This window comes from Actinotignum saccati (assembly GCF_051265055.1).
GTDB lineage: Bacteria > Actinomycetota > Actinomycetes > Actinomycetales > Actinomycetaceae > Actinotignum.
On record NZ_JBOZCC010000002.1, the window covers coordinates 1 to 230,686 of the forward strand.

Consider the following 230,686-nt stretch of genomic DNA (forward strand, 5'->3'; position numbering starts at 1 on the left):
GTGGGATTCTTCCCACCCCGCACGTTTTATTTCCCGCAGCCCGGTTCCACCAGGTACACTAACCAAGGACTCTATTACTCTCCGGGTGCACGAAGCACCCGAAAGGACTGGAAATGAAAGCTTTGCTCATTACCTGCGAAGTGCTTATGCTCATCACCAGCATCTTCCTCACGCTCTCCATCTTGCTGCACAAAGGCAAGGGCGGCGGTATCTCCGATATGTTCGGTGGCGGCATTTCCACGTCCATGCGTTCCTCCGGCGTAGCCGAACGCAACCTCAACCGCATCACCGTGGTGCTGGCTCTCATCTGGGGGATTTCCATTATCCTCATCGGCCTCATCGTGAAGGTCGGCGTCTAAGCCCTCAGAGTTTTCACGAGGCGTCAATATCAGCCTTAAGCAGCGGGGCCGGTACGTGATTATCCACGTACCGGCCCCGTTTTCGCGCTCTGAGTGCTACGCGCCATGTGCTGCCACAGTGTGCCACTCGGCTACATTCGCCGGAGCTCACATCCACGTCGGTGGGAGCTTGCATACCCACCTTCGCGGGATATTACACATCCACATCCGCGGGGGAGTAATCCAGCAGGGGGAGTCCCTTGGTGAGGACCTCGCCGTAGGCGGTATCGGGATTGAGGTCGCGCAGATCCTCGATGAGCATCGCTTCCAGACTGCGCACCGGCAAAGATACTTCCTGGGGAGCCCGGCCCGGGCGCAGCATCATACCGTGATCATTGCCCGGGGTGCGATGCAGGCTGAGAGCTGCGCCGTCGTTCAAGAAAATCTCCACGCCGGTAATCGGAGCACCCTCCTGCGGTTCAATCTCCACCGGAACATCCAGGCGCAACCGCAGCCACGCAGCGAGCAAGAAAAGCGAGGAACGGTGCGGGCGGCCCCATACCTTCGCGCCGGTAATGGTACGGCCCGGGAATTCATCGACCATGGAAGCGATGTAATTGCGCCACAGGGTAGTGCCCGCCCAGCCCAGGTCGGTATCCCCGGGAACGTAATTGGCGGAAAGATGCTGGAGCGCTAGGGCCGGATGATCGGCAGTGCGGGTGGTGGTAATGCGGCGCTGCGCGATGCGGCCGGCCGCGGTCGCCGCAGGGTTTTCCGGCATATTCTGAATCCACCACGTCACCACGGGAGTATCGGGAAGCAGCAGCGGGGTCACCAGGGTATCCACGTTCTCGGCGGCACCCGCGTGGGCGCGCAAAATAACGATCTCGGAAGCGCCGGCCTCGGATCCGGTGCGGATTTCCGCATCGAGGCGCGCGGTTTCCCCGGCAACGGGAAGCACCGCGATAATCCGCGAAGGGTGGGCGCGGGAGGCCCCGGCCGCCGCCTCAAGGGCGTCGCGCACCCCGCCCTCGGTATGCGCCACGATAATGAGCGTGAGAACCCTCCCGAGGGCTCCCACCCCGGAAGTTCCGCGCAATTGATCAAGCTGCTGGCCCACCTGGGCGGACGTGGTATCGGCAATATGGTTAATCATGAAGCTTCCTCGGATCTTTCAGGTACGGGATAGAGCCGCTTAAGGTGCCGGCCTAGGGGCCGCTTAGGGTGCCGGCCTACGGGCGGCGCCAAGCGTGGCCGTGGGCGGCGAGCATGGCATCGGCACCGGTCGGGCCCCACGATCCGGGCGCGTAGGTTTCCAGAGACTCCGGATGAGCATCCCAATAGTTTTCCACCTGGTCAATAATCCGCCAGGATTCTTCCACCTCGCGGGTTTGCGGGAAAAGCGGCGGATCGCCCAGCAGCACGTCAAGAATAAGGCGCTCGTAAGCTTCCGGGGTGTACTCGGTAAAAGCGTGGCCGTAGGCGAAGTCCATGGTGACATCACGCAGCCGCATTTCCGAGCCGGGCACCTTGGAACCGAATTTGAAGGTGATACCTTCATTGGGTTGCACCCGGATAACCAGGGTGTTTTGGCCCAGGCCGGCCACGTCCGGGAAGGGCAGGAAGGGCGGATTGCGGAAGACCACCGCGATTTCGGAAACGCGCCGCCCGAGCCGCTTGCCGGTGCGCAGGTAGAACGGCACTCCGGACCAGCGCCGCGTCTCAATTCCCAGGGCAATGGCCCCGTAGGTATCGGTCACGGATTCGGCGGGGATACCGTCTTCTTCCCGGTAGCCGCGTACCCACTGGCCACCCTGCCACCCGCTGGAATACTGCGCCCGCACCGAAGCCTGCGCCGGGTTCCCAAACAGGTGGGTGGCCTCGAGGACTTTCTCCTTTTCGGCCCGCAGCGCATCGGCGTGGAAGGAGGTCGGCTCCTCCATGGCGGTGAGGGCGAGCAGCTGCAGCAGGTGGTTTTGGATAACATCGCGGGTCGCTCCGATACCGTCGTAATATCCGGCGCGCGAACCAATCCCAATATCCTCCGCCATGGTGATTTGCACGTGGTCCACATGCGAAGAATTCCACAGCGGTTCGTAAAGCTCGTTAGCGAAACGCAGCGCGAGGATATTCTGCACTGTTTCTTTACCGAGGTAGTGGTCGATGCGGAAAACCGAATCGTGGGGGAAGACCCCGCTCACCGAGGCATTGAGCTCACGCGCGGAAGCCATATCGTGCCCGAAGGGCTTCTCGATAACCACGCGCCGCCAGCTGCCCGGTGCCCCGCGGTTGAGCCCGGCGTTAGCGAGCCCTTCGGTTACCACCGGGAAAAGGCTGGGCGGAATGGAAAGATAAAAAGCGAAATTACCGCCGGTACCGCGGGTGGCGTCCACATCCGCCATGGTGGCCCCGAGCGCACGGTAAAGTTCCGGATCGTTGTACTGGCCTTCGACCATCCGTAAACCGTCGAGGATTTGGGCCAGGGTGGTGGAGATAACCGGGGTTTGGGCGCCTTTGCGGATGGCCGCTTCAACACTGCGGGCCGCGTCTACGGGACGGCGCGCCACTCCGATAATGGAGAACGACGGCGGCAACAGCCCCCGATTCGCTAAGTCGTAGAGAGCAGGAAGAATTTTGCGGTTCGCCAAGTCACCGGTGATACCAAAAAGAACGATGCCGCAGGGGCCGGCCACCCGCTGGAGGCGGCGGTCAGCGACGGCACGGAGCGGATTACCTGAGGTAGGAGCAACCATAAAATTCCTGTCGTGAAAAAGAGGGCGAGAATATGCGCCTGTCTTATGGTAGACGCTTGAGCCGAAAAGGGGCACGGCTGTGTCCATCACGGTGTGCGGCCGGCTCCGGAAGCCGCTGGTGCACCCAGTTCGCGTAAACGGCTTATAGGACAACGAATAACCTCCGAAGCCGAAACTGCCGCAACGAATCAAGGTCGCGTGACCGGCACAGCGGCCACGCGACCTTGATGACGTTACGCGACTAGCGTGAAACGAATACTGTTCCCGCCAGCTAAGTGTTTACTAACTGCCAGCTACCCGCGCGCTGCTTCAATGGATTCAAGAGCGGCGGACACCACGTGCTCGGCGGTCATCCCGTATTCCTTCATGAGCTCACCGCCGGGGCCGGATTCCCCGTAGGTATTGATACCCACGCTGCGCCCGGCATCCCCAACGTAGCCAGCCCAGCCGAAGGTGGCGCCGGCTTCCACCGAGACACGCGCCTTCACATCGGGGAGGATCACCGCATCGCGGTAGGCCTGATCTTGAGCTTCGAACCACTCCAGGCAGGGCAGCGAAATAACGCGCGCACCCACGCCCTGCTCCGCGAGGCTCTTTTGCGCCGCTACCGCGAGCTGCACTTCCGAACCGGTGGCCAGCAGCTGCACGTCAACCGTTCCGGTGGGGGAGTCCGCCAGCACGTAGCCGCCCTTGAGGACGCCTTCGGTGGAGGTTCCTTCCAGAACCGGCACGCCCTGCCGGGTGAGGATGAGCCCGGTAGGTCCGCCGTCGACCTTCTCCAGCGCCCCGCGCCACGCGGCCGCGGTTTCATTCGCGTCGGCCGGTCGCACAATATTGAGCCGCGGGATGGCGCGGTAGGCCCACAGGTGTTCGATGGGTTGGTGGGTGGGGCCGTCCTCGCCCACGCCCACCGAATCATGCGTCCACACGAAAATCGAGGGGATATTCATAATGGCCGCGAGGCGGGCCGCGCCGCGCATGTAATCGGAGAATACAAAGAAAGTACCGCCGTAGGCGCGGGTGAGCCCATCGAGGGTAATTCCGTTAATGATCGCGCCCATGGCGAATTCGCGGATACCGAAGTGGAGGGTACGCCCGTAAATGTCACCGGAGAACATCTCCGAGGAGCGATGCGCGGGCAGGAAGGACGGCTCGCCCTTCATCGTGGTGTTATTCGAACCGGCCAGATCGGCCGAACCGCCCCACAGCTCGGGGAGTACCGGGGCGAGGGCATTGAGCACCGCGCCGGAAGCCGCGCGGGTCGCGATCCCCTTGGGATCCGGCTCCCAGCTCGGCAGCTTCTTTTCCCAGCCCTCCGGGAACTTCTTGGCCCGGATGCGATCATAGAGAGCGGCTTCTTCCGGATGGGAAGCCCGCCAGGCTTCGAAGCGCGCATCCCAATCCTTACGGGCCGCGGCCGCCCGCTCCGCCGCATTCGTGCGGGTGTGGGCCAGCACCTCATCTTCCAGCGGGAAATCAATATCCGGGTCGAAGCCCAGAATTTCCTTGGTGGCGCGAATTTCCTCCACGCCCAGGGCCGCACCGTGCGAGGCGCCGGTGTTCTGCTTGGTGGGTGCCGGCCACGCAATAATGGTGGAGAGCTTAATAATGGAGGGCTTATCGGTAACCTGCTGGGCTGCCAGAATCGCATCGTAGAGCGCTTGGACGTCCTCTTCGTAGGAGCCATCCTCCTTAATCCAATTCACGTGCTGGGTATGCCAACCGTAGGCTTCGTAACGCGCCAGCACATCCTCACTGAAAGCAATGGAGGTATTGTCCTCGATGGAGATGCGGTTGTCATCATAAATGAGAATAAGATTTCCGAGCTCCTGGGTGCCCGCCAGCGAGCAGGCCTCACTGGTCACGCCTTCCTGGAGGCAGCCATCGCCGGCAATCACGTACACAAAATGATCGAAAACGGACTGGCCGAGCGGGGTATCCCGGTCGAAAAGCCCGTGGGCGCGCCGGGAGGCCATCGCGAATCCCACCGCGGAGGCCAGGCCCTGACCCAGCGGCCCGGTGGTCATTTCCACGCCGTTGGTATAGCCGTATTCCGGATGCCCGGGAGTCTTGGAGTGGAGGGTGCGCAGCGCCTTAATATCATCAAGTTCCAGACCGTAGCCGGCCAGCAGCAGCTGATTGTATTGCGTGAGGGAGGAATGCCCGGCCGAGAGAATGAAACGGTCACGGCCCACCCACGCAGAATCCGCCGGATCGTGGTTCATGACCCGCTGGTAGAGCAGGTAGGCCGCCGGCGCCAGGGACATGGCCGTTCCCGGATGCCCATTCCCGGTTTTTTGCACCGCATCCGCGGCCAGCAGCCGGGTGGTATCCACGGCCCGCTGATCGAGCTGCGACCATTCGAGCTTCGCCATTGAATTCTCCTAACATAAGGTTGTGGTTACATGAGATGTGCCACGCACTAGTCTACTGGTCGAGCGGGTTTCGCGCGCCCGGGGCCCACCCCCGTTCGCGCCCGGCGCGAGGGTACCAAAGCCCGAGTACCGCGGCCACTACTGCGCGAGGGCACGCCCGCGCGAGTAACGTGAGCGCATCGCACGCCTGCCGCGCATCCGCGAAGGAGAATTTATGGCCGAACCCGGCACCCCGCCCCTACAGCGCGCGGTTGCGCAATTCCTCGCCCATATCAGCGTCGAACGCGCGTTATCGCGCAATACCGTGGCCGCTTATCGGCGTGATTTAGGTAAATACCTTGCGCACCTCGATTCCCGCGGCGTCACCAGCCCCGCCGAGGTGCGCGAAGAGGATGTCGCTTCCTTTTCCGAAACGCTCACCGGCATGGCCCCGGCTTCTATTGCGCGGGCCGTGACCGCGGTGCGGGCCTTTCACACGTTTTTATACGACGACGGCGCCAGCCCGGCCAATCCGGCCAGCCGGGTGCGCCCCCCGAAACTCCCCGCGCGCCTGCCCGAAGCTCTGACAATCGCGGAAGTGACCGCCATGATCGAGGCGGCCGGGGCCACCCCGCCGCCCCTGGGCCTGCGCGACCGGGCACTTCTGGAAGTCCTGTACGGGACGGGCGCGCGCATTTCCGAAGCCCTCGGGCTCACCGCCGATGATATTGATACAGACACCGCCACGATTCGGCTGTTCGGTAAGGGCCGTAAAGAACGGGTGGTGCCGCTGGGGCGCTACGCCCTGGAAGCCCTGGATGCCTACACCACCCGGGCCCGCCCCGAGCTGGCCGCGCGCGGGGAAGGAGTAACAAAACTCTTCCTCAACACCCGCGGGCGGGCCCTTTCCCGGCAGAGCGCCTGGCTCATTATTCGCCAGGCTGCCGAACGTGCCGGTATTACCGCCCATGTTTCCCCGCATTCGCTGCGGCATTCTTTTGCCACCCACCTGCTGCAGGGCGGCGCGGATGTGCGGGTGGTTCAGGAGCTGCTCGGGCATTCCTCGGTAACCACCACCCAGATTTATACCCAGGTTTCCCGCGACGTACTCAAGGAGGTGTATGCCACCTCGCACCCGCGGGCGCTGCGCAGCGAGTAGGAAGCGGGACAGGCGCGGCGTCGTTCTACGCTCTTCGCCAGAAATGGCACCGCAAGTCCTCCGAGTTTAGGTACCCTAGAGATGTGACCGAACAGAACGCGCTTTTTGAAACTGAGAACGTGGATTTTCCCGAACCGGAGCCTTTGCAGGAACACGGCCCGGCGCGCATTATTGCGATGTCCAACCAGAAGGGCGGGGTGGGGAAAACAACGACGTCGATTAACCTCGCCGCGGCGCTGGCTGGATACGGCCGGCGTGTTCTCATTGTGGATTTCGATCCGCAGGGCGCGGCTTCGGCCGGTCTGGGGATTAACGCTCGCGCGCTGGATCGCACTATTTATAACGAACTTATTGCGGCGAAACCGGATGTGCGGGGGATTATCCAGCATTCGAAGGTGGAGGGCCTGGATGTGGTTCCGGCCAATATTGACCTTTCCGCGGCAGAAATTGTGCTCATTAATGAAGTGGCGCGCGAACAGGCGCTCAGTCGGGTGCTGCGGCCCGTCCTCGATGATTATGATGTCATCATTATTGACTGCCAGCCTTCCCTCGGCCTGCTCACCGTTAATGCGCTCACGGCCGCGCACGGGGTGATTATCCCGCTGGAAGCGGAGTACTTCGCCATGCGCGGGGTGGCGCTGCTGACCGAACAAATCGGGCGGGTGCAGGATCGCCTCAATCCGCGGCTCACCATTGACGGGGTGCTTCTCACCATGGTGGATATGCGCACCCTCCATTCGCGTGATGTGATGCGTTCGGTGCACGAAGGATTCGGGGAAAAGGTGTACCACACCTATATTGCTCGCACCGTGAAGTTCCCGGATGCTTCGGTCGCCGGGGAACCCATCACCCAGTACGCGCCCTCGCACCCGGGTGCGGTGGCCTACCGGAAGCTGGCGCGCGAAGTGATTGCCCGCGGCCAAAGTGCCTAAGCGGGAGTGGGCGTGACCACTCTTTTTGACGCCTCATCCGATTTCGACGTGGACCTCGATGTCTATTCGGGGCCGTTCTCGGTGCTGCTCACCATGATTTCCAAGAAAAACTTGGATATTACCGAGGTGGCGCTGGCGGAAGTCACCGATGAGTTTATTGCCTGGATTCGTTCCCGGCCGGAGGTGGATCTCTCCACCACCTCGGAGTTCTTGGTGGTGGCCGCCACCCTCCTCGATATGAAATTGGCACGCTTGCTGCCCCGCCACGAAAGCGAAGAAGAAGATTGGGAGCTCCTCGAGCAGCGCGATCTCCTCTTCGCCAAGCTCCTCCAATACCGGGCATTCAAAGAGGTAGCCCGCGATTTCGGGGAGCGCCTGGGAGAAACCGGGCGGCGAGTGGGCCGCGATGTCCCCCTCGAAGAAATGTACGCGAAAGCACTTCCGGAGGTACGCCTCCCGCTCGGGGTTATGGATCTGGCCCTGCTGGCCGCCAGGGCTTTTACCCGTGATACGTCCGAACCGGTAGTCCAACTGGAACACCTGCATTCCCCGGTGGTTCCGGTGGCTAGCCAGGTCGCCTACCTGGAGAAACGCTTCCAAGCGGGAGAATCTTTCACGTTCACGCAGCTATGCGCGGATGCCGGGTCGGTGCAGGTGGTGGTGGCCCGCTTTTTGGCGGTGCTGGAATTGCTGCGCCGGGGCGCGATCGCTGCCGAGCAGGATGAGCCGCTGGGTGCGCTGGTGCTGCGCCCCACCCCTGCGGATGATCGCGGGGCGGCCGGGGCGGGCGACATCGCCGCGGAATACGGCGAGGTATCAGCAACCGCCACGCCGGGCAGCGACTAGACTGGGACTCAAGGCGCGTACAGCCCGCGCGCCCTGCCTGGTCCGCATACTACAAGGAGAATCCGTGGCCGATCTTTGCCCCGCCACCGCCCTCGAGGCGGTGCTTTTCGTGGCGGCCACCCCGGTTCCCCTCGCCACCCTGGCCGAAGCGGTGGGCTTGAGCGAAGCGGACACCCGCACCGAGCTGGAGAACCTGGCCCGGGAGTACCGCAGCGGGCGCCCGCACGGATTCGAATTGCGCGAAGCCGGTGGGGGCTGGCGTTTCTACACAAATCCGCTGGTATCCGATATTGTGCTGGCCCACGTAACCCGCGGGCAATCGGGTAAACTATCCACGCCGGCTTTGGAAACGCTGGCGGTGATCGCCTACCGGCAACCGGTGACCCGCGCCCAGATCGCGGCGATTCGCGGCGTGAATGTTGATGGAGTTGTGCGCACTCTCGCCACCCGCGGTCTTATTGCAGAAGCGGGCACCACGCCGTCCACCGGTGCGGTGCTGTATGCGACCACCCCGTATTTCCTCGAAGCTATGGGGATGAATTCCCTGGATGAACTGCCGCCCCTGGCGCCCTACCTGCCCGACGCAACCGAACTTGACGATGTGGAAAGAGAAATAAGATGAGAGAACGCTTGCAAAAGATCCTGGCCCACGCGGGGGTGGGCTCGCGGCGCGCCTGCGAAGCGCTCATTGCCGAGGGGCGGGTGGCCGTCAATGGCGCCGTCGTAACCGAAATGGGAACGCGGGCTGATGCCGAACGTGACACCATCCACGTGGACGGAATGCCGATTGCCGTCAAACCTGATTTGCTCACGGTGGCGCTCTATAAGCCGCCGGGGGTTGTCTCCACGATGGATGATGATATGGGCCGCCCGAGCCTCGCCCAGTACGTGGAGAAATACGAGCAGCGCCTCTATCACGTGGGGCGCCTGGACGAAGATACCGAAGGCTTGATTTTGCTGTCGAACGACGGCGAACTCACCCACCGGCTCACCCACCCCTCCTACGAGGTGCCGAAAACCTACGTGGCGCGGGTGGAAGGCCAGGTCACCCGGGGCCTCGCGCGGGTACTGGAAAAGGGCATCACCCTGGTGGACGGCCCCATCCGGGTGGATAAATTCGTGCTGCGGGAATCCCAGCCGCGCAATTCCATTGTGGAACTCACCTTGCATTCGGGCCGCAATCGCATTGTGCGCCGCATTATGGAAGAAGTGGGGCACCCGGTTATGGAACTGGTGCGCACCCGCTTCGCCACTATCGACGCCGGGCGGCTGCGCCCGGGTAAAAGCCGGGTGATCGCGGGCAGCGAGCTCTCGGCCCTCATGCATTCGGTAGGGATGTGATGCACGCAGGTCCGGTCCTTATTATTGGCTCGGGGCTGCTGGGCGCGTCCCTCGGGCTGCGCCTGCGGCTGCGCGATATTCCGGTGTACCTGGAGGATTCCTCCCCGCTGGCCGCGGCCCTGGCCCGCGATCTGGGTGCGGGGGAGGAGCCCCCGGAAGGCGACTGGGAGCCGAGCCTCGTGGTGGTTGCGGTGCCCCCGGATGTCACGGCGCAGGTGGTGAGCGCGGCCCTGGATCGTTTCCCCGGTGCGCTCGTGACCGATGTGGCGTCCGTCAAGGCGGTGGTGGCGGATCGTCTCGCCGCGCATCCGGCGCGGGAGCGTTACCTGGGTTGCCATCCCATGGCCGGCCGGGAACGCTCCGGCGCGATTGCCGCGGACGCCGATCTGTTTGAGGGCCGCCCGTGGGTGATCTGCCCGCGCCCGGAAACCCGCGAGGAAGATATTGCGCGTTTGCGCAGCCTCGCCTTGGATTGCGGTGCCATGCCGATTCTGGTGGAGGCCAGCGCACACGACCGCGCCGTCGCCCTCGTTAGTCACGTCCCGCAGCTGGTGTCGTCCCTGCTGGCGGGTACGTTGAACGACGCCGCAGCTACTGAGTTGAGCCTTGCCGGCCAGGGATTACGCGATATGACGCGGCTGGCGCATTCGGATCCGCAGCTATGGACCGCGATTATTGCCTGTAATTGCGCGGCGGTTGCTCCCGTGCTTCGCGATGTTGCCGAGCGTACCGCGAGCTTGGCGAGCGCCCTCGAAGCGGCCGCGGGGGCGGCGCAAGCACCCGGGCTGGCCCGGGCCGTTGCTGCGGTGGTGGCCGAAGGCGGGCGCGGGGTGGCGCGCATTCCTGGCAAACACGGGGGAGCCCCCCAGCGCTATACCGACGTCACCGTTCTGGTTCCCGACCGCCCGGGCGAATTGGGCCGCCTCTTCACCGAGGTGGGTGAGATCGGCGTGAATATTGAAGATTTTTCGCTTGAGCATTCCGTGGCCCAAAAAGTGGGGCGGGCACGGATCTCGGTGGCGCCGGCCGCCGCCCGGGATCTCAGCGCGGCGCTGGCCGCGCGCCAGTGGCAAGCTTTTATTGAAGGAGGAGAGCATGAGTGAGATGAACACCGCGGGCTATCCCATCGCCATTGACGGGCCCTCCGGCTCGGGAAAATCCACCGTCTCCCGCCAGGTTGCCCGCGAGCTCGGGCTCAGCTACCTCGATACCGGCGCCATGTACCGGGCCGCGGCCTGGGCAGCCCAGCATGCCGGCGTGGAGCTCACCGATCAGCCGGCCGTAGCCGCGGTGGTGCGGGCCATGAACCTTGAAATGCCCCTTGATCCGGATAACCAGAAGATTAGCTGCGAAGGGGAGGATATTACCGCCGCGATCCGCGCCCCGGAGCTCTCCCGGGTGGTTTCCCAGGTGGCCGTCAATCTTGAGGTGCGCGCTGACCTCATTGCCCGGCAGCGGGCCATTATTGCGGCGCACCCGCGCATTGTGGTGGAGGGGCGCGATATTACCAGCGTCGTCGCCCCGGAAGCTCCCACAAAAATTCTCCTCACCGCATCGGAAGAAACACGTTTAGCCAGGCGCGCGCGGGAAGTGCGCGGCAGTGCAGCACCGGATGCCCTGGCCGCTACCCGCGCGGAAGTAACCGAGCGGGATGCCAAGGACTCCACGGTCGCTTCTTTCCTGGAAGATCGCGCAGGAGTCGTTACAATTGATTCTTCTCAGATGAGTATTGCGGACGTGGTGGCCGCGGTGCGCACGCTGGCACAGGGCTCCGGAAAGGAACAGGACAGGAATGACTGAGGAATACCGCGATATGAGCGCGGAAGGGACCACCCCGGACGACGCTGAACGCGTGCTCCGCGCCGGTCTGGAGGCCTACGATCTGGACGAGGCCGATCTGGCGCTCCTGGCCGGGGAAGAACCTGAGGATGCGGAAGCCGCTGCCCGCGCGCTGCCCGTGGTGGCGGTTATCGGGCGGCCGAATGTTGGCAAGTCTTCCCTGGTGAATCGTATTGTTGGCAAGCGGGTGGCCGTGGTGCAGGACGTCCCGGGCGTCACGCGCGACCGGGTCTCCTACGAGGCAGAATGGGCGGATCGCCGCTTCCTCCTCATGGATACCGGCGGTTGGGAACGCGATGTGGCGGGCCTGGATCGCGATGTTGCCCTGCAGGCCGAAATTGCTATTGAGCAGGCCGATGCCGTTATTTTCGTGGTGGACGCCACCGTCGGGATGACGGATACCGATGAAGCCCTGGTGCGGGTGCTGCGCCGCTCGCGCAAACCCGTGATTGTGGCGGCTAATAAAGTGGATTCTCCCCAGCAGGAGCCGGATGCCGCCTACCTGTGGTCTTTGGGACTGGGGGAGCCCTACCCGGTATCGGCCCTGCACGGGCGCGGCTCGGGTGATCTTCTGGACGTGGTAATCCGCGCGCTTCCGGAAGAACGCGAGGTGCCGGTGCGCCCCAAGCGGCGCGGCCCGCGCCGGGTCGCTATTGTGGGGCGCCCGAATGTGGGCAAATCCTCCCTGCTCAACCAGCTGGCCGGGGAAACCCGCGCGGTGGTCAGCGATATTGCGGGAACCACCCGCGACCCGGTTGATGAAGTCATCGAGCTGGATGGCACCCCGTGGACTTTTGTGGATACCGCGGGAATTCGCCGGCGGGTGCACCAGACTCGCGGGGCGGATTATTACGCCAATCTGCGCACCCAGCGCGCGCTGGCGGAAGCGGAGCTTGCCCTCGCCCTTATCGACGCCTCCGAGCCGCTGACCGAACAGGATATTCGGGTGATCCAGCAGGTTATTGATGCCGGGCGCGCCCTCGTCATCGTCTGCAATAAATGGGACGAAGTTGATGAAGAACGCCGTTTCGAACTCGACCGCGAATTCGAGCGTGAACTGGTGCAGATCCAGTGGGCGGCGCGCGTCAATCTCTCGGCAAAAACCGGCTGGCACACCAACCGACTCTCCAATGCCATGACCACCGCGCTGCGTTCCTGGGACCAGCGTATTCCCACCGGGAAACTCAATGCTTTCCTCAGCGAATTGGCGGCCGCGCACCCGCATCCGGTGCGCGGGGGCAAGCAGCCGCGTATCCTCTACGGCACCCAGGCGTCGACGCGCCCGCCGCGTTTCGTACTTTTCGCCACCGGCTTCATCGAGGCAGGCTACCGGCGTTTCTTGGAAAACCGCTTGCGCGCCACCTTCGGTTTCGAAGGTTCCCCGCTCCAGATTTCGGTTCGGGTACGCGAACGGCGTAAGAAGTAGCAGAAGTGGTACGACGGCGCAGCTAGCCTGCGTCGTCGTACTTGTATCGGTGGTAGGAACTCTGCGAAAAGCCCGCCACCGGGCGCCGCTACCCGCGGTTCGGTTTAGCGCACGGAACGGGGCAGCAGGACCTCCGGAACGCTCACGCCGGTGGCACCGGAAATAGCGTTGATTTCTTCGGCAATACCGTAAGCCACCGCTTCGCGGGTTGCCGCTCCCAGGCGTTCGGCGGGGGCGGTGACGGACACGGCCACCCGCTCGCCGTTTTTCAGATCCACCGGGACCGCTACGCAGGCGATACCCGCTTCGTTTTCTTCCACTTCCATGCCCCAGCCGTGGCGGTGCACGTGCTCGATGCACTCTTCGATGGTGGCGCGGGTGGGGGGATTATCGGTGGGGACGCTCAGGTACCAATCAATTTCCGCACCCGTCACGTTATTGGCACCCAGCAAAGCGCGGCCGAGCGCGGTGGTGACCGCCGGGGCATTACGCCCGATAAAGGACACCACCCGGATGGGGCGATCCGGCTCCACCTTATCGAGGTAGGTAACCACCTGGCCGGAGAGCTTGCCCAGGTGCACGAGTTCGTTATAGCGATGGCAAATGGCCACAAGGGCCGGGTGGAGTTGGTCCACCACGAATTGGGTGCGGGTGGTGTAGCGAATAATGGGATCCACGCCGTCCCCGAGGAAGTAGTAGCCGGTATCGGCATCCTGATCCACCCAATCCCGGTAGCGCAGTGAGCGCAGCGTGTGGTGGACCGTGGCCTTATTGGAATCCACTGCAGCTGCAATATCAGAGAGCGGGGCACCTTCCGGTCCGCGGCGCGCTAGAAACTCCACAACGAGCAACGCGCGATCAATGGAGGAGAGCGGAGCGCGCTCCTCAGGGGAAGTACCGGACACCTCAAGCTCCTTTACTCTACGAGGGTATAACTGCAGGCCGGGAAAATTATACCGCGCGATTTCAATATATGAAACATAAAAACCCGGGCGCGGGACGGTCAGTGTTGAATAAGAAAAGGCCCGGAATCCGAATACTTCACACCCCGCCACCGGGTGCCGCCGGAGGCGAAAATGAGGTACAATGATTTCATACGTACGAACGGGCGTTTCACGTAAGGAAACATTCGGGTGCGGGGGTGCCCGGCCGGTTCGTCGTCGTATAAAGGAATACTGGGTGGTGGCATCGGGAGCGGTGTTCACTCACCGGGTGACCTCACGGCAGGAACACGGCGCACGCCGGCGCTCCTGCGGGGCGGCCGCCGGTGGATCGCACGTGGAGCCGTCCCGATCCAACTATCAAAGGTGATGTATATGAAACTCAATCTCAGCTCGCTCTCCCAAGCGAGTGATTACGAAGCAGCCGGTATTCAAGTTCCGGCTTTTGATGTGGCCGCAACTCAGGAGCGCGTTCGCACCAACCCGCGCTGGGTGCATATCGGCCCGGGTAATATTTTCCGGATCTTCCTGGCCCGCATTGCGGATGACATGCTGGCGGACGGCAAGTACTGGCCGATCACCGGCGTGGTGCCGATGAACCCGGCTGAAATGGAAAAGCAGCTCGAAGCTTTTGACCTGCTCACCCTGGGCGTTATTCTTTCCGGTGATAAGCGCGATACCCGCGTTATTGCCGGCCTGGCCGATGGTCTGGCCACTCGCCGCGAAGGTGATTTTGATCGGCTCGTCTCCATCTTCATCAACCCGGAGATGACCACGGTTACCCTCACCATTACCGAAAAGGGCTACGTGATCCAGGATTCCCAGGGTGAGCTTTCCGAAGCTACCCGCGCGGATATCGCCTCGGATCCCTTCGCCAACCATGAGAACACCATGGCGCTGCTGGCCGGGCTGCTCGCGCATCGCTACCAGGCGGGCGGGGCACCCATTAACTTCATCTCTGCTGATAACTTCTCCCACAATGGCGATAAGCTGCGCGATTCGGTGCTGCAGATCGCCCGCGGTTGGGTGGAGCGCGGTGCGCTCAGCCAGGAATTCCTGGACTGGGCCAGTGATGACACCAAGGTTGCTTTCCCGATTTCCGTGATCGATAAGATCACCCCGCGCCCCTCGGAAGAAGTATCGGAGTACCTCACCGGGCTCGGCTTCACCGATATGGGTATTGACCACCTCGGCCGCACCCCGATTGCCGGCTTCGTCAATGCCGAACCCACCGAATACCTCATTATCGAAGATAAGTTCGCGGCCGAACGCCCGCCTTTCGAGGATTACGGCGTGTACATCACCGATCGCGAAACCTGCGATAAGTTCGAGCGGATGAAGGTCACCACCTGCCTCAACCCGCTCCACACCGCACTGGCCGTGTCCGGTACGGTGATGCGCTTCCCGACCATTGATTCGGAAATGCGCGATCCCGATTTGGCGAAGATGGTCAATATCCTCGCCTATGATGAAGCGATGCCGGTAGTAACCGATCCGGGGATTATCGATCCGAAGGACTTCGTGCGCGAGGTTCTCGAGGAGCGTTTCCCCAATAGCGCGCTGCCGGACAATCCGGCCCGTATCGCTATGGATACCTCGCAGAAGATTCCGATCCGTTTCGGTGTCACGCTGCAGGAGTACCAGCGCCGCGGTCTGGATATGGACAAGCTGCGCGTGATCCCGCTCGTTTTCGCGGTGTGGGCACGGTACCTGCTCGGTATCGCGGACGACGGCGAAGAATTCACGCCGTCTTCCGATCCGCTGCTGGAAGAACTCCAGGGGCACCTCAAGGGAATTAAGCTTGGTGAGAGCGTTGATGCTCACGCCGCGCTCAAGCCCATCCTGTCCAATGCCAATATTTTCGGCCTCGACCTGTATACCACTCCGCTGGCGGAGAAGGTCGAAGCCCTGTTCACGAAGCTCATTGCCGGTCCCGGCGCTGTGCGTGCCACTATTCACGAGGAGATCAACTAATGAAAATGACATTCCGCTGGTACGGCGAAGGTCACGACCCCATTCCGCTGCAGTACATCAAGCAGATTCCGGGCGTGTCCGGAATTATGGGCACCCTGTCCTACAAGGCGGCCGGGGAGAACTGGGAAAAGGACGAAATCAAGGTCCTCATCGACCAGGTTCACGAAGCCGGGCTCGAATGCGAAATCATCGAATCCGTGAACGTCCACGAGGACATCAAGCTCGGACTCCCCAGCCGTGACGAATACATCAAGAACTACTGCACCACGCTGGAAAACCTCGCGGAATTCGGCGTCAAGGTGGTTGTCTACAACTTCATGCCCGTTTTCGACTGGCTGCGCACCGAACTCGCCCACGTGAACGAGGATGGCTCCACCTGCCTGTACTACGATCACTCCGAAATCGAAGGCATGACCCCGCAGGATATCGTCAATAAGACGGCTGAAGAATCCGGCGGCCTCACCCTGCCCGGCTGGGAACCCGAACGCCTGGCCAAGCTGGACGAAGTCATGGCGCTCTACCAGAACATGACGGTGGAGAAGCTGCGCGAAAACTGGAAGTACTTCCTGGACGGCATCATCCCCACCTGTGAAAAGGTCGGCATTAAGATGGCCTGCCATCCGGACGATCCGGCCTGGGATCTCTTCGGTATTCCGCGCGCCTACAAGAGCCTGGATGATATCAAGGAAATCCTGGCCCTCAATGATTCCCCGATGCATTCCCTGTGCGTGTGCATCGGCTCGCTCGGCTCCAACCCGTCCAATAACGTCGCGGAGATCCTGCGCTACGTGGGCGAGCGTGGCCGTATTGCGGCTTCCCACCTGCGTAACGTCAAGTACCTGGGGGAGAAGACCTTCAAGGAAGCGGCCCACTGGTCCGCGGACGGCGACCTCGATATGCAGGCCGCGGTGGAAGCCATTTACGATACCTGCCCCGATATTTACGTGCGTCCCGATCACGGCCGCATGATTTGGGGTGAAGAAGGCCGCCCCGGCTACCCGCTGTATGACCGGGCACTGGGTACCCAGTACCTCCTCGGGCTGTGGGACGGCATTGACAAGATGAAGAAGGCGGCAAAGTAGTGTCTCAGCAACTTCCAGACGTTCGTCCGTTCCTGGAAACCCACCCCATTGTTCCCGTTGTGGTGATCGACGACGCCGCGCAGGCGCCCGAGGCCGCCCGCGCCCTGGTGGCCGGCGGTATCCACTGCGCCGAAGTGACCTTCCGTACCGCTGCCGGCGGGGAAGCCATTAAGGCCATGCGCGATGTGGAGGGTATGACGGTGGGTGCTGGAACGGTTCTCACCCGGGCCCAGGCGGAAACCGCCGCGGACCTGGGCGCGAAGTTCTTCGTTTCCCCGGGCTGGAGCGCCGGCGTGGCCGATGTGGCCGCCGAACGCCAGATTCCCTACCTTCCGGGCGTGCAGACCGCCACGGAAATCATGATGGCTCTCGAGTACGGTGCCACCGCGGTGAAGTTCTTCCCCGGTGGGGAAGCGGGCGGGCTGCCCATGGTTAAGGCCCTGCGCGGTCCCTTCCCGAATACCTACTTCGTGCCTTCGGGCGGGGTGAAGCTCGCGAATATGGCCGAATGGCTCTCCGATCCGGCTATCCTGTCCGTTTCGGGTTCGTGGATGATCAAGCGCGATCTGATTTCCTCCGGGAACTTCGCGGAGATCACCCGCCTGTCCCAAGAAGCATCCGATCTAGCTAAGGAGATTCGCAAGTGAGCGACGCCCTGACGATTAAATCCGCCGAGGAAACCACCTACGATATTGTCTCCCTGGGTGAAGTCATGCTTCGCCTGGATCCGGGTGCCGGCCGTATCCGCACCACCCGGCAGTTCGCCGCCTCCGAAGGCGGCGGGGAGTACAACGTGGCCCGCGGCCTGCGGCGCGCCTTCCAGAAGCGTGGCGCGATCCTCACCTCCCTGGTGCGTAATGAAGTGGGTCTGCTGCTTGAGGATCTGATCCTCACCGGCGGCCTGGATACCCGTTTCATTCATTGGGTCGACGACGACGGCATCGGCCAGTCGGCTCGTAACGGCCTCAATTTCACCGAACGCGGTTTCGGGGTGCGCGGGGCGGTCGGGTGTTCCGACCGGGCCCACACCGCGATTTCGCAGCTCACCCCGGAGGATATCGATCTCGATTACCTCTTTGGCGAGCTCGGGGTGCGCTGGCTGCACACCGGCGGGATTTACGCAGCCCTCTCTGAGCAGGCTTCGGAAACAGCGCTGGCGGTTATTAAGAAGGCCAAGGAATACGGCACCGTCGTATCCTACGACCTCAACTACCGTCCTTCGCTGTGGAATCTGCACGGTGGCAAGGCCCGCGCGCAGGAAGTGAATAAGTCCCTGGCGCCCTTCGTGGATGTCATGATCGGTAACGAAGAGGACTTCACCGCCTGCCTGGGCCTGGAAATTGAAGGTGCAAATGAGAACCTCGATAACCTCCAGGTGGAGTCCTTCCACAAAATGATTGAGAAGGCGGCGGAAACCTTCCCGAACTTCAAGGCCATCGGTACCACGATGCGCCAGGTGCGTTCGGCAACCATCAATGACTGGGGTGCGGTGGCATGGAAGCGCGATCAGGGCTTCGTGCAGGCTACCCAACGTGATGGCCTGGAGATCTTCGACCGCGTGGGCGGCGGCGACTCCTTCGCCTCCGGTCTCATCTTCGCGCTCATGGAATACGGTGATGTCCAGAAGGCAGTGGAACTCGGGGCTGCCCACGGCGCCCTCGCCATGACCACGCCGGGGGACACCACCATGGCCACCCGCGCCGAGGTGGAGAACCTGGCCCGCGGCGGCTCAGCACGCGTCAAGCGCTAAAGCCGCATAACCGCAGCGTGCGCCACGCGCCTACCGCGCTGCTCGCCCTCGGCTGAGCTAGCGCAGGGCGCATACCGCGCACAGCGCAACTAGTGGGGAGCAGATCCGGATACCCGGATCTGCTCCCCACTTTGCCTCGCTGTCCCGCTGTGCCGGCGAGGAAGGTATGTTTTTCTGGGATGTACTTCGCATGTACGACAAGTGCAGTACAGCCCTGAAAATAGATACCGCCTCCCCAGGGGCTGGTGCGACTATTGAACGTCGTGAGCCTTTGCGCTATTCGTGCAGTGTTTACTTACGCTCGGATATTACCCGGCAGTGAACTCCTCGCGGCGGCGGCCGGTGTATTGGATTGCGATGCGGTCCTCCGGGCGGGCATCAACAAGGTAAATCACTGCCAGGAATAGCCATTCCAGGGGTTTCATGGCGATCCATACGATGTCCGCTGCGAGGCGGGTGCGGATGAGTCGCGAGAGCGGAAAGCCGTAGCGGTTGTAGAAGCTGCGGATTGCCCGATGCGCTCTCGGGGTCTTTTCTTCCAGGACCTGTTCGAAAGCATTCGCGATAAGAAGCTGGCGGTTCACGGTAATGCGATGCCCGCCGCGCACCCCGTCCCGGATCGGTTTCACCACCGCCGGATGACCGCCGGCTGCCACAGTGCATAAATAATGCTCATCGTAATAGGTATTGGGCGGGGAGATTCGCTGCGAAAGGGTCCAATCGCTTGTTTCCGTGAAAGCTTTGATGGCGGCGTTTGGTTCCTGGCCGAAAAGCACCAGAATAAGGAGGAAGATCCCCAGCACGGGTATCAGGCCAAGCAGGGCGAGGAGCGGCCAGTTTCGAGCCTGGGAAAGAATCTTTTCCAGGTAGGCGAGCACACCCGATCCGGTCGCCTGAACCGCTCGGGGTGCTTGGGAATGAAATTCGTGGATTTTCATGATGATCGTTTTTGCGGAGATCAACACCACCACGGTGACCGGCAACAATAGGATAAGATTCTCCGGGCCGCCAGGCCGGAATGTCTGAATGGTCCAGACGATAACAATGGCGTTGCCAAGATAGATGCACGCAAAGCAGAGAACCGTGAGAAGTGGCGGAATTTCGCTAATCGGCTTGAGCCGCACATAGAGGAAAGCTGCGAAGCAGACAATGCACAGCACCAGTAGAAATGGCTGAAAACCTGTGCGGATAGGCGTATGCGTCTGGTCATTGACGAGCTGCACCGACCAGTCGGCATAAAAAACCACACGGTATCTCATCGAGATGAGGGCCAGATGGAAGCTAAGCGCCAAGAAGATAGTCCAGACATCATGCGCCGCTTCCAGAACCGGCAGCGGCTTGCCTCGTATTGCGATGATAAGCACGATGACCTGGTAACACGTGAGGATAATCGGGTATGTCGTTACCCAGGGGAGAATAGTGAAGAAAACCGGAAGGAAAATGAAAGCCTCAGGGTCCCACAATCCATCTAGGTTAAGCTGTCCCGTGTATGCGGTGTACAGCAGATATCCGGGAATTGCAATCGCATAGGCAAGAAAAATCTGCGTGAGGTAGGGGTGCCGGATCATGAAATTTCGTTTGTGCGCCTCAGGCATGTGGATTCTCCTCAACAGTCTTCGCTCGCCCCCGTTGCGCAAGCGTCACCCCAGATTCTAGATCGCGAGCAGGCCGATGTAAGTGAGGGTGCCGGCGGCCAGGGAAACGAGCATGCGGCGCCCGGAAAGCTCGTGGGCCAGGATCGTAACTGCGCTCGCCACTCCCACGCGCAGCACAGATTCCGCAGATATCGGAAGCACTTCGTTGCGGACCATTGCCAGCGCCAAAATCACCAGCACCCCCACCGGGAGCCAGGCCGATAGTGCTCGCACCAGGCGCGAGCGACGCAGCGGATGCAAAATAAGGAACGGCACCCCGCGCAGGCACAGCATGAGGGCCAGAGAACCCAGCAGCACAGCAAGGAGATAGCCAGTCATGACAGCTCACCTTCCTCGCCTGATGCGCCGCGTGGGGAAGGGGCAGCGTCGTCGTTCTTCCTAAAACGAGTGCGCACCACGAAACGCGCCACTAAGAACAGTGCGAAAAGACTCATCGCGACCGGCAGTAGGGCGCTCGGCGCACATAGCTGCGCCAGCACGAACGCGAGGCCCGCGCCGAGCACGCCGGGAATATCGCGGCGCGCGTGGAAGGCGTCGAGGGCGAGGACGATAAAAAGGGCGACGAGCGCGAAATTGACGCCGCGAATCTGGCCGGGTAGAAACCCGCCAATCGCCACTCCCAGTAGCCCGCCGCCGACCCAGCACGCTTGGAGCACGGCTTGGAGGGAGATCAGCCGGCGTTGATTCCAGACGCCGGGATGCGAGGTGGTGATCGCGTAGGTTTCGTCGGTGAGGGAGTAGACACAATACATGCGGGCAAGCGGGTGGGTGAGCTGCGCGATGGGGTACGAAAACGCGTAAAAAACGTGACGCACGTTCACGAAAAAGATGGTGAGGAGAATCGTGAGGACCGGTGCGTGCGCACTAATAAGGGCGACGGCGAGCAGCTCGGCCGAACCGGAATAAATAAAGAAGGATAGCGCGGGAGCAAGCCACCACGGTTGGCCGTACTGGATAACAAGAAGTCCGAAGGCCATGCCCAGGGGGATCATCCCCAGGCCGGCGCCCGCGGCCATCTGTGCTCCGAAGCGGACATCTGATACGTGGGAAGGCATGCGCCCTATTGTGGCACCGGCGGGGGAGCGGAGGGCGAAGTTTCCACCATGCGGAGCATGGGGCGCCAAGAGAGTTACTATGGTGCACGTCCCATTGTTCTAGGTGAAGGAGCCTCCATGACCGTCGTGAAAATCAATGCTATTTCTGTTCCAGAGGGTGCTGGCGAGCACTTCGAAGCGCGTTTTGCGGCGCGCGAAGGTGCCGTAGATCAGCGGCCCGGTTTCCTGTCCTTCCGGTTGCTGCGCCCGCTGGAAGAAGGGGAGCGCTACCTGGTGGTCACCGAATGGGAATCCGAGGAGGATTTCACCGCGTGGCGCACCGATCCGGCCGCGCATCCGCGCAAAATGGATGCTGCCCGCCAGGCACCCGATAACGCGCACTTGGGGGCGCAGCTGCTCGAATTTGAGGTGGTCAACCTTCCCGAAGTCGAGCACGGGGAAACCCCGCAGGCAGGCTTTGTTTCTATCGTGGCGCTATCTTTCCTCCCCGGAATGGAGAAGGTTATTGAGCAGCGTTTCGCGGCGCGCAAGGCGGCCGTGGATGCGGCGCCCGGATTCTCCTTCTTCGAGCTGTGGCGCCCGGTGAGCGGGGTGGAAGACTACTACGTAGTGACCGGCTGGGATGCACAGGAATCTTACGACGCCTGGGCTGAGGCTCGGGAACGCGCTCCGCATAACACCGCGGATCAGCCCAAGAACCGGGGCCTGGATGTGACCCTGCACGGGTACGCGGTGGTGCAGCAGAGCATCAAGCGGTAGGTGCAGAATGCCGGGCTGAGGTGCGGCGTGAGGCGCGGCTACGGAAACGCAAGCCATCCTTGCGAATCCGTTCCTCACGAATCCGTTGTGGAATCGCGCCAATTTCGCGGCCTGGTTGTGGAAGATTAGCCGATATGTGAGGAGAAATAAAGACAAAGATTATAAGTTATTCTGATTGAGAAGTGAATGACATTATGCGCCCTGTCGCTTTGATCACTTAAGTGTGGTGTGGCTAATGTGGTGTCTAGAGAGTGCTGTGCTGCGCCTTCAACGGCTCTGCCACCACGGCTGACACCACCAGGCCGGCACCCATGGCGCTTTCCGCCAAGTTTTAAGGATCAACTCATGACAGAACATACAACTACGCCCGGAGGGGCAACTCCCGAGCGCGATTACGCTGAAGCAGTCGCGGCGCATACCCGCGCGGATCGCGAACGTGCTACCGCACGTCCGGTAGATGCCCGGGTGGCTTCGGCCGAGCAGTACTCGGCCGAGGATGCGAAGCCGGGATGGCGTTCCACTTTCCTGGGCGCTGATACCCCGGGCCGAGCCACCAATATGTCCTGGGGCTCCGTTTTCGCCGGTGTTGCCGTCGCGATCGCCACTCTGGTGGTCTTCAGCTTCCTCGGCGCGGCGATCGGACTGGGCACTTTCGATCCGGCTTCCAGTAATCCCGGCGAAGGTTTCGGCTTCGGTATGGGGCTGTGGGCGGTGTGCTCCATTGTGATCGCCCTCGGTCTAGGCGGTTACGTGACGGGCGCGCTGGCCGTCAAAGGCGGGCTGCTGCACGGCCTGACCACCTGGGCCACCACGATTATTGTGGCCACCGTTGCGGTGTGGCTGGGTATTTCCGCCGCGCTGGGAGCTGTTGGTTCAGCCATCGGCTCGGTGGGTAACGCCGCAGGTAGCGCGGTAGGCGGAGTGGCGCAGGCCTCCGGGAATGCCGTTTCGGAGGCGGCCAGCGCTATTTCCGATAACCTTGATGTTCAGTGGGATAGCGTGGAAGCCCAAACGGAGAAGATCCTTGCCGATACCGGTGAGGAAACACTCCAGCCTGATTACCTGCGCGGCCAGGTGGACGGTGCCACGGACGATATCAGTGCAGCGGCCAAGGACCTCGTGGTCAATCCGGAGAATTACGAAACGATCCTTTCTGATCTGGGCGATTCACTCCAGCAGCGAGTTGATTCCGTGACGAAGGATATTGACCGTGATGCGGTGGCTAAGTCCGTTGCTGCCAATACGGACCTGAATGAGGATGAAGCTCGTAAGGCCGTGGACAACGCGGTAGAAGCGTACAACCAGGCGCAGGTCAAGGCTGAGCAAGCTCTTAATAACGCGGAAAAGACCCTCCAAGATGTGCAGGCTCAGGCCAAGGACCTGGTTGCGGAAGGCCGCGAGGTTGCTCAAGACGTCACCGATACCGGTTCCACCGTTGCTATCTGGGCCTTTGTGGGCCTACTGCTCTCCGCGATTCTCACCGCTTTTGCGGGTGTGTGGGGCTCGCGCGCGGTGGTTGGCCGCAATGATGCCGGTGCGGTGCGCCGCGATGCGGATGCTACGCGCAGGAAGTAGGCGTGCGGCGCATATCGCACGTGGCATGGAATAAATAGCCGCACGCTTGAGGCCCTCGCTAACACGTCGCGCAGCGATGTGACCGGCCAACGGCTGGAGAGAGCTAAGTATTGGGCCGGGTCAGGTACCGAAATTCAGGTACGTGGCCCGGCCCGTTATTTTACGGAATAATTAGCCGAGTTTCCTGAAGAAAGCAAACTAAGGGGCGGGTACCGCTTTCTCGGTACCCGCCCGTGTACAGATTGGGTTGGTGCGCGGTAGCTGCGTCGTCGTTCCGATGCCGCGCTATCGCAAAAAAGCCGCGCCTAGCGCTCCCGCTCTTCCAGATATCGAAGCAGCACTGCTTCGTATCCGTCCAGCGCGCCCTCGGGATCCTCCGCCGCCTTCTCAAGGAAGGGGATCAGATCCGGCCCGGTTTTCTCCATGACGTTCAGACGATCCGGATTCATGTAACGGAAAGCCTTTTCCATAATATGGCGGAGAATAGTCTGACCGATTGCCGCATAAGAGAAAGCCACCGACTTATGATGCGAGAAACCGCCATCTTCGAGAGCCCGGGAAAGCCCCTGGAGCTGGCGGGCGAAATGCACCGTCAGCTTCGGGTTGCACAGGAGAACCTCGCCCAGCCCGTTGTAATCATCCAGGGTGCGCCGCAGATTGGCATCTGCCTGCTCGATGGCATCGTGCCAATCGGTGCCCGCGTGCACAATAGGTGTTTCATCGGCAGCGCGCCGAATGACTGCCTCAACGATGTCCTGACGGCCATCGTAAAGGCGGTACACCGCGGGGGTCGCGACCCCGATCTTGCCTGCAATATCACTCATAGTGAAGGTAAAGACGCCAACCTCCTTCGCTGCGCGAATAACATCGTCAGCGTTGAAGCGTTGCTTCCTACCCACTCTTCTTCTATATGTTCGTTCCACGGTTTCAGTTTAGTGTAAAAATAAGTCCGGTGTCGCCCGAAACACAGGTTTTTTCTTAATAAAAGCCACAGAAAGTAAAAATGAGGCTCAGCACCGGCGCCTTTGCCGGTCCCGAGCCTCCTCCGCGCGGTGAGATCGCCGCACGCTTTATACGGTTCTCATAACGTTTATCCCGTATTCTTCATTCCAGCAGAAATGCCGTTAATCGTGGTGAGCAGGGCACGCTGCTCATCGGCCGATTGCGCCTTGCCGGCACCCCCATCAGCGGCGGCAGCATCCGCGCGCACCCGCGCCAGCAGCGCCACCTGAAGGTAATGAATCGGTTTGAGATATTGGTCACGAATACGCAAGGTGCGCTGGAGAACCGGCTGGGTATCCAGAAGATCGTCCTCGGCCAGCAGTGCTTCAAGCTCGCGTACCGTCAGCTCGTATTCTTCGCGAATCTCCGCGTAGATATGGTGGAGTCGCTCGGGCACCAGGGTGCGCACATAATGCCCGGCAATATCCATATCAGTTTTCGCCAGAGTCATTTCAATATTGGACATCGTGGTGCGGAAGAACTGCCAGCTGCGCACCATCTTCTTGAGGTCCTCACCGTACCCGGCTTCACGCGCGGCCCGCAGCCCGGAACCGGCACCGAACCAACCGGGCACAATCTGGCGAGATTGAGTCCAGCCGAACACCCAGGGAATAGCCCGCAAGCCATCCAAACCCTTTTCCGAGGTGGTGCGCTTGGAGGGGCGCGAACCGATATTGAGATCACCTAGCAATTCCACCGGGGTGGAGGTCACGAAGTATTCGGGCAGATCTGGATCATCGGCGAGCACCCGATAGCGCTGGTAAGCCGCCCCGCTGAGGAAGTCCATGACTTCGTCATAGCGGCTGAGCGATACATTGCTATTACGCGGTTCGCGGTGCAGGGCGGAAGCTTCCATGACCGCGGCCAGGGTGAGGGAGAGGTTCTCCCGCGCGAGGGCCGGCAGGGTGTACTTATCGGAAATAACCTCGCCCTGTTCGGTGAACTTAATTTCGCCATCCAGAACGCCGTAGGGCTGCGACAAAATCGCATCGTAGGTGGGCCCGCCCCCGCGCCCCACGGAACCGCCACGGCCGTGGAAAAGTCGCAGGGTCACGCCGTGCCGAGCGGCGACATCGCGCAACTGGCGCTGCGCCTGGTGGATCTCCCACTGGGAAGTCACCACACCCGCATCCTTATTGGAATCCGAGTAGCCCAGCATAACTTCCTGGCGGTTACCCCGCAGCCGCACAATTTCCCGATAGGAAGGATCGGAGAGCAGGGTATCGAGGATCTCCCCGGCCCGGCGCAGCTCCGGAACTTCTTCGAGCAGCGGCGCGAATCCCAGGTCGGCGCGCTTCTCCGCGCTCTCCAGATCAATAATCCCCGCTTCGCGGGCCAGCAGCGCCACGGAGAGGATGTCATCGGGGCCGTGGGTCATGGAGACCAGATACGTGGTAATGGCATCCGTCCCGTAAATCTTATGGGCCTGGCGAATCGCCCGGAACACCTCGAAAGTCTTTTGCGAACTCTCCGTCAGCGGCGAATCATCAGTGTTGATCAACGCGGGTGCCAGCGGACGCGCGGAGGCCAGTTCCCGCCCCAGTAGCGCGGTGCGTTCCTCGCGGCTGAGCGTGGCGTAATCCGCCTCCAGCCCCCCGAAACGATTAAATAATTCGCTCAGCAGCTCAAAATGTTTCTCGGAGTGCTCACGCACATCCAAAATGACCAGCCCCAGGCCCATCCCGTGAATAATCTGCTGGGCGGTGGCGAGCAGCCCGTCGGCCACCCGTTCCGCGCCGTGGCGGCGCAGCGCATCGCGCAGCAACTGGAATTCTTCTTGAATTTCCGTTCCGGTGGCGTAGTCATGGCCGGGAATATGCTCCGCGCCGGTGGTGATGCGGGCCTTCGTATTATTGAGTTTCGAGCGAATGGCGCCCAGCTTGAGCCGGTAGGGTTCTTCCGCGTAGAGCGCCCGCGAATCTTCATCCACGAGGTCCGGGAAGCGGAAGTCCTCTTCCAGGGAGGCCAGCAGTGCGGCGTCGTCGCCCGAAAGACGCGAGGAAATCGACAAGCTGAGCATCGCGCGGTTCACGAACCACACGGCAATATCGATAGCGGTGCTGGACTGGAGCCGCAACACATCGGCCGTGACATCCGCGGTGACGTACGGGTTTCCGTCGCGATCCCCACCGATCCAGGAACCGAAACGGATCGGGACTGCGTCTTCGGGCAGGTGGGCGCCGTAACGTTCCAGTTCGTCGCGGAAATCCGTGATGACATCGGGAAGGGTATCCGTGTAGAGACTGCGCAGGTACCACATGACATTGCGGGCCTCGTCCAGGGGAGTGGGCTGCACGCGGCGCAATTCGTCCGTGAGCCAGATGCTCTCCATCACCGAGGCGAGTTCGCGATCCTGGCGGGCGCGTTCCTCGCTACCTTCTTCCGTTTCCGTTTCCACAATTTCGGAGACGCGGCGCAGCTTGGTCAGCACGGCGCGCCGTTGCGCTTCGGTGGGGTGAGCGGTAAAAACGAGGCGAATATCCAGCGAATCGACGGTTTTTTGCAGGCCCTCCAGCCCGACCGCGTCATAAATACGGGAAATCGCGCGCGGAACCCAGGATTCAGCCGGATCCTTATCACCAATAACCTTGATACGGAACGTTTGTTCCGCCGCGTTGGCGAGCAGGAAGTATTCCGCGAAGGCACGCGTGAGAATAATAGCGGTATCCGTGGACATATTATCGAGGGAGCGCTGCACTTCCGAGGCGGCCGTTTCCGAATCGAGATCGCGCGCCGCCGCCCGGACTTTCTCAATGAGATCGAGGGTTTCTTCCCCGTGCTGCTGGGCAATTTCCTGACCGAGCATCGTGCTCAGGCGCCGCACAACCGCGCGCAGCGGTGCATCGAAATCTTCGGGGGAGCGGGCCGTGGTGCGGTCAACGGAGTCGTGGAGCTGAATATCTTGGTCGTGGCTCACTAGATCTACTCGCCTCTCCTTGGGGATCTCACCGTCGCGGTATCGGCCGATGCACAGCTGTGGCGCGTGCCGGTGCCGATGCCGCTTTCCATCCTAACGCTAAGGCCGCGCCCGGGTGTAATCACAGGTCCCGGGTGGAACGACGCCGCGGCACCTGCGTTGTTACGTGCGCGCGGAGGCTCGCTTACACTAGCGGTGGTGAGGTACGACGACGAGGTGGTGCTGGTGGACTCTGGTGTTGTGACGCGGGATGGGCTTTCTTCCCGTGATATTGATGCGCTCGACGCCGCAAAACTGTATTACTCCGGACTCAGCCAGGACGAGGTAGCCCAGCGCATGCACCTGGCTCGCTCCACCATCTCCAAGTTGCTCAGCCACGCCCGCAAGCGCGGTTTTGTGCGGATTACCGTCAACGATCCGCGCGAAGATGATGCGTTCCTGTGCGCGCGGTTGAGTGAGCGCTTCAATTTATTGGATGTGCGCCTGGTCAGCCCGCCCAGTTCCGCGCCGGAAGATGTGCGCGAAGCCCTCGGGCGGGTGGGGGCGCAGGTGCTCTCCGAACAGATTCGCGACGGCGACGCTATCGGCATCTGCCTCTCCCGCACCACCGAAGCGGTCTCCCGCCACATGCCCCGTATTCCGCGCAAAGGCGTGGCGATTATTCAGCTGACCTGCTGTATTGGGGCGTGCGTGCGCACCATTGATGAAACGATGGTGATGGAGCGCATCGCCGCCTCCTGCGGTGGGCAGGCGGTGTATTTCCAGCTCCCGGCTTTTCTCAGTGCCCAGCAACGTGAAGATCCGGATATCAAGGCGCGTTTGCGGGCGACCCGCACCCAGCGGGCCAGCACCCGGGTGGTTCTCTACACCGTGGGGGATGCCCGCTCGAATCTGGCTTATTTGGCGGGTTTCCGCCTGGATGATGCGGATATGACGCGGCTGCTCACCACCTCGGTTGGTGATATCTGTACCCATTTCATTACCGCACAGGGTCGGGTATGCCTCCCGGATCTCAATAATCGAGCCACCGGGATTAGCCTGCCCGAATTGCGCGAGAAGGAACAAAAAATCCTGGTGGCCGGCGGGCCGGATAAACTCCAGGCTATTTATGCAGCCCTGGCCAATGGTTATGTGTCGCGCTTGGTTACCGATGTGGGAACCGCGCGGGCTTTGACGATGATGAGCTAGGCACTCCTCGCGCCCGCGGAACATATGTTCCTTTCGCGAACATCGGTGGCAATATCGGCGCGGCGCATTCGCGCGGCAGTGACTTTTCCGCGCGCTGGCGGGCTTATGGGCACTTCCGGTGCGTGGGGCGGTGAAGGGGCAGCGCGTGGCACTCGGCGGCGCTCTCACCTAGATTCACTCGTGAACACCGGGAACGGTGTTATATCAGTAGCGTGAGACTGCTAGGGGAGACTACGGTGGTGGAGTTTCCCGCTATCAGCGTGAATCACGGTGGGAAACATACAAAGGAGTCATGATGCCCGCTCTCGATCATTATCCACATCCCGCACAGCTCATCGACCACACACTCTTGCGAGCCGATGCACGCCGCGGCGAGATTGAGGAACTGTGCTCCCAGGCCCGCGACCTGGGAACAGCATCGGTATGCGTTAACCCGGTGTGGGTGGAAACTTGCGCGGCCCGCCTTGCGGGTAGTGGCGTCAAGGTGTGCACCGTTATTGGATTCCCCTTGGGGGCCAGTACTTCGGCAACCAAAGCTTTCGAGACTCGCGATGCTATCGCGCATGGAGCTACCGAAGTAGATATGGTCATGGACCTGGGTGCGGCACGCGATGGACGCTGGGAGGATGTGGAAACGGATATCGCCGCGGTAGTGGGTGCAGCTCAGCCCGCCGCACTGGTCAAGGTGATTATTGAGATCTGCCTGCTCAGCGATGATGAGATCGTGCACGCCTGCCGGGCTGCCCAACGTGCCGGAGCGGATTTCGTAAAAACCTCAACGGGCTTTTCCTCTGGTGGGGCAACGGAACACGCCGTCGCGCTCATGCGGGCAACTGTAGGGGAAGAGATGGGGGTGAAAGCGGCCGGCGGGATCCGCAGCGCCGCTGATTTCCGCGCCATGGTGGAAGCCGGAGCCAATCGCATCGGGGCTTCCGCCGGAGTTCAGATCCTCGCCGAATTACAGCGCTAAACACCAGCACGAGCACACGTACCAACCGAAAAAACGAATATTCCCTTCCGGGTGGTGGGGTGGCAGCGACGCCGCAACCCACCACCCGCGGGCGAACTTTGACAAAAGAAGGACTAGTCATGTCAGGAAAATCGGGCAATGACGCCCCACTGCGGACCACACTAAAACCGCACGAAGAAGAATCCGGAGTTCCCAATACCAGCTTCGGCCTCATTAAAGATCCCTCCCTCCAGCTGCGCGACGGTTATCTCAACCGCACTCCGCTGCTCCAATACATTCTTATTTCCATTTGTTTCCCATTGTGGGGAGCGGCGGCGTCCCTCAATGACGTGCTCATTACCCAATTCAAATCAATTTTCGAGCTCTCTGATTTCGCCTCCGCTTTCGTGCAATCAGCCTTTTATGGCGGGTACTTCCTGCTGGCCATCCCCGCTTCGCGGGTGATCCGGAAATGGTCGTATAAAACAGGGATCTTGGTGGGCCTGAGCTGCTATATCATCGGCTGCACGATGTTCTTCCCGGCCTCCCATATGGCAACCTATTCCGTTTTCCTGGCAGCGCTTTTCGCTATTGCGACCGGGCTTTCCTTCCTGGAGACCTCCTGCAATACCTATTCCACTATGATTGGCCCGCGGCGCACCGCCACTCTGCGCCTCAATATTTCCCAAACCTTCTATCCGCTGGGCTCCATTTTCGGAATTCTGCTCGGTAAATACCTGATTTTCACGGAAGGGGAGGCGCTACATAAGCAGCTTGATGATCTGAGCGGCCTGGAGAAAACTCAATTTGCGCAGGAGATGCTCCAGCGCACTTTGCAGCCTTATAGGTTCATTATTCTAGTGCTCGCCGTCGTACTTATTCTGGTGGCGCTTACGCAATTGCCGTCGTGTAAACCGCTCAACGCCGCGCACCACCAGTCCCGCGCTTCCATCGGCGAAACGCTCCGCTATCTTCTCCACAATAAGCGCTTCGGCACCGGGATTCTCACCCAGTTCCTCTACGTAGGTATGCAGACGGCGGTGTGGTCCTTCACGATTCGCCTCGCCCTCACCCTCGATACTTCCATTAATGAACGCACCGCCAGTAACTATATGGTGTGGGCTTTCGCGGCTTTCTTTACCGGGAAATTCATCGCGAATATTCTCATGACGAAGCTGAACGAAAACCTGGTCCTCGTGCTGTATTCCCTGGCCGGGGTGGCTGCCCTCAGCTACGTGGTGCTGGTGCCGAATATGACGGCGGTTTACGCCGCCATCGTGACCTCCGGGCTGTTCGGGCCGTGCTGGGCCACTATTTATTCGCGTACCCTCGACGCCATCGAGGATAAGCGGCATACGGAAACCGGTGGCGCCGTTATTGTTATGTCGATTATCGGCGGCGCGGTGATACCCGTTATTCAAGGGTTGGTCTCTGATAAGACCGGGTCGATGCAAACCTCCTTCATCGTGTCGCTGTGCTGCTTCGTGGCGGTGCTCATCTACTTCTTCTCTATTTATCGTAAAGATCGCGCGGGCGCCGCGGCCTGACAGCGCCTGCCTGTCGCGTTTTTGAGACGTCACTGTTATGAACAAAGGAGATCATTATGACGTTCACTATTAATCTGCGTGAGGATCAGTTCACCGAGGCACCGCGCTGCCTAGCCGAATCCCCAGAGTTTCGGGTGATTGCGCAGCGCTATCCTTCGGGCGTTGCTGCGCTCACCGTGCATAATTCGCGCGGATATATTGAGGTTCTTCCGTTTATGGGCGGCATCATCTGGGATGCCAATTTTGACGGCATCTCGCTGCGCATGAAAAATATGTTCAATCAGCCGCGCCCCGCCCGCGAGATTTCTGATACCTACGGCTGTTTCGCTTTCCATTCCGGATTGCTTGCGGCTGGCTGCCCGAGCCCGGACGATACTCACGTGCTGCACGGGGAATTTTCTTGCGCCACGATGGATCGTGCCTGGATCGAGATCGATGGTTGTGGGAACGACGGCGCTATTCGGCTCGCCTCCACCTATGAATACGCACGTGGATTTGGCGATCATTACCGCGCCACGCCCACGGTTTCACTGGGTGCCGGGGCCACCGATTTCACCATCGGTATGGATGTGGAGAATCTTTCTCCCTGCCAGCCGATGCCGCTCCAGTACATGTGCCATATGAATTATGCTTTCGTGCCCGGCGGCATCATGCGCCAGTCGCTCCCGGCGGGTAGTTTCCACTTGCGCCGCTCCATTCCCGCGCACGTAACGCCCACGCCGGAATGGACCGAGTTGAATAACCGGATTATCGCCGGTGACATTGATGCGGATTCCTTGGAAGGTGCGGAGAGCTTCAATCCGGAGATCGTGTACTTCGCCGATGATCTGCCCCGCTACGGGCAGAGCGCGCGTTTTGAGCTTGCTGCCCCTGAGGGGCACGCTTTCTTCACAGAATTTTCGACGGCGCAATTCCCCGTGGCGACCCGGTGGATCCTCTGGACTTTAGACCAGCAGGTGGCTGCTTTTGTTCTTCCGGGAACCAGCCGGCCTGAAGGTTTCTTGGCTGCTAAGGGGGCCGGCACTCTTATCTGGGTGGAACCTGGTGGAACCCGGAGTTTCCGGGTCCATACTGGCCTGGTACCGGAAGTGCAGGCCGCGGAGCTTTCTAATTCCCGCAGCGCGAAGAACGATACAGCAGAAGAGGCACACTAATGGATATCGCAGTAATCGGCTCGAATATGGTCGATCTTATTTCCTATATCAACCGCATGCCCGGCGATGGCGAAACCGTGGAGGCGCCCGATTTTGCACTCGGCTGCGGTGGAAAGGGAGCCAATCAGGCGGTGGCTGCCGCACGCCTAGGTTCGGCGGTGCGGATGGTGACCCGGGTGGGTAATGACCTCTTTGCCGATAACACGGTTGCGAATTTCGAGCGCAACGGGATTGATACCACCTACGTGATGCGTACCGCGGCAACATCGGGGGTGGCTCCTATTTTCGTCAATCCGGATTCCCAGAATTCGATCATTATTGTGCAGGGTGCTAATTCCTTGCTGACTCCGGCTGATATTGATGCCGCGGCCGCGGATATTTCCAAGTGCAAACTGATCGTTTTGCAGCTGGAGATTCCCCTGGAAACGGTCTATTACGCTATTGAATTCGGGGTGAAACACGGAATTGATGTGCTTCTCAACCCGGCGCCAGCCCAGCCGGATCTGCTGCTCTCCCGGGTGCGAGCCTGCACCTATTTCACACCCAATGAAAGTGAGCTATCGCTGCTCACCGGGATGCCGGTAGAAACTATCCCGGATGTTCGCAATGCCGCGCATACGTTGCTGGAGGCGGGCATGCGCAACGTTATTGTGACGCTCGGCGGTAGGGGAGTGCTCTGGGTGGCCGAGGGCGTGGATATGCTGTTGCCGGCAACGCCGGTGGAGGCGGTGGATACCACCGGCGCAGGCGATGCCTTTATCGGGTGCTTCTCGCATTACGTGGTGGCCACCGGCGATATCGAGTATTCCTTGCGGATGGCCAATCGCTACGCTGCCGATTCGGTAACGAAGCGCGGCACCCAAACCTCCTACGCCAGCAAGGAGGAATTCGCTCTCCTGCGCAACTAAACGGCGGTATGGAATAGGATCGAACTCGGTTATATCCCCGCGGTGAAAGGCGCGTAGAAAGTGGCGGCCAGGGGCTCTTTCGGGAGCTTCCTGGCCGCTGCTGTGTTAGTGCGCCATTGATATAAGGGCGTACGATAAATAATTGCATGTGACATTACGCACTATATCCTAATGTGCTAGTCAAAAGCATAACCGCATACATACAATATTGGTGACGCCAGGAGCGGCATATAGACCAGCTAGAAGCTGGCTATGAATACTATTTACAAAACCATCCCATAAACCTACACCTTTTTCTGAAAAGTTGTACTGATTTTGTATCGGGGGTGTGAATGGGTAAGCCGCGAAGCAAGCTCATTCCCTATCACAAGCTCAAGTTTCCCGAAGTCTACGGGTTCACCACTGAAGTTCATTTTGGCAGGCAGGCTAAACATATGCCCGGCCAGCCTGAATACGATCCGTCACGTTCACCTGTTACGGTCGATATTCTCACCATCCAAAGACTTGTTCTACGTCATGCCGGCAGGGGCACTCTTCGCGGCAAAAACTCGAACAAGGAAACCGTGAATTTTGGAGTGACTATAGGAAACTACCGCTCCCTCAATTCCACGCGATCAGTCCCGACGACGTGGGTAAATATTCACTATTCAAAGACAGGAGCTCATATTGTTCCTGCTGCGCCAAGGGAGGAAGACCATGCGTCCAAAAATTGACCATCCCGAAGAACATTTGCAGGCAGGTCATCTGGAGGAATACCACTGGAATCATCAAAATGCGCGCTACCACATCGCTTTTTCAGATGGTGAAGAATATATCGGTGTTTTCGATACAGCTTACGAAAGCGATAATGCCGGAGAGCTCGGGATAGAGATGGATGATCCCGAGTACGATGAGTTCTTCGTTGTTGATATCGAAATCCAAGAGATCTTGCACGATGGTTCCAGACGCCTCAACCAATACCTGTCACTTGATTACCGGGACTTTCCGGAGAAGATTATCGACATCACGAATGACACCGTGGTCTACCAGGTAAATCCACCGAAGGATTCGGAGGAGTCATATGGGGAAACCACGTAGCAAGTTAATTCCGTACCATAAGCTGAAGTTCCGTGAGGTTTACGGCTTCACGACCGAGATTCATTTCGGCAGGCAGGCTAAGCACATGCCCGGCCAGCCCGAATACGATCCGTCACGTTCGCCTGTCACGGTAGATATTCTCACGATCCAGCGTCTTGTTTTACGGTACGCCGGTGACGGCAAACGTTATGAATCCAGTCCGAATAAGGAGATCGTCAATTTCGAACAGGTTATTGGCATGTATCGGTATAGCAGTTCCGATCCAGGTCTGCCCACAACCTGGGCTACGATTCACTATTCCAAAAACGGAGCGCACTTAGTACTAGCAGATCCTAGGAGGAGATAATGGGACACGATAACTTTTTCCACCCTGAAGAATACAGCCAATTTGGGGTTGTGTGGGATTATGACAACGAACATTCTGATGCCGTTTACGAGATCGCTTTTTCCAATGGTGAATGTTACCGCGCAGTCTACTTCACCGCCTTTGAAAGCGACAACGCCGGTGAACTAGACATCGAAATGGACGATCCCCGTTACGACGAGTTTCATGTTCTGGTATTTGAGATCCGTGAGATTATCCATGACGGTCCGCGCCGATACAGCCAGTACTTGTCCATCGACTATCGGGACTTTGCCGAGAGAATTATCGACATCACGAACAACACCGTGGTCTACCAGGTAAATCCACCGAAGGAATCGGAAGAAGCATATGGGTAAACCACGTAGCAAGTTGATTCCGTACCATAAGCTGAAGTTCCGTGAGGTTTACGGCTTCACGACCGAGATTCATTTCGGCACGCAGGCTAAGCACATGCCCGGCCAGCCCGAATACGAACCTCACCGTTCCGCAGTCACTTTAGACATCGTGACGATCCAGAAGCTCGTTTTACGGCACGCTGGCTACGGATCCCGCTTGCCCAATAACTCGAATAAAGAGGTTGTTGACTTTGGGGTAGTGATCGGCATTTATCGTTCCCGGCACCAAAAGTTGGGCAACCGACAACTCGGGCAAATATCCACTATTCAAGGAGTGGTGCACACATCGTTCCCGCCACGCATACAAAGAGGAAGAGTAAATGACCGGCATCACCCATCCAGAGGAACGAGACCAAGTAGATGTTCTTGAGGGCTACTACTGGGATCATCCGGATGTGTACTATCGCATTGTTTTTGCCGATGGTGAGGAATACATAGGTATTTTTTTCGCGGCATTCGAAAGTGATAATGCCGGCGAGCTTGGAATTGAAATGGACGATCCTAGATACGATGAATTCTTCGTTGTTGCGATTGAGATCGTGAGTATTGTTCACGATGGCCCCAGACGCCTCAACCAATACCTTTCGCTCGATTACCGCGACTTCCCCGAAAAAATTATCGACATCACGAACGGTGTTGTGCTCTATCCACCTTCAAAGCGATTGTAAAACCACTACGGAAACCCGATGTCTCTAGATGGTGTGGCCGTAAAAACAATTTTGGCAGGATACATGGTTAGCGAAGCTAAACGTTTATTTGGAATTGGAAAGCAAGAAATACCCGGATTGGCGCTGAGTGGATTCACGAATATAACTCAGTACGGCCATAATCTCATTACCCCAAGCTCCCCTGAGCCGTCACTCACCTCCGGCGATAAAAAGCTAAGAAAGAATAACCGAAACTGGAACCTCTTAGAACGGCTCGATAGTGCCGAGCCGTGGGGAATCCCTATCATAGATCCGTGCACGGCAATCCCTAAGAAGCTCATTGCTTTCTCCGAAGCTGCCTCAAAACGAAGCAAGGCAGAAACCGGAACGTGGATTCATTTCTACGAAGATGACTACAAGTTCGAACGACTTTGGAAACACCCGGAACGTTATATCAATAGATTGAGAGAATTTGGGGGAATAATTTCTCCCGACTTCTCGACATACGCGAATATGCCCGCGGCCGAGAAGCTTCATTCGGTTTATCGCAACCAGCTACTTGGAAGTTGGGCACAACACGAGGGTATTCCTGTAATCGCGAATGTGCGCATGTGCGGACCGTATTCAGACGAATACGCATTGGCTGGAATCCCTTGTGGCTCAACGCTCGCCATCGGACTCCATGGCTGCGTGAAAAATCCCGCGAATCGCGCCATCGTCAAAGAAGAAATTCGGCACATCTGTGAAACTAAGCAGCCAACCGCCATCGTTGCCTACGGCTCAGAAAGTGGGAGAGTACTTGATCCCGCACGCGAGCGCGACATCGCAGTTTATCTATTCGAACCAGATTTTCGAACACGTTCAGTCTGTCGGCAGTCCATCTTTTCCGAAAGCAACAATAACAATCCGCGGGGTCCGGGATGCTCACCAGGAACACCGCCAAACCCCGCGGATCGTGTGATGTGCACTAGCGTTTCCGCTACGGCGACATCATGAAATGTGAAATATAGGAACTGTTATTAGATATAGGAACCGTCCGGCTGTGGGAAGAAGCCCACGTGGCTGTAGAACACCGTGAGGGACAGGAAGATCCACAGCATGCCCACGCCCCAGGTCAGGATGGCGGCAATACGCGCCACCCACTTGCTATCCGGAACGAAGGGGGAGAGGATCGCCGAAACCCCGGTGCCCACGTACAGGAACATGACCAGCAGCGGCTCGATCAGCGATCCGGCCATGAGGCGCGCAACCGGCTCGATTTCCGGGGGACGCCACATACCGAAATGCATACCCGCGATACCGAAAAGCACCAGCCCGAAGCCACCAATAGCGGCCACGTAGAGAAGCGGACGCAGCGTGGCCACCAAATCGAGGGGACGCACACCCTTATCCGCAAGCTTTTCAGCGCGCAGAATCGCAATACCGGCGATAAAGGTCAAAATTCCGTAGAAGGCAGCCGGCTCACCGAAGGTGATGTTATCAACGGAGCAGCAGAAAGCGCCGTCGATCTGGGCCAGCGGCCAGGTCAGGGTCATATGAATACCGGTAATCCCCAGGAAGGCACCGGTAGCAACGAAAGTCCAGCCCCACCCGGCCAGGGTGCGGTGATTCGGGTTCGCAGCCACGCGGGCGAAAAGAACCACGAGCACCATAATCGCACCGGCAACGAGCGCCATGGTGGTGTTATACGTAATACCTTGCATGAGCATGGCCCGTTACCTCCTTTCCGAAAGCAGGAATTGGCGGATGGACATCAAGGCGATGGAAGCGGCAAAAGTGATGCACCAGCTCAGGACGCCAAGATCCTGCCCGGTACTTCCGCTTGCCGTGGCCCAGAAGACCAGCCCGATAACGAGTCCAAGCGCGAGGACAACCCAGGTGGCTTTAGCGAGGAGCGACGCCCACCTGGCAACCTTGTGCTCCTCTAGGTCAGTGGGGATGCCACTGAAATCTTGATGATTTTCCATGTGTCAAGCATAACTTAATTTGCCCAGAGTTTTATCAGCTTGCATGGAGCATTTCCCCGGACAATAGTCCCGTGTGACGGAAATCGCTGAAAACTCGCCATTTTGCGCAGGTTTTGTTTTGAGTACGACGCCGCAGTGTGTCTCACCTCCCGGACAGACTCCTATACCCGGTACGAATTCAGCCCGCATCCCCAAAGATGGCTCTTATATCCGGGTTTGCCCTGTTATGGCAGCGAGAAGTCGACCTTATTAAGGTTGAGTACCTCAATGAGCCTGCTTTCCTGACAGCCGCGGGGTGGACAGAAGTGTCAAAGTGCGTCATTCGGGACCGCGCAGGCGCCACAGTACGCGTTAGAGACACGGAATCGGGTGCAAACGGTGCTCTCCCTCGCACTTCGTTTGCGGACCCAGTTCGTACGGATCCGAGCCGGATCCAAGCCAAGGACACGCCGTCATTAGACCCAAGTGTCCTATAGGCCCCAACGCCTTGATCATCAACCGAGCCAGCGGGGAAATAATCGCCGAGTTCACCATCGACCCGACCCGGGATTACCAAAAGAAAAACACGAAGAAAAACGGACACATGACGCGAAACATACCCGGACATATGACGTGAGACATCCAACCCAAAAACACGAAAAATCCCGCGTCACAGGCGGACCTATGACGCGGGACATCACATCGTCGGGCTAGCGGGATTTGAACCCACGACCCCTTGACCCCCAGTCAAGTGCGCTACCAAACTGCGCCATAGCCCGAAGCGATAAGAAAACTTAGCGCTACCCCCGTTCCGAAAACCTGATTTCAACACCGGGTCATCGCCACGTGGACCACATGAGATTACCTCATGAGCGCAGACAAATACAAATCTCAGAAGGTGACGTAGCACGCTCTTCCCTCGGAACTGTGATACGCCCAGCCCGGTGCCATCACTCCGACACAACGGCTCTGACGTATCTTTCGGAACGGATAGCCTCACTAGAGTTATCACCCCGAATCGTTATAGGATTGTTACCGATAAAGACGCGCCCGGGGAGCGCACCAGGGCAGTGAAGGAGAAGTCATATGGCTGAACAATTTGATCCGAGGTCGGCCGCACCCGCGCCTACGGAAACTTCTCGCTTCACCGCTATCGGCGCGCAACCTGATCAACCGGTGGCCGAACGGCATCTCAGTCCGCAAGAATGTACCGCTATTGATGCGCTCCCTGCCGGCTCCGCGCTCCTGATTGCGCTCTCCGGTCCTAATTCCGGAGCTCGGTTCCTTCTTGATGGGGAAGTGACGAATGCGGGACGTTCCCCACGTGCCGATATTTTTCTTGACGACGTCACTGTTTCCCGTAAGCACGTTCAGTTCTTCCGCCGCGGCGATACGTTCCACGTGCGTGATTCCGGTTCTCTCAACGGCACTTACGTAAATCGGGAACGAGTCGATGACGCTGTACTCCGCACCGGTGATGAGATCCAAATCGGAAAATTCCGGTTAACTTTCTACGCTTCGCGAGCCGGTGCGTGATACACCGGTGATATCTCGCGCTTCTACGGCCACTCCGGATTCTTCCTTCCCGCACACTTGCGCGCCGCGCCGCATGCGGACGGATGGCAGCCCGAGCACCTGGCCCCATGACCTCAGCCACGAACCAACTCTGCGTATCGGGGAGGTTCGCCGTGCACTCACGGACGAGTTCCCCATGCTCTCGGTTTCAAAGATCCGGCATTACGAATCCATTAATCTTATTTCTCCTTATCGCACCGCTACTAATCAGCGACTTTTTTCCACCTCGGATACCGAGCGTTTGCGCTTCATCCTGAGGGAACAGCGTGATCGTTTCCTACCCCTCGATCAAATCCGGGAGGAGCTGCGTCAGCTCGACGAGGGCATCATTGAGGCCCCGGGACGCCCCGGGGGAATGCGCGCCGTCGCCGCACCGGAAGTGCGCCGCCCGAAACCGGGCGAACGTATTACTCAAGCCGAACTGGCCGATATGACCGGAGCGGCTCTGGGCACCATTGAGGAGCTCGTCACCGCTGGCATCCTTGCTACCGACGCACGCGGGCGCCTATCCGCCCAATCGGCGGATATTGTGCGTTACTGCGTGATGCTGCTGGAAGCCGGTTATGATCTACGTCAGATTCGCAGCGTCAAAAATTCCGCACACGCTCAAGCCGTGATGATTACCACCCAGCTAGCTACCGAGCTGGCAAAGAAAACACCGGTTGCCTCCGAGCGCGCCCTCAACCAGGCCGCCGAAGACGGCACCACCATCGCGCGGCTTTACGGTGCTCTTCTCACGGAAAACGTCGAAGTGGAACTGCGCTAAGGTGCGTTCCACCGCCGCGCTCACGGGGCACGTTTTCAACCTCGTCTTAATGCACTAAGGCCAGCTCGCCGCTCCGGCAAGTAGCCTTTTGCGCAAAAATGAACCACGTCAGGCAGACAGCACCACCCACTCAGGAGTAAGGTGGCAGTACAACTTCATATCGATTGAACCGAACCCAGGTCATGCTGGGCACCTCAACTAGCAGGAGACAATTAATGTCAGGTTCTGTGGAAACCCAAGGTATCGACCTTGTATCGCCCCACGAAAGGTACGGTCGCCCCCGCGATCTTTTCTTCCTGTGGGCGGGCACAACCACTAATATTTTTACCGTGTCCTACGGCGCCATGCTGGTGCTGCTTTACGGACTTTCATTCACGCAAGCGCTCGCCGTTATCGTAATCGGCAACGTTATCGCATACCCGCTTCTCGCGCTAACCTCCATTCAAGGGCCGCTAACCGGCACCACCACGATGACCATTTCGCGAGCATCACTGGGTACTCGCGGAGCTCGTATTAATGGAGTTTTGTCCTGGCTGATGCTCATCGGCTTCGAAGCCGGGGGACTCATTCTCGTTTACTATGCCTGTGAGGCACTCCTCGCTCGTGCGGGTATCGCCCTGGAGGGCGGCGCGCAGATTACCGTCGTCGTTCTTCTTGCGGGTATTCAGCTTCTTCTTCCCCTTCTTGGCCACCGGATACTCATGGCAGCACAAAAATACGCAACCATGATTTTCACGGTGGCTTTTATTGTGTTAGCAGCCCTCATTATTCCGCAGGCCGCGCCGGGCGCCTCCGCGGGTACCGATTCGCTCTTCACCATGATTTCTGCAACCTCGCTCGTTATTGTTTCGGGCGGGCTTTCCTGGGCGCCAAGCGGAGCAAATTTCTCCCGTTATCTACCCGCTAATTCTTCGCCACTCGCAGTGGGAACCTGGGCGGCGCTGGGTGGGTTTATTCCCTACGTGCTACTCCAGACCCTCGGGGCCGCGATGGCAACTGTAGCGGTTCCCGCTGAGGTGGAACTTTCTAATCCGCTGGCCGTCCCGGCGATCCTCAGCCCGGCGTTTGCGGTACCTTTCCTCATTCTTGTTATGGTCGGTTTGCTGCTCCAAAACGGCACCAACCTCTATTCTTCCGGCCTGAATTTGCAGACCGCCGGTATCCACGTTCCGCGCATGGTTATCGTGTGCATCGATAGCCTCATCTGCGTGGCCATCTGCATTTTCGCGATCCAGCAGGAAGCGTTCTACAGCCTCCTCAATGCTTTCGCCGCCTCGCTAAGCATCTGGCTGGCGCCGTGGGTGACCGTATATTTGCTGGATTGGGTGGCCCGGCACGGCACCTACCATCTTTCCGGCCTGGCCATTGAATCCCACGGCCCGTACTGGGGCAGCGGTGGGGTGCGCTGGTCCGGAATGGCCGCGCTGCTGGGCGGCATGCTCTGCTCAGCGCTCTTCACAAACTCTGGCTACCTGGTGGGCCCGCTCACCCGACTCCTCGTGGATGTGCCCGCCGCGGCACCGGATCTGTCCATTCCCGCCGGAGTGATCGCCTCCGCGCTAATCTACCTGGCTCTGCGCCCGGTGCGCGAACGCGAACGCGCTGCCCGCCGGGCCTTCATTACCGCTGCCTAAAGGCCGCATACCGTCACCCCGCAACAACGTCATTATTTTTAGGAGAAACTCATGCCTCATCGTCAGCTTCTTGATGTCGCCTACGGGCGCGCCCACGCCGACACCATTATTGACAACGGAATTCTGGTAAACGTTCTCACTGGGGAAACCTACCCCGCCTCCGTCGCCATCGCTTACGGGCGCGTGGCCGCGGTGGGGAACGTGGACGCGCAGCGCGGCCCGAACACCACCATTATTGATGCCGACGGCGCCTATCTGACTCCCGGTCTCATTGACGGGCATCAGCACATCGAATGCTCCAAGCTTTCCGTGACGATGTTCGCGGATCTGGTATCCCGCTACGGAACAACCTCCGTTATTTCCGGCCTCGACCAGATCCTGGTATCCGCAGGCCTGGAAGGCGTCAAGGAATTCCTGGCCGAAGCCGAAGAATCCTCCATGCGAGTGTGGTGGGGTGCGCCCGCTAAAGCTCCCTACACGGTTCCTGAATCTACCGTGGGGCACCGTTTCGCGGTGGAAGACCATCGGAAAGTGCAGCGCATGCCCGAATGCGTGGGCTTGTGGGAAACCGTGCAGGAAATGGTGGAATACGGTGATGAAGAAGTCCTCACCGCCATGGACCTGGCCGAGGAAAACCGCCTGCACGCCTTTGGCTGCGCACCGCTCGTGGATGCCCGCCGGGTAGCCGGCTACGCAGCTTCGGGCGTGACGCTGTGTCACGAATCCTATTCTCCGGAAGAAGAACTGGAGAAGATGCGTAACGGCATCAATATCCTTATCCGGGAATCCACCGCCGCCCCGATGCTCGAGGAAAATATTAAGCTCATCACCGAGATGGGCGCCCCGGCCCACCGGGTTGGTTTCTGTACCGACGATGTGACGGCCACCGATATTTTGGGCCGCGGCCACCTCGATTACGTGGTGCGCCTGGCCATTGCGAAGGGAATTGATCCCGTCACCGCGATCCAGATGGCCACGATTAACACCGCGCGGATGTTCCAACTCGATGACCGCATCGGTGCGATTGCTCCGGGGCGTTTCGCGGATATTCTCTTCGTTGATTCCCTCGATGATTTCCGGCCCCGCACCGTCCTCAAGGGTGGGAGGATCGTGGCGCAGAACGGTGCCGCCGTGCACGCCCCGCATGCACCGCAGCGCACCGCAGCGGTGCTCGATACCTTCAAGCTCGCCCCGGTCAGCGCTGATCGCATCGCAGTTCGGGTTGCCGATTCGGCTACCTCGGCGCGAGTGCGCACCATCGTGCTCTCCAAGGATGTTGCCTTCAAGCGCCCCGGAGCTGAGGTGGAACTCCCGGTGGTGAACGGCAAGGTGCAACCCGATACTGCCCAGGATGCCGTTTATGTATGCGTAGCGGAACGCTACGGCAAAACCACGAATTTGCCCGTTGCTTTTATTCAGGGCTTCGGCCTCAAGCGCGGGGCAATTGCCACCTCGGCGGCCCCGGACGATAACAATGTGGTGTGCGCGGGAGTAAACCCGGAGGATATCGCGCTGGCGATTAATCAAGTTTCCCGCCTGGGCGGGGGACAGGTTGCGGTGTGTGATGGCGAGGTTGTTGCCTCCCTGCCCCTCCCGGTGGGTGGCATTGTTGCCGACCTGGTAGCCGAAGATATGGCCACCGCCGAAGCGGAGATGGACCGGGCTGCCCGGGAGGTGCTGGGTGCGGATCTCGATTCGCCCTTTGGCCAGCTCATCTTCCTGTCCATCACCGCGATTCCCGATTGGGCGATCACCGATCTCGGCCTCATTGACTGCGTCAAATTTGACGTCGTCGATCCCGTTATTGCAACACGGTAACGTAACGGGTACCCGCGAACGTAACCACGCAGAAAGGAAAAATATGACTGCGATATCGCCCTTCGTGCAGGGTCTGCCCAAAGTTGAGCTCCACCTGCATATTGAAGGCACCCTGGAACCCGATCTCAAATTCAAGCTCGCCGCGCGCAATGGCGTAGAGCTGCCTTACGCCAGCGAGGAGGAGGTGCGGGCTTCCTACCAATTCGATGACCTCGCCTCTTTCCTGGACGCTTATTACGAAGGCATGAGCGTGCTGCTCACCGCGGAGGATTTCTATGACCTCGCGATGGAGTATTTCCGCAAGGTAGCGCGCCAAAACGTTCGTTACGTGGAGATGTTCTTCGATCCGCAGGCGCATACCTCGCGCGGGGTGGAATTCCATACCGTGATCTCCGGGCTGCGCCGTGCCCAGATTGAGGCGCGCGAACAGCTGGGTGTGGACAGCGCTCTGATTATGTGTTTCCTGCGGGATTTCCAGGCCGAATACGCCATGGCAACCCTGCTGGAATCCCTGCCGTACCGCCCCTGGATAATCGGCGTGGGGCTTGATTCGGATGAAACCGGCAACCCGCCCGCCAAGTTCGGGGCCGTCTTCGCGAAGGCCCGCGAGCTGGGATATCAGCTGACGATGCACTGCGATGTTGATATTGCAGATTCAGCGGAGCATATTCGTCAGGTTCTCGAGGACGTGCGGGTGGACCGCGTGGACCACGGTACGAATGTGGTGGAAAAGCCCGAGTTGGTGGAATACATGGCTGAGCACGGTATCGGTCTGACCTCCTGCCCGATCTCCAATACCTGGGTCTCCGACGGCTCTAAGGTGGGACTGCTCACCGAACTGGATAAGCGGGGGGTCAAGGTTACTGTCAATTCGGACGACCCGGCCTATTTCGGTGGCTATATCGCGGAGAATTACCAACGCGTGGCGGACGAAGCCGGGGCAGATGAGGAGACCCTCAAGCGTTTCGCGCGCAATGCGGTGGATATTTCCTGGGCGCCGGCCTCGCTCAAGGAACGCATCGCCGCGGAGATTGCTGCCTACGAGGGCTAGGTGAGGTAGGCGCTGGGGCGTGCGCGCGAGGCATCTCGCATGCTCGCCTCAGGTACCTCAACTGTCACAATAACATCGCATGTATCGTTTATCACATCGCGATGGGAACGACGGCGCCGGCCGCTTCCCGCGTGGGAGCGTGCCGGCGCCGCGGGCTTTAAGTGGCGGGAACTAGCCAATTTGTGGAGTGGATGCGGTAGGCTAGGGGAGTAGTAAACAGTGCTTTCTTGCGGCACCTTACCCTAAAGCTCAAGTTGAGCTTTAGACACGCCGCGCCGGGCGCTGACCCGCTGGCCGGCCTGCTATATCGTGGTAGCTAACACTGGCAACCGGCCAGAATCCACGCTGCGAAACGGAGAGACTATGAGCGACGCGACCGCCAAAGACGCGACGTATCGGCGCACCCAACCGATGCTCTTCGGCGATCCTCTTCCCGAGCTTGACGCCGAAACCGGCTACCGCGGTCCGATTGCCTGCAAGGCAGCAGGCATCACCTACCGTCAACTCGATTACTGGGATCGCACCGGTCTTGTTTCACCTACCGTGCAAAATGCGTCGGGTTCCGGCAGCCAGCGTCTCTATTCTTTTAAAGACATCCTGGTCCTCAAGGTGGTTAAGCGCCTCTTGGATACCGGGGTATCACTCCAGCAGATTCGGGTTGCGATCGCACAGCTCAAGGATCGCGGAGTGGAAGATCTGGCCGGTATCACCCTCATGTCTGACGGTGCTTCGGTCTACGAATGCACCTCCGATGATGAAGTGATCGACCTGGTCAAGGGCGGCCAGGCTGTTTTCGGCATCGCGGTTGGCCGGGTTTGGCGTGAAATCCAGGGTTCGCTTTCCGAGCTTCCCACCGAACGCGCTGAAGAAGAAGTGGTGGATGAATTGGCGCAGCGGCGGGCCGCCAAGCGCCGCCGCGGTGCATAACTCACAATTCTTTTACCATCCAGGTCCGTTGCCGAAGTGCAGCGGACCTGTTTCGTTTATTATCAAGGCTCCAGGTAGCTCTTGCTCATTTCCTACCCTGGCGAGCAACGTCACTCAGCAGTATAGAAACCCGGCACCGTTACCACGTAAACGAAACCTCTGGAGGAAGCTTTTATAGCTTCGTTTCCAGAGGCTTCGTTTACATTACTGTTTTCCCGTAATCGTAGTGGCTAATTTCCGTAGTTATTTTCTATCCCAATGGCGCAACCGAACGAAGGCAAGGCCGGTGGCAAGAAGCAGTACAACTCCTGCAATACCACCAGCTGCTGCCGTTCCTGTATGCGCGAGCTTTTTGGCGGAAGTGGAACTGATTGCATTGTCGGTACCCGAATTTGTGGGATTAGGACTGGGAGTCCCCGGTTTCGTTCCCGGGTCGTCATCAGGCTTCGTTCCCGGATCACCACCAGGCTTGGTTGTTATTTTCTCCCATTGACCAGTGAGAGTAATGTCACCCGTAACTGAAGTGGAGAAATCATAAGGCTGACCGTCCTTAAACCAGCCAATGAACTTGTATCCATCCCGAACAGGAGGTGCGATATTTTCGGCCTGTTTGCCATGAAGTACCTGCCGGTTACCATCCGGTGTTACCCCATCGTCATAACGGTAAGTAACGTTGTATAGAATCTGATCCCACTCCGCAGTCAAAGTAATATCAGATTTAACCGGGGTAGCGAAATCATATTGATGACCATTGAGATACCACGCGATGAAGGCATGACCTTCCTTAATCGGATTCTCAGGTTCTTGTGCGGGAGATCCAGCTTTAACCTGCTGGGAAGGAATGACGTTTCCGCCACGAGTATCGAAAGCAACCGTGTACTTAGCGACGGCAGCCCACTGTCCATACACAGTTGTGTCAGCCGTAATCGGGGTGGTGAAATCGAAAGGCTGTGTGAAGCTTTCATCTTTGAACCATCCCTTGAAAACGTGACCCTTTTCTTCCGTGTTAACGGTCGGGAAACCCGGCTGGGAAACCACAGTATTACGACTTACCTTAACTGAAGATTCGGCCTTGGTAGAACCATCGGGAAGGAGCTGCTTGAAATTCACAACAGGCTTCGGAACAACCCGAACCTTTACGGTATCTTCCGCATAGGAACGAAGGCCCATCTCATTGTCCTGCCAAATCCAATCAGCAAAAGGACCTGCTTGTAACGTGAGCTGGTACTCGCCTGGGGTGGACGTATCCACACTACCGGAAGCTACGCGATACATAGGCGCATCGTTTCCGCTAAGAATGGTGGTCCACTGATAATCAGGGTTCTCTTTAGTACCCGAATTCTTCAAATAGCTATACGAATCAACGAGTTTCTTTAGGTTAGTCTGGGCTTTATCGACCTCTTCCTGTTTCCGTTGAGGTCCCGTATAGAAGTCACTACCCTCCTCAATCTCGTATACGGTATCGATAGCATTGAACTTGACCAGATTTTGCTTTTCTCCCCACAGACCAATATTGAAATTCTGCGTGGAGCCATCCGGATAGATATAGTGCGCTTTCTCGATGGGAAGGCCTGGTGTCGAATCATAAATGGCCACCAGATGCGGAGAATAATTGAACTTCTCGAAAATCTGGAGGTACCTCATATGCGTCGCGGCATCATAACCGGTCAGATAATGCTTGTTGGGCTGGTCCGCTACGGAATAGGCTGCAAGTTCCTCACGAGTCATTGAGAAACCGATTTCACCATTAGCATCAGTGGTGAAGAATTTCCCTTTATTTCCGTCGATAATCTCGCTATTGCGTTCGAACCAGAGATTCAACCCGGAAACGGGTTCTTTCGTCTCATCATCGACGTATTTCAGCTTGAATTCATACGGCGTACGCTGATCAGCGGGGAATGCCACATTTGATTCGGTCGGGGTATTCCCGTACTTAGTATCCCGACCGAGGACATTCGCTGACGAATGGGAGCGCTCCAGGTGGCGCTTCGGAACGACTGTTACCGTTCCTGTAGCTTTGGTGGTCTTCCCTCCACTATCAGTGAGGGAGAATTCGACGGTGTAATCCCGAACCTCGTTATACACGGAATACTTAGGTTTATCTTTACCTTCCGTGAACCCACTCTTATTCGTAACGACAACGTCATCACTTCCGAGCTGAGAATCTTCTGCGTCCCCGGCTTTCACGATCATGCGTTTCAGATCGAGGGATATGTGCTCGCGATTGTGACGTTTTGTATTTCCAGGGTCGGAGCGGTGTTATCCGGCGCAGCCCAAGCCGTGCCGAGCGTAGCGCCGGTAACCATAATTCCGGAAACCAAGCCCGCGGCGATGGTGCGAAGCCGATTCACCCCCTGTCCAATTTTTTCTTCCCGTAGTTTCATCTGCAATCCTTTCAACAGCGCCACCGAGGGCACACTTCGACGCGCACATTCTTGACACTGTGACTTGATATTTTGCACCAGCTATAGTGACAAGATGATAATACCAAAGTTCTTACTGTATTTGTTTAGAGTCATTTGATTTCGAGGAATACGAGAGCACTCAACGCTGCCCTTGCGGAATAAACATCCCTCTGACCTTGGCAAATGCGAGGTTGTTTCATTTTAGTGATCTTCGAGCTACTAACCAAGAAAATGTTTCTCAGCTTTATCTTTAAGCGATGCAACAAAGGACCCCGATGTGTCGTCACCGTAAGTAGCGACACATCGGGGTCCATTTAATCTTTAAAGGTGAAAATACAGGGGGATCTCACTCTTTCTATCGGCGCACAGCCGGGGTATCCGTTCCGTTGCCGTCCCAATCCCCGAGGAAGACCGCATCAGCGTGGCGCCCATAGGCAAGAGTTGCTTCAGCATCTCCTCCGGTGAGCTGGTTGCTAATGTGGAAGGTATTTCCGCGGCGCACCGCGAAAGTATCCTTACCATCCCCATCGAAGTCCCCAGCAAGGACCTGGTCATCGGCGCGTCCGTAGGAGAATACCTGCTCAGCATTCCCACCGACGAGCGAGTTCTGGACGTAGAAGGTGTTTCCGCGGCGCACCGCGAAAGTATCCTTGCCATCCCCGTCGAAATCACCCACGAGGACTTCGTCGCCAGCCCGTCCGTAGGAGAATACCTGCTCAGCATTCCCACCGACGAGCGAGTTCTGGACGTAGAAGGTGTTCCCGCGGCGCACCGCGAAAGTATCCTTGCCATCCCCGTCGAAATCACCCACGTAGTCCTCGTCGCCGGCGCGCCCGTAGGAGAAGACTACGGAAGCAACGGTCGCCGTCCAGTTATTGGAGACGAAGAAGGTATTGCCGTGCACAGCCGGGGGAGTGGCCGGCTTGCTCGGCTGTTCGCTCGGTTCCTCGCTCGGCTCCGGCTGGTCGCTGGGCTCGGGTGCCGGAGGTTCGGCCGTGGGCTCCACGCTTGGAGTAGGAACCGGGGTCGGTTCCGGCTTGTCACTCGGGCTCGGTGCCGGCTCGGTCGGCTCCACCGAAGGTGTCGGCACCGGGACCGGTGTGGTCGGATCGACCGTGGGCTCCACGCTCGGAGTCGGTGCAGGCGCCGGGGTAGTCGGCTCCACGCTCGGGCTCGGCGCGGGCGCGCTCGGTTCCGGCTTCTCGCTCGGGGTAGGTTCCGGCGTGGGCGTCGGCTGCGGCGTCGTGCATTCCTTGACGCAGAAGGGCGCGGTTACGAAGGTTTCTTCGCTGGAGCTGCGGGTGAAACCGGGCAGGGTCTCACCGCTCGGCTCAGTTGTTCCGCCGCCGGTTCCCTTAACGACCCGCAACTCGAAGACGTAGCGACCCGGGGCGGCCGCGGTGCGCGTCGTCGCCGAAGCGGATTTGAGGTAGGTGCCGTCCCAGGCGAAGCGCCCCAGATCGGTACGACCCACGCCGTCCTCGCTATGCACCACGTTATTTTCCGAAACCGGGGCGCCCTTCGAGCCGTCCTCGTTCGCGTGGAAGACCCGGATTTCCAGCTTCTGCACCGGGGAATCGATATGGTATTCCACCACCGGAACCGCACCGTTGGCGTAGTCCATGGCGTAGGCGAAAAGCTCGGAATTGGGGGCGTTGGAGTACTGCGCGCCCTTGTCCAGGCACTCACCCTTGTAGATGGTGGCCGGATTCGGGCAGGCAATGAGCTTGGTCAGCGAGGGCGGATCGTAGGCGAGCAGATTCGCCAAATCCGGGCGCTTCTGGGCGATATCCGGGCGAATATCCTTGACCTTCCACGTGGTGTGGAGGAATTGCAAAGCATTTTCGTAATCGCCCTTGAGGCCCGCGAAAGGCACCTGGTAGGTGGAATTATCATCGCCGTGGGCCACCACATAACCGCCGTAGATCGCACCCTCGGGCACGTTCGTCGGATCGGTGACCGAGACCTGCACCTGGGCATCCGCCCCGGGCTGCACCGTCACCTGCGCGGGGCTAATCGCCACCTGCGCATCGGTCCCGTTGTAGGTGGTGAAACGATCGTGCGGCCCGCTGGTGGCACGCACGTGAGTATCCGCCGTGAAGGTGTAGGTGACGGGCGCTGCCGAGGCGTTGTGCACGGTGAGCGTCGTCGTTTCCTGCACGTCCGAATCACCCAGCGAAATCTTCGCGGGCGTAATCGCGGTGGGAGCCCCGCCGCCATTCGTGCCCGGCTCCGTGACCGCAGCGAGAGCGGCGGGCAGATTGACCAGGCCGGCACCCTGGCGGTGGGTGGCGAGCTTCGGGGCATCCGCGCTGCCGTCCACGGTCACCGGGTCGGCGGTATTCTGCAAGGCCGTGCGCACCTGCGCCGGCGTGAGATTCGGGTTGGCTTGGAGCAGCAGAGCCGCGCTCCCGGCCACGTGCGGGGCTGCCATCGAGGTACCCGAAATCGTCTTCCACGAGGGCGTCACAGCATCATCAACCGGCCACGCGGAATAAATATTGCCGCCCGGGGCAACCACGTCCGGCTTGAGCTGGAGGTCCGCAGCCAGGCCCCAGGAGGAGAAATCGGAAATTTTCCCGCCGGTGGGGGAGGTGGCTACTCGCTTCGCATCCGTCCATTCCAGGCTGGCGTTTCCGGCGGCCGCGGCCTCTTCGAAACGCTCGCCCTGTTCCTGGGTGACCGCGATGACCGGGATCGTTACGGGCGGGTTTCCGGCGATGGTTGCGTTGATGGTGCCGGGCTGGTTGTTGTAGATGATGACCGCTGCGGCGCCGTCGTCCTGCGCGGCACGGGCCTTCTGGTAGAAGGTCGACGTTCCGCGCGAGACAAGCACTGCTTTCCCGGTAAACGGTGTTCCGGGAAGATCAACGGCGCCGGTTTTTTGCCCTTCGGGATAGGCGACGACGTCGACCCTACCCGCCGTGGGCACCGCGGGAGATTCCGTGACAGTCTCAAATCCCTCAGGACCGCCGTTGAACATCACGACCGGGCGCAGCACGTGGGTATTATCCACGGAGCCCACCGCGATAACCGAGGGGCCCACCGCCGGCGCACTGCCGGAGAAAATGCCCTTCGCACCGGAGTTACCCTGGGAAGCCGTGACCACCACACCGGAGGCAACGAGGTTTTCCGAGGCCACCGCGGTGGGGTAGTTAGGCCAGGTCGCGAAAGCCGCGCCGATGGACATATTAACAACGTCCATCTTGTCCCGCTGGGCGCGTTCGAGGGCGGAGAGAATGACTTCGGAGCTGGTAGATCCCGTGCATCCGAAAACGCGGTAAGCACCGATGACAGCATCGGGAGCCACGCCCTTAAACGTGCTTTCCGGATCGTTACCTGCGGCGATGCCAGCCACGTGCGAGCCGTGCCCGCCGCCGGCCCCGCAGTCATCAGGAAGAGCATCCGGGTGGGGGACCGGCTGGAAATTCGGGTCACTGCGATCCGTATTGAAGGAATCGCCCACGAAATCGTAGCCGGTCACGATCTTGTCATTGGGGAAAGCACGCTCACCCTTGACGCCGTTCCCGCCGAAAGCCGGGTGATCAATGGCCACGCCGGAATCAATGATTCCCACGCGTACGCCCTTGCCGGTGAAGCCGAATTCCTCATTGGCCACGCTCGCACCGGTCATATCCCGCGCGGAGTACATATCGGGGGTTTCCCCGGGGCGGTTCATTTCCGCAGCAGATTCGACTTCGGCGGGCCGTTCCACCGTGAGCACCGGGTAAACACCGATCACATTAGCGTCATTGACGTAGCGTGCCAGTTCCACCGAATCGGCTTCGACGGTCACGCCGTTCCACACGTGCTGGTAGGAGGTGTCCACCTCACCACCGTCATTTTCGACCGTCTGGGTGAATTCCCGCTGTTCGCCCGCGATGCGGGCGGAGGAGCCACCTCGAATAAGAGGTTCGCTCTTGAGTTCAATAAACCATTTTCCGGTGAAATTCGGATCGCTTTCCGCCGCGGCAACGGTGGCGCGGATATCGAGGGGTTCGTGCCCATCTGATTCCGTGGCCGCCGCGGTTGCGGGAGCGAGGGCGCCGCCAACGAGGGCGGCACACGCACAGGTGACGCCGAATCGGCGCCAGCGTGGTTGCTCAGCCATACATATCCTTCCTGATAGCTGGCCGCTGGCCCGGGCGTGGAAATATGAGCCCAGCTCAACGGCATGCCAGCAATTTTGCCGAATATCTTAAATAATCAAAATTGATAGTCCAGAGTGTGAACGACCGGTGGAACAGTATGTGAGAGTGGAGAGCGGGGGCAGCGGGGGACGAGTGGGGCTCACCGGCACCCTCGCGCGGCATCGCCCGGCCGTGTTTTGACATAATGTACATTATCGGCAAGTAGCGTGAGGTGGCCAGAATTCTGTCCAGCCCCTCTTTAACGCGTCAAAGCGCCCGTTTCCGGGACGTAAGCACCGGGGCCCGCGGCGGCGTCGTTAATATGGAAACGGAGAAACGTAACGCGAGCAGGCCTGCTCGCGAGGAAGGACGGCACGATGGCTGAACGTTCGTTGCGCGGTATGCGCATCGGAGCGAATTCGCTCGAAACTGATGACAATGTGGTTTTTGTGGACCGCCAGCAGGTTAAATACCGCTGCAAGAACGGCCACGAATTTGGGGTGGCCATGGCGGTGGACGCCGAAGTTCCCACCGCGTGGACCTGCCGCTGCGGCGTGGAAGCCGAGCTCATCGAAGGCGAAGGCGTGGATGACCGCAAGCCACCCAAGCCGGTGCGTACCCACTGGGATATGCTCCTGGAACGCCGCAACGAAGATGAGCTCAAGGTGCTGCTGGAGGAACGCCTTGAGCTGCTGCGTGAAGGAAAGTTGCGGCTACGGCGCAATCGCTAATCGCGCTCAGTTTTGCGGCGTGCCGGCCGCGCGCCTCAGTTTTGCGGCGCCGTACTCCACTACCGCGGCGCTAAATTCCGTGGGGCTCAGTCCCGCGGCGCTCAGTCCCGCGGCCGGCGCAGCTGAGTGACCACGCGTTTCGCGAGATTGCCCAGCTGCCTCCCCCGCCGCGTGACGCCCATCACTGTGGTGCGCTTGAGGGATTCGGTGAAGACCGAGCCGGAGAGCTTCGACTCCCCCGCCTCGCGCTCCGAAAAAGTGATGGGCATTTCAACGATATGGCCCCCGCAGCGCGCCACGTGGTCGGTCATATCGGTCTGGAAGAAGTAGCCGCGCGCTTCCACGGTGTCCAGGTTGAGACGCTCGAGGATATCCGTGCGGTAGACGCGGTAGCCCGCGGTGGCGTCGCGCACCGGCAGCCCGAGCATCCCTTGAATATAGAGGTTGCCCAGGCGCGAGAGCGCCTCGCGGGGCTTGGACCAGCCGTCAATTTTCCCGCCCCGCACGTAGCGCGAACCGATGACCAAATCCGGCGCATCGGACATCGCGGCGCGTTCGAGCAGCAAGGGCAGCTGTTCGGGATGATGCGAACCGTCTGCGTCCATCTCCACCACGTGAGTGTAGCCGCGCTCCATGGCCCAGCCGAAAGCCGCAATATAGGCACGCCCGAGCCCGTCTTTTTCGGTGCGGTGTAACACGTGGATCTGCTCATCACGTTCGGCCGCCTCATCTGCGATCTTCCCGGTACCATCCGGTGAATTATCATCAACCACGAGGATATCCGCCTCGGGTACGGCCCGCCGGGCCCGCTCGATAATCCGCGGAAGATTTTCCGCCTCGTTGTACGTGGGAATTGTGATGAGAACGTGCACGACTAACCTTTCTTCCAGCGCAGCCTTGCGTACCACACCCATGCTATACCGCCAGCCGCGCCAGCCGCAGCCAGAAGTCCTTCCCGGTAGTACGGGTAGAAACGCGCCGCCGGGGTGAGACCTTCGTGCAGGGCGACGGTGGTGGTATGCGCTGCTTGCGTCCACGGTTCGGTGCGTTCACGTACCGCACCATTTGTTTCGACGACGCCGGAAATTCCCACGGTGGAAACCTGGAGCGCAATGCGCTGGTATTCGACTGCCCGGAAACGGACCATATCGAATTGCTGGGCGGATTCGGCGCTATCACCGAATGACGCATTATTAGTGGCCACCACATAGAGTTGGGCGCCCTGGCGGATTGCCTCGGATCCCACATCGCCCAGTGCCACTTCGAAACAAATCGGGGTGGCCAGGCGGACGGTGGCGTTCTGCGCGCCCGTGGCGCCGGTTTCGCCACCGGTGCGGCTCTCCGCCGGGGCGCGCTCCCCCACCGGAATATCGAGAACCGCCGGTGTGGTGCCGGCCCGCATATCAACGGAGACCAAATCAACGGCGGAGCTGAACTTCCGGAAGAAATCCCGGTAGGGCATATATTCCCCGAAGGGAACCGGGTGCTGTTTGCTGTAAACAGCGCTTACCTCTCCCCCGGTCTCGGTGGGCAGGTAGACAACAAGGTCATTGGTGCGGCTCACTGCCTGCCCGGTGGCATCGCGCTCATAGGCTTGGGTGCCCAGGAGCAGCGGGACGCCCAGGTAAGTGGAGGTTTCACTCACCAGAGCCCGGGCGCGCGGATGTTCGCGAATATCGTGGTCAGAGGCGGATTCTGGCCATACCACCAGGTCCACATCCTCCGGGTTAATCGCGCGGGTGGCGGTGCTGAGGTTCTCGGTGACGGTCAGGGCTTGATCCCGGCCCTCCGGGAGGGTGCCCGCCCGCGGGACGCTCCCCTGCGCGTAGCCGATGCGCAGGGAGCCGGTGGGCGCGGTGGCGGGAAGCGGAAGGGCCCAGGGTAGGGCGAAGATCAGTGCGGCGCTGAGGGCCAGACTCGCACCCGCGAAGAGCCGCCCGCTGCGCACTCGCATAAGGGCCAGGCTGAGGGCGGCTCCGCAGATGACCACCGCGGCGGAAACCAGCATGGTGGAACCCCAGGGCGCCAGCCGCACCAGCGGGCTATCTACCTGGGAAAAGGCAAGAGTTCCCCAGGCGATACCACCGAAGGGCCACAGGGAGCGGGCCAGTTCCGCGCCTGCCCACACCAGGGCTGCCGCGGGGAGGAAGAGGAGCGGGCAGCGGGTCCAGCGGGCCCGGCACATAGCGCTCCAGGTGGCTACCACCAGCCCGGTAAACAGTGCTTGCGAAAAAGCGAGAGCGAGTTGGGGAATGAGATCCCCGGAGGCTTCCCCGGCCCAGGAAAAATGCAGGGAGAAAAATATACATCCGGAAAGGAGCCCGTATCCGAAGCCGGCGCTGGGGCGGCAGTGCGCCGCAACGAGAAGAAGGACCGCGATACTCACCGGTGCGAGGATCCCGTAGCTCAGGGGCGGGAAAGCGGCGAAGAGCCCGAGGCCGGCCAGCATTGCGCCGCACAGCCGCAAGAGAACACCGCTCACATGAGCTCCGATCGCCGCATGAGGTCACGGGCTTGGCGTGCGATATCGCTCAGCCAGGTTCCTTCGGTTGCTACCGTGACCTGCCCGAGGACGTCGATAATACGGCGCGCGGCGGAAATGAAATCCCCGGCGGTCATATGGGCTGATTCCAGGCAGGCTTCCAGGCCCACTCCCCCGGCCCAGGCCGCGAACACGTCCGCGCAGCCCGCGCTGAGATCCGGGGTGCGGGTAATCCCGTATTGAAGCTCCAGGGATTGCAGGTACTGGACTTCCGCGCGCGCCACGCGGGCGGTATCAATAAGTCGGGCATCGTGCGGCAGCGCGCTGCCTAGCCGATCATCGACCAAAAACATGGAGACCCATCCGGCTAGGGCCGGTGCATCCAGGCTGCCCTCGGGTAGTTGCGCCAAACACTGGTACATGAGCAGATCAGCTTCGGTATGTAGCTCGCGTAATTGCGCGGCGCCCGGGCCCATGCGGATCACGTCGTTATCGCCTTGGAGCACCCCCACTTCGCGTAGGACGGCAGCCGTGGCATCAAATTCCCGCCCGGCCGAATCGGTGAAGGCCGCGATGCGCTGATCGAGTTCTTCAATGCGGTGGTGCAGCGAGATCCACGTTTGGGCCTCATCGAGGTGAGCGTACAGATGCGGGCAGGATGCCACCGGATGCGCGGCGACTTTGGGATCGCGCGGGGTCGCGAAACGCGCCCAGGATGCCAGCAGGTCCCGGTCGATTCCCAGATCGGCACGCCCACCCACCAGGTCGAGGATATCTTCGGCGATCTGCTCGCGCACCGCCGGCTTTTTGGTGGACATCCCGAAAGGCACCGTGACCGGGCCAATTTCCCGCATTTCCGAGGCAAGGGAATCTTCATACAGCCAGGCCAGATCGCCGAACCAATCGATCACGCGCACGCGCTCCGGTGAGGCAGAAAGCACCAGGGCGTAAACGAGATCGGTGCCAATCGCGTAGGCGTACACATAGCCCTGGCGCACAGCCGCGAAGCTCTTCGCGATGCGCTCCCGATAGCGCCGTTTCGCGGCCTTACGTTCGGCTTTCGCGGCCCGCCCAGCATTCCCGCGCAGGCGCAGGTAGTCAAGCAGATCACCGCGCGAGCAACTCAAGCGGGTTTCTTCGGTCTCCACCCGGCGTTCAATCCGGGCGCGCCGCGCCACCAGGCCGCCCAGTTCCGCATTGCGTTGGAATTGCGCGAAGGAGCGGCCCATCAGATCGCGCGCCGCCGCATAACTCATGCGAGCCAGCAGATTCGTCACGGTGTTATAGGAGGGCTGGAAAGCAGAGATGAGGGGCTCCACCCGCCCCGAAGCCAGATCGGCCAGATGTTCCGGATCGGTTTCCGCATCAGCCAGGACCACCCCGTAGCCCACGGTATCGCGCCCGCGCCGCCCGGCCCTCCCGATGAGCTGGGTGTATTCGGTGGCGCTCAGGTCCACAAAACCGTGCCCGTCCCAGCGCTGAAGCTCCTCCAGCACCACGGTGCGCACCGGCATATCGATGCCGAGGGCCAGGGTGCCAGTGGCGTAAACAATGCTGAGGAGCCCGCGTTCCATGAGGCGCTCGGTTAGCTCTTTGATCGCGGGGAAAACCCCGGCGTGGTGGGCCCCGTAGCCGCGCTCCAACGCCGCGGCTGCCCGCTCAAAATGCACGGCCCGCCGATCCGATTCCGTGAGCGTTTCGCGCAGCGCCGCGATTTCTTGTTTAATTTCCGCGCGCTGGACCTGGGTTGTGAGGACCTCGTTATGGCGCAGCAGAGCCTCAACCGCTTTATCGCAGCCTTTGCGGGAAAAAATAAATTCGATAGCCGGTAGCATGCCCCGTTCGCCGAGCTTGTCGATAATGGCACGGCGCTCGCGATCCGAGACCCGTTTCTTGCGTTCCGCGCTGCGCCGATCCAGCGCATTGACGAGGGCCGGATCGGGCTCGAGGGTATTCGCGCGGTAGAGCGGGAAGAGTTTGCGCCCCACATTCACGTATTGCGCGAGGGGAACGGGCCGTTTCGTTGATACGACGACGTCTGTTGGCCCGCGCACGGAGCGCATCCACGCCGCGAGTTCCTCAGTATTGGCCACCGTGGCGGAAAGCGCCGCCAAACGCACATGATCGGGAAGCGACAAAATCGTTTCTTCCCATACCGGCCCGCGATCAGGATCCGCCAAAAAATGCACTTCGTCCAGGACCGCGTACCCCACGTCAAGGATATCCGGGGATTCGTGCAGCAGCATATTGCGCAGCACTTCGGTGGTCACCACCAGAATCTGCGCCTCGCGATTAATACTCTGGTCCCCGGTGAGCAGCCCCACCTGTTCCTCGCCGATCTCGCGCGCCAGTTCGGCGTATTTTTGGTTGGAGAGCGCTTTTATCGGTGCGGTATAGATACATTTTTTCGACGACGCTAGCGCAAGATACACCGCGTAGTGGGCCACCACTGTTTTCCCCGAACCGGTAGGTGCGCATACCAGCACATCATGGCCGCGCCCCAGAGCCGCGCAGGCCTCCAGCTGGAAATCATCGAGGTGGATCCCGCGGCTAGCGTAGCTTTCCCGATAGTCCTCGAGTAGCAGATCCGTCATCGCTCCCCCTCCGGTGTACTTTCCGGTGTATTTTCGCGGCTGGCTAGCATAGCGGCGTCGTCGCCCTCGTTCGCGCGCAAACGCGCGCAATAATCCGCCACCGCGCGCGCAACTTCCGGTGGTTCTAGGGCGATCACGTCGTCAATTTGCACGAGGAGTGAGACGAGCCAGGGAAGGGAGCGGGCCCGGACCTCAATAGTGAGCAGCTCCTCGCCAGCGCGCGCATTCGCGGGGCCGCACTCATTCGTGGTGCCATGCTCTTCATTCGCATCGCCGCGCGTCTTCGCGGCGCTGAGCGCGTTCGCGGTGCTGAGCTCCTCGTTCGCTTCGCGCAGCCGTGCGCCGGGCAGCGTTTCAGCCACCCAGCGTGAGGCCCCGGTGACGGTGATCCGCACGTCCGTGCCGCTCGGCTCCCAGGTATTCTCCCCGCGGGCACGCTGTGCTTTCTCGTTTTTCTCCACCTCGGCGAGCGCCCGGCGAGCGGCCGCGCGTTTCGATCTGCTGAGTTTCGTGCCGGGGCGGGCCGCGGTGATGCGATCCAGGCGGAAATGGCGCAGGCCCTGGTCGGTGAGGGCGCGCAGTAGCGGGGCGTCACCGGCCAGAATGACGAGGGGAATAACGCGTTCGTGCCCGGCCCGCGCGTGCGGACGCGGATCGCTGAGCGCGCGTTCGTAGCTGAAATCAAGGTAGAGACCGCTCTCAAGTGCGGCGTGCACAGCTTCCATGGTGGCCGCGTCGGCGGCCGGGCGGGTGGGCGGCCAGAGCGCGCCGTCATATCCGGCTTCGCGCACCGCCTCCCCCAGCGCGGCGCGGGTGGCAGTGAGGGTCGCGGCGGCCGGCCCGGGGGCGGTGACATCCCGGGCGGCATCGAGCAGCGCGGCCACCACCATCGCATCATCCAAAGTGAAGGGAATAACCGGGTCGTCGGTCATGGAGCGCAGGTAGACGCGACTCTCCGGCCCGGCCACAGTATTCGCCTCCGCCATGTTTTCCGGCAGCTCCGGGGCGCAGGCATCTGCCGCGCTATCGGCCTGCGCCGTACTCCCCGCACAAGCACCGCGTTCGGGCAGCTCCAATTCGAAGGGGACATCAAAATCAGCGGTTTCGGCCAGATTGGCATCCCAAAGGTAGTCGAGGGTGCGCTTCCAGGAGGGGAACTGGAAATGAGCGGTGAGCTCGGCCAAAGTGGCGCCCTGGGGGCGTTCATGCAGGTAGATCAGCATGCCGAGGGTGGTGACGATATCGGTACTCATCGCGCTCCTCCCGCCTCCGGTCCGGCGGATTCGCCCAGGTTAATGAGGTTGTCCACCCGGCGCTCCCATTCTTCACGCAGTTCGCTGGGTGCAGCCAGGCGCACATCGACCCCGTAAAAAGCCAGATATTCGAAAATACGATTAAGGCCCACGGTGGAGAATCGGTAGGCCGTCCAGCCCGCGGGGGCCGGTGCGTGTGCGGGAGCTGGCGTATCTGCTAGAGCTGGCACATCCGCGAGAGCCGAATCATCCACTGCAGCCGGAGCATCCCCACGGCTGAGTTTCTCCCCGCGGGCGGCAAGGGCGGCCGCGGCGCCGTCGCGAATATGCAGAATAATATCGACGTCGAAATGCTCCCCGCTGACCTCCCCGCGTGGGAATTCGCAGCGCTCACCCACGCTGAGGGTCCCGGAAATCACGCGGCTGAGGCGGAAAGTTCGCTCGGCCCAGGGGCCGAAATCCTTACCGCCGCTCTCCCGCGAGCGTGCCAGCCCGGAAACATAGAACATGCCGTAGTGTTCGGCGAAATTCCACGGCTCCACTTCATAATGTTTGACCAGGTCAGCACCCCGGCGGTAATCGAAGCTGACGCGGCGCCGGTACTGCAAGGCACGCGCAACCACCCGTGCTGCCGCGCCGCCCGGAATCCGGACGCGCAGGTGGGTGGGGACTGCGGCGTCGCCGCTTTCCGGAGGTGCGCCCGCAAGAAGTTTCGCCACCCCCAGGCGCGCCGACTCGCCTTGGGGATCACCCGCCTCGACACTGGAGCGCAGGGCGTGGAGCACCCCGGCCCCGATGCCGGTGACCCGCGCGAGCACCGGCGCCGCAGAATCGTATGAATAACGCCACCGGTCGTCGAAAATAATGGGATATCCTGCTTCCCGCAGCGCGTCAATATCGCGTTGGAAGGTGCGCAGATCGATTCCCGCTTCGGCGTAGGCCGGGATGCGCTCCATGAGTTCCGCCGCGGTGAGGAAACTGCCGCGGCGAATCGTGTGGAGGAGCGCGAGCTGGCGTTCGCGGTGCCGGCGTGTCTCTTTCTGCTTCACGTACCCAGCCTAGCCGACGGTAGAGTTAAAGCCGTGATGATGTGGCGCAGAGGGAAAATTATTTCCCTGGGGAAAACATGGCGCGGGGCGCGCGAAGCCGAGGTCGAGCTTGAGGACGGCAGTCGCGCTCGGGCACTTGCCTATCCCGATCTGGTGGGCGAACCGGCCGCCGGTGATACCGTGCTGCTCCAGGCGAGTGCCGCCGCGCGCGGGCTGGGCACCGGCGGGTATTTCTTTGTGTGCGCGATTCCGGAGCGGCTCCCCGCTGACTCCCCCACGCCCGGCCATATCGTCAAGGCCCGCTACACGCCGCTCCAGTACCTCACCCTGGGGGTTGATGAACAGAATTCCCCGTACCACGAGCTGCTGCGCGAGGCCGATACCATTGCCGGGATGCCGGTGGTGGCTGCGGATTTGCATTCGGCGCTTCCCGCCATTGTTGCCGGGGTGCGTGCGCGCGTGCCGGGGGCGCGTATTGCGTATGTGATGGACGACGGCGGAGCTCTGCCCGCGTGGTTCTCCCGCACCGCTGCGCAATTGGAGGAGCTTGGCCTTATCCTGGGCACGATTTCGTGCGGGCAGGCTTTCGGGGGGAAGCTCGAAGCTGTCACGATCTACACTGCCTTGCTGGCGGCGCGCCTGGTGTGGCGGGCGGATGTGGCTGTGATGGCGCAAGGTCCGGGGAATTTAGGCACGGATACCCGGTGGGGTTTTTCTGGCACGCGCGTCGGTGAACATCTCAATGCCGCTGATACCCTGGGGGGAATCCCGATTGCTGCCTTACGTATGTCGAGTGCGGATCGGCGGGAGCGCCACCTGGGGCTTTCCCATCACAGCGTGACTGCTTTGAGGCGGGTGGCGCGCTGCCGGGTGAGCTGCCCGGTGCCGGTGCTGGGTGAGGATGCGCTCTCCCGCGCGGTACCCGCCGAGGTAGGCGCGCGGCTGGCCGGGCAGCTGGGGGAACTTTTCCAGGCCCCGCACCTGGAGCGGGTAGACGTGGAGGCGGATGCGGTGGCGCGCGCCCTCGCGGACTTCCCGGTACGGCTGTCCACGATGGGGCGCTCGCTCACCGAAGATCCCCTGAACTTCTTAGCGGCCGGCGCGGCCGGCTACGCGGCTGGGGAGCTGGTGACGCGGGCGCGGGCAGGTGCCTTCTGATTCTCATACCCTAAATACCACCGTGAAATTTCCCGCTGGATTCACTGGACTGTACAACCAGCCTGCTTACTGGTCGATCCGACGATAAGCCTGGTATCGAATAGCGAAGAATAGCCGTGCTTGGGGTATGGCACCTGAGTTCCTCTTGACACTTGAGAAGATAGCTAAGAACACCCTACGGATCGCGGGAGTGGACATTGTGGTATTGAACACGTCTGAGAATCGGTACGTCATATACGATTGTTGAGACGCAGGACACTAGACCGGAGAAAGACATGGACACAGTCGGATACGTACTGGCAAAACTTGACGACTTGAGCGCCGAAGACGTTATCAAAGCGCACATCCGCAACGCAGAAGCGAATCATGGCCGAACGCTCATCACTATTGATTCTCAAGCTCCAGATAAAGAAAACTGGGACAAAATCAAGTACGCCGTGTTTGTCAATCACAGCAAGACAGCTTGTCTCATTGGAATGGTTCACAACCTTGGCAAAAAGCCCGATAATACGCCCTCGGGGTGGACTGCGGGCTCTGACCCGCGATATACGCAGCCACAAGAGTGGGAGCCGGACGATATGCCGACATGGTTTGAGTTGGATCTTCTTGATGAAGCTGATCTCGGGCAATTTGTCGCAGAGTCGGGTAAGCCGCTAGCACAGTCTCTTACGGGTGGCTGCGGGTTGGTATACGCAACGCGCACTACACATTAAACCAAGGCGACAAAAGAGAGGGTGGAATTTCGCAGCCCTCTCTTTTGTCAATTGCCTAACGACAACTGCCTAAGCGCTAGTTTTCCTTAAAATAATGCGTTGTCAACCGCAAGTTAGATCTGGGGGGTAGTGAACTCGGCCCGGAGCTTCTGGCCTTCGCCGGTCGCCCGCACGTCTACCTCGCCAAGAAGCTCCGCCCCTTGAGGCACGGTATCCGTGGTAGCAGGTGCGTTACGCCCAACATAATAGGCACGCGCCGTATACACCACCGGAGTCTGATCCAACCACTTCCCATCACCATACGACTTATCAACAGAAGTCGTGAGGGTATCGGAAATTTTCCCATCAAGGTTCACCGGCCGGGTATCTACCTGGGAAACGCCGGTCGGTTGGAAATCGAAGATAACCCTCCACGTCGGGCCAGGCTGGGTAATGGTTTCTGGGTCAGATGCCGGGCGATTACCGTAAGAAAGCATGTCCTGGATAGAACCATCCGCACCAAACTTCGTAAGGGTGCGACGAGGTGGATTGATTACCTCGTGATCAAAGGTGACTTTTCCTGTTCCCGTGGAACTCCAACTCAAGGAAATCGGACCGGACTGGGACTCACCACTCCATACATTGGTTCCCGTTGCGTCAAAAATGGCAGGACCGCTAAGGGTGAGATTCATTTGTACCCCAGGAATCCAAGTGTCCCGATCCTCCGGGTGCACGCCGATCCCATTGATGACGCCCTTACGTTGGCCATCACCCTCAACAGTGCCACTCTCGTAACCAACAGCCGCGCTATTGCGGGCCTCATCGGCATACTGCAAAGCACGAGTCTCAATACCCGGTGCCTGGTCTCGCACAGCAGCAATAAGCTCATTCACCGTCGCCTGAGCAGTACCAGGACGGCGATACTCCTGCTCAAAATTGATATGCAACAAATAAGCCAAAGCCGCAAGATTCGTATTATCCCGCGTCTCATTCTGATACTTATTGAGCAACCAAGCCAACTGCGGCGTCGTCAAATTCAACTCAGAAGGCCCCAGCTGACGCGACTCCGTAAGAGTAGAAATACTCGTCATCTCGTTCGGCCCCGGATCACCAAGCTTGGCCTGAATACACCAAACCGGATAATCCTCAACCGCAACCCCACCAATACTCGCGGTTTCGGGATAATGAGGCCCAAGGCGCAAAACACCAGAGGTAGCAACACCCTGGATCTCGATACCTTTACCCACGCTAGAATCCCAGTCAGCACGAGCCAACCCGGAAACAAAGAAAGAACCAAGCCCCAAAGTCAGTACCACGAAAAGCACCGTAAGGACCCGGAAAACGCGCTTCTTGCGCCCAGAATGGGATCGATACATCTACCCCACACCTTCCTATAACTTGCGACAAACACTCGGACGAGTGCTCCACTCGTATAGTGTGCGGGGGAACGCGCAAAAGATTACCCGCCTCGCATATAGGGGTGCGGGGCGGGCATGTAGGTGTGGCGATAAGGGGTTACGGGCAAGGAACGGCCCAGGTATTACCGCTGGTGTCTCCTCGCCAGCAGTCATTGGTTCCGTTGGGTTCCCAAGTCTCAACCCATCCACCGTTATCCGACTCAGAAGCGGGAGCCGGCGCCGCCAGTTCCGGTGCTTCATAGACCGGCGCAGGCGCAGCCGGTGCCTCATATGCAGGCTCGGAGTAATTAGACCCCGAGCTATAGGAATAATCAGAATCCCCACTGCCACCGCTATAGGAGGAACCACCAGTAGCCGGAGCCGGCACGCCAGCACCCCCGTTATCAGCCTGCGCCGGCGCAGCCCCACTATCCCCAACCGGGGCCGGAGCGGCCTGGGCAGCGCCCGCTACCCGTGCCTTGATAGCCTCGGTCTTGACCTTGATTTCGGGCAGCTTCAAGTCACCCTTACGCAGGCTCTCGCACTCGGGATCTAGGTAAAGTGGGCACTCTTTATCCAGGTAAGCCTGGGCGGCTTTCGCTTGCTGGATGGCAAGTGTTATACTGAGAGCCTGAAGGCTCTCGGTAAGTTTTTCGCGAGCCTTGATGTCTTCTTTCACCTTATCGGCGTTTTTGCTTGGTTTTTCACCCAGTCCCGCCTTAGCATCTGCAATAGCCTTTTCCAGAGCTGCGCAGGTCTCCTTGCTTCCACCATCCTCAATACAGCCAGCGGTATCCACGTCACCAACCACCTTTTCCAGGGCAGCACCGGCCCTGGCGTAGGCGGAAGTTACTTCTTCGAGGGTCTTAGCACGGTTGTTATGAGCAACTACCGCCCATAGTCCACCCGCCAAGAGTGCCACAATAACTACGGCAGCGATGATAGCCGTGACCCTTTTCCCAGACATCTTCGATCTTTCCTCTATGCCCATTCAACGGACTTTTGGCTATAGCATAACCACCCAACACTTTTTCACGTGTTCTTACACAACTACCGCGAACGCGTATCTACCTCGCCAAGAAGCTCCGCCCCTTGAGGCACGGTATCCGTGGTCGCGGGAGCGTTACGGCCAACATAATAGGCACGCGCCGTATACACCACCGGAGTCTGATCCAACCACTTCCCATCACCATACGACTTATCAACAGAAGTCGTGAGGGTATCGGAAATCTTCCCATCCAGATTCACTGGGCGGGTATCTACCTGGGAAACGCCGGTCGGTTGGAAATCGAAAAGAACACGCCACGTGTTACCGGGAGCGATATAGAACTTGGGGTCCTGGTACGAGGGAACCTGGGTAGTTGTCTGGCTGCCGGGAACCAGCATCGCGATAATCTCATCGCGCGGCATCTCGTACTTGGTGCTTACAGTCACCTCGCCGTTGCCAGTGGACTTCCACCCAAGGGAGATCGGGCCAGACTGGCTAACACCCGACCATTCCTGAGTGCCGGTCTCCTTGAAAATAGCGGGACCGGAAAGCGTTACCGTGAGGTTACGTCCAGCAATCCAGCTGCCATCCTCGTTGCGAAGACCAATATTGTCGATGATTGCCTCCATCTGGCCCTCGCCGTGTCCCTGAGCGGATTCGTAGGAGTGCACCCCGGACTTACGAGCAAGATTGGCCATGTTGCGGGCATGGCGGTCGATAACCGGGATACCAGAACTCACGTCACGGATAAGCTGAGCCACGTTACTAGCAGCGTCAGGCCCAGACTCCAGATTCACATGCACCAAATAAGCGACAGCGGCCAAAACATTATGGTCCCTAGTCATCTGGTTCTGGTCGATAATCCAGGCAAGCTGAGCGGTAGTCAAGCTAAGCTCATCATCTTGCCCAATATCCCTGGTCTCGACCAGGTGGGAGACCTGGACTACCTTATCGGGGCCAGGTGCCATCTCGTTAAGATCGATACACCAAGCCGGGATATTCGGGTCCCCGCCTTGTGGTGCCTTAAGCGCGGCCAGGCGGTAGCGCCAGCCACTGGGTGCCCTGAAATCAACACCAGCCCCATCAAAGAAAACGTCGTCGCCCTTGATGGGGATACCTCCGTCAGCCCTGGCGGCACCGGAAACAAACAGGCTTCCGAGTCCCAAGGTGAGTACTGCTAGGAAAACGCCGAACATGCGCCCTAGCTGAGAGAACTTATGCCTCATGGCGAATAAATCCCTTCCTCATCGTCGTGTCAAGCACCCGGATGGGTAACTCCACATATGTAGTGTGCGCAAACGTTGCGGATTCATGAGGGAGCGCCCCACTCATACGAATGGGGCGCTTCTTGGCTGCGCAGAGACGTAAGGAAAAAGATTTCGCCTTAGTCGTTGGGGCGGTAGTGGTTAGTCTTTTCGGTCGTACCGTCGGAATACTGGACAATAAGGTAGCAATCTGCATCAGATGTTCCACCGGGAGCCGTGCACTCCCAGTATCCTCCAACAATCGTCCGCTCCGGTGCCGCAGGTGCAGGAGCCTCAGCTTCCTCTACCGGCGCAGGTGCAGGTGCTGCCTCATGTGCAGGCTCGGAATACTCAGAATCAGCGTTTCCACTGCCACCGTTATAGGAGGAACCACTGGTGGCCGGGGCCGCCGCGCCAGCGCCCCCGTTATCAGCCTGGGCCGGCGCGGCCCCACTATCCCCAACCGGGGCCGGCGCGGCTACCCGTGCCTTGATAGCCTCGGTCTTGAGCTTAGCCTCAGGCAGCTTCAAGTCCCCCTTGCGCAGGCTGTCACATTCGACATCCAGGTGCAGTGGGCATTCCTTATCCAGGTAAGCTGCTACAGCATTAGCCTGCTCGGTAGTCACCTTCTTGGAAAGCTCGGTGAGTTCCCCCGCAAGCTTTTCACGCTTGGCGGTAGCTTCCTTCACCTTATCCGAGTTCTTACCCGGCTTTTCGGCAAGCCCGGCCTTGGCATCCGCGATAGCCTTTTCCAGGGCCTTACAGGTTTCGTCCGTACCGCCATTCTCGGTGCAGCCAGTGGTATCCACGGTAGAAACCACCTTTTCCAGGGCGGTACCGGCCTTGGTGTAAGCGTCCGTTGCTTCTTCGAGAGCCTTTGCGCGGTTGTTATGGGCAACAACCGCCCACAGGCCAGCCCCAAGCAAAACTACTGCCATAACGCCGGCAATAATCACCGCAATCTTCTTCCGAGACATCTTCGATTTTCCTCTATATTTATGCACCGTGCTTTAGCTACCAGAATAGCGAAGCGTGGCCGGGTATAGGCGGCTGACACCAACCTGGTTCAGCAAACTCGGCTGGTTACGCGGCCAGGGAGCTGGTGACGCGGGCGCGGCCGAGGTGAGCTGCGCGCCTGATGGGCCGGTGGCTCGCAGCTGCGCCGTCGTTCTTAATGCGCGCTACCACCGGTCAGATCCACGAACGCATCGGCCGCAGCAACCGGTTCGCGCAGGAGCTTCTCGGACATGAATGCGGCCATCGCCTCCCAGCGCTGCGCATCCTGCACCCCGAGCGGAGTGCGCCCGGCGTAAAGCTCAATGGTATTCGCGAGGACTTTCTCGGCCGCAGCAGCGTTATCCGTTTCGCGCAGAGCCGGCACATGCTTCGCGGTGATCTTCACGGTCTCCTTCGGGTTGCTGCGCGCAAAATTCACGGCGCGGTCAAGAGCTGCAAGCATGCGGGTGAAATCATCGCGATGCGCATCCACGGTGGGGCGCAGCGAACCGAGCCCGACGCCCACGAGCGGCAGCCCGCCCGGGAGCATCTCGATGGTACGCACCGGCACCCCCTGGCGTTCCACGCTGGGAACATCGGAGTTACGGAAGCCGATAATCGCGTCCACTTCCCCGCTGGCCAGGGCCGCGGCCTGGGTGTAACCGATGTAGTTCACGCTGATATCGGATTCGCTCCAGTTGTGGGCGGCCATGAGCGCCTGGAGGGCATAGTAGTTTTCCCCATACGGGCCGGGCAGCCCGACGCGGCGGCCGGCCAGGTCAGCGGCGCTCTTGATCGGGGAATCAGCCGGCACGATGAGCGTGACGGGGTAATCCTGGTACATCGTGGCCCAATTGACCACGTTGATGCCGTTGGAGCGGCCTTCCATCATTTCATCGCCGCCCGCGAAGACCACATCCTCGCTGCCGCTGGAAAGCGCGCCGAGGAGGGATTCTTGGGCGCCGTGGTGACGCAGCGTGATATCAAGCCCGGCCTCGCGGAAATAACCCTGGTCTTCGGCCACGTAGAAGGGCGCGAATTGGATATCGGGAACATAGGTGAGGCCAACGGTGAGGGAAGCGGAGGCGCTCGCGGTAGTTGGCTGCACGGCGGCGGGCGAGGTGCTTTCACCGTTTTTATCCGCGCCACCTCCCGCACATCCGGCCAAGCCGAGGGTAGCTGCCGCGAGTGTGGCAATGAGTCGTTTCATGGGTGTCCTTTCTTGTGTGGTGCGCTTCTATGCGCTGGGGTCTTGTTGGGGCGTGAGCTGGGGCTTTGGGTTGGGTTTTGGCGGCGAGCGTTATCGCACCGGATCGTTACCGCACGGCATCGTTACCGCACCGCCGCGGTCACGTGTTTTTCGATGGTAAAGATAAGCAGGTAGATGCTGATGGCGGCGGCGGCCATGACGACGATGACAGCGAACATCCCGGTGATATCTCCGGTGGGTTGGGCGCGCGAAAGTTCGGTGCCCAGGCCCGCTCCCCCGATGATCATTTCGCCGACGACGGCGCCGGTGATGGAAAGGGTGAATCCGGTGCGCAGGCCGGCCAGGATGGAAGGCGCGGCCAGGGGCACGATGATGGGGAACAGGAGGGTGAGCCCAGCGGCGCCGTCGAGCCGAGCTGCGGCGATGACGTCGCGGTCGATAGCGTGCACGCCCACCGAGGTCGAGACGATAATCGGGAAAATCACCATGATGGTGCAGAGCACGACGATGGAGGGCATCCCGTAGCCAATCCACACCACGAGGAGCGGCGCAAGGGCCACTGCGGGGACGGCTTGTGAGGCGGCGAGGAAGGGTTGGAGTGCGCTGTTGAGGAGGTGCCAGCGGGCGAGGGCGATGCCGAGGGGAATTCCGAGGAGGGCCGCCCAGGCACAACCGGTGAGGGCCGCGGTGAGGGTGTTGGCCAGTGCGCTGAGAAGGTAGGGCGGGTGGTCGCCGATTCCGAGGAGTGCGGTGGCCAGGCGCTGCCCGACCGCGCCGGGTGTGGGAAGGAGATGTTCGGGCACCAGGTGGGCACGCGTGACCACCACCCAGAGGAGAAAAACCGCGAGGAGAGAAAGGGTGGCGGGTACCCACGCGGTGCGAGGCGAGCGCGGGCGTGGGTGAGAGTTGCGGCGCACAGTGTTCACGTCCTGGTTCCTGACCTTCCCGATGGCCGGGAATGATGAAACCGGGAGACGCTGACGCCGCGGCACACCGAAATAGAGTAGCCGAAGCAGGGCTTGGAGCCCTTCGATGCGCCTCCCATCCGGACTGTTACCGTCGGTTGGGGAATTCCACCCCATCGGCCACGTGCGTGGTTCGCGGACTGTTACCGCCGGTTCAGACTTTCACTGACCCCGGTGCATCGTGTTCTATATTAGCCCTTCGGGTGCTGGCGCGCACCCGTGGTTAATTTGCGGCGTGCTGCAACGTGCGTGTGCTTAGTTTTCTGCGTGCAGGCGCGCGTCCCTAGATTGAGGCGTGCTGGCACGCGCCCGCGGCGAGTTCGCGGAGCTTCTCCACTTCGGTGTAGGCGTCCTCCGCGCGGAATACCGCCGATCCCGCCACGAAGTTATTGGCTCCGGCAGCCGCAGCCTGTTCGATGGTGGAGCGGGAAATGCCGCCGTCTACCTGGATCCACACGTCCAAGCCGGCTGCTTCAATTGCGCGCCGGGTGCGGGTGACTTTCGGCATCATCGTTTCGATGAAGCTCTGCCCGCCGAATCCCGGTTCCACGGTCATGATGAGGATCATGTCGAATTCGTTGAGGATATCGAGATACGGCTCGATTGGGCTGGCTGGTTTGAGGGCGAGTCCGGCGCGGGCGCCCTGCGCGCGCAGTTCGCGGGCGAGGCGCAGCGGGGCTTGGCAGGCTTCGGCATGGAAGGTGACGGAGGCGGCTCCTGCCTCAGCGTAGGCGGGGGCCCACCGATCCGGGTTCTCAATCATGAGGTGCGCGTCCAGTGGAACACTGGTTGCCTGCGCCGCCGCCTCAAAAATGGGCAGGCCGAGCGCGAGGTTGGGGACAAAATGATTGTCCATAATATCCACGTGCACGAAATCGGCGTTGGAGATTTTCTCCAGTTCATCAGCGAGATGCCCGAAATCGCAGTTGAGGATTGAGGGGGAAATCTTCACGTCCATGATGGTCCTTTCAAGAGCGCCGCGCTGCGGGCGCGGGGGCGGTTGCGGGTTTGAGGATGCGTGCCATGTACATGGCGTCCGTGTGATGGATATCAGGCCAGAGTTGCACGGTCATTCCGCGGGAGGCGACCGGGCGCAGGGCCCGCCGGTTCGCGGTGACGGTCACGTCTCCGAGTTCCGCTCCTTCGGTGCGTTCCAGGAAGGCGGAGATGACGTCGCGGGTTTCCGCGAGTACCGGAGAGCAGGTGGTGTAGAGCAGCAGTCCGCCGGGGCGCAGGGCCCGGTAGGCGGAGTCGAGGAGTTCGCCTTGGAGTTGCGTGAGTGCGCCCAGGTCGCTTTCTTTTTTGCGCCACCGCGCTTCAGGGCGACGACGCAGCGCTCCCAAGCCAGAACATGGGGCATCCACGAGGATCCTGTCATAGCTATCCGGTTCCTGAGCGCCAATATCCCGCCCATCGCCTTCCCGCAACGCCACGGTAGCCGCCCAGGGTGCAACGTTTTCTTCCACGAGATCGAGGCGGTGAGCCTGGGGTTCATTCGCGAATACCCGGGCCCCGCGCCGGGCCGCCGTAGCGGCGATAGTTGCGGTTTTCCCGCCCGGGCCGGCGCACATATCCAGCCAGGATTCATCCTTCCCGGAAATGGAGGACTCGGTAACAACAGCGGAGATCAACTGTGAGCCCTCATCTTGGACGCCGGCGACCCCGTCGCGCACGGGCCAGAGCCGATGCGGGTCACCGGAGGCTAGCAGCACTGCGCTGGGCACCAGGTAGGGATCTTCCCACGTCATTTTGGCACGTTCAATCCGGGCTTTGAGGTGCTCGGGTGAGATATTGCGGCAGGCCAGCGCCACTTTCGCTGGCGTGTTATTAGCTTCGAGAACGGCTTCTACTTCGGTTGAGCGCCCAGCGGCCGCGAGAGAGGCTTCCAGCTGGCGCACAATCCAGCGTGGGTGGGAATGCCAGACCGCCAGGAATTCTTCCCGGGATGCGGTGCTGTTTTCGATAATTCCGCGCCAGGCATCCCGGCGCTCGGAGACTCGGCGCAGCACGGCATTGACGAAACCGGCGATTCCCTGCCCGAGTTCATTGCGGGCTAGCGCAACTGTTTCGTTAATGGCCGCGTGGGGTGGTGTTTTCAGTTCGATGAGCTGGTAGCAGCCCAGGCGGAGCAGATCGAGGGCACCCGGGTCAATTTCTGCGAGGGTACGGCCTTGGGAGCAGCGGGCGATCATGGCATCCCAGCGGCCTTGAAGCCGCAAGGTCCCGTAGGCGAGGTTGGTGGCGAAGGCGGCGTCGCTCCGATTGAGGCGCGCCCGGCTGACCATGCCCGGGAGGATGAGATTAGCGTAGGCATCTTCGGTATGGACTGCCCGCAGTGCGTCATAGGCAACGAGGCGGGCGTGGTTCGATGACTGGCGGCGTGGTACCCAGCCGGCGGGGCGCTCATTCATGCTGGCCCTCCTTCACCTCGGCATCGAAACGGGTGTGCTCGGCCAGCCGGGCGCCGTTGAGCCAGGCAGAGGCCTCCATATGTGCTTTGCCAGGCGGGGCAACCCGCAGTAACTGGATTGTTCCTTCCCCGCAGCCGACCACGCCGCCCGGACCGATTTCGCCCGGTGCCAGGGTCACGCGTGTGGCGGGGGCTTCGGGTGTTTCGGGTGTTTCAGACGTTTCGGGCGCAATGACGCGCACCGATTCGATTTTGAAGCGCTGCCCGTTGAGAGTGGTCCAGGCACCGGGGGCCGGATTGGCGGCGCGGACGCGATCCGCGATGCGCTGGGCGGGCCACTCCCAGTTCACCCGCGCCCAGGAAGAATCGAATTGCGGGGCGAGGGTCACCTCCCCGCTTTGAGGCTGCGCGTGGGCGCTGCCGGCGGCAATGGCGTGGAGGGTATCGCTCAACTGGCGCGCCCCGGATTGTGCCAGGCGGGCGAGCAGCTCTCCAGCGGTTTCCTCAGCCCCGATCTGAGTGGCTTCACTCGCGAAAACGGGGCCGGTATCCAGGCCTTGTTCTATCTGGAAGACGCTGGTTCCGGTGGTGGTATCCCCCGCGGCAATCGCGTAATTGACTGGCGCTGCCCCGCGCCAGCGCGGCAGGAGGGAGAAGTGCAGGTTGAGCCAGCCGTGGCGCGGCACGTTGAGTAGCGCGGGCGGAATAATGAGCCCGTAGGCAACCACCGCGACGGCTTCGGGAGCAAGTTCAGCGATCTGTTCCTGAATCGCGCCGTCTTTCAAGGTGCGGGGAGTGAGCACGGGAATACCTAGTTCTGTTGCCGCGCGGTGTACCGGCGAAGGTGTGAGCACCCGTTTGCGACCCTGGGGTGCCGGGGCGCGAGTGAGCACCCCAGCGATATCGAAGCCTTCATCATGCAGTAGTTGCAAGGCCGGGACTGCGGTCTCCGGTGTTCCTGCGAATAATATTCTCACGTGTCAATCCTACCTAGTTCTTTTCTGTGCCTATCTCATCCGGGCTCGTTACAGGGGCGGATTGACCTGTAAACGCAGTGAGCCGCCCAAGCGTTGGGCGGAGTAGGCGCCGTAGGTTTTTCGTGCCTGCCGGGTCAGGGTGATTCCGCGGGAGAGTTCTGCCCGGGCATACACAGTGATTTCTGCCGGGCGCGCCCCCGGCACCGGGCCAAGCAGGACGATTCCGGAGGCTAGCTCGAAGGCTCCTCCGGTAAGCAGATCAGCTTCTGTTTCTTTCCCGCTCTCCGGCTGCCATTCTTTGGTACCGGTACCGGGGGAAAACTGGGTGAAGAGATGCTCACCATACGCATCCTGGGCACTTTGCGTTCCCTGCGTACCGCGCGCCCCGGCCGCGCTTCTCACAGCCGCCGCGACTTCCCCGCGATTGAGCGCGGCGCGCAGCATGGCAAGGTAGGTACGCACATCCCCACTGGCCCCGGTGATTCCCACCCAGGTTGCGGTGGGAGGCAAATCCAGTTCGGCCCGTTGTTCGAGCAGCTCAGCGGCATATTCGCCCAATTCCCATCGGGCGATCCGGTTGAGGAGTTCAGGTGGCGCTCCCCCGGCTACCAACATATGGCCGCCTTCTCCCGCGCAGCGCACCCGGGCCGCGACCCGCGCGAGCACCCGAATAAAACGCGTTTCAGCACCCAGGCCTTCCCCGAGAAGGTAGCGTGCATCCAGCACCAATGCAGCGGCGAATCCACCTTCGGCTTCCGGTTCCGCACCCGGGGTTGCTACCACGATCCGCGGGCGCTGGGAGACCTTCCCAATAATGCCCTCCGGGGAGTGGGCTCCGGAGAGAATAATGCCCACCCCGGGGAAAGCCCGCCCGATTTCTTCTGCGGTGCGCGCTGAACCAATCCGGATAGCTCGCAGTTTCCCGTTGTGGCAGTGCTGGCAGCGCCACGGGTGGACCCGCACCCCGCACCGTTGGCATTGCAGAGGATCATGCGGCCTGCCCTGGGCCAAGTTCCCTCCGCAGATCGCGCATAGGGCACGCTCCCCACAATAGGCGCAGCACAGTGCCGGGATGTACCCGCTGCGCGGCACCACAATAAGAACCGGGCCATCTTCCAGGGCCCGCCGCAGAATAGGGAACGCTGGTTGGGGAAGGCGTAAATGATCCGCTTCTCCCCCGGGCCACTGGTGCGGGCCGGAAATATTCGGAAGCGCGGCGCGGCGCGCTGCCGCGGTACCATCCAGCAAGGTGATGCGGTGTTCGGATAGCAATTGCGCGCATTCTTCACTCACATAGGGTGAGAAAGCGAGGAACGCAGCGTTTTCCCGCCGTGCCCGTTCCAGTACCACGTCACGCGCGGCCAGATAGGGCGCGCGGATATCCCGCAGGGTGGAGGCGGCATCATCCATGATGATGGCAAGCCCCAGGTCAGTGAGCGGTGCCCAGGCGGCCCCGCGGGTGCCCACTACGATACGTGATTGCCCCGAAAGCACGCTCAAAAAAGCACGGTAGCGTTTTTCATGCGATTCTTCGGAGACCATGAGGGTGGGCTTTTCCCCCACCCGGGTAGCGAGGGTAGCTAGCAGCGTTCGTGCCGCGCGGGTGGTGGGAACAACCAGGAGGACGCTACGCCCGGCGCGCCGCACTGCTTGCACGGCCCGAACCAGGAGCTCTACTCCCCCGGCGGGCCCGGGTAGCGCAGCCATGCAGGCCCGCACGGCTTTCCCGGCCCCGAGCGCCGCAAGGAATTCCGGCCCACCCCGATAGGCTTCCCAGGGCCCCGGTTCAGGAGCCGGGCGCGGGCTGGCCAAAGGAATAGCCTCCTGGGCATCGGCCAAGAATTCTTTCGCGGCGCGCGCGTGCCGTTCCGGGATAGCGGCCCGCAAAATATCAGCAACCGTTCCGGCGTATTTATCGGCAAGAGTGCGGGCAACCGAGTACACCGATGCGGTGAGAACGGGGTGTTCCGAGACTACTCGGTACAGGGGGCGCAGCCGCCCGCTGCCTTCCGTGGTGGCATCCCGGGCAACGATGAATCCGCCCACCCGTTGCGCACCGAGATCTACCACCACCCGGGTTCCCACCCGGGCACTATCCGCGAATTTTTCGGGAATAAGGTAGTCAAATACCCGGTCCATATGGGGTTGGGAATGAAGCACATGAACATGCGCCACGGGATTGGGCACCTTGGAGCGCACGCGGGTGCGTGCAGGGCGCGCCTCAAGCAGGGCGCCCTGCTCCCCCATGAGGGGGAGGGCATCGAAATCAAAGAGTGTGCTCTCCATGCAACCTAGGATATCCCGGCCCTACGACAGAAAAATCCGCCGCGAAACTTCAGGGCCTAGAGACCTCAGATATCTGAGATACCTCAGGTCGCCCTACCTCAGTCATCCCTAGATAGAGCGGAGAAGTTCTTCAACCCGATCCGTTTTCTCCCAGGTGAATTCGGGAAGTTCCCGCCCGAAATGACCGTAGGAAGCCGTCTTCGCGAAAATGGGGCGCTTGAGTTCCAGGGCGTCGATAATCGCCGCGGGGCGGAAATCGAAGACCTTCTGAACCGCGTTTTCGATGCGGCCCAGTTCTTCTGTTTCCGTGCCGAAAGTATCCAGGCGCACGGATACCGGGTGGGCGCGCCCGATCGCGTAGGCCAGCTGGAGTTCGCACCGGGAAGCGAGCCCGGCGGCAACCACATTCTTGGCCGCCCAGCGCGCCGCGTAGGCCGCGCTGCGATCCACCTTGGAGGCGTCTTTACCGGAAAAAGCCCCACCGCCGTGCCGGGCCATCCCGCCGTAGGTGTCCACGATGATCTTGCGGCCGGTCACTCCGGCGTCGCCCATCGGTCCTCCCACCACGAAACGCCCCGAGGGGTTAACGAGAAGCGAGAATTTATCGGTATCAATATCGATATTTTCTTCTTCGAGGACGGGTGTGACCACGTGGTCGCGCAGGGTTTCCGTGAGCCAGTCACGCTGCACATTTTCATCGTGCTGGCTGGAGATGACCACGGTATTGAGGGCCACGGGCCGCGCGCCTTCGTAGTCAATGGTGACCTGCGTTTTCCCGTCGGGGCGCAGCCCGGGGACCACGCCTTCGCGCCGCACGAGTGCCAGGCGTTCGGCAAAGCGATGGGCGAGCAGAATGGGCGCGGGCATAAGCGTTTTGGTTTCATTGCAGGCGTACCCGAACATGAGGCCCTGGTCTCCGGCGCCCTGCAGGTCGAAATGATCGTATTCGGATTCCTGGCTTTCCCGCCGTTCCAGGGAGGTATTCACGCCAGCGGCAATATCCGGGCTTTGCTCATCGATGGAAATCGTCACGCCGCAAGAATTTCCGTCAAAGCCGACCTGCGAGGAGTTGTACCCGATCCCGGTCACCACATTGCGGATAATATGAGCGATATCCGCGTAGGCATCCGTGGTCACTTCACCGGCCACGTGCACCAATCCCGTGGTCACCATGGTCTCCACGGCGACGCGCGAATTCTCATCCGACGCGAGCAGCGCGTCAAGAATGGAATCGGAGATGAGGTCACACACCTTATCGGGGTGTCCTTCCGTGACCGATTCGGACGTGAACGGTTGCCGGTAATGCATCGTATCCCCTCGCTATTTCAAACTATTTCGTCAGTATTAGTCACCAGCGGCTGGCAGGTAAGGCAAGCCTTATTCTATACGCGCTCGGTGGTGAAGTGATCGGCTATAAGGCCCGCAATGATAACAGCCATCTGGGCTTTGGTGCCCGCTCCGCTCGCGATGATCTCACCCGCTGGCGTGACCACGGTGATCTCGGTAGGTACCTCGCCGAATCCTGCTTTCTCCCCCACCCGGTTGATGACAAGTAAATCAGCGCCTTTGCGCCGCGCTTTTTCCCGTCCGTAATCCAAGACGGTTCCGCCCGCGTCCCCGGTTTCCGCCGCGAAACCCACGATGAGCTGGCCAGTCCGGCGCCGTTTATGTGAAATATCAGCCAAAATATCGGGGTTTTCCACCAGTTCGACAACGCGCGTGCCGCTGCCGTCTTTTTTCTGTTTGCTCGCGGCGGTTTCGGCCGGGCGGAAATCTGCCACCGCCGCGCTCATGACCACGCCATCCACATCCTTCACCCGCGCCAGAACCGCTTCGTGAAGATCGCGTGCCGAACTGACCGGAACAATCTCAGCTCCCGGAGCAAGTGCGGTAATATCGCGGCTTACATGGGCCGCTAGCACGGTGACCTGCGCGCCGCGCTCTAACAAGGCGCGCGCAATTTCCAAGCCGAAGCGCCCCGAGGAGCGGTTGCCGATAAAACGAACCGGGTCGAGAGCCTCGTGAGTACCGCCCGCGGTAACGAGAATATGCCGCCCGCGCAGCGACACGTGCTCAGCAGTATCCTGCATGGCGCGCGTTTCCGGGTTGTCGCCGGTGAGGATAGCCCAGGCGTGCGCGAAGATCTCTTCCGGTTCGGGCAGCCGCCCGGGCCCTGAATCCGCCCCGGTGAGGCGCCCGGTGGCGGGTGGAATAATATGCACCCCGCGTGCCTGGAGCACCGCAATATTTTCTTGAGTGGCCGGATGTTCCCACATTTGGGTATGCATCGCCGGTGCCATGACGACCGGGCATTGCGCCCCCAGCAAGGTGTTGAGGAGGAGGTTATCGGCTATGCCTGCCCGGGCTTTCGCGACGGTATTCGCAGTTGCCGGGGCAATCACAATGAGATCGGCTTCTTTTCCGAGCCGAACATGCGCGACTTCATCAGCGTGTTCGCTGGTGCGCACCAGAACGGGATGGTGGGTGAGAGCTTCCCACGTGGTGGCCCCGACCATCTCCAGGGCGGCCGGGGTGGGAATAACATGCACATCCGCACCGGCTTTCACAAAAAGCCGGACGAGGTAGGCCGCTTTATAGGCGGCGATACCTCCGGTCACGCCGATAACGACGCGCGGCGTGTGCTCTACTTTTCGTCCAGCTGCCATTCGAGCTTGTCCTCGGCGATTTCACGCAGCGCGATGGACAGGGGCTTTTCTTCCGGTTCCGCCGAGACAAGCGCACCGTAATGCTCGATATTGCCGTCCCCGCGCGCCATTTCCTGCTTGTAGGAGTTGATCTGACGCGCACGATCCGCTGAAAGCACGCACAGCGCGTACTTCGAGTCAATCTTTGCGAGAAGATCATCAATGGGCGGGTTGGTAATACCTTCGGGTTCCGGAACAGTTCCGAACATGTAGTTCCCTTCTGGATAAACGTGGCACCGCGTGCGGGTACCACCGTGAAGCTTCGGCCTTTTATTCTAACGCTTTGGGGCGATGAGGTCGAGGATTTCGCCGGTGGCACGTGCCACGGTGTCATTTACGACGACGGCGTCAAACTCCTCCTGCGCAGCTAATTCGCCACGGGCGGTTTCCAGGCGGCGGTCGATGGCCTCCTCGGTTTCGGTACCGCGCCCCCGAAGCCGCGCCTCAAGTTCTTGGAACGACGGCGGGGCTAGAAAAATCTGGAAAGCTTCGGGCAGCGACTGGCGAACCTGGCGCGCCCCTGCCAGATCGATTTCGAGAAGCGGAATTTTTCCCGCTGCGTATGCTTCCAGCACGGGTTGGCGCGGGGTTCCGTAACGGTGCTTCCCGTGGACAACGGCCCATTCGAGCATCTCCCCGCTTTCCACGAGGTGATCGAAGTGTTCATCATCCACGAAGAAGTAGGATTCCCCTTCGCGTTCCCCCGGGCGAGGGGCGCGCGTGGTGGCAGAAATGGAGAGCCAGATGCGCGGCTCCCGCTCAAGGAGCTGCGCAACCACGGTTCCTTTCCCTACCCCGGAAGGGCCGGCAAGCACGCAGATACGGCGATGATCCTCAGGTGTCATGACATTTATTCTGCCACAGCCCTACGACACAATTTTCGCTCGCGTTTTTCTGTGCCGGCCGCCGGGAGTAGTTGAGTCCTGCCCGGGCTCAGCCTTTAACCGAAAAGCGCGATGAGGGCCGCGGTTTGATGTACACCCAACCCGCGCACGCGCCGGGAAGGAGCGATCCCAATATCGGCCATGGCCCGCGCGGCCTTGGCTTCACCGATACCGGGAAGTGCCCGCAGCAGCACACTGGCGCGGGTGCGCGCAACGACCGGGTCATCACGCTGAGCCAAAACCTCCGAAAGGTGCAGCTGTCCGGATTTCAGTTGCTGCAAAAGTTCCGCGCGGCGCCGCCGTGTTTCGGCGGCCTTATCCAAAGCGGCGAGACGCTGCTCCGGAGTAAGTGGTGGTACCTCCACAGTGTCCCCTTTCTAGCGCATCAGATATACCCTGGTGCTCATAACAATTCCGTCAACATCAGTCACGGCGACGCTGACGCTACGAAACTTCTTCGTCTTGTTAGTAGCGTAGAGCGAAATAGCGCTAAATAATATAAGAAGCCACGCCCTTGTTTTTTTATAAAACCATCGCGGCAGGTCAGCGCCGCGGCTTGTGACGAAGTTCGCGACCAGTAGCGGCGTCCGGGTAGGCTACAGCCATGGAAACGACCCGGATTGACGTGTGGCTATGGAGTGTGCGCCAGTGCAAAACCCGCTCGCTCGCCACCTCCGAATGCAAGGCTGGCCACGTGCGCATCAACGATGAACCGGTCAAGCCCGCCGCGAAAGTCCGTGTCGGTGATGTGGTGCGCTACCGGGTGGAAGGTTTTGATCGGATCCTCAAAGTTACCGGAATTATTACCAAGCGGACGAGCGCTCCGCTGGCCCGGGAAAATTACGAGGATCTCACCCCGGTGCGGGAGAAAGTTTATCTGCCGGTGATGCGCCGCGATCCTGGTAGCGGCCGCCCCACGAAGAAAGAACGGCGCGAACTCGACCGCCTTTTCGGCCGCAATTCCAATTACGGCCGCCGGTAACCCCGCGGATCCCGGGGATGCACAACTATCGTGGCCTATAGGACACCAGGGGCTGCGTAACGAAATTTCACATGCACAAAATGGCGAGTTTCCGTGAGATTTTCACGGAAACTCGCCATGAGGTACTGGTTGTCAGAGAAACTCTTATTCTTCTACGCCAACTTCGCCGGCTTCGGGAGTATCCAACTGGCCGGTGCGGATAGCGGCGATGAGGCCCGCCTCATCGGATTCCGAAGGCTCGCTTTCTTCGCCAGATTCCACCGCGCTAGCGGCGTCGTCGTTCTGAAGAATGGGTGTGCTGCCGCTTTCCTCACGTTCGCGGATATCGGCAGCCTTGTTGAGCACGCCCATCACGAAACCGACCGAGCGGTCCGTGGAGAATTCGCGCACTAGGTTGGTCCACTCCACGATCACGGCACCGCGGAAAGTCCCCAGGTACATGAGTTCGGCAACCGCACCGCGCAAAGCGCTGCGATCCACCGCGTTCATGCGCTCGAGCGACCAATCTTCCGAGGAGGCCTCAATGAGGGTATCCACCTGCGAGATTTGCTGCGCGTAAGCGGTCACGATCTGCGAGCCGAATTCCCCGATGGGAACCTGGGCCGTGGAGACACGCTGGCGTTCGGCAAGGAGCTCGAGAATACCCGCTTCCGAGGTGATGTTCTTTTCATCAGCTTCGAAAAGCACATCCAAGGCGCGATGGCGCTGGGTGGAACGGCCCGTGGACCGGCGTTTCTTCTGTTTAGCCATTAGTCGTTCGCCCGGGAAATGTATTCACCGGTGCGCGTATCAACCTTAATCTTGTCCCCAATATTGAGGAAGAGCGGCACCTGGAGTTCGTAACCCGTCTGCACCGTGGCCGGCTTGGTGCCCGCATTCGAGCGGTCGCCCTGAAGACCCGGTTCGGTTTCCGTCACTTCGAGGATCACCGAAGCCGGCAGTTCCACGAACAGCACATTACCTTCGTGGAAAGCGACGATGGCCTTCTGGTTTTCCAGCAGGAAGTTCGCGAGATTGCCCATAACTTCAGCGGTGACGGGAACCTGTTCGTAGGTATCCTCATCCATGAAGATGAAATCGGTGCCGTCATGGTAGAGGTACTGCATATCGCGGCGGTCCACGGTGGCGGTTTCGACCTTAATGCCCGCGTTGAGGGTGCGATCCACAGTTTTGCCGGAGAGGACATTCTTCAGCTTGGTCCGCACGAAAGCGGGGCCCTTGCCCGGCTTGACGTGCTGGAACTCAACAACCTGCCACAGCTGGTTGTCGAATACCAGGACCATGCCATTCTTCAAATCATTGGTTGTTGCCACAAGGTATCCTTTCAGAAATAGTCCTCCCCAAGTTTACACGGGGAGTTTCATCTTTGCGACGCACACGCCTCCAAAGCCGCGCGGATCCGGCGTACCACCCGGTGCGGGGAGCCCCCGTCGGAGGTCACCGTCACGCTGGCGATATCGCGGTAGAGCGGAGTGCGTTCCCGGTCCAGTTCGCGCAGCCGCGCCGCCGGATTATCCTCGAGGAGCGGGCGGCGGGTGCGTGATCCGGTAATACGCCGCACCAAAATATCCATCCGCGCTTCGATAAGAACCACGGGATAGCCGCGCAGTGCCCGGCGGGTGGCCTCACTCAAAATAGCGCCTCCCCCCAGGGAGAGCACGCCGTCAAAATCCGCGAGAGTGCGCGCGATAATATCGGCTTCCAGCCGCCGGAATCCCTCTTCCCCTACCGTCTGGAAAATCTCCGGGATGCTCTGCCCGGTTTCGCTGACGATAAGAGCGTCCGAATCGGCGAAAGGAAGCTCTAGATCCTTGGCCAGCAGCTTTCCCACGGTCGATTTGCCCACTCCGGGCATCCCGACCAGCACTGCCCGCACGCTCATCGGCGTTCCTCCGGGATGCGGTTCAGGTAGGCGTGCACCGCCGCTTGGGTATCACCGAGGGTATCCCCTCCGAATTTATCCTGGAGTGCTTCCGCGAGTACCAAGGCCATCATCGCTTCGCAGATAACCGCTCCGGGAACCACGGCGGTGGCATCGCTGCGCTGGTGGAGCGCGGTGGTGGCTTCCCCGGTTTCGGTATCGATAGTACGCAGGGCCCGCGGGACGGTAGAAATCGGCTTGAAAGCAACCCGTACCCGGATCGTTTCGCCGTTGGACATGCCGCCTTCGATGCCACCCGCCCGATTGGTCAGGCGGTGCACGCCATCTTCCGTGCGGACAATCTCATCATGGGCCTGGCTGCCGGGCCTGCTGGCGGTGGCGAATCCGTCCCCGATTTCCACGCCTTTGACGGCTTGGATCGACATCATGGCGCGGGCCAGTTCCGCATCAAGACGCCCGTAGGGGGTTGCGTAACTGCCCAAGCCTTGCGGCACGCCGTAGGCAAGAATTTCGACGACGCCGCCCAGGGTATCCCCCGCGCTTTTCGCCCGATCAACTTCATCCATCATGGCCTGCGCCGTGGCCTCATCCAGGCAGCGCACCGGCGAAGCATCGAGAGCCGCGGCATCGCCCGGCCCCGGAACGGTATCCGAAGTGTCACTCACGGAGCCGATGGCTACCACCCGGGAAAGAATGGTGATTCCGGCGCTTTGGTTCGCGTACTCGCGGGCGATGGCACCCAGAGCCACCCGGGCCGCGGTTTCCCGGGCCGAGGCGCGTTCGAGGACATTCCGAGCATCGCTGTGATCGTATTTATTCATGCCGGTGAGATCGGCGTGCCCGGGCCGGGGCGCGGTGAGGCGCTTATTACGGGCAAGTTCTTGGCTATCTCCCCGCCCGGCATTACGCAGCAGGGCTTCGGGTGGGACCGGATCAACGGACATGACCGCTTCCCATTTGGGCCATTCGGAATTCTCAATAACGAGGGCAATGGGTGAACCGAGGGTGGCTCCGTGCCGCAATCCGGTAAGAACGTGCAGCTTATCCTGTTCGAATTTCTGGCGGGCACCGCGACCGTAGCCGAGCCGGCGGCGGGCCAATTGATCGCGAATGGTATCCGAACTCAGGCTCAGGCCCGCCGGGATCCCCTCGATGAGTGCCACGAGGGCTGCTCCGTGGGATTCCCCCGCTGTTGACCACCGAATCATGCGCCGTCCTTCCCCGTTCCTATGTTCATAGGTCCCGCTACCCGTTCTGATACCAGATGAGTAAGCGGTTCCGTTCCGCCCGCTGTAGCCCAGTGCTACCGGGATGCAGGCGCCTACCTATCCTAGCCCGGCAAGCCAGGCGAGGGCGCCACCGCCCATGAGCCACGGCCCGAGCGGCACCGCATCAGCCAGGGTGAGCCGAGCGCTCAGCACCCGTACCGCGGCAAAGATACCCGCGCCCAGCACACTGAGGAGTAGGGTGAGCCCGAGCTGCGGGCCCGTCCACCATCCCAGCACGATAAGCATTTTGACATCACCCCAGCCGAGCTGGGCGAAGCGATGCGCCACGTAGCCGCCCAGGCCGGCCACGGCTCCGATAGCGAGATCCTCCCACTGCCCGCGCAGCGCTATCCCCGTGAGGGCAGCTCCCCCGGCCGCGGCCAGCAGCGGATCGGGAAGGAGCTGCACCCGCGCATCCACCACCGCGGCAAGCGCCAGGAATGCCCCGCACACGCCCTCACAAAGAAGCGCAAGCGCACCGGCGCCTAAAAGTGTTCCGGCCGCCAGGAGCGCGCCAGCAGCGCCAGCAGCACCAGCATCACTAACCGGGCGCCCACTGGCAAGCGCACCTACCGCGCGCGACCATCCCAGCCCTGCCCAGCACAGGCTCAGGCCCAGCAGGAGCACGACCGCTACCGGTGGGCTGAGGGTACCGCGCAGGATGCGCTCGCGAGAAAAGAAGGTCATGCGCTCAGATTACGGATGACCCAGCGCCTCAACCAGCCCCAGCTTGCCCCCTGTGGATAGCACCGCCATTTGGGCAACCTGGGGATAAGTACCGGCACCGCCGAATCGGCACGTGCCAAAGCAGCTTGCGCCGTCGTACCTATACGCGGCTGCGCTAATGGTCCTTTTTCTCTCCGTCCGGATGCGCGGCGTACCACTCGCGGAATTCGGCCTGGAAACGCATCTGTTCCTCGTAATCGGCCGTGAACTTCGTTTCCCCGGTTTCCAGATTCACGGTGGTGAAGTAGAGCCAATTGCCCTCGGCCGGATTGACGGCCGCTTCAATGGCCTCCACCCCGGGTGCCCCGATAGCGGTGGGCGGTAGGCCCTTCACCCGGTAGGTGTTATAGGGATTATCCGCGTCCAGTTCGGCCCGGGTGGGTACCCCGCCGGATTTACCCACCCCGTAAAGCACGGTGGAATCCATCTGGAGCCGCCCGGCGACCTCCGGGGCGTTATCCCCGAGCCGGTTCTCGATAACCCGGGCAACTTTCGGATAATCAGCCGGGTGCCCTTCACGTTCCACGATAGAGGCCGTGGTGAGCACCGCCTGCCACCGGCTCCGCTCCGCACCGCTAGCTTCCAGGCGCCCCACCTGGACCTCCACCATCTGCTGGAGTGCCTCGGTCACCGTGGTATTCGGGTCGAAATCATAGGTGGCGGGCGCCAGCCAGCCTTCCACATTCCCGCCGGCTTCCGCGGGCAGCCCGAGAGCTGCGGCGTCGTTCATCGCATCTTCGACCACGCCAACATCGATATCCATGAGGTTGCCGAGCCGGTCCCGCACCTGCCATTTTGTGAAGCCTTCGGGAATCGTCACCTTAATTGTGGCGGCATTGGCCGGGTCCAGTAGCGCGGATAGCGCGGCCGATGCGGACATCTGCTCGCGCAAGGTATAGGCCCCGGCCTGGATACCCGTGGAGCGCGGGTCGCGGGAAAAGACATCAATAAATGCGCCTTCGGTGGCAACAATATTTTTTTCGGCGAGCACCGCGGCGATCTGCCGCCCGGTGGCTCCTTCCGGAATCCGCACCACGACCTGGCCGGTTCCTTCTCCGCTGTAATCGCGCACGGTATCGGAGCTGTGGAGCAGGCGCGGGAAGAAAATAACAGCCGCCGCGGTGAGCGCGGTGACAAGAAGAACAGTAATAATTCCGGTGGTGATACGACGGCGCCTACGCAAGCGGGCCCGCTCATTGCGCCGCGCCGCGGCTCGGCGCCTCGCCTCCGCGGCATTGCGGCCTTCTGAATTTCGCCCCGATGAGCTGCGCCCGGCCGGTACCCGCCCGGAGCTTCCCCGCCCCTGCGAGCCGCGCCCGTGCGGATGGTTTCCGCGCGCCGTGCCCCGCTGGGAGCCGCCCCGTAACTCGCCGCTTCGCGACGCCGCGCCGCGCAACTCGCCGCCTCGCTGCGAGCCAGCCCCGTGAGACCTCCCCCGCGCACCCGATTGGCGACGGCGCGGGGTATCGGCGTCGTCCGCACTCAAGCGGTCAAAAACGTCACTCATTATCGCCTTTCGCTTCGCTTTGCGCTTCGGTTGTCGCCGCCACGAGTTCGCCGGCAGGTGCGCCGGTGAGCCGCTCTGCTTCCAACGCATTATTAAGAATAACGGTCGCGGCAACCTGGTCAACAACGGCGCGGTGGCGCCGCGAGCTGCGCCCCGCCTCATGCAGCTGTGCGTGGGCGGCCACGGTGGAGAGGCGCTCGTCGAATAGCCGCACCGGCACCGGAGCGATACGCCGGGCTAAACGCCGCGCCCACCTGCGCGAATACCGCGCGGAGGCCCCTTCGCTCCCATCCATATTGCGCGGCAAGCCCACGATCACCTCAATGGCGCCACGCTCGCGCACCTCGCGAGCAACCTCACTCACGTCCGTGCCATTCGCCGGGAGCGTGGCGACCGGAGTGGCGAGGATACCGTCGCTATCGCAACTGGCCACGCCGGTGCGTGCCCGCCCTACATCCACTCCGATCCGTACGCCTCGCCGCATTAGCCGCGCAGCTCCGCTTCCAGAACCGCGAGGGCTTCATCCAGCTTCGTCACGTCCGAGCCGCCGCCCTGCGCGAGGTCCGGCTTACCGCCGCCGCCCCCGCCCAGGATCTTCGCCGCGCGCGAGACCAGCGCCCCGGCCTTCATCCCGGCACTGCGCGCCGCTTCGGACGCCGCCACCACGATGAGGGGCCGCTCATTGCTAATCCCGGTAATAATCACGATGAAATCATCGGAAGGGGCCAGCCGCCCGCGCACTTCCGTGGCGAGCACCCGCAGGTCATCCGCGCTTTCTACCACGCCCAGGTGAGCGCGGTAGAGGGTGCGATTGCCCAGGTGCACGCCCTGGGAAATAACCGTGTCCACCTGCCCCACAATATCCTTCTGGCGCAGCGCCGCGATTTGCTTTTCGGCCGCCTTGAGCTTGCCGAGCATGGTGTCGATACGCTCGGGGAGTTCCTCCGGGCGCACCCCCATCATCGCGGTGAGCTGGGAAACCAGGGCGCGTTCGCGCGCCCCCTGCGCGTAGGCGCTTTCACCCACCAGCGCGTCAATACGGCGCACCCCGGAACCGATGGAGGATTCACCCAGCACGGTAATCATCCCGATTTCCCCGGTATTCGCCACATGGGTGCCGGCGCAGAATTCCCGCGACCAGGCATCATCAATGGAGACCACCCGCACGATATCGCCGTATTTCTCCCCGAAGAGCATCTGCGCCCCGAGTTTCTTGGCTTCTTCAATCGGGTATTCGGCCCACGTGACTTCCAGGTTGTCCTGGAGGCGTTCATTGGCGCGTGCTTCGATCTGCGTCATCACATCCACCGGGATTTGCGAACCGTGCCGGAAGTCGAAACGCAACCGCGAGGGAGCATCCTCGGAGCCGGCCTGGGTGGCCTGCTCACCGATGAACTCGTGGAGCACCTTGTGGATCATATGGGTCGCGGTATGCGCCTGGGCAATCCGATGGCGGCGCAGAGTATCGATCTGCGCGTGCACAATATCGCCCACCGCGATGGTCCCTTCGGTCAGCGAGCCGCGGTGCACATGCAGTCCCTTGACGGGCGCCTGCACGTCAACGACGTCGAACATCCCGCCCCCGGCCACGCTAATGGTGCCGTGATCGGCCAGCTGCCCGCCCATTTCAGCGTAGAAGGGGGTCTTGTCCAAAATAACATCGGCGTCGGAGGGTGCGCTCACCGCCGGCACCGGCACCCCGTTTTCGAGGATGGCCACCACGCGCGCTTCCGCGGCTTTCTCGAAGTAGCCGAGGAAGGAGGTGGGCCCGCCCTGCGCATCGAGAATCTCATGGTACACGTGGGCATCCACGTGCCCGGTTTTCTTCGCCTGCGCATCGGCCCGCGCGCGTTCGCGCTGCTCGGTCATGAGGGCCCGGAAGCCCTTTTCGTCCACGTCCACACCCTTTTCGGCCGCCATTTCCAAGGTGAGATCAATGGGGAATCCGTAGGTGTCATGCAGGGTGAAAGCCGCCGAGCCGGGAATAATCACCTTGCCGGTATGCGGCGCGCTCTTTGCGCTATCCACGGCCGCCGCGAAAATCTGTTCGCCGGTGGCCAGGGTGCGCCGGAAGGCGGCTTCTTCTTCCACCGCCACCTGGCGAATCTGCCCGAAGTTTTCCTCCAGATCGGGGTAGGACTCCTTCATGGCGTTCTTCGAGGTTTCCACCAGGTCGCCGAGGACCGCGGCATCCACCCCGAGCAGGCGGATCGAGCGGATGGCCCGCCGCATGAGCCGGCGCAGCACGTAACCGCGTCCGTCATTGCCCGGGCGCACGCCGTCGTTAATAAGCATCATGGCCGAACGTACGTGGTCGGCGATCACGCGCATGCGGACGTCGTCTTCTTCGTTCGCGCCGTAGGTACGCCCGGTGAGTTCCTGGGTGCGGGCAATAACCGGCCAGACCTCATCGGTTTCGTACATATTATTTTTGCCCTGGAGCAGGAAGGCGATACGTTCCAGGCCCGCGCCGGTATCGATAGCGGTTTGGTCCAGCTCCCCGAGCAACGGGTAGTCCTTTCCGGAGCCTTCCCCGCGCCGGTACTGGTCGAAAACGAGGTTCCACACTTCCAGGTAGCGGTCCCCGCCCGGGTCTACGGTTCCGCCCACGGCGTCCGGCCCGTATTCGGGGCCGCGGTCGTAATGGATTTCCGCGCAGGGGCCGGCCGGTCCGGGCTGGCCCGTGGACCAGAAAATTTCTTCCCGGGTCAGTTTGACGATATGGGCCGGATTGACGCCCACCTCAACGAGCTTGTTGAAGGAGACCTCATCTTCTTCCCAGATGGTCACCCACATCCGCTCGATTTCCAGGCCGTAACCGCCTTCGTCCAGCGGCGCGCACAGCAGCCCGAAGGCCAGGTCGATAGCGCCTTCCTTGAAGTAGTCCCCGAAGGAGAAATTGCCGCACATTTGGAAGAAGGTACCGTGCCGCGTGGTTTTGCCCACGTTATCGATATCATTCGTACGAATGCACTTCTGCACCGAGGCTACCCTCGGCCACGGAGCTCGCTGGGTTCCCACGATATAAGGAATGAAGGGAACCATGCCGGCAATCGTGAACAAAATGGACGGATCGGGCGACACGAGGGGCACGGACGGCTCAATATGATGGTCGTGCTTCGCGAAGTAATCCAGCCAGCGCCGGCGAATCTCAGCGGTGCGCATACGTATTTGTCTCCTTATGACTTATGTGGCCGAGCCGGCCACGCACCTATGGTACAGGCTCTCCCGCCCGCTATTTTCGAGGCACGGGCGGGAGTGGCATATTTTTTACGACGACGCCGCGGCTGCCTGCGTGGGCACTGCAAGCAGCGGCGGGCATCGCTGTCACATAGCTACCAAGCTACGAAATAAAGAAAGGGCACACCTTTCCGGGTGCACCCTTCCTGACGTCCCACTGATTTAGCGGGAGTAGTATTCGACGATCATCTGGACATCAGCCTGGACCGGAACTTCCACGCGGCGCGGGCGGCGCACCAGCGTGAACTTCAGCTTCTCCAGGTCAACATCAAGATATTCGGGAACCGCGGGGAGCACATCGCGGTGCGCGCCCTGCGCGGCCACGAGGAACTGCGGGGAGGCCTGCGACTTCGGCTTGACCTGCACAACCTGACCCGGGGTTACGCGGTAGGAGGGGAGGTTGACGATCTTGCCGTCCACCATCACGTGGGAGTGGCCCACAACCTGGCGAGCCTGGGCGATGGTACGCGCGAAGCCGGCGCGCAGCACCAGGGCATCGAGGCGCATTTCCAGCAGCTCCACGAGGTTTTCACCGGCCAGACCATCCTGGCGGCGCGCTTCTTCCCACACGCGGCGCATCTGCGCTTCGCGGATGCCGTACTGGGCGCGCAGGCGCTGCTTTTCCTTGAGGCGGACCGAGTAGTCGGAATCCTTGGTGCGGCCGCGGCCGTGCTCACCGGGACGGTAGGGGCGGCGCTGCATATAGCGCTCAGCCTTCGGGGTGAGGGCGATGCCCAGGGCGCGCGACTGACGCACGGCCTTACGAGAACGATTTCCTGCCATGAATAATCTCCTGTAGATGTACGTTCCAGCGCCGAGCGGCGCCGGTTCGGGGCCAACACAATCGGCTAAGACCCCAGGTGTTACTTCTCGCAAAGCAACCGAACTAGTGTATCAGTTCTCCCGGCCCAGCACCTCGCGGTTACGGGCCAGGCGCGGGGTGATATTCGCCTCGTAGCCGCGGGTGGTCGGTTCGTAATACCGGGTGCCTTCCAGGCCCTCCGGCATAAATTGCATGGGGGCGATACCTTCCTCGTAATCATGGGCGTAGCGGTAGCCCTCCCCGTAGCCGCGTTCGGCAGCTCCCTTGAAGGAAGCATTGCGTAGCGCCAGGGGCACCGGGGCGCTTTTCCCGGCCCGCACATCGGCAATCGCGGCATTAATCGCGCGGTAGGCCCGGTTGGATTTCGGGGCGGTGGCCAGGTGAACCACGGCTTCCGCCAGGATGATCCGCGCTTCGGGCATCCCCACCAGCGCCACGGCCTGGGCCGCCGCGGTGGCGGTTTGCAATGCGGAAGGATCGGCCATCCCCACATCTTCGGCCGCGGAAATCATGAGGCGGCGCGCGATAAATCGCGGGTCCTCCCCCGCTTCCAGCATGCGCGCCAGATAATGCATTGCTGCATCCACATCCGAGCCGCGGATCGACTTGATAAAGGCGGAAATCACCTGGTAGTGCTCATCGCCATCGCGGTCGTAGCGCACGGTGGCACCATCGGCGGCCCGCGCCACATCCTCCACGCTCACCCGGTGTTCCCCGCGGGCGCGCGCCCCGTCCACCGCGGCTTCCAGGAGGGTCAGGCTGCGCCGCCCGTCCGCCCCGGCCAGGCGCACCAGGTTATATTCCGCATCCTCGTCCAGGGTATATGCCCCGCCCAGCCCGCGCTCACTGGTGAGGGCCCGATTGATGATGGCGCGGATATCGTCGTCGTTCAAACCGCGTAGCGTGACGAGAAGCGAGCGCGAGAGTAGCGGCGCCACCACGGAAAAGGCCGGATTTTCGGTGGTCGCGGCCACCAGGATCACCCACCCGTTTTCCACGGCCGGCAGCAGCGCGTCCTGCTGCGTTTTCGAGAACCGGTGCACTTCGTCAATAAAAAGCACGGTTTCGGTGCCGCTGCTCACCAGTTTGCGCCGGGCGCTCTCCACCGCGGCCCGCACGTCCTTCACCCCGGCGCTCACCGCGGAGAGCTCAATAAAATCGCGCTGCCCGGACCGGGCAATGAGGTACGCGAGAGTTGTTTTCCCCACCCCGGGTGGTCCCCACAAAAATACTGACGACGGCGCAGACCCGGCCTCCGCGTCAATGAGGCGGCGCAAGGGCGCACCGCGGGCGAGCACCTCATCCTGACCTACTACCTCGGCGGCCGTGCGCGGGCGCATCCGGACCGCCAGCGGGCCGGTATCGGAATCGGGCACCCCGCGGGCATCAACTTGGCTACTTTCGAAGAGATCCACCCTCCCAGTCTACGAGCTCGGCGCTGGGGCGCACGCGCGGGGTGGGCGCCGGCTCACGTGCGGGCCGAGCACCGGATACTGGTGGCGGGTACGGGTGGCACTACGGGCAGCGCGCGCGAAAGCTCCAGGTCAAGCGTTCAAAGATGGCTTAAAAACCGCTATTTTTCGGGAAAATGAGCGATAATAGAGGCATGACAGAGTTGTTAGCGCGTGCCTCTATTCGCCACCCGTGGAGAGTCATCATCACCTGGATATTGTGCGCCGTTGTTGCCGGTATCGCCGCACTGTCAGGTTTCGGTCAGGGAGGCCTGTTCTCCCGCATGTCCTCCACCCAGGGCCTCACCACCGGAACGGAATCCGCTCGCGTCCTGGAACTCACCGATTCCCAGGGCGATTACCGCATGGTGGCCGTGATCCACGGCGCCACCGAACCGCAGCAACTCACCGCTGATATTGCTGATCTCAGTGAAAACATCGCGAAAATCCCGGGTGTTGCCAGCGCGGTGAGCTCGCCCTCCCTCGTGCGGGAAGCCGAAGTGGAAGGCGCAGCCCAGGCGGAGGAGAAAGCGCGCGCGGAATACCAGAAAGCCGCCGCCGCGGCCCAACAGCAACTCACCGCCCAGATTGAGGCGGCTACCGCGCAGCTCATGCGCGCCGGTATGCCGCGCGAGGCAGCCCAGGCCCGCGCCACCCAGGAAGTAAGCGCCGCGGCGGCCGCGGCCCAGGCGGGCCAACCCAGTGAGGAAGAAGTCATCGCTTCCGCGCGTGAAGAAGGTATAGCGCAAGCCCGTACCCAGGCGAGCGAGGAAACGGCCGGTTTGCGCGCCGCGGACGGTTTCGCCCTCGTCATTACCTTCACCTCGGATGCGAAGAGCGAAGCCACCGAGGCCGAAGTCCAGCAGGCGCTTGATTCTTTTGCGACCGCTCACTCTGTCCAGGTGGATGCCACCTCCGCGAACGCCGCGATGACCGCTATTAACGATGTGGCCCGCCACGATCTGGTGCGCGGGGAAGCCATTGGCCTGCCCGTGGCCCTCATCCTCATGGTGCTGGTCTTCGGCGGGGTCCTCACCGCTCTCATGCCGCTGGCCGGAGCTATTGTTGCCATCATTATTACCCTAGGCGGTATTTGGCTCCTCACCTTCGTGGCGGATGTGGATTCCTTCGTGCTCAATGTGGTCTCCATTATCGGCTTGGCGCTCTCCATCGATTACGGCCTGCTGGTAGTTTCCCGCTACCGGGAAGAAATCACCCGCGGTATTGAGAAACGCTACGGGCCGGGCGCCCGCCCGGAGAAGAAAGACCTGGCCGTCATTATGGAAGGGGCGCTGGCCACCACGGTCCGCACCGCCGGGCGCACCGTGATCTTCTCCGCCGTCACCATTGCTTTTGCCATTGCCGGGCTGCTGGCCTTCAATTCCCGCATTATTCGGGTGATCGCCATGGGCGGTTTCGTCGTCGTGCTGCTCGCGGTTATTTCCGCGGTAAGTTTGGTACCTGCCCTTTTGCGCATTGCCGGGCCGCGGCTGGCCCAGCCTTCTGTGCTCGCGAAAATTCCCGGGCTGGGGCATCTCATGCGCGCGGTGGGTGATACCCATACCGATCACGGGGTGTTCTCACGGATTGCCGGATGGGTGCAGCGCCGCCCGTGGGTGATTATGACCGTGGTAACGGCAATCCTCGTGGTCATGATTATTCCTATTAAGGACACCACTTTACGCACGGATACCAGCGAATATATTCCGGTGAGCTCCTCGCCGGGCACCACCCAGGAGATTCTCAAACGCGATTACCCAGATTTGAGCCAGCCGGCCATTACCGTCCTGGTGAAGGGCGATGCCGCCGCGCTGCGCGAGCAATCGGAGTGGATTGCCGGGCTTCCGGCGGTATCCAAGGTCGGGGAATCCACGAAGATGGATAACGGCTGGCATAACCTCGGGGTATTTGTCAGCGGTGGGGATCCCACCTCCGCCCAGGCCAGTAACACCGTTCGCGATATTCGCGCCCACGCGGAAAGCGCCGCGAATACGGAGATCCTGGTGGGCGGCAGCGCGGCCATCCAGATTGATTTCAATCGGGTGCTACGCGAGGGCGCGCCCATTGCTTTCGCGGTGGTGCTACTCGCCGTGCTCATCTTGCTCTTCCTCATGACCGGCTCGGTGCTGATCCCCCTCAAGGCCATCATTATTAATTCGCTCTCCCTGGTGGCCTCCCTTGGGCTCACCGCTTTCCTCTTCGATAACGGCCTGTTGGGCTTGCCGGAAACCGACGGGCTCACGGCGGTGGTGGTGGCCTGCGGCCTGGCCTTCGGCTTTGGGCTTTCCATGGATTACGAGGTATTCCTGGTGGCCCGCATGAAGGAATATTGGGATGCCGGGGAATCGAATGACCGGGCGGTTTCCCTGGGCTTGCAGCGTTCCGGGCGGATTATTACCTCCGCAGCCGCGATTATCGTGGCGGTTTTCGTGGGCTTCTGCTTCGGGCAGATGCTGGCGATCAAGGAAGTGGGCGTGCTGCTGGCCATCACCGTGATTGCGGATACCAGCCTCAGCCGTATCCTCCTGGTTCCGGCCACCATGACGGTGCTAGGCAAGTGGAATTGGTGGGCGCCGCGCTGGCTTTCGCGTATCTACCAGCGTTTCGGGGTGTCCGAAGGCGGGCACCGCACCCTCGAACACCACGAGCCGGCAACCGCCACCAAGGACAGTGCGCCGGTAACGCTTCCCGCGGGCGCTACAACGCAAAACGCCAGCACCACCGATGCCACCGCAAGCGCGAGCACCGCGGCATCGGCGCCACGCGGCCGGCACGCCGCGCCATAATGGAGGCATGTCTGAGATCGATCACCTGAAACTACCTGAACTCCTGGGTATCACCTGGTTGCAGGCGGGCGCCATAGCCGTGGCCACCTGCCTCATCTACCTTTTCCTCGTGGTGATTTTGCGGGCCCTGGGGCAAAACGTGGTGAGCCGGCTCTCCACCTCGGATATGGCGGCCGTCGTCGTTATTGGGGCGATCGCGGGGCGCGTCACCCTCGGGCATACTCCCACCCTGGCCGGCGGCGTCGTCGCCCTTCTCACCCTGTTCTGCATGCAAGCACTGCTGCGCTTTATCGCGCTCTCCCACCGCGGGGAGGCCTGGGTGCACGCGCGGCCCGTCGTTATTTGGGCGCGCGGGGAACTCACGCCCGCGGCACGGCGGCACTCGACCACCACGGAAGAAATCATGATGGCCGTGCGTTTGCGCGGCGTTGCGTGTGTGGACGACGTCGCAGCTGTCATCCTCGAACCCAACGGGCAGCTATCGGTACTCACCGGGCCGGCCACCGCGCTTGATCCGCGCCTGCTCGCGGGTGTGAAAGACGCCGAGCGCATCTGAGCACGCTCGGCGTCTTCCCTGCATATCGCTAGCTTCTTCGCGGCTGCCGACTACAGGCCACCGCCTACGCGGCAGCTAGGCCGCTGAGAGGCTACTTTCCAGCAACTTGCCAGCTACTTCCCGGCAACCGCGGGCCGCTACTTTCCGGCAGCTGCCCCGGCAGTATCACCGACCGCCGGCGCTTCCTCCGCGAGGGGTGCCCCGGTTGCGGCATCCACCGCGCCGGAGCGAGCCTTCGGGGTGGCATCCACACCGGCTTCCTTACGCTGCTGCGCGGTAATTTCCGCGGGAGCATCGGTGAGGGGATCCCAGCCGTTGCCGATCTTCGGGAAGGCGATAACGTCGCGGATCGAGGGCGCCTTGACCAGCAGGGACACAATGCGATCCCAGCCGAAAGCAATCCCGCCGTGCGGGGGCGCACCGAATTTGAAAGCTTCGAGGAGGAAACCGAATTTCTCCTCGGCGGCTTCCTTATCGATACCCATGACCTTGAAGACGCGTTCCTGGATATCGCGGCGATGGATACGTATGGAACCGCCTCCGATCTCGTTGCCGTTGCAGACGATGTCATAAGCGTTCGTCAGCGCACCGGCCGGATCGGTATCGAAAGTATCGAGGTGTTCGGGCTTGGGAGCGGTGAAAGCGTGATGGACGGCGGTCCAGCGCGAACCGAGGGCCACATCGCCTTCCGCGGCGGCCTGGGAAGCCGGCTTGAACATGGGGGCATCCACCACCCACACAAAAGCCCAGGCATCCTCGTCAATAAGGCCGACCCGCTGGCCAATTTCCAAGCGGGCCGCACCCAGCAGTTCGCGGGAGAAGGTCGGCTCACCCGCGGCGAAGAAGATGCAATCCCCGGGCTTCGCGCCGGTGGCTTCGGCCAGGCCAGCACGTTCCGCGTCGGTAATATTCTTGGCCACCGGGCCACCCAGGGTGCCATCCTCCGCGATGGTGACGTAAGCCAGGCCGTGCGCACCGCGCGCCTTCGCCCATTCCTGCCACTTATCGAAAGTGCGCCGCGGCTGGGAAGCCCCACCGGGCATCACCACCGCACCAACATAGGGATTCTGGAAGACCCGGAAGGTGGTGTCCTTGAAGTACTCGGTCAGGTCGATAAGTTCCAGCCCGAAACGCAGGTCCGGTTTATCCGAACCGTACTTTTCCATGGCGTCCTTAAAGGTCATCCGCGGAATCGGGGTGGACAGGTCGTAGCCGATAAGCTTCCAGATTTCGCGCAGCACTTCTTCGGCCACCGCGATAACGTCATCTTGATCAACGAAGCTCATTTCCACGTCCAGCTGGGTGAACTCCGGCTGGCGATCCGCGCGGAAATCCTCATCGCGGTAGCAGCGAGCGATCTGGTAGTAGCGTTCCATCCCGCCCACCATGAGCAGCTGCTTAAAGAGCTGCGGGGACTGCGGCAGGGCGTACCAGGTTCCCGGGTTGAGGCGCGCCGGAACAATAAAATCGCGGGCGCCTTCCGGGGTGGAACGGGTGAGGGTCGGGGTTTCAATCTCCACGAAATCGTGGCCGTCGAGTACCCGCCGGGCCGCCTGATTCACCTTGGCGCGCAACCGCAGGGCCTTCTGTTCGTAGGAGCGGCGCAAATCCAGGTAGCGGTACTTGAGGCGAATATCTTCGGAGACCTTGCCGGCCCCTTCGGCGTGATCGGAGACCTGGAAAGGCAGAGCTTCGGCGGGGCTGAGGACCTCAACGTCCGTGGCCTCCACCTCGATCTCGCCGGTGGCCAGGGCAGCATTCGCATTGCCTTCCGGGCGTTCGCGCACGATCCCGGTCACCTTAATGCAGAATTCGTTACGCAACTCGTGCGCAATTTCTTCACGGACGGTCACCTGGGCGATACCCGAGGCATCACGCAGATCAATGAAGGCGATACCCCCGTGGTCACGGCGGCGATCCACCCACCCGGTCAGCGTCACTTCGCTGTCAATATCACTTGCTCGCAGCGAGCCGGCATAACGAGTACGTAACACGCTTTTGTCACTCTTTCTATCGTGGGAAACGGCTAGACGGGCCGTCCTAAGGTGCTTGCGAGACGAGCAAGCACCGGCTCCATGGTAGAACCCGCGGCACGCTCCGGGCAAAAGTTACGCTCCGGCCGCCCGCCGAACACATCTCATTACGCTCTGCCACCGCACCAGGCGGCCCCACGCGGCCCCACCCGTGGCCCACGGTGGCACACACCACCGCATGTACCCGGCTGCGCCTCTTCCTTTCTGCCCCCTTTCGCTGGTCTAATGGATCTAATGAGCAGGTATCTATCTCCGGAGCGCGAACGCCTTTTCCGTATTTTTTCCGTTGGCTTTATTTCGCTCGTTGCTTTTGAGAGCATGGCGGTCACCACGGCCATGCCTACCGTCGCGCGCGCTTTTGACGGCCAGAACCTTTATGCCCTCGCGCTCGGCGTGGTACTTGCGGCCCAGTTAATGACGACGGCGCTAGCCGGAGAATGGTCCGATTCCAAAGGCCCGCATTCTTGCCTGTACACCGGCGTCGTGCTTCTCACCGTGGGGCTCACGATCTGTACCGTCTCCCCCAGCATGGAAATTTTCGTGGCCGGCCGCGCCATCCAAGGCCTGGGCGGGGGCCTCATTATTGTGCCCTTCTACACCATCGTGGGCAATAGCGTGCAGCCGCGTCGTCGCCCCGGATTCTTCACCGCTTTCGCCGCGGCCTGGGTCCTCCCCTCGCTTTTCGGCCCCCTGCTCGCCGGAATTATTGTTGAGGCAATGTCCTGGCGGTGGATTTTCGGTTTCGTGCCGGCCACCATCCTGCTCATCGGGCCCTTCTTCTTTATTGGGATGAATAAAATCCCGGATATTGATCGCGTCAAGAAGCCGATGAATATTCGCACCATGGTCATTCCGGCCTTCGGGACCGGCGCATTGGTCGCTTGCCTGCAAATTATGAGCGGGGCGACGGAGCATAGTGCGCACACCTTCGCCATTATCGGGGTGTGTGGATTCGCCTTGCTTTTCTGCGCTCGTCCGCTTTTCCCGCGCGGGACTTTCCGCGGGGTGCGCGGGCTGCCCGCAACTATTGCCACCCGCGTTCTCCTCGGTACCTTCACGGCAATTGAGATGTTTTTGCCGCTCCTGCTCCAGGATGTGCACGGGTGGAGCCCGGTGGAAGCCGGTCTTATTTTGTCGGTCGGTTCGATCACCTGGGCGGTGGGATCGTATTTCTCCGGGCGGATCACCAATGCCGCGCTGCGCCTGCGCCTGCCGCTGTGGGGCTCGATTGGCGATGCTATCGGCCTTGGCCTGGTGCTGGCCGGCTCGCATCACGCTCTTCCCGGAAGCCTCGTTATTATCGGGTGGGCCATCGCGGGTATCGGATGCGGCTTCGCGTTCCCGGCGCTGAGCGTACACGCCCTCGCCTGCACCTCCCAAGAGGGCCAGGGGCGCACTTCTTCCGCGCTCCAGGTTGCCGATTCCATGGGAACCTCGCTGGTAGCCGCAATTATTGGGATTATTTATTCGGTGCTCACCCCGCCGCAGGATATTGCACTGATGGCCGGCATCGCGGTGTCCATTGCGCTGACCATTGCCGGCGCGGTGGTAGCCAGCCGCATTGTGCCACCGGCGGGCAGCGAGGCCGCGGAAAATCTTGCCGAATCGCAGCGCCTGAGCGGCGTGGGTCCGGGCGGGGAACAGCTGAGCGGCTCGGATATGCTCAGCGAAGATTCCAGCGCCGCGTGAACAGAGGGCAAGCTCACCGCATATATCCAGCGCCGGGCTTGCACCCCGGAGTAAACTAGTAGCGGCGCGTTTGCGCCCCCTGTGCCTATGTTAGGAATCCATGTCTGAACATCTCGGCGAAAATACGCCGTCTGATTCTTCCTCCACCGCCACCCCGGCGACTTTCGCTGACCTCGGTCTTTCCGAGGAAACGCTCACCGCTATTCATGCTCTCGGTTTTGAACACCCCTCCCCGATCCAGGAGCAGGCCATTCCGCTGCTGCTGAGCGGGCGGGATGTTATCGGCGTCGCCCAAACAGGAACGGGGAAAACTGCCGCTTTCGGTTTGCCGCTTCTGGAACAGGTGGATACTAGCAGCGCCGTCGTTCAAGCTCTGGTGCTCGCACCCACCCGCGAACTCGCGCTTCAGGGCGCGGACGCCATTGAATCATTCGCGCGCGGTACGGATACCAAAGTGCTGGCCGTGTACGGCGGTTCGCCCTATCCCCCGCAGCTTCGCGCCCTCGAAAACGGCGTGCATGTGGTGGTGGGCACGCCCGGGCGCATTATGGATCTCATTGATCGCGGCGCGCTCGTGCTCGATCACGTTTCTTACTTCGTTTTAGACGAAGCGGACGAAATGCTGCGCATGGGCTTCGCGGAGGACGTGGAAAAGATCGCCTCCGATCTGCCCGAAGAGCGCGTATCGGCGCTTTTCTCCGCCACCATGCCCCCGGCGATTCGCCGCGTGGCCGATTCTCACTTGAACGACCCGGAGGAAATTACCGTTACGCCGCCGGCCTCCACGGTTGCGAATATTACCCAGGAATTCGCGGTGGTTCCGGCCCGCCGCAAGGTGGGTGCTCTCGCTCGGGTCCTTGCGGTTTCTGAAGCCGACGCCGCCCTTGTATTCGTGCGCACTCGCGCCACCGCGGAGGATTTGGCGATTGAGCTGGGTACCCGCGGGGTGGCCACCGCGGCGCTTTCGGGCGACGTCGCCCAAAAGGATCGCGAACGCCTGGTCTCGCGCCTGCGTGACGGGACCCTGGATGTTCTGATTGCCACCGACGTGGCCGCGCGCGGCCTGGACGTGGAACGCATTGGGCTGGTCGTCAATTTTGATGTGCCGCGCGAAGCCGATACTTACGTGCACCGCATCGGCCGCACCGGCCGCGCCGGGCGCGAGGGCCGCTCGCTCACCTTCGTGACGCCGAAGGAACTGCCGCGCCTGCGCCGCATCGCGAAAACCACCAAATCACAGATGGAAGAAATCGATCTTCCCACCCCGGCGGAAGTCTCGAAACTGCGCGCCGCCAAACTCATGGAGCAGGCCCGCACCCGTTTCGACGCCGGGCGCCTCGGGGTCTACCGCGAGGTCCTCGAGCAATTCCTGGCTGCCCAGCAGGAGGCGCAGCAGAATAAGAACGACGACGCCGTAGCCTCCCCCGCTACCCTCCCGCTTGACGAGGGCGTTGCTGAGGCAGCAAGCTCGGTTCCGGCTGACTCGGAAGGCGCCGTCGTTACCGATACTACGGAAAACTTCGAAAACGAAACCGGTACCGGAAACAATACCGATGCCGAGACGGAAACCGGTGCAGAAAACGAGGCTGCGAGCGAGGCTCCCGCACCGATGAGCCTCGAGGATATTATCGTGGCGCTGCTGGCCTTGGGCGTGCGCGATCCCGGGCCTTCCGCGGATGAAGAGGAAAGCTTCACCGGGGAGGACAGCCGCGATTCCTTCAAGAAGAAGCGACGCGAAGCTCGCGAATTCAAGGGCGGGAAGCGCTACCGCATCGAGGTCGGGCACAAAGACCGGGTGCGTCCGGGTGCGATTGTTGGCGCGCTCACCCACGAAGGTGGGCTGCGCGGCTCGGACCTGGGCCATATCGATATTTACCCCACCTTCTCCCTGGTGGAAATTGGGGTGCCGCTTTCTCCGGAAGCCCGCCGGCGTATCTCCGAAGCGCAGGTTTCCGGGCGTGCCCTGCGGATTTCTGAAGACAGTGGTGCTCCCGCCGCCCGCCGCGGCGGCCACGGACGTTCGGATCGCGCGGGGCGTTCGGATCGGGGCGCACGCGGAGACCGGCGCGGGCGCGGCCGCGGTTCTTTCAACCGTGGCGATGACGGTGATTACGGTTCGGATTACCGTTCTGAGCGCCGCTCGGATCGGCGCCATGACCGGCATGATCGCGGGGAGCGCCGCGGTGGGCGCGGGTGGCGGCGTTCATAGTTTGCGCTTCCCGGTGTTCACGCGCTGGTAACCATGTCCCGGTAGAGTGGCCATGGGTGGATAATCTTTCATCCATCGCCACGCTTCCGAGGAGAATTCCATGCGTAAACTTGTTGCCGGTCTTGCAGCTATCTGCACCGCATTCACTCTGACGGCCTGCTCGAACGGTTCCGGAAAGGATGCCGCACCCTCGCGTGATGAGGTTGTGGCCGGACTTAACAAGGGATTCAATTCCGCTATTGAGGAGGCGGGTAACAAGCTCCCAGCCGGACTTCACGAATCCATTGTTACCGGCTTCGTCGAGTGTATGGCCGATGGTGCTATCGAACAAGGTGTCTCCGTAGAAGGCCTCAAGATTATTGCCAACGGTGACGTAAAGAAATTCGATGAAGTCTCTAAAGAAGACAACGATATCCTCCAAAAGGTAACGGATAACTGCGCCACGAAGCTCGCCGGGCAGCCCCAGGGGTAATACTCATCGGGAAGAGCCACCGGGTCATACCCTGCCCAACGGGGAGACGGCCCAGCTCGTAACGTATCTTCATGCAAGCATCCGCGAAGTTGCGCGACACCCGTGGGATTGCGCGACTCCCGCGGGGTCGCGCAACTCCCGGGGCTGAGCGAGGCGGTGGATTTCACGCGGGAACCCCGCGGGCGAAAGCCGCGTAGCTGATAGTATCTACTTGTTTTATTCCGCATGGAAATGAGTGAAGATGCGTAAACTTTTAGGTGCAGCGGCTGTGGCATGTCTCGCGATGAGCCTAGCCGCCTGTTCGGGTAATAGTAATAAGTCGGAATCGGCTTCGCCAGCTGCGAAAACGTCGGCTGCCGCCTCGGCGCCGGCAGCTCCCTCGGCAAGCGATGCGAGCCCCGCTCAGCCTTCCGCGCCGATCACCGATAAGGGTCCGGCAGCTATTGCAACGGACGGCCCGGCTCCTACCCGCGATGAGGTGAGCGCCGGCATGCTTGCCGCTACGTCCGAGCTGCTCAAGAACACGCAGGATATCCCGGAAGCTCAAAAGGCCATGCTCCCCAAGCTTGTGGAGTGCACGGTCGATGAAGGGCTCAGCCGTGGCCTATCCGAGCAGGGCCAGCGTAATATCGCCGCGCAGATCCTTTTGCTCTCGCAGGAAGACCAAGCGATTATGGGCGAAGCAGCCAAGGTTTGCGGGGAAAAATTCGGGGCTAATACCCAATAAGCATTGGGCTGGCTGCTGGCACAGGATGCGAGTCTCGATACATAAGTAAGGGCGGGAGTCTCCATTTAAGGAGGCTCCCGCCCTTAGTCCGCTGTGCTTATGCACGCTGCTTATGCGTGCTGGTTATGCGCGCCGGTTTTAGGCATCCCATCCGGTGAGCCGCAGGCGGCGCGCTCGCCCGGACACCCCGCGCGCGGAGAGCTCGCGGAGCTTTTCCAGGGAGTCGGTTCCGGCCCGCACCTGGGTGCCCGAGAGCCCATCGAGCTCACCGGCCGCGAAGGCCTGGGCAATAGCCACCGATTCGCCAAGCGGTACCCATTCGGTGCGGTCCCGGTAACGTTTCATGGATGCCGTCATATCGGTTTTCACCGCACCGGGATTGAGAGAAAGCACCCGCAAACCACGCTGATAACCAGCCAAATGCAAGGATGCCGCCAGCCGCAACAGCGCCGTTTTCGAGGTGTAATAGGATACCGCGTCCGCGGAATCATGAGATGCCGCGGTGGCGGACAGGTCCAGGATTCTCCCGCCGCCGCGCTCGAGCATAATAGGTACCAAAGTTTGGGCCAGCTGGAACGGGGCTTCCACGTTAATCGCGATGGTGCGCTGGAAATCCTCCAGGCTGGTATCCCAAGGAAGTTCTTCTTCCCCGTACACTCCGGCGGAATTGAGCACCATATCGGGAGCGCCTTCCTCGAGGAGGATACGCAGCATCTCCCGGATAGAAGATTCCTTCGCCAGGTCACACCCGAGGGTAATAACCTGAGCACCCCGGATCTCGCATTCGGTGGCGGTACCATCCAAATTCGATAGTTTGGTCGCCAGCAAAATGAGGGTGCGCCCGGGCGCCGCTAAACCAATAGCGAGCTCCTTGCCCACGCCCCGGGAAGCCCCGGTAATGAGAATCCGGCGGGCCGGTGCGAGTCCTTCCGATTCCTGCGGTGCGGTAACCTGCTGCGCGGTCGCTTGCTGCCCGGTTACCGATTGCGCGGTCATCTGGTCGCCCGCATCCACGCGCTCCACCTCCTGCTGCGCCATTAGGCCCTCAGCTCCGCGCCGAAGTCCTTGCGCATCCGGCGTGCCACTCGGTGGCGTACCTGGGAAGTTTCTTCAGCGGTCAGGGTGTGATCGGTGCGGAAGCGCAGCGCGAATGCCAGCGACTTCTTCCCTTCCGGAACGGGATCACCCGTGAAAACATCGAAAAGCTCAATGCCTTCGAGGGCCTCCCCCGCGGCGGCCACGATGGCGGCCCGCACATCACCGGCGATCACATCGGCATCAACAATAAAAGCAAGATCTTCCTTAGCAACAGGACTGGTCCACACCGGCTTGACCGCGGCGGGTTCCACGGTGGCCGGAAGTGCGGCGTCGGTATTCACTTCGAAAGCGACCGAACGCGCCGGAATATCCAAGGCCTTGCATACCGCCGGAGCGAGTTCCCCGGCGTAGCCAACAACGCGGTCTCCGCTGAGGATAGCCGCGCAGCGCCCCGGGTGCCAGGGTGCCTGGTTCGCGGCGCGCACCGAAACCTCGGCGAGCATACCGGCAGCGCGCCGCCCGGCTTCTACCGCATCCCGCCAATCCCAGGTTTCCACCGGGTAACCGGCCCGGGCGGCGGTACGCGGCCCGCAGGCCACCCCGGCCACGTGATGGGGTTGGGCGGGGATAGCCGCGTGGAGGGCGGCAATCTCGTCCTCGGAAGGCCGCTGACCCGCCGCCGGAATCGGGGCCGGACTGATACCGGCCGGCCGGCTCACCGTGCCCATCTCAAAGACCGCCACCGCCGGATTACCGCGCTTGACGTTGAGCGAGGCCACCGGAATGAGGGTATCGAGCAGGGAGGTGCGCAGCAGATTGGCCTCATCCTGCAGCGGATTGGCCAGCGCGATAGCGGTGCGCCGCTCATCATCAGCGGCGTAGCCGAGCTCATCGAAACGCGCGGCCGGAATGAAGGGATAGGTCAGCACCTGCACCCACCCGGTTTCCGCCAGGGTGCGCGCAATATCGCGGCGCTGGCGCTGCGCGGGGCTCAGGCCGCGCCCGGCCGGAGCCGCCGGAACGGCGGTGGGAATCGCATCATAGCCTTCCAGGCGTGCGATTTCCTCCACCAGGTGAGCCGAGCCCACCAGATCCGGACGCCAGGTGGGAGGCTGCACGCTCCACACCGCGCCGCCGCGTTCCACGGTGCAACCGATATCCGTGAGGATCTCCGCAATACGATCCTCGCTCAGCTGCAACGAGGTCAGGCGTTCCACATCCGCAACCGGGAAAGCGAGCGCGGGCAACTGGTGTACCTGCCCGTACACAAAGACCTCATCGGTTGCTTCTCCCCCGCCGTATTCCACCAAAAGGTCGACGACGCGCTGCGCGGCCACCGCCGCCACCGCGGGATCCACCCCGCGTTCGAAACGCTTGGAGGCTTCGGTGGGGAGCTTGTGCCGCCGGGCGCTGCGCGCCACCGATACCGCATCGAAATGCGCTGCTTCTATCAGCACATTGCTGGTTTCCGCGGTGATCTCTGTATCGGCTCCGCCCATCACGCCGGCCACGCCGAGCACGCGCTCTCCCCCATTATCGGTAATAAGAAGATCTTCCGGATCGAGGGTGCGTTCCACATCATCAAGGGTGGTGAGTTTTTCGCCGGCCTTAGCCCGGCGCACCACCAGCCCGCCGCCGCGGATCTTATCCAGATCGTAGGCGTGCAGGGGTTGACCCAGGTCAAGCATCACGTAATTGGTGGCGTCTACCGCGAGAGAGATGGAGCGCTGGCCGGCTTGCTGGAGGCGGCGTGCCATCCAGGCCGGGGAGGGTGCCGCCGGATCTACCCCGCGCACCACCCGGGTGACAAACAGATCGCATCCGGGCTGGCCGTGAATCGGGGCGTTATCTTCCACGCGCACCGGGAACCCGGTGGGGGTGGCTTCCGGGAGCGGAGCGTCCGCCAGGCCCGGGTCGGTGAAGCGAGCCCCGCTGGAGTGGTGGTATTCGCGCGCTACCCCACGCATGGAGAAGCAGTACCCGCGATCCGGGGTCACGTTAATTTCCAGGGTTTCCCCCGGCAGGCCCAGGAATTGCCTGGCATCACTGCCGAGTTCCACACTGGCCGCGGCTGCGTCGTCGAGAACAATAATGCCCTCGCTTTCATCCGAGAGCCCGAGTTCGCGTTCCGAACACATCATGCCGTCGGAAATATGGCCGTAAGTTTTGCGGGCCGCGATCTCAAAACCGCCCGGCAGCACGGCGCCGGGGAGGGACACCACCACGGTATCGCCCTCTTCGAAATTATGGGCGCCGCAAATAATGCCGCGCGAGGGCAGCTCGGAAGGCTCGCGCCCCGTTCCGGGTTCGTCGTTGTACTGCCCTACGTCCACGCGGCAGTAGTTAATGATCTTCCCGTTGCTTTGTTTCTTCGGTTCGCGGCTGAGCACCCGACCGAAGACCAGCGGGCCGGTGACCGCGCCGGGGTGGATTGCTTCTTCTTCCAGGCCGACTTTTACCAGCGCGGCAGCCAGCTGCGCGGGGCTGAGATCCTCGGGCAGCTCAACGTGTGAGCCCAACCATTCCTGCGGAATCAGTGGCATTAGTTTCCCCTCCCGGTGGTTCCGAATTGCATGGAGAAGCGCACATCGCCTTCCACCATGTCACGCATATCAGCGATGGAATTACGCAGCATCAGGGTGCGCTCCAGGCCCATTCCGAAGGCGAAGCCAGTGTAAACATCCGGGTCAATGCCGTTATTGCGCAGCACTTCCGGATTGACCATGCCGCAACCGCCCCATTCGATCCAGCCCGGGCCGCCCTTCTTCTGCGGGAACCACAGGTCCATTTCGGCACTCGGTTCGGTGAAGGGGAAGAAGGAGGGCCGCAGCCGCGCCTTCGCTTCCGGCCCGAACATATGGCGGGCGAAATGATCCAGGGTGCCCTTGAGATGGGCCATGGTCAGGCCCTTATCCACTGCCAAGCCTTCCACCTGGTGGAATACCGGGGTGTGGGTGGCATCCAGCGCGTCGGTGCGGAATACCTTGCCCGGGCAGGCGATGTAGAGCGGGGCGCCGCGGCGCAGCAGCGCGTGGGATTGCACGGGCGACGTGTGGGTGCGCAGCACCAGGTTGCGTTCCTCGGTGACCGCACCGTCAGGGCCGACGACGCCCGATACGTAGAAGGTATCTTGCATCTGGCGTGCCGGGTGGTCAGGCCCGAAATTCAGGGAGTCGAAGTTGAACCACTCGTGCTCCACTTCGGGACCTTCGGCGATCTCCCAGCCCATGGCAATAAAGAAATCAGCAATATCCTCACTGAGAACCGTGAGCGGGTGGCGTGCCCCGCGCGGAGAGCGGTTGGTCGGCACGGTAACATCCACCGTTTCGGTGGCCAGAGCCGCGGCCGCTTCCGCTTCCTCAATACGAGCGGTGGCGCTGGCGAGGGCCGCCTGGATTTCCTTGCGGGCCGCGCCCAGCAGTTTACCGGCGATGGGCTTTTCTTCTTTGGCGAGGTTCCGGATCTGCATATTCGCGTGAGTGATCGGAGCATTATCACCGCTGTGCGCGAGGCGTGCGGCTTTCAACTCCTCGAGGGTGGTGGCCGCCGCAAAAGCGCTACATGCCTGTGCGACGGCCGCCTGCACTCCCGCTTCGTCCAGGGGACTGAGCTGTGAGGACATAGCTGCCTTTCTTGTAGTTAACCATGTCAATTCTAGTCAAACTCGCCGAAAGTGCGTAACAGCGGGGCCGAGATGGACTCGGCCCCGCTGTGAGGTTACTGGTAGCGCGCTTGCGCCGCGGTACGCGGCGCCGGCGTCGTTCCTAGAATTTAGCGCTGGCTGAGGGGAACCTCAGGCCAGAGTTCATCCCAGGAATGCCCGGTGAGGTCTTCGGCAACCTTGCGAGCTTCGGGAGTGGCATCTTCCTTCGCCCCGCCCGCTTCCAGGCGATGGATCTCATCCATGAGGATGGCGTGGGTGTGCTTATCCAGCTTGACGAAGCGAGACACCAGCAGCGCCACCCCGATGAGGATCGCGGGAAGGATGACCGTCACGAAGGCGATCATATGGGAAGCACCGGTGGACTGAACCACCTGGCAGGAGCTTTCCAGCGCACCGGAGGCATCCACCTTGCAGGCACCTTCGTGCAGCGGGGTGTAGCCGGAGGCCGCGAGGTTCGTGCCCTTTTCCAGCGGGTTGACGAAGCCGCCCAGGTCCATGAACCAGCCCACGAGGAAGGTTCCCAGCGCACCGGTGGACTTACGCCCGAAGGTCATAACGGCGGCGTAGATGCCGGCGCGATCTTCGCGGGTCATGATGTAATCAACGTCCGGGATGAAGGGGTACACATTCCACGGGGTGTATTCCAGCAGCGCGCGCCCGCACTGGTAGATCACCGCGGTGGCCAGCAGGTAGATGAAGGCGTTGCTTTCCGGCCCGATGAGGTAGATCGCGCCCACACCCGCCAGCGAGGCGAGGATCAGGGTGAAGGAGAAGGCCCACAGGAAGCGCGGCCCGTGCGAAAGCATGAGGAACATGGCCCAGATCGTCATCGGGATACCCACGATGGACACGGCCTGCAGCCAGAAGCCCTGAGATTCGCTCATCCCCACCGCGTAGACCGCGAAGAAGGTCAGCGCCGAAGCGTAGACATCCTTCCCGGTGAAGGAGAAGAGGTAGACCGTCAGGTGCTTGTTGTACGAAGAGTTGCGGAATACCGAGGTGAATTCCACCGCGGTGTGCTTGAGCATCTGGAAACCGTTCATCTTCGGCATGGCGTCGAGTTCGGCCACGAATTCCGGGGTGAGCGGGCGTTCCCAGGTGGTGGCGTAGGTGGTGAAAACGCCGATAGCGAAGAGCACCGCGAAGGCGCCGCCGATTCCCAGGTAGGCCCAGGGGTTGGAGACGTTGCCGCGCACCAGCGCCGGGATGAAGAACACCACGAAGGTGCCGGTGGCCGAGCAGAACATACGCATCGAGGAGAGCGTGGTGCGTTCCTCGTACTTGCGGGTCATTTCGGTAGGCAGGGTTTCCCACGGAATGAGGATCATCGCGATAATAACCTCGATCAGCAGGTAGATGACGAGGTAGTACCAGAATCCACCGAAGGGAATCCACAGCAGCGGGAAAATAATGAGCAGCAGGGGCGCGCCGATCATGAGGAAGAAGTGGCGCCGGCCGAACCGCCGCCCCAGCTTCGTGCGGTAGAAACCGTCCGTCAGCGGGCCAATAAACACCGAAATAACGGCGTCAACGATACGAGCCACACCGAGGATGAGGCCGCCCTGGGTAGCCGTCACCCCGCCGTAGTTCGTGAAGAAGTACAGCAGCAGACCGGAGATGATGGTATTCCACCCACCACCCATAAGGTCCACCAACCCGAAACAAATACCGCGACCAATGGTGATCGGCTTGGCGGTGTACACGCGCAGCTTGGAGAGTTTCTCCAGCTCGCCACGCTTATCGGCGTCGAGGGCGCCGCTATTGTGTGTTCCCATTTTCTTTTGTCTTTCTGTGAAAGGAGGAACGGTTGTGGTTCGCCATCGACTCTTACCGCGCTCACGCTCGGCTTCCGTGCCCGCGCGAGCTGTTACCGCGCTACACTGCCGCGAAGCTATCACTACCGCTCTTTCGCATCAAAAGCTTATAAGTTTCCGCGGCTTTCCAGCAGTTACCTAGCTCCCCGTTCGTATCGTGGACGAGGAACGTGCCGCCGGAGAGATTCTCTGAAAACCGCGGATTCTCGCGGTTTTTAGCACGACGACGGCGCTGACGCGCACCCTTCCGCCACCACCATGATATTTTTCACATTTAGAAATTCCCGTTTCTAGCTCTCAAATACTCTCCCGAAAACCGCATGTTTTCGCGTAAAGTGAGAGAGCGGGCCGCGGCGTCGTCGTCGTTGGCTACGCACCCGGTCTCCGCGCCCGCGTGCCCCCGGGCGGGGTGGAGTACCTTAAAAGAAGCAAGCCGAGGCGAGGGAAAGCCCCGCGCCCGGCTCAAAAATAGGAGGATTCAATGTCGACGCCCCTCACTCTCAACCCGGACCGGCTTTTCCCGGCAGATCCGACGCAGCGGAAACTGGCGCGCGAAATTTTCGAGGTCACCAAGAAGCATCCCATTATTTCCCCGCACGGCCATGTTCCCCCCGAATGGCTCGCTCTCAATACTCCCTTCACCGATCCCACGAGCATGCTCCTCACCCCGGATCACTACACCAACCGCCTCCTGCACGCGGTGGGCCGGGTGGATCTGGCCGATCTGGGTGTGCCGGTAGGAAGCCCGCTCTCCCCCGAAAAGTCCCGCGCGGCCTGGCGCCTGTTCTGCAAGAACTGGTGGACCTTGCGCGGTACCGCGGTGCAGGGTTGGTTTGAATCCGAATTTGTGGATGTCTTCGATGTGCATGTGCGCCCCTCCGAAGAAACGGCCGATGAGATCTACGATCACATCAACGCTCTGCTCAAGACGGAAGAATTCCTGCCCCGCTCGCTGTACAAGCGTTTCAACCTGGCGATGATGGCCACCACCGATGATCCGGTTTCGGACCTGCGCTACCACAAGCAGCTCCTGGATGATCCCACCTGGGAAGGCTATATTCCGCCTACCTTCCGCCCCGATAAGTACCTCGAACCGGCCACCCCTGACTTCAAGGCTAATGTGGAGGCGCTCGGCCAGGCAGCCGATCAGGATGTGTCCACCTACGAAGGTTACGTGGAAGCCATGCGCAAGCGCCGCCTCTTCTTCAAGGAGATGGGCGCGGTCTCCTCCGATCACTCGCATCGCGATCCGGGTACCGCACGCCTGCCCGAAGCGCGGGCGGCCGAACTCTACAAGCTGGCCCTGGCCGGCAAGATTTCGCCGGAAGATGGTGCGGCCCTGCGCCGGCACATGCTCAACGACCAGGCTCGCCTGGCCTGCGAGGACGGCCTGGTCATGACCTTCCATCCGGCCGTGTACCGCAACCATCACCAGGCGGCCTTCGAGCGCCTGGGTGCGGACGTCGGGGGCGATGTGCCCATGGCCGTGGAATTCACGAATAACGTGCAGCCCATGCTTTCCGAATACGGAGACAACCCGAACTTCCAGGTTGTTTTCTTCACCATCGATCAGGATGTCTACCAGCGCGAACTGGCCCCGCTGGCCGGGTACTACCCGAGCGTGTACGTGGGCGCCCCGTGGTGGTTCATCGATGAGCCGGATGCGATCCTGCGCTACCGCGAACAGGTCACCCCCTACGGCACCTTCTACAAGACCTCCGGGATGATCGACGATACCCGCGCCTTCGCTTCCATTCCCGCACGGCACGACGTCGCCCGCCGGATGGACTCGGTTTACCTGGCACGGATGGTGGCCGAACACCGCCTGGAGCTGGACGAAGCCCTCGAGGTGTCCGAAGCCCTCGTGACCACGATTCCGGCTCGGGCCTTCCGGGTGGATACCTCCAAGCTGAGCGGAACCACCGCGAAGTAAGGAAACACGCCCACGTAACGGGTACTCGTCGGTGACCGGAGTACCGCTCTGGAACTGGAGTGCGGCTCCGTAACGAACTACCCGGGACTGAGAATTTGGCCGTGCGCGATACGTTCGCGCACGGCCAAGTGTTTAACTACCTTAATGTGAAGTGACGGCCGCCACTTTGCTATGATCGACTTGTTTCATTAATCAATGGAAAGGAGTCGCCATGGCGAACGAATTTGTGGACAAGATTAAGGAAGGCGCAACCGAGGCTTTTGATCGGGCCAAGGAATTCGGCCAGAAGGCCGCCGATAAGGCGGGCCAGCTGGGCGATGCTGCGAAGGAAAAGTTCGAGGAAGTCAAGGACGAACTGACGGACAAGGACCACGGCGATAAGGCTGAGGAGAAGGCCTCCGATGCTGGTGACAAGGCAAAGGATGCTGGCGAAAAGGTCAAGGATGCCGCTTCCGATGCCGGTGATGCCGCCAAGGAAAAGTTCGAGGACGTCAAGGACAACCTCTCCGATAACAAGTAAATCCACCATTCGGTACATCCACCCAGTACCGAAATATCCACCTCAGTAGTGATGGGCTACCCGGCGGCGGGTGCCCCGCAGCGGGCGGCGAAGAAGATTCTTCGCCGCCCGCGTGGCTTACCCTGTGTATTTATTTAGGGGCGCTGCTGGATCATCGCCGTCGTACTGGAAAGGATCGCGGCGGCCATAGCAACATTGCAGGATTCGGCTTTCCCGTAGATCGGGATGGCGACGGTCGCATCGACATTGGCATCTACATCCGCGAAACCGTGCGCTTCATTGCCCAGTAGCCAGCACACCGGCCGGGTGAGATCCGGGCCGAGGGGTGGTTGCCCGAGGTAGGCGGCGTCGTTCGCGGAGGCCACCAGGGTGGCCAAGTCCCACTCCCCCTCGCCGGTGGCTGCCAGGAAGCTGATGCCCGCGCGTTCGAGCACGCCGTCGAGCTTGCTGACGTTAATGGAATCGAGCACCGGGAGGTGGAAAATGGAGCCGGCCGAGGAGCGAATAACTTTCGGGGACCACAGTTCCACGCTGCCGCGCCCGAGCAGCACCGCATCACATCCGGCCACGTCCGCGGCTCGAATAATGGCGCCCACATTGCCCGGGTCTTGAATATTCGCGGTGGCCAACACCAGCTTTGCGCACTTGACCGTGGGTGTGAGCGCGGGTGTTTCCGGAATGTCGATAACGGCCACAACGCCGCGCGCATCTTCGGAGAGGGCCTGCATCTCATCGGCATTGAGTGGGTGGTGGTAGACGCCGGCATTTTTGATGAGGTCACCGAGTTCCGGGTTGGAAATGAGGCTCGCTTTCGTATAGTAAACGTCGCGAACCAGATTCGCGCGATGCGCGAGGAGTTCTTGAACGGCTCCGGGGCCTTCCACCAGGGTTTGCCGGAAGCGTTCGCGCTGCTGGGGGCGGTGCAGACGGGCGGCGCGAGTGAGTTGGGTATGCGATGCGGGTGTGCTTTTCACGGGTTGTTTCTTTTTCTGTAGAAGGTGGGTGTCGGAGGGTGTGTAGAAAGGCGGGCGCAGGTTCTCGGGAGCCGCTAGGGCCGCACGAAGCCGTCGGTAAAGATGCCGGCCACGCCCCAGCGTTCTAGTTGCCGGGCACGTTCGGGGTTGTTAACTGTGTAGACGTGCACGTCTCGGCCCGCCGCGCGGGCCTGCGCCACCACGGCCGCGGTCACGGCGTCGTCACTCACATGCAGGTAACGCGCATCGGTGAGGTCAAGCACGGTGCGCCAATCCGGCCCGAAACTCGCGCGCTCGAATAGCGCGCCGCGCGGGATTTCCGGGGCGTGGCGCGCGAATTCGGCCAGTTGCAGGTGGGAGAAAGAGGAGACGAGCGCCCGCTCGGGGCCGAGCCGCCGGGCTTGTTGCGCCACCGCTCGAACCAGGGCGCGAGCCTGCTCGCCGCCCTGCGCGCAGGGTTTCATTTCGATATTGATGCCCATCCCGGTCTCAAGGGCATAATCGACGAGCTGGGCGAGGGTGGGGATTTTTTCTCCCGCGAAGCCGGGGCTGAACCAGGATCCGGCGTCCAGGGTTTCCAGGTCCGTAGCGCGTAATTCATCGACGCGCCCGTGGCCGGTGGTGGTGCGCTCCAGGGTGGCGTCGTGGCACAGCGGGAGGGTGCCGTCCGCGGTGATATCCACATCCGTTTCGATCCAGGTGAATCCTGCCTGGTAGGCGGCCCGGAATGCGGCCATGGTGTTTTCGGGTGCGTCGGCGGACAGGCCGCGGTGGGCGAAAAGTTTCATGATTGTAGTCTAAACGCAGCGGCCCGAGTAACGAGGTATCGTCACTCGGGCCGCTGATGTATCACGCTTGAAAAAGCTTAGGCAACCTTGGGTGCGTTCACGTCTTCCGGAAGCGCAGCCTTGGCGGCATTGACCACCGCGGTGAAACCGGTGGGATCATTGACGGCCATTTCAGCGAGCTGACGGCGATCAACTTCAATTCCGGCCAGGCCCAGGCCCTGGATGAAGCGGTTGTAGGTCATGCCTTCGGCGCGCACGGCCGCGTTGATGCGGGTGATCCACAGCTTGCGGAAATCGTTCTTCCGCTTCTTGCGGTCGCGGTAGTTGTAGACGAAGGAATGGGTGACCTGTTCCTTGGCCTTGCGGTAGAGGCGGGACCGCTGCCCGCGGTAGCCGGACGCCCGATCGAGGGTAGTGCGACGCTTCTTCTTGGCGTTAACGGAGCGCTTGACGCGTGCCATGTTTTTCTCCTTTTACAAAACTTTTCGTCGGACGAATCTAGCGGCCGAGCAGACGGTTAACTTCGCGAAGGTTGGACTTGTCCACAACCTGGTCGCGCGAGAGCCGACGCTTCCGGGTGGAGCTCTTGTGCTCCAGCAGGTGGCGCTTATTGCGCTGTTCGCGCATGAGCTTGCCGCTTCCCGTCACGCGGAAACGCTTCTTCGCACCGGAGTGCGTCTTCATCTTGGGCATTGTTCATCCTCACTCGTGCCCCGGGGGCACATTTGATCTACCAGATCTTTCGCGCCCGCGGGCGCGCTTTCACAAGGCAACTATTCGGTTGCGGCTGCGTTGTTATCCGTTTCGGAGGTTTTTGCGTTGCGTTCGGCCGCGCGTTTGGCGGCTTTCGCGCGCCGGTTCTCGCGTTCAGCTTCACGACGACGCCGCTGATCGGACTTCGCTTCGGACTTCCGCCGCGTGGGCGCAAGGACCATGGACATATTGCGCCCGTCAGCGCGAGGTGCTGCTTCCACAGTAGAAATTTCCGCGAGTTCTTCAGCCAGGCCGGAGAGCAGGCGCACACCCATTTCCGGGCGGGATTGTTCACGGCCGCGGAAACGAAGATCGAATTTGACCTTATCCCCGGCGTTCAGGAAACGTTCCGCCTGCGACTTCTTGGTGTTGTAGTCATTACCGTCAATCTTCAGCCCAATCCGGATGGATTTGATCTGAGTATTGGCCTGGTTACGACGTGCTTCCCGAGCTTTCTGGGCGGATTCGTACTTGTATTTCCCGTAGTCCATGAGGCGCGCGACCGGCGGATTGGAATTCGGAGCAACTTCCACCAGGTCAAGGTTCGCCTCAACGGCCAGGCGGAGCGCATCTTCCGTGCGCACCACACCAACCTGTTCACCGCTGGGGCCAACAAGGCGCACCTTAGGGACGTGGATGCGATCATTTACACGCGGTTCGTTGTTAATTGCAGTTCCTCTGTTCCTCAACGTGGACAACGCACGGAGTACTCCCGAGGTGACACGGCACGCCAAACGGCCATGTTACGAACCCGCTACCCTTTGATATGACCCGATCCTAATCTTTCCCGAAAATTTCTTTTCGAAACAGCGGCCCGGGCGGGCGGCTAGGTGGGATTTCTCCACTTGCGTTCCGGCAGAATGCCGGATTGACCGTACTAGTTTAGCACACCGGCATGAGTTATGAATAACACCGCGGGTTATTCTCCCCACATGCGACGGCGCAGCCACGCCCTGCAGCCATTGAACTCACCGCTCAGGAAAGCTCTGCGAGGGCTTGGGCAACGGTGAAGTTCCCTTCGTAGAAGGCTTTGCCAATGATGACGGAGTCCACGCGGCCGGACGAATCGCTATCGGCGCTCGCATCGCGCTCGCTCAGCTCCCGAACTGCACGCAGATCGGCAAGCGTCGCCATCCCGCCCGAGGCGGTGATGCGAGCCCGGCTCAGCCCTGCGACCCGCTGGAGTAACTCAAGGTTCGCCCCGGCAAGGGCGCCATCTCGGGTTCGATCCGTGACGATATAGCGGCGCGCACCGGCGTCGTCGAGAAAATCTATAACCTCACGCAACTCCCCAACATCGGTACCGGCACCGCGCGCAACCACCCGGGCGCCGTCGACATCAAGACAAACCGCCACCCGGTCCGCGTGCTGCGCCAGTACCCGCGCCACCCACGCGCGATCCCGCAGGGCGGTGGTTGCGAGGTTAATGCGTTCTGCACGGGTAGCGAGGGCGCGGTCGAGCACCTCCGGGGTGTCGATTCCGCCGGAAAGCTCCCAGCGCATCGGGCTGCTCTCCATGAGGCGCTCCAGCAGGGCGAAATTATCCCCGGTGCCGTATACAAGGTCGAGATCCACCAGGTGAATCCACTGCGCTCCGGCCGTCCGGAAATCCGCAATAGCCGCGGCCGGGTTACTCCATGCTTCCGGGCCGCTGCCCAGCCGCGCGGACCGCCCCGCCCGAATATCTACCGCGACGAGCAGCTCACAGGTCATCGCGATCCCCCGCGGAATCCTCATTACCATTTTCGCCCCGCGCTACTTTGCGCAGAATCTTCTCAATATCCGCCTGGGTGAGTTTCCCGGAATCCAAGGCTGCGCAGTCGGTAATAGAGCGCTCCCCCAGCATGAGCTCCTCCACGATGGGATCCAGGGAGTTGAGCAGCAAGCCGGAAGCGATTTCCTCATCGGCCTTGCCAGCGAAGAAACGCCGCGCCCGCACCATCCCGGATACGCCCGGTTCAAAACCGGTGGATTCTTTATCCAGGTTGACGTCAATAAGAATGGAGCCGTAGGGGCTGAGACGGGAGAGCATTCCAGCCACCGCGGGCGCGTCGTCGGAAAGGGAGGCGGGTTCCTCATCGGGATCCGGGCCGGTGATATTGCGGATATCCCACTCATCGTAGACGGGCGTTGCCAGCTGGCGGTACACCAGCGCCCCGGAATCCGTGGCCACCACCTGCACGTCCAGGCCGTGCAGCGCGCAGAGCGCCGCGAGGGCATCTGCGCTATCAAAAGGAGTGAGTACCGCGTAGGTGCGCACGTCAGTCATCGAGTTATCCTCCCCTTGCGCTTCGTTATTAGTTATTTTCCCAGGTGCCGGTGAGCAGGCCGCGGCCGAGCACGTGTTCGCGCGCCAGGAAATACGCCACCGCGGGCCGGGTTTCTGCATCGATATCTAGCACGGTATTGAGGGCGAGCACCGCGAAAATATAGCGGTGCGGGCCGTGGCCGGCCGGCGGGGCGGCGCCCTGGAAGCTCGGAGTTCCGCCGTCGTTCTTCAAGGTGAGAGCGGGTGCCGGAAGGTCATCGGAGCCGCCGGCCGCAATTTCCACGGTATCGGCGGGCAGATTCGCAACCGTCCAATGCCAGTAACCGGACGGGGTGGGAGCATCCGGGTCATAGCAGGAGACGAGCAAACTCACCGTGCCCTCCGGCGGGGTATCCCAGCCCAGTTGCGGATTGCGGTCCGCGCCGCCCGGCGTGGTGCCGGTGCCGGTTGCGCTTTCGGGCAGGGCTTCCCCGTTCGCGAAATCATCGGAGGTGAGGTGAAGATCAACGCTTCCGGCCGGCACTCCGGCGTAGGGATCGTGGGTGGTCATATCCGCTCCTTATGCGTGCTCGATGCGTGCGTGCGCGCCGCGGCCGTGCGGCGGGCGCGCTTAGTCCAGTCTAGCGTGATGAGGCCGCGCCTTCCGGCGCAATTTTGTCGACGGCGCCGCCGAATCGCCTCTCGCGCTGCCCGTAGGCGGCGCAGGCTTCCCACAAGGCACGCCGCTCGAATTCCGGCCAGGGCAGCGGGGAAAAATACAGTTCCGCGTAGGCACTTTCCCACATGAGGAAATTGGAGGTGCGGTATTCCCCGCCGGTACGGATAAGGAGATCGACGTCGCGCATGCGCGGGGCGTAGAGCTGGGCGGTCAGGGTTGCTTCGCTAATGCGCTCGGCTTTGAGTTCCCCGCGGGCCACCCGCTCCGCCACCGCGCGCACCGCATCCACGATTTCCGCGCGCCCGCCATAGTTAATGCACAGATTGAGGACCATCCGGGTATTTCCCGCGGTCAGTTCTTCCGCGGCGCGAATTTCACGCAGCACCGAGCGCCACAGCCGGCCCTCGCGGCCTACCCATTGCACCCGCACTCCCCATTCGTGGAGCTGATCGCGGTTGGCGCGGATAATATCGCGGGAAAATCCCATGAGGAAACGCACCTCAGAAGGCGAACGCCGCCAGTTTTCGGTAGAAAAAGCGTAGACGGAGAGCTCTGCGATTCCCACTTCCAGGGCGCCGGCCACCACGTCCATCAGAGAACGTTCGCCGGCTTTATGGCCTTCGGTGCGCGCCAGCCCGCGGGCATTCGCCCAGCGCCCATTGCCGTCCATCACGATGGCTACGTGTTCGGGCACCCGCCCCAGTGGCGGGGGCGTGATACCGGGCCGGTGGGCCGGGGTGGGGCGCTCCAGATGAGGGAGATGGTCCAGCTGCGCTCGATTCGGGTGCTCGTCTGTCATGATGCCGACCTCACGATCTGCAAGGAACGTACCTTGCGTTCCAAATACCATTGCACGTACGCGGAAATATATCCGTGTGCGGTTTCCCCGGCGCTGCCGGCCAGCGCGTCAATAACTTCCCAGTCCCCGCGCGCCAGGGCCGCGAGGAGCCTGCGGGTATCTTCACCCGGATAGGCGGCCCCGCGCGGGGCGCAACGCCGGCACACCAGGCCGCCGGCTTGCACATGGAAAGCCGTGAGGTCCTCCCCGCTGCCGCAGAGCGCGCAGGAGGTCACCGCCAGGCCCCACCCGGATACCGCCATGGCGCGCAGCAGGTAGGAATCCATAATCGGATAGGGTGCGTGCTGGCGGGCAGCCAGGGAATTGAGGGCGCCCAGGAGAAGGCGGTAGTGGGCCCGGTCCGGTTCGCCTTCCGCCCCGAGTTTTTCCGCGACTTCCACCATGGTGCTCGCGGCCGCGTAGGCTTCAAAATCGGGCGCGATAGCCCGCCCGAAGGGATTGAGGGTGGCCACCTCCGTGACAATATCGAGGCTGCGCCCCCGGTAGAGCTGCACATCCACGTAGGTGAACGGCTCGAGGCGCGCCCCGAATCGGGAGCGGGTGCGGCGCACCCCTTTGGCCACGCAGCGCACCAGGCCGTGCGCGCGTGCCAGCAGGGTGACAATGCGGTCCGCTTCCCCCAGGTCCTGCGTACGCAGGACTATTCCTTCATCCCGATAGAGTTTCACTGGCTCCCAGTTTAGCGGTGCGCACGATTGACAGCCGAGATAATCGCCTTGAGGCCGGCGCGTGTCGTGGAGGTGTGAATACCGCAGCCCCACAGCACCTGGTCATCAATCTCGCATTCCACATAGGCGGCCGCCGAAGCATCCGTACCCTCGCTCAGGGTGTGTTCGGCATAGTCGAGCACGTGGATATATTCGCCCAGCTGTTCCATCGCGTTGACGAAAGCGTGGATGGGGCCGTTGCCGCTGCCGTGCAGGCTGTGCTGCACGCCGTCCGCCTGGGTTTCCACGACGGCGCTAATATCGGTCACCCCGCCGCTGTGATTGGTGAATTCCAGCGCACGCAAGCGGTAGCGACCCCACGGGGTGCTGACCGTGCTCCGGGCACCAGGTGCGCTCTGCGAGGCCGCAGCGCCCGCCGCGCCGGCCGAACCCGTTGCGCTCGTTGCACCCGCAGGCTCCACCGCAGCAGCGCCCGCCGGCTCCTGCTCCCCGTACCCTTGCGAGAGCGGAAGGTATTCGTCCACGAAAATATCCCAGAGAGTATCCGCACTGACTTCTTCCCCGGTGCGTTCCGTCCAGGTTTGCACAATGCGGGAGAGTTCGATTTGCATGCGCCGGGGCAGATCCAGATTGCGGGTGGTTTGCATGAGGTAGGCAACCCCGCCCTTGCCGGACTGGGAATTGACCCGCACGATGGCATCGTAGGTACGCCCCACATCCTTGGGGTCAATGGGCAGATAAGGCAGCGCCCAGGGAACCTGCCGCTCGTCTCCCCCGGCTGCGGCCAGATCCGCGGCCCGGCGTTGCATCCCCTTCTTAATGGCGTCCTGATGGGAGCCAGAGAACGAGGTGTAGACAAGCGAACCGGCGTAGGGCACCCGCGGGCCCACCTCAATCCCGGTGCATTCTTCGCACACATCCACGATGGCATCAATATCGGAAAGATCCAGTTCCGGATCAATCCCCTGCGAATAAAGATTCATGGCCACCGTAATAAGGTCAACGTTTCCGGTGCGCTCCCCCTGCCCGAAGAGGCAGCCCTCCACCCGGTCAATACCGGCGAGCATCGCCAATTCGGTGGTGGCCACCCCGGTGCCGCGATCATTGTGGTTATGCGCGGAAAGCGCCACGTACTCGCGCTTGGGGATATGGCGGGAGAAGTATTCGATTTGATCGGCGTAGACGTTCGGGGTGGCGCGTTCCACCGTGGTGGGTAGATTAATAATAATTTCGCGCTCGGCATCCGGTTGCCACACATCCATGACGGATGAGCACACCTCGAGGGCGTAATCAATTTCAGTATCCACGAAAATCTCCGGGGAATATTCGAAGCCGAAAATAAGATCGTCCGGAAGTACCTTTTCGGCGTAGGCCACGATTTCCCGGGTTCCGGCCATGGCCAGTTCGCGGATGGCTTCCTTGGAGGAACCGAAAACCACATCGCGGAAAACCGGCGAGGTGGCATTGTACAGGTGCACGGTGGCGCGCGGGAATCCGGCCAGCGCATCGATGGTGCGGTGAATAAGTTCGGGGCGCGACTGGGTGAGAACCGAGACGGTCACGTCGTCAGGCACCGCACCGTCCTCGGCCAGGGAGCGCACAAAATCCCAATCGGTTTGGGAGGCGGCCGGGAAACCGATCTCAATTTCCTTCACGCCGATCTTGACGAGCAGATCAAAAATCCGCCGTTTGCGGATCATATCCATCGGTTCGATAAGGGCCTGGTTGCCGTCGCGCAGATCGGTGGAGAGCCAGCGCGGCGCCTTGGTAATACGATTATTGGGCCAGGTACGATCCGGCAGCGCAATCGGATTTGTATCCAGGAAAGGCCGATACTTGTAGAAGGGCATGCCCGAGGGGCGCTGACGGTGCGTGTATCCGGAAGTTTTCATGGGGTGGTCACCTTTTATTTTTTGTGTGGCGGTCAAATTTAAGAACGACGGCGCAGCTTAACCCGCCGCGAGGAGCCGAATAAGCTCGCGGCGGCTCATAAGGAGAAGGCGAGAGGTACCCATAGGCATAACTCTAACCCCTCAGCTAGCTGAATATGCACAGATTTGTCCGCGATGTGAGACTTACAGGACCGCCGGGAAGGCATTCCAGTAGCCCAAGCTCATGAGTAGCACCGCTTGGGCGCACAGGGTGAGCAGGGTGGTGATCCGCGCGATACGCCCCATGCCGGGCCGGGCATTCCAGCTGCGGAACGCAGCCCGCACGTGCATCCACGCCGCCCCCAGCGCCGCCAGGTGGACGAGGGCGAAACCTCCCTGCACGATCAGCAGATTATGGGAATAGGTGAGCGCGATATGGGCAACGGCCACCAAATACACGAGGAAGACCGCCCAGGCACCCACCACCGAGAGGGAAGCGAGATTGAGAGCTGCCCCCGATCCGGAGAAATTCGAGAGGCGATGCCCGCGCACCGGAATCCAGCACACCGCCACCAGCACGATGCTCACCGCCAGGAGGGCCACGCCGCCCAGCGCGATATAGAGCGCCGTTTGGGCGGTGAACCACCCGCCGGCCGTGAGGGTGGGGGCCACGAAGGCCTGCCGTGGTTGGTCACCGGCCACCCGCGGTTGCGCCGTCGCCGTAAAGGGTAAACCATTGACCCAATCCGCGGTATCTTGCATGGCCGCGCGCGAAAGCTTGCTGCGGTTGATCTGGAGGCCGTGGTCGGCGTCCTTGTAATAGCGCACCGTGAGCGCGCTGTTGCCGGCCTCTTCCAGGTAGCGGGCCATCATCTGCGGGCCCTGGATGGTCGGCATGGAATTATCGGCCGTGCCGTAAAGCATGAGGACCGGCATGGTCATCTGCTTCTCGTAAGGTGCCGCATCGAAATCGATATAGCGGAACGTATCGGGGCCAAAATCCTGGCCGATGAGTTTAGGGATGGCGGCGCGCAGTCGGGCCGGGGCGTGAATTTCGCGCAGGTAGGCATCGGCCGCGTACGCGCCCTGCTGGCGGATCGGGAGCACCGGCGCGCTAATGAGAGCCACGTAATTGACCGCCTTCGCGCTGGTGGCCACAATCGGCGCCACGAAACAGCCTTCGGATACCGCGTACAGGCCCGAGTGGCGCGCATCAACATCCTCCCAGGAGAGCATCTCCCGGTACACATCCTCAAAATCCGCGGCGAGCTGGAGGTAATCGCGATGCGTCGTCGTATAGTTCGCCACCCGTTTTTCCGGAACCACCGTAATAATCCCGGTGGAGGCAATCGCGTCGGTTTCCCGCCCGAAATCGCGCGCGGAGGAGGTACCGGTGCCGTGGATAAAAAGCATCCCGGGCACCACCGATGCCGCGCCCACCGGGCGTTTGACGACGGCGGGAATCAGGGTGCCATCGCGCAAGGTAATCGTGACGGTGCTACTGGCCACCTGGTAGGTTCCCAGCCGCGCGGTGGGGACCCCGGTGGAAATGGTGGTATCCGGGGTTTGCGGGGCAATCGCCGCGGTCATGGGCTGCGGATTCCAGCCCGGGCCGAAGGCGCTCCCGATGAGCCCGGCAGCCAACACCACAATCAGCCAGGTGACGAAGCGTTTGTGGGTGGGCAGCCAGCGCCGCCAGCCCCGGTGCGCGGCGCGTTCCGGCTGTGCGCTGCGTTCCGCGCGATCCGCGCTCTCTAGGCTGCTAGCCGGCACCAGGGTGCGCCCCGGCGGCGGATTTTCGGTGGGCGGGGTGTAGGGAAGATCAGTCAGGCGCACGTATCAGAACCCGAGTCGATCCAGCATTTTCGGGTCGCGCTGCCAGTCTTTGGAGACCTTCACGTGCAAATCAAGGTAGACCGGCGTGCCCAGCAGCGCCTTAATCGCTTTGCGGGCATCGCGCCCGATCTGGCGCAGGCGCGCTCCCCCGCGTCCGATAACAATCCCCTTCTGGGAATCGCGCTCCACGTGCAGCGAAGCATGGATGCGCACCAGCGGGCCCCCGTTGGGCGCGGTCTCCTCAATAATTTCGTCGATGGTGACCGCGAGGGAATGCGGGAGTTCCTCGCGCATTTTTTCCAGGCCGGCTTCGCGGATAAGTTCCGCGATAAGGGTTTCTTCCGTTTCATCGGTGATGGCATCCAGCGGATACAGCGGCGGGGAAACGGGAAGCTGCTTAATGATCTGCTCGGTGAGGAGTTCCACCTGATCCATCGTGGCTGCGCTCACCGGCACAATCTCCACGAAATCGTGGAAAGCCGCCACGGCCACAATTTTTTCCGCGAGGGCTTCGCGGGTAACCAGATCGGTTTTGGTAATCGCGGCGATCATGGGAACTTTCGCGCGCACCGCCAGATCGAGGAGGTATTTATCACCCGGCCCGAGTTTTTCATTGGCGGGCAGGCACATGATGATGGTGTCCACATCGGCGATGGAATCGCGCACCATATCGCCTAGGCGTTCCCCCAGCAGGGTGCGCGGGCGGTGCATTCCCGGGGTATCCACAAGGATCACCTGGCCGGCATCCCGGGTCACAATGGCGCGGATAATACGCCGGGTGGTTTCCGGGCGGGCGCTGGTAATGGCGACCTTTTTCCCCACCATCGCATTGGTGAGGGTTGATTTCCCGGCGTTCGGGCGGCCCACCACCGAGGCGAACCCGGCCCGAAATTCTGTGTTCTCCACCGTCATTGTGTTTTAGTCCTCGCCCTCATCTTCGGTTTCTTCGCGCGCAACGATAATAGTCGATAACCGGCGCCGGCGCCCTTCGAAGCGGTCGGCCACCATGTGGATTCCGGCCACGGTTGTTTCGGCACCGCGGATGGGGACCCGCCCGATGCTCTTGGCGAAGAGGCCGCCGGCGGTATCTACGTCGTCGTCCTCCAATTCGATTCCGAAGAGGTCACCGAGGTCGTCAATGGGCATGCGCGCCGGGATCCGGAAGCTTCCCGCTTCGAGTTCTTCCACGGCCGGGAGGGCCCGGTCGTGCTCATCGGAAATTTCGCCCACGAGTTCTTCCACGAGGTCCTCGATGGTGACCAGGCCGGCAATTCCGCCGTATTCATCCACCACGAGGGCGATATGAACCTGGTCGGCCTGCATTTCCCGCATGAGGGTGTCAATAATCTTGGTTTCCGGTACAAAGACCGGTTCGCGTACCAGATCGGCTACCCGCAAGTCATCGTGCTGGTGGCGCCGGTGCACCCGCCGGATTACGTCTTTGAGGTAGAGCACGCCGATCACATCATCAATGGATTCCCGGTAGACCGGCACCCGGGAGAAACCGGAGCGGGTAAAGAGGGAAATAGCGCGGTCCAGGGTTTCATCCGCCTCCACCGCGATCATATCGGTACGCGGCACCATAACCTCGCGCACCAGGGTGTTACCCATATCGAAAAGCGATTGCAGGATATCGCGTTCGGCATCGTCCAGGGCTTCGGATTCGGCCACGCGTTCCACCATGACGGCGAGCTGGTCTTCTTGGCGCTGTTCGGCTTCCTCGGGTGAAAATTCGCGTTCCCGGATGAGTAGCGAGAGCAGCCAGGTGAGTGGGGAGAGCCACCAGGTGGCTTTGCGTAGCACCCGCTGGTGGCGTTCCACCCCGAAACTCAGGGGGTTGAAGAAGGCGAAAGCGAGGAGGGCTAGGACCGTGACGCCGAAGAAAATGGGGAAGATCTGCCACCAGGCCGCCACATCCGTTCCCAGGGCGAAAGTGAAGCAGATTCCGTAGCTGGCCATGAGGAGGGCACGCACCACGGCGATGCCCATGGAGGCGGCCGGGCGGCGGGCCATAATGGCCACCACGCGCGCCGAACCGCGTTCCTTATGGGCGTACATTTCCGCGGCTTCGGTGCGGGTCATGCGCCCGAGGGCCGCGCCCACCACCGTGCACCACAAAGAAAGCAGGAGGCACAGGCCGGCAGCTATATAAAACGGGGCGGAGGGCAGCGTTCCCGCTGCCACGGGTAAGTGATCCATCCTTTCTTACACCTCCGTGGGGCGCGGATCGCCTCCCCCGCGTTCGGACAGGAACACGAGGAGGAGTTGGCGTTGCAGAGCGAACATGGTGTCTTTTTCTTCCGGGGTTGCGTGATCGTAGCCGAGCAGATGCAGGATCCCGTGGGTCACGAGGAGCAGAATTTCCTCCGCGGTGGAGTGTCCCATGGCGTGGGCTTGGCGGCTGGCAACCTGCGGGCATACCGCAATATCGCCGAGCATTCCCGGGCGTGGTTCTTCGCCGGGCGGGGCCGGGCGCACCTCATCCATGGGGAAAGACATCACGTCTGTGGGCCCTTCCAGGTCCATCCACGTGACGTGGAGATCCGCCATGGCATCTTCATCGAGGAGCACGATGGAGAGGTCCGCCATGGAATGCACCCGCATCTTATCGAGGACGTAGGTGGCTAGCTCCGAGATCTCTTCCAGATCCGGGGCCGGACTAAAACTCGATTCGTCATTTACTTCTATCATGTGGTCTTTCCTGACAACCGTTCCCTAGATTCTCCCGAAACTGCCCTACCGCAACACACGCCTCAGCGTACGCCGCACTACGCGCCGCTACTCACGCCTATTGCCCCGCGCTAGTGCTGCCGGGAATCCCAGCGGGCATAGGCGTCAATAATTTCGGCAACTAAGCGGTGGCGCACCACGTCCGCCGAACTCAGCTCCGAGAAATGAATCCCCGGAACATCGCGCAGTATCCGGCGCACCACCTGCAATCCGGACACTTTATTCGCCCCGAGATCAACCTGGGTGATATCGCCTGTCACCACCATTTTAGAGTTGAAGCCGAGCCGGGTGAGGAACATTTTCATTTGTTCGGGTGTGGTGTTCTGCGCCTCGTCCAAAATCACGAAGGCATCGTTGAGGGTGCGCCCGCGCATATAGGCCAGCGGCGCCACCTCAATGGTGCCGGCCGCCATGAGTTTCGGGATGGAATCCGCGTCGAGCATGTCATACATGGCGTCGTAAAGCGGGCGCAGGTACGGGTCGATTTTATCGGTGAGAGATCCGGGCAGGAAGCCGAGGGATTCTCCGGCTTCCACCGCCGGGCGCGTCAAAATAATACGTTTGACCTGCCCGTCATTGAGGGCCACCACCGCTTTGGCCATGGCCAAATAGGTTTTCCCGGTGCCGGCCGGGCCGATCCCGAAGGTAATATCGTGGGCGTCGATGGCGTCCACGTAGGCTTTTTGCCCCAGGCTTTTCGGCCGGATCGTTTTACCGCGGTTCGATAAAATATCGGTGTGCAGCAGCGTGGTGGGATGCGCCACGCCGGCGCGCGCGATATCAACGGCGCGGGCAACCGCGTCCCGGGTGAGGATTTCACCTTCGGCGACGACGTCGATTAATTCCCCGATGAGCGATTCGGCAAGATCGAGTTCCGCGGCCGGGCCGGTCAGGGTGATCCGGTGGCCGAGCACGTGAATGGTGGTGGGGGCTAGCCGTTCTTCCAGGGTTCGCAGCACGTCATCACGATGCCCGAGCAGATGAATCATGGAAACCCGGTCCGGCACCACAATGGTGCGCTGGCTGTTTTCTGTGTGCGTCATTACGTCCTATAGTAGCGTGCCGAGCGCGCGCACGGTGGCGATACTTGCCAGGGCGTAGGCCCCGGCGGAGGCGCTGCGCAGCACATGCGCTCCCAGCAGCACCGGGATGGCGCCCGCTGCCTGCAAGATCTCCATTTCTTCCGGTGCGATTCCGCCTTCCGGGCCGATAATGACAGCCACGGGGCCGGCTATTTGCGCGGGGCTTAGCTTGCCGCGGGCCACCGCCTCGGCCAGGGTCAGTTCGGCTTCCTCGTGGCAGAGCAGCACAGTGCTCCCGGTGAGGGCCTGGGGTAGCTGCGCCGTCGTACTTAAAGAACGGATGCGCGGAATATAGCTGCGCCGTGATTGTTTCGCGGCGGCGCGGGCCGTTGCCTGCCAGCGCGCCCGGCCCTTCTCCTCTTTGTTTTTCCAGGAGGCGACGCAGCGGGCCGCTTCCCACGGGACGATATCCCACACCCCGTATTCGGTGCAGGTTTCCACGGCCTGTTCGTCGCGCCCTCCTTTGGCGAGGGCCTGCACCAGGGTGATCGGCCCGGCCGGTTTCGGCTCCGCGCTCGCTTCCTCCACGCGGGCGCGCACCTCATTTTTAGCGACGGCGCTCACCGTGCAGCGGGCCCGCCGGCCCTCCCCATCGGAGATGAGGATCTCCTCCCCTACCCGGATACGCATGACGCCAGCGTGGCGGGCTTCGTCACCGGTGAGGCTCAGTTCCTGGCCCACGCTCAGGGCGGCGCCGGCTCCGCCCCCGGGCCGGGTGGCGGGGAAGTCGGCGAAGAAAAGCGGGAGCGTCACAGCGAGCTCAACCTTTCGCGCAATTTATCGAAGAAGGATTTGCCCTGCTCGGCGAGTTGGGCGTCCTGCACGCTTTCTCCGCGTAGGTCGGCCAGTTCGCGTAGAAGTTCACGTTGGCGTTCGTCCAGGTCGGTGGGGGTTTTCACCGCGACGGTGATCCGCATATCCCCGCGGCCTTTGCCGCGCAGCCGCGCCACGCCCAGGCCCTTGAGGGTGAGGACCACGCCGGAGGAGGTCCCGGCGGGAATCTCCAGCTCACGGTCCCCATCCAGGGTGGGGATGGTGACGCTGCCGCCCAGGGCCGCGAAGGTCATGGGTACCTGGACTTCGCCGAGGAGTTCATCGCCCACGCGCTGGAAAATGGGGTGTTCTTCCACCCGGATTTCCACGAAGATATCGCCGGCCGGGGCGCCGAAGGTTCCGGCGTCGCCCTGGCCGCGCAGGCGGATGCGCATACCGTTCTCGATGCCGGCCGGGATCTCCACGGTGAGGGTTTTTTCTTGGCGGATGCGCCCGGTGCCGTGGCAGGGGCGGCAGGGGTCGGCGATAACGGTGCCGTGGCCTTCGCAGGTGTGGCAGGGCACCTGGGTGACCATCTGGCCGAAGAGGGAATTCGTGACCTGCTGGACCATCCCCTGACCCTGGCAGGCCCCGCAGGTCACCGGCTGGGATCCGGCCGCGCAGCCGCTGCCCGCGCAGGTGGGGCAGACGGTGAAGAAGGAGTCGCTCACCTGGCGTTGGGCTCCAAAGACCACGTCGGACAGTTCGATGCTCAACCCGAGGAGGGCATCGCGCCCGCGTTCTCCGCGCGGGGCCGGGCCGCCGGCGCGCATTCCCCCGCCCCCGAAGAAGGTGGAGAAGATATCGTTCATATCGAAACCGAAACCGGCCGCTCCGGCTCCCCCTCCGCGTCCGCCCAGGTCATATTGGCGGCGCGAATCCGGGTTGGAGAGCACCGTATACGCTTCGTTGACTTCCTTATAGCGTTCGGCGGCTTCCGGACCGGCGTGATCCGGGTGTAATTTGCGCGAGAGGCGCAGGTACGCTTTGCGGATTTCTTCCTGGCTCGCCTCGCGTTCCACCCCGAGGGTTTCGTAAAAATCAGCCACATTTCTCCCGTCTTTGTTCTTTTCTGCGCCCTGCCCGCACGCCGGCGCGCTTCACTCCGAGTGACCGCGCCCGGCGCCGCGCGCTACGCTGCGATAGTTCCGTTCCCTACCACCGCGATCACCACTACGACTGCCACTACGACTGCCACTACGACTGCCACTACGACTGCCCGGACAGAATACCGGATAGATAGTGGGCAACGGCACGCACCGCCGCAATATTCCCGGGATAGTCCATTCGGGTAGGGCCGACGACGCCTACCCGGGCCACTTCATGCCCGGCTACTTCGTAACTTGAGGAGACCACCGAGGTCTCGCTCAGGTTTTCATGGTCATTTTCCACGCCGATGGATACCGCCACATCAGTTTCCATCGCGGCGAGGAGGCGCAGCAGCACCACCTGTTCCTCCAGGGCATCCAGCACCGGGGAAATCGAGTGGAGGAAATCTACCGAGTGGCGCGAGAGATTGGCGGTGCCGGCCATGGTGAGGCGGTCCTCCGCGCCGGTATGCACCGCGGTGGTAAGCGCCGCCGCAATATCGCGCAGGGCCGCGGCGGCTTCCGGTTCGCTGCGTTCAGCGATCTCCGCGAGGACGGCCACCGCGGTGGTGAGCGGCTGGCCATTACAGCGGGTGGTGACTTCCCGGCTCACCGCGTCCACATCCAGGCCCTCCAGGTGCGGAGGCACCGCGATCACGCGCTGTTCTACCCGCCCCGCGCTGGTAATAACCACGAGGAGAATACGGGTGGCGCCGAGCCAAATGAGTTCCAGGTGGCGCAGCACCGCTTTATCGAGGGCCGGGTATTGGATAACTGCGACCTGCTGGGTGAGATGGGAAAGCAGGCGGGCCGCGCGCTCTAGTACATCATCCAGATCCACCGCGGCATCCAAGATTTGGCTAATGGCGCGCCGTTCCGCCCGGGAGAGCGGTTTAACGGTGGTGAGGGAATCCACGAAAGCCCGGTAGCCGGCATCGGTGGGGATACGCCCGGCCGAGGTATGCGGGTGGGTGAGCAGCCCGGCTTCTTCCAGGACCGCCATATCATTGCGGACGGTGGCCGGGGAAACTCCCAGCGCGTAGCGTTCCACGAGGGCCTTGGATCCCACCGGTTCGCGGGTGGTGACGTAATCGCGCACAATCGCCTCAAGAACGCGCCCGCGCCGATCTTCTGCCGCCACCGGTATCCTTCCTCCCTGCGCCGCGGAGCCACCGAGATGCTCTTGGCGTTACCTTGAGTTTTCTTGAGCCTCGCTCAGCACTCTACATCTTCGAGTGCTAATTCTACGCGGGGCGGACCCTGAGCGCATACCCTTAGAGCGTGATGTTCTCTGCTACCGGAATGCCTGATCGCTACGGCGACGACGTCCTCGCCCACGACCCGCACGACCACCGCCGCGCTTCCCGCCCCGTCCCGGCCGCACCCGGCCTCCTTATTGAAGACGTGGCCTCCGGCTTTGTGGGCGAAGTGCTCTCGGTGGGGAAAGTAGCCGGGCACTGGCAGATGGAACTAGAGGGCCGCGGCGGGGTGCGCCGTTCCTTCCCGCTGGGCAAAGGCTATTGGATCGACGGCGAACCGGTGGAGATCACCGCCCCGCGCGCGGAGGCGCCGCGCGGCCGGCTCCTCACCGCCTCCGGTTCCTTTCACGTGAAAGCACGGGCGCGCGTGGCACGCGCCTCGCGTATCTGGGTGGAGGGTAAGCACGACGCCGAACTGGTAGCCAAGATCTGGGGCGAGGATCTGGCCCTCGAAGGGGTGGTGGTTGAGGAATTACTCGGGGTGGATAACCTGGAAGCCGTGGTGCGGGAAACTGCCCCCGATGATGAGCATCGCCTGGGTGCGTTGGTGGATCACCTGGTACCCGGCTCGAAAGAATCGCGGATCGCGGCGCGGGTGGCCGGCCCGGGCGTGCTGGTGCTCGGCCATCCCTATATTGATGTGTGGCAGGCCATTAAACCGAACGCGGTGGGCTTGCGGGCCTGGCCGGAGGTACCGCGCGGGGAAGATATTAAGGTGGGTACCCTGCGCCGGCTCGGCTGGCCGCACGAAACGGCCGAGGATATTGGCCGGGCCTGGGCCCACATCCTCTCCTGCGTGCACTCCTATAAAGATATTGAGCCCGCGCTGCTGGGCCGCATGGAGGAACTCATCGATTTCGTCACCGCCGCCGGAACGCGGTAGTAGCCGTTATCTGAGCGCCATCACCGCAGCTCACGCGTCCGCCGGCTTCGCCACGCGAACCGAGCTACAATCCCGATGCCCTCAGGGTATATCCTTGCTGCGTGCGCTTATCCGGCCCCGGCCGGAGCCGCTGCCCTCGTTGTTTCGGTTCTTCTTCACCCCTATCAGGAGTTGTGATCACGTGGCCCTCCAGCGCCGCTCCCTCGTGGACAAAATCGCTGTTGCGTCCCCGCGCGGCACCCTCGCCGTCGCTTCGGTTCTCGTGGGACTTGTTTCTCCCTTCATCACGCTATCGGGAGAAAACGCCACCACGATTGTGTTCTTCCGCTTCGGCTTAGCTTTCCTTGCCCTGCTGCCCATGGTTGTTCATGAATGGCGCCAGTACGGGCCGATGCGGCGCGCTGATCTGCTGCTCTACGCGGTGTGCGGGGTGTGCTTCGGTGTGGATATGGCCCTGTGGACACCCTCCGTGCTGCTGGCCGGCCCCTCGGTTTCCGCCGTGGTGGTCAATTACGTGCAGGCCCTCGCTGTGCCTTTGGTCGCGTGGCTGTTCTTCCGCAACCGGGTGCCGTGGATGTTTTTCGTAGCCGCACCTTTTTCGCTCGGCGGGATTTTCTTGCTTTCCGGTATTCTCGACGGCGCTGGCGGATCCGACCTGGTACGTGGCATTATCCTCTCCGCGCTCGCGGGTCTGACCTACACCGTTTATGTGGTCCTCACCGGGCGCACGAATTCGCCACATCACCAGGGCACCGCCATGGCGATTGTGTGCCTGGTTACTACGGTGGTGTCCACTCCGCTCCTCATTGCTACTCACGGGCCTCTCACCCTCGCGCTGTCGGCGAGTTCCTGGGGCTGGATGATTCTTATTGCGCTGTCCAGCCAGGTGCTGGGGTGGTTGTTCTGCCAGGCGAGTATGCCGCTGGTTAATCCTTCCGTGGCCGCCACCCTGATTTTGATTCAGCCGCTGAGCGCTATTGTTTTTTCCGCGGTTCTTGTGGGTGAACGGCTTTCCGCCCTGCAATGGCTAGGCGCGATTATTATGCTGCTCGGAATTTTCCTCATCGGGCGGGCCCCGAAGCGCCGCTACCGGCTCGGTATCAAGCGCCCGTCGCTGCGTATCCGGCGTAGGCCCGTAGCGTAAAACTTCCGCGACGGACGACCTTCGCGGTGCCCCTTCGATAGATTGCGACTATGGTCCCCTACCACGAAGGAGTAGCTATGCGGGGTAACAATGTCACCACTTTCCCGGTTCTTGCCGATAAGAGCGTTATTGTCACGGGCGGCGCCTCCGGACTCGGGCGCGAAGCATCGATTCTTTTTGCTGAAGCCGGCGCCAAGGTTGTCGTCGCTGATTACAATCTGGAAGGCGCTGAAGAAACTGTCGCCACCATCAAGAAGGCTGGTGGCGAAGCTATTGCGGTGCGTACCGATGTTTCTGATTCCGAATCTGTCCAAAAGATGGTTGCTACCGCGGTAGAAACCTACGGGCGCTTGGATGGTGCTTTCAATAATGCCGCGGCGGCCCCCGATAATGCGCTCACCTCGGAATTCGATGAAGACTACTGGGATAAGCTCATGAAAGTCGATCTCAAGGGTGTGGCGCTGTGCATGAAGTACGAAATTAAGCAGTTCCTCGCGCAAGGCGATGGAGGTACCATCGTCAATACCGCTTCGGTTTCCGGAATTCGGCCCCAACCCTTTAACCCCGCCTATGTTTCCGCCAAGCACGGCGTGATTGGCCTAACCAAGGTGGCAGCAGTGGAGAACGGGCCACATAATATCCGCGTCAACGCTATTGCCCCGGGCGCAATTGATACTCCCATGCTGCACGATGCACTCGAAGCCCTGGGGACGAGCGGCGAGGAATACGCACCCATGATTTCCTTGCTCAATCGTTTTGGTAGCCCGCGCGAAATCGCGCAACCGGCCCTGTGGTTGCTTTCCGATGCGGCTTCTTACGTGACGAGCACCGTGATCGCCGTGGATGCCGGTTACACCGGGCGTTAGCGCCCGGCACGTTCAGAAATAACCAGACCCCGCGCTACCAGAGCGCCCGGGTCACGGTATCAGCCAGGAGCCGCCCGCGCCGGGTCAGAACAAGACGCCCGGCGCGGGCGCTTTCTGCCTCCACTAAACCGTCCCGAACCAGGCCCTCCACTACCGCGGCTTCCACGCCGGCGGGAATATCAATTCCGCGGCTCATCCGGATACCGAGCATGATTTTTTCTTCACGTTGTTCGGCCGGGCTGAGAACTTCTCGCTCCAAGGCCGGCGAAGTAATGGCCGGCTGGCTCGCGGCTGCCTCGCCCGGCGCGCGGAGCGCGGCGGCGCCGTCGTCGTTCCCTATTCCGCGCGCCCAGACCCGATCCGCGTAAGCGCGCGGGTGTTTGACGTTCCAGAACCGCACCCCGTTAATATGCGAGTGGGCGCCGGGGCCGTACCCCCACCAATTCGCGTTCTCCCAGTAATAGCAATTGTGGCGGCATTCGTGGCCGGGGCGGGCCCAATTCGAAATCTCGTACCAGCAGTAGCCGGCTGCGGAGAGGATATCGTCGGCGACCTCGTATTTATCGGCGAGCTCGTCCGGATCGGGGAGGCTGATAAGGCCGCGGCGGGCCTGCATCCCCATTTTGGTGCCCGGTTCCACCATGAGCCCGTAGGCGCTGATATGCGCGGGTTCGAGGGCAAGGGCGGCCGCGAGCGAGGTACGCCACTGCTCCATCGTTTCCCCGGGCGCCCCGTAAATAAGGTCGAGAGAATACTCCAGGCCCAGCTCGCGAGCCCAGCCGGTCACGCGTTCGACCTGGCCGGGGCTGTGTTGGCGGTCGAGGGTGCGCAGCACCTCGGGCACAGCCGATTGCATCCCGAAGGAGATGCGGGTGAAACCGCCGGCCCGCAGGGTGGCGAGAGCCGCGCGGTCCACGGATTCCGGATTGCATTCCGTGGTGATTTCGGCGCCCTCGGTCAAGCCGAAAGCGCGCTCGAGCTCCGCGAGCACCGCGACGAGCTGCCCGGCGTCCAGCAGCGTGGGAGTACCGCCCCCGAAGAAAACCGTGCGCAGCGCAGCGCGGTTGGTGCCGGTATCGAGGACCTCGCGCGAGAGCGCTATTTCGCGGGCGAGGGACGCCGGGAAATCATCGCGGCCCGCGCCCGGCCCGAAGCTCGGCTTGGTGTAGGTGTTGAAATCGCAATAGCCGCAGCGCACTGTGCAAAAAGGAATGTGGACGTAGGCGGAAAACCCGGCGTTCACATCCGGGTTCGGGAGCGCGCCGGAGGCCGGGGCCGGCTCGCCGTGCGGAAGGGACGCCATGGGAGCCTAGGCTCGCGCCGCGGTATCGGTATCCGCGGGTGCTGCGGCACCGGTATGCTCGCGCGCCGCGGGTTCCAGCGCGGTGCGCAGCGCGAGAATATCGTGGATGGTGCGCCCGGCCGCGATACCGCGCTCCTCGAAACGGGTGAGCACGCGTTCCTCCCAGCGCGGCGCGAAACCGCCGCGTTCCGGGGTGGGATCCGCGGGGTCCGGGCGTTCACCGGCGTGCGGATTCGTGAAATACGGGGATGATTCGACAACGTCGCGCATCTGCCACGCGTAATTATCCCAATCCGTGGCCAGCCGCCAGGCGCCCCCCTCCCGGAGCATTCCGGCCACCACCGTGGCAAAAGGCGCGGCAACCAGACGGCGCTTATGGTGGCGGGCTTTACGCCAGGGATCGGGGAAGAAAGTCCATACCTGCTCGGCGCGCGGATTCGCGGCATTCGGATGGGTGGCACTGCGCGCCGGCCCGCAAGCAGTCACATCCTCCCCGCGAGCCAGGCCCGCGCATTCCAGCCCAAAGAGGACGGGGAGCGCTTGGGCGGCATCGGCCTCCAGCACCCGCACGTTCGTGGCGCCCGCGCGCAGAATACTGGCCACGCAGCGCGCCGCGCCGGGAGCCCAGGCTTCCACGAGCAGCACATTATATTCGGGGTGGCGCTGGGCAAAAGAAACCCCGTGCTCGCCCGAACCGGGGCCGATTTCCACGGCGAGCGGGGCCTCGCGGCCGAAAACTTCCCCGAGGTCGCAGCGGGCATCCAAGGCTACCGTGGTGGCCTGGGGTCCGGGTGCCAGCGGCACAAAAAGTTCGGGGTGGCGGGCCACCGTTTCTTCGTGGCGCGCACCCAGGCGCGAACCGCGCAAGGAGAAGGAGCGGATGCGCCATTGGGAGCGCTCGGGTGCGGAGGGCCCGGCTGCGCCGTCGTGCTGGGGCGGCGCGGCATCCGGGTGAGCCGCGCGTAAATCTTCGGGACGCTCGGACATATCTACTTCCCCGTGGGTGCTTCGGAGGTGAGAGCCGCCACGAAAGCTTCCTGGGGCACGTCCACGCGCCCGATGGATTTCATGCGCTTCTTACCTTCCTTCTGCTTCTCCAGCAGCTTGCGTTTACGCGAGACGTCGCCGCCGTAGCACTTGGAGAGCACGTCCTTACGCAGCGCCTTGATGGTTTCGCGGGCGATAATGCGCGAACCCACCGCGGCCTGCACCGGAATTTCGAATTGCTGGCGCGGGATGAGGGTCTTGAGTTTCTTCGTCATCTCATTGCCGTAGGAGTAGGCCTTGTCCTTGTGGACGATCGCGGAGAAAGCATCGACCTGCTCGTGATTGAGCAGCACATCCACCTTGACCAGATCGGAGGGCTGTTCACCGGCAATATCGTAATCGAGGGAAGCGTAGCCCTTCGTACGCGACTTGAGCTGGTCAAAGAAATCGGTGACGATCTCCGCCAGCGGCAGCACGTAGTGAATCTCCACCCGCTCAGCGGTGAGGTAATCCATACCCTGGAGCGCCCCGCGCCGTTCCTGGCACAGCTCCATAATGGAGCCCACGTAATCGGAAGGAGCCAGGATCGTGGCGCGCACGGTCGGTTCGTAAATCTCGCGAATTTTCCCTTCCGGGAATTCCGAAGGATTCGTGACGGTCAGTTCTTCACCGGCATCCGTGATGACCCGGTAGATCACCGAGGGCGCGGTGGCAATAATATCGAGGTCGAATTCCCGCTCGAGGCGTTCGCGAATAATCTCCAGGTGGAGCAGGCCCAGGAAGCCGCAGCGGAACCCGAAACCGAGGGCCACCGAGCTTTCCGGTTCGTAAACCAGCGAAGCGTCATTGAGCTTGAGTTTTTCCAGCGCTTCGCGCAGGTTCGGGAAATCGGAGCCGTCCATCGGGTAAATCCCGGAGTACACCATCGGTTTCGGATCGAGGTAGCCGGGCAGGGCTTCGGTGGCGCTTTCTCGAGCGCCGGTCACGGTATCCCCCACGCGGGTTTGGCGCACATCCTTCACGCCGGTGATGAGGTAGCCGACCTCCCCGGCGCCCAGCGCGGTAGTGGGCGTGGGTTCGGGGGAAATCACGCCCAGTTCCAGGAGTTCGTGTTCGGTGCGGGTGGCCATGGTGCGCACCTTCGAACGGGTGGTCAGCTCACCATCAACCACACGCACATAGGTAACGACCCCGCGATAAATATCGTAAACAGAATCGAAAATCATGGCGCGGGCCGGACCGTCCGGGCGCCCCGACGGCGCGGGAACCTCCGCGACGATCCGGTCGAGCAGCTCGGGCACACCCTCCCCCGTTTTCCCGGAGACTGCCAGGCAGTCTTCCGGTTCCACACCCAGGAGCGAGGCCACTTCTTCCGCGATTTTTTCTGGCTGCGCGGAAGGCAAATCGATTTTATTGAGGACAGGAATAATAGTGAGATCGTTTTCCATGGCCATATACAAATTGGCCAGGGTTTGCGCTTCGATTCCCTGGGTGGCATCCACGAGCAGCACCGCACCTTCGCAGGCCGCCAGCGAACGGTTGACCTCATAAGAAAAGTCCACGTGGCCCGGGGTGTCGATCATATTGAGAGCGTAGGCTTTCCCTTCCACCGACCACGGCAAACGCACGGCCTGCGATTTGATGGTGATGCCGCGCTCACGCTCGATATCCATCCGGTCCAGGTATTGATCACGCATTTCGCGCTGCTCCACAATCCCGGTGAGCTGGAGCATCCGGTCAGCCAGCGTGGACTTTCCGTGATCAATATGCGCAATAATGCAAAAATTTCGGATACGCTCGGGCGCCGTCGCGCCCGGAATAATGGCGCGCGATTCCTCAGCGGAAGAAATAGGCACGTCTCTCCTTCACAATAAACTCTGCTCAAGTATAGTCCTTGGACCATAATGGATATGGATATATCGGTCACGGGAGTTTGCCATGAATGTTCCTTTGTCAGTGTTAGATTTCGCTACGCGGTACGACGGCGAAGCTCCGGCCGCGGCCCTGCACCGCTGCGTGGACCTCGCTAAGCGCGCCGAAGCCGCCGGTTACACCCGGGTGTGGTACACCGAGCATCACAATATGCCCACGGTGATCTCCTCCTCCCCCGCGATTATCATCGGCTACGTTGCCTCACATACCTCCCGGATTCGGCTGGGCGCGGGCGGGGTAATGCTCCCCAACCATTCCCCGCTCGTCATTGCTGAACAATTCGGGGCGCTGGCGGACATGTATCCGGGGCGTATTGATTTAGGGCTCGGGCGGGCGCCGGGCACCGATAGCCGTACCCTCTACGCGCTGCGCCGTGATGCCAGCGCTTATGAGAACTTCCCGCGCGATGTGGTGGAACTCCAGGGGTTCCTCGGGGATACCTCCCGGGTGCCGGGGGTGGCGGCCTATCCAGGCCAAGGCACCCACGTACCCCTCATTATTCTGGGTTCTTCGCTTTTCGGAGCGGATCTGGCCGCGCAGTTAGGCCTGCCCTATTCTTTCGCTTCCCATTTCGCTCCGCGCCTGCTCCACGAGGCTATCGGCCACTACCGGGAGAATTTCCAGCCCTCGGAGGAGCTGGCCGAGCCCTATGTTATTGCGGCGGTGAATGTGACCGCCGCAGAAACTTCGGAGGCAGCCGCCCGTGAATTCGAGCGGGTCAAGCGGGCCCGGGTCCGGAATATGCTGCTGCGCGGGGCGCCGGGCCGCGATATATCCGATGCGGATCTTGATGCGGTGATGGACAGCGCGCAAGCCCGCCAAATCCTCGATATGCTGCGCTACACCGCGGTGGGGGACGCGGCCGAGGTGGGTGAGTATCTGCGAAAGTTCGCCCGCGATGCGCAGGCCGATGAGCTCATGATTTCAGTGCAGGCTACTTCGCATGACGAATCGCTGGCCTGCTTGGAGCTGGCCGCGCGTGGCTACGGCTTGGATAACTGAGGAATGCGCGGCGCTGGCAGCTAGGCGCCGGCTGGCAGTTGGGCGCGGCGTCGTACCGTAACGCGTAGCTTCGCGTTTCTCTCCCCCACGCTATCGGCCGCTTCACACGCCCGCGTTTTCTTTGTGGCACGATGGTTAGTATGCCTCTGTCGCAAAAACTACTCGGAACCGGCGAAGAACTCCTTGTCCACATGCACCCCGATGCCCGGCATTTGCTGCCGCGGGCGCTCGGTGCCGCGGCGGTGGTGTTCCTCGCGATGCTCGGAGTGGTAGCGCTGCCGGCTCGGTGGCAGCCGCTGGCCGGGTGGCTGGTGGTGGCGACCGGGGTTCTCGCGCTTATTGCGATTGCCGGGTGGCCGTGGCTGCAGTGGTATATGAGCACGGTGAGTATTACCAACCGCAGGATTATTACCCGGCGCGGGGTGTTCACGAAGCTCGGGCATGATCTTCCGCTCGCCGCGGTGGCACGGGTGGATGCGCAACCTTCAGGTACCGGGACCTCCGGTTCCCTTCTTGTGACGACGACGTCAGGTGCCACCGTCACCCTGCGCCGCATCGCGAATCTTCCCGCTGTCACCACGTTCCTGAATACGCTGCTGGACAAGCGCGCGGGAGAGGGGATTCACACTGGGGTCTCGCGCGAAACCGCCTGATTCTGGTAGTGTTTGGAGATGGACTTTCACCGGTCGGGTGGCAAGTCCTTGTTCTTTCGTAACAACCACGGGTGCCCCACGCCCGCAGTCCTACGAGGAACGCTTCCCTCTCCGACCATATTCATCTATCGCCTAGCGATTGACCGAAAGAGATATTTCATTGGCTAATATCAAGCAGCAGAAGAAGCGCGTTCTGACGAACGAGAAGCGTCGCCTTCGCAACCAGGCCGTTAAGTCGGAACTGAAGACCTACATCCGTAAGACTCGCCTTGCCGTGGAAGCCGGCAATGCCGAAGAGGCGGAAACCCTCCTGGCCGCGGCCTCCCGCAAGCTGGACAAGGCTGTGTCCAAGGGTGTTATTCACCGCAACCAGGCAGCGAACCGCAAGTCGAAGCTTGCTAAGCGCGTGAACGCACTGGCCAAGTAGGCTATGCTCCGGCCATGCAGGCCGGACCTCTGGCGCGGTTGTATCTGTTATCTCTACCGCGCTGATGCTTAGAGAAAAGCGGCTGGAACCCAGGCGTTCCAGCCGCTTTTCATATCCGTTCGCATCCGGCGCGAATTTTCTCATTCTTCTCCTTCGTGCTCGCCTTCTCGTTCCGCTTCCAAACCGCGGCGTTCTATTTCCAAACGGCGCAGCGTAGCGCGTACTTCGTTTTCACGGTGCCGCTGCCACAGCGCAAGGCCGAGTAACGCAAGAGTGACAAGGGCGGGAATCAGAGTGAAATCGTACCAACGGTTATCTGTCAATATGTTCGCAATGCAGCCTCCCAGAGTAGCTCCGAGTGCAAGTTGCGAGAAATAGAAATACCTCTTCGAACGCATATTCCTTCCTCCTTTCTTCTTCATTCCACGGTAATTGACACCTTCATTATAACGTGATCCCCGTCTCATATGTGGAATTTTGGCTCATGCATTCCGGTATTTCCGCGATATACATGTAGCGCAGGTGGCCGGAACCTGAAAGGTGTTCCGGCCACCTGCGCTAACTGAGGGATTCCCTAAGCGGTTATAGTTGTGCAGCTCGCCCCGGCCGCGCCCGGGTTGGGACGCGGAGCAGAGTTACCTTAACCGGGGAAAGCCGCGTTGATGGCATCCACGGATGCCTTGGCATCGCCGAGCAGCATATCGGTATTCTCATTAAAGAACAGCGGGTTTTGCACTCCGGCATAGCCGGCATTGCCCATGGATCGCTTGAATACGATCACCTTCTTGGCATCCCACACATGCAGCACCGGCATACCCGCGATGGGCGAACCGGGCTCGGAAGCCGAAGGATTGACAGTGTCATTCGCCCCGATAACCAGCACGACATCGGTATCAGCGAAGGAATCGTTAATATCGTCCATTTCCTCCACGATGTCATAGGGGACTTTCGCTTCGGCCAGCAGCACGTTCATATGCCCGGGCAGGCGCCCGGCCACCGGATGGATAGCGAAACGCACCTCGGTTCCGTTATCGCGCAGCTTCTTCGTCAGCTCCGCCACCGGATATTGGGCTTGGGCCACGGCCATACCGTAACCCGGGGCAATAATCACCGAGCTAGCGTCCGCGAGTTCTTGGGCCACCTCCGCCGCGGTGGTTTCCGTGTGGCTGCCATAGTCACGCGCCTCCCCGGTAACTGCGCCGTCGGACCCAAAACCGCCGAGGATCACGGAAATGAAGGAACGGTTCATGGCCTTGCACATGATGTAGGAGAGGTACGCGCCCGAGGACCCCACCAGCGCTCCGGTAATGATAAGGAGGTCATTGCCGAGGGTGAAGCCGGCCATCGCTGCCGCCCAACCCGAGTAGGAATTGAGCATTGATACGACGACGGGCATATCGCCACCGCCGATCGCGAGCACCATATGTGCTCCGAGCAGCAGCGCAATAATCGTGATGAGGATGAGGGGAATGAGGCCGGCCCCCACCCCGCGGGTCCAGGCGAACCAAATAATAAGTCCCAGGCACGCCAGGATCGCGAGCAGATTGAGGAGATTACGGGCCGGAAGCACCAGCGGCTTGCCGGGGATCTTCCCCGCGAGTTTCAGGTAGGCGCATACCGAGCCGGTGAAGGTGATCGCGCCGATGAACACCGCCAAGCCCACTTCGCCCATATGGAAGGCATTTGTGGGGGAGAAATCTTCCCCGGGTTGCTGGAGGAAAGAGTTGTAGCCCACCAGCACCGCTGCCGCACCCACGAAGGAATGCAGCAGGGCAATGAGTTCGGGCATGCCCGTCATTTCTACGGTGCGGGCCCGCCAGATCCCGATGCCGCCGCCCACCACGAGAGCAATCACGAGCACCAGCACAATAACAACGGAAGAAGATTCCGTGGGGTAAGCGAGGACCGCGATAATCGTGGCAACAAGGGCCAGCAGCATTCCGATGGCGCCCAGAATATTGCCTTTCGCCGCAGTTTCCTGTTTGGAAAGCCCGGCTAGGGCGAGGATGAAGAGCAGGGCCGCCACCAGGTAGGCGACGGTTTGCACGCTAGCAGCGACCTTGAGACCGCCCAAGCTCGGGGCGGCGAGGGTGACAACGTCGTTAATAGTGGTGAGCACGGCTTAGCTCCTCTTGAACATAGACAGCATGCGCGCGGTCACCAGGAATCCACCGAAAATATTGATGGATGCGATGGTGAGGGCGATGGCGGCAAGGATGGTCACGGCTATATGCCCGGAACCGAGCTGGAGGATTGCCCCCACCACGATGATTCCGGAGATCGCGTTCGTCACGGACATGAGCGGGGTGTGCAGCGCGTGCGTCACCGAGGTGATGACGTAGAAGCCCACCACGCAGGCCAGCATGAACACGATGAAATGCGAGGTCATGCTCGGCGGGGCCGTGAAGAGAATCCACAGCGCTACCGCCGCTGCCAGGCCGGCCCACAGGTAGCGCACGGCGCTGGGGCGGGCCGGTTCGGGCGCAACCGGAGGTGCGGGAGGCGCCGGGGGCGCGGCCGGGGCGGCCGAGACCTTGATGGGCGGGGGTGGCCAGGCCACCGCTCCCCCGAGGGTGACCAGAATGCCGCGCACAATATCATCCTCGGTATCCAGGACCAGCTGGCCATCCTTCTGCGGGGTGGTGAGTTTGAGGAAGTTGACGAGGTTCTGCCCGAAAAGCTGGGAAGCTTGGCCGGGCAGGCGCAAGGCGAGATCTTCGTAGCCGATAATTGTGACGCCGTTGGCGGTGTGGACGATTTCTCCCGGGCGGGTGCCGGCCACGTTTCCGCCGTTGGCCGCCGCCAAATCCACGATAACGCTGCCGGGTTTCATGGCGGCCACTGCCTCAGAGTCCAAAAGGAGCGGGGCCGGCTTGCCGGGGATGAGCGCCGTCGTAATAACAATATCCGCGGCGGCGGCTTCCCGGGCGTAGACAACCCCGGCGGCATTGGCCTGATCCGCGGTCATTTCGCGGGCGTAACCGTCCGCGGATTCCTGGCGCACCGGGATCTCGACGAATTCGGCGCCCATGGACTGGACCTGTTCGGCCACATCAGCACGCACGTCCGTTGCTTTAACGATTGCGCCCATGGAATTGGCGGTGCCGACCGCGGCGAGCCCGGCAACGCCCGCTCCGATAACGTACACGGTGGCCGGGGGAACTTTACCGGCGGCGGTGACCTGGCCGGTGAAAAGCCGCCCGAAGTGGGAGGCTGCTTCGATCACGGCCCGGTAGCCGGAAATATTAGCCATGGAGGACCGTACGTCCATGGACTGGGCGCGGGAAATACGCGGAATTGCGTCAAGCGCCAGGGCCGTGAGTTCGCGGCGCGAAAGTTCCTCGATAAGTTCGGGTGAGCCGGCCGGGTTCATGCGCGCAATGAGGGTGGCGCCGCGGCTCATGCGGTCAAGGTAGCTGATATCCGGGGCGTCGGTGGCTAACACAATATCCGCGGCCCAGGCTTCTTGTGCGGAGACGAGGCGTGCGCCCGCGCTTTCGTACTGGCTATCGGGGTAGGACGATGCCTCCCCCGCCCCCGTTTCCACCGCGACCTCGTAGCCCAAAGCGATGAGCTTGGCTACGGTATCGGGGGTGCCCGCCACCAGGGGGTCACCCGAGCGGGTACTTTTAGGTATTCCAACAAGCATAAAGTGCTCCTCAGTACAGCACTGCCGTGCTGCGTTCTGCGTGGGCGGCGCTCCAGATACGCCATTGTCGCGCCGCCGCGGGACATCCCTTATTATTCCACGTTTCCCGAAAGGGCCTGAGCGCGCCGGAAAGTGTGAGACTGCGGCCCGGCGTATCGACCGCGCCGGATACTACCTGCCGCGCCGGGCGCGCCCGATAGCAATAATCGCGTGTTCTACGGCGTACTGCGGATCGCGGGAGGCACCCTTGACCTGTTCATCGGCGAGCGCCACGGCTCGGATGGCGTGCCCGAGCCCGGCGTCGCTCCATCCGCGGGCTTCCCGGCGAGCCCGTTGGGCTTGCCAGGGCGCCATTTTCAATTCCTTCTGGCTGATTCCCGGCGCTTGGACGATGGCGAGCTGGCGCAGTTTCGCCGCGAGCGCGGCCACGATAGGGACGGGGTTGACTCGGGTGGCGAAGGCGTGGCGGGCCAGCGCTAAAGCTTGGCCGGTGCGCCCGGCCAGGGCCGCGTCCGCGATCTCAAAGGGGGTTGCTTCATTGCGCCCGGCGTAGAAATCCCGAATATGATCTTCGGTGATCATCCCCTCCACATCGGCGAGGAGCTGGGCGGTAGCGCTGAGGAGTTCGCGCAGGTCCTGGCCGAGGGCATCAACGAGGGCCCGCACCGCGCCGTCCGTGATTTTGCGCCCGGCGGCCCGCACATCCGCCGTCACCAAACGCGCTTTATCATCATCGCGTTTGATTTTTTCGATGCGGGCTACCTGCCAGCCCCCCGCCGCGATGGCGTCGAGGAGTTTTTTGCCGCGAGTGCCTCCCCCGTGTTGGATAATCACGGGGATATCCGCGTTGGGCTGCGGGAGGTAGGCGAGCATTTCCGCGAGGAACGCGTCATTCATGTGTTCGGCGCCGGTCACGACGACGATGCGGTGGTCCCCGAAAAGTGAGGGTGAGGTGTGGAGGGCGAGGGAGCCGCGCTCGTAGGATGCGGCGTCTAGGCGCACGACCTGCACCTCGGGGTGTTCTTGGCGAGCGAGGCTTACAAGCCGGGCCCAGGCGCGCTCGGCCAGCACCGGCTCTGCACTAATAATGAGGATGACCGGTTCTAAGCGGAGGGCGTCGTACCCGACCGTGCGTTCTTTGGCTGCCATGGTTCCATTCTCTCATGTCATAACTCACCTGCTGAACGGCAGGTGGCCGCACCGGTTCCGCGCACTTCGATACCAGCTCACCTTCCGCCCACGCTATTGCCCCGCACGTGAGAGTCGGATAGATGTGCGCGCCGGCATAGAGTTCGTAGACGCGCGCGGAGGGGTGCCCGTAGCTGTTCTCGCCTACGGATATGAGGGCAATTGCGGGGTCAAGTTCACGGGCGAGGCGCTCGGATTGGTCCGCGCTTCCGTGATGGGCGACGACGGCGATATCAACCGGCCCAACCGCGCCCACGAGGCGTTCCTGGGCCGGGGCAGTCGCATCGCCGAGAACCACAATGCGCTGGGCGGCCATGGTGGTGCCGTTGGGTGAGCTACTGCCGCTGACCATGCTAGTGCCGCCTGGCGAGCTAGTGCCGCGGGCCGAGCTGCTACCGCCGGCCCGGCGCGGGCTATCCACTCCCTCGGCATCGAGGAGAACAACGAGGGAATCGGCATTAGCTTCCTCGGGAATGCTACGCGCACCCGGCCGCGGGCTGAGAATCCGAGCAATGGGCACATTATCTACCCGCAGTGTTGTTCCCGCGGCTACCACACTAACCGGAATGGAGTGCGATTCGAGCAGTTCCAGGGCGGTGCGAGACTGGGGCTTCGGGGCGGAATTTGGTGATATCCATACCGCGCTGATGGTGGTGGATGTGAGAACGTCACGTAATCCTTCTACGTGGTCGGAGTGGAAATGGGAGAGGATGAGCAGGTCAAGATGGCTCACCTGAGCATCTGCCAAGCACCGGGCAGCAGCTGGGGTTTGCGGCCCCACGTCGATCATGATTGTGTATCCGCGCACCCGGTAGAGGAAAGCTGATCCCTGGCCCACATCGCATTGCACCGCCGTCCAGTTGGGAGGAATCGCTGGGCTCCCGGGCCAGCGCGATAACCCGAGAGCCGCGAGCGCGCCCACAAGAATAATGACCGCACTCAGGCGGGGCACCACCAGGAGCGCCAGAACCGCGCATATATGACCGATGCCGGCAAGAACGAGGGGAATTCCCGATCCGGGTAGGGAGGCGAGCAGGCGGGCTACCTGGTCAATCCACCACGTTGATAAAGCGGCACCGGAGATGGCGAGACTGGCGAGCATGGGGAATAGCGGGGCCGTGAGCGCGCCGACGAGTCCGAAAATGGTCAGTGGTGCGACCACGGGTGCCACAAGGGCATTGGCGGGCACCGCCCAGAGCGACCCGGCTTCGGTAAAGAGGAGGAGTACGGGTAGGCAAGATAGTTGGGCTACCAGAGGAATAGCGATGACCCGGGCCAGGGTGGCCGGAAAGAACCGGGTGAGGTAGTCGGTAAGCCGGTATCCCCCGCAGATAATTCCGAGGGTGGCGCTGGCGGAAAGCAGGAAACCGTAGCCGGTTGCGAGCCAGGGATCAATAAGGGCAGCCGCGATGCTCGCGCAGCTCAGGGCATTGATGGCTTGGCTACGGCGGTTCATTCCGAGTGCCGCCAGCACCACCAGGCCCATGAGTGCCGCGCGGATAACTGAGGGTGCGGGGCCCACCAGAATCACCAGTCCGCCTAAACCAACCGCTCCGGCGAGGGCGGTGCGTAAGGGCCGGGCCCGGCCAACCGCCATAATAATGAGGCCGAGGACGAGCGAGACATGGGCCCCGGATACCGCAATGAGGTGAGTGAGTGCGGTTGTGCGCATGGCTTCTTCAAGTTCTGGTGATACCCGGGTATCGTCGCCTAGCGCTACCCCGGGAATGAGGCCGCGGGCGTGCTCCGGGCGGGCAGAAAGCAGCGCGGCGAGCGCAGTATCGATGCGGTGGACAACGCGCGCACTGAGTGCGCCGCTTCCACTTAGTTGGAGTGCGGACCCGGACCAGCGGGCACTTTCACGCCGCCCTTCCACCGCGGTGAGGCGGCCGTGGCCCATCACATATTGGCCAGCTAATGCGGTGCAGGGAAGCTCCGCGCGGATACGCGCACGCGGGCCGACATCGAGTCGCACCCCGTTCGGGCCCGCGGTGGTGATTGTGCTAGGGCGCAGGAGTGCCGTGCATTTCTCTTCTCCCCACGGCGTGGTGGAGGGCTCCGGGCGGGTCGCGATAACGGCTTCCAGTTCCACGCTTGCCTTGGTTGTTGGGATATGTGCCCCGGAGAGGACGAGCAGCCCGGCGATACTGGTAGCACTCCCCGTGCACGCCACCGCGAGGATGCCCAAGACTACCCCGCTTGCCCTCCCGCGCAGCTGCGGACGGAAACGGGCACGACCGGCTACCGCCCAGGCTGCCGCCAGACACAGGCCGGCGCCGAGGAACGCGAACTGCGCGTACCCATTCAGCGCCGCCCACGCCCCGCCCAGAGCTGCACCAGCCGGTGGAAGAAGGCGCATATCTTGGCCGTGGCCCGCGTTCGCAGATGCCGAGCAGCGCTGGCTGCCACGAGTATGGGTGCAGGTACGAGTACGGGCGCGGGCGCGAACGTCGGTCATACTGTCACCAAGGCGGACAGCTTATCGAATTTAGCTGGCCCAATACCGGGGACCTCGAGAAGATCCTCCGGGGAGGTAAAAGGACCGTTGTTTTCCCTCCAGCTGAGAATATCCCGGGCGGTGGCCGGGCCTACCCCGGGAAGGGTCTCCAAGTCGCTAGCAGAGGCAGTATTGAGGTTAACGAGAGCACCGGAATTACTTTTCCCGGATCCCCCGCCAGCGGCCCCGCCGCCTCCACCTCCAGCGCCTCCATTCTTTCCGCCTTTGCTGCCACCGCTCCCACCCGGGTTCGCGTTGCCTCCCGAACCGGACAGCACTCGCGGTGTTTCACCGGGTGCGGGTATATGGATATGGGAGCCATCAGTTACGGGTTCGGCAAGATTGATCGCGGCACCGTCCGCACTCGGGGTGAGTCCGCCGGCTAATTCCACCAGGTCGTTCACCCGGGCTCCGCCGGGAGCGCTATATACTCCCGGGGTTGCCACCTCACCGGAAATATAGGCGACGATAGTTGTGGGACTGGATTCGCCCGCGGTGGGGGTGGCCGGCCCAGATTCGCCGCGCGCCGCTCCGCCTTGAGATACACCCGGAGTAGCTGGCGGGCCTGAGGAAACCACGGCCGGGCCTTCAGTGGTAGAAACCGGGCCGGCCACGCTGCTCCCCGGTGGTACCGCGGCGGGGCTAGCGGAGGCCGGACCGCCCCCGCGCCCAAGCCAGGCCAGCACCCCAAGAATGAGGAGCCCACCCAACAGAGCAACGGCGAAAGCGCCAAGTGTTCGGGGAGACCAGCGCCACCGCGATGCTTGCGCGGGCGTGGTGAGCACGGCGATATCTTCACCGGTACCAGCACCGAGGGCAAGAGCCGCGAAATCCCGTACCGCGCTCCGGCCCGGCGGCCCACCCCGACTTCTACCTGGCGGCCCGCCCGCACTCGGATCCAGGCCTGCCTCCGGTATCGGATCGGTGCGGGGCAGGCTGAGGCGCGGGGCTGGGTGCGGTAATGAGGTAGTCATGGGCCTATCATGCGCGCCCGCGCGCACCTGGTGCCGGCGCCCCGGCACACGTGGGGATAACGCCGACGTTTGGCCAGCTGTGGATAGTTTCAGGCATCGCCGCTCTACAATATTGGTATGAACGACGCCGATATTGCCCGCTTGCGCGCCGAGGCGGCCGAAGCCGCTGCTAAAGCTGCCCGCGCGGAAGCCGAACTCGCCCAGGCTCGCCTCGATGCCGCCCTCGCCGCCACAATTGCCACTGATACCCCGCCCACCACCACGGCTCAGGCCGCATCCGATATTGCGGGAAACACGCCGACAGAGAACACCACTGAAACCGCCACCGCGGCAGAGACGCACCCACCCGTGCAGCCGGCGGCGTCGTCGCCGCAAGACTCCCCGGAACAATCCCCGGAACCCAATAAAGACGATTACGCGAACGAGGTGGCGCGCAGCTACCAGGTAGCCGGCCCGGCTCTCACCCTGGGCGCCTACCTGGACCCGGCCGGGAATCCGCGGCCCGATGTGCTGGTGCGGCTGCCTTTCGCGAGTTTCAATCGGCACGGGCTGGTGTGCGGGGCGACCGGCACCGGGAAAACTCGTACCCTCCAGCTGCTGGCTGAACAGCTGAGCGCGGCCGGCGTGGCCGTTTTCCTTACCGACATTAAGGGCGATCTTTCCGGCCTGTGCGAGGCGGGCACGGCTTCCGATAAGCTCACGGCGCGCACCCGCGCCTTGGGGCAGGAATGGACGGGGGCCTCGTTCTCACTGCATCTGTATTCCCTCACCGAAACTACCGGGGTGCCGCTACGTTCCACGGTGGAGGATTTCGGTGCTTTGCTGCTGGCGCGGGCCCTGAAATTGAATGACACCCAGGAATCGGCGCTGGCCTTGGTTTTCGCGTGGGCGGAGCAGGAGAATCTGCGCCTGTACACCCTGGAGGATCTGCGCGAGGTGCTCCATTATTTGACCACGGATGGCAAGGCGGAACTTTCCGGTATCGGTGGGGTCTCCACCGCGACCGCCGGCGTGATTTTGCGCGAGGTATCCGCCCTGGCCGCGCAGGGTGGCGATGTGTTTTTCCAGCGTCCCTCCTTTAGCCCGAGCGAACTCATTGCCCACGAAGGCGAGCGCGGTGTTATTTCCGCCCTTGAGCTACCGGACGTGCGCGATATGCCCGAACTTTTCTCCACGTTCACGATGTGGGTGCTCAGCCGGCTCTTTTCCGACCTGCCGGAGGTGGGCGATACTCCCCTGCCCCGCCTGGTATTTTTCTTCGACGAAGCGCATTTGCTGTTCTCGGGTGCGTCCCGGAATTTCGTGGACGAAGTGACGCGCGTGGTGCGTCTCATCCGTTCCAAGGGTGTGGGTGTTTTCTTCGTCACCCAAACCCCGCAGGATATCCCCGAATCGGTGCTCGCGCAGCTGGGCACCCGGATTCACCACGCCCTGCGCGCCCACACCCCCAAGGACGTCAAGGTTCTCAACGAAACGGCAAAAACTTTCCCCTTCTCGCCCCTGGATATTGCGGCCGTGCTGCCCGCGCTAGGGACCGGTGAAGCTGTGGTCACGGGTTTGGGCGACGACGGCGCCCCTACGGCGGTGGCCCCTACTCGGCTATGGGCGCCGCGCTCCGTCATGGGCCCGGCCAGCCCGGCTGCCTTGCGCACCGCCCTCGGAGCAACACCTCGGCCTGCTCCTCTTTCCGGGGAGGCCGCGAGCGAGGGAGCGGCCCGCGCGGTTGCCGAGCGGCGCGCGCAGCTGGAAGCCGCGGCAGCGGCAGCTAAAGAAGCGGAAGAGCAGCGGCGGGCCGAGGAGGCCGCGGCGAAGAAAGCCGCCCGCGAGGCAGAAAAAAGCTGGCAGCCGCGGAACGAGAAGCCGAGCGGGCCGCCCAGCGGGCCCAGCGGAATGCAGAAAAGGAAGCTGAGCGCCAGGCGCGGCGCCGCGATGCCGCCATCGATTCGGTGGTGCGCAGCGCCGGGCGATCCCTGGGCCGCTCGATTATTAATTCGATTTTCGGGCGGCGCCGCTAGCGCCGGCCGGATAGCTGATGGTGACGGTAAGGCTGCGGGACTGGCCCGGGGCGAGGGCCACCCGGCCCACCTGATCCGAGCGATTAAAAGCATTGGGAAGGGCGGAAGCCGGGGCCACCAGGAGGGCTTCCCGTGCCCCGCGCTCCAGCGTATCCCCGGTCCACAGCCGCACATAGGGTGCTTCGCTGGGTTCCTGAGCGAGGATAATATCGCGTTCGCGGGCCGGATCGGTCAGGACGGTTGCCACGATGCCGTCACTGGTGGGTACCAGCGAGGTAAAGGTGGAGTCGATCCGGCTAGCTCCGAGCACCGGCCACTCGACCGGGGTGCTCACCCCGGTGAGCGCGGCATCTCCGGGGGCCGGGATTCCTTGGGCGTCGGCGGCAATTTTAGTGCGAGCGCTGACCGTTGCCGACATTTTTGAAACGGAGGCGAGCTGCGGGAAACGCATGTACCCGTTCCACGCAAGCGCCACCGGAGCGCAGCTTTCACCGCGGTTCGTTACTTCCACGCTGACGGAAAGATTATGGGTGCCCGCGCTGGAATCCCCCAGCGCGTACACCACTTGTAGGCCCACCGGCCAGGGGTACCCGGTGACCGCGGGAAGTTCCGCCCGCAAAATAAGGGCATCCGCGGAGCGTTCGCGCTGGAATTCGCAGTTGTGGACACGCAGGCAGCGCCCGGCAGTATCCGCCTCCAGCTGGTAGCTTTGCCCATCCCAGGTGTAGCGCCCACCGGCGAGCGGACCCACCCAAGGTGCCTCAATAAGCCCGCGCCCACCGGCTGCCTCCTCCAATTCGGCAGCGTTGCGGTACCCGGAAAACACCTCGCCGTCCGGACTCCAGGAGAGGAGGGTGGCACCGCGCGCCGCCACGAGGGCACTGGCTCCGCCGGGCGCGCTGAGAAGCCATGCCGGTTTACCGTCAAAGTCGTGCGTCGTGATGCGCATACGTGCCACGATGTCCTCCTTACTCCCGCGGGTTCCTTCCCTTGGATTGGTGCCCGAGTTCCGAGCTTGAACTAGCTTCCGGACCGGGGCCGGATTCTGGGTCTGAACCCGGCCCCGCGCCCAAACCAGTATCCGCTTTACGGAACGATATTAATGAGTCCGGGTGCCCGCACGATAATCTTGCGCGGTTCGCCGTCCAGGAAGGACTGCACCCGTTCTTCCGCCAGGGCCCGAGCGGTCAGATCCGCATCGGAAATATCCTGGGGTACTTCCAGGCGGGCCCGGACTTTACCCTTCACCTGCACCACGCAGGTCACGGTGTCATCCACCAGCAGCGAGGCATCGCTGACCTGCGGGAAAGCAGCGCGCGCCACCAGGCCGGGCTGGCCCAAACGCGACCAGAGTTCTTCGGCAATATGGGGAGCCACCGGGGCCACCATCGCCACGATAGCGCAGGCGGCTTCCCGCGGCACCGCCTCCAGCCCGGTGAGGTGGTTATTGAGCACGATGAGCTTGGAAATCGCGGTATTAATACGCATATGGTCGTAATCGTCGGCCACACCCGCGATGGTGCGGGCCAGCAGTTTCGCGGTTTCGGTATCGGGAGCGGTATCGCTGACCGTCACCTCGCCGGTGCGTTCATCAACGATATTGCGCCACAGCCGCTGGAGGAAGCGCTGCGAACCCACCACCGCGCGGGTATCCCAGGGGCGGGAAACATCGAGGGGCCCCATGGACATTTCGTAAACACGGAAGGTATCCGCACCGTACTGGTCGGCCATATCATCGGGCGTGATGATGTTCTTGAGGGATTTGCCCATCTTCCCGTATTCCCGATTGACTTTCTCCCCCTGGTAGTAGAAGACCGCTTCCCCATTTTCTTCGCGTTCTTCTACCTCATCGGCCGGCACATAGGCCCCGCGGGAATCGGTATAGGCATAGGCCTGTACGTAGCCCTGGTTGAAGAGCTTGTGGAACGGCTCGGAGGAAGAAACATAACCCAGGTCAAAGAGGACCTTGTGCCAGAAACGTGCGTACAGCAGGTGGAGCACAGCATGTTCGACGCCGCCCACGTACAAATCCACCCCTCCGGAGGTGTTCCCGGACTCGGGCCGCGGGCCCATCCAGTAGGCTTCATTTTCCGGGGCGCAGAAGCTATCGGCATTGGTGGGATCCACATAGCGCAATTCGTACCAGCACGAGCCAGCCCACTGCGGCATGGTATTGGTTTCGCGGCGGTACTTCTTGAGGCCATCCCCCAGGTCAAGCTCGACATTCACCCATTCCGGATTGCGTTCCAGCGGGGGTTGGGGCAGCGAATCTGCGTCGTCGGCATCATAAGACGCCGGCGAGAAGTCTTCCATTTCGGGCAGCTCCAAGGGGAGCATCGATTCGGGTAGCGCGTGTGCAATCCCCTCCTCATCCCAGATGATCGGGAAGGGTTCACCCCAGTAGCGCTGGCGCGAGAAGAGCCAATCATGCAGGCGATAGGTGACGGTTGCGGTTCCGGCGCCGCGTTCTTCCAGCCAGGCGATAATAGCGGCCATGGATTCCGTTTTGCTCATGCCGTTGAGGGAGATGTCCTCATTGGCGGAATCGACGAGGATGCCGTCCCCGGTGTAGGCGCCTTCGTCCAGGTTCGGGCCGTACGGATCCTCCGCCGGGCCGATGGTGCGAATAACATCCAGATTGTATTCGCGCGCGAAAGCCCAATCGCGGTCATCGTGAGCGGGAACAGCCATAATGGCGCCGGTTCCGTAACCGACCAGCACGTAATCCGCCACGAAAACCGGAACCTTGGCGCCATTGACCGGGTTGATCCCGAAGAGCCCGGAGAAAACACCGGTCTTTTCGTGGGTATCCGAGGTGCGTTCCATATCGGATTTCGCGGCGGCGCGCGCCCGGTAGGCCGCTACCGCTGCGCGCGGGGTGTTGTATCCGCCGGTCCATTCTTCGCGGGTGCCTTCCGGCCAGCTATCGGGAACCTGGAGGGCCTGCGCATCGGCTTCCGCACCCGGCTCGGTCCCGCCCAGGGCGGCGTGTTCGGGAGCAACGGCCATGAAGCTGGCCCCGAAGAGGGTATCGGGGCGGGTGGTATACACATCCAGGACCCGCCCGGAGCCGTCAGAAAGTTCGAAACGAACCGTGGCGCCGTGGGAGCGCCCGATCCAGTTCTGCTGCATGGCTCGCACTTTATCCGGCCAGTCGATGGTATCCAGATCGCTGACGAGGCGATCCGCGTAGGCGGTGATCCGCATCATCCACTGGGCGAGATTGCGCCGGAACACCGGGAAGTTGCCGCGTTCGGAGCGCCCTTCGGCGGTCACTTCCTCATTGGCGAGCACCGTTCCCAGGCCCGGGCACCAATTAACGGGTGCTTCCTTGATGTAAACCAGGCGGTATTCGCTGAGCGCCTCCGCCTTTTCTTTCTTGGAGAGTTCCTCCCAGGGCCGACCGTCCGGAGTGGCCTTTTCCCCGCTAGCGAATTTCGCTTCGAGTTCCTCGATGGGCCGGGCAGCTCCGTTGCCGCGTCCGTCCCGGCGCGGGTAATCCGGGTCAAACCAGGAATTGAATACTTTGGTGAAAATCCACTGGGTCCACTTCACGTACTCAATATCGGTGGTGGAGAAAACGCGGCGCGAATCGTGGGAGAGCCCGAGGCGGTGCAGCTGGGCGGCCATATTGGCAATATTTTCCGCGGTGGTGATGGCCGGGTGCTTGCCGTTTTGTACCGCGAATTGTTCGGCGGGAAGTCCGAAGGCGTCATAGCCCATGGTGTAGAGGACGTTCTCACCCTTCATGCGGTGGTAGCGGGCCACGGTATCCGTGGCGATATAGCCGAGCGGATGGCCCACGTGCAGGCCGCGCCCGGAAGGATAGGGGAACATGTCCTGGATAAAGAACTTCGGCGCCGAGGTATCACCCGCGAGATCCCCAACCGGGTTCGCGGCGTAGAAGGCACCTTCCTCTTCCCAGCGTTCCTGCCAGTGGGCTTCGATCTCATTTGCCAGCTCCGCGGTGTAGCGGAACTGGGTCATATCCTCAGCGCTCAAGGGTACTCCTTTTCGACGGTCGACTTCGGTCAATTGTAGCTCTCTCCTACGACAAATCTCAGGTCGTCCACAGCGGGAAGGCGGCGCTGGCGGCCGCGGCCCGTGCAGCCGGCATCCACGGGCCAGCAAAGCCGGCGGCTAGACTGGTGCCATGAGCGTCTTTTCAAAAATTATTGCCGGCGAGATTCCGGGTCGTTTCGTTTGGGCCGACGACGTGTGCGTTGCTTTCGCAACTCTTGAACCGCACGCCCGCGGGCATGTTCTGGTTGTGCCACGCGCGGAAATTGATCGCTTCACCGATCTTGATGATGACACGGCGGCGCATCTTTTCATCGTTGCCAAGCGGATCGGTAAAGCCCAGATCGCGGCTTTCGGGGTGGATCGGGCGATGCTGGTCATCGCCGGTCTGGGCGTGCCCCACACCCACCTGCACGTTATTCCCGCCGATTCCGAAAACGTCACCAGTTTTGCGTCTGCACGCAAGGATGTGCCCGGAGTCGAATTGGACGCGGCCATGGAGGAATTGCGCGCGGCCCTACGCGAACAGGGCTGGGAGGCTTTTGTTCCCGAGCAGCTCGGTTCCCTCGCCTAGGCGAACTCGCTTAGACCCGCGTTGCAGGCAAGGCTTGCGGCCCGCGCGCAGCGGTTTAGGCCAGCCCCACCAGGTTCTCAATGAATTCGGCAGTGTCGGTCCAGTCCCGTACCGCGTGGGTATCAATGCCGAGCCGGGTCACCGGGTAGTCGTTACCGGCCGGATCGAGCCGGTCCCCCACAAAAAGCATCTGCGCGATGGGGATGCCGGTTTGCTTGGAGAGTTCTGCGATTCCGTAGGCTTTATCCACGCCTTTGCGGGTAATATCCACGGAGGTTGAACCGCCCGAGCGCACTTCCAGGTGCGGCAGACGCGCTGCGACAGCTTCTCGCAGCGCGTTTTTCTTTTCCCCGCTCGGATCCCAGGCGCGTTTCGCTTCCAGCGGTGCACTTTGTCCGAGCGCGGAGAACGTGACCTGGGAGCCGCGGTCTTCCAGGATCTCCCCCCAGGTAGTGCTTTCCCACAGGCCGAGCCGGCGCGCTTCTTCTTCCAAGGCCAGTGCCGCGTCCCGGCGTTCTTCCGCGGTGAGGTTGCGGACGTACACATCGCGCCACTGCCCCGCATCGTGAACAAGGTAGCGGGTTCCGCAGGTGGGCATGAGGTGGAGGCGCGCGAGCTCCGCGGGAGTGCCGTCCAGCCCTTCCAGGAGCTGGCTTTCGAACTGCCCGAATTGCCCGCCGGAAATCACGCATACCTCGTAAGTATCCAGCAATGCCCGCAGGGCCCGCGCCATGCGTTCGGGCAGCGCGGATTTGGAGGGTGCCAGGGTATCGTCCAGGTCAAAAGCAATAAGGCGGTAAGACGTCATAGCCACAGTATGGTGCATGGGCCGGGCAGATGCGAAATAATGGCCGGCTTAATGCACAGATCCGGTCCAATACCCACGTATTCTTACGACGACGCAGCGGGCTGATACATCGCGATGTATCAGCCCGCTGGTGGGTTTCGCGCGGCAGGGCAGCTGGCTGGTGAGAAGCGCGCGGCCTGGCCAGGCGTGCTAGACCTGCTTATTGTTCGTCTTTGATGGCTGCTTCGCAGAGCAACCGGGCCCCGCCAATAATAAGAACAGCAACCACGAGGCTGAGGAGGAAGCTGAGGACTCCGGCGAGCGCAACCGTGGTGGGAGTGTATTCACCGAAAACGCTAATCATCGCGAAAAGCGAGACGAGCACATGGCAGCCGGCCACGATAAAGGCGAGGATCATGATGATCGGCGCGATAGAACGCGCTACCCGAGTGGAGAAGTTCGTGGAGAACAGCGCCGCGAAACCAGAAGGGTTGTGCGGCTGCTGGGGCTGCGGCGGGTAGCCGTAGCCCGGCGCTGAGTAAGCTGACGGTGCCCACTGGCCCTGCTGCGGGGCGGGGATATAGGGCTGGCCCTGCGCCTGATTCTGCTGGCTCTGCTGATTCTGCTGGTCAAAGCCCTGCTGGTAGGACTGCTGTTCCGGCTGGGCGCTCTGCTGACCATAACCGGGGTTATTATCAGGGAACTGGTTATTCTGTTCGCTCATGAGTATTCCTTCCGTAACGAGCGATGGCCACGACGCGATCATGACCCGAGGCACTTCACACTTAAAATACCAAGAAAGTGGAAACGCGCGTATTCATCTCACTACCCGCCGGAGGCGGGTAGGTACCAACTAAGCGTAGCTATTCGTAGCGGCCACCGCGAATAGGACAGATCCAGCACGGGACCTGAGGGCGGGCCGAGGGATAGGGCTACCTGGACATCTTCTGGCAGTATCTCATTCATACCTGAATGATGGCATGAGGTTACGACAGAAAAATCTTGAGGTAGCCATCCCCCCGGCCCGCTACGTTCCGGATCGGCGCCGCACTACGGATATCACCGCAGTGTCCTACGCTCCGACCTTCTCCAGTTCTTCGCTATCCAGCTTCGGAGAGGCACTTACGGTACCCTGGCGCGCCCGCCGCGAGAAGGGGTGGATATCCCCCACGATCACATCGTGGCGCTTGGGGAAGAGGAAGTACTTCGAAGCGAGGTTGGCAAAGGTCGCGAACATTTCCCGCCCGGACTGGAGCTGCTGGATATGCAAGGCATTCCACATGAGCCAGGAGAACTTCCCGGTAATGGCCGGCAGATGCGGAATTTCGGTCACCGCGAAACCAACGCCCACGGTGGCCATGGTGCCCTTGTCGAAGTACTCGAAAGGCTCGGTTTCCCTGCCCGCCAGGTTATTGGAGATGACCTTGGCGATATGCCGCCCGCCCTGGATAGCAGGTTGGGCCAGCTGCGGAAGCCCGCGTTCGCCACTCACAGCAACGTCGCCGGCAGCGAAAACGCCGTCGACCCCTTCCACCTGGAAGTGTTCGTTCACCTGGATGCGCCCGCGCGCACCTTGCGGCACGCTCCATTCCTTGACCTCGGGCGGAACCCCCACCCCGGAGGACCAAACGATCAGCGAGGCGTCAATCCACTCTTCTTCTTCCGTCTTGGTGTTCTTCACCAGGATACGGTTGTCCTCCACCGCGGAAACGGCCTGGTTGAGGAGCACTTTCACGCCGCGATCTTCGAGAGCGCGGTGGGCGGCGTTACGGCTCTTCTCATCGAAAGGCCCGAGGACCGTGGGTGCCATATCCACGAGGATGATCTCAAATTGCTCGGTATCGATGCTGGGATAGAGCGTCTCGAAATCGAAATTGCGCAGTTCGGCAATGGCGCCGGCGGTTTCCACGCCGGTGGGGCCCGCCCCGCACACAACAACCCGGAATGGCCCGGCATTTTCGGCGGCGTCCATGCCGTCCAGCAGCCCGTAAAGCCGGTCGCGTACTTGAAGCGCTTCATCGCGTGTGTACATCGGCAAGGTGTGCTCCGCGGCGCCCTTAATACCGAAGTAAGCAGCGCTCACACCGGTGGCGAGGACGAGGTAGTCATAAGCCATCGTGCGCTCGTCATCGAGCTCGATGATTTTATTATCCGTATCCACGTGCTGGAGCTCCCCGAGCACGAAACGCAGATTCTTCTGCTTGCTCCGCAATGCACGCAGGTTGTAGGTAATATCCCCCGCGTTGAGCGCGCCCGAAGCCACTTGGAAAAGCAGCGGCTTGAACGTGGTGTACGGATTCTTATCAATGAGCGTTACCCGCACGGGTGCCTCGCGAAGGCCACGTGCCGCTTGGATACCGGCAAAGCCACCTCCGACGATGACCACATGCGGTAACGCACTTCCTTTAATATTGTGACTCATACCCCATAACATAGTGGATATGTGAGCTAGTTTCCAATACTTCACTTACGCGCAAAATAGTGACACTCAGCAAATATCACCGCAGCACAGCCGCCACCAGATCGGCAACCGGCGCGGGACCCGCGGGGAGGATCCAGCGAGCCGCGGCCGTAGTTTCGGCGCTGGCCTGCGGCATTGCACAGCTCAGCGCGATTTCACGCATCCAGGGAATGTCATTGGCGGAGTCCCCCACCCCTAAAGTGTGTGCCGCGTCCAGCCCGCGCGCCCGCAGCGCCAGCTCAATTCCCTCCCACTTGGTCACCCCGGGAGCCACCACATCAACAAAATTCGCGTGCCCACGCACCGCCCCGGGGAACGCCTCCTGCCAGAGTCCACGAAGCCGGTCCAGTTCAGTTTCGGTTCCGGAGAAGGAGAGTTTCGTGATGGTATCGGCCGCAAGGCCGGCGACGTCGCCGCGGAGCGGTTCCCACCCCGCGGAAGCGTTGCAAATAACGTCCTCATACAGGGGCGCCCCAAAACTTTGTACGACGACGCTCTCGCTGCCATTGACGACTATGCCGAGGCGGTGGTCCTCCGCGAAGCGGATGGCGCGCGCATAGGCAGCGGTGCCGAGCGGGTGGCGGCGCACTACCGCGTGCCCGTCCCAGACGATGGAGCCGCCTTCAGCCACCACCCATCCGGGTACCCCGGCTTCCGTGAGGATATCGGCCGCCCCGGCGATGATACGCCCGGTCGCCAGGGTAATCGGGATGCCGGCGGCGTGGAGCTGTTGCAGGGCGCGGATATTTTCCGGGAGTACCCGCGAGCTAGCGTCCGTGAGGGTGCCGTCCACGTCAAAAAGCACATTCGTGGGACGGGCGAATTCGCGTTCGCGATAGATGATGTGCTCGGAGGCGTCCACTACTCCCAGCTGATGGCGAATCTTCATTTTTCGTTATCCCTGTGTGCCTCACAAGAAGCTACTTCCCCGCTTAGGAAAACTCGCAGATTTTTTCGAAGTTTACGCTCTCCAAATACACGAAGCCCGCTCATTTCGCTGACTCGTTGCACTTTGTACCACGAGTCGGAACCCAGAATAAGGAGCAATTCACAACCGACAATCCCATATGAACTAATAAGCTTGCGAAGCGCTTTCACTCCAGCATCGATCTCCCCGCTCTTACACTCGATCCAATACATGGACGATTCGCTAAGAATGAGGCAATCAATTTCACGAATAGTACCATCCGGAAAACGAAGCTCCACATTGGGGTAGGAACGTATCTGAGCCCCGGTTGTCTGGCGGATATCAGCAATAACATCCCTGATGAGGAAAACTACCCACCTTTCGAACCATCCACCGTTGAAGAATTGGTAGTAAGTGCCGTCTGCGGCAACGCTGACCGTTATTAGCTTTGCTTCGTTGTCGTAGCTGTAGGCTTCGAACACTCCCAAGTTATAGAGAACTGCACAGAACTGAGTAAGGGTGCTCTGTTGAATTCTCGCGAAGCGCTCGATATGAAGATCAAAACTGCGGTCAGAAGCATTCAAGTTATGCATCGCGGAGAGTAGAGGTTTCAGCATGTTACCCCGAGTTCCAATATAGACCGCTATGTATTCAAGTAAACCATCATATCCGCGCACCTCGTGCATACGTTGCAGTTCCAGGCCCCGCTCTCGGAGGGATTCTTTCAACCAACCAATATCCGGAGCCGAAAGCCCCGAACGTAGGAGGAGGCGCCGATTTTCCCGTAAGGCTAAATAATGGCTTTTCTCGGTTACATAGGTTTTAGGCAAAAGTAGTGTCTCAAGTAAATCGATGCGTTGCTCGAGCTCAGTTAATTTTTGGCGGGGACGGATATAGGCATCAAGATACTTTTTACACTGACTGAACAACCGCCACACGTGACCACCCTCAACTTATCAATTAGTTCATTCAATCCTAAAAGATACCTAGTAATCTTAGAGGGGTTGTGGCGACCCTTGTGTAATGAAACCTGGTGGAGCTAAGGGGATTCGAACCCCTGACCTCTTCCATGCCATGGAAGCGCGCTACCAACTGCGCCATAGCCCCAAGCGACTTATAGAACTTTAGTCGGAGAAGAAACGCTTGGCAAATCAGAACCGAATTTTGTGTCGAGCATCGCATTCTTGCAGGTGAGTGCTTAGCCTTCCGGCCCTTCGACCTCAAAGTTTTTCACCGGATCGTGCTCATCGGCGAGGAAACGGTTGAAGCCGGTAAGGCGCCATTGCGACTCCGCATTCTTACGCCGCTGCAGCATGGCCCAGTGGCAGTTATCCAAGCCGCCCAGGCCTTGCCATTGTGCCCCGCACCCAAGGAGTACCCCGAGTCCGCAGGTGATCGCCGCGCCGTGCGCGGTTACCACCAGCAGGCCACCGTCCATATCCGCGCTGGCTTCGCTAATCGCGGCGGCCACGCGTGCGCCCACGTGTTCCTTTGTTTCCACACCGACACCTACGGGTTCCTCCCCCGCCCGCCACTGCGCGAATTCGCGCGGGTAGCGTTCGGCAATCTCGGTGCGGGTCAGGCCCTCGAAAAGTCCGAAACAGCGTTCTTCTAGACGCGTATCGGTTGCCACCTCGAGGCCTACCAGCTTGGCGGCCTCGAGAGCGGTGGCATAGGCGCGCTGCAGCGGGGACGCCACGAAGCGGGCCGGGCCGGCAGCGGCGATATAGGGAGCCACGTAACGTGCCTGGCCCAGGCCTACCGCATTGAGAGGGATATCTGTGGAGCCCTGGATTCGCCAGGCCAGGTTGTAATCAGTTTGCCCGTGGCGCCAGAGCAGGATGCGATCTGCACTCATGCATCTACCTCAGCGGTACCGACCGCCTCAGAGTCCCTGGAGTCCCCGGGTTCCCCTTGTTCCTCGGATTCCGCAGCAACCTCCGGCACCGCGGGCACCTGCGCTCCGGTAATAACAGCTTCATCATCTAGCTGAAGATCCACATGCGGGCAATCGGCCCACAGGCGCGCGAGGGCGTAATCATCACGGTCCTCATCGCGCTGAATATGCACGATGAGTTCGCCGTAATCCAGGAGCACCCAGCGCGGGTCGAAGGTGAGTCCTTCGCGGCGCAAGCGCTGCCCGCCGGCTTCGTCGAGTTTCTCCTCCACGCGATCCACGATGGCGCGCACTTTCGGCTCCGAATCACCGGAAATAATAAGGAAAACATCGGAAATGCCGAAACGCTCACCAACGTCGAGAGCTTCAATCGATGTTGCTTTCACCTCTGCCGCTGCTGCGGCTCCAATACGGGCGAGCTCAATCGCGCGGTCCGAAGCTGTCACAAGATCTCCTTGATATCGGGGGTAATGCTGGATGCCACAAGATCACCAGGCGCGGCCTGCGCGCCGTGCTGGAGGAAGAAGAACCCGATAACCAGGCCAAGCACCACGCTAATTACAATGAGCAGCAGCATGGTCATCGTCCAGCGGCGCGGGGAGGATTCGTCGTCAAGTTCATCTTCGTCTACATATTCGTGCGCGAGCGGATCCGGCTGCGCCGCGGGAACGGAAGCGGGCGGGAACGGCGCTGCGGCGTCGTTCCCGGTATTTTCGACCACCGCCGGCACCGGCTCCTGCTCCGTAACCGAGGCACGCAAAGCATCGCTTTGGGTGCGAGCAAGCAAACGTTCGCGCAGGCTGCCGCCTTCGGAAAACTCCGCTGCCGCTTCCGGTTCCGGAGCAGGCTCGGAAGCCGATACCGATTCCGGGGCCACTTGCGAGGCAGGGACCACCGCGGCAGCTGCTGCCGAAGCCGCAAACGGCGGCATGAGCGAGTGTTCTTCTTCGCCAATACTTGCCTCGGTATCGGCTTCGAAACGGTCAAAAACGGAGATGCGCTCCCCCGCGGGCGCGGATTCTTCAAGGATCGCGCGGGGTTTGGCCGCGCTCACAGGTTCGTATGCCTGGGTGGGAGCGCCCTCGTCTTCCGCCAGCGGTGCCACCATTTCAGCTACGTCAGCACCTTCAGCCGCTTCTGAAAATTCAGCCGCTTCTGAAACTTCAGCCGCCCCAGCTGCCTCAACCGCTTCGGCACGCTCGGCCAGAATGGCGCGCCGCCGCGTTGCCCGCACCACCGGAATATCCCGGGTGCGCCGCAATTCTTCTACCGGCGAAGCTTCGCCTTCTTCGAGAGGTTTTAGGAGTCCGCGCTCGCGCATCTCGCTGCGTGTGAGGCGCCGCCCGCCCTCGCTCATTTCTTCTCCTCTCGGCACGACTGTCCTTTGTCAAGTTTACCCGGTGCCTCGCGCTGGGCATAAAGTTTGTATTTTCTAATGTGCTGCACCACGCCTTCGGGCACCAAATACCAGATGGGCTCGTGGGCCTTCACCCGCTCGCGCACATCCGTGGAAGAAATCGCCATGGCGGGAACCTCCACAATTTCCACGGCGTGTTTAGGAAGCGCGGATACGTCAATATTGTGCCCGGGGCGCGTTACCCCGATGAAACGCGCCATCCCCCACAGTTCCTCGGCGTTCTTCCAGCGCAAAATCTCCGGAATAACATCCGCTCCGGTAATGAAGTACAGATCCGCATCCGGGTAGACCTCACGCAAATCCCGCAGGGTATCCACGGTGTAGGTCAGGCCGCGCCGCTCAATATCCACCCGCGATACCGTAAAGCGAGTATTCGAGGCGGTGGCGATAACCGCCATGAGGTAGCGGTGTTCGGCCGGGCTCACGTGCTGCCCCTGCTTGAAAGCCGGGCGGCCGGTGGGCACAAAAACCACCTCGTCCAGCCCGAAACGATGCTGCACTTCCGAGGCTGCCACCAGGTGACCGTGGTGAATCGGGTCGAAAGTTCCGCCCATCACCCCGATCCGCCGACGCCGGTGCTTGCGTTCGTCGAAAGGAATTTGCACCGGTTCGTCTTTATCGGACATGCCCCTCGCCCTCTGCAATCCACGTCGTCGTGGTCATTTCTTCCAGACCCATGGGCCCGCGCGCATGCAATTTTTGGGTGGAAATACCAATTTCCGCGCCCAACCCAAATTCGCCACCGTCCGTGAAACGCGTCGAGGCATTAACCATGACCGCCGCGCAATCCACCTCGGAGGTGAAACGATTAATGGCACGCTGATCCTCGGCCACAATAGCTTCGGTATGGCCGCTGGAATAGCGGGCAATATGCGCGAGCGCCGCCTCAAGATCAGGCACCACCCCGACGGCCATCTCCAGCGCCAAATATTCCGTTTCCCAATCTTCTTCCGTTGCAGCCTGCGTGGGAATATCCCCCGCGAAGCTCTGCGCGGCCGCATCGCAATGCAAGGTCACGCCGCGCTCATGAAGTTCGCGCAGAATCCGCGGCATAAATTCCGGTGCGATATCCGCGTGGACCAGAAGCGTTTCGGCCGCATTGCAGACGCTCGGCCGATGCGTTTTCGAATTAACGACGACGGCGCTAGCCCGCTCCACATCCGCGCTGGCATCCACGTACACATGATTATTTCCCACCCCGGTTTCGATCACGGGGACCAGGGATTCACGCACGACCGTCTGAATAAGGCCGGCGCCCCCGCGCGGAATAACAAGGTCCACCAGGCCGCGTAATTTCATCAGTTCGACGGCACCTGCGCGCCCGAAAGCATCAATGGTCTGCACACAGTCGGCCGGGAACCCGGCCTCCGTTACCGCCTGGCGCATGAGTTCGACCAGCACTTCGTTGGTGCGGATGGCGGCGCTCCCCCCGCGCAAAATCACCGCGGATCCGGCTTTGAGGGCCAGGGTGGCCGCATCGACCGTGACATTGGGCCGGGCTTCATAAATCATCCCGATCACACCCATGGGCACCCGCACTTGCCGCAAACGCATCCCGTTAGCTAAGCGCGAACCGCGTACCACTTCGCCCACCGGATCAGCCAAGCCCACCACGTGTTCTACCGCCTGGGCAATCCCTTCGATGCGCTCGGCAGTCAGGAGGAGGCGATCAATCATGCCCGGGGAAAGCCGGCTTTCTTCCCGGGCTACATCCTGGGCATTCGCCTCCACAATACGAGCGGTTTCGCTGCGCAAAATCGCGGCGATACGGCGAAGGGCGTCATTTTTTGACGTGGTTTGCGCCCCCCGCAAAGAACGCGCCGCCTGGCGCGCGCGGCGGGCCACATCAGCCACGCCCTCGGTTAACGTTGCGGTCATAGTCTCTACTTTAGGCCAGGAAGGCGCCCGTTACCGAATAGGAAAAGCCGATGGACGCAACGGGCTGGCTGCCGCTTCGCTTATACAGCACGCGGCCACTCGTATATATTCGGTCCATCTCATGGGAATAGCGCTCACGCTTGGCGCGTTGCAGGTAGCGAGATTTCCACTAACTCGAGGAGAACCATGGCAACCGTTACTGTCACCGCGGAGAACTTCAACGATACCGTGCACGAAGGCATTGTCCTGCTGGATTTCTGGGCGAGCTGGTGCGGTCCGTGCCGTGCTTTCAGCCCTATTTACGAGAAGGCTTCTGAAAAGCACCCCGATATTACTTTCGGCAAGGTAAGCACCGAAGATAGCCCGGAGCTCGCCGCGCATTTCCAGATTCAGGCGATTCCCACCATTATGGCTTTCCGGGATGGCATCCGCGTCTTTGAGCAGGCCGGGGCACTGCCGGCCGGCCCGCTGGAGGATCTCATCGGGCAGGTCAAGGAGCTGGATATGGATGAGATTCGCGCTCGTCTTGCCGCTCACGAAGCTGAGGAATCCGCGAAGCAGGCTGAGTAAGCACGATAGCTGGCCGCTAAGTAGCGAGGGGCGAACTGGTCGATTCCAGTTCGCCCCTCGTGGTGTTCGGGGAACTCCGCTATTCCCGGGAAGTCCCGCTAGTGTCAAGAGGCCCCGTTATTGTCGGGAAATCCCATTGATCCCCGTATAGCTTAGGAAATCTCTGCCCGGCCGAAGAGGACCGGGAGTACTCCGCGCACCAGCGAAGCTAAATCGGTGCGGATGGAGGTGGGCCGGTAAATAATGCCATCTGCCGCGCCCATGCCCAGCCAGGATTCGGTGGTATCCGCGACATCGTATACGGTGCCAACCACGTGGGCGCTGCGGGAGAAGTCCGGGCCGCCCAGGGCTTGGACCAGGAAGAGGCGCTCGCGGGCCGCGGTGCGGGTAGCCGAAATAATAACGGTCATATCGAGGAGGACCTGCAAGTCGGTATCGTATTCTTCCGCTGCTGTACGCAAAGCGAAACGAGCTTCCCGGGCGCGGTGCGCATCCGGAGCAGAAAGGCGCATCATCGGGGAAATACCGCAGATCGCACGCAGATTCAGATTTGGGACATCTTCGGCGCGCACGTGCGGCATGAGGCGCACCCCGGCCGCAATAGCATTTTCCACGTCGCTGCGCAGGGCCGCGAGATCGGTAGCCGGAGTAATAGGCAAGCTCACCAGAGCCGGAGTATCAGAAGTATCTTGTTGGGTTCTGGCGACCGCTTCGCGCAAGGCCTGGGAGGTAGCAGGAACTTCCACCGCGATATCACCGCGGGCCCGCGGCCCTAAGCGGCTTGCAGTCTCCATTGCGGAGGCAACCCGGGAACCGGGAAGCACAAATTCCCCGGAGAACTGGACAAAATCGAGTCCGCCTTTCCAGGCCGCATCAGCGCAGGAGGCCAGGTGGGCGATGGAAGCCCCGTGGGCTGGGCGCGCAGCTGCTCCGTCGCCACACAAACTCTCCCCGCCGCCGAGCGCCGAGAGATCGACTCCTAAAAATGTTTCTCTTAAAACTTCCTCATTCGTGGTTGTGCACAGGGTGGTCAATTGGATGGTCATTAGTACTCACTATCAGGACGAAGACGGGCAGAGGGGGCACTGGCCGGCGCAAGAAGGCGCGCGCTCATAAAGTGGTGATGCCAGCGGCGCCAATGCGCCTTGGTAATTCGATAGTCGGCAAGCATGCTAGAGGTGACATCCTGGAGCGTGACAAACTGCGACATCGAATTCTCCGTTCTTCGTCGGCTCGGGTAGTTCCGAGCGATTGCGAGGGTGCTATATAAGCACTTGCGATAACGCTAGATCTTTATTGTCCAATAGGCAAGACGAACACGAGGGTTCTTTGCGCAAGTCACTATTCAATTATTCATATTACTATTCGATCACTGTGGTGCAATATTTCGCCAGATCGTGAGCAAACAACCTGATGACCAGCCCAAATAATAATTCCCGGCTGCGCGCGCCGTGAAATTTTATGCAGCTTCCACATAGTTACAGGTCCGTAAAGTAAGGCGAAACACAGAATTGCCCACGCGTTGCGCGCGCCACCGGCTCAGTATTGAAGCACGCCCACCGCCGAATGCACGCTCGTTGCGGAACACGCGCGTCCGCTACGTACGGCACCGCGGAAAGAACGCCCCTATGAACCGAGCAGCACAATATCGTTCGCGTGCACCACCGGCTTCTTGCCACGCGCCCGGGTGCTGCCCACCAGCTCAATGAGTTCCTCGACGCTGTAGGCGCTCAGGCCCCGGGCGATAACCTCGCCGTGCCCATCGCATAATTCCACGATGTCCCCGGCGGCGAATCGGCCCGAGATCCCGATGACTCCCACCGGGAGCAGGGATGCGTGGTTGCCGGTGATGGCCGCGACGGCGCCGTCGTCCAAAGTAACCCGGCCGCGGGCCCGCGCCGCAAATTCCATCCAGCGCCCGCGCGCGGATACGTGCCTGGTGCTCGGCACGAACCAAGTTCCCACGTTATCGCCGGCCACGGCGCGCTGCACGTTATCGACATGGGTGAGAATCACACCGACCCCGCCCGAGGTGGCTAACTCGGCAGCCGCTACTTTAGTGCGCATTCCTCCGGTTCCCACCGCCGAGCCGCGCCCGGTAATCCGCAGTCCCGCCAGGTCATCTTCGCTGGTCACCTCGGTAATACGGGTGGCACCCGGTTCGCTGGGTGGTTTGGTGTACAGGCCATCCACATCGGTGAGCAAAATTAGGGTGCCGGCTCCCACCAGGTGGGCGGTAAGCGCAGCTAACCGGTCATTGTCACCGAAGCGCAATTCGTCGGTGGCAACGGCGTCGTTCTCATTAACAATCGGAACCACCCGTAAACGCAAGAGCGTGCGCATGGCCGTGAGCGCATTGGCGTAGTGGCGCCGGTTGGTGACGTCGGAGGCGGTGAGGAGCACCTGGCCTACGCTGATATCGTGCGCTTCGAAACGTTCTTCGTAAGCGGCCATGAGGCGGGATTGGCCCACCATGGCCGCGGCCTGCTTTTCCCGCAGGGAACGCGGGCGGCCCAATTTGAGCGGGCCGATGCCAGCCGCCACCGCGCCGGAGGATACCAGCACCACATCTACCCCGCGGGCGTGCACCTCCGCGATGGTATTAACAAGAAGATCGAGGGTTTCCTGGTGCAGGGCACCGTCCGGCCCCGTCAAGGAGGAGGAACCAACTTTGATGACTATTCGACGGGAGTTCTCAAGGCAGTCACGCCGGGTCAGCGGGGCGGATGAGGTACCGGACACGAGTCACTCTTTCTTATCTGATGCTTCGGGACACCGCAGGATAGTTTAGTCCCCTTCCGGGGTGCCTGCCTGCGGGTCCGTCCATATGCCGGCCTCCCGCTCGGAACGCAATTCCTGCCGGGCTTCCTCTTTGGCATCCATACGCTCGTAAAAATCGGCGCGCTTTTCGCGGCGAGTGGGGCGCGAACGTTCGGCTTCCACCCGGATATCCCGCCCGCGCGGCCCGTAAATTTCGGCGACGGCGGCAACGGTCGGTTCCCAATCGAAAACGAAGCCGGTCTGCGGCGGACCAATAACCACCATATCGCCCGGCACCGCGCCCAGGCGAGCCAGTTCATCTTCAATGCCCAGGCGGTGGAGGCGCTCGCCGAGGTAGCCGACCGCTTCATCGTTGGCGAAGTCCGTTTGCCCTACCCAGCGTTCGGGCTGGCGCCCGCGTACATTCCAGAACTCCTGCATGCCGTCGCGCCGCTTGACGATGGTGAAACGGTCATCGCGTTCGCGAGTGAGATGCAGCACCGGGCGCACCGTTTCGGTAACCTCACGATTCGCCTTCTCTTCGCGCACCACCCGCGCCAGGTAGAAGGAAAGCTCGCGTAGGCCTTCGTGGCTGGCGGTGGAAATAGCGAAAACATCCAGGCCGCGTTCGCGCAGCTCCGGGGTCACAAATTCGGCGAGTTCCCGCGCGTCCGGAACGTCGATTTTATTGAGAATAACCACCCGCGAGCGCTCGGTGAGGGGAAGCTGGCCTTCGGTGGGCGGGATATTCGCCGCGTACCGGGCCAGTTCATGTTCCAGCGTGTCCAGATCGGTGAGCGGATCGCGCCCCGGTTCCAGGGTGGCGCAATCAATCACGTGAGCAATGACCGCGCAGCGCTCGATATGGCGGAGGAACTCCAGGCCGAGCCCGCGCCCTTCCGAAGCTCCGGGAATGAGGCCAGGCACATCGGCAATGGTGTAGCGTTCCTCCCCGGCGGTCACCACGCCGAGGTTCGGGACGAGGGTGGTGAAGGGATAGTCGGCGATTTTCGGGCGGGCCGCGGACATGGCCGCAATAAGGGAGGATTTCCCGGCGGAGGGGAAGCCCACCAGCGCCACATCGGCCACCGATTTCAATTCGAGAACAACATCGAGTTCCTCGCCGGCTTCCCCGAGCAGGGCGAAGCCGGGAGCCTTGCGCCGCGGGGAGGCCAGGGCAGCATTCCCCAGGCCGCCCACGCCGCCGCGCGCCACTTCGAAGGAATCCCCGGGATTCACCAGATCCGCGAGCACATCACCTTCGCTGTTCTTCACCACGGTTCCGGCGGGGACTTTGAGTACCAGGTCCGCGCCGTTCTTGCCGCGTTGGTTATCACCGGCGCCGGGCTGGCCGTTTTCGGCGCTGCGGTGCGGAGTGTGGTGGTAGTCCATGAGGGTGGATTCTTGGGAATCAACCTCAAAGATGATGGAGCCCCCGTGGCCGCCGTTGGCGCCGTCGGGCCCTCCGAGAGGCTTGTACTTCTCCCGGCGCACCGAAACGCACCCGTTTCCGCCGTTGCCGGCGCGCAGGTGCAAGGTCACTTTATCGACGAACGAGGCCACGTGTGCCCTCCCCTTTTCCTGTAGTGATAACGCGGTGCGGATGCGAAAAGCTGAACGCGCGTACCGCCGCAAACAGCCGAGCGCTGGTGCGACGAGCTGGGCTCCCCGAGCCGGGGCGCCGCAAAGAGCTGAGCGCCCGCACTCTGCCCGCGTTAACGAATGACGGGGTGGAGGTTGAATCCCCCACCCCTCATCATAGGTGCGTGCGGCGCTAGGGCCGCTCCGCCTTAAGCCTGGGCCACAACGTCAACGACCTTACGGTCGCGACGGGTAGCGAACTGAACCGTTCCGGCTGCGGTAGCGAACAGGGTGTCATCCTTGCCGCGCCCGACGTTATTGCCCGGATGGAACTTCGTGCCGCGCTGGCGAACCAGAATTTCACCGGCGGATACAACCTGACCGCCGTACCGCTTCACCCCGAGGCGCTGGGCATTGGAGTCGCGCCCGTTGCGCGAAGAAGAGGCGCCCTTCTTATGTGCCATCTGTCTACCTTCTTACTATCTCAAAACTAGCTGCTGACGCGGCAGATCCTACTGGATGCCGGTGACCTTGAGGCGGGTCAGGGGCTGACGATGCCCCTGGCGCTTCCGGTAACCCGTCTTGTTCTTGAACTTGATGATGGAGATCTTCGGTCCCTTTTCATCGCGCACAATTTCCGCGGTAACCTTCGCCGAAATGCCATCGGCAGCCGTGGTGATCTTATCCCCGTCAACGAGCATGATGGGTTCGAGTTCGACGGTATCGCCGACTTCACCTTCCATCCTGTCAACAACCACGACGGTTCCGACAGAAACCTTTTCCTGACGGCCCCCGGCCTTGACGATCGCGTACACCACGTTTGCTCCTGTTGATTACGGCTACTTTTCGCGCTGGACAGCGCACTTAAACGACTGAGTGCCTAAGCACCGACCATCTACTTTACTGCGTTGACCCGCTTTCTTACAAGTGAGACTGCGCATGAGACCGGCCGTGTCGCTATGGGATGCGCCACGTACCTTAGGTTCGCGGCGCATTCCACCACCTCGGTTTATCCTTGGGATTGCGCCGGGAAACTCAGGACTCCCGCCCCGGTTCCGGTGGAGATGGGCCCGGCGGAAACCACGGCGCGCCGCTTGGTACCCCCGCGCGTACCGTTAGCCGCTTCACTCGATCCGGTGTGGATAGAGGACGACGGCGACACCGTCTTTGCGTGGGCACTAGTCGATGCGGCCGCGTGCGTGGGGCTCACCACGCCGGAGGAGATAACCATGCCGGTCTTCCGCGCGGTGCCCGTGCTTGCAATGCCGGTTCCGGTGCTTGCGCTACCCGATCCAGTAGGTGCGCTACCCGATCCGCTAGATGCGCGGCCCGTGACAGCCGCATCCTTGGTGGTAGCGCTCGAGGTATCCGCGGTGGCTGCCGCGCTGCGCGAGGTACGACGACGCCGCGTAGCCGGCTGCTTCTCGGGCTTGTCCTGTTTATCTGACTTCTCCGACTTTTCAGGTTTCTCCGGCTTTTCCGACTTCTCCCGCTTCGCGGATTTCCGTGATTCAGCGGGCTTATCCGCTTGCTCCTGATTGTCCGCCTTCTCCTGGCTATCTTTCTGCTGCGCATCAGCATGCCCGGCAGCGGCGATGGAATTCATCATCTGCACAGCCGCCTCGCGCTGCGGCGCGGTAGCTTCCCGCCGCGCCTTGCGCTTGCGGGGCGCGTGGGGTTCTTCGTTTTCCTCCACCGGGTGATCATGAATAATATAGCCGCGCCCTTCGCAGGCTTCACAGACGGTAGAGAAGGCCTCCACGAGGCCCTGCCCCACGCGCTTGCGGGTCATCTGCACCAGGCCCAGGGAGGTCACTTCCGCCACCTGGTGGCGGGTGCGATCCCGCCCGAGGCACTCGATGAGCCGGCGCAGCACCAGGTCACGGTTGGATTCCAGGACCATATCAATAAAGTCAATAACCACAATCCCGCCGATATCGCGCAGCCGCAATTGCCGCACGATTTCCTCGGCCGCTTCCAAATTATTGCGGGTGACGGTTTCTTCCAGCGAACCACCCGATCCGGTGAACTTCCCGGTGTTCACGTCCACCACCGTCATGGCTTCGGTGCGGTCAATAACGAGGGTTCCGCCCGAGGGCAGCCACACCTTGCGATCAAAAGCCTTGGCGAGCTGCTCTTCCACCCGGTAGGCCTCGAAAATATCGCGGGAATCATCCCAGCGGCTCACCCGATCCATGAGTTCAGGGGACAGCTCTTCCACGTAGGTGGAAATCGTTTCCCAAGCATCCTCACCCTGCACGCGTAGGGAATCAAAATCTTCGTTGAAGATATCGCGGACCACCCGCACGGCGAGTTCCGGCTCGCTCTTGAGTACCTGCGGCGCGGTTTTCGCAGCCTTGGCCTTGCGCTGAATTTCCTTCCAACTCTTCGTCAGGCGATCCACGTCATCCTGGAGCTGTTCAGCGCTCGCCCCTTCGGCAGCGGTGCGCACAATAACGCCGTGATCTTCCGGCACAATTTCTTTAAGAAGCTTCTTGAGCCGCGAGCGTTCCGAATCGGGAAGCTTACGCGAAATACCGGTCATATCCCCACCGGGAACAAGAACAAGGTGCCGCCCGGCCAGGGTAACCTGGCTGGTCAGCCGCGCACCCTTGTGGCCAATAGGATCCTTGGTGACCTGCACCAGCACGGTATCCCCGGATTTCAGGGCCTGCTCGATACGGCGATTCTTTCCGGTAACGCCGGCGGCTTTCCAATCCACTTCCCCGGCGTAGAGGACCGCGTTGCGCCCCTTACCGATATCCACGAAAGCGGCTTCCATCGAGGGCAGCACATTTTGCACCCGCCCCAGGTACACATTGCCGACCATGGAAATCTGGGTATGCCGCGCCACATAATGCTCAACGAGCACATCATCTTCAAGCACCGCGATTTGGTTGAGACCATCGCGTTCACGCACGATCATGTCACGCTTGACCGATTCGCGCCGCGCCAGGTATTCCACTTCCGTAATGGAACCGCGCCGGCGCGCCGACCCCTCGCGGTTTTCGCGCCGGCGAGCCCGCTTGGCAGCCAGGCGAGTGGAGCCCCGGGGCGCTGCCACTTCATCATCGGAAGAAAGGCTACGACGACGCCTGCGGGTGGGCGCTACCGAAGTATCATCCGTGTCCTCGTGGTCGCCTTCTTCAGGGGCGGCGTCGTCGTTCTGAGAAACTCGAGGCGTGCGGGCGGAAGAATCATGTTCGCCACGTTCGCGCCGGCGGGTGCGCCGGGAGGAAGAATTATCGCCAGAATCAGAATCTGCGCCACTGGAGGAATCGTCATCAACGAGGTAGGTGACCCGGATGGCGTTGGCGGCGTCGGGTTCCTGGAAGAGCGGAATATCCGTATTAATACGGAAGCGCGGGATGTCTACCACTTCTTCTTCTGGTGTCGAAATAAAAAACGGGTTCGCCGCAGCCGCACTCACGGTGCCGTGCTCCGACGCGGTGGCTTCTTTCGCCATTCGTCTACACTTCCCGACAGGAGCGCACCCCGTATCCCGTGCGGGCCTGTCACCATTGCGGCCAATGCCGCGCAAGCATATCTACGTCCGAGGGCATATCCGGCGCTCACAATCTGCCGGCCAGGTTCTTCACTGCCTCAAACCACCGGGGCGATACGGTAGCACCCGGTACACTGGTATCGATTCTACATGAGGAGTCCTCGACCGGCGCTGGGAGGTTCCCGAGATCTCCGCGAAGCCGGCACCTCAGCTCAGCGCGCAACTTCCACCACATGAGCCCGGTCGGGACTTTCGTCCTTATTTTTGGACAGGTGTCGCTAAGCTGAGTGCCAGATTCCACATGCGCGCCGCGCCGGACAAAAGTCCCCCGCGTTCGATACCTCTTATTGCCGCTGCGGTGAGTAGGATCGAGGGTGAAAAAATGATCGCGCTGCTACGGGACCCCCGCAGCGCTCCACGCGCGATCACACGTGTTACACATCGGAAAGGTGAAAAGGTGGATCCGATCACCCTTGCGCGATGGCAGTTCGGTATTACAACCGTCTACCACTGGCTTCAGGTGCCCCTGACCATTGGCCTGTCTGTCATCGTTGCGTATATGCAAACTAAGGCCCGCAAAACGGGCGATCCGAAGTGGCAGCGGATTACCGATTTCTTCGGCAAGATCCTGCTCATCAACTTCGCGCTCGGCGTTGCCACCGGTATCGTGCAGGAATTCCAGTTCGGGTTGAACTGGTCGGAGTACTCGCGTTTCGTCGGTGACATCTTCGGCGCCCCGCTCGCTTTCGAGGCCCTCCTGGCGTTCTTCCTGGAGTCCACGTTCCTCGGATTGTGGATCTTCGGCAAGGGCCGCCTCTCCCCCAAGGTGCACAACCTGACCATCTGGCTTTTCTCCATGGGTACCGTGATCTCCGCGGCCTGGATTTTGGCCGCGAACTCCTTCATGCAGGATCCGCACGGCGCGGTTTTCAACCCGGAAACCGGGCGCGCGGAACTGGACGGCATGGCGGGCTTCCTCGGTCTGTTCGCTAATACCACCTGGGTACTCACCTTCCTCCACACCATGGGCGCCGCCTTTACGCTGGCGGGCGTTGTGGTGGCCGGCTTCGCGTTCTGGTGGATGGCCCGCTCTATTCGCCTCTCCGGCAATGAAGTCGAGGCGCGCGAATACTGGAAGCCCACCGCCAAGCTCGGCCTCAAGGTCACCCTGGTTGCCGCGATTATCGCCGCGCTCTCCGGCCACTACATGGGCCAGCACCTCGGCGTGATCCAGCCGCCCAAGGCCGCGGCCATGATGGGTGTGTGCCAGGGTGAAGAAAACGCCAAGCTGTCCCTCGTGATGTGGGGCAATAGCTGCGAGGACGCCACCTCCATTTACGTACCGATTCCCGGCCTGGAATCCTTCATGATGACCAACCACTGGTCCGGCCCCGAATCACGGCTGGAATCCATTAGCGAAGCTAATGAGCGGGTGCGGGACCGCATCCACCAGATGGAAAACGTCAATGCGGAACTCGTGGAGAAATTCGATACCGCGTTCGAAAACCAGCAGGTCACCCCGAATGTTCTAGCCTCCTACTACTCCTTCCGCGTCATGGTCGGAGTTGGATTGCTGGACATCCTTATCGCGGCCCTCGGGCTGTGGGTGCTGCGCGGGGACCGGATCATGCGCTCGGAAAGCTGGGGTAAGTTCTGGCTGTGGATGATTCCGCTGCAATTCGTGGCGAACTCCGCGGGCTGGATCCTGACCGAAATTGGCCGCCAGCCGTGGATCGTGTACCCGACTCAAATCGACGGCGTGCTCCTTATGACGGATCTGGGTGTTTCCCATTCCGTCAATGGTGGCAGCGTGGCCTTCTCGCTAACGATCTTCACGGTGCTTTACTCGGCACTGGGCGTGGTATGGGTCTGGCTCTTGGGCCGCTACCTGCGCGAGGGTATCAATACCCACAAGAAGGTCGTCGAATACGATGCGAAATCTACCCCGAATTTCGTTTACTAGGAGGACCTCATGGAACAAACATTTTTGATGACACTGTGGTTCATCCTCGTAGCGGTCCTGTGGATTGGTTTCCTCGCTCTGGAGGGCTTCGGCTACGGCGTGGGGATGTTCCTCAAGACCTTTGCGCGTAATGAACGTGAACGCCGCGCGATGATCAACTCGATTGGCCCCCACTGGGATGGCAACGAAGTGTGGCTGCTCACCGCCGGTGGCGCTACCTTCGCGGCGTTCCCGGAATGGTACGCCACCATGTTCTCGGGTATGTACATCGCCCTTGTCCTGGTGCTCGTCTGCCTCATTATCCGGATCTGCGCCCTCGAATGGCGCAAGATGATCCGCACCGAGCGCTGGCGTAACACCTGGGACACCCTGCATTGCATCGTCTCGTGGATCGTCTCGATCCTCTTCGGGGTGGCGTTCGCCAACCTCGTGGCCGGGATGAAAATCGAAGTGGGCAACTACTCCTCCGGTGAGTTCGTGGCTGTGGCACCCGATGCGGTGACCTGGGAAGCCCTCGCGGATAACCACCACTACCTGACCGGCGGGTTCTTCTCGCTGCTCACTCCCTTCACCATCCTGGGCGGGCTCGTGACCCTCTCGCTCTTCTTCAGTCACGGCGCGCTGTGGCTCTCGATTAAGACGGCCGGTGAACTCCAGCTGCGCTCCATTAACCTGGCGAAGCGCACCACCGTGATCTCCACGGCGATCACCGCGGTCTGGGCGCTGTGGGCCTACTTCGTGTACAGCTCGCAGGTGCTGGCGATTATCCCGCTGGCGATTTGCGCGCTGCTCCTTATCGCCACCGTGGTAGCCACGTGGGCCAACCGCGAAATTCTGGCCTTCGGGCTGCACTTCGCGGCTATTGCCGGGGCGGTATCCACCATCTTCGCGATGATGGTTCCCTACGTCATGAAGTCGTCGATCAACGAGGCCTACTCCCTCACAATCGCGCAGGCTTCGGCCACCGCGCCGACGCAAACTATCATGACCATTGCGGCACTCATCTTCGTTCCGATTGTCCTTGGTTACACGGTGTGGGCATACTCCGTGTTCCGCAAGCGTATTGACGCTGGCCAAATCCCCGAGGAACCCGTGGGATTGGAACCGAAGAAGATCCGCGAGTTCGAGGTTCGCTAAGTAGCACGTGAGACCGGGAGGCCGCGCGCACGCACCGTGCGCGCGGCCTCCCCTCATAACCCCTCACAAGGAGAAGAATGAAGCCCGTTGATGCTCGACTCATGAAATTCGCGCCCACGGCGCGCCGCTATGTCGCCCTACTCGGCGGCGTTGGTTTTCTTGAAACAGCGCTCGTGCTCGCGCAATGCTTCTTTATAGCCGCCTCGGTTGCCCCGGTGGCGGACGGCGATCTCACCTTCCGTGATATTGGCTGGCCCGTGTTCGGGGTTGCGGCGGCCTTCACCGCGCGCAGCCTTCTCATCTATATCCGTGAATCCTACGGCCACCGCGCCGCACTGCGCACCATCGCCAATCTGCGTGCCCGGGTACTACGCCGCGCCGGCGATCTGGGCGACCGCTGGCTCGCCGCGGGAAACACCTCCACCACCGTCACCCTGGTGACCTCCGGGCTGGACGATCTGGAACCCTACTTCGTCAAATTCCTCCCCCAGCTCATCCTCACCTGCACGGTCACGCCCTTCGCGCTCGTCGTCATTCTTTTCCTCGATTGGGTGAGCGCTATCGCCATCGTGGCCTGCATCCCCCTCATCCCGATTTTCATGATCCTCATCGGACGCATGACCCAGGCTTTCTCCAATGAACGCCTCGCCTCCATGCAGCGCCTGGGCCAGCAGCTCCTCGACCTCCTGGGGGGCCTTTCCACCCTCAAAGCGCTCGGGCGTGAAGAAGGCCCGGCCCGGCGCGTCAAGCACCTCGGCGATGATTACGCGAAGAAAACACTCCAAACTCTCTATATTGCTTTCCTTTCCGGTGCTGTTCTGGAATTCCTCGCCACCCTCTCCACCGCCCTCGTTGCGGTGGAGGTGGGCCTGCGCATGGTGGCCGGAAATGTCTCCCTTTTCACCGGCCTGACGATTATTATGCTCACCCCGGAAGTCTTCAAACCGCTGCGGGAAGTGGGCACCCAATTCCACGCCTCCTCCAACGGCGTGGCCGCCTCCGCCCAGGTCTTTGACCTGCTCGAACAGCCCCTGCCCGTGGAAAACGGCACGCTCGACTGCCCGGATCTGGCCACCTCCCCCATCACCATCTCCGATCTTTCGGTGCTCGCCCCGGGCCGCGATACCATCGCTCCCTCGCATCTGAATGCCCAGATCCTTCCCGGGCGCGTCACGGCTTTGCGCGGGGCTTCCGGTTCCGGAAAAACGACGACGGCGAATGTGCTCCTCCGCTTCATTACCCCCGATAGCGGAACCGTGCATATCGGCACCACGCCGCTCGCAGACATCCGCCAAGAAAGCCTGTGGGCGCAGGTCTCCTGGGTTTCCCAACGCCCGGTTATTGTGCCAGGAACCGTGGCGGAAAATATCGGGGTAACTCCGGGACCGGCCCTGGAGCGCGCCGCCGCCCTCGCCGGTTTTGATGAGGTCATCGCCGAACTTCCCGAAGGCTGGAATACCTTTATTGGGCAGGGCGGGGTGGGCCTCTCTGTTGGTCAGCGCCAACGCCTCGCCCTCACCCGCGCCCTGGTATCCGAGCGCCCGCTGGTGCTCCTCGATGAACCTTCCGCCCACCTGGATGCCCGTAGCGAAAAGCGCGTCGTCGAATCTGTTGCGCATCTGCGCGCGCAGGGCCGTACGGTTATTGTCATCGCGCACCGCACCGCGCTTCTCGATCTTGCGGACGCGGTTATTGATGTTGTATCGACGACGGCGCAACCGGCCACCGCGTCTCCCGCCAACGCAGGGCCGGTTCCAGAGCCCGCGGCAGCGCACGCGCACACGCAAACCACCGCGCAACCGGCCACCGCATCCGCCAACTCCCAGACAACCGAGGTGACCAAGTGAGTACTTTCCCTCAAGATGAACGCCGCGCTCTTACCCGTGCCCTGCGCCTGCTGCGCGTGGATAAGGGCGGATTCTGGGGCTCCGTTGCGGCGGGGGCTGCCGGGCTGAGCAGTTCGGTGGCCCTGGCTGCCGTTTCTGCCTGGCTTATTACCCGTGCGTCCCAAATGCCACCGGTGCTTGCCCTCGGGGTAGCCACCACCTCGGTACGTTTCTTCGGGGTATCCAAGGCATTGTTGCGCTATGTTAACCGGATTTTCTCGCACCGAGTGACCCTCTACGGGATGTCCAATCTTCGTACTGCCGTGTACGCGACCCTGGCCGATTCCCCCACCGACGTCGTCACTTCGGTGCGGCGTGGTGACCTGCTCGCCCGTACCGGCCGGGATGTCGATTCGGTTGGCGACGTCGTCGTCAAAGCGGTGCAACCCGGCGCGGTTGCCGGGATCGTCTGCCTGGTTTCCTGCCTCATCGTGGGGATTTTGTGCCCGCCCATCGGCCTGCTGCTGGCCGGTTGCCTCCTGATTTCCGGGATTCTCGCGCCCTACCTGGCCATGCGCGGTGGGCGCATCGCCGAAGAAGCGCAGGTGCGTGACGAAACCGAGATTTCCGCAACCGCGCTGACCATGCTGGATTCCGCCGCGGAGCTGCGGGTCGCCGGGCGGGTGGGCGCCATGGAGGACGTGCAGGAAGCCACCGAACAGCGGATCTTCCGCCACCGGGATGCCGCGGCCCGCCCCCAGGCCCTCGCCATCGCCCTCGATACCCTCGCTATGGGGATTGCCGTGGTGGGAGCGATTCTTATCGGGAGCCGCGCCCTGGATGCCGGCACTCTTTCCGCTACCGCGCTGGCGGTTTGTGTGCTCACCCCGCTCGCCGCTTTTGAAGCCACTCAGGGCCTCGGGGAAGCCGCTATCCAGCTGGTGCGTTCCGCCAAGGCCGCCCAGCGAATCCTCGAGCTCCTCGACCGGGCCCAGCGCAGTGAGGAACCGGAAGCCCCGGCCCCGGTTGCGGAGCGCGGCCTGCATGCCACCGACCTTATTATCGGGTGGCCGGGCGGTCCGGATGTGGCCGGGCCTTTCGAGCTGCACGTGGAACGCGGCTCCTCCATCGCCATCGTGGGGCATTCCGGAATCGGGAAATCGACCCTGCTCTATACCCTGGCGGGAATGCTGCGCCCGCACGCCGGCTCGGTGCGCCTGGACGGGCACGAAGTTTCCACCCTTGATCGGCGCACCGTCTCCCACACCCTCACCCTCACGGCGGAAGACGCCCACGTTTTTGAAACAACCGTGCTGGAAAACCTACGGGTAGCCCGCCCTTCGGTTACGGAAAGAGAAGCGGTGGAGCTGCTGGTGCGAGCGGGCCTGGGCACTTGGCTCACCCAGCTTCCGCGCGGGGTACACACCCTGCTGGGAGAGGACGCCGCCACGATTTCCGGTGGAGAACGACGGCGCCTGCTCCTTGCCCGCGCACTGGCCTCCGACGCGGAATTCTTGCTCCTGGATGAACCCGGCGAGCACCTCGACCCGGAAACCGCCGATGAGCTTATCCGCGATTTGCTCCGGGCAGGTAAGAATAGCGCTGACCCGCGTACTATTATCTTGGTGACGCACCGGCTCACGCCCCTCGATGCGGCCGACGAGGTTATTGTGATAACCCGCGATGAGGGCGGTATCGCCCACGTGAGCGCGCGCGGCACCCACGAGGAGCTCACCGAAAGGCTCGCCTCATACGCATGGGCGGCGAAACAGGAATAAGGATGCTGGATACCACAACGGTTATTTTCAATGCGCTGGCCTTGACCGCGCGCCTGGATCGCACCCAGGTGCTCGAAAATCTGGCCGGCGCCGGATTGAAACTAACCGGGGCATCCAGCGCCGCCGTTCTCATCTTCAATTCGGCGGAAAAGGTGACGAGCATTGTCACCCTGGGCCAGCCGCTACCCGTGGTAGCCAGCCTCACCCCCACCAGCCTGGATCGGGACCTGGCCAGCCTGGGCGATGAGGATACCGTGATGTGGGATCGCGCCGAAGCGGTGAGCGCCGTGCACGATGAGAGCGGCATCACCCCGGAGCCCGCCGCTGGCAGCACTCCCCTGAGCGCCGCCAATCACCGGGACGGAATCTACGGGCCGGGAATCACCAATTTCCTCACCTCCCGCCTCATGACCGGGAACCGGGTGCTCGCCCGAGTCATCTTCTTTAACAAACCCGGAGCTTTTAGCGAATCCGATATTAACCTCATTGCGCTCTTGGCGCGCGCGGCCACCATCGCCGTCGAAAATGCGCGCCTGTACGAGGAATCGAATTCCCGTGCGCAATGGCTTTCCGCCTCGCGGCGCATCACTATCGCGCTGCTGCAAGGAAGCGACGAAGAAGAGGCCCTCCAGCTCATCGCCACCGAAATGCGGCGGGTGGCGGATGCCGACCTGGCCCTCATTATTTTGCCTTCGGTGGCTGATACCTGGGCCTGCGAATTTGTGGCGGGGGATGCCGGGCAGGACCTGGTGGGAACCACCTTCGGGCGGGATTCCCGGGCGCGGGCCGTGGCCCAAAGCGGGCTCGGGCGCATTATCGATACGAGCACCGCGCCTCCCTCCCCCGATAATCCCCTTGACCGTTTTGGTCCGCTTCTCTACGCGCCCATGGCCGGCGGGGATACCGCACGCGGCGTTATTATCCTGGCCCGACTGCGCGGGCGCGCCGAATTCGACATGGTTGATTTGACGATGGCGGAAAGCGTGGCTAATCAGGCGGCCCTTGCCCTGGAGCTGGCCGATGCCCGCTATGTGCAAGCCCAATCAGCCCAGCTGGAAGAACGCTCCCGTATTTCACGCGATCTGCACGATTTCGCGATCCAGCAGCTTTTTGCTTCCGGGATGCGTCTGGCCGCACTGCGTGATGATTTGGCAACCGAGGATGCGGTGGCCGATAACGTGCTCGATTCCCTCGATAACGCCATCGAGTCGATTGACGAATCCGTGGCGCAGATCCGCCAGATTATTTACTCGCTGCGCGGCCCCGATACGTCTGTTCCGGTGGTTTCACGCCTGCGCCGCGAGGTCAGCTCAGTCACGGCGCAGCTCGGTTTCACCCCGAGCCTACGGATTACCGTGCGCGGCGAAGATATTGATAGCGGTACCCACACCGAAATCGATGATGCCATCGGTTCGGATATTAGCGACGACGTTATCGCGGTGGTGCGCGAATGCCTCTCTAATGCGGTGCGCCATGCCCACGCCCATTCCATCACCGTGACGGTCACCGTCACCGACCGCGATATTAGCGTGGAAGTTGCCGATGACGGTGTGGGCATTGGTGAATTGAGCCGGCGTTCGGGGCTGTCTAATCTGGCCGCCCGGGCTCGGCGCCACCACGGCACCTTCTCCATCGCTCCGGGAAGCGACCGCGGTACGGTGGTGCGCTGGCGGGCCCTTATTGACGGCTAAATGCCCGCTTAGGTGAGGGCGACAGGCGCAGGCACCTAAGCGGGCACTATGACTGCTGGATCAAGCGGGTGGCTGCTCAGCTGCTCCGCCACAACAAGCGTTCTTACTGGTTACGCCAACCGGTGGCACGCTGGCCGGCCACCCACGCGGCCACCTGGGTGCGCCGCTGCAAGCCCATCTTGGACAGCAGCGAGGTGATGTGGTTCTTCACCGTCTTTTCCGCCACCCCGAGCTGCTCGCCGATTTCCCGGTTGGATAGCCCATCCCCGATCAGCTCAAGAACGTTGCGTTCCGAAGGGGTGAGATCGGCGGTGGGGTCATCATGATCGGCGCGCCGGCGCGAGACCGTGCGCTCATCGAGGAGAACGCGACCTTCGGCCACGGCTTTGATATTGTCCGAGATCTCCGCCCCGCGCACCGACTTCAAAAGGTACGCTTTCGCGCCGGCGTTGAGGGATTCGGAGAGGGCGTCGTCGTCATCAAAAGAGGTGAGGACGATGCACTTGGTATCCGGGCTGACCTCCTGGAATTGATTAATAATGTCAATTCCGGTGCCGTCCGGGAGGCGCAAATCCACCAGCGCCACATCGGGGAGCACCAGGCCGCCGCGCCGCACCGCTTCTTCTACGCATCCGGCTTCAGCAACCACCTCGAGGCCCTCCGAACGGTCAACCACCTCAATGATTCCCCGCCGTACCACTTCATGATCATCAATAATCATGACGCGAATATTTTGTGCCACGCGCCGGCCCTCCTTTTTGCATCACCATCATCGGTCAATAATCCGCCCTTATTCTACCCAATCCGAGCGACTTGACATACCGGGCACAGCGTGGTGGAACGGCCCCCGAGGGTAATTTTCTGCAAGGGAGCACCGCAGCGCGCGCAGGGCTGCCCGGCCCGCCCGTAGGCCTGCAAGGACCGCTCAAAATAGCCGCTCTCCCCATTGACATGCACATACAAGCTGTCAAACGAAGTTCCGCCGGCGGCCAGCGCGGCCTCCAGTACTTCCCGCCCGGCGTCGAGCAGTGCCTGTGCCGCAGCCGCGGGTAGCGCGGTCGCCTCCGGGTGGATGCGCGCCCGGTAGAGCATTTCATCGGCGTAAATATTGCCGATTCCGGAAACAATCTCCTGGTCGAGGAGCACGCGTTTGAGCGCGCGTCGCGTGGTGCTGAGAACGCCCCGCAGCGCGGTTTCGTCCAGATAGGGGTCAAGAAGATCGCGGGCAATATGCGCCACGGGCACGGGTACGACGGCGCGCTTGGATCCCGCCCCGCCCGGCTGGCCATCAGCGGTGGCCTGGAAAGCGACCGGTGCCAGGTAGCCGAAAGTGCGCTGGTCCACGAAGTCAAGGATCAGGCCATTATCGAGTTCGAAACGGGCCCGCAGGTGGCGGCGCTGCCCGGCCGAGCTTTCTTCCCCACCCGGCTCATCCACCCGGAACTGCCCGGACATGCCCAGGTGGGCGAGGAGGGCCAGGTCCTCCCCCATATCGCACCACAGGAATTTTCCGCGCCGCACCACCGCTCGCACGGTGCGGCCCACTACCGGGGCCAGGCCCTGCGGGGCTCGGCGGATCACGCGGGTGCCGAAAGCGCGGGCGGCAAGGATGCGGCGGCCGACCAGGTGTTCGGCCAGCCCGCGCCGGATGGATTCAACTTCGGGAAGTTCGGGCACGCCTACCTACTAGGATTCCGCGCCGGCAGTGCCCTCGGTGGCGGATGCACCCGTGCCGGGAGCTGCGTCGTCGTTCTTATCCTCAGCCACCGGTTGGACTTCACCCTTCTCGATCAGATCGGCGAGAATCCGGTAGGAGGCTTCCGCGGCGGCGTGGCGTGCGTTCTTTTGCGAGGTGCCTTCGCCGCTGCCCCATGCGCGCCCGGCCATTGAAGCAACGGCCGTGAAAACGCGGGCGTGATCGGGGCCGGTGGAGCTGAGTTCGAACTCCATGGTGCCCTCCCAGCCCAGGCCGTGCGCGAGCTCCTCGAAACTCGTTTGCCAATCGAGATTCGGGCCCAGCACGGAGGCGTCTTTGATCTTGGAATCGAGAAGCCGGTCCACGATCTCGCGGGTAGGTTCCATCCCGTGTTCCAGGTAGGTCGCGGCGATCAGCGCTTCCACGGTATCGGAAAGGATGGAGTCCTTATTGCGCCCGCCGGAGCGGTCTTCCCCGCGGCCCAGGCGCAGGGAATCGCCCAGGTTGATGCGTCGCGCCACATCGGCGAGCGCCTTTTCGGAAACCGCATAGGTTTTCATCTGGGACATATCACCTTCGGAAGCATCCGGGTATTCCCGGAAAACTTTCTCCGCGATAATGAGGCCCAAAATGGAGTCACCTAGGAATTCCAGGCGTTCGTTATGGGGTTCGTCGTGTTCGAAAGCGAAGCTGCGATGCGTGAGGGCGCGGCGCAGCAGCGGCCGGGGCAGGTCAATTCCCCACTGTTCCACTAATTCGCGATAGGCCATATGTATTCCACTTACTCCTGTGCTCGCAGCTGGGCTTCCAGTGCGTCCAGGGCATCTGAGCGCAGCGGCGGGGCCTCGTGGTGGTGCCCTTCGGGCAGGTCTTCCAGGCGTTCCCCGCAGCCGGCGCACAGGCCCTGGCAGGTGGGCGAACACAATGGCTGGAAGGGCAGGTTGAGCACGATGGCATCGCGCAGCACCGGTTCCAAATCCACGTGGTCATCCTCAATAACCGGGTGTTCTTCGGCGTCCTCATCCCCTTCGGCGATGAGTTCGGCGCGCCGCTGCGGGTAGTAGGCCAGGTCGGATACGTCCTGGGTGCGTTCTTCGTGAATATCGCGCAGGCAGCGCGAGCACTGGCCCGCAACCGTGAAATGCACCTGCCCGCCGATGTACACGCCTTCGGAAACCGAGGTGAGGCTGAGGTCCACATCCAGCTCGGAGCCGGTGGGGACGGTCATGAGCTCGATGCCCATATCCGCGGGGGCGGCAAAGGTTTCCCGCACCGGCATGAGGGAGCCGTCGCTACGCGGTAAATCGTGCAGCGACACAACAAAAGGACTGCGAAGGTCCACTATTCCTCCTCGGAATGATCAAAAACAGCGTCGGTGGTTTCTTGGCGGCTGGCGAGGACTTCCCGGCCCGCGTAAATCTGCGCGAGGGCCGCATCCATTTTTTCGTGCGCGGCCCGCACGGCTTCTTCCAGCGCGGCTGCCACCCCGTTGACCTGGCCTTCCAGGGTGGCGAGGGTGGAATCGGAGTAGTGGTTGGCGCCGTCGCGCAGCCGTTCGGCCTTCTGCTTGGCTTCGTCCTCAATCCGGGCGGCCGTGGAGCGCGCCGCGATGGTGATGGCGTCATTGGAGACGAGCCGGCTGGCCTGGGCGCGTGCTTCGGCCACGATATTTTCCGCATCCTGCCGGGCCGAAGCAATAATACTGGCAGCTTCCTGGCGGCCGGAGGCACGCACCGAATCAATATCGGCCAGCACGTCATCGGCGCGGAGCACCTGGTCGGGTACCGCATCGCGGGCGAGCTGGAGCAGGTCACGCACCTCGGATTGGTTGATCATCACCGAGGCGGACATGGGGATGGACCGGGCGTTATCCACCAGGGCGAGGAGCTCATCGAGGATCTCCACCACCGATTGCCCGCGCGTATCCTGAGTCATTGCATCTCCTCTTCCAAAGCCCGCGCCACCCGCGCGGGAACGAAACTCCGCACGTCACCTTTGTGCCGTGCCACATCTTTGACCAGCGAGGAGGCAATATGGCCTTTCGCCGGGTCCCCCACCAGGAACACCGTTTCGATGCCCGATATTTCCCGGTTCATGAGCGCCATGGGGTATTCCGCGTCCAGATCCACCGCGGAGCGCAGCCCCTTGACGATGGCGTCCGCCCGGATATCGCGGCAAAAATCCACCAGCAGCCCGCCGAAATCCTCCACCCGCACATTGGCCATATGGCGCACTTCTTCGCGAATGAACTCGACGCGTTGCCGCGGCGAAAAAAGCGGATTTTTCGAAGAGTTATGCGCGACCAGAATAACAACCTCGTCAAAGAGGGAAGCGGCGCGGGCAAAAACGTCGAGATGTCCGAATGTGACGGGATCGAAGGATCCGGGGCAGACTGCAAGCGTCATAGTTATAGCCTAATCTTTCCTGAGGCGCTCGGCCTAGTCGACGCGCGATTATTGCGCGCTCTTGGCCGGCACGGGGCTGTCGCTTGCCGCTGCGGGGCGCTCGCTCGCCGCCGCGGTTGCGCCGGGCGCCGCCGTCTCTTCGCCTTCCGCGCCAGCACTGCGCTGCGCCGTCCACAGCATCGCGGTCCCGTAGCGGCGCGAATCATCGAGTTCCCAGCCCTCCGGCCAGCTCGGTTCCGGTGAGGAGCTATCGCGTTCCACTACGACGACGGCGTCCGCGGCTACATGCGGGGCCAGGCCTTCGAGCACTTTCGTGATCTGTGCTTCTGTATAACGGTAGGGCGGGTCCACGAAAACGGCGTCGAAACGATAATTCGGTTCTTGGGAAAGATACTTTTCCGCTTTCATCCGCACCACGGTCACATCGAGGTGGGCGCGGGCAGCATTGTCACGAATAATGCTGACCGCCGGCCCTTCCGATTCCACCAGCACGACGGCGCGCGCCCCGCGGCTTTTCGCTTCCAACCCCAGCGCACCCGAGCCGGCAAAAAGATCCAGGATTTCCCCATCGGCAATAAAGCCGCGATGGTCGAGCCGGGAAAATACCGCTTCGCGTGCTTTTTCCGAGGTGGGGCGGGTTCCCGAACTCGGCACCCGCAGAATATGCCCCTTGGCGGTTCCGGCAACAATACGTGTCATTGCTTATCCCCTTTCCAGGTAGGTGGCGCGCTCGGTATCCAGCGCATCCGCGGCCCGCTCCAGTTCCGCCGGCAGCGCGCCGCGTTCCACGAGGTCCGTGGCGGCGGCGCGCGCGGTAGCGATAATATCAGCGTCGCGCACAGCGGAGAGGAAACGCAGGTGGGAGGTGGTTCCCGCCTGCCGCGTCCCCAGCACATCACCTTCGGAGCGCAGCTCCACATCTTTTTCGGCCAACGCGAAACCGTCCGTGGTGGCGGCGAAAGCCGCGAGGCGTTCGGCGGCCAGGCTCCCTTCCGGGGCGCCGCTCACCGCCAGGCACAGCCCGGCTTTGCTCCCACGCCCGATGCGCCCGCGCAGCTGGTGTAGCTGGGACAGCCCGAAGCGTTCGGCATTCATAATGATCATCATGGTGGCCTGCGGAACATCCACCCCCACTTCGATAACGGTGGTGGAGACGAGCACCGGGACCCGCCCGGCCGCGAAATCCGCCATGGCGGCATCTTTTTCCGCGGCGCTCAGCCGCCCGTGCATCTCCCCCACCGCGATTCCCTCGAATTGGGGCAGGGCGCGCAGGCGTTCGGCCAGTTCAGTAACGGTGGCCAGCGTACTTTCGCTGCCCGGGTCCTCCGCGGGCGCGGCTGCGTCGTCGTTCTCACTAATACGGGGAGCGAGCACGTAGACGCGCCCGCCGCCTGCGATTTCTTCCCGGGCACGCCACCACATGCGCGCGATCCAGTTCGCGCGGTTTTCCGGAACGACGACGGTGCTCACGCCGGCGCGCCCGCCGGGCAGTTCGCGCAGCGTAGACACGGCCATATCTCCGAAAACGGTCATGGCGACGGTGCGCGGGATGGGGGTGGCGGTCATGACGAGGGTGTGGACGCCGCGCGCGAGGCTATCGCGCTGGTCCACCCCGAAGCGATGCTGTTCGTCCACGACCGCCAAGCCCAGGAAGGGAATCTGGACGGTATCGGAAAGCAGCGCGTGAGTGCCGATAATAATGCCGGCCTCTCCCGAGGCGATGCGGGCCAGGGTGGCGCGGCGCTCGCTGGCGGTCAGCGATCCGGTGAGGAGTTCCACCCGGGTGGATTGCTCGGCTGCACCCAGCATCCCGCCCGCGCCCAGGTCGCCGAGCAGTTCACGCACGCTGCGGGCGTGCTGGGCGGCCAGCACTTCAGTAGGTGCCAGGAGAGCAGCCTGGCCCCCACCATCGACCACCTGGAGCATGGCACGCAGAGCCACCACGGTTTTCCCGCTTCCCACATCGCCTTGGAGCAGGCGTTGCATCGGGGTAGTGGCGGCCAGGTCGGTGGAAATCTCTTCCCCTACCGCGCGCTGCCCGGCGGTGAGCTCAAATGGCAGGCGGGCGTCGAAAGCGTCCAGGAGTCCACCGCTATGCGGCGGGTAGGCGGTGGTGGGATGCGCAGCGCGGGCGGCACGGCGCCGGGCAAGGACGGTGTGGAGCACCAGGGCTTCTTCGTGGCGGAACGGCAGCTGGGCGAGCGCGGCGGTGATGGGCTCCTCGGGGCGGTGAGCCCGGCGCAGCGCCTCGAGCCGGGTGGGCAGGCCGTGGGCGCGCCGATAGCCGGCAGGAAGCAGATCGGGAACATCCGCGCTGGTCAGCCCGGTGAGAACGGTGCTGACCGCCCGCTCGATTTTCCAGGAGGGCAGCGCGGCGCTGGCGTGATAGATGGGGATGGGGCGGCGCAGGCGCTCCACATCCACGCTCCCCTCGTCTTCCACCAGATCGTAATCCGGGTGGGTGAGTTGCAGGGTGCCGCGATAGGAACTCACCGTCCCCGAAAAGGTGGCGACCGTGCCGGGTTGCAGGCGCCGTTCGTGGTAGGCCAAAACCCGCTGCGACTTCGCGAAGAAGGTGAGGCTGAGTTCGCGGGCGCCGTCGGTCATAAGAACGGAGAGGATGAAGCCGCGCCGCGCGCGCATGGGCCGCAATTCCGCGCCCACCACCCGGCCGATCACGGTGACGTCCTCGCCTTCGCGCACCTGCTCGATGGGGAGGAGTTCGCCGCGCCGCGCGTAACGGAACGGCAGGTGGTAGAGCAGCTCGCCCACCGTGTGCAGGCCGAGCCGCGCGAACGAGGTGGCGCTGCGTTTGCCCAGGGCGCGCTCAAGGGGCACGCTGAGCGCGGTCCACCCGTCCGATACCACGGCCGGGCTGCCACCTCGCGTCTGTGCCGCCGCCTGCGCGCTGTCCATACTCTTCACATTAACACCCGCGTTATATTTTCCCTAACGGCACGTTGCCAGCACGGCACGTCGCACGCACGGCACGCGGTGGTGCGGACCGGCACCGTTACGGCTGTGCATTGTTTGTCACGACGACGCCGCCACTCCCGCCGCACGTGCCCTACGCCACGGAGGGAACCTTTGGCAAGCGCTCTCCTGACCGCTATACTAGTGGAGTTGTAATTTTCCTATGCGCTCAGGTGTATCTACCGAACAGCGGCAGGTGCGCGAGCGGATCCATGATCAACCGAAGGAGAACACCGTGGCTTCTGTTTGTGACGTCTGCGGCAAGCACCCGGGCTTCGGGAAGAGCGTCTCGCACTCGCACGTGCGTACTAGCCGCCGCTGGAACCCGAATATTCAGCGTGTTCGCGCGCTTGTGAAGGGCGCCCCCAAGCGCCTCAACGTGTGCACCTCGTGCCTCAAGGCCGGCAAGGTGCAGCGCGCCGCCTAAGTACTGTGGCTTCGCTGGGCTCTGGCTCGCTCCCGTGAGTTAGCTAGTGCCAGCACCGGAAGGCCGCACATCCTTTTGAGATGTGCGGCCTTCCGGTTTAACTCATCAGATGACTTGGGCGACTACTACTTGGAGAAATCAACAACCATGCGGCCTTCGATCTTGCCGGCCAGCATTTCGTCAATCATATCGTTGATGTCATCGAGAGGACGCGTGGCCACGATCGGCTTGACGAGGCCCTGGGCCCCGAAGTCAAAGGCTTCTGCCAGATCCTGGCGGGTGCCCACGAGGGAGCCCACCACCTTAATGCCGTCCAGAACGGTGCGGTGGATATTCAGGTCGATGGTGCCCTTCGGGAGCCCGACGCACACCACGGTGCCGGCGGCCTTCATGGCGTCCACGGCCTGGCCGAAAGCAACCTGAGATACCGCGGTCACCACCGCGACGTCCACGCCGCCCACTTCCTTCTGGATCCATTCCCCGGAGTTGATATCCGAGGAATTGACAACGAGGTCAGCGCCGACCTTCTTTGCCGATTCCAGCTTCTCATCATTGATATCCACGGCCACCACGCGAGCCCGGAAAACGTTCTTGGCGTACTGGATGGCCAGGTTACCCAGCCCGCCCGCGCCGTAAATCGCCACCCACTGGCCGGGGCGAATATTGCCATTCTTGAGGGCCTTGTATGTGGTCACGCCCGCGCAGGTAATGGACGAAGCTTCGGCCGGATCCAGCCCTTCGGGAACCTTGACGGCGTAATCTGCCACGACGATGCACTTTTCAGCCATGCCACCGTCAACGCTGTAACCGGCATTTTCCACGTTCCGACACAGGGTTTCGTCGCCCGTCACGCAGTATTCACAGTGGCCACAGCCGCGGAAGAACCAGGCGACAGACACGCGGTCGCCTACCTTGAGCGAGGTGACATCCTCACCGATTTGTTCCACAACGCCCACGCCCTCGTGGCCGATAATGCGGCCGGGCACGTCACCGAAATCTCCGAGCGCCACGTGGATATCCGTATGGCACAGGCCGCAGTATTCGATATCGACGAGTGCTTCGTTGGCCTTAATCGGGCGCAGTTCCACGTCCTTAATGTCAACGTAGCCGTCCGAGGTTTCTCGAACTGTCGCTGCTCGCATTTTCTCCTCCTATTTCAGCGGGAGCATCCTTACTCCCAGTTGATGCGGTGCGGTTCGCCGCACCACTTCTTATTTTTGCGAGCGGCAGCATAGTATTCCAGGGGAGAACGTCCTGATTTCGCGCAAAAAATTCGCCTATCCGGATAACGGCGCAGCGACCTTTACCAGCATCTTCACCAACGGCGGAAATGCTCCGAGCTGCGGTCTAGTTCGGCGTGAGGATTAACGGTGGCGCTCAGCCGCGCCGGAAATGATCCCAGCCGCTCCCCCGCGTCCAGGCACGCCCGTCCACGGTGACCAATCCGCCCGGATGGGCGGCTTCCACCGCCCCGATAAGGCTGAAGCCTTCCGGGAGATGCGGGATGCGCGCACCCCAAGCCCGTTCCGGGCTCACGTCCATCGTGGCGAGGAAACCGTGGTCCTCTCCCCCGGTAAGTACGCAGCTATAAGCCCACTCCAGCGGATCGGAACGGCCCAGGTGCCGGGCCACCTCAAGGAGATCATGAGCGTGGCGGGAAAGCGTCTCCGAATGAATATCGATATGCACCCCGGAAGCGGCGGCTATCCGCTGCGCATCGCGAAGCAAACCATCGGATACGTCCATCATCGCCCCGCGCAAGCCGGCGCGAACCGCGCGCAGCACCTCGGTCACAGGCGGCCGCGGGCGTAGAAAATCCTGAATGAGGCGGGTGGCGGCATCCGGGAAAGCGCTCCGTTCCGGCGCAAAGCCGCGGCTGAGCAGTTCGAAGCCGGCCGCGGCCCGCCCTAGATTCCCGCAGTGGATGAGGGGCTGTCCGGGCGCTGCCGCCGAGCGTTGCAGCGGGGTGCGCCCTTCCAGATCACCCAGAATGGTGGCGCTGATGGCCATATGGCCCCCGCCCACGAGGTCTCCGCCGTCGACCCCACATCCGAGCGGGCCGCAACATTCGGCCAGGCCGCGCGCAAGGTCCCGTACCCAGGCGACCGGCACGTCCCCGGGCAGTTCCATGGCGACGACGAGGGACCGCGGCCGCGCTCCCATCGCAACGGCGTCGGCAATATTTTGGGCGGCCACCCGCCAGCCGACATCGCTCCCGCTGGACCAGTCGCGCCGAAAATGCACGCCTTCCACGAGCATATCGGTGGAGACCGTGACCCGGCCGTCGCTCAGACCGAGCACCGCGCTATCATCCCCGCTGGGGACGATTGTTGTTTCTCCGCGCGGAAGCAGCGGCACGATCTGGGCGAGGAGTTCCGCTTCGCTCAGGTCGCGCACCAGGGGCCCGGGCGTATGGCTGGCAGCTGGCCGGGGCATTTAGCGCAGCCCTACCCCGCGCGCGAGGGCGAGGTCGATGAGTTCGGAAATGAGATCGCGGTAGGCCAGCCCGGTTTTCTCCCACAGGATGGGGTACATGGACACGGCGGTGAAGCCGGGAATTGTATTGTGTTCGTTGACGTACATCTCCCCGGTGGCGGTGTAGAAGAAGTCCACGCGGGTCATGCCTTCGCATTCGAAAACCTCGAAAACGCGCCGCGCCAGGCCTCGCATTTTCTCCGCGTCCGCCTCCGGGAGCGCGGCGGGAATTTCCATGTGGAAGCCTTCGGTGGCCACGTATTTGGTGGCGTAGTCATACCATTGCACGTCCAAAACGATTTCGCCGAGTACGGACGCGCGCGGCGCGGTACCGCCACGCCCACCGAGGACGGCGCACTCGATTTCACGGCCCGGGATTCCCGTTTCCACAATGACTTTAGGGTCGACGGCGCGCGCTGTGGCAATGGCGGCGTCGAGCTGCGAAAGCTCAGCCACCCGCGTGATGCCCAGTGAAGATCCCGCGCGAGCTGGTTTGACGTACACGGGAAGCTGCAAACGTTCGGCTACTTCCGCGCGCACGCCCTCCGGATCGGCGTTCCAGCGCTGGGGTTCCACGAGCACGTAAGGCGCAACCGGCAGGCCGGCAGATTCCAGCACCAATTTCATATAGTGCTTATCCATGGCCGCGGCGGAGGCGAAAACTCCGCAACCCACGTAGGGAATGCCCATCATTTCGAAGGTGCCCTGGATGGTGCCATCTTCACCGAAGGGGCCGTGGAGCAGCGGGAAGGCCACGTCGATAGGCCCGAGGCTGCGCGAACTGCCATCTTCACCGCGCACCACAAATCCCCCGCCGGGTCCGAAATCTGCCAGCACGCGTTCTCCGTGGTATTCCACGTCCGCGCCGGCAGCCACCTCCTCCGTGCTCATGGGAACCCAGATGCCTTCGGTGGTGATGCCGATGGGGATAACGCTGTAGCGCTCCGGGTCAATGGCTCCCAGGACGGACGCCGCGGTGAGGCAAGAGACGGAGTGTTCTCCGGATACGCCCCCGTAGATGAGGGCGACGTGATGTGTGGCCACGAATGGACACCTTTCTACTCAGTGCTGTTCCCAGGGTAGTACGCCGGACCGCGCGGCAAGGTGACAAACCCGGGCGCGGCCTACTACAGTAAACATATGACACAGAACACAATGAAGTCGTTTCTCCTGCTCGCAGGCGCTGCCGCTCTCACGCTGGCCGGTTGCTCCGGGACCGGGAAGGGCGCTCCCGCCAGTGATGGCGCGGCCACGCCGTCCACCCCGGCTGCCGCTTCGTCTGCCCCGGCGGTGAGCCAGTCCCCCAGCCTCACACCCAAGGCTGCGGAAAGCTCCCTCAAGGGCTTTATCGAAGGGGATTCGCAGTCCCCGAATTATCCCAAGCTCACCGAGAATTCCGCGGTGCCTACCGCAGTGCGGGTGGCCGGCCACGAGGGCTGGGATCGCGTGGTGGTGGAATACGATAGCGATGCGGATCTGGAATGGTTCAGTTTCTTCGGTGATGAGGCCATTCAGGACGGTTCGGGGCGGCCCCTGGATATTCCCGGCAAGCGCTTCCTCACCCTGAGCATTTCCGGGGTGACCTACCCGGAGGATCCTGCGCAGGCTGCGGATCTGTCCGTGCCGAACCTCGGGGGTGCCAAGGTAGTGCAGGGCGTCCACGTGGAACACGCTTTTGAGGGCATGCACCAGGTCCATATCGGGCTGGATAAGGACCGGCCCTACCGGGTTCAGGTGCTGGAGAGCCCCAAGCGGATTGTTATTGACGTTGCCAATAACTAATCCTTAGGCATCCAGCGGCGTGACGTCCGCACCGAGGGCCTGGAGTTTATCCAGGAACTTTTCGTAGCCACGGTCGATAATATCCACCCCTGAGACCCGGGATTCCCCTTCGGCCGCCAGCGCGGCAATGAGGTGGGAGAAGCCCCCGCGCAGATCGGGAACCACAATATCGGTGGCCCGCAGCGGGGTGGGCCCTTGGATAACGGCCGAGTGGTAGAAATTGCGCTGCCCGAATCGGCATTCGTGCCCGCCCAGGCATTCGCGGTAGGTCTGGATATTGGCGCCCATATCCCGCAGCGCTTCGGTGAAGCCGAAACGGTTTTCGTAAACGGTTTCGTGGACGATGGACATGCCTTCGGCCTGGGTCAGGGCGACGACGAGCGGCTGCTGCCAGTCGGTCATGAAACCAGGGTGCACATCCGTTTCAAAAGATACGGATTGCAGAGCGCCACCCGGGTGCCAGAAACGGATGCCGTCGTCACGCACATCGAATTTCCCGCCGACTTTCCGGAAAAGATTGAGGAAAGAAGTCATCGACTGCTGTTCGGCCCCGCGCACGAAAATATCACCGCCGGTGGCCAGCGCGGCCGCCGCCCAGGAACCCGCTTCGATGCGGTCGGGTAGCGAGGTGTGGGAGTATCCCACCAGTTCATCCACGCCTTCCACTCGGATAACCCGGTCGGTATCCACAGAAATAATCGCGCCCATTTTTTGAAGCACCGCGATGAGATCCATGATTTCCGGTTCCACCGCAGCATTGGACAGCTCGGTCACGCCTTCCGCCATGACAGCGGTGAGGAGAGTCTGTTCGGTAGCCCCCACGGAAGGATAGGGCAAGCGCACCGGCTTGGCCCGCAGGCCCTTGGGCGCCACCAGGTGCATACCCGTTTCTTCCTGGACGCGCTTGGCGCCGAATTCTTCCAGCACCCGCAGGTGGAAATCCACCGGACGCGAGCCGATATGGCACCCGCCCAGATCCGGAATATAGGCTTCGCCCAGGCGGTGCAGCAGCGGGCCCGCAAAAAGAATCGGAATGCGGGAGGAGCCGGCCAGCGCGTTCACTTCGTGCGGATCGTGGGGCAGGTGAATATCACCGGGGGTGATCTCCACGGTTCCGGCTTCCGGCTGGTAGTTGACTTCTACACCGTGCAGGCCGAGCAGCTCCGAAACCACGGTGACGTCACGGATTTGCGGCACATTGCGCAGCACGGATGTTTCTTTGGTGAGCAGGGAGGCAACCATGGATTTCGACACAAAATTCTTTGCGCCGCGCACAGTAATCTCACCGCTCAGGGGGACTCCTCCGCGAACCACAAGTTGGGACACCATACTCTCCGCCTTTCTCGCGTGTCACAGGTACCCAGCCAGCATACCGGCCCGCGGCCGGTTTCCGGAGTTATGAGGATATCCGGGTGGCGTTATGCCTGCGAATCTGGCTCCAGGCGCGCCGAGCGGACCGGCACCTCGGGTAGGTGCCGCTGCGGCAGGGTACGCGGAGTGAAACCCGGCTGGCGGGCTTCGTATTCCTCGATGAGGGAGATATCACGCAGGGTCAGTGCGATATCATCCAGGCCTTCCATGAGGCGCCAGCGGGTATACGGGTCGATCTCAAAGGGGTAGGTGATATCGGCGCAACGCACCTCGCAGGCTTCGAGGTCCACGGTCAGCTCCCGGCCCGGCTTTTCTTCTAAAAGTTCCCACAGCCGGCTGGCGGCGTCGTCGCTAATCTGCCCTGCAACCAGGCCCTGTTTTCCCATATTGCCGCGGAAAATATCACCGAAACGCGGGCTGAGGACGGCGCGGAAGCCGTAGTCTCGTAGCGCCCACACGGCGTGTTCGCGCGAGGATCCGGTCCCGAAATCGCGCCCGGCCACCAGAATGGAGCCGGCCGCGTACGGGGCCTGGTTGAGGATAAAGGCGGGGTCTTTGCGCCGTTCGTGGAAGAGGGCGTCCTCGTAGCCGCTTTTGGTGATGCGTTTGAGGTAGCGGGCGGGCAGGATTTGGTCGGTGTCCACCTCGGTTTCGCGCAGGGGGACGCCGATGCCGGTGTGCTGGGTGAAAATCTCCACGGGCGTGTTCTTTCTACGCTGTAGGGGCGAGGTCGGCGGGATGGGAAATATGGCCGGTCACCGCGGTAGCGGCGGCCACCAGCGGAGAAACGAGGTGGGTGCGCCCGCCCGGGCCCTGCCGGCCGCGGAAATTCCGATTCGAGGTCGAAGCGCAGCGCTCCCCCGGGGTGAGCTGGTCCGGGTTCATGCCCAGGCACATGGAACAGCCCGCATTGCGCCATTCGGCGCCGAAAGCGCGGAAGACTTCGTCCAGGCCTTCAGCTTCGGCCTGGAGGCGCACCCGCGCCGATGCCGGCACGATCATGACGCGCAGGTCTTTGGCTTTGTGCCGCCCGCGCCACACCGAGGCAACCGAGCGCAGATCTTCAATGCGACCATTCGTGCACGAACCGATAAAAACGGTATCCACGTGAATATCACGCATGGGCGTACCCGGCCGCAGGTCCATATAGTCGAGGGCTTCCCGTGCGGCTTGGCGCTCTTTTTCTTCCGGCAGTGTGTCCGGATTAGGTACGACGCCGGACAGCGGCACCCCCTGCCCGGGATTCGTTCCCCACGTGACAATGGGCTCAATTTCGGATGCCTCAAGAACCACTTCGGTATCGAAATGCGCATCCGGATCGCTATACAGCGTGGACCAGTAGGCCACCGCCGCGTCCCAATCCGCCTCGCGCGGGGCGTGGGGGCGCCCGCGCACGTAGTCCACAGTGGTGGCGTCCGGGGCGACGAGCCCGGCGCGCGCTCCCGCCTCAATGGACATATTGCAGATCGTCATGCGCGCTTCCATAGACAGCGCCCGGATGGCTTCCCCGCGATATTCAATAATGTGCCCGGATGCTCCATTGGTTCCGATTTTGGCAATGACGGCGAGGATAATGTCTTTCGCGGTCGTGCCTTCGCGCAGGGTGCCATTGACGGTAATGGCCATATTTTTGAAACGCTGGAGGGGCAGGGTTTGCGTGGCGAGGACATGCTCGACTTCCGAGGTGCCGATGCCGATCCCGATGGAGCCGAAGGCACCGTGGGTGGAAGTATGGGAATCCCCGCACACAATCGTCATACCCGGTTGGGTCAGGCCCAGCTGCGGGCCGACCGCGTGAACGATTCCCTGGTCCGCGTGGCCGAGGGAATAGATCGGAATGCCAAATTCCGCAACGTTCGCGCGCAGGGCGTCCACCTGCTTGCGCGAGGTGGTATTAGCAATAGGGCGATCAATATCGATGGTCGGGACGTTGTGATCTTCCGTGGCGACGGTGCGCTCCGGGCAGCGCACCGGCCGGCCTTCCAGGCGCAGCCCGTCGAAGGCCTGCGGGCTGGTCACTTCGTGGATGAGATGCAGGTCAATATAGAGGAGGTCCGGCGTGCCTTCCTCGCCACGCCGAACCAGATGGGCGTCCCAGATTTTATCTGCGAGCGTGCGTCCCATCTCTACCCTCCTCTTCGTCATTCCGGGGAATTTTCCCGGATTCTTTTTGCGGTTACTCTTCTACTCTTCCAACGGTGATCGGTTGTGGTGGTCCGCGGGCTAGTTTACCCAGATGCGTCCACATGGCAAGATGAAATTCTCACATACTGGACACCGCTGCTCATGTGGTGCGACTGCCGCGGGGCTGCGCGCGGCACGTAAAAGGCGCGTCGCTGCGCGCGGCACCACAGTGTGGACATTTGCATCTCACTTATTGAGATGAGAAAATCTCGGTATGGTTGATTCTCCTCACGCTCAGCCTGCGCCCGCCCCGGAGGGAAGTGGTGTGGGCGTTCTCGATAAGGCTGCCGCCGTGCTCGATGCTCTCGAGGCCGGCCCCCAAACATTAGCGCAATTGGTGACCGCCACCCATTTAGCAAGGCCGACGGCGCATCGCCTGGCCGTCGCGCTGGAATACCACCGTTTCGTTTCCCGCGATAACGAAGGGCGTTTTTCTTTAGGGCCGCGCCTGGGTGAGCTTTCCTCCGCTACCGGTGAAGATCGCCTTATTGCCGCGGCGAATCCGGTGCTTATCGCGCTGCGTGACCATACCGGGGAATCTTCTCAGCTTTACCGGCGCCAGGGCGACCAGCGTATTTGCGTGGCGAATGCTGAACGTACCATGGGCTTGCGCGATTCCATCCCGGTGGGTGCTTCTCTATCGATGAAGGCCGGCTCTGCAGCTCAGGTGCTGCTTGCCTGGGAGGAGCCCGATCAATTGCATCGCGGTTTGCAGGGCGCTTCCTTTACGGCCACGAATCTTTCCGCGGTGCGCCGGCGCGGCTGGGCGCAGAGCGTGGGCGAACGTGAAGCCGGGGTGGCTTCTATTTCCGCGCCGGTACGCGGGCCGAGCGGGCGGGTTATTGCCGCGGTGTCGATTTCTGGGCCGCTGGAGCGGATGGGCCGCCAGCCCGGGCGAGTGCATTCGGCTGCGGTGGTGGCCGCAGCTGGCCGCCTCACCGATGTTCTACAAACAACCGAGGGCATTAACGAGTAAAGGTAGTAGCGAGTAGTCGAATACTATCGCCCGCTGCTGTTCCGGATGGCTCGCTCATATTCGGCGAGGACCAGGGGCACCACCTCCTCCCAGCCGTATCCGGGCGCCACGCTCGCATTGTGGTGGGCTATGCGGGTGCGCAGCGCGGTATCCTCCGCCAGGCGGGCCAGCTGCGCGACCATATCCGCATCGGTTTCTGCCAGGAGCGCTGAGCGCCCGTCCTCCAGGAAATCATCAGCTCCGGTGCCGGCTGGAGAAACAATGGGCAGGCCAGCTGCCCGCGCCTCCAGGGTGGCAATCCCAAAGGCTTCCCGGCGTGAACTGGTGAGATAGATATCCGCGTGGCGGTAGGCCTCCATGAGCCCGCCCCGGTCCGTGCGGCCGGGAAGATGAAGCCAGCCATTCCCGGGCCCGGAGCCGTTGCCGGGGTTCCCACGGGCCCGCCCGCGCCGTTCTAATTGGGAGCGCAGCGGGCCATCCCCGTATATGGTGAGGTGAATATCCCGCCCGGTGAGCTGGCGCGCCCCGGCCACACAATCAATGAGAGCCGCATTGCGTTTGCGCGGGGCCAGGCGCCGCGCTGCCACAACCTCAAGCCGCTCGCCCGAGCCGCCGCTTGCGCCGGCATCACAGCCGCCCTCTGCACCACCGAGCGCCTCCGCACGCGCGAGGCGATAAGCGGCAACCGCGCGCCACTCCCCCAGATCCACACCATTAGGAATAACCGCGACATCGCCGCCCACGGCCCGGCATACCTGCCCGGCCACCCACGTGGATACCGCGTTATGAACCACGCCGCGCGCCGTGACCCAGCGCAGCGGAGCAAGCAGCTTTTCCACCGGATCCAATACACAGTGCCAGGTGACGGTAGCGGGGATACCTTCCGCCGCGGCGATGCGCATCGCGGCCCAGGCAAAAGGTGACACAACTCCGGCCTGAATATGCACCACATCCGCGCCCCGCATCGAGGCACGCAGCTGGGCGCCGTGCCCCGGGGAGACCGGGAGGCTACCAAAGAGCGCTGAGGTGATGCGCTGGACGGGAAGGCTCGCCACGATATCGCGATCCGGCGGGCTTCCGGGAGCCGGAGGCGTATCACGCGGGGTGGCGGTGATGACCAGCACGCGATGGCCCGCCCCCTGCAAGGCCAAGCCAAGATCCCGGGTTTGAGCTTCAATCCCGCCCAGGCGCGGCAAGAAGCAATCCGAGACGAGCGCAATGCGCATAAGCCCTCACTTTCGCACAGAGATCCCCTCACGGCGGAGCTCCTTGGCCGGCTACCCCACCGGTGGCGGGGTAGGTGCGGCGTCGTTCCTTTTCCTAGCGTCAGCTTAGCGCCCGCCTCCGACAGAAAAAGACCACTCGAAATTTTTAAAACGGAATGCTCTTTGCCTGGGCGCTCCCGGGCCTTAAACTAAAGCATGGCTATTCTTCCTATTTACATCACCGGCGATCCCGTTCTGCATCGTCCGGCCCAGCCCATTACGGAATTTAACGAGGAACTGGCTCAGCTGGTCGAAGATATGTATGAGACCACCGTTGCCGCTCCCGGGGTGGGGCTGGCCGGGCCGCAGGTGGGCATTGGCAAACAGATTTTTGTGTGGGTTTACGCCGATCAGGATGAGGCTCCCGAGCGCGGCGTTGCCATTAATCCCACGTTGTTTATTGAACCTGTTAATCCGGATGAAGAGCCTTTCGAAGAAGGATGCCTATCCTTCCCCGGCGAACAGTATCCCCTGGCGCGCTCCCCGCACGCTTTGCTACGGGCGCAAAACGAAAAGGGCGAGCATTACGAAATTGAGGCAACCGGGTGGTTCGCTCGTATTCTCCAGCATGAATACGACCATTTGACCGGGCATTTGTACGTGGATCGGCTCACCGGGCGCGAGGAAGCCGCGGCCAAGCGGGCCAAGCGTGAGCACGGTTGGGGCAAGAAGGGAAATACCTGGCTGCCCGGGCGTGACAACCTCGAAGATTAGTCTTTTCGCTCCCGCGCACCAGCGGCGCGGACTCCCATTCATTTTTTGTTCATATTTCGGTAACGTGAGATGGATATTTTTGGCGACATGATTGCACCCCAGCCCAGCTCCTCGGCCCGCACCGTGGCGGTGTGCGCGGATGGGCTGGGGCGCAATCGTGCCCTGAATAACCTCATTATCGAGATGCTGGAACGCGGACACGCCACCTGCGCCACGCTTCTGGTGGCGGCTCCCGCGGCGGATCATGCCCTGCGTGCTTTGGCGGCCGTGGGTATCGATCCGGGGCGGATTTTGCTTGGTTTCGCTATTAGTTCGCAGGGGCCCGGGGCTCCGTGGCGCGCCGTCGGCCCGCATGCCTCAAGTTTGACGGACCGCGGCGGGCGTTACCTTTCCGCGGAAGAAAGCGCCGCTCCCCCGCAGCTCGTGCGCGAAGATATTCTCACGGAATTGGCCGCGCAATTCTCCTGGATGGAGGATCGCGGGTATCGGCCGGCGGGTATTGCCGGGCCGCGCTACGGTCGCGATTTTCGCGGGCGCGGCCTGGTGATTGATTGTGCGCTGGAATTTTGCGCGCGTGTTGGGGTACCGCTGCGTTACGCGCGCCGGGGTGATCCGCTTGTGGCGGCCTCGCGTTACCTGGCGGAGCTTGGTGCAAAGCTCGGGGAAGGTGCGGCGCGGCACGCGAACTCCGGTACCGATGCGGATGTGGTAGCTGCGCACGCGCGGCGCGTGGAACGTGCGGATGCTCTTGGGGTGCTTCTTCCAAACGACGTCGTTTTCTTCCCACCCGAGTTCCCCGCCGAAAGTTACGGGGAATTACGCCATGTTTACCTTTCAGCTTTGGAGGAATGCGCCGGTCCGGCGATCCAGGTGGTATTCACTCCGGCCCGCGAGGATAGCGGAGCGGGGCGCGGGGAATGGGAAACCCGGCTGATGCGCGATCCCTCATTCTTGCGGGCAGTGGCAAGGGCGCGGTGTGCTGATGCGCAAGGGATATCTACGGTGCCGGCTGGTAGTAAGGCCACGTTGAAATTTGTTGAAGGTAAGCCCGTGGCAGCGAGTGACACCGGATTTGACGATGATGTTATGTACAACGTGATTGATGACATGCGTAAATGACGCGCTCTTCGCGGGTAAGTAGATAGAAATGGTTGCTAATACCCGGAATTTCGCTTTCTACGCCAACAGAGAATCCGGGCGACCATGCACCGCAGGCAAACCCGTGGGTAGACACGTCAAAGTGGGCGTCCCGAACCTTGTAGGCACCACAGTGCACATTCAGGACGGGGCTGCTGTTGCTGTAACTTTGATTTCGGACAAACGCGGCGACCTTCCCGCCAGAGCCTCATGGATCTCACTAACTTCAATAGTCACACCAGCACCTGCTGGGGTGGTATGTGTTTTCAGAGCTGTACTGCACTTGTCGTACATGCGAAGTACATCCCGGAAAAACATGCCCTCCTCGCCGGCGCGGCGGTCGGCTAGGCGGGACAGTGAGGCAAAGTGTGAGTCCGGGACATCGCCTCCCACAGGATGTGCGTAAGAGACACAGAACCGCCCCGAAACGGTGCTCTCCCGCACACTTTGTTTGCGGGACGCGGTTCAGGGTAGTTCCGGGCCGGATCCAAGCCAACGACACGCCGTCATTAGCAACTATTTTTGTCTATTAACCCTCCACCTCCCTACATTCTCATCCTAGAGGCTGCGGCTGAGCTGAGACGACTCAAGGCGGGAAAACCGAAGCTTTCCCGCCTTGTACTGTACCCCGTACCGGATTTGAACCGGTGTTACCGCCGTGAGAGGGCGACGTCCTAGGCCGCTAGACGAACGGGGCCTATGAGGATGCCGAAGCATCATCGCTGGGGTACCAGGACTCGAACCTAGAATGGATGAACCAGAATCACCTGTGTTGCCAATTACACCATACCCCAAGGGTGTGGACCTCAGAATCGTTACGTTCCCGAGGACGACAGATAAAGAGCTTAGTGGAATCTCCTCAAGCTAGCAAATCCGCTGGACGTGTGACGCACCACGTTCTCGGCCCGCGTTAGTTCAGGCGGCACACCCGTTCAAACTGCACCCCGCGCCGGTGCAAACGGCCGGCCAGCGCGAACTACACCCGCGCAAGCGATGCCGAAACCCGCCACTACCATTCACACACGCGGCCCTGCCGCTCGGCTTCCTCCCGCAATGACTCCGGCACCCGCAGCCAGATACGCGAACCGGGAGTGCAACCGGTGAGCATCGTATATCCATCGCAGGCGGGCAGCGAAGAAAACATGGCGCGCACAGCCCCGGCGATGGTGATGTCCACGGCGTCGTAGTCGCGGCGGGCCCGCGTCCAATTAACCGTGTACGTATCCAGGCCGTCAAGGGTCTCCGGGCTCCACATCCGATCCAGGGGGATCCGGAGCGGGTAGCGTTCAACCAGCGTGACCCAGTCAGCCGCAGTGACAATCCGGTAGATCCGCGACTGATCCGGCTGCGCCGCATCCGGGAGGTCGGTAGCGAGCAGGTGGGAGCGCGGGTAGTCGCCGGCGTCGTCGCCGAAAAACGACCAGGTGCTGGAAAACTCCCCGAGGGAGTGACCGGTGAAGAACTCGCCCACGTCGAAACTGAGGTAGCTGAAGGCGAGATAGTCTTCCGGGCGTGCCGGACTATCCGCCGGGCCGAGGATCTCGATGATTTGCGAACTGATATCCCAGCCGAGCGGCCTACGGCTGCGGCGCGCGCGGTGGCTGCGGCGGCGGCTGGGCAGCGCGACCTCGTGGAAGCGCAACTGCTGGGGCGCGAAGCCAGCTTCCCATTCGGGTGGAATGCGCTGCTGAAGTGCAGAATCCAGCGAAGCGGCATCGCGCGCACTCAACGCCCAATCCGAGGCAAGAACGCGCTCAATATCCGCGTTAAAAGCAAAATGGATGGAGAACTCCCCCAGCGCCAGATTCGCGCGCTGGAAACGCCCCAGCTCAGCTACCGGCCAGGATGGTTGGGGATTTTCCGCACCGCATAGCTCCACCCGCGGGACGCACTCCACGCTGCCATCATCCATGGTGAGGGGCTCGAAGAAGATCCGGCCGCCTGCGCCCGCAGCTACCCGCTCCCAGGCCCTTCCCCAGGCACGCAGGTAGGTTCCCGGCGCGGGAAAAAACGCGGCGGGCCGCGGCGGCGGCGTCGTACTTACCACCATCACGGCCCTCCCCGTCAGTCTCTCAACTACCCGGAAATTTTTTCCAGGAGTTGGTCAATGCGCGCCACCGCTTCCTCACGCCCGAGGATAGCAATGGAATCAATCACCGGAATGGACACATTCGTGCCCGTCATCGCCACGAAAAGCGGGCCGAAGGCGAAGCGCGGCTTGATACCGAGGCCCTCCACCAGCGCCGCGTCGAGGGCGGGCTTAATGGCTTCCGGCGTGAAATCATCCAGCGCGCTCAGGGCCTCGCGAGCCCCGCGTAGCGCTTCGGGCGCCGAATCACGCAACTTGGAGAGGGCTTTCTCGTTGTAATCCAGCTCCGCCGCACTCACGAAAAGGAAGCCGAGCAGATCCCGGGCCTCCCCCAGCAGCTGCATGCGGGTCTGCGCCAGCGGCGCTGCCGCGTCAAGAATTTCCCGTTCGCGATCCGTGAGCTCCTCATAGGTGCCGCCGCTCAGCACCTCGCCGAGATAGGGAACGAGGCGGCGGGTGTAATCGGCCACGTCAAGGAGGCGGATATGGTCCGCGTTAATGGCCACGCACTTCTTGTCATCAAAACGTGCCGGGTTCGGATTGACATTGTGGATATCGAAATGCTCCACAAGTTCTTCCTTGCTGAACACATCGCGTTCGGCGGAGAACGACCACCCGAGCAGGGCCAGGTAGTTGAGCAGGCCCTCCGGGATCATGCCGCGTTCGCGGTGGAGCAGCAGATTCGATTCCGGATCGCGCTTGGACAGCTTCTTGTTGCCCTCCCCCATCACGTAGGGCATATGGCCGAAACGCGGCGTCCACTTCGCGATGCCCAGTTCTTCCAGGGCGCGGTAGAGCACGATCTGGCGCGGCGTGGAGGAGAGCAGATCCTCCCCGCGCAGCACGTCCGTCACTTCCGTGAGGGCATCGTCAATGGGATTGGTGAGGGTGTAGAGCGGATCGCCATTGGCGCGCACAATCACATAATCAGGGGTGGAGCCGGCGCGGAAAGTAATATCCCCGCGGATCACATCCGTGAAGGTAATATCCTCATCGGGCATGCGCATGCGCAGCACCGGTTCGCGCCCTTCCGCCCGGTAGGCAGCCTTTTGTTCTTCGGTGAGGTTGCGGTCATAGCCGTCGTACCCGAGCTTGGGATCCTCCCCGCGTTCGCGGTGGCGCGCCTCGATTTCCTCCGGGGTGGAGAAAGATTCGTAGGCATAGCCACGCTCCAGCAGCTGGGCCGCGACCTTGCGGTAGATATCCCCGCGCTGGGATTGCCGGTAGGGGCCGTGCGGGCCGCCCACTTCAACTCCTTCATCCCAGTCCAGCCCGAGCCAGCGCAGGGAATCAAGAATCTGGTGATACGACTCTTCAGAATCACGGGCTGCGTCGGTATCTTCAATGCGGAAAATAAAAGTTCCACCCACGTGCCGGGCGTAGGCCCAGTTAAAGAGGCAGGTGCGTACCATACCGACATGCGGGGTGCCGGTGGGTGAGGGACAGAAACGAACTCGGATCTCGCGTCCGGTAGCAGTTGTGATAGCCATGATGGGTTAAGGATACGCTACGGATATGACATATGATTTCGACACTCGCACCGTCTCCGATCTCATCGCGCAGGGCTCGCATAAGTGGTCTGCTTTCGGGGATGCTATCGCCATGTGGGTGGCCGAAATGGACTTGGGAATCGCGCCGGAAATTCGCGATTACCTGGTGAGCGCAGCGCAGCGCGGCACCCTCGGCTACCTTCCTCCCCGCGAAATTCCGGGGATTATGAACGCAGTTTCCACGTGGCTCGGCCACTTCGGCCCGGCACCCGACCCGGAACGCATGTTCCTCATTCCTGAAGTTCTCAGCGCATTGCGGATCACGATTACCCAGTTCACAGCCCCGGACGCCCCGGTTATTGTCCCCACTCCGGCATATATGCCGTTCCTCACACTTCCCGGTGAGTACGGCCGGGAGGTACGCCAGGTGCCCTCGATTTTCCGCGAGGGGCGCTGGGAACTGGACCTCGAGGGGCTGGAAGCGGCGCTCACCCCCGGTTCCCTCCTGGTTTTGTGCAATCCGTGGAACCCGGCGGGCCGATGTTTGACCGGTCCGGAACTCGACGCGGTCGCTGCCGTGGTGGAGCGGTGCGGGGCCCGCGTTTTTGAGGATTCCATTCACGCCCCGGTACTCATCGACGGCACCTACGTTCCTTACGGCCCGCGCAGCGCGGCCACCCGCGCGCATACGATCAGCGCGATCAGCGCGACGAAGGGCTGGAATATCCCCGGCCTCAAGGCCGCGCAGCTCATTTTTTATAACGACGACGACGCAGCCCGCTACGCGCCCCATGCCAATGCCTGGAGCTCCCCGACTTCCACGCTGGGAGCCCGGGCCACCACAATTGCCTTTACGCAGGCGCTGGATTGGAATCGCGCGGTGTGTTCCTATATTGGCGAAACCCTGCGGATTGTGGAAGAGCGGGTCCGGGCCTGGCCCGGGGTGCGCATGGCCCACGTGGAAGGCACCTATATTGCTTTCCTCGATTTTTCCGAGGCGGAATGTGTGCGCGCGGAGGAGGAACGTGCCCGGCGGGAGGGGCGCGAGCCGAAGGGCGCCGTCGCCACTATTTTGGAGCGGGCCAATGTGGCGCTCACGCCCGGGCTGGCCTCGGGCGCCGGTTTTGAGCAATGGGGCCGCATGGTGCTGGCCACCCCGCGGGCGATTGCCCTGGAGGCCCTGGACCGAATCGAAGGGCTGCTGGAAGCGGGAGCGTAACGCACCTTCGGGGCGCCGCGTCACCCACGGGCGCGAACGCGCGGCGTAACGCAACCGCAAGCCAATTTCAACGCTCCTTCGGGGCGCCTGTCGCTAAAGTCTAGGTGAAATACTAAGGTTAATGATATGAAAATAGCACGCTTGAGTTTGAGCCAGGGGCCGCGCTACGCGGTCTACGACGAAGGCGCCGATGACTTCGTTATCCTCGCCGATGATCCGATTTTCGGAGAAATTCAGCCCACCGGGGAACGGGTGGCCGCCGCCGATGCCGTGCTCCTCTCCCCCATGATTCCGCGCTCGAAGGCGATTGGCTTCGGTAATGCAACCGCGCCGGGCGCCACCGCCGCTGATCTTTTCTTCTTTATGAAACCCAATACGGCTGTATGCGGGCCCGATGATCCGATTATTATTCCGGAGTGGGCCAGCGAAGGCCTCGCCCACGAAGTCGAGCTCGGAATTATTATCGGCCGGGTTGCCAAGGATGTTCCCGAGGATCGCGCGCTGGAGGCCGTTTTCGGTTACACCATTATTAATGATGTGACCGCCCGCGGGGATGTGAACGGGGCGCAGAAGATGTTTGATACCGCGCTGCCGGTGGGTCCCTATATCCTCACCGATATTGATGTGAGCGATCTGGCGATGACCTCGCGGGTGAACGGGGAAACCTACACCCGGGCGCGGACCTCCGATTATCCACTTTCTGTGGCGCAGTCGGTGGCGGCGGCGTCGCGGCGCTGCACCCTGCTTCCCGGCGATATTATTCTGCCCGGTGCCTTTAACGGTGAGCCCCCGCTGAAAGCGGGCGACGTCGTGGAATGTGAAATCGAAGGTTTCGGGGTGCTGCGCAACCCGGTCCTCGCGGCGAACTAAATAAAGCGAGCATCAACTACACAACCGAGGACCGCACCCGCGCCGCGGGCAGGCCCATGCAGGAGGATAGATGAAGAAGCATCGCGATGGTTCCCTATCGCAAAAAGCTCCTTTCAAGAACGAGTCGTATCACACGGTTCCGTGGCTGCTCGCGCAGCGGCAACGCAAGCATCCGCGTGATATCGCGGTGCATATCCAGAGCTCGATTGGTGGGAACTGGAAACCGTTGACGATTACGGAATTCCTCGAGCAGGTGCGGCTCACCGCCCGCGGGCTCATCGGCCTGGGGCTCGGCCACGGCGAACGTATCGGTATCCTCGCGGCCACCTCCTACGAATGGGCGCTGCTCGACGCGGCCGCTTTGCATATCGGGGTGGTGCCGGTTCCTATTTATGAAACAAGTTCCGCCAAGCAGATCGCGTGGATGGTTGCCGATGCGCAGATTACCCATATTTTCACCGATACTCGTGCCCACGCGGAACTGGTGGATTCGGTGACCCCGCCCGCGATTCCGCCCGCAACCGTCATGACGGAAGATTGGCGCGCCGCGCTCAATGCCGCGGCTCTTGACGTTCCCGAAGAAGATCTGGACGCCCGCATCGCGGCGGTCACGGCCGATTCGCTCGCCACCATTATTTACACCTCGGGCACCACCGGGGATCCCAAGGGCGTGGAGCTCACCCACGGGAATTTCGCGCGTACCGTGCTGGGAACCTGGCATTACGAACCGGAGATCCTCAATAATCCGCAGGCTTCGCTGCTGCTCTTCCTCCCCATGGCCCATGTGATGGGGCGGATTTGCGCCTACTTCGGGCTAGCCACCCGCATTTCGGTAGGCTTCGTGGGCAATCTCAAGAACCTCATGAGCGACCTGGAGACTTTCAAACCCACCCTGCTGCTGGTGGTTCCGCGGGTGCTGGAAAAGGTCTATAACGCGGCCGAGGCGAAAGCCGGGGCGGGCCTGCGGCGCCGGATTTTCCGGTGGGCGGCCGATATTGCGGTGCAGAACGGCACCCGGCGCCGGCGCAGCCCGATTTTCGCGGTGAAACGCGCGCTGGCACGCAAACTGGTTTTCAATAAATTGCGCGAGGCAATGGGCGGGCGGATTCGTTTCGCGATTTCCGCCGGGGCGCCGCTGGGCACCCGCCTGGGGCGCTTCTACCGCGGCATCGGGCTCACGGTGGTGGAAGGTTACGGCCTCACGGAAACCACCGGTCCGGCAAATGCCACGCGCGCGGCAAATCCCGTACTGGGTACCGTTGGATGGCCGCTTCCGGGCATGCGTATTAAACTTGCCGACGACGGCGAAGTCTTGGTCAAGGGCCACTCTGTCTTCCGCGGTTACCATAACAATCCCGAAGCTACCGCGGCTGCCTTTGCGGACGGCTGGTTCCATACCGGGGATCTCGGGACGCTCGATAAGCGCGGCAACCTCACTATTACCGGGCGGAAGAAGCATCTTATCGTGACCGCCGGTGGCAAGAATGTGGCGCCGGCGGTATTGGAAGATAAGCTGAGCTCGCATCCCCTTATCTCCAATGTGGTGGTTTTGGGTGACGGGGAGCCCTTCATTTCCGCGCTCATTACTCTGGACGCGCAGATGCTTCCCTCCTGGCTTTCCTCGCACGGTTTACCGAAGATGAGTCCGGCCGAGGCCATGAATTCCGAGGCCGTCAATGCTTCGCTCCAGCGCGCGATTGACCGCACGAACGCGCAGGTTTCGCGAGCGGAATCCATCCGGAAATTCGTGATTGTACCCGGCGATTTCAGCGAGGCGAATGGCCTGCTCACGCCGTCACTGAAGGTGCGCCGCGAAGTGGTGCTCGAACGCTACCGCGATGTGGTGGATGGTATTTACGGGGCGAATCATTCCGAGTCCACGAAGAAATCAGAGGCGAAGGAACGCCGGCGGGCGGCCCGAAAAGAACGGCGGGTACAGCGCCGGCTCGAGCGGCTGCGGCGGCGCGGCGAACGCGGTGGGCGTGGCACGGCCGGGCAGCTCGGGGAGCGCTCCGGGCAGCAACCTGGCGAGCCGGCCGGCGGTGAGAAGTAGCGCAATGGGGATTGATGGGCGCACGGTTAGTTATGCCGTTATCGGGCACCCGGTGGGCCATTCCCGCTCCCCCGCCATGCATAATGCGTCCTTCACCCACCTGGGTGTAAACGCTGTTTACCTAGCTTTCGATATCGCTCCGGATGCGGGTGCGCGGGCGGTCGCAGCTTTGCGCGACCTTGGTTTTGGCGGTTTTAACGTGACGATGCCGCATAAAACTACCGTATACGAGAGCGTTGATGAGCTCTCCGACGATGCCCGCCTCATGGAGTCTGTAAACACTGTTCACATCCGCGAGGATGGGAGCACGGTTGGTCACAATACCGATGGCCGCGGTGCTTTTGCTGCGGTCCGGGCAGCGGGATACGATCCTGGCGATTCCGTGGTGATTTTAGGGGCGGGTGGAGCTTCGCGCGCGATCTATACCCGGGCCGCCCTCGAAGGGGTATCCCGCATCCGGGTATTTTCGCGGCGCGGGCAGAATTACGAGCGCGCTATCGAGATTTTGGCTCGTTTGCGTGCCGAAACCGGTGTGGATGCCCAGCTTTTTGACCTTGCCGATGAGCGCGCGCTGCGCAGCGAGGTTGAGGCTGCTTCCCTTCTGGTCAATGCCACGAGCGTGGGGATGAGCGCTCACCCGGGTGCTCTGATCCCCGAAAGCTGGCTGCACCCGGGCCATATTGTTTTTGATGCGGTGTACGAACCGCTGGAGACGGAGCTGCTGCAGCGAGCTCACCGCGCCGGCGCGGGATGCGTATCCGGCCTGGATATGCTGCTGTGGCAGGGCGTTTTCGCCGAAGAAATCTGGCTGGGCCGCACCGACATTCCCGTGGAGGTCATGCGGGCGGCCCTGTGCCAGTAGATTATCGCACTCGATAGCGGGTTTATCTTTCCCTTCCGCGCTAGTTTTCTGCTCTATGTGCGCCGGTACCACCAGCGGATTCAACCAGGGCAGCTTCCGGATCTGCTGCGCTCGGGCCGGGAGTACCATCGCCGTAGCGAATAATATGGCTCTCGTTCATATCGTCTTCTTCGAGCATCCGCAGCTGTTCCTCACGACTGAGCATCTGAATACCCCAGCCGGTTGCGGCCAAGATAAGCGCCACGATCATGCCCGACCAGTTAACAACAGCCCACGGAACGTATTGCAGCGTTTCTACCCCGAGGGTTGCTGCCATGTATGCACCGGCCGCTGTCCACGGGAATAGCGTTTCGGTCACGGTCACAGAGTCCTCGAGGGTACGCCCCAATGTCATGGGGTGATAGCCGCGGCGCACATATGCCGGGCGCAGTACTTCGCCGGGCATAATGACGGAGATTTGGCCGTTACAGGTCACCGAAATGGTTCCCAGCCCCACGCCGATGGTGCTGGCGACCAAGCCGAAGCGCGACTTGACGCGGTGCAGCAGCTTCTCAATAAGGTAATCGAGTGAGTGTGAAACACCCATAATTCCAGCGAACGCCAAGGCGCAGAAGCAGATAGCCAGGGTTCCCAGCATAGAGTTCATTCCGCCGCGTTCCAGCAGGGTCACCATGTCATCGCTGGGGGTCAGGCTGGCCCATTCGGGCCGCTGAATCATCTCCAGGTTGAAGCCTTTGACGAGCGCAGTGAAGGCATCAGCGATACTCGACTTCTGGAAGACGAAGGTATTGAAAAGCCCGAGGGCAACACCCGCCATCATGACAGGAATCGTCGGGAAACGCAGCGCCGCACCAACAAGAACAACGATAGGAGGCACCAGAAGCCACGGCGTGAGGTGGAAGCCGGCCGCTAATTGGTCAAGAGTTTCCTGCACTGCGGAGGTATCAACTCCAGCGGCGGATCCCTTGATCCCCACGATCGCAAAAACAATCACACCGATGATGAGCGCGGTTCCGGTGGTCCATGTCAGATTCTTGATATGGGTGAACAGCGGTACGCGGGTAATCATCGCGGCGATATTTGTCGAATCGGATAGCGGGGAGAACTTGTCACCGAAGTAGGCACCGGAAACAACCGCTCCCGCGATCATTGGCAGATCAGCACCCAAGCCTATGGCGATACCCATAAAGGCGACGCCGATGGTGCCTGCGGATCCCCACGAGGTTCCGGTACAGAGTGATACGACGGCGGTGCCAAGCAGGGCGACCAGGGCCAGCCACCGCGGGTCAATAATGGCCAGGCCCCAGTACACGAGATACGGGATTGTTCCTGAGATCATCCACGCGCCGATGAGTAACCCGACGGTGAGGAGGATGAGGAGCGCCGGCCAGGCTTTCGCGGTCTTTTCAGCTACGGATTCGATCATCTCATCCCAGCTGTATCCCAGATATTTTGCAACGCAGGCGGCGACCGCTGCCGCTGCGATAATCATGGGTTCAACAGGCAAATCAAAGCCGATGTATCCCCCGCCGATAAACAATGCCAGGGAAATCACCGGCAAAAGCGCCAGGAAGACCGTTGGCTTCTTTTTCTTCATGTGTATCTCGGCCTCGGTGCCGGGATTGTTTTCCGAAGTCATCATTGATCCTTTCGCTGTGTCGATGACGACAATTCCTCGGTGAATATGCGGCGGGTGCCCTATGGAGAACAGGGACCTACCACAGCTCGGGTCAAGAAGCGCTGCCCGCGCGGATATTTATTTCAGTTTCTGCGCCGCCGCTTCGCAGCGTTGTAATGCGGTATCGAGAAGTGATTGGGGTGCTGCCAGATTGAAACGCAGATAATCCCGCCATTGCGCTCCGAAGCCTTCGCCGTATGAAGGGTGTACTCCGGCTGCGGCGCATACCTCTCTGGCCGCAGCCGCACCTAGCACTCTGGTGTCACACCAGAACAGATACGTCGCTTCGGGAATCACGGGCTTTTCCTTTGCGAATAGCGCCGCGATGCGCGGGACGAAGCGCGCCATATTATTATCGATATAGGCGAGCGTGGTATCGAGCCATTCCTCGCATTGGGTCCAGGCGGCTATCGCTGCGGGGATAGCGAAATAATTGGGGTTATGGAAACCTGCCGCGCGTAATCCGTCCCGTATTCTGGAGCGCAACGCGGGATCCGGAACGATGAGTGCCGAGGCTTCTAGGCCGGCGATATTGAAACTCTTTGAGGGTGAAAGCGCTGTGATGAGGCGGGTCCGCAATCCCGCATCCGCGTAGCGTGCTAGCGGTGACCATTGCTGCCCGGCGCGCAGAATATCGCAGTGGATATCGTCAGAAAGCACAAGACATGAGCTCTGGGCCAGCAGTGCGGCGAGCCGGTCAAGTTCCTTTGGGGTGAAGGCGCGCCCAGTTGGGTTGTGGGGATTGGTGAGAATGAAAAGATCAGCATCGGGCAGCATGGAAGCAAGCTGGTCAAAGGGAATCTGCCACGTGCCATCCGCGTAGCGCATCGCTGGTTCGGTCACCTGGCAGCCGCAGCGGCGCACCACTTCCATGATGGGGTCATAAGCCGGCGAGAGCGTGATGACCTTCGCTCTCGCCGGCAGCATATGGGCGCAGATCATCGCTGTTGCTTCCACAATGCGGGGAACGAAAACGACGGATTCTTCGCCAAACTCGGTACCGTGCCGGCGCATAAACCATGATGCACACGCGCCCGCAAAATCAGGGAAAACCTCGGTGTAGCTGTAGATCCCCCGAACAGCGGCGTCCTCAAGCGCAGACCGAATTGCCGGGGCACACGCGAATTCCATTTCCGCAACAGATAGGGAGATATGGTCGGCAGGCAAGGTTTCCCATTTAGCGGACCAGGTACCACGCCGGTTGATCACCCGATGGCGATCCTCGAAGTCACCTGTAGCTATGTGCATCATTGCAGCCTCCTTGTCACAAAGGGAGGTGAACTTCTTTGAACACTCACCCTTTGTTTTGTTTCAAAACATACTCGGAGAATAGTAGTTTTGTCAACGTGAGAGTTTTATTATCACGACGTGGTAGGAGGTGTCATCGAAAGGTAGGGACTGCAAATATTAATTCGAGAACACAAATAAAACAGGGATGCGAAGTTTTTATTGGTCATGATGTGGTGATGATGAGAGAAGAGTGCGCACGAAGGGACTCGAACCCTTACGCCCAAAGGCACTGGAACCTAAATCCAGCGCGTCTACCAGTTCCGCCACGCGCGCGTACCGGTCTATCCTAGCGGATTTCCCGGTGTGAGAAAATTCGGAAAGCAACCGGAAGATCAGAAAGCCGGAGCCAGCGTTCCGGCCCCGCATCTCTCCCGCTTATTCGTCAATACCGAGATCGCGGCGCAGCCGCGCCACATGCCCGGTGGCTTTCACATTGTAGAAAGCCGCTGCCACGGTGCCATCCGGATTGACCACCACGGTGGAGCGGCGCATTCCGATAACCGTTTTACCCCAGTTTTGCTTTTCTCCCCAGGCGCCCCATTCGCTTGCCACGGCGTGATCCGGATCGGAGGCGAGCACAAAGTTGAGGCCTTGCTTCTCCCGGAATTTCTCCAGCGAAGTGAGCGAATCCGGGGAAACTCCCACCACGGCATAGCCAGCCGAACGCAGAGAATTGAGGTTATCGCGGAAATCGCAGGCTTCGGTAGTACACCCTGGGGTATTAGCTTTCGGGTAGAAGTACACGATGACTCCGCGGGCGCCGTCGTTCAGATGTTCAGACAAGCGGAAGGTTCCCGCGGTGCTGTCCAAAGTGAAATCCGGGGCACGATCACCAGAATTTAACATTATTTTCCTTCACAATAAGCACGGCCCACGCGATGAGCATGGCGATACCAATCCCGAGAGGCCACAGACCCAGGGGTGTGGGCGCGAACCACAGCATAAAAACCGCGCCGGCCCCGAATATCCAAGGGCGTTCGCTCCAGTATCCGAGCCCACACGCAACCGCACCGACCGTCCCGAGCGCAAGAATCACTCCGTATTGCGGAAGGGCATGCCCGCTGATGGCGATATACCAGCCCACAGCGAGGGTGACCACGCCCAGCACAAGAATGGCGAGGGCAAGGTAGTTGAGGTATCGAGCTTGGCGCATGCCACTCAGTCTAGCTTCCGCACAGCGCGCCGCACCCCGCCCGCGCCGGCGCTCTACGCGAAAATGCAGATGTTTCGCGGGTAGCGTGGAGTGGTCCACGCGGGGACGAAGCCCGGCAAAATTAAGAACATGAGTGAAGTCGACGCAGCTGATATGGGTCCGTGGCTCAGCCCCGAGGAACTCGAATTTGTCCGGCACAAGGTCCCGATGGTGTACGTGGATATTGTCCCGGTTCGTCTGGATGAAACCGGGCGGGTGATCGCTATCGGGATGCTGCTGCGTGCCGATTCTGAGGGGATTTTGCGGGAGTTCCCCTCGGGGCGGGTGCTGTTCCACGAACCGGTGCGCGCCGCGCTTATCCGGCATATCGATAAAGACCTCGGTTCGGTGGCACTTCCTCAACTGCCGCCGTACCTGGCGCCGTTCACGGTCACCGAATACTTCCCCACTCCCGAACCGGAGGCCGGGTATTACGATGCGCGCCAGCACCGGGTAGACCTGGCTTATATCATCCCCATTCACGGGGATTGCGACCCGGGAAATGACTCGCTGGAATTCACCTGGTTCACGCCCGGGGAGGCGCGCACCGCGGAGCTGCAGGCGGAAATGTCCGATGGGCACGCCGCGCTCCTGCGCGCCGCGCTCGGCTATATTGGCCGCTGCTAGCTACTGTAAACAGTGTTTACGGCAGCGGTTACGCAGCGTGTAAGCGGTGTTCACGCGAATGTGGAGGAACGCCGCTCCGCTAACTCTGCGCTGCTAACCTCGCTCGGCTAGCACCTGCACGATTACCGGTGCCAGCTGGGCGAAGGCCTTGCCGCGGTGGGAGATAGCATCCTTTTCCTCCGGACTCAGTTCCGCATTGGAACGGCTGGAACCGGCCGGCGCGAAGATGGGGTCATAGCCGAAGCCACCGCTACCGCGCTCGGCGGTGAGGAGGCTGCCCGGCATTTCCCCTTCGCGTACTTCCTCACGGCCCTCCGGGGTCACCAGCGCGGCCGCGCAATGGAAATGAGCGGCCCGGTTAGCCGGCCCCACATCCGCGAGCTGGGCGAGGAGGAGCTGGCGGTTCGCGGCGTCGTTCCCGTGGTGACCGCTCCAGCGTGCCGAAAAAATCCCGGGCGACCCACCTAAAATATCTACGCACAAGCCCGAATCATCGGCGATAGCCGGCAAGCCGGTAGCACGCGCGTAGGCCCGCGCTTTGATGAGCGCGTTCTGCGCGAAGGTGGTGCCATCCTCCACCGGTTCGGGAACCGCGAACTCCGCGCCGGAGACGAGCTCAATTCCTTGCAAGCACGACGCCAGAATATTGCGAAGTTCCGTGACTTTATGGGCATTTCCGGTAGCGACGACGACGCGCCGCAGCTGCGCTACTTCCACTGGGCACCGCCGGTAAACACATCGCTACGCACCGGATTCTCCCCCTCGAAGAGCACCCGATGCTGAAGCTCGCGAAGCTCACGGGTGCCCTTATCAGCAAGGTCAAGGAGAGCCGCAAGATCAGCGCGGTTGAAGGGATGATGCTCCGCGGTTCCCTGAACCTCCACGTAATCCCCGCTGCCTAGCGCCACGATATTCATATCGGTATCAGCGCGCACATCCTCTTCATAGGGAAGATCGAGGCGCGGCTGGCCATCAATGATGCCCACTGAAACCGCGGAAACCGAGGTGGTGAGGACCGGGCGGCGCACCAACTTACGTGCCCGGGCCCAGGAGATGGCATCCGCCAGGGCCACGAAAGCGCCGGTAATGGCCGCGGTTCGAGTTCCGCCGTCGGCCTGTAAAACATCACAATCCAGGGTGATGGTGTTCTCCCCCAGGGCCTTCATATCAACGGCCGCGCGCAGGCTGCGGCCAATCAACCGCGAAATCTCATGGGTGCGGCCCCCGATTTTCCCGCGCACGGATTCGCGCGGCGAGCGATCCGAGGTAGCGCGCGGAAGCATGGAGTATTCGGCGGTCACCCAGCCTTCTCCGCTGCCTTTGCGCCAGCGCGGCACCCCTTCTTCAAAGGAAGCAACACAGAGCACGGTGGTGCGCCCGAAGCGCACCAGCACACTGCCTTCCCCGGTTTCAAAATAGTGGCGGTCAATCGTGACAGAGCGCATCTCATCTACGGCGCGCCCGTCCGCTCGCGTGGCGCTGGAGTTCTTTTCAGTCATACCTTAAGGCTACCGCGCCGTTACGACAGGAAAAATCCGGGTAGCCCGCACGGTCTGCCGGTACCCGGCCCCGGGGTCTCGGAACCAGGCCCGTGCCCGCGGAGCCCCGCCCAAGCCCCGCTTAGATCCGAAAGGCTTCCCCGGCCCGCACGCAGGCCACCCGGCCCTCGTATTCTTCCCGCGCTGCGGCCCGCACGGATTCCCGATCCGTCCACGGCTGGAGGTGGGTGAGGAGCATCTCATGGGCTCCGGCCTGCGCGGCCAGCGCCCCGGCCCGCGAACCGGTGAGGTGAATGCCGCGCACGGTATCCCGCCCATCCTCATAAGCACATTCGGAGAGGAGTAGATCGGCGCCGCGCGCCGCGGCGACGACGCCGTCGCACATATCCGTATCCCCCGTGAACGTGAGCACCACGTTCTCCCCGGGGCGCAGATCCGAGGGGCCGGTGATCCGGTAGGCGAAGGTTTCCACGGTGTGGAGGGCGGGGAAGGCCTGGATGGTCATGGGGCCAACGCGGAAGGTATCCCCGGAGCGGACCTGGCGGAAGTCGAAAACGTCGTCGTAGGTTTCTTCCGGGCCGTCGTCGCCCAGTTGGCGGGCGCGCCGCCGCGCATCCCCGGGACTGTACACCGCCACCCGGGGCAGCGGGCCGGACGGATGCCAGCGGCGGTAGACCTGCATCCCGATGAGGTCCGCGCAGTGGTCGGCGTGGAGGTGGGAAATCACCATGGCATCCAGGAGCGCCGGGTCGGTATAGCGCAGCAGATGGCCCATGGCGCCGGGGCCGAAATCGAGCGTGAAGGTGTAGGTGCGCGGGGCACCGTTCGCGTCGATTCCCTCCGCCTGCACCAGGTAGGCCGAGGCGGGTGATTCCGGCCCGGACATCGAGCCGGAGCATCCAATGATTGTCAGTCTCATGCCGAGAGTTCCTCCGTAGATAGCACGGTTCCTACTTCCGGACCGAGGAATCTGCGGGCGAGGTGCCCGAAACTCACCGGGTCGCCGGTGGCGTAGAAGCGGCGCCGGGGGGTTCCCGGGCCGGCAAACATATCGCGGGTGGCTAGTTCGCGGTAGACATCGCGGGCGGTTTCATCCGCGGAGGACACGATGGTCACGTCCTCCCCCATGGTGTAGGAGATCACGCCGGCGAGCAGCGGGTAGTGGGTGCAGCCCAGCACCAGAGTATCCACCCCGGCCGCCCGCACCGGAGCGAGGTAGTGTTCGGCAACCGCCTGCACCTGGGCGCCGGCCGTCTGCCCCTGTTCCACCAGCTCCACGAACTGCGGGCAGGCCCGGGTGGTCAGTTGCAGATTCGGCGCAGCAGTAAAAGCATCCTGGTAGGCCCCCGATTCAATGGTGGCCGGGGTGGCAATCACCCCGATTTTCCCGTTCCGGGTGGCCCGCACCGCGCGGCGCACCGCCGGGCGGATGACCTCCAGCACCGGAATCCCCATCTCGGTGGCGAAACGCTGCCGGGCATCCGCGAGCGCGGCGGAGGTGGCGGAATTGCAGGCGATGACCAGCATTTTCACGCCGGAGCCCACTAGTTTCTCCATAATGTCCATGGCGTAGGCGCGTACCTCGGGAATGGATTTGGTGCCGTAGGGGCAGTGGGCGGTATCCCCGATATAGGTGATGGATTCGCCGGGGAGCTGGTCAATAATGGCGCGTGCGACCGTGAGGCCACCTACGCCGGAATCAAAAATGCCAATGGGACGGGAATCCATACTGTCAAGTTACCGCCGCAGGTCCTTGTTCTGAATGGCAGTGATGAGTGAATCTTGCCACCACGCAATAATGACGTAGAGCACGCCGATCATGTCATCGGTGGTATCGATTTGGGGGCGCTCGGATTCCATAATGTCGAGCGCGCGGGAGGTCACGGCCTCAGATTCCGCCGCGGTGGTGATATCGCGGCGGGCGCCGAGCACGATGCGGATATCATTCGCGCCGGCCAGCCAGCTACCGGCATCTTCATTACTCACCCATACAGCCTCGCTCGCCAGCGAAGTATAGAAAACCAGCAGGTTGCAGATTTTTGTGTGGCAGACGGCCGATTCGGTGAGTGCACGCAATTCGTCAGCGAGCTCGGGTTCCTCGGACATATCGGGCAGGAGCCGGGCGAGGGCGGTATCCATATTGCAGGCCGGCGTGTAGCAGCGGGTGGTTTCCAGGTCTGCTAATTCGCGCTCGTAGGAGGCGAGCACATCGCTGGATTCTTCCACGCCGCGTGCGCTGTTGCCGCGGGAGCCAGGCGCACCGTTGTTGCGGGCGCCAGGTGCGTGCACGGCGCCGGTTCCGGTTACGTCCGCGCCGCTTTCTTGCATTTCTTCGTCAAGGTTGTAGCCGAGCAGAGTTGCGACGTCGCGCGCGAGTCCGGCAAAAAGTTGCCGTTCGGTCGCGTCAACGCTGGCACGGTAGCCGCCGCGGGCGGGGCGGAAGGGCAGCATATTATCTCCCACCTTCCGGTTCTTCTTCGATGGTGGCGAGCAGTCCGTAGGTGTGCATGGCCCGGGCGTCTGTTTCCATCTGCTCGCGCGGCCCGGTTGATACGACGGCGCGCCCGCGGGTATGGACCTCTAACATGAGGGTGAGGGCGCGGTCTGCCGAATGGCCAAAGTAGGATTGGAACACCCACTGCACATAGCTCATGAGGTTGATCGGATCATCGTGCACAACGGTGCGCCAGGCGCGGGCCGGGCCGGTGACCGCTTCGAAAAGCGTGAGGCTTTCGGTGCGGCTTGCCGGGCTGCTGGCCCCTAAATCTTCAGGAGATGTGTGCGCGCTCATATCTCCATCCTAGTGCCATGCGCTTATCGGCGCGGGGAATCATCCTCGGGCAGCTTCTGCCGGCGCAGCCAATCACCGCCGGCCAGCTCCCACCGGCGCGGCCCATCATCCCCGGCCAGCTCAGGCGGGCGCGGGTAGACTCGGGCATATGAGTGTTTCAACTGCTTTGCTCACTGATATGTACGAGCTGACCATGGTGGATGCGGCCATGCAGTCGGGAAAGGCCCAACGGCGGGCCGTTTTTGAGATTTTTGCGCGCCGGCTCCCGGGCGGGCGCCGCTACGGGGTGGTGGCCGGCACGGGCCGCCTCCTCGATGCCCTGAAGAATTTCCGCTTCGGGGAAGAAGAAATTGAGTACCTGCGCGCCAATAAGATCGTTTCCGATTCCACCCTGGAGTGGCTGCGCACTTTCCGTTTCTCCGGTGATATTTGGGGTTACGCGGAAGGTGAAATGTACTTCCCCGGTTCCCCGATTCTCACCGCGGTGGGCACCTTCGCGGAGTGCTGCGTGCTGGAAACCCTCGCGCTTTCTATTTTCAATTATGACTCGGCGGTGGCTACGGCTGCCTCGCGCATGACGATTGCCGCGCACGGGCGGCCCTGCGTGGACTTCGGGGCGCGCCGCACCCACGAACGCAGCGCGGTGTCCGCGGCGCGCGCCGCCTATATCGCCGGTTTCGTGGGCACCTCGGATCTGGAGGCCGGGCGCCAGTACGGGATCCCGGTTTCGGGCACCTCGGCGCATTCCTTCACCCTGGTCCACGATTCAGAGCGCGAAGCTTTTGATACTCAAATCGCGGCCATGGGCACCGGCACCACGCTGCTGGTGGATACCTACAATATCGCGCAGGGCGTGGAGAACGCGGTGGCGGCCGGGCGCGCGGCCGGCGGTGAAATCGGCGCGGTGCGTATCGATTCGGGTGATTTGATCGCCACGGCGTTCAAGGTGCGTGAGCAGCTGGATCGCCTGGGTGCCACCTCCACGAAGATTACCGTCACCTCGGATCTTGATGAGTACGCGATCGCGTCCCTCAATTCCGCCCCGGTGGACGGCTACGGGGTGGGCACCCGCCTGGTCACCGGCTCGGGGGTTCCCACCGCGCAAATGGTCTACAAACTGGTCCAGCGCGAAGGCGCGGATGGCCGCCCCGAGGAGGTCGCTAAGGCTTCGGAGAATAAGGCGTCGGTGGGCGGCCTCAAGGTTGCCGGGCGCCTGGAAAGCGGCGGGCACGCCACCGAGGAGCTCGTGGTGAGTGCCTCCAGTTTCGCCGAGGGCCTGGCCTACCTGGAGAAACAGGGCGCCCGCCCGCTCCAGGTCCACCTGGTGGAGGCCGGCACCATCGACGAACGCTACTGCGGCACGGAAGTCCTCTCCGCCGCCCGCCTGCGCCACGACACCTCGCGCGACGCCCTCCCCTACGACGGCTGGCGCCTCTCGGCCGGGGAACCCGCGATCCCCACCCGCATGGTGGATATTTTCCCGGGCGACGACGCCGCGGCTTAATTCCCGCTCGCCTTCCTGCTCGCTGCGGCTAGTTGCACTGGTCGCAGAGGCAGGCGGCGGTGCGAAGCGTGCGGCCGCCCGCGCGTGTCCACACGCACGCAACCAAGCAGGCGGCACGCAACCAAGCGGCACGCACCTACCGGCGCTGGTTCGAAGCGGCCAGAGCGCTTAGCGCTGGCCCACGAACCAGCGCCGCAGTGTTTTCACGCGCGCTTCGATCTGGTCGGCGCTCGCCCGGGCGACTTCCGGGCCGCCGCAGGCTCGGCGCAGCTCGGTGTGGATGAGGGCGTGCGGGTCCCCGGTTTTCTTCGCCCAGGCCGCCACCAGCTGGGTGAGTTCCTTGCGGGCGGTACGCCGCCGGGTGAGCTCATCGGTGCCCGGAGCCGGGCGTTGGCTGCGGGCCTTTTTCGCCTGTTCGGCCTGGTGGGCGCGCAGCAGCGTCGTCACTTCTTCGGGTTCCAGCAGCCCGGGGATCCCCAGGAAATCTGCTTCTTCTTCCGAACCGACAGCCGCCCCGAGCCCGAATTCACCGCCGTCGAAGAGCGCCCTATCGAAAAGCGCCCCAGATTCCAGGGCCTCGTAGCCCGGGCCCTCCAGTTCCTCACTGGCCTTTTCTTCCCGGTTGGCGGCCTCCAGCAGGTCATCATCCCAGCCGGCCACCTCCGCCTGTTTCGAAATGGCGTGGTCGCGTTCTTTTTCCATCTGGGCGGCCAGCTCCAGGAGCACCGGCACGGAAGGCAGGAACACCGTGGCGGTTTCCCCGCGCCGCCGAGCCCGCACGAAACGCCCGATCGCCTGCGCGAAATAGAGCGGGGTGGAAGCAGAGGTGGCATAGACCCCCACGGCCAGGCGCGGCACGTCCACACCTTCGGATACCATCCGCACCGCCACCATCCACCGCGAATCCGAATCCGCGAAGGTGGCGATTTTTTCGTTCGCGCCGGCATCATCGGAAAGCACCACGGTGGGAGCTTCCCCGGTGATCTCGGTGAGGATCTGCGCGTACGCGCGGGCATCCTTCTGGTTGGAAGCGATCACCAGCCCACCCGAATCGGGTAGCGAGCGGCGCACCACTGTGAGGCGTTCGTTCGCGGCGGACAGCACCTCCGGGATCCACTCCCCGCCCGGGTTGAGGGCGGTACGCCAAGCCTGCGCCGTCATATCTTTGGTGAGTGGCTCGCCCAAGGTCGCGGCCACCACATCCCCCTGCTTGGTTTGCCAGCGCACCTGCCCCGAATAGGACAGGAAAATAACCGGCCTAACCACCCCGTCGCGCAGCGCCTGGGCGTAACCGTAGGTGTAATCGGCTTTGGAGCGCAGGTTCCCGTAGCCATCCGGTTCGTAGGTCACGAAAGGAATGGGTGAGGTATCCGAGCGGAAAGGCGTGCCGGTGAGGGCCAGGCGGCGAGTGGCCGGGGTAAAAGCCTCACGGATGCCATCCCCCCAGGAAAGGGCATCCCCGCCGTGGTGAATCTCGTCCAAGATCACGAAGGTGGGCCGGGCGCTGGTGCGTTCGCGATGCAGGGCCGGGTTAGCGGCCACCTGGGCATAGGTCACGCACACCCCGTTGAAGAAGGAACCTTCGGTGCGCTGGGCGTTGGTGAAATCGGCGTCCAGCTGGATACCCACGCGGGCCGCGGCCTGCGCCCACTGTGTTTTCAGGTGTTCGGTGGGGCAGACCACCGTGATGGTGCGGGCCTCGTGGCGCGCCAGCATTTCGACGGCGACGCGCAGCGCGAAGGTGGTTTTACCCGCACCGGGGGTAGCTACCGCGAGGAAATCCCGGGGCATGCGCTCCAGGTAGAGGCGCAGCGCTTCGGCCTGCCAGGAGCGCAGGCTCGAGGTGGTTCCCCAGGCCGCGCGGGCCGGGAAAGCCGGAGGGAGATTCGAAGCGGCAGAAACGGAAGGGGTATGCGGGGTGGAAGCGGGAATCGAGCGGTGTAGACTCACTTGCCACTTCCCGGCACGTCCGGCCCGAAGGGCCATCCGGAGCCTTGGTTGCCCATCTGTTTGCGGATTTCCTTGCAGGTGGGGCATACCGGGTAGCGATCCGGGTTGCGCGAAGGAATCCAAATCTTCCCGCATAGCGCCACCACCGGCTGGCCGTACACGGCGGAAGCCATGAGGCGGTCCTTGCGCACGTAATGGGAGAAACGCTCCTCATCACCGTGGGAAAGGCGTTCTTCGGTGCGTTCCAGCACCCCGACGGATTGCTGAGATTCCGTGGCCGGGCCGGCCGGGGCCGATGGCGCGCCCGGAGTTCCTAAAGGATCGGGAAGGGAAGTACTCATGGGCTCTATTGTACGGCCCGCGCCGCCGCGGGGAAGCCGCCGCCAGAAAGCCGCACCAGGCACCGCAGGTGGGAAGCGAAAGTCCCCGGAGCCCGGCAGCGCCGTCGTACCTCAACACGCCCCACACAAGAATCGCCTCCCCGGCACAAACCGAGGAGGCGATACTCACAAGCAACTCAGGCTACTTGTTGGACACAGCCTTCTTGAGGTTGGATCCAGCCGAGATCTTCACGCCGAAACCGGCGGGAATCTCGATTTCTTCACCGGTGCGGGGGTTGCGGCCCTTGCGGGCGGCGCGCTCGGTGCGCTCCACGGAGAGCAGGCCGGTGATCTTCACGGCTTCGCCCTTGGAAAGCGAATCGACGAGCACTTCCTGGAGCGCGGCGATCGCCTTATCGGCATCGGACTTGGACAGGCCGGAACGGTCGGCGATAGCTGCGATGAGCTCTGTGCGGTTAACGGACATGAAAATACCTCTCGATATCTGTTCAGGTACATGGCTCATAAGAACCACTAAGCAAAAATGTAGCGGAAACTGGCGCCAAAGTGAGAATTTTCTGCGAAATCGCCGCGTGTCGGTTAAGACATACATCACAACTCCCACCAATTTGCACAGTTGTCACAGGATTTGCGTGTCCGAACCGCACCGGCGCGGCCGGCACGAATGCCTGGCTTAAGGGCATAATGAGTAAGGTTCAGGATGCCCCCGGGCCGGTCAGCGCCGCGAAAGTGAGCACGCGGGCCGGGGCGTCGTCGTCGAAGAAAGGTTCCCCGGTGTCGCGACTTGTCGCCTTCATCCGCTCCCACCCCCGCCCCTTCAAAATCGCTTTCTATGTGCTGGTGATCGCCGGCGTGGCGGCCGTGGCTCACAGCCAGCTCAAGGAGCTGAGCGGTGAACAGATGGCGAAAGTGCTGAGCTCGACACCTCCGATTATCCTCGTGGAGCTGGTGGCCCTCGGTTTCCTGGCCTTTACCGCCACCGGTATTTATGACATCTTCGCCTCGCGCCATTTCGGGGTGGAGATCCCGGTTGGCACCGCCGCGAAAATCGGGTGGATCGCCCAGGCGTTCAATAATTTCGCGGGGCTGGGCGGGCTGACCGGCGGGGCGATTCGCTCGCGCTACTACAAGCGAGCCGGGGCCTCCACCAAAGCCGCCGTGGATGCCAGCGTGGCGGTATGGGCCGCGAACCTCCTCGGGCTTTTCGCCATGCTGCTCGCCACCCTGCCTTTCGCTTTCCGCTACGACGGGCGTTTCCTGGTGGTCCCCGTGGTGGCCTGCCTGTATATCCCGGTGTATTTCCTGGCCGGCAAGGTGCATTTCTGGAAGATTGACCTGCGCACCACCGCTATCGGCACCCAGAACTTCCGGCAGAAACTCCAGATGCTTGTCGCCTCCGTTGCGGATTGGCTGGCCGCGGCGGTGTTCTTCTGGATTTGCGTGCGCACCTTCCTGGGTGAGGTTTCTTTCGTGCAGGCGGTATTTGTCTACGCCACCGCCACCCTGGTGGGCCTGCTCAGCTTTATCCCGGCGGGCCTGGGGACTTTCGATCTCACCGTTATTGTGTTCTTCCAGCACCTCGGTTTTGATTCTTCGACCCTGGTGCTCGCGATTATCGTCTACCGCGTCACCTACTACGCGCTGCCGTGGCTGGCCGCCACCGTCTACTGGCTGGCCGAATACGCCTACCCGCGCCTGGGCTTGGAGGACCGCGATAAGCGCGAACGTTGGCTCATTAACGCGCTTTCCACCGGTGTGGTAATTCTGGGGATTTTCTCCATCGTCAATGCTTTCGCGCCCTCCTTTTACGCGCGAGTGGCGCTGCTGCATGTGTTCCTCCCCCACGAAATGATTCGCTCCTCGCGTATTGTTTCGCTGCTGGTGGGGATTATGCTGCTGATTCTGGCGCGCGGGGTGCGCCAGCGGGTGAGCCGTATTTTCCCGATTATTTTAATTCTGCTGGGCGTGGCGGCGGTGGCGTCGGTGGCGCGCGGCCTGGATACCGGCGCGATTATCGTCATTATTCTTTTCGCGATTTTGCTCTACCTGGCACGCGGGGCATTCAACCGCGACCCGCTCCCCTTCGAATGGCGTTCTTTCGCGTTTTCCGCGGTGATCGCGGTGGGAATCCCGCTCGGGATTTTCGCCTGGCGCTGGATTCACGGGGCCCCGCAGGCGCACGTATACCCCACCGCCCACGCGCTGCTCACCGGGGTGAGCATGATCTGCTTCGTTTCCCTTATTTCCCTCGCGCTGCTTTTCTCGCGTTCGCGCGCCCCGCATTTTGAGCTGCCCACCCCGGATGATGTGCATCGTTTCGAAACGTTCATGAGCGAGCACAATGCCGGTAATGCCTTCACGCATCTTTTCTACCTGGGCGATAAGCAGGTCTTTTACTCTGCGAACGGGCGCGCGGCGCTGCTCTACCGCCCCTACCGTTCCTCCATGCTGGTGCTCGGCGATCCCTTCGGGGACGAGGCCTCCTTCGAGGAGCTCTTCGAAGAATTCGTGACCTACGCCGATGAGCACGGCTGTTCGGTGGCGATCTACGAGATCGCGGATATTTACCTGGGCGCCTGCGCGAATATCGGTTTCTCCTTCGTGAAAATCGGGGAGGATGCCACCGTGGACCTGGCCACCTACTCCAATGTGGGTAATAAAGGCAAGGTGTTCCGGCGCATGCGCAACCGCATGGGCGAAAAGGGCACGCATTTCGAAGTGCATTTCCCGCCCTACACTCCCGACTTCATCGAGGAACTGCGCGAAGTTTCGGACGCCTGGCTGGGCAAACGTTCCGAAATGGGCTTCTCCCTCGGGTTCTTCGACGCCTCCTATATTGGCCGCACCCCGGTGCTGCTGGTGCGCGGAGAGGAACGTATCGAAGGTTTCGCGAGCCTCATGCCGATGGCGCCGGGCGTTGCATCCGTGGACCTCATGCGCATTCGCCCCGACGCCCCGGGCGGCACCATGGACGGCATTTTCGTTTCGCTCATTGAATGGGCGAAAGAAAACGGCTACACTCACGTGAACCTAGGGATGGCGCCCATGTCCAATACGGGCACCACGCGTTTTTCGCGGGCGCGCGAAAAGGTGGTGCGCGTGATCTACGATTTCGGCGACCGCCTCTACAATTTCAAGGGCCTGCGTTCCTACAAGGAAAAGTTCAAGCCGCGCTGGCAGTCCCGCTATCTTGCGTACACAGGCACGACGGCGCTCACCCCCACCATCCTGGGACTCCTCGATGTTATTCAGCATCCGGATCGCAGCCGCGGGGCGATTCCGCTGCAATGGAGCCTCCCCACGCCCTGCACAACCGAGGGCGACGACGCCGCAGCTGCCGTTCCGGCAGCTGATACTCAGGCCGCCAGTGCGGCTGGAAAGAAAGGTGCGTGATGGCGAAGCGACCCTCGATGCGTAATCCGGAAACGCCGATGGACGAATGTGGCACGGTGGTGCTGCGCCGGGCTACGCAGAACGTGCACAGCAAGCTGGTGGCTGATCCGGAGCGGCATAAGTCCGAGCTCGCGGCGGCTGAGCGGCGCGATGCGGATCATCAGGTGCGTGAGCTCTTCCCGGATGCCCGGATTTGGTACCTGGAGGCCCGGCCGAGCCACTACCGCTGGAAGGCAGCGGGCTTCTTTGTGCTGAGCGTGCTGGATCTGGATGTGTACCGTGGCTGGCTGGATGGCCCGCATCCGCGTGCTTTCTACCTGGTGGAACAGGGCCGGCTCCAGCTATTGGTGCGGGTCAATGATTTTTATCTTGACGCGATTGCGCTTCCCTCCCCGCCCGCCCCGGTAAGCAAGCGGCGTTTTACCATCGGCCGGGATGAGTTTCTGCGCAACGAAGAGGAACTGGCTTAGCTGAACGGGAGGGGTGCTGAGTAGTACCCCTCCCGTTCGCTGTACCGCAGGCGTTATGCTCCTGGACTCGCGGCGTTGTTCTTGGCGCGGCGGCGTTCTTTCCACGTCATGCGCCCGAGCACCCCGATAGTTCCCAAAACTGCGGCTCCGTAGGCGATGGCGAACCACGGGAAGCGCGGCAGATCCGAGGGCTTATTCGCGGCTTTCACGTCTGCCACCGGGGTGGGGATAATGCGCTCCCCCGTGACCAGGATGCGATGGGAGTTAATGCCGAGCGGGGTGCAGGTCACCAGGGTGACGAGGTCTTTTCCTTCTTCTACCCGCAGGGTGTCGGTATCTTCCGGGGCCACCACTTTGGTATCGCGGACGCGATAGGTGAGTACATCACCGAACACTTCGATGGTGAAGGTATCCCCCACGTTGACCTTATTGAGGTCGGTGAACATGCGGGCGTTGGCAAGGCCGCGGTGCGCGGTGATGACGGCGCGGGTGCTCGGCCCGCCCACGGGCAGCGAGGTGCCTTCCAGGTGGCCGGCCGCGCGGTTGAGAACCTCATCTGAGGTGCCGTGGTAGACGGGTAGATCAACGTCAATATTCGGGATGCGGAGCCGAGCCATGAGGCCGTCAGAGTCCGCAGCAAGAATCTTTTCGTAAGGCCAGATGCCGTCCGCGGCGGTGGTGTCGCCGGTGCCGGTGGCTTTGCGTTCATTGGCTTCCAGGATCGCGCCGGCGTTGAATGCTTCGTTATAGGCGTGCGCGGCGGCGAGCTGGGTTTCTTTATCAGGCTGGGCGGTGGCGATTTGATCGGAGTACGCGCCGGTGATTTTGGATTGCTCGTATTGGGAGAGCCAGGCGGCAGCATGCGGGTACACCAGCAAAGTGAGGCCGAGGATAACGAGGAGCCCGATGAGGTAGGGCAGCAGCAGGTTTTTCTTCATGAGATACAGACCCGGGTGGGGAGGTACCAGATGGCACCTCCCCACCCGTTCGGTAGACCGCGTATGTTACGCGGTCAGTTCTGTGCTTAGGCGTTCACCGCGCGGTTGCGGCGAACCTGAGCGACGGTCAAACCACCAGCAGCACCCAGCAGCGCGAGGCCACCCAGGGTGAGCAGCAGCTGGCCGGCAGCACCGGTCAGCGGCAGGTTCGGGCCGTCATGCTTGGTGTTGTCGATGTTCAAAAGAACATTGGTAGCAACACCCTTCTGAACCGTAACTCGCTTGACTTCGGTATTGATGACGTAACCAGCAGGAGCCTTCTTTTCCTTAAGGAAGAAGTCCTTCTGTTCCGCATCGCCCAGAACCAGGCCCGGGAAGCGAACCTTACCTTCGTCATCCGAAGTAGCAGAAGCAATGGGATTAGTTCCCGCATTTGCGTCCTGCTCGGAGCCGAACACTTCGAACTCTGCACCCTTCAAAGGCTTCTGGTTGTCCTTGTCACGCTTGAGAACAAGAAGTTCACCGAGCTTAACCGGACGATCCGAACGAGTCTTGTCCACGCCCGGGTTGTAATCGTTCACAATGGGACCGAAGGAGTTCGGGATTTCACCGTTGTTCGGGAGTCCGGTGATCTGCGTGGTCAGTTCAACCTTGAATTGCTGTCCGGCCTGAACCTTCTTGAGTCCAGCTTCAGTAAGCTGAACCGTAACCTTCTGGCGAGTCGTCACATCGTTGTTCTCCTTGTTCTCAGGAGCAACGGTGATCGTGTAGTCGGTGGTAGCGGTAAGAACAGTGTTATCAAGGGAAACCGTCGCACCAACGTACTTGAGGTGCTGATCAAGGTTATCCTCCATACCGATCTTCTTGTAGGTCTGGTCCTTTGCCAAAGCAGGAATCTGGTACTGAATATCCCACTTAACGTTGTCGCCGACCTTGCGGGAATCAGTATCCTTCAGTGTCTTTGTACCATCATCGGCAATGGTGTTCTTCGGGTAAGCGTGAATGTCGTAGATCCACTCAGCCTTATCGTTTACCTTCGAGGGGAAGGGGATGGAGACGAAGAAGGGCTGAGCCTTTTCAGTGACGTTGTGAGTACCAGTGTCACCTTCGCGCACAAGGTAAACTCCAGCAGCGCGATTCGCGAAGGTAGTCTTTCCACCATTCTCAGTCTTCTGGCTTGTCGGAGCACCCAGAGTGAGCTGCTGATTATCGACGGTTACCTGCGATGTTGCAGCGTCTTACTTCAGCTTCGAGATCTTCGCCCAATCTTCCGGCTTAGTCAGGTCAATACCCTGAACCTCTTGAATAATGAACTCAACACCGTCGAGAGCTTCTGCACCCTGCGGAACATCCGTGATCTCGCGACCGTTATTCGGCTTGTCCCAAGCCGGGTTCTTGTACTTGTGGACCGTGATAGAACCGGCCTTATTAAGATCCGGATTGCCAAGCGTATCTTCGGCGGCCGGAACAGCGTGGGCCCCGGGTGCGAGCACCAGACCGGCCGCGCCGAGGAGGGCGGTGATCAGGGCGGCGAGCACCGCGCGGATAGATTTCTTCAGCTGCATGGTAGTCCTCTCCGTGATTGCAGCACATATTGCTTCAATTAGTTGTGTGGTTATTTTTGCCCGAAGGGCGGCGGTAACTACGCGGTGTTACCCACGCAGATAGTTCTCAGTGGTTGAGCCTTTATTCCACGCTCACCCCCGGTTTCGCCGTCTGATCATCACGATGCTCACCAGGAGCACAGCTCCCCCGAGCACCGCGAAACCTGCCGTGCGGAACGCGCTATCACTCCACCCACCGGTGAGTGGGAGCGGCGGTGCCTCACGAAGCTTGTTATAAATCGCGCCAAGATTCAGTTCCACGGGCTCGTTACGATCATTCGTGACCGTGGTGGCGCCCACCTCGACCGTTTTCACCTCGGTGGTCTTCACGTAGCCCAGCGGCGCGGTCTTTTCTTCCAGGGTGTAGGTACCCCAGGGAACGTTTTCCAAGCGCAGCTTGCCCGGGCGCGGATCCTGATCCTGCCAAAGCCTGGTAGCCGGGCACGCCTGCGCGGTCTCCCCCACGCAATCGCTTACCTCGAAAGGCCGCCCATGCTGATCACGCACCGTCCAGACGGATCCCTTAAGGAACTTCTCTGACCCGGTTTCCTTTTTCTCCCAGACGATGGTGCCACGCACGCGATCGTTCTTAATGATGACCGGGGGATTCTGCTGCTTGGTCGTCACGACTTGCGGCGTACCCGCCGGCCGGTACCCACGCGGCGCGGACTTTTCATCCACCACGTAGCGCCGCCCAATGAGCACATTGTCCCACCTGGCACGGCCGGATCCATCCGTGGTGCGCTCGCCCTGGCGCGGCTCACCAGCATCGCAGCGTCCGTTCCCGTTAGCGTCCTCGCACAGGTCAAAAACGGCCCCGGCCAGCGGATCGCCATAATCCGCATCTTGCTTCTGGATGGTCAGCGAAGTTACCTTCGGGCTATTCAATACCGAGCACGTGAGATTCCCGTTCACAGGCGGCGAGGTCACTTCCCCGAGGAAAGCACCGCCTTCCTCGCGTTGCCCGCGCACCTGGACATTTCGCCCCAGCTTGTCCGTGCAACTCCATACTTTGTTGTAGTCACTGAGCGACGACGCCGAACCGCCGGCCATCTGCTCCTTGAGCACATAGACGCGATCCCGGCCACGCAGCATCTTGCGCGTCGGCGTTTGGGGACCATCGGCTTGGCCCGTCGTCGTCACAGATTCGGAATACGGGGCGCCGCCCAGCGGATTCGTGCCCGGGTTCTTCTCCGCCACGGTCACCGTGAACTGATCGCGCTCATTCAGGCGCTTCGTGATGTTCTTCACCGCGCTAATGGTGGGAAGCTCCGCGCAGCCTTCGGTATCGGAAATCGCAGTATCAGCCCACTGCCCGTTGTAATCCCCAGGGCTCGCCGGGACCTGGAACACCGGCTGCTTGCGGTTGCGGACCTCGCCGGAAATAATATCGACTTCGTAGATACGCGACTGCGAGAGGCGTCCGCTCGGGTTCTGGCCGGTGTAACGGCCGGACACATAGAACGAACCATTAGGACCGGCAGCCAAACCATCCGGCTCGAACATCATGAGGTTCATGTGGAAGGAACGGACGAGCTCGGTAGGCAACTCCGGGAAATTCTTATTACGAATACTGTTGAGGTTGATAATCGGCTCGCGCGCATTATTCGCGGTCGCGAACTGGCCGGCAGCAATCGCCCGGTTATATGCAGCCTGGAAATCCGCGGCGTCAATGCGGTCAATACGCATCTGGCTCAGGCCGGAGAAATCGCGGCCCTGGTTATTGAGGCGGCCCTCAGATGAACCGGAAAGGATGTAAAGATTGCCATCCTTATCGAAAATCATGTCAGAGAAAACCGCGGAGGACAGACTCGTTGTGTTGAGGTAGCCGAGGGTGACCATCCGGCGCGTGCCCGGATCGAAAGCCATGAGCTTACGCTTGGACTTGTAATTGGTGCCGGCAGTCGCGGTATCACCAATCGTGAGGTACTTGCCGTCCGGGGACATCGTGCCACCTTTGATGGGCATTCCGGGCCCGAGGATCCGGTAGCGCTCATACAGCTGGTATCCCGTGTCTCCCGTATTGCTGATACGGCCGTGAGCGATCCAGGTTTCCGGAGTTGAGCCGGGCTGGGTAGAACCTCGCAGCTCGGTATGCCACATGGAGCCGTCCGCGGCGATGGCCAGGCCGTCGTAGCCGAGGTTGCGCCCCGCGCCGGTATCCTTCTTCCATTCCACGCGACCCACGAGCTCCGAGCCCAACGTGCCATTCGAATTCACATAAAGGAAGTTGATTTCGCCCTTGCCCGAGCTCATGGAATAAAAACCACGGCCGGTGCACTGGTGCATACCGGTAGGCCGCACATTGCGCGGCGCGAAGCGGCTCGGCGGCGCGGCGAGCTGGCTGGCCGAACCATCCCGCGGGGTGCCTTCCGGCTGTTCCAGAATTCCGAGCTGTTCGCGCCAGCTCTTCTGCGCCCGGTCCAGCGGGGTGGTGGCATCGGTTGCGCCCGCAGCGTTCGGATCGGCATCCGGTGCCGGGGTGGTTTCTTCGTTGCTCTCTGTTGTTGCGGCGCCTTCTTCGGTCGCGCCTTCTTCTGTGGTGTCTGTTTCGGTGGAGTCCGACGGCGCAGCCGGGCTGGCGGGATTAGGCTGCGCAGGATCCCCGGCGGCGGTGCCGGGTTCCGGAGCTTCCGAGGTGGGCTGATCGCTGGCATCTTGAGCGGTGGTGATGCCAGGGGTGGGATGAGGCGCCGGGGTACCCGAAAATGGGAGACCCGTGGCATGGCTGGTCATGAGTGCGGCCACGATCGTTGCAACCGTTGCCGGTATCGCCCGAAAATTCACGCTCATCCTGTCCATTACACGAAGGATTGATCACCGGAAGTGGTTGATCAGCCCGCCGTATAACTAATAGTTATCAATCGCCTTAACAAGCTACGGGAGGAACTACCTACTGTCCAGTAACGTGAAACGTGATTCATCTCCGCCAAAGTTCCCAGACGGCTCCCAGCCTGAAAATATTTTGCAAATCTTTACACTTGGAAAATTGGCGTACTATGGCGCTAAAAATCCCCGAAAATGGCACCCCCCCCCCGCATTTTTTCACGCCACCGTAGCACAGCACCTTCTAGGACCCTAGACCTAAATTGTTGATTTGAAATAAATTTTCACAGATTAGTAAAGAACTTTATGTTATGAGCACCACACGAAAATTGACGAAAAGTACGCGACGTGTCCATGGTTGTCTAGCGACAAATTTGGCGAGGTAAGCGACGCTAATCTTTCGCGCTTGTTCGCGAAATAATTGAATACAGCCTCATGCCAGGTCTACGATCAAGTTATGTCACGCAAAGATCCCCAGCTCCTTACCGGCCTCCTCACCGGCATGGGAGCCCTACACTTCATCGCTCCCGAGCCCTTCGATTCCATCATCCCGCCCCGGCTTCCCGGCGAGCCGCGAGCCTATACCCTGGCCTCCGGGGTGGCGGAATTGGTGACGGCCGGACTCATTGCGCACCGGCGCACCCGCAAGCTTGGCGGAGCGGCGGCCATTGCGCTGTTCCTCGCCGTTTTCCCGGCGAATATCTACATGGCCTACCAGTGGCGGAATAAGCCCTGGCCGCTCAAGGCGATTGCTTATGGCCGGCTCCCCCTCCAGGCTGTGCTTATTAAGCAGGGGTGGAATGTTATGAAGCTGGCTGATACCCAGGCCGACGCAAAGCCAGATGCGGAAACGAACGCGAAGGCGGATTCCGCGGCGGCGAATCGCTAGAGAAACGGTGGTGGCGCGGGCGGCCGTGGGCCGGTGAGCTGCGGCGTCGTACCTACCTGCACGAACGCGAGCTGTGCGAAAATTGTTGCACAACTGCACACAACGGTGTTCGCACCGCTCAACGCAAAGGAGCAAGCATGGAAGCTGCGCGGGTTGCCGCCTGGGTATTCATGGAAGAAACCCCGATCCCGGCCGATGTTGCCGATCTACTCACCGAAGGCGAAGAGCCGTACGCCGCCTATAAGACGCTACGCGATAGCGCGATTTTTACCTCAAAACGGCTAATCGTGCGCGATGCGCAGGGCATTACGGGCAAGAAGGTGGAGATTTATTCGCTGCCATATAAGGCCATCCAGATGTGGTCGAGTGAAAATGCCGGGAAAATTGATATCAGCGCGGAGATTGAGATGTGGACGCTGGCCGGGCATATCAAGATTAGCCTGGGGCGCCATATCGACGTGCGGCGCATCGATAAGCTCATCGCTCGGTGTGTGCTGGGGGCGCGGTAAAGCGCGGTAGGTACTCGTAGCCGCGGTAGGCGGCTACTTTTTACCAAGCGTCCGGAGAATATGCGTGGCGGCCGTTCCTGGTAATGGAAACGGCCGCCACGTTTGTTGAGATGAGATGGTGCGGATGCCGGGCTTAGCGTTCCACTTCCCCGCGGATGAAAGCTTCCACCGCGGCGCGGGCTTCCTCATCAGGGCGCTGCTGCGCCGGCGACTTCATGAAATAGGCGCTGGCGGAGAGCAGCGGGCCGCCGATGCCGCGGTCGAGGGCGATCTTGGCGGCGCGGATTGCGTCGATGACCACGCCGGCCGAATTCGGGGAATCCCAGACCTCGAGCTTGTATTCCAGCTTGACCGGAATATCGCCGAAATTGCGGCCTTCCAGGCGCACGAAGGCGAATTTGCGGTCCTCGAGCCAGGGCACCCAATCGGAGGGACCCACGTGGATATCGTGCGGGTCGAGGTGCTGGGTGATATTGCTGGTGACGGCCTGAGTTTTGGAGATCTTCTTCGACTCCAGGCGCGAGCGCTGCAACATATTCTTGAAGTCCATATTGCCACCCACATTGAGCTGGTAGGTGTGGTCGAGGGAAATGCCGCGCTCTTCGAAAAGTCGAGCGAGCACCCGATGGGTAATGGTCGCGCCGATCTGGCTCTTAATATCATCGCCCACAATCGGCACACCCGCGTCCGTGAACTTCTGGGCCCACTCCGGGTTGGAGGCAATGAAGACCGGCATGCAATTAATCATGGCGACGCCGGCATCAAGGGCGGCCTGCGCGTAGAACTTCGCGGCCTCTTCGGAGCCGACCGGGAGGTAGGAGACCAGCACATCGGCCCGCGCTTCCTTGAGCGCGGCCACCACATCAACGGGTTCGGCATCGGATTCGGTAATGGTGGCGCGGTAGTACTCCCCCAGGCCATCGAGGGTGGGCCCGCGCAGCACCTCCACCCCGGTAGGTGCCACATCGCAGATTTTAATTGTGTTATTTTCACTGGCGTTGATCGCAGTGGCCAGGTCAAAGCCGACTTTCTTGGCATCGACGTCGAAAGCCGCGACGAACTCGATATCTCGAATATGGTAATCGCCAAATACCACGTGCATAAGGCCCGGGACCGTTTCGCTTTCAGATGCGCCGTGGTAGTAAGTCACGCCCTGCACCAGCGAGGACGCACAATTACCTACTCCCACAATGGCAACGCGAATCGACATACGGTTACTCCTTTGTAGTTATTGATGAAACGTGATTGTTTTTTCAGCCATCGGTGCGGCGGGCGCCGCGGTGAGCGAGACTGAACGGGGCACCTGTGCCCCCATCACCAAGCCACTATGGCACTTAAATGTGCATTTGTGAAGAGACCCTGCGGGTGGATGTGGTTGAGTCGCGCGCGTGAGGGCGCGCGGGGGCGCGCGTGAGGTGGCGTAGGCGCGCGCGGGGATTCGCGGGTGTATGGGAATGGGGCGGCGACTTGTTGGCGTCGCCGCCCCACGATGAGTCACATTAATGTGCTGAGTCCGCGGCGCTTAGCTGCGCCGTCGTACCACCATCACTCCTCCCGCTGCCAGGCACGCGAGACCTGCCAGCGTCACGGCCGGGCCGGCCAGGGACGTTCCCGTTTTCACGAGCCGCTCGCGCGGCGTGGGCGTGGTTGTAGGAGTAGGAGTTTGCGAGGATGTTGGCGGTGTTGTTACGGGTGGAGTCGTTGCCGGCGGCGTCGGCGGAGTCGTTTCCGGAACCGACGGGGTCGGGGTCGGCGTA

General features: G+C 61.7%; 202 protein-coding genes, 5 tRNA genes, 3 pseudogenes and 1 riboswitch (1 of these 211 cut by a window edge). Of the genes and pseudogenes, 74 read left to right on the plus strand and 136 right to left on the minus strand.

Annotated elements, in window-relative coordinates:
- Positions 1–113: 113 nt before the first annotated feature.
- Positions 114–359, plus strand: a complete 246-nt coding sequence (secG, locus tag ACRQEC_RS01465; protein WP_026429337.1) for a preprotein translocase subunit SecG — start codon at positions 114–116, stop codon at positions 357–359.
- A 193-nt stretch (positions 360–552) separates the two neighbouring features.
- On the opposite strand, the gene ACRQEC_RS01470 is transcribed toward secG, so the two are convergent.
- The 3 genes from ACRQEC_RS01470 to tkt all read right to left on the minus strand — a co-directional run bounded on the left by ACRQEC_RS01470 (position 553) and on the right by tkt (position 5,466).
- On the minus strand, positions 553–1,494 hold the full coding sequence (locus ACRQEC_RS01470) for a glucose-6-phosphate dehydrogenase assembly protein OpcA (protein ID WP_026429338.1): 942 nt from the start codon (positions 1,492–1,494) through the stop codon (positions 553–555).
- A 76-nt stretch (positions 1,495–1,570) separates the two neighbouring features.
- Positions 1,571–3,091 (minus strand): glucose-6-phosphate dehydrogenase, encoded by a 1,521-nt coding sequence (gene zwf / locus ACRQEC_RS01475; RefSeq protein WP_284890191.1) that lies wholly within the window; start codon positions 3,089–3,091, stop codon positions 1,571–1,573.
- Positions 3,092–3,384: 293 nt separating this feature from the next.
- A complete protein-coding gene (gene tkt / locus ACRQEC_RS01480; RefSeq protein ID WP_284890192.1) occupies positions 3,385–5,466 on the minus strand; it encodes a transketolase in 2,082 nt (693 codons plus the stop codon).
- A 214-nt stretch (positions 5,467–5,680) separates the two neighbouring features.
- Here tkt and xerD point away from each other — a divergent pair, with 214 nt between their 5' ends.
- The 8 genes from xerD to der all read left to right on the plus strand — a co-directional run bounded on the left by xerD (position 5,681) and on the right by der (position 12,988).
- Positions 5,681–6,604, plus strand: a complete 924-nt coding sequence (gene xerD / locus ACRQEC_RS01485; RefSeq protein ID WP_284890193.1) for a site-specific tyrosine recombinase XerD — start codon at positions 5,681–5,683, stop codon at positions 6,602–6,604.
- 83 nt (positions 6,605–6,687) lie between these two features.
- Positions 6,688–7,536 (plus strand): ParA family protein, encoded by an 849-nt coding sequence (locus tag ACRQEC_RS01490; RefSeq protein ID WP_026429342.1) that lies wholly within the window; start codon positions 6,688–6,690, stop codon positions 7,534–7,536.
- 12 nt (positions 7,537–7,548) lie between these two features.
- Positions 7,549–8,382 carry a segregation and condensation protein A gene (locus ACRQEC_RS01495; protein WP_284890194.1) on the plus strand — a complete coding sequence of 278 codons (834 nt, stop codon included), beginning with the start codon at positions 7,549–7,551 and terminating at the stop codon, positions 8,380–8,382.
- 64 nt (positions 8,383–8,446) lie between these two features.
- Positions 8,447–9,004, plus strand: coding sequence for an SMC-Scp complex subunit ScpB (gene scpB, locus ACRQEC_RS01500; protein ID WP_301575211.1), 558 nt, complete (start codon positions 8,447–8,449; stop codon positions 9,002–9,004).
- The gene (locus tag ACRQEC_RS01505) at positions 9,001–9,723 is read left to right on the plus strand and encodes a pseudouridine synthase (RefSeq protein ID WP_284890196.1); all 723 of its coding nucleotides are present in this window, start codon (positions 9,001–9,003) and stop codon (positions 9,721–9,723) included. Before scpB ends, ACRQEC_RS01505 begins: the two co-directional genes overlap by 4 nt.
- On the plus strand, positions 9,723–10,826 hold the full coding sequence (locus tag ACRQEC_RS01510) for a prephenate dehydrogenase (protein WP_284890214.1): 1,104 nt from the start codon (positions 9,723–9,725) through the stop codon (positions 10,824–10,826). Before ACRQEC_RS01505 ends, ACRQEC_RS01510 begins: the two co-directional genes overlap by 1 nt.
- Positions 10,819–11,523: a (d)CMP kinase gene (cmk, locus tag ACRQEC_RS01515; RefSeq protein WP_284890197.1), complete on the plus strand. Its 705-nt coding sequence runs from the start codon at positions 10,819–10,821 to the stop codon at positions 11,521–11,523. Before ACRQEC_RS01510 ends, cmk begins: the two co-directional genes overlap by 8 nt.
- Positions 11,516–12,988 carry a ribosome biogenesis GTPase Der gene (gene der, locus ACRQEC_RS01520; protein ID WP_284890198.1) on the plus strand — a complete coding sequence of 491 codons (1,473 nt, stop codon included), beginning with the start codon at positions 11,516–11,518 and terminating at the stop codon, positions 12,986–12,988. The genes cmk and der overlap by 8 nt, the downstream gene beginning before the upstream one ends.
- Before the next feature lie 104 nt (positions 12,989–13,092).
- Here der and ACRQEC_RS01525 read toward each other — a convergent pair whose 3' ends face one another.
- A complete protein-coding gene (locus ACRQEC_RS01525) occupies positions 13,093–13,893 on the minus strand; it encodes an IclR family transcriptional regulator (protein ID WP_026429347.1) in 801 nt (266 codons plus the stop codon).
- 411 nt (positions 13,894–14,304) lie between these two features.
- Between ACRQEC_RS01525 and ACRQEC_RS01530 the strand changes: the two genes are divergently transcribed.
- From ACRQEC_RS01530 to ACRQEC_RS01545, 4 genes are read left to right on the plus strand one after another with little or no spacing between them, the layout of a single operon-like run.
- A complete protein-coding gene (locus ACRQEC_RS01530; RefSeq protein WP_284890199.1) occupies positions 14,305–15,903 on the plus strand; it encodes a mannitol dehydrogenase family protein in 1,599 nt (532 codons plus the stop codon).
- A complete protein-coding gene (uxuA, locus tag ACRQEC_RS01535; protein ID WP_016442774.1) occupies positions 15,903–16,985 on the plus strand; it encodes a mannonate dehydratase in 1,083 nt (360 codons plus the stop codon). The genes ACRQEC_RS01530 and uxuA overlap by 1 nt, the downstream gene beginning before the upstream one ends.
- On the plus strand, positions 16,985–17,632 hold the full coding sequence (locus ACRQEC_RS01540) for a bifunctional 4-hydroxy-2-oxoglutarate aldolase/2-dehydro-3-deoxy-phosphogluconate aldolase (RefSeq protein ID WP_087070782.1): 648 nt from the start codon (positions 16,985–16,987) through the stop codon (positions 17,630–17,632). The genes uxuA and ACRQEC_RS01540 overlap by 1 nt, the downstream gene beginning before the upstream one ends.
- Complete coding sequence (locus ACRQEC_RS01545; RefSeq protein WP_284890200.1) at positions 17,629–18,735, plus strand: sugar kinase; 1,107 nt, start codon at positions 17,629–17,631, stop codon at positions 18,733–18,735. The genes ACRQEC_RS01540 and ACRQEC_RS01545 overlap by 4 nt, the downstream gene beginning before the upstream one ends.
- 308 nt (positions 18,736–19,043) lie before the next feature.
- Here the strand turns inward: ACRQEC_RS01545 and ACRQEC_RS01550 are convergent, their stop codons facing one another.
- The 3 genes from ACRQEC_RS01550 to ACRQEC_RS01560 are packed head-to-tail and all read right to left on the minus strand — an operon-like array spanning position 19,044 to position 21,445.
- Complete coding sequence (locus ACRQEC_RS01550; RefSeq protein WP_435734842.1) at positions 19,044–20,372, minus strand: DUF6688 domain-containing protein; 1,329 nt, start codon at positions 20,370–20,372, stop codon at positions 19,044–19,046.
- A gap of 15 nt (positions 20,373–20,387) precedes the next feature.
- Complete coding sequence (locus tag ACRQEC_RS01555) at positions 20,388–20,708, minus strand: AzlD domain-containing protein (RefSeq protein ID WP_284890202.1); 321 nt, start codon at positions 20,706–20,708, stop codon at positions 20,388–20,390.
- Positions 20,705–21,445: an AzlC family ABC transporter permease gene (locus ACRQEC_RS01560; protein ID WP_284890203.1), complete on the minus strand. Its 741-nt coding sequence runs from the start codon at positions 21,443–21,445 to the stop codon at positions 20,705–20,707. Before ACRQEC_RS01560 ends, ACRQEC_RS01555 begins: the two co-directional genes overlap by 4 nt.
- Before the next feature lie 117 nt (positions 21,446–21,562).
- Here ACRQEC_RS01560 and ACRQEC_RS01565 point away from each other — a divergent pair, with 117 nt between their 5' ends.
- Both ACRQEC_RS01565 and ACRQEC_RS01570 read left to right on the plus strand, forming a co-directional pair.
- Positions 21,563–22,204: an antibiotic biosynthesis monooxygenase family protein gene (locus tag ACRQEC_RS01565; RefSeq protein ID WP_087070787.1), complete on the plus strand. Its 642-nt coding sequence runs from the start codon at positions 21,563–21,565 to the stop codon at positions 22,202–22,204.
- Positions 22,205–22,549: 345 nt separating this feature from the next.
- On the plus strand, positions 22,550–23,779 hold the full coding sequence (locus ACRQEC_RS01570) for a hypothetical protein (protein WP_284890204.1): 1,230 nt from the start codon (positions 22,550–22,552) through the stop codon (positions 23,777–23,779).
- Positions 23,780–24,084: 305 nt separating this feature from the next.
- Here ACRQEC_RS01570 and ACRQEC_RS01575 read toward each other — a convergent pair whose 3' ends face one another.
- Positions 24,085–24,603 (minus strand): TetR/AcrR family transcriptional regulator, encoded by a 519-nt coding sequence (locus ACRQEC_RS01575; protein ID WP_306471211.1) that lies wholly within the window; start codon positions 24,601–24,603, stop codon positions 24,085–24,087.
- Positions 24,604–24,869: 266 nt separating this feature from the next.
- On the minus strand, positions 24,870–27,698 hold the full coding sequence (gene ppc, locus ACRQEC_RS01580; protein WP_284890206.1) for a phosphoenolpyruvate carboxylase: 2,829 nt from the start codon (positions 27,696–27,698) through the stop codon (positions 24,870–24,872).
- A 198-nt stretch (positions 27,699–27,896) separates the two neighbouring features.
- On the opposite strand from ppc, the gene ACRQEC_RS01585 reads away from it, so the two are divergent.
- The 12 genes from ACRQEC_RS01585 (at position 27,897) to ACRQEC_RS01640 (ending at position 36,923) form a co-directional block, all read left to right on the plus strand.
- The gene (locus tag ACRQEC_RS01585) at positions 27,897–28,886 is read left to right on the plus strand and encodes a sugar-binding transcriptional regulator (protein WP_161624653.1); all 990 of its coding nucleotides are present in this window, start codon (positions 27,897–27,899) and stop codon (positions 28,884–28,886) included.
- A gap of 295 nt (positions 28,887–29,181) precedes the next feature.
- A complete protein-coding gene (gene deoC / locus ACRQEC_RS01590; protein WP_284883429.1) occupies positions 29,182–29,856 on the plus strand; it encodes a deoxyribose-phosphate aldolase in 675 nt (224 codons plus the stop codon).
- 119 nt (positions 29,857–29,975) lie between these two features.
- The gene (gene fucP, locus ACRQEC_RS01595) at positions 29,976–31,382 is read left to right on the plus strand and encodes an L-fucose:H+ symporter permease (RefSeq protein ID WP_394532998.1); all 1,407 of its coding nucleotides are present in this window, start codon (positions 29,976–29,978) and stop codon (positions 31,380–31,382) included.
- Positions 31,383–31,438: 56 nt separating this feature from the next.
- Complete coding sequence (locus ACRQEC_RS01600) at positions 31,439–32,536, plus strand: aldose 1-epimerase family protein (RefSeq protein WP_284883431.1); 1,098 nt, start codon at positions 31,439–31,441, stop codon at positions 32,534–32,536.
- Positions 32,536–33,444 (plus strand): ribokinase, encoded by a 909-nt coding sequence (gene rbsK / locus ACRQEC_RS01605; protein ID WP_016442788.1) that lies wholly within the window; start codon positions 32,536–32,538, stop codon positions 33,442–33,444. The genes ACRQEC_RS01600 and rbsK overlap by 1 nt, the downstream gene beginning before the upstream one ends.
- A gap of 434 nt (positions 33,445–33,878) precedes the next feature.
- Positions 33,879–34,157 carry a polymorphic toxin type 50 domain-containing protein gene (locus ACRQEC_RS01610; protein WP_231366731.1) on the plus strand — a complete coding sequence of 93 codons (279 nt, stop codon included), beginning with the start codon at positions 33,879–33,881 and terminating at the stop codon, positions 34,155–34,157.
- Positions 34,111–34,521, plus strand: coding sequence for a YxxD family cognate immunity protein YxxD (locus ACRQEC_RS01615; protein ID WP_016442789.1), 411 nt, complete (start codon positions 34,111–34,113; stop codon positions 34,519–34,521). Before ACRQEC_RS01610 ends, ACRQEC_RS01615 begins: the two co-directional genes overlap by 47 nt.
- Positions 34,505–34,867, plus strand: coding sequence for a polymorphic toxin type 50 domain-containing protein (locus tag ACRQEC_RS01620; RefSeq protein WP_016442790.1), 363 nt, complete (start codon positions 34,505–34,507; stop codon positions 34,865–34,867). Before ACRQEC_RS01615 ends, ACRQEC_RS01620 begins: the two co-directional genes overlap by 17 nt.
- Positions 34,867–35,241 (plus strand): hypothetical protein, encoded by a 375-nt coding sequence (locus ACRQEC_RS01625; RefSeq protein WP_016442791.1) that lies wholly within the window; start codon positions 34,867–34,869, stop codon positions 35,239–35,241. The genes ACRQEC_RS01620 and ACRQEC_RS01625 overlap by 1 nt, the downstream gene beginning before the upstream one ends.
- Before the next feature lie 94 nt (positions 35,242–35,335).
- Positions 35,336–35,650: a polymorphic toxin type 50 domain-containing protein gene (locus ACRQEC_RS01630; RefSeq protein ID WP_284896917.1), complete on the plus strand. Its 315-nt coding sequence runs from the start codon at positions 35,336–35,338 to the stop codon at positions 35,648–35,650.
- Entirely contained in the window at positions 35,601–35,948 is a 348-nt protein-coding gene (locus ACRQEC_RS01635) for a hypothetical protein (protein WP_016442793.1), read from the plus strand. The genes ACRQEC_RS01630 and ACRQEC_RS01635 overlap by 50 nt, the downstream gene beginning before the upstream one ends.
- A gap of 18 nt (positions 35,949–35,966) precedes the next feature.
- The gene (locus ACRQEC_RS01640) at positions 35,967–36,923 is read left to right on the plus strand and encodes a DUF4417 domain-containing protein (RefSeq protein WP_016442794.1); all 957 of its coding nucleotides are present in this window, start codon (positions 35,967–35,969) and stop codon (positions 36,921–36,923) included.
- Positions 36,924–36,946: 23 nt separating this feature from the next.
- Here the strand turns inward: ACRQEC_RS01640 and ACRQEC_RS01645 are convergent, their stop codons facing one another.
- The 3 genes from ACRQEC_RS01645 to ACRQEC_RS01655 all read right to left on the minus strand — a co-directional run bounded on the left by ACRQEC_RS01645 (position 36,947) and on the right by ACRQEC_RS01655 (position 38,652).
- A complete protein-coding gene (locus tag ACRQEC_RS01645) occupies positions 36,947–37,636 on the minus strand; it encodes a DUF981 family protein (RefSeq protein WP_016442795.1) in 690 nt (229 codons plus the stop codon).
- A gap of 6 nt (positions 37,637–37,642) precedes the next feature.
- Entirely contained in the window at positions 37,643–37,894 is a 252-nt protein-coding gene (locus ACRQEC_RS01650; protein ID WP_016442796.1) for a hypothetical protein, read from the minus strand.
- A gap of 684 nt (positions 37,895–38,578) precedes the next feature.
- Positions 38,579–38,652 (minus strand) — tRNA-Pro (locus tag ACRQEC_RS01655).
- Between the two features lie 307 nt (positions 38,653–38,959).
- Here ACRQEC_RS01655 and ACRQEC_RS01660 point away from each other — a divergent pair.
- The 6 genes from ACRQEC_RS01660 (at position 38,960) to ACRQEC_RS01685 (ending at position 45,644) form a co-directional block, all read left to right on the plus strand.
- Positions 38,960–39,409, plus strand: a complete 450-nt coding sequence (locus ACRQEC_RS01660; RefSeq protein ID WP_016442798.1) for an FHA domain-containing protein — start codon at positions 38,960–38,962, stop codon at positions 39,407–39,409.
- Positions 39,402–40,214: a transcriptional regulator FtsR gene (gene ftsR / locus ACRQEC_RS01665; protein WP_231366710.1), complete on the plus strand. Its 813-nt coding sequence runs from the start codon at positions 39,402–39,404 to the stop codon at positions 40,212–40,214. The genes ACRQEC_RS01660 and ftsR overlap by 8 nt, the downstream gene beginning before the upstream one ends.
- A gap of 215 nt (positions 40,215–40,429) precedes the next feature.
- On the plus strand, positions 40,430–41,848 hold the full coding sequence (locus ACRQEC_RS01670) for a purine-cytosine permease family protein (protein WP_016442800.1): 1,419 nt from the start codon (positions 40,430–40,432) through the stop codon (positions 41,846–41,848).
- A gap of 51 nt (positions 41,849–41,899) precedes the next feature.
- The gene (locus ACRQEC_RS01675; RefSeq protein WP_016442801.1) at positions 41,900–43,666 is read left to right on the plus strand and encodes an adenine deaminase C-terminal domain-containing protein; all 1,767 of its coding nucleotides are present in this window, start codon (positions 41,900–41,902) and stop codon (positions 43,664–43,666) included.
- 43 nt (positions 43,667–43,709) lie between these two features.
- Complete coding sequence (gene add, locus ACRQEC_RS01680; RefSeq protein WP_016442802.1) at positions 43,710–44,717, plus strand: adenosine deaminase; 1,008 nt, start codon at positions 43,710–43,712, stop codon at positions 44,715–44,717.
- Between the two features lie 363 nt (positions 44,718–45,080).
- Entirely contained in the window at positions 45,081–45,644 is a 564-nt protein-coding gene (locus ACRQEC_RS01685; protein ID WP_016442803.1) for a MerR family transcriptional regulator, read from the plus strand.
- Between the two features lie 243 nt (positions 45,645–45,887).
- Here ACRQEC_RS01685 and ACRQEC_RS01690 read toward each other — a convergent pair whose 3' ends face one another.
- From ACRQEC_RS01690 to ACRQEC_RS01700, 3 genes are all read right to left on the minus strand, one after another.
- On the minus strand, positions 45,888–47,837 hold the full coding sequence (locus tag ACRQEC_RS01690; RefSeq protein WP_435734843.1) for an InlB B-repeat-containing protein: 1,950 nt from the start codon (positions 47,835–47,837) through the stop codon (positions 45,888–45,890).
- A gap of 5 nt (positions 47,838–47,842) precedes the next feature.
- On the minus strand, positions 47,843–48,028 hold the full coding sequence (locus ACRQEC_RS01695; RefSeq protein ID WP_435734844.1) for a hypothetical protein: 186 nt from the start codon (positions 48,026–48,028) through the stop codon (positions 47,843–47,845).
- A 376-nt stretch (positions 48,029–48,404) separates the two neighbouring features.
- Entirely contained in the window at positions 48,405–52,160 is a 3,756-nt protein-coding gene (locus ACRQEC_RS01700; RefSeq protein ID WP_435734845.1) for a S8 family serine peptidase, read from the minus strand.
- 396 nt (positions 52,161–52,556) lie between these two features.
- Here ACRQEC_RS01700 and ACRQEC_RS01705 point away from each other — a divergent pair, with 396 nt between their 5' ends.
- A complete protein-coding gene (locus ACRQEC_RS01705) occupies positions 52,557–52,910 on the plus strand; it encodes an RNA polymerase-binding protein RbpA (protein ID WP_016442806.1) in 354 nt (117 codons plus the stop codon).
- Between the two features lie 101 nt (positions 52,911–53,011).
- On the opposite strand, the gene ACRQEC_RS01710 is transcribed toward ACRQEC_RS01705, so the two are convergent.
- From ACRQEC_RS01710 to ACRQEC_RS01730, 5 genes are read right to left on the minus strand one after another with little or no spacing between them, the layout of a single operon-like run.
- Complete coding sequence (locus ACRQEC_RS01710; RefSeq protein WP_234984504.1) at positions 53,012–53,782, minus strand: polyprenol monophosphomannose synthase; 771 nt, start codon at positions 53,780–53,782, stop codon at positions 53,012–53,014.
- A 2-nt stretch (positions 53,783–53,784) separates the two neighbouring features.
- Positions 53,785–55,392, minus strand: coding sequence for an apolipoprotein N-acyltransferase (gene lnt, locus ACRQEC_RS01715; RefSeq protein ID WP_087070801.1), 1,608 nt, complete (start codon positions 55,390–55,392; stop codon positions 53,785–53,787).
- Positions 55,389–57,986, minus strand: a complete 2,598-nt coding sequence (locus ACRQEC_RS01720) for a DEAD/DEAH box helicase (RefSeq protein ID WP_087070802.1) — start codon at positions 57,984–57,986, stop codon at positions 55,389–55,391. Before ACRQEC_RS01720 ends, lnt begins: the two co-directional genes overlap by 4 nt.
- Entirely contained in the window at positions 57,983–59,239 is a 1,257-nt protein-coding gene (locus ACRQEC_RS01725) for a WYL domain-containing protein (RefSeq protein ID WP_284889031.1), read from the minus strand. Before ACRQEC_RS01725 ends, ACRQEC_RS01720 begins: the two co-directional genes overlap by 4 nt.
- The gene (locus ACRQEC_RS01730; RefSeq protein ID WP_087070804.1) at positions 59,236–60,288 is read right to left on the minus strand and encodes a helix-turn-helix transcriptional regulator; all 1,053 of its coding nucleotides are present in this window, start codon (positions 60,286–60,288) and stop codon (positions 59,236–59,238) included. The genes ACRQEC_RS01725 and ACRQEC_RS01730 overlap by 4 nt, the downstream gene beginning before the upstream one ends.
- Positions 60,289–60,324: 36 nt before the next feature.
- On the opposite strand from ACRQEC_RS01730, the gene ACRQEC_RS01735 reads away from it, so the two are divergent.
- Positions 60,325–61,446, plus strand: coding sequence for a DUF3866 family protein (locus ACRQEC_RS01735; protein WP_284889494.1), 1,122 nt, complete (start codon positions 60,325–60,327; stop codon positions 61,444–61,446).
- 275 nt (positions 61,447–61,721) lie between these two features.
- A complete protein-coding gene (locus ACRQEC_RS01740; RefSeq protein ID WP_087070806.1) occupies positions 61,722–62,159 on the plus strand; it encodes a hypothetical protein in 438 nt (145 codons plus the stop codon).
- Positions 62,160–62,272: 113 nt separating this feature from the next.
- On the opposite strand, the gene ACRQEC_RS01745 is transcribed toward ACRQEC_RS01740, so the two are convergent.
- The 15 genes and pseudogenes from ACRQEC_RS01745 to mihF all read right to left on the minus strand — a co-directional run bounded on the left by ACRQEC_RS01745 (position 62,273) and on the right by mihF (position 78,565).
- The gene (locus tag ACRQEC_RS01745) at positions 62,273–63,514 is read right to left on the minus strand and encodes a hypothetical protein (protein ID WP_087070807.1); all 1,242 of its coding nucleotides are present in this window, start codon (positions 63,512–63,514) and stop codon (positions 62,273–62,275) included.
- A 139-nt stretch (positions 63,515–63,653) separates the two neighbouring features.
- The gene (locus ACRQEC_RS01750) at positions 63,654–64,502 is read right to left on the minus strand and encodes a hypothetical protein (protein ID WP_087070808.1); all 849 of its coding nucleotides are present in this window, start codon (positions 64,500–64,502) and stop codon (positions 63,654–63,656) included.
- Between the two features lie 83 nt (positions 64,503–64,585).
- On the minus strand, positions 64,586–65,749 hold the full coding sequence (locus ACRQEC_RS01755; RefSeq protein ID WP_087070809.1) for a hypothetical protein: 1,164 nt from the start codon (positions 65,747–65,749) through the stop codon (positions 64,586–64,588).
- A gap of 158 nt (positions 65,750–65,907) precedes the next feature.
- The gene (locus tag ACRQEC_RS01760) at positions 65,908–66,744 is read right to left on the minus strand and encodes a hypothetical protein (RefSeq protein WP_087070810.1); all 837 of its coding nucleotides are present in this window, start codon (positions 66,742–66,744) and stop codon (positions 65,908–65,910) included.
- Between the two features lie 194 nt (positions 66,745–66,938).
- A complete protein-coding gene (locus ACRQEC_RS01765; protein WP_087070811.1) occupies positions 66,939–67,973 on the minus strand; it encodes an ABC transporter substrate-binding protein in 1,035 nt (344 codons plus the stop codon).
- A gap of 122 nt (positions 67,974–68,095) precedes the next feature.
- Entirely contained in the window at positions 68,096–68,899 is an 804-nt protein-coding gene (locus ACRQEC_RS01770) for an ABC transporter permease (protein WP_087070812.1), read from the minus strand.
- Between the two features lie 103 nt (positions 68,900–69,002).
- Positions 69,003–69,121, minus strand: a riboswitch (FMN riboswitch).
- 100 nt (positions 69,122–69,221) lie between these two features.
- Positions 69,222–69,896, minus strand: coding sequence for a ribulose-phosphate 3-epimerase (gene rpe, locus ACRQEC_RS01775; protein WP_087070813.1), 675 nt, complete (start codon positions 69,894–69,896; stop codon positions 69,222–69,224).
- Positions 69,897–69,906: 10 nt separating this feature from the next.
- A complete protein-coding gene (locus ACRQEC_RS01780; protein ID WP_087070814.1) occupies positions 69,907–71,349 on the minus strand; it encodes an RsmB/NOP family class I SAM-dependent RNA methyltransferase in 1,443 nt (480 codons plus the stop codon).
- On the minus strand, positions 71,342–72,325 hold the full coding sequence (gene fmt, locus ACRQEC_RS01785) for a methionyl-tRNA formyltransferase (RefSeq protein WP_087070815.1): 984 nt from the start codon (positions 72,323–72,325) through the stop codon (positions 71,342–71,344). The genes ACRQEC_RS01780 and fmt overlap by 8 nt, the downstream gene beginning before the upstream one ends.
- Positions 72,326–72,373: 48 nt before the next feature.
- Positions 72,374–74,611, minus strand: coding sequence for a primosomal protein N' family DNA-binding protein (locus ACRQEC_RS01790; RefSeq protein WP_087070816.1), 2,238 nt, complete (start codon positions 74,609–74,611; stop codon positions 72,374–72,376).
- 108 nt (positions 74,612–74,719) lie between these two features.
- The gene (metK, locus tag ACRQEC_RS01795) at positions 74,720–75,919 is read right to left on the minus strand and encodes a methionine adenosyltransferase (protein WP_087070817.1); all 1,200 of its coding nucleotides are present in this window, start codon (positions 75,917–75,919) and stop codon (positions 74,720–74,722) included.
- Positions 75,920–75,993: 74 nt separating this feature from the next.
- Positions 75,994–77,277, minus strand: coding sequence for a bifunctional phosphopantothenoylcysteine decarboxylase/phosphopantothenate--cysteine ligase CoaBC (coaBC, locus tag ACRQEC_RS01800; protein ID WP_087070818.1), 1,284 nt, complete (start codon positions 77,275–77,277; stop codon positions 75,994–75,996).
- Positions 77,277–77,525, minus strand: a pseudogene (gene rpoZ / locus ACRQEC_RS01805) (DNA-directed RNA polymerase subunit omega); the annotation flags it as partial. The pseudogene rpoZ and the gene coaBC, both read right to left, overlap by 1 nt.
- Positions 77,526–77,591: 66 nt before the next feature.
- Positions 77,592–78,161, minus strand: a complete 570-nt coding sequence (gene gmk, locus ACRQEC_RS01810; protein WP_087070819.1) for a guanylate kinase — start codon at positions 78,159–78,161, stop codon at positions 77,592–77,594.
- Between the two features lie 95 nt (positions 78,162–78,256).
- Positions 78,257–78,565, minus strand: coding sequence for an integration host factor, actinobacterial type (gene mihF, locus ACRQEC_RS01815; protein WP_026429388.1), 309 nt, complete (start codon positions 78,563–78,565; stop codon positions 78,257–78,259).
- A 239-nt stretch (positions 78,566–78,804) separates the two neighbouring features.
- On the opposite strand from mihF, the gene ACRQEC_RS01820 reads away from it, so the two are divergent.
- Positions 78,805–79,182: an Hsp15 family ribosome-associated heat shock protein gene (locus ACRQEC_RS01820; RefSeq protein WP_087070820.1), complete on the plus strand. Its 378-nt coding sequence runs from the start codon at positions 78,805–78,807 to the stop codon at positions 79,180–79,182.
- 144 nt (positions 79,183–79,326) lie between these two features.
- On the opposite strand, the gene ACRQEC_RS01825 is transcribed toward ACRQEC_RS01820, so the two are convergent.
- The 10 genes from ACRQEC_RS01825 to ACRQEC_RS01870 all read right to left on the minus strand — a co-directional run bounded on the left by ACRQEC_RS01825 (position 79,327) and on the right by ACRQEC_RS01870 (position 90,043).
- Entirely contained in the window at positions 79,327–79,932 is a 606-nt protein-coding gene (locus ACRQEC_RS01825; protein WP_026429390.1) for a transcription antitermination protein NusB, read from the minus strand.
- Entirely contained in the window at positions 79,932–80,495 is a 564-nt protein-coding gene (gene efp, locus ACRQEC_RS01830; protein WP_016442826.1) for an elongation factor P, read from the minus strand. Before efp ends, ACRQEC_RS01825 begins: the two co-directional genes overlap by 1 nt.
- Positions 80,496–80,542: 47 nt before the next feature.
- Entirely contained in the window at positions 80,543–81,064 is a 522-nt protein-coding gene (locus ACRQEC_RS01835; protein WP_087070821.1) for a shikimate kinase, read from the minus strand.
- Positions 81,061–82,272: a chorismate synthase gene (gene aroC, locus ACRQEC_RS01840; protein WP_087070822.1), complete on the minus strand. Its 1,212-nt coding sequence runs from the start codon at positions 82,270–82,272 to the stop codon at positions 81,061–81,063. Before aroC ends, ACRQEC_RS01835 begins: the two co-directional genes overlap by 4 nt.
- A gap of 117 nt (positions 82,273–82,389) precedes the next feature.
- Positions 82,390–83,019: a prepilin peptidase gene (locus ACRQEC_RS01845; RefSeq protein ID WP_087070823.1), complete on the minus strand. Its 630-nt coding sequence runs from the start codon at positions 83,017–83,019 to the stop codon at positions 82,390–82,392.
- A 154-nt stretch (positions 83,020–83,173) separates the two neighbouring features.
- Complete coding sequence (gene mltG / locus ACRQEC_RS01850; protein ID WP_284889042.1) at positions 83,174–84,565, minus strand: endolytic transglycosylase MltG; 1,392 nt, start codon at positions 84,563–84,565, stop codon at positions 83,174–83,176.
- Positions 84,558–85,049 carry a Holliday junction resolvase RuvX gene (gene ruvX / locus ACRQEC_RS01855; protein ID WP_087070825.1) on the minus strand — a complete coding sequence of 164 codons (492 nt, stop codon included), beginning with the start codon at positions 85,047–85,049 and terminating at the stop codon, positions 84,558–84,560. The genes mltG and ruvX overlap by 8 nt, the downstream gene beginning before the upstream one ends.
- The gene (alaS, locus tag ACRQEC_RS01860) at positions 85,049–87,730 is read right to left on the minus strand and encodes an alanine--tRNA ligase (protein WP_087070826.1); all 2,682 of its coding nucleotides are present in this window, start codon (positions 87,728–87,730) and stop codon (positions 85,049–85,051) included. The genes ruvX and alaS overlap by 1 nt, the downstream gene beginning before the upstream one ends.
- A 237-nt stretch (positions 87,731–87,967) precedes the next feature.
- Positions 87,968–88,588, minus strand: coding sequence for a 30S ribosomal protein S4 (gene rpsD, locus ACRQEC_RS01865; protein ID WP_016442833.1), 621 nt, complete (start codon positions 88,586–88,588; stop codon positions 87,968–87,970).
- A 111-nt stretch (positions 88,589–88,699) separates the two neighbouring features.
- Entirely contained in the window at positions 88,700–90,043 is a 1,344-nt protein-coding gene (locus ACRQEC_RS01870; RefSeq protein WP_087070827.1) for a replication-associated recombination protein A, read from the minus strand.
- 191 nt (positions 90,044–90,234) lie between these two features.
- On the opposite strand from ACRQEC_RS01870, the gene ACRQEC_RS01875 reads away from it, so the two are divergent.
- Both ACRQEC_RS01875 and ACRQEC_RS01880 read left to right on the plus strand, forming a co-directional pair.
- Entirely contained in the window at positions 90,235–92,865 is a 2,631-nt protein-coding gene (locus ACRQEC_RS01875) for an MMPL family transporter (RefSeq protein WP_234984505.1), read from the plus strand.
- 7 nt (positions 92,866–92,872) lie between these two features.
- The gene (locus tag ACRQEC_RS01880) at positions 92,873–93,421 is read left to right on the plus strand and encodes a DUF421 domain-containing protein (RefSeq protein ID WP_159455016.1); all 549 of its coding nucleotides are present in this window, start codon (positions 92,873–92,875) and stop codon (positions 93,419–93,421) included.
- 137 nt (positions 93,422–93,558) lie between these two features.
- Here the strand turns inward: ACRQEC_RS01880 and aspS are convergent, their stop codons facing one another.
- A complete protein-coding gene (gene aspS, locus ACRQEC_RS01885; RefSeq protein ID WP_087070830.1) occupies positions 93,559–95,415 on the minus strand; it encodes an aspartate--tRNA ligase in 1,857 nt (618 codons plus the stop codon).
- Between the two features lie 273 nt (positions 95,416–95,688).
- On the opposite strand from aspS, the gene ACRQEC_RS01890 reads away from it, so the two are divergent.
- The 4 genes from ACRQEC_RS01890 (at position 95,689) to ACRQEC_RS01905 (ending at position 100,551) form a co-directional block, all read left to right on the plus strand.
- Positions 95,689–97,143: an MFS transporter gene (locus tag ACRQEC_RS01890; protein WP_087070831.1), complete on the plus strand. Its 1,455-nt coding sequence runs from the start codon at positions 95,689–95,691 to the stop codon at positions 97,141–97,143.
- Between the two features lie 100 nt (positions 97,144–97,243).
- Positions 97,244–99,352: a DEAD/DEAH box helicase gene (locus ACRQEC_RS01895; RefSeq protein WP_284889048.1), complete on the plus strand. Its 2,109-nt coding sequence runs from the start codon at positions 97,244–97,246 to the stop codon at positions 99,350–99,352.
- A gap of 100 nt (positions 99,353–99,452) precedes the next feature.
- Entirely contained in the window at positions 99,453–99,824 is a 372-nt protein-coding gene (locus ACRQEC_RS01900; protein ID WP_087070832.1) for a hypothetical protein, read from the plus strand.
- Positions 99,825–100,065: 241 nt separating this feature from the next.
- On the plus strand, positions 100,066–100,551 hold the full coding sequence (locus ACRQEC_RS01905; protein ID WP_143231883.1) for a hypothetical protein: 486 nt from the start codon (positions 100,066–100,068) through the stop codon (positions 100,549–100,551).
- A gap of 138 nt (positions 100,552–100,689) precedes the next feature.
- On the opposite strand, the gene ACRQEC_RS01910 is transcribed toward ACRQEC_RS01905, so the two are convergent.
- The 4 genes from ACRQEC_RS01910 to ACRQEC_RS01925 form a co-directional block, all read right to left on the minus strand.
- The gene (locus ACRQEC_RS01910; RefSeq protein WP_234984506.1) at positions 100,690–101,589 is read right to left on the minus strand and encodes an SDR family NAD(P)-dependent oxidoreductase; all 900 of its coding nucleotides are present in this window, start codon (positions 101,587–101,589) and stop codon (positions 100,690–100,692) included.
- Entirely contained in the window at positions 101,589–104,132 is a 2,544-nt protein-coding gene (pheT, locus tag ACRQEC_RS01915) for a phenylalanine--tRNA ligase subunit beta (RefSeq protein WP_087070834.1), read from the minus strand. The genes ACRQEC_RS01910 and pheT overlap by 1 nt, the downstream gene beginning before the upstream one ends.
- A complete protein-coding gene (gene pheS / locus ACRQEC_RS01920) occupies positions 104,132–105,211 on the minus strand; it encodes a phenylalanine--tRNA ligase subunit alpha (protein WP_087070835.1) in 1,080 nt (359 codons plus the stop codon). Before pheS ends, pheT begins: the two co-directional genes overlap by 1 nt.
- A 149-nt stretch (positions 105,212–105,360) precedes the next feature.
- Positions 105,361–107,028 carry an MFS transporter gene (locus tag ACRQEC_RS01925; protein ID WP_087070836.1) on the minus strand — a complete coding sequence of 556 codons (1,668 nt, stop codon included), beginning with the start codon at positions 107,026–107,028 and terminating at the stop codon, positions 105,361–105,363.
- 520 nt (positions 107,029–107,548) lie between these two features.
- Here ACRQEC_RS01925 and uxaC point away from each other — a divergent pair.
- Together uxaC and ACRQEC_RS01935 are read left to right on the plus strand one after the other, a co-directional pair.
- Positions 107,549–109,000 (plus strand): glucuronate isomerase, encoded by a 1,452-nt coding sequence (gene uxaC, locus ACRQEC_RS01930; protein ID WP_087070837.1) that lies wholly within the window; start codon positions 107,549–107,551, stop codon positions 108,998–109,000.
- 211 nt (positions 109,001–109,211) lie between these two features.
- Positions 109,212–109,520 carry a hypothetical protein gene (locus ACRQEC_RS01935; protein WP_026429409.1) on the plus strand — a complete coding sequence of 103 codons (309 nt, stop codon included), beginning with the start codon at positions 109,212–109,214 and terminating at the stop codon, positions 109,518–109,520.
- Between the two features lie 134 nt (positions 109,521–109,654).
- On the opposite strand, the gene ACRQEC_RS01940 is transcribed toward ACRQEC_RS01935, so the two are convergent.
- From ACRQEC_RS01940 to hrcA, 19 genes are all read right to left on the minus strand, one after another.
- Positions 109,655–110,494, minus strand: a complete 840-nt coding sequence (locus ACRQEC_RS01940) for a TrmH family RNA methyltransferase (RefSeq protein WP_087070838.1) — start codon at positions 110,492–110,494, stop codon at positions 109,655–109,657.
- A gap of 74 nt (positions 110,495–110,568) precedes the next feature.
- A complete protein-coding gene (locus ACRQEC_RS01945) occupies positions 110,569–111,282 on the minus strand; it encodes a glycerophosphodiester phosphodiesterase family protein (protein ID WP_284889057.1) in 714 nt (237 codons plus the stop codon).
- Positions 111,283–111,359: 77 nt separating this feature from the next.
- On the minus strand, positions 111,360–111,743 hold the full coding sequence (rplT, locus tag ACRQEC_RS01950; RefSeq protein ID WP_026429412.1) for a 50S ribosomal protein L20: 384 nt from the start codon (positions 111,741–111,743) through the stop codon (positions 111,360–111,362).
- A gap of 37 nt (positions 111,744–111,780) precedes the next feature.
- On the minus strand, positions 111,781–111,975 hold the full coding sequence (rpmI, locus tag ACRQEC_RS01955; protein WP_016442851.1) for a 50S ribosomal protein L35: 195 nt from the start codon (positions 111,973–111,975) through the stop codon (positions 111,781–111,783).
- A gap of 80 nt (positions 111,976–112,055) precedes the next feature.
- Complete coding sequence (gene infC, locus ACRQEC_RS01960) at positions 112,056–112,769, minus strand: translation initiation factor IF-3 (protein WP_407636967.1); 714 nt, start codon at positions 112,767–112,769, stop codon at positions 112,056–112,058.
- Positions 112,770–113,010: 241 nt separating this feature from the next.
- Positions 113,011–113,772, minus strand: a complete 762-nt coding sequence (locus tag ACRQEC_RS01965) for a HisA/HisF-related TIM barrel protein (RefSeq protein ID WP_159455017.1) — start codon at positions 113,770–113,772, stop codon at positions 113,011–113,013.
- Positions 113,738–114,304 (minus strand): hypothetical protein, encoded by a 567-nt coding sequence (locus tag ACRQEC_RS01970; protein ID WP_087070842.1) that lies wholly within the window; start codon positions 114,302–114,304, stop codon positions 113,738–113,740. The genes ACRQEC_RS01965 and ACRQEC_RS01970 overlap by 35 nt, the downstream gene beginning before the upstream one ends.
- Before the next feature lie 28 nt (positions 114,305–114,332).
- Positions 114,333–114,854 carry a YbhB/YbcL family Raf kinase inhibitor-like protein gene (locus ACRQEC_RS01975; RefSeq protein ID WP_087070843.1) on the minus strand — a complete coding sequence of 174 codons (522 nt, stop codon included), beginning with the start codon at positions 114,852–114,854 and terminating at the stop codon, positions 114,333–114,335.
- 70 nt (positions 114,855–114,924) lie between these two features.
- Positions 114,925–115,761, minus strand: a complete 837-nt coding sequence (gene uppS / locus ACRQEC_RS01980) for a polyprenyl diphosphate synthase (RefSeq protein WP_087070844.1) — start codon at positions 115,759–115,761, stop codon at positions 114,925–114,927.
- Complete coding sequence (gene recO, locus ACRQEC_RS01985) at positions 115,758–116,489, minus strand: DNA repair protein RecO (RefSeq protein WP_087070845.1); 732 nt, start codon at positions 116,487–116,489, stop codon at positions 115,758–115,760. The genes uppS and recO overlap by 4 nt, the downstream gene beginning before the upstream one ends.
- Positions 116,490–116,500: 11 nt before the next feature.
- Positions 116,501–118,381, minus strand: a complete 1,881-nt coding sequence (locus ACRQEC_RS01990; protein ID WP_284883374.1) for a 2-isopropylmalate synthase — start codon at positions 118,379–118,381, stop codon at positions 116,501–116,503.
- Positions 118,382–118,564: 183 nt separating this feature from the next.
- Entirely contained in the window at positions 118,565–120,196 is a 1,632-nt protein-coding gene (locus tag ACRQEC_RS01995; RefSeq protein WP_087070847.1) for an alpha/beta hydrolase family protein, read from the minus strand.
- Between the two features lie 3 nt (positions 120,197–120,199).
- Positions 120,200–121,108: a GTPase Era gene (gene era, locus ACRQEC_RS02000; protein WP_087070848.1), complete on the minus strand. Its 909-nt coding sequence runs from the start codon at positions 121,106–121,108 to the stop codon at positions 120,200–120,202.
- 6 nt (positions 121,109–121,114) lie between these two features.
- Positions 121,115–122,395 (minus strand): hemolysin family protein, encoded by a 1,281-nt coding sequence (locus tag ACRQEC_RS02005; protein WP_087070849.1) that lies wholly within the window; start codon positions 122,393–122,395, stop codon positions 121,115–121,117.
- Between the two features lie 6 nt (positions 122,396–122,401).
- On the minus strand, positions 122,402–122,887 hold the full coding sequence (ybeY, locus tag ACRQEC_RS02010) for an rRNA maturation RNase YbeY (RefSeq protein WP_026429421.1): 486 nt from the start codon (positions 122,885–122,887) through the stop codon (positions 122,402–122,404).
- A 110-nt stretch (positions 122,888–122,997) separates the two neighbouring features.
- Positions 122,998–123,969, minus strand: coding sequence for a PhoH family protein (locus ACRQEC_RS02015; RefSeq protein ID WP_087070850.1), 972 nt, complete (start codon positions 123,967–123,969; stop codon positions 122,998–123,000).
- 6 nt (positions 123,970–123,975) lie between these two features.
- The gene (locus tag ACRQEC_RS02020; protein ID WP_284883591.1) at positions 123,976–124,761 is read right to left on the minus strand and encodes a 16S rRNA (uracil(1498)-N(3))-methyltransferase; all 786 of its coding nucleotides are present in this window, start codon (positions 124,759–124,761) and stop codon (positions 123,976–123,978) included.
- The gene (gene dnaJ, locus ACRQEC_RS02025) at positions 124,758–125,870 is read right to left on the minus strand and encodes a molecular chaperone DnaJ (RefSeq protein ID WP_087070852.1); all 1,113 of its coding nucleotides are present in this window, start codon (positions 125,868–125,870) and stop codon (positions 124,758–124,760) included. Before dnaJ ends, ACRQEC_RS02020 begins: the two co-directional genes overlap by 4 nt.
- Positions 125,871–126,030: 160 nt before the next feature.
- The gene (hrcA, locus tag ACRQEC_RS02030; RefSeq protein ID WP_026429424.1) at positions 126,031–127,050 is read right to left on the minus strand and encodes a heat-inducible transcriptional repressor HrcA; all 1,020 of its coding nucleotides are present in this window, start codon (positions 127,048–127,050) and stop codon (positions 126,031–126,033) included.
- A 143-nt stretch (positions 127,051–127,193) separates the two neighbouring features.
- Here hrcA and ACRQEC_RS02035 point away from each other — a divergent pair, with 143 nt between their 5' ends.
- From ACRQEC_RS02035 to ACRQEC_RS02045, 3 genes are all read left to right on the plus strand, one after another.
- Positions 127,194–128,051 carry a DUF3097 family protein gene (locus tag ACRQEC_RS02035; RefSeq protein WP_087070853.1) on the plus strand — a complete coding sequence of 286 codons (858 nt, stop codon included), beginning with the start codon at positions 127,194–127,196 and terminating at the stop codon, positions 128,049–128,051.
- A 181-nt stretch (positions 128,052–128,232) separates the two neighbouring features.
- Complete coding sequence (locus ACRQEC_RS02040) at positions 128,233–129,195, plus strand: DMT family transporter (protein ID WP_284889062.1); 963 nt, start codon at positions 128,233–128,235, stop codon at positions 129,193–129,195.
- Positions 129,196–129,272: 77 nt separating this feature from the next.
- A complete protein-coding gene (locus ACRQEC_RS02045; protein WP_087070855.1) occupies positions 129,273–130,061 on the plus strand; it encodes an SDR family NAD(P)-dependent oxidoreductase in 789 nt (262 codons plus the stop codon).
- A gap of 34 nt (positions 130,062–130,095) precedes the next feature.
- Here the strand turns inward: ACRQEC_RS02045 and hemW are convergent, their stop codons facing one another.
- The 3 genes from hemW to lepA are packed head-to-tail and all read right to left on the minus strand — an operon-like array spanning position 130,096 to position 134,207.
- Positions 130,096–131,364 (minus strand): radical SAM family heme chaperone HemW, encoded by a 1,269-nt coding sequence (hemW, locus tag ACRQEC_RS02050; protein ID WP_087070856.1) that lies wholly within the window; start codon positions 131,362–131,364, stop codon positions 130,096–130,098.
- A gap of 6 nt (positions 131,365–131,370) precedes the next feature.
- Positions 131,371–132,351: a tRNA (guanine(46)-N(7))-methyltransferase TrmB gene (gene trmB, locus ACRQEC_RS02055; protein ID WP_234984507.1), complete on the minus strand. Its 981-nt coding sequence runs from the start codon at positions 132,349–132,351 to the stop codon at positions 131,371–131,373.
- 2 nt (positions 132,352–132,353) lie between these two features.
- Positions 132,354–134,207 carry a translation elongation factor 4 gene (gene lepA / locus ACRQEC_RS02060; protein ID WP_087070857.1) on the minus strand — a complete coding sequence of 618 codons (1,854 nt, stop codon included), beginning with the start codon at positions 134,205–134,207 and terminating at the stop codon, positions 132,354–132,356.
- A gap of 100 nt (positions 134,208–134,307) precedes the next feature.
- Here lepA and ACRQEC_RS02065 point away from each other — a divergent pair, with 100 nt between their 5' ends.
- The 3 genes from ACRQEC_RS02065 (at position 134,308) to rpsT (ending at position 136,365) form a co-directional block, all read left to right on the plus strand.
- On the plus strand, positions 134,308–135,285 hold the full coding sequence (locus ACRQEC_RS02065; RefSeq protein ID WP_284889495.1) for an LLM class flavin-dependent oxidoreductase: 978 nt from the start codon (positions 134,308–134,310) through the stop codon (positions 135,283–135,285).
- A 140-nt stretch (positions 135,286–135,425) separates the two neighbouring features.
- Positions 135,426–135,938, plus strand: coding sequence for a PH domain-containing protein (locus ACRQEC_RS02070; RefSeq protein WP_284883716.1), 513 nt, complete (start codon positions 135,426–135,428; stop codon positions 135,936–135,938).
- A 160-nt stretch (positions 135,939–136,098) separates the two neighbouring features.
- A complete protein-coding gene (gene rpsT, locus ACRQEC_RS02075) occupies positions 136,099–136,365 on the plus strand; it encodes a 30S ribosomal protein S20 (RefSeq protein ID WP_016442875.1) in 267 nt (88 codons plus the stop codon).
- A 140-nt stretch (positions 136,366–136,505) separates the two neighbouring features.
- Here the strand turns inward: rpsT and ACRQEC_RS02080 are convergent, their stop codons facing one another.
- The 6 genes from ACRQEC_RS02080 to ACRQEC_RS02105 all read right to left on the minus strand — a co-directional run bounded on the left by ACRQEC_RS02080 (position 136,506) and on the right by ACRQEC_RS02105 (position 144,673).
- Complete coding sequence (locus ACRQEC_RS02080) at positions 136,506–136,787, minus strand: hypothetical protein (protein WP_143231885.1); 282 nt, start codon at positions 136,785–136,787, stop codon at positions 136,506–136,508.
- A gap of 218 nt (positions 136,788–137,005) precedes the next feature.
- Entirely contained in the window at positions 137,006–138,439 is a 1,434-nt protein-coding gene (gene pntB, locus ACRQEC_RS02085) for a Re/Si-specific NAD(P)(+) transhydrogenase subunit beta (protein WP_087071197.1), read from the minus strand.
- 48 nt (positions 138,440–138,487) lie between these two features.
- On the minus strand, positions 138,488–140,014 hold the full coding sequence (locus ACRQEC_RS02090; protein ID WP_087070860.1) for a Re/Si-specific NAD(P)(+) transhydrogenase subunit alpha: 1,527 nt from the start codon (positions 140,012–140,014) through the stop codon (positions 138,488–138,490).
- 171 nt (positions 140,015–140,185) lie between these two features.
- Positions 140,186–141,163 (minus strand): DNA polymerase III subunit delta, encoded by a 978-nt coding sequence (gene holA, locus ACRQEC_RS02095; protein ID WP_087070861.1) that lies wholly within the window; start codon positions 141,161–141,163, stop codon positions 140,186–140,188.
- Positions 141,096–143,660 carry a ComEC/Rec2 family competence protein gene (locus tag ACRQEC_RS02100; RefSeq protein WP_284889064.1) on the minus strand — a complete coding sequence of 855 codons (2,565 nt, stop codon included), beginning with the start codon at positions 143,658–143,660 and terminating at the stop codon, positions 141,096–141,098. The genes holA and ACRQEC_RS02100 overlap by 68 nt, the downstream gene beginning before the upstream one ends.
- On the minus strand, positions 143,657–144,673 hold the full coding sequence (locus ACRQEC_RS02105) for a helix-hairpin-helix domain-containing protein (RefSeq protein ID WP_284889065.1): 1,017 nt from the start codon (positions 144,671–144,673) through the stop codon (positions 143,657–143,659). The genes ACRQEC_RS02100 and ACRQEC_RS02105 overlap by 4 nt, the downstream gene beginning before the upstream one ends.
- A gap of 117 nt (positions 144,674–144,790) precedes the next feature.
- Between ACRQEC_RS02105 and ACRQEC_RS02110 the strand changes: the two are divergent.
- Positions 144,791–146,464: pseudogene (locus ACRQEC_RS02110) on the plus strand (helicase HerA-like domain-containing protein); the annotation flags it as partial.
- A gap of 195 nt (positions 146,465–146,659) precedes the next feature.
- Here the strand turns inward: ACRQEC_RS02110 and ACRQEC_RS02115 are convergent.
- Together ACRQEC_RS02115 and ACRQEC_RS02120 are read right to left on the minus strand one after the other, a co-directional pair.
- Positions 146,660–147,637: an aldose 1-epimerase gene (locus ACRQEC_RS02115; RefSeq protein ID WP_301575257.1), complete on the minus strand. Its 978-nt coding sequence runs from the start codon at positions 147,635–147,637 to the stop codon at positions 146,660–146,662.
- 137 nt (positions 147,638–147,774) lie between these two features.
- The gene (locus ACRQEC_RS02120) at positions 147,775–150,675 is read right to left on the minus strand and encodes a leucine--tRNA ligase (protein WP_087071198.1); all 2,901 of its coding nucleotides are present in this window, start codon (positions 150,673–150,675) and stop codon (positions 147,775–147,777) included.
- A gap of 166 nt (positions 150,676–150,841) precedes the next feature.
- On the opposite strand from ACRQEC_RS02120, the gene ACRQEC_RS02125 reads away from it, so the two are divergent.
- Positions 150,842–151,282 (plus strand): HIT family protein, encoded by a 441-nt coding sequence (locus tag ACRQEC_RS02125; protein ID WP_087070865.1) that lies wholly within the window; start codon positions 150,842–150,844, stop codon positions 151,280–151,282.
- Positions 151,283–151,337: 55 nt separating this feature from the next.
- On the opposite strand, the gene ACRQEC_RS02130 is transcribed toward ACRQEC_RS02125, so the two are convergent.
- The 11 genes from ACRQEC_RS02130 to ACRQEC_RS02180 form a co-directional block, all read right to left on the minus strand.
- Positions 151,338–152,090, minus strand: a complete 753-nt coding sequence (locus ACRQEC_RS02130) for an HAD-IIB family hydrolase (protein ID WP_087071199.1) — start codon at positions 152,088–152,090, stop codon at positions 151,338–151,340.
- 199 nt (positions 152,091–152,289) lie between these two features.
- Positions 152,290–152,793 (minus strand): DUF4282 domain-containing protein, encoded by a 504-nt coding sequence (locus ACRQEC_RS02135; protein WP_026429439.1) that lies wholly within the window; start codon positions 152,791–152,793, stop codon positions 152,290–152,292.
- A gap of 348 nt (positions 152,794–153,141) precedes the next feature.
- Positions 153,142–154,491 carry an NAD(P)/FAD-dependent oxidoreductase gene (locus ACRQEC_RS02140; RefSeq protein WP_234984508.1) on the minus strand — a complete coding sequence of 450 codons (1,350 nt, stop codon included), beginning with the start codon at positions 154,489–154,491 and terminating at the stop codon, positions 153,142–153,144.
- Between the two features lie 76 nt (positions 154,492–154,567).
- Positions 154,568–155,419, minus strand: coding sequence for an HAD family hydrolase (locus ACRQEC_RS02145; RefSeq protein ID WP_435734846.1), 852 nt, complete (start codon positions 155,417–155,419; stop codon positions 154,568–154,570).
- Positions 155,416–156,375 (minus strand): hypothetical protein, encoded by a 960-nt coding sequence (locus ACRQEC_RS02150; RefSeq protein ID WP_284889069.1) that lies wholly within the window; start codon positions 156,373–156,375, stop codon positions 155,416–155,418. The genes ACRQEC_RS02145 and ACRQEC_RS02150 overlap by 4 nt, the downstream gene beginning before the upstream one ends.
- A 93-nt stretch (positions 156,376–156,468) precedes the next feature.
- A tRNA-Ala gene (locus ACRQEC_RS02155) sits at positions 156,469–156,544 on the minus strand.
- A gap of 91 nt (positions 156,545–156,635) precedes the next feature.
- Positions 156,636–157,295: a histidine phosphatase family protein gene (locus tag ACRQEC_RS02160; RefSeq protein WP_087070869.1), complete on the minus strand. Its 660-nt coding sequence runs from the start codon at positions 157,293–157,295 to the stop codon at positions 156,636–156,638.
- Positions 157,292–157,780 carry a ribosome silencing factor gene (gene rsfS / locus ACRQEC_RS02165; protein WP_087070870.1) on the minus strand — a complete coding sequence of 163 codons (489 nt, stop codon included), beginning with the start codon at positions 157,778–157,780 and terminating at the stop codon, positions 157,292–157,294. Before rsfS ends, ACRQEC_RS02160 begins: the two co-directional genes overlap by 4 nt.
- Positions 157,777–158,709, minus strand: a complete 933-nt coding sequence (locus ACRQEC_RS02170) for a hypothetical protein (protein ID WP_234984509.1) — start codon at positions 158,707–158,709, stop codon at positions 157,777–157,779. Before ACRQEC_RS02170 ends, rsfS begins: the two co-directional genes overlap by 4 nt.
- Positions 158,688–159,377 (minus strand): nicotinate-nucleotide adenylyltransferase, encoded by a 690-nt coding sequence (gene nadD / locus ACRQEC_RS02175; RefSeq protein WP_035277256.1) that lies wholly within the window; start codon positions 159,375–159,377, stop codon positions 158,688–158,690. The genes ACRQEC_RS02170 and nadD overlap by 22 nt, the downstream gene beginning before the upstream one ends.
- Positions 159,367–160,629, minus strand: a complete 1,263-nt coding sequence (locus ACRQEC_RS02180; RefSeq protein WP_087070872.1) for a glutamate-5-semialdehyde dehydrogenase — start codon at positions 160,627–160,629, stop codon at positions 159,367–159,369. The genes nadD and ACRQEC_RS02180 overlap by 11 nt, the downstream gene beginning before the upstream one ends.
- A gap of 186 nt (positions 160,630–160,815) precedes the next feature.
- Here ACRQEC_RS02180 and trxA point away from each other — a divergent pair, with 186 nt between their 5' ends.
- Positions 160,816–161,199: a thioredoxin gene (trxA, locus tag ACRQEC_RS02185; protein WP_087070873.1), complete on the plus strand. Its 384-nt coding sequence runs from the start codon at positions 160,816–160,818 to the stop codon at positions 161,197–161,199.
- 152 nt (positions 161,200–161,351) lie between these two features.
- Here trxA and ACRQEC_RS02190 read toward each other — a convergent pair whose 3' ends face one another.
- The 6 genes from ACRQEC_RS02190 to ACRQEC_RS02215 all read right to left on the minus strand — a co-directional run bounded on the left by ACRQEC_RS02190 (position 161,352) and on the right by ACRQEC_RS02215 (position 169,006).
- The gene (locus ACRQEC_RS02190; RefSeq protein ID WP_026429449.1) at positions 161,352–162,245 is read right to left on the minus strand and encodes a hypothetical protein; all 894 of its coding nucleotides are present in this window, start codon (positions 162,243–162,245) and stop codon (positions 161,352–161,354) included.
- Positions 162,246–162,825: 580 nt separating this feature from the next.
- On the minus strand, positions 162,826–163,941 hold the full coding sequence (proB, locus tag ACRQEC_RS02195) for a glutamate 5-kinase (RefSeq protein ID WP_284889070.1): 1,116 nt from the start codon (positions 163,939–163,941) through the stop codon (positions 162,826–162,828).
- Positions 163,942–163,986: 45 nt separating this feature from the next.
- The gene (gene obgE, locus ACRQEC_RS02200; RefSeq protein WP_284883549.1) at positions 163,987–165,522 is read right to left on the minus strand and encodes a GTPase ObgE; all 1,536 of its coding nucleotides are present in this window, start codon (positions 165,520–165,522) and stop codon (positions 163,987–163,989) included.
- A 227-nt stretch (positions 165,523–165,749) separates the two neighbouring features.
- Complete coding sequence (gene rpmA, locus ACRQEC_RS02205) at positions 165,750–166,004, minus strand: 50S ribosomal protein L27 (protein WP_026429451.1); 255 nt, start codon at positions 166,002–166,004, stop codon at positions 165,750–165,752.
- Between the two features lie 48 nt (positions 166,005–166,052).
- Entirely contained in the window at positions 166,053–166,358 is a 306-nt protein-coding gene (gene rplU, locus ACRQEC_RS02210) for a 50S ribosomal protein L21 (RefSeq protein WP_016442902.1), read from the minus strand.
- Positions 166,359–166,549: 191 nt separating this feature from the next.
- Positions 166,550–169,006: an Rne/Rng family ribonuclease gene (locus tag ACRQEC_RS02215; RefSeq protein WP_284889071.1), complete on the minus strand. Its 2,457-nt coding sequence runs from the start codon at positions 169,004–169,006 to the stop codon at positions 166,550–166,552.
- 496 nt (positions 169,007–169,502) lie between these two features.
- Here ACRQEC_RS02215 and ACRQEC_RS02220 point away from each other — a divergent pair, with 496 nt between their 5' ends.
- The 5 genes from ACRQEC_RS02220 to ACRQEC_RS02240 all read left to right on the plus strand — a co-directional run bounded on the left by ACRQEC_RS02220 (position 169,503) and on the right by ACRQEC_RS02240 (position 177,440).
- Entirely contained in the window at positions 169,503–171,008 is a 1,506-nt protein-coding gene (locus tag ACRQEC_RS02220; protein WP_026429452.1) for a cytochrome ubiquinol oxidase subunit I, read from the plus strand.
- Positions 171,009–171,017: 9 nt separating this feature from the next.
- Entirely contained in the window at positions 171,018–172,145 is a 1,128-nt protein-coding gene (cydB, locus tag ACRQEC_RS02225) for a cytochrome d ubiquinol oxidase subunit II (RefSeq protein ID WP_087070878.1), read from the plus strand.
- A 77-nt stretch (positions 172,146–172,222) separates the two neighbouring features.
- On the plus strand, positions 172,223–173,992 hold the full coding sequence (gene cydD / locus ACRQEC_RS02230) for a thiol reductant ABC exporter subunit CydD (protein ID WP_284883584.1): 1,770 nt from the start codon (positions 172,223–172,225) through the stop codon (positions 173,990–173,992).
- Entirely contained in the window at positions 173,989–175,749 is a 1,761-nt protein-coding gene (gene cydC / locus ACRQEC_RS02235) for a thiol reductant ABC exporter subunit CydC (protein ID WP_284883585.1), read from the plus strand. Before cydD ends, cydC begins: the two co-directional genes overlap by 4 nt.
- A gap of 2 nt (positions 175,750–175,751) precedes the next feature.
- Positions 175,752–177,440 (plus strand): GAF domain-containing sensor histidine kinase, encoded by a 1,689-nt coding sequence (locus ACRQEC_RS02240; protein WP_284883586.1) that lies wholly within the window; start codon positions 175,752–175,754, stop codon positions 177,438–177,440.
- A gap of 103 nt (positions 177,441–177,543) precedes the next feature.
- Here the strand turns inward: ACRQEC_RS02240 and ACRQEC_RS02245 are convergent, their stop codons facing one another.
- The 8 genes from ACRQEC_RS02245 to ACRQEC_RS02280 all read right to left on the minus strand — a co-directional run bounded on the left by ACRQEC_RS02245 (position 177,544) and on the right by ACRQEC_RS02280 (position 184,457).
- Complete coding sequence (locus ACRQEC_RS02245; protein WP_039899046.1) at positions 177,544–178,161, minus strand: response regulator; 618 nt, start codon at positions 178,159–178,161, stop codon at positions 177,544–177,546.
- Between the two features lie 74 nt (positions 178,162–178,235).
- Positions 178,236–179,117, minus strand: a complete 882-nt coding sequence (gene mutM / locus ACRQEC_RS02250; protein WP_087070882.1) for a bifunctional DNA-formamidopyrimidine glycosylase/DNA-(apurinic or apyrimidinic site) lyase — start codon at positions 179,115–179,117, stop codon at positions 178,236–178,238.
- A gap of 9 nt (positions 179,118–179,126) precedes the next feature.
- The gene (rnc, locus tag ACRQEC_RS02255; RefSeq protein WP_234984510.1) at positions 179,127–179,906 is read right to left on the minus strand and encodes a ribonuclease III; all 780 of its coding nucleotides are present in this window, start codon (positions 179,904–179,906) and stop codon (positions 179,127–179,129) included.
- An 11-nt stretch (positions 179,907–179,917) separates the two neighbouring features.
- Positions 179,918–180,478 (minus strand): YceD family protein, encoded by a 561-nt coding sequence (locus tag ACRQEC_RS02260; RefSeq protein ID WP_087070883.1) that lies wholly within the window; start codon positions 180,476–180,478, stop codon positions 179,918–179,920.
- Positions 180,478–181,071 (minus strand): F0F1 ATP synthase subunit B family protein, encoded by a 594-nt coding sequence (locus ACRQEC_RS02265; RefSeq protein ID WP_087070884.1) that lies wholly within the window; start codon positions 181,069–181,071, stop codon positions 180,478–180,480. Before ACRQEC_RS02265 ends, ACRQEC_RS02260 begins: the two co-directional genes overlap by 1 nt.
- On the minus strand, positions 181,068–181,541 hold the full coding sequence (gene coaD, locus ACRQEC_RS02270) for a pantetheine-phosphate adenylyltransferase (protein ID WP_016442914.1): 474 nt from the start codon (positions 181,539–181,541) through the stop codon (positions 181,068–181,070). Before coaD ends, ACRQEC_RS02265 begins: the two co-directional genes overlap by 4 nt.
- A gap of 48 nt (positions 181,542–181,589) precedes the next feature.
- Positions 181,590–182,240, minus strand: a complete 651-nt coding sequence (locus tag ACRQEC_RS02275; protein ID WP_284883610.1) for an RsmD family RNA methyltransferase — start codon at positions 182,238–182,240, stop codon at positions 181,590–181,592.
- 3 nt (positions 182,241–182,243) lie between these two features.
- Positions 182,244–184,457, minus strand: coding sequence for an ATP-dependent DNA helicase RecG (locus tag ACRQEC_RS02280; protein ID WP_284883671.1), 2,214 nt, complete (start codon positions 184,455–184,457; stop codon positions 182,244–182,246).
- Between the two features lie 292 nt (positions 184,458–184,749).
- Between ACRQEC_RS02280 and rpmB the strand changes: the two genes are divergently transcribed.
- Complete coding sequence (gene rpmB, locus ACRQEC_RS02285; protein ID WP_016442917.1) at positions 184,750–184,941, plus strand: 50S ribosomal protein L28; 192 nt, start codon at positions 184,750–184,752, stop codon at positions 184,939–184,941.
- 125 nt (positions 184,942–185,066) lie between these two features.
- Here the strand turns inward: rpmB and adhP are convergent, their stop codons facing one another.
- The 3 genes from adhP to ACRQEC_RS02300 all read right to left on the minus strand — a co-directional run bounded on the left by adhP (position 185,067) and on the right by ACRQEC_RS02300 (position 188,460).
- Positions 185,067–186,083, minus strand: coding sequence for an alcohol dehydrogenase AdhP (gene adhP, locus ACRQEC_RS02290; protein WP_026429465.1), 1,017 nt, complete (start codon positions 186,081–186,083; stop codon positions 185,067–185,069).
- 235 nt (positions 186,084–186,318) lie between these two features.
- Positions 186,319–187,377, minus strand: coding sequence for a thiamine-phosphate kinase (thiL, locus tag ACRQEC_RS02295; protein WP_087070887.1), 1,059 nt, complete (start codon positions 187,375–187,377; stop codon positions 186,319–186,321).
- A complete protein-coding gene (locus tag ACRQEC_RS02300; protein WP_087070888.1) occupies positions 187,378–188,460 on the minus strand; it encodes a D-alanine--D-alanine ligase family protein in 1,083 nt (360 codons plus the stop codon).
- A 96-nt stretch (positions 188,461–188,556) separates the two neighbouring features.
- Here ACRQEC_RS02300 and ACRQEC_RS02305 point away from each other — a divergent pair, with 96 nt between their 5' ends.
- Positions 188,557–189,198, plus strand: a complete 642-nt coding sequence (locus ACRQEC_RS02305; protein ID WP_087070889.1) for an AMIN-like domain-containing (lipo)protein — start codon at positions 188,557–188,559, stop codon at positions 189,196–189,198.
- A 3-nt stretch (positions 189,199–189,201) separates the two neighbouring features.
- Here ACRQEC_RS02305 and murA read toward each other — a convergent pair whose 3' ends face one another.
- From murA to leuC, 3 genes are all read right to left on the minus strand, one after another.
- Positions 189,202–190,527 (minus strand): UDP-N-acetylglucosamine 1-carboxyvinyltransferase, encoded by a 1,326-nt coding sequence (murA, locus tag ACRQEC_RS02310; protein WP_087070890.1) that lies wholly within the window; start codon positions 190,525–190,527, stop codon positions 189,202–189,204.
- An 89-nt stretch (positions 190,528–190,616) separates the two neighbouring features.
- Positions 190,617–191,267 carry a 3-isopropylmalate dehydratase small subunit gene (gene leuD, locus ACRQEC_RS02315; protein WP_087070891.1) on the minus strand — a complete coding sequence of 217 codons (651 nt, stop codon included), beginning with the start codon at positions 191,265–191,267 and terminating at the stop codon, positions 190,617–190,619.
- 13 nt (positions 191,268–191,280) lie between these two features.
- Entirely contained in the window at positions 191,281–192,693 is a 1,413-nt protein-coding gene (leuC, locus tag ACRQEC_RS02320) for a 3-isopropylmalate dehydratase large subunit (protein ID WP_087070892.1), read from the minus strand.
- A 274-nt stretch (positions 192,694–192,967) separates the two neighbouring features.
- Between leuC and ACRQEC_RS02325 the strand changes: the two genes are divergently transcribed.
- Positions 192,968–193,729, plus strand: coding sequence for an IclR family transcriptional regulator (locus ACRQEC_RS02325; RefSeq protein WP_051278627.1), 762 nt, complete (start codon positions 192,968–192,970; stop codon positions 193,727–193,729).
- Positions 193,730–193,752: 23 nt separating this feature from the next.
- Here the strand turns inward: ACRQEC_RS02325 and ACRQEC_RS02330 are convergent, their stop codons facing one another.
- Entirely contained in the window at positions 193,753–194,955 is a 1,203-nt protein-coding gene (locus tag ACRQEC_RS02330) for a glycosyltransferase family 4 protein (RefSeq protein WP_087070893.1), read from the minus strand.
- A gap of 195 nt (positions 194,956–195,150) precedes the next feature.
- Between ACRQEC_RS02330 and def the strand changes: the two genes are divergently transcribed.
- Positions 195,151–195,708, plus strand: coding sequence for a peptide deformylase (def, locus tag ACRQEC_RS02335; RefSeq protein WP_026429473.1), 558 nt, complete (start codon positions 195,151–195,153; stop codon positions 195,706–195,708).
- A gap of 69 nt (positions 195,709–195,777) precedes the next feature.
- Positions 195,778–196,827 carry a ChbG/HpnK family deacetylase gene (locus ACRQEC_RS02340; RefSeq protein WP_087070894.1) on the plus strand — a complete coding sequence of 350 codons (1,050 nt, stop codon included), beginning with the start codon at positions 195,778–195,780 and terminating at the stop codon, positions 196,825–196,827.
- A 642-nt stretch (positions 196,828–197,469) separates the two neighbouring features.
- Here the strand turns inward: ACRQEC_RS02340 and ACRQEC_RS02345 are convergent.
- The 4 genes from ACRQEC_RS02345 to gltX all read right to left on the minus strand — a co-directional run bounded on the left by ACRQEC_RS02345 (position 197,470) and on the right by gltX (position 200,424).
- Positions 197,470–197,542, minus strand: a tRNA-Glu gene (locus ACRQEC_RS02345).
- Between the two features lie 25 nt (positions 197,543–197,567).
- Positions 197,568–197,639 (minus strand) — tRNA-Gln (locus ACRQEC_RS02350).
- Positions 197,640–197,854: 215 nt separating this feature from the next.
- Complete coding sequence (locus ACRQEC_RS02355) at positions 197,855–198,898, minus strand: hypothetical protein (RefSeq protein ID WP_143231887.1); 1,044 nt, start codon at positions 198,896–198,898, stop codon at positions 197,855–197,857.
- Positions 198,899–198,921: 23 nt separating this feature from the next.
- Positions 198,922–200,424, minus strand: coding sequence for a glutamate--tRNA ligase (gltX, locus tag ACRQEC_RS02360; protein WP_087070896.1), 1,503 nt, complete (start codon positions 200,422–200,424; stop codon positions 198,922–198,924).
- 25 nt (positions 200,425–200,449) lie between these two features.
- On the opposite strand from gltX, the gene ACRQEC_RS02365 reads away from it, so the two are divergent.
- The 4 genes from ACRQEC_RS02365 to aroE all read left to right on the plus strand — a co-directional run bounded on the left by ACRQEC_RS02365 (position 200,450) and on the right by aroE (position 205,428).
- Positions 200,450–201,643, plus strand: coding sequence for a MalY/PatB family protein (locus ACRQEC_RS02365; protein ID WP_284889074.1), 1,194 nt, complete (start codon positions 200,450–200,452; stop codon positions 201,641–201,643).
- Between the two features lie 126 nt (positions 201,644–201,769).
- The gene (locus tag ACRQEC_RS02370; protein ID WP_087070898.1) at positions 201,770–202,513 is read left to right on the plus strand and encodes a fumarylacetoacetate hydrolase family protein; all 744 of its coding nucleotides are present in this window, start codon (positions 201,770–201,772) and stop codon (positions 202,511–202,513) included.
- Between the two features lie 70 nt (positions 202,514–202,583).
- Complete coding sequence (locus tag ACRQEC_RS02375; RefSeq protein WP_087070899.1) at positions 202,584–204,566, plus strand: AMP-dependent synthetase/ligase; 1,983 nt, start codon at positions 202,584–202,586, stop codon at positions 204,564–204,566.
- Between the two features lie 4 nt (positions 204,567–204,570).
- Positions 204,571–205,428, plus strand: a complete 858-nt coding sequence (aroE, locus tag ACRQEC_RS02380; RefSeq protein ID WP_087070900.1) for a shikimate dehydrogenase — start codon at positions 204,571–204,573, stop codon at positions 205,426–205,428.
- Positions 205,429–205,468: 40 nt separating this feature from the next.
- Here aroE and nhaC read toward each other — a convergent pair whose 3' ends face one another.
- From nhaC to ACRQEC_RS02405, 5 genes are all read right to left on the minus strand, one after another.
- On the minus strand, positions 205,469–207,070 hold the full coding sequence (gene nhaC / locus ACRQEC_RS02385) for a Na+/H+ antiporter NhaC (protein ID WP_087070901.1): 1,602 nt from the start codon (positions 207,068–207,070) through the stop codon (positions 205,469–205,471).
- Between the two features lie 114 nt (positions 207,071–207,184).
- Entirely contained in the window at positions 207,185–208,357 is a 1,173-nt protein-coding gene (locus ACRQEC_RS02390; protein ID WP_284889076.1) for a MalY/PatB family protein, read from the minus strand.
- A gap of 230 nt (positions 208,358–208,587) precedes the next feature.
- Positions 208,588–208,669: transfer RNA gene (locus tag ACRQEC_RS02395), tRNA-Leu, on the minus strand.
- Between the two features lie 102 nt (positions 208,670–208,771).
- Positions 208,772–209,242 carry a thioredoxin-dependent thiol peroxidase gene (gene bcp / locus ACRQEC_RS02400; RefSeq protein ID WP_087070903.1) on the minus strand — a complete coding sequence of 157 codons (471 nt, stop codon included), beginning with the start codon at positions 209,240–209,242 and terminating at the stop codon, positions 208,772–208,774.
- The gene (locus ACRQEC_RS02405) at positions 209,226–209,549 is read right to left on the minus strand and encodes a hypothetical protein (protein ID WP_087070904.1); all 324 of its coding nucleotides are present in this window, start codon (positions 209,547–209,549) and stop codon (positions 209,226–209,228) included. The genes bcp and ACRQEC_RS02405 overlap by 17 nt, the downstream gene beginning before the upstream one ends.
- 129 nt (positions 209,550–209,678) lie before the next feature.
- Between ACRQEC_RS02405 and ACRQEC_RS02410 the strand changes: the two genes are divergently transcribed.
- Entirely contained in the window at positions 209,679–210,215 is a 537-nt protein-coding gene (locus tag ACRQEC_RS02410) for a DUF4916 domain-containing protein (protein ID WP_026429485.1), read from the plus strand.
- A gap of 93 nt (positions 210,216–210,308) precedes the next feature.
- On the opposite strand, the gene rdgB is transcribed toward ACRQEC_RS02410, so the two are convergent.
- From rdgB to clpS, 6 genes are all read right to left on the minus strand, one after another.
- Positions 210,309–210,932: an RdgB/HAM1 family non-canonical purine NTP pyrophosphatase gene (gene rdgB / locus ACRQEC_RS02415; protein ID WP_284889078.1), complete on the minus strand. Its 624-nt coding sequence runs from the start codon at positions 210,930–210,932 to the stop codon at positions 210,309–210,311.
- Complete coding sequence (gene rph / locus ACRQEC_RS02420; RefSeq protein WP_284889079.1) at positions 210,923–211,714, minus strand: ribonuclease PH; 792 nt, start codon at positions 211,712–211,714, stop codon at positions 210,923–210,925. The genes rdgB and rph overlap by 10 nt, the downstream gene beginning before the upstream one ends.
- Before the next feature lie 121 nt (positions 211,715–211,835).
- Positions 211,836–212,633, minus strand: coding sequence for an MBL fold metallo-hydrolase (locus tag ACRQEC_RS02425; RefSeq protein WP_284889080.1), 798 nt, complete (start codon positions 212,631–212,633; stop codon positions 211,836–211,838).
- Positions 212,630–213,442 (minus strand): glutamate racemase, encoded by an 813-nt coding sequence (murI, locus tag ACRQEC_RS02430; RefSeq protein WP_026429489.1) that lies wholly within the window; start codon positions 213,440–213,442, stop codon positions 212,630–212,632. The genes ACRQEC_RS02425 and murI overlap by 4 nt, the downstream gene beginning before the upstream one ends.
- A 9-nt stretch (positions 213,443–213,451) precedes the next feature.
- Positions 213,452–214,177 (minus strand): DUF2017 family protein, encoded by a 726-nt coding sequence (locus ACRQEC_RS02435; protein WP_284889083.1) that lies wholly within the window; start codon positions 214,175–214,177, stop codon positions 213,452–213,454.
- Positions 214,167–214,505 carry an ATP-dependent Clp protease adapter ClpS gene (gene clpS / locus ACRQEC_RS02440; RefSeq protein ID WP_087070910.1) on the minus strand — a complete coding sequence of 113 codons (339 nt, stop codon included), beginning with the start codon at positions 214,503–214,505 and terminating at the stop codon, positions 214,167–214,169. The genes ACRQEC_RS02435 and clpS overlap by 11 nt, the downstream gene beginning before the upstream one ends.
- Before the next feature lie 148 nt (positions 214,506–214,653).
- Between clpS and ACRQEC_RS02445 the strand changes: the two genes are divergently transcribed.
- On the plus strand, positions 214,654–216,009 hold the full coding sequence (locus ACRQEC_RS02445; RefSeq protein ID WP_026429492.1) for a nicotinate phosphoribosyltransferase: 1,356 nt from the start codon (positions 214,654–214,656) through the stop codon (positions 216,007–216,009).
- A 168-nt stretch (positions 216,010–216,177) separates the two neighbouring features.
- Here the strand turns inward: ACRQEC_RS02445 and ACRQEC_RS02450 are convergent, their stop codons facing one another.
- From ACRQEC_RS02450 to ACRQEC_RS02460, 3 genes are all read right to left on the minus strand, one after another.
- Positions 216,178–217,995 (minus strand): DEAD/DEAH box helicase, encoded by a 1,818-nt coding sequence (locus tag ACRQEC_RS02450; RefSeq protein ID WP_284889086.1) that lies wholly within the window; start codon positions 217,993–217,995, stop codon positions 216,178–216,180.
- Positions 217,956–218,300, minus strand: coding sequence for a DUF3039 domain-containing protein (locus tag ACRQEC_RS02455; protein ID WP_026429494.1), 345 nt, complete (start codon positions 218,298–218,300; stop codon positions 217,956–217,958). Before ACRQEC_RS02455 ends, ACRQEC_RS02450 begins: the two co-directional genes overlap by 40 nt.
- Before the next feature lie 181 nt (positions 218,301–218,481).
- Positions 218,482–218,766 (minus strand): HU family DNA-binding protein, encoded by a 285-nt coding sequence (locus ACRQEC_RS02460; protein ID WP_026429495.1) that lies wholly within the window; start codon positions 218,764–218,766, stop codon positions 218,482–218,484.
- 218 nt (positions 218,767–218,984) lie between these two features.
- Between ACRQEC_RS02460 and mprF the strand changes: the two genes are divergently transcribed.
- Both mprF and ACRQEC_RS02470 read left to right on the plus strand, forming a co-directional pair.
- A complete protein-coding gene (mprF, locus tag ACRQEC_RS02465; RefSeq protein WP_320756845.1) occupies positions 218,985–221,693 on the plus strand; it encodes a bifunctional lysylphosphatidylglycerol flippase/synthetase MprF in 2,709 nt (902 codons plus the stop codon).
- On the plus strand, positions 221,693–222,163 hold the full coding sequence (locus ACRQEC_RS02470; RefSeq protein ID WP_284889090.1) for a hypothetical protein: 471 nt from the start codon (positions 221,693–221,695) through the stop codon (positions 222,161–222,163). The genes mprF and ACRQEC_RS02470 overlap by 1 nt, the downstream gene beginning before the upstream one ends.
- Positions 222,164–222,216: 53 nt before the next feature.
- On the opposite strand, the gene ACRQEC_RS02475 is transcribed toward ACRQEC_RS02470, so the two are convergent.
- The 4 genes and pseudogenes from ACRQEC_RS02475 to ACRQEC_RS02490 form a co-directional block, all read right to left on the minus strand.
- Positions 222,217–223,101, minus strand: coding sequence for a class C sortase (locus tag ACRQEC_RS02475; protein ID WP_284889092.1), 885 nt, complete (start codon positions 223,099–223,101; stop codon positions 222,217–222,219).
- An 86-nt stretch (positions 223,102–223,187) separates the two neighbouring features.
- Positions 223,188–224,303, minus strand: a pseudogene (locus ACRQEC_RS02480) (SpaH/EbpB family LPXTG-anchored major pilin); the annotation flags it as partial.
- A gap of 36 nt (positions 224,304–224,339) precedes the next feature.
- Positions 224,340–224,666 (minus strand): isopeptide-forming domain-containing protein, encoded by a 327-nt coding sequence (locus ACRQEC_RS02485; protein WP_435729818.1) that lies wholly within the window; start codon positions 224,664–224,666, stop codon positions 224,340–224,342.
- 132 nt (positions 224,667–224,798) lie between these two features.
- A complete protein-coding gene (locus ACRQEC_RS02490; RefSeq protein WP_435734847.1) occupies positions 224,799–227,498 on the minus strand; it encodes an MSCRAMM family protein in 2,700 nt (899 codons plus the stop codon).
- 490 nt (positions 227,499–227,988) lie between these two features.
- On the opposite strand from ACRQEC_RS02490, the gene ACRQEC_RS02495 reads away from it, so the two are divergent.
- Together ACRQEC_RS02495 and ACRQEC_RS02500 are read left to right on the plus strand one after the other, a co-directional pair.
- Complete coding sequence (locus ACRQEC_RS02495; protein WP_284889096.1) at positions 227,989–228,420, plus strand: DoxX family protein; 432 nt, start codon at positions 227,989–227,991, stop codon at positions 228,418–228,420.
- A gap of 137 nt (positions 228,421–228,557) precedes the next feature.
- Positions 228,558–228,929, plus strand: a complete 372-nt coding sequence (locus ACRQEC_RS02500) for a PH domain-containing protein (protein WP_284889097.1) — start codon at positions 228,558–228,560, stop codon at positions 228,927–228,929.
- Positions 228,930–229,062: 133 nt separating this feature from the next.
- Here ACRQEC_RS02500 and ACRQEC_RS02505 read toward each other — a convergent pair whose 3' ends face one another.
- Together ACRQEC_RS02505 and ACRQEC_RS02510 are read right to left on the minus strand one after the other, a co-directional pair.
- On the minus strand, positions 229,063–230,139 hold the full coding sequence (locus ACRQEC_RS02505; RefSeq protein WP_284889098.1) for an inositol-3-phosphate synthase: 1,077 nt from the start codon (positions 230,137–230,139) through the stop codon (positions 229,063–229,065).
- Positions 230,140–230,451: 312 nt separating this feature from the next.
- Positions 230,452–230,686 carry the 3' end of a Cna B-type domain-containing protein gene (locus ACRQEC_RS02510; RefSeq protein ID WP_284889100.1) on the minus strand. The gene runs 785 nt beyond the window's last position, so 235 of the gene's 1,020 nt are visible here — the last part of the coding sequence; the start codon falls outside the window, past its right edge; it ends in the stop codon at positions 230,452–230,454.

Bases quoted from the DNA above. Each gene is read 5' to 3' on its own strand.
- secG (WP_026429337.1), top strand. From the start codon at position 114: ATGAAAGCTTTGCTCATTACCTGCGAAGTGCTTATGCTCATCACCAGC.
- ACRQEC_RS01470 (WP_026429338.1), bottom strand. From the start codon at position 1,494: ATGATTAACCATATTGCCGATACCACGTCCGCCCAGGTGGGCCAGCAG.
- zwf (WP_284890191.1), bottom strand. From the start codon at position 3,091: ATGGTTGCTCCTACCTCAGGTAATCCGCTCCGTGCCGTCGCTGACCGC.
- tkt (WP_284890192.1), bottom strand. From the start codon at position 5,466: ATGGCGAAGCTCGAATGGTCGCAGCTCGATCAGCGGGCCGTGGATACC.
- xerD (WP_284890193.1), top strand. From the start codon at position 5,681: ATGGCCGAACCCGGCACCCCGCCCCTACAGCGCGCGGTTGCGCAATTC.
- ACRQEC_RS01505 (WP_284890196.1), top strand. From the start codon at position 9,001: ATGAGAGAACGCTTGCAAAAGATCCTGGCCCACGCGGGGGTGGGCTCG.
- ACRQEC_RS01510 (WP_284890214.1), top strand. From the start codon at position 9,723: ATGCACGCAGGTCCGGTCCTTATTATTGGCTCGGGGCTGCTGGGCGCG.
- cmk (WP_284890197.1), top strand. From the start codon at position 10,819: ATGAGTGAGATGAACACCGCGGGCTATCCCATCGCCATTGACGGGCCC.
- der (WP_284890198.1), top strand. From the start codon at position 11,516: ATGACTGAGGAATACCGCGATATGAGCGCGGAAGGGACCACCCCGGAC.
- ACRQEC_RS01530 (WP_284890199.1), top strand. From the start codon at position 14,305: ATGAAACTCAATCTCAGCTCGCTCTCCCAAGCGAGTGATTACGAAGCA.
- uxuA (WP_016442774.1), top strand. From the start codon at position 15,903: ATGAAAATGACATTCCGCTGGTACGGCGAAGGTCACGACCCCATTCCG.
- ACRQEC_RS01555 (WP_284890202.1), bottom strand. From the start codon at position 20,708: ATGACTGGCTATCTCCTTGCTGTGCTGCTGGGTTCTCTGGCCCTCATG.
- ACRQEC_RS01560 (WP_284890203.1), bottom strand. From the start codon at position 21,445: ATGCCTTCCCACGTATCAGATGTCCGCTTCGGAGCACAGATGGCCGCG.
- ACRQEC_RS01565 (WP_087070787.1), top strand. From the start codon at position 21,563: ATGACCGTCGTGAAAATCAATGCTATTTCTGTTCCAGAGGGTGCTGGC.
- ACRQEC_RS01570 (WP_284890204.1), top strand. From the start codon at position 22,550: ATGACAGAACATACAACTACGCCCGGAGGGGCAACTCCCGAGCGCGAT.
- ACRQEC_RS01575 (WP_306471211.1), bottom strand. From the start codon at position 24,603: ATGAGTGATATTGCAGGCAAGATCGGGGTCGCGACCCCCGCGGTGTAC.
- deoC (WP_284883429.1), top strand. From the start codon at position 29,182: ATGCCCGCTCTCGATCATTATCCACATCCCGCACAGCTCATCGACCAC.
- fucP (WP_394532998.1), top strand. From the start codon at position 29,976: ATGTCAGGAAAATCGGGCAATGACGCCCCACTGCGGACCACACTAAAA.
- ACRQEC_RS01600 (WP_284883431.1), top strand. From the start codon at position 31,439: ATGACGTTCACTATTAATCTGCGTGAGGATCAGTTCACCGAGGCACCG.
- rbsK (WP_016442788.1), top strand. From the start codon at position 32,536: ATGGATATCGCAGTAATCGGCTCGAATATGGTCGATCTTATTTCCTAT.
- ACRQEC_RS01610 (WP_231366731.1), top strand. From the start codon at position 33,879: ATGCCCGGCCAGCCTGAATACGATCCGTCACGTTCACCTGTTACGGTC.
- ACRQEC_RS01620 (WP_016442790.1), top strand. From the start codon at position 34,505: ATGGGGAAACCACGTAGCAAGTTAATTCCGTACCATAAGCTGAAGTTC.
- ACRQEC_RS01625 (WP_016442791.1), top strand. From the start codon at position 34,867: ATGGGACACGATAACTTTTTCCACCCTGAAGAATACAGCCAATTTGGG.
- ACRQEC_RS01630 (WP_284896917.1), top strand. From the start codon at position 35,336: ATGCCCGGCCAGCCCGAATACGAACCTCACCGTTCCGCAGTCACTTTA.
- ACRQEC_RS01635 (WP_016442793.1), top strand. From the start codon at position 35,601: ATGACCGGCATCACCCATCCAGAGGAACGAGACCAAGTAGATGTTCTT.
- ACRQEC_RS01640 (WP_016442794.1), top strand. From the start codon at position 35,967: ATGTCTCTAGATGGTGTGGCCGTAAAAACAATTTTGGCAGGATACATG.
- ACRQEC_RS01645 (WP_016442795.1), bottom strand. From the start codon at position 37,636: ATGCTCATGCAAGGTATTACGTATAACACCACCATGGCGCTCGTTGCC.
- ACRQEC_RS01650 (WP_016442796.1), bottom strand. From the start codon at position 37,894: ATGGAAAATCATCAAGATTTCAGTGGCATCCCCACTGACCTAGAGGAG.
- ACRQEC_RS01660 (WP_016442798.1), top strand. From the start codon at position 38,960: ATGGCTGAACAATTTGATCCGAGGTCGGCCGCACCCGCGCCTACGGAA.
- ACRQEC_RS01670 (WP_016442800.1), top strand. From the start codon at position 40,430: ATGTCAGGTTCTGTGGAAACCCAAGGTATCGACCTTGTATCGCCCCAC.
- ACRQEC_RS01675 (WP_016442801.1), top strand. From the start codon at position 41,900: ATGCCTCATCGTCAGCTTCTTGATGTCGCCTACGGGCGCGCCCACGCC.
- add (WP_016442802.1), top strand. From the start codon at position 43,710: ATGACTGCGATATCGCCCTTCGTGCAGGGTCTGCCCAAAGTTGAGCTC.
- ACRQEC_RS01685 (WP_016442803.1), top strand. From the start codon at position 45,081: ATGAGCGACGCGACCGCCAAAGACGCGACGTATCGGCGCACCCAACCG.
- ACRQEC_RS01690 (WP_435734843.1), bottom strand. From the start codon at position 47,837: ATGATCGTGAAAGCCGGGGACGCAGAAGATTCTCAGCTCGGAAGTGAT.
- ACRQEC_RS01695 (WP_435734844.1), bottom strand. From the start codon at position 48,028: ATGAAACTACGGGAAGAAAAAATTGGACAGGGGGTGAATCGGCTTCGC.
- ACRQEC_RS01700 (WP_435734845.1), bottom strand. From the start codon at position 52,160: ATGGCTGAGCAACCACGCTGGCGCCGATTCGGCGTCACCTGTGCGTGT.
- ACRQEC_RS01705 (WP_016442806.1), top strand. From the start codon at position 52,557: ATGGCTGAACGTTCGTTGCGCGGTATGCGCATCGGAGCGAATTCGCTC.
- ACRQEC_RS01720 (WP_087070802.1), bottom strand. From the start codon at position 57,986: ATGACGGATCTGCTACTCGAGGACTATCGGGAAAGCTACGCTAGCCGC.
- ACRQEC_RS01725 (WP_284889031.1), bottom strand. From the start codon at position 59,239: ATGAGTACCGATATCGTCACCACCCTCGGCATGCTGATCTACCTGCAT.
- ACRQEC_RS01735 (WP_284889494.1), top strand. From the start codon at position 60,325: ATGATGTGGCGCAGAGGGAAAATTATTTCCCTGGGGAAAACATGGCGC.
- ACRQEC_RS01740 (WP_087070806.1), top strand. From the start codon at position 61,722: ATGGACACAGTCGGATACGTACTGGCAAAACTTGACGACTTGAGCGCC.
- ACRQEC_RS01745 (WP_087070807.1), bottom strand. From the start codon at position 63,514: ATGTATCGATCCCATTCTGGGCGCAAGAAGCGCGTTTTCCGGGTCCTT.
- ACRQEC_RS01750 (WP_087070808.1), bottom strand. From the start codon at position 64,502: ATGTCTGGGAAAAGGGTCACGGCTATCATCGCTGCCGTAGTTATTGTG.
- ACRQEC_RS01755 (WP_087070809.1), bottom strand. From the start codon at position 65,749: ATGAGGCATAAGTTCTCTCAGCTAGGGCGCATGTTCGGCGTTTTCCTA.
- ACRQEC_RS01760 (WP_087070810.1), bottom strand. From the start codon at position 66,744: ATGTCTCGGAAGAAGATTGCGGTGATTATTGCCGGCGTTATGGCAGTA.
- ACRQEC_RS01765 (WP_087070811.1), bottom strand. From the start codon at position 67,973: ATGAAACGACTCATTGCCACACTCGCGGCAGCTACCCTCGGCTTGGCC.
- rpe (WP_087070813.1), bottom strand. From the start codon at position 69,896: ATGGACGTGAAGATTTCCCCCTCAATCCTCAACTGCGATTTCGGGCAT.
- ACRQEC_RS01780 (WP_087070814.1), bottom strand. From the start codon at position 71,349: ATGAATGAGCGCCCCGCCGGCTGGGTACCACGCCGCCAGTCATCGAAC.
- ACRQEC_RS01790 (WP_087070816.1), bottom strand. From the start codon at position 74,611: ATGGAGAGCACACTCTTTGATTTCGATGCCCTCCCCCTCATGGGGGAG.
- metK (WP_087070817.1), bottom strand. From the start codon at position 75,919: ATGCATTACCGGCAACCGTTCACGTCCGAATCGGTCACGGAAGGACAC.
- coaBC (WP_087070818.1), bottom strand. From the start codon at position 77,277: ATGGCAGCTGGACGAAAAGTAGAGCACACGCCGCGCGTCGTTATCGGC.
- gmk (WP_087070819.1), bottom strand. From the start codon at position 78,161: ATGACACCTGAGGATCATCGCCGTATCTGCGTGCTTGCCGGCCCTTCC.
- ACRQEC_RS01820 (WP_087070820.1), top strand. From the start codon at position 78,805: ATGGAAACGACCCGGATTGACGTGTGGCTATGGAGTGTGCGCCAGTGC.
- ACRQEC_RS01825 (WP_026429390.1), bottom strand. From the start codon at position 79,932: ATGGCTAAACAGAAGAAACGCCGGTCCACGGGCCGTTCCACCCAGCGC.
- ACRQEC_RS01835 (WP_087070821.1), bottom strand. From the start codon at position 81,064: ATGAGCGTGCGGGCAGTGCTGGTCGGGATGCCCGGAGTGGGCAAATCG.
- aroC (WP_087070822.1), bottom strand. From the start codon at position 82,272: ATGATTCGGTGGTCAACAGCGGGGGAATCCCACGGAGCAGCCCTCGTG.
- ACRQEC_RS01845 (WP_087070823.1), bottom strand. From the start codon at position 83,019: ATGACCTTCTTTTCTCGCGAGCGCATCCTGCGCGGTACCCTCAGCCCA.
- mltG (WP_284889042.1), bottom strand. From the start codon at position 84,565: ATGAGTGACGTTTTTGACCGCTTGAGTGCGGACGACGCCGATACCCCG.
- ruvX (WP_087070825.1), bottom strand. From the start codon at position 85,049: ATGCGGCGAGGCGTACGGATCGGAGTGGATGTAGGGCGGGCACGCACC.
- alaS (WP_087070826.1), bottom strand. From the start codon at position 87,730: ATGCGCACCGCTGAGATTCGCCGGCGCTGGCTGGATTACTTCGCGAAG.
- rpsD (WP_016442833.1), bottom strand. From the start codon at position 88,588: ATGGCAGGAAATCGTTCTCGTAAGGCCGTGCGTCAGTCGCGCGCCCTG.
- ACRQEC_RS01875 (WP_234984505.1), top strand. From the start codon at position 90,235: ATGACAGAGTTGTTAGCGCGTGCCTCTATTCGCCACCCGTGGAGAGTC.
- ACRQEC_RS01880 (WP_159455016.1), top strand. From the start codon at position 92,873: ATGTCTGAGATCGATCACCTGAAACTACCTGAACTCCTGGGTATCACC.
- ACRQEC_RS01890 (WP_087070831.1), top strand. From the start codon at position 95,689: ATGAGCAGGTATCTATCTCCGGAGCGCGAACGCCTTTTCCGTATTTTT.
- ACRQEC_RS01895 (WP_284889048.1), top strand. From the start codon at position 97,244: ATGTCTGAACATCTCGGCGAAAATACGCCGTCTGATTCTTCCTCCACC.
- ACRQEC_RS01900 (WP_087070832.1), top strand. From the start codon at position 99,453: ATGCGTAAACTTGTTGCCGGTCTTGCAGCTATCTGCACCGCATTCACT.
- ACRQEC_RS01905 (WP_143231883.1), top strand. From the start codon at position 100,066: ATGCGTAAACTTTTAGGTGCAGCGGCTGTGGCATGTCTCGCGATGAGC.
- ACRQEC_RS01910 (WP_234984506.1), bottom strand. From the start codon at position 101,589: ATGGCGCAGCAGGAGGTGGAGCGCGTGGATGCGGGCGACCAGATGACC.
- pheT (WP_087070834.1), bottom strand. From the start codon at position 104,132: ATGCCACTGATTCCGCAGGAATGGTTGGGCTCACACGTTGAGCTGCCC.
- pheS (WP_087070835.1), bottom strand. From the start codon at position 105,211: ATGTCCTCACAGCTCAGTCCCCTGGACGAAGCGGGAGTGCAGGCGGCC.
- ACRQEC_RS01925 (WP_087070836.1), bottom strand. From the start codon at position 107,028: ATGGGAACACACAATAGCGGCGCCCTCGACGCCGATAAGCGTGGCGAG.
- uxaC (WP_087070837.1), top strand. From the start codon at position 107,549: ATGTCGACGCCCCTCACTCTCAACCCGGACCGGCTTTTCCCGGCAGAT.
- ACRQEC_RS01935 (WP_026429409.1), top strand. From the start codon at position 109,212: ATGGCGAACGAATTTGTGGACAAGATTAAGGAAGGCGCAACCGAGGCT.
- ACRQEC_RS01945 (WP_284889057.1), bottom strand. From the start codon at position 111,282: ATGAAACTTTTCGCCCACCGCGGCCTGTCCGCCGACGCACCCGAAAAC.
- rplT (WP_026429412.1), bottom strand. From the start codon at position 111,743: ATGGCACGCGTCAAGCGCTCCGTTAACGCCAAGAAGAAGCGTCGCACT.
- rpmI (WP_016442851.1), bottom strand. From the start codon at position 111,975: ATGCCCAAGATGAAGACGCACTCCGGTGCGAAGAAGCGTTTCCGCGTG.
- ACRQEC_RS01965 (WP_159455017.1), bottom strand. From the start codon at position 113,772: ATGAGGATTCCGCGGGGGATCGCGATGACCTGTGAGCTGCTCGTCGCG.
- ACRQEC_RS01970 (WP_087070842.1), bottom strand. From the start codon at position 114,304: ATGACTGACGTGCGCACCTACGCGGTACTCACTCCTTTTGATAGCGCA.
- ACRQEC_RS01975 (WP_087070843.1), bottom strand. From the start codon at position 114,854: ATGACCACCCACGATCCCTACGCCGGAGTGCCGGCCGGAAGCGTTGAT.
- uppS (WP_087070844.1), bottom strand. From the start codon at position 115,761: ATGACAGACGAGCACCCGAATCGAGCGCAGCTGGACCATCTCCCTCAT.
- ACRQEC_RS01990 (WP_284883374.1), bottom strand. From the start codon at position 118,381: ATGAAAACTTCCGGATACACGCACCGTCAGCGCCCCTCGGGCATGCCC.
- era (WP_087070848.1), bottom strand. From the start codon at position 121,108: ATGACGGTGGAGAACACAGAATTTCGGGCCGGGTTCGCCTCGGTGGTG.
- ACRQEC_RS02005 (WP_087070849.1), bottom strand. From the start codon at position 122,395: ATGGATCACTTACCCGTGGCAGCGGGAACGCTGCCCTCCGCCCCGTTT.
- ybeY (WP_026429421.1), bottom strand. From the start codon at position 122,887: ATGATAGAAGTAAATGACGAATCGAGTTTTAGTCCGGCCCCGGATCTG.
- ACRQEC_RS02015 (WP_087070850.1), bottom strand. From the start codon at position 123,969: ATGACGCACACAGAAAACAGCCAGCGCACCATTGTGGTGCCGGACCGG.
- ACRQEC_RS02035 (WP_087070853.1), top strand. From the start codon at position 127,194: ATGTTCTCTGCTACCGGAATGCCTGATCGCTACGGCGACGACGTCCTC.
- ACRQEC_RS02045 (WP_087070855.1), top strand. From the start codon at position 129,273: ATGCGGGGTAACAATGTCACCACTTTCCCGGTTCTTGCCGATAAGAGC.
- hemW (WP_087070856.1), bottom strand. From the start codon at position 131,364: ATGGCGTCCCTTCCGCACGGCGAGCCGGCCCCGGCCTCCGGCGCGCTC.
- trmB (WP_234984507.1), bottom strand. From the start codon at position 132,351: ATGTCCGAGCGTCCCGAAGATTTACGCGCGGCTCACCCGGATGCCGCG.
- ACRQEC_RS02070 (WP_284883716.1), top strand. From the start codon at position 135,426: ATGCCTCTGTCGCAAAAACTACTCGGAACCGGCGAAGAACTCCTTGTC.
- ACRQEC_RS02080 (WP_143231885.1), bottom strand. From the start codon at position 136,787: ATGAAGAAGAAAGGAGGAAGGAATATGCGTTCGAAGAGGTATTTCTAT.
- ACRQEC_RS02090 (WP_087070860.1), bottom strand. From the start codon at position 140,014: ATGCTTGTTGGAATACCTAAAAGTACCCGCTCGGGTGACCCCCTGGTG.
- holA (WP_087070861.1), bottom strand. From the start codon at position 141,163: ATGGCAGCCAAAGAACGCACGGTCGGGTACGACGCCCTCCGCTTAGAA.
- ACRQEC_RS02100 (WP_284889064.1), bottom strand. From the start codon at position 143,660: ATGACCGACGTTCGCGCCCGCGCCCGTACTCGTACCTGCACCCATACT.
- ACRQEC_RS02105 (WP_284889065.1), bottom strand. From the start codon at position 144,673: ATGACTACCTCATTACCGCACCCAGCCCCGCGCCTCAGCCTGCCCCGC.
- ACRQEC_RS02115 (WP_301575257.1), bottom strand. From the start codon at position 147,637: ATGCGCATCACGACGCACGACTTTGACGGTAAACCGGCATGGCTTCTC.
- ACRQEC_RS02120 (WP_087071198.1), bottom strand. From the start codon at position 150,675: ATGACCCAGTTCCGCTACACCGCGGAGCTGGCAAATGAGATCGAAGCC.
- ACRQEC_RS02125 (WP_087070865.1), top strand. From the start codon at position 150,842: ATGAGCGTCTTTTCAAAAATTATTGCCGGCGAGATTCCGGGTCGTTTC.
- ACRQEC_RS02130 (WP_087071199.1), bottom strand. From the start codon at position 152,090: ATGACGTCTTACCGCCTTATTGCTTTTGACCTGGACGATACCCTGGCA.
- ACRQEC_RS02135 (WP_026429439.1), bottom strand. From the start codon at position 152,793: ATGAGCGAACAGAATAACCAGTTCCCTGATAATAACCCCGGTTATGGT.
- ACRQEC_RS02140 (WP_234984508.1), bottom strand. From the start codon at position 154,491: ATGAGTCACAATATTAAAGGAAGTGCGTTACCGCATGTGGTCATCGTC.
- ACRQEC_RS02145 (WP_435734846.1), bottom strand. From the start codon at position 155,419: ATGAAGATTCGCCATCAGCTGGGAGTAGTGGACGCCTCCGAGCACATC.
- ACRQEC_RS02160 (WP_087070869.1), bottom strand. From the start codon at position 157,295: ATGAGTGCAGATCGCATCCTGCTCTGGCGCCACGGGCAAACTGATTAC.
- nadD (WP_035277256.1), bottom strand. From the start codon at position 159,377: ATGTCCGATAAAGACGAACCGGTGCAAATTCCTTTCGACGAACGCAAG.
- ACRQEC_RS02180 (WP_087070872.1), bottom strand. From the start codon at position 160,629: ATGACCGCAACGTTAACCGAGGGCGTGGCTGATGTGGCCCGCCGCGCG.
- trxA (WP_087070873.1), top strand. From the start codon at position 160,816: ATGGCAACCGTTACTGTCACCGCGGAGAACTTCAACGATACCGTGCAC.
- ACRQEC_RS02190 (WP_026429449.1), bottom strand. From the start codon at position 162,245: ATGACCATCCAATTGACCACCCTGTGCACAACCACGAATGAGGAAGTT.
- rpmA (WP_026429451.1), bottom strand. From the start codon at position 166,004: ATGGCACATAAGAAGGGCGCCTCTTCTTCGCGCAACGGGCGCGACTCC.
- ACRQEC_RS02215 (WP_284889071.1), bottom strand. From the start codon at position 169,006: ATGGCGAAAGAAGCCACCGCGTCGGAGCACGGCACCGTGAGTGCGGCT.
- cydB (WP_087070878.1), top strand. From the start codon at position 171,018: ATGGAACAAACATTTTTGATGACACTGTGGTTCATCCTCGTAGCGGTC.
- cydD (WP_284883584.1), top strand. From the start codon at position 172,223: ATGAAGCCCGTTGATGCTCGACTCATGAAATTCGCGCCCACGGCGCGC.
- ACRQEC_RS02240 (WP_284883586.1), top strand. From the start codon at position 175,752: ATGCTGGATACCACAACGGTTATTTTCAATGCGCTGGCCTTGACCGCG.
- ACRQEC_RS02245 (WP_039899046.1), bottom strand. From the start codon at position 178,161: ATGATTATTGATGATCATGAAGTGGTACGGCGGGGAATCATTGAGGTG.
- rnc (WP_234984510.1), bottom strand. From the start codon at position 179,906: ATGGCCTATCGCGAATTAGTGGAACAGTGGGGAATTGACCTGCCCCGG.
- ACRQEC_RS02265 (WP_087070884.1), bottom strand. From the start codon at position 181,071: ATGACTCAGGATACGCGCGGGCAATCGGTGGTGGAGATCCTCGATGAG.
- coaD (WP_016442914.1), bottom strand. From the start codon at position 181,541: ATGACGCTTGCAGTCTGCCCCGGATCCTTCGATCCCGTCACATTCGGA.
- ACRQEC_RS02275 (WP_284883610.1), bottom strand. From the start codon at position 182,240: ATGACACGTATTGTTGCCGGAACCGCCAAGGGGCATATTCTGCGGGTG.
- ACRQEC_RS02280 (WP_284883671.1), bottom strand. From the start codon at position 184,457: ATGGACAGCGCGCAGGCGGCGGCACAGACGCGAGGTGGCAGCCCGGCC.
- adhP (WP_026429465.1), bottom strand. From the start codon at position 186,083: ATGCGAGCAGCGACAGTTCGAGAAACCTCGGACGGCTACGTTGACATT.
- thiL (WP_087070887.1), bottom strand. From the start codon at position 187,377: ATGCCCCGGCCAGCTGCCAGCCATACGCCCGGGCCCCTGGTGCGCGAC.
- ACRQEC_RS02305 (WP_087070889.1), top strand. From the start codon at position 188,557: ATGACACAGAACACAATGAAGTCGTTTCTCCTGCTCGCAGGCGCTGCC.
- murA (WP_087070890.1), bottom strand. From the start codon at position 190,527: ATGGTGTCCCAACTTGTGGTTCGCGGAGGAGTCCCCCTGAGCGGTGAG.
- leuC (WP_087070892.1), bottom strand. From the start codon at position 192,693: ATGGGACGCACGCTCGCAGATAAAATCTGGGACGCCCATCTGGTTCGG.
- ACRQEC_RS02325 (WP_051278627.1), top strand. From the start codon at position 192,968: ATGGTTGATTCTCCTCACGCTCAGCCTGCGCCCGCCCCGGAGGGAAGT.
- ACRQEC_RS02330 (WP_087070893.1), bottom strand. From the start codon at position 194,955: ATGCGCATTGCGCTCGTCTCGGATTGCTTCTTGCCGCGCCTGGGCGGG.
- def (WP_026429473.1), top strand. From the start codon at position 195,151: ATGGCTATTCTTCCTATTTACATCACCGGCGATCCCGTTCTGCATCGT.
- ACRQEC_RS02340 (WP_087070894.1), top strand. From the start codon at position 195,778: ATGGATATTTTTGGCGACATGATTGCACCCCAGCCCAGCTCCTCGGCC.
- gltX (WP_087070896.1), bottom strand. From the start codon at position 200,424: ATGGCTATCACAACTGCTACCGGACGCGAGATCCGAGTTCGTTTCTGT.
- ACRQEC_RS02365 (WP_284889074.1), top strand. From the start codon at position 200,450: ATGACATATGATTTCGACACTCGCACCGTCTCCGATCTCATCGCGCAG.
- ACRQEC_RS02370 (WP_087070898.1), top strand. From the start codon at position 201,770: ATGAAAATAGCACGCTTGAGTTTGAGCCAGGGGCCGCGCTACGCGGTC.
- ACRQEC_RS02375 (WP_087070899.1), top strand. From the start codon at position 202,584: ATGAAGAAGCATCGCGATGGTTCCCTATCGCAAAAAGCTCCTTTCAAG.
- aroE (WP_087070900.1), top strand. From the start codon at position 204,571: ATGGGGATTGATGGGCGCACGGTTAGTTATGCCGTTATCGGGCACCCG.
- nhaC (WP_087070901.1), bottom strand. From the start codon at position 207,070: ATGATGACTTCGGAAAACAATCCCGGCACCGAGGCCGAGATACACATG.
- ACRQEC_RS02390 (WP_284889076.1), bottom strand. From the start codon at position 208,357: ATGATGCACATAGCTACAGGTGACTTCGAGGATCGCCATCGGGTGATC.
- bcp (WP_087070903.1), bottom strand. From the start codon at position 209,242: ATGTTAAATTCTGGTGATCGTGCCCCGGATTTCACTTTGGACAGCACC.
- ACRQEC_RS02405 (WP_087070904.1), bottom strand. From the start codon at position 209,549: ATGCGCCAAGCTCGATACCTCAACTACCTTGCCCTCGCCATTCTTGTG.
- ACRQEC_RS02410 (WP_026429485.1), top strand. From the start codon at position 209,679: ATGAGTGAAGTCGACGCAGCTGATATGGGTCCGTGGCTCAGCCCCGAG.
- rph (WP_284889079.1), bottom strand. From the start codon at position 211,714: ATGACTGAAAAGAACTCCAGCGCCACGCGAGCGGACGGGCGCGCCGTA.
- ACRQEC_RS02425 (WP_284889080.1), bottom strand. From the start codon at position 212,633: ATGAGACTGACAATCATTGGATGCTCCGGCTCGATGTCCGGGCCGGAA.
- murI (WP_026429489.1), bottom strand. From the start codon at position 213,442: ATGGATTCCCGTCCCATTGGCATTTTTGATTCCGGCGTAGGTGGCCTC.
- clpS (WP_087070910.1), bottom strand. From the start codon at position 214,505: ATGAGCGCGCACACATCTCCTGAAGATTTAGGGGCCAGCAGCCCGGCA.
- ACRQEC_RS02445 (WP_026429492.1), top strand. From the start codon at position 214,654: ATGAGTGTTTCAACTGCTTTGCTCACTGATATGTACGAGCTGACCATG.
- ACRQEC_RS02450 (WP_284889086.1), bottom strand. From the start codon at position 217,995: ATGGCCCTTCGGGCCGGACGTGCCGGGAAGTGGCAAGTGAGTCTACAC.
- ACRQEC_RS02455 (WP_026429494.1), bottom strand. From the start codon at position 218,300: ATGAGTACTTCCCTTCCCGATCCTTTAGGAACTCCGGGCGCGCCATCG.
- ACRQEC_RS02460 (WP_026429495.1), bottom strand. From the start codon at position 218,766: ATGTCCGTTAACCGCACAGAGCTCATCGCAGCTATCGCCGACCGTTCC.
- mprF (WP_320756845.1), top strand. From the start codon at position 218,985: ATGAGTAAGGTTCAGGATGCCCCCGGGCCGGTCAGCGCCGCGAAAGTG.
- ACRQEC_RS02470 (WP_284889090.1), top strand. From the start codon at position 221,693: ATGGCGAAGCGACCCTCGATGCGTAATCCGGAAACGCCGATGGACGAA.
- ACRQEC_RS02475 (WP_284889092.1), bottom strand. From the start codon at position 223,101: ATGAAGAAAAACCTGCTGCTGCCCTACCTCATCGGGCTCCTCGTTATC.
- ACRQEC_RS02485 (WP_435729818.1), bottom strand. From the start codon at position 224,666: ATGCAGCTGAAGAAATCTATCCGCGCGGTGCTCGCCGCCCTGATCACC.
- ACRQEC_RS02490 (WP_435734847.1), bottom strand. From the start codon at position 227,498: ATGAGCGTGAATTTTCGGGCGATACCGGCAACGGTTGCAACGATCGTG.
- ACRQEC_RS02495 (WP_284889096.1), top strand. From the start codon at position 227,989: ATGTCACGCAAAGATCCCCAGCTCCTTACCGGCCTCCTCACCGGCATG.
- ACRQEC_RS02500 (WP_284889097.1), top strand. From the start codon at position 228,558: ATGGAAGCTGCGCGGGTTGCCGCCTGGGTATTCATGGAAGAAACCCCG.
- ACRQEC_RS02505 (WP_284889098.1), bottom strand. From the start codon at position 230,139: ATGTCGATTCGCGTTGCCATTGTGGGAGTAGGTAATTGTGCGTCCTCG.